Below are 200,957 nucleotides of genomic sequence, written 5' to 3'. Positions count from 1 at the left end.
TGTTATGTGTCTATTCGTCTGTGTTTCTTTTTTCGATAGTGCGTATTGTGGTCTAGGGGAGTAGGGCAGTAGGGCAGTAGGGCAGTAGGTGTCTATTCAGCCGACAGCTTGCGGATCAGAAGCCGCAAGAGCTTTCCTACGCTCTCGCTGTGGGGCATCAATAACTCGACCGCCTCGCGAGAGGTAATTCCAACCCTTTGCGCGATTAAAAGGTGTGTCTCCAGTTCCTTGAGTGATCCCTGGGCGATCCTGAGAAACTGCTGGTAGGAAGCTCGGCTTTCTCGGCCGTAACCCTCGGCGATGTTGGCGGGCACCGACGTTGCTGCCCGACGCACCTGACCCGTCAGCCCGTAGATCTCGTCTTTCGGCCAAGTCCTTGTCACCTGGTAGATTGCAACTGTTAGGTCCATGGCTTGCTGCCAAACGATCAGATCCCTGTACGATGCGATCTTGTCCGTCATCCTTGCCCTACTGCCCTACTGCCCTACTGCCATATTGCCCTACTCCCCTACTCCCCTACTCCCCTACTACACATTCAGCAGCAAATACTCCCTCTCCCACGGGCTGATCACTTCCATGAAGGTTTCGAATTCCGCTCGCTTGATCGCCGCATAGGTGGCGGCAAATGACTTGCCGAGCAGCGCGCCGAGTTCTTCGTCTGCCTCGAACAGGTCGACGGCTTCGAGCAGGCTGCGCGGCAGGTCGATCTGGTCCTCGTTGGCGGTCGTCAGAACCGGCGGCTCGGCCTTGATCTTGTTGGTCATGCCGATCAGTCCGCAGGCAAGCGATGCCGCCAGCGCCAGATAGGGGTTGGCGTCGGAGGAGGGGATGCGGTTTTCGACGCGCCGCGCAGCCGGGTCGGAGCGGGGCACGCGGAAGGCGGTGGTGCGGTTGTCGTAGCCCCATTTGTTGTTGACCGGCGCCGAGGCCGACTGCGTCAGCCGCCGGTAGGAATTGACGTAGGGCGCAAACATCACCAGCGCGTTCGGCACATGTTTCTGCATGCCGCCGATGAAATGGAAGAAGGCCTCGGTCTCCGAGCCGTCCTCCGCCGAAAAGACGTTCTTGCCGGTCTTCTTGTCGATGATCGACTGATGGATATGCATGGCCGAACCGGGCTGCCCTTGGATCGGCTTGGCCATAAACGTGGCGTAGATCTCGTGCTTGAGCGCCGCCTCGCGGATGGTTCGCTTGAACATGAACACCTGGTCGGCGAGCTCGATCGGATCGCCGTGACGCAGATTGATTTCGAGCTGGCCGGCGCCCTCCTCGTGGATCAGCGTGTCGATCTCCAGGCCCTGGCTTTCGGAGAAATGGTAGATGTCGTCGATCAATTCGTCGAATTCGTTAACCCCGGCGATCGAATAGCCGGCGCCGCCGCCGATCGGCCGCCCCGATCGACCTACCGGCGGGGTCAGCGGATAGTCCGGATCGGGGTTCTTGCGCACCAGGTAGAACTCGATCTCGGGTGCCACGACCGGCCTCAGTCCACGCTTGTCATAGGCGGCAAGCACGCGCTTCAGCACGTTGCGCGGCGTGAACTCGACCGAGCGGCCGTCCTGGTGGACGAGGTCGCAGATAACCGCCGCGGTAGGGTCCTCCTCCCACGGCACCACCGTCAGCGTCGAGAGGTCAGGCATCAGCTTGAGGTCGCCGTCGTCCTCCGGATAGTGGAAGCCGTTGCCGTCCTCCGGATAGCCGCCGGAAATCGTCGTCATGAACACCGCCGAAGGCAGCGCCAGCGAGGTGTTGGAGGTGAACTTCTTCGATGGCATCATCTTGCCGCGCGCAACCCCGGCCTGGTCGGGTGTGATGCATTCGATATCTTCGATGCCGCGCCATTCCAGCCAGGCGCTGACTTCCTTCCAGTTCTTGACGCCACGTTGGTTTTTCACGAAGGCAGGCGTGCGGGCGCGTCCTCCGCGGCTCGACGGACGGACTTCCTTTTTTGCAGGCGGCATCAATCACCAGATTTGTTGCAGATTGTGGAGTATAGCCGTTGCCGGCGACGAAAGGGAAGGGGAGCCGGCTGGCGTCCGCCTCGACTAGCCGGGGAAACACAACGACTTCCGGATAAAAACATCCTGGTCTAGGGTCGGCGTCCCGCAACGCCGCAATTGAAGACGTCGAATGCAACACAGCCGCAAACTGACAACGATCGGCTTCGATGCCGACGACACGCTGTGGCAGAACGAACAGTTCTTCCGCATGACCGAGCAGCGCCTCTCCGCGCTGCTCGCCGACCACGCCGAGGAGGATCGGATTTCGGCAAGATTGCTGGAGGCCGAGAAGCGCAACCTCGCGGTCTACGGCTTCGGCATCAAGGGATTTACGCTGTCGATGATCGAGACGGCGATCGAGGTCACCGAAGGCCAGGTGCCTGCCTCAACCATTGCTGAAATTCTCGCCGCGGGCCGCGAGATGCTCAGCCATCCGATCGAGCCGCTTCCGCATGCGCGCGAGACCGTGGAAAAGCTGGGCGGCGCTTACCGCCTGGTGCTGATCACCAAGGGCGACCTGTTCGACCAGGAACGCAAGCTGGCGCAATCCGGCCTGGGCGAGCTGTTCCATGCGGTCGAAATCGTCAGCGACAAGAGCGCGGCCACCTATAGCCGCATCTTCAGCCGCCACGGCGACGGCCCGGAAAAGGGCATGATGGTCGGCAACTCGCTCAAATCGGACGTCGTGCCGGCCATCGAAGCCGGCAGTTGGGGCATCCACGTTCCGCATGAGCTGACCTGGGTGCTGGAACATGTCGAGCCGCCGGTCTCGGCACCACGCTTTCGCCAGATAGCCAATCTCGGTGAATTGCCGGGCTTGATCGAGCGTATCGGCGAGATTGATTGATCAGGTCTGCAGTCGAGGCATAGCGGTCGGCGTCAATTGCGGCTAATTGCGATCAGCCGGTCGATCACCGGCTGCAGCCGTTCGGTGGTGATCGGCTTGACGACCACTGCATCGACGACGCTGGACAAGCCCAGGCTCTCCGGAGTGCCGGTCTTGACTGAAAGCAGGATCACCGACGGAAGCGATCTGCCTGACGCCCTTCGCAGTGCATCGATACCCGACAGCAAGGCGTCGCAGTCCCCGTTCTCCGCACCGCCGTCGAGAACGACAGTCCCGGGAATCAGCGTGTGCAAGGCCTTTGCCGCGGTTTCGGGAGTTTCCGAGATCGGTTTGAGGCCGGACCGCTCCACGATCTTTGAAACCACGACGCGGTTGATCGGTGATTTTCCGACCACCAGCACCCGAGAAAAATCCGGGAGCATCCGCGTCTCCATGTTCCGGCTAACGAAAGGCAGCTGTTTTGCAGTCTCGATATCGCGATTCGCTGGGCACATGGCGGGGCAGGCCGTTGTTCAATGTTTCAATGCAGGGTTGAAACTCGAGAGGTAATTGGCGTGAGATCACTGCTCATGTCAAGCTCAAATGGCATATCAGGAGAATATCGCAAGAAACATTAAAATTAAAATTAAGTGCTTTTCTTTGCCGCCGCCCGAAGGAGAAGTTGCCACCACAACCGGGCAGGCTTCAGCGAAGTTTGGCTTTGCGGCGCGTACGCACCAACTCGCAGCCATAGCCGGGTTGACGAAAGGTTGGATGAAGGCGAGGCAGGTCTGTCGCGAGCTTGTCGTATCGCCTCGCCGGACTACCCTTCCTCGTTGGCTAGGCACGTCTCTTTGATCGGCGGGAGATGACAATGGAACTCGTGACTCACAAGAAATTCAAAAACGGCCGGTTGATGCCATGGGGAAAGGGTACGGTCGTTACCGGCGCAAAGGGATTTGTCTACCTTTCCGGAAACACCGCGACCGCCGAGGACTACGATCCGATCGGCAAAAGCGGCGGCGGCGCCGTCGGCGATGCGGCCGCGCAGTGGCGCGCAATTCTCACCAACATCAAATTAGATCTGGAAGAGCTTGGCACTGGGCTCGAGCATCTCATCCGGCTGACCTTCTTTGTTAAGGGGCCATTTCCCGATGGCGGCGTGCTGAGCTCCCCCAATTTTCGCCTGGACGTCTTGGACGAATTCTTTGCCGTGCACTGCCCGAAGCACTGCAGCTACAACAACCCGCCGCCGTCGGAAGTTATTGGCGTTGCAGCGCTTGCGCAGCCTGATCTTGTCATTGAAATCGTTGCACTAGCAGCTCTGCCGGACTAGGCAGAGCCGCGGCGTGCGAGGTGCAATAGCATGCGTTCAAAAAGGCGCGGTGCGATAGAGTTTATCAGTCGTGGCTCCGCTGCGTGACGATGACCGGGATCAGCAGATCGCCCCAGTTGCCGTCGCCGCCATGGTGCCGTGCCGAGCGCACCAGTTCGACCGAGACGCCGGCCTCGACCGCCTTCATCACCGACTGATTGAGCCTGTGCAGATCGTTCGCCAGCATTCGGATGGTCGCCTGCTGGTCGACATTCATGCTGGTGGCCTGCTCTTCGGCCCGTTCCTTGACGCGGCTTATCGATGCCATTGGTCTTCTCCCTGTGTTGCCATGTCTGTTGTATTGCCATGCCCGTTTGAGCGTTCCCTCGGTCTGTCTGCTATTCCGCTATTCCGCCGCCGGCCTGAATTGGGCGTGCTCGGTCGATCCATGCATGGCCGTGGTCGAAGACTGGCCACCGGTGATCGCCATCGAGACGGCGTCGAAATAGCCGGTGCCGACCTCGCGTTGGTGCTTGGTGGCGGTGTAGCCATTGGCTTCCGCGGCGAATTCCGCCTCCTGCAGTTCCGAATAGGCGGCCATCTGCCGCTCCTTGTAGCCGCGGGCGAGCTCGAACATGCCGAAATTGAGCTGGTGGAAACCGGCCAGCGTAATGAACTGGAACTTGTAACCCATGGCGCCGAGTTCCTTCTGGAACCTCGCAATCGTCGCGTCGTCGAGATTCTTCTTCCAGTTGAAAGACGGCGAGCAATTATAGGCAAGCAGCTTGCCTGGATGATGCTTGCGCACACCCTCGGCAAACGTCCTGGCCTGCGCCAGATCGGGCTTGGAGGTCTCGCACCAGATCAGGTCCGCATAGGGCGCATAGGCGATGGCGCGGGCGATGCAGGGCTCGATGCCGTTGCTGACATGGTAGAAGCCCTCCGCCGTGCGGCCGGCGCCATAATCGACGAAGGGCCGGTCGCGTTCGTCGATGTCGGAGGTCAAGAGCTTTGCCGCTTCAGCGTCGGTGCGCGCCACGACCAGCGTCGGCGTGCCCATGACGTCGGCGGCAAGCCGCGCGGCGTTGAGGTTGCGGATGTGTGCGGCGGTCGGGATCAGTACCTTGCCGCCGAGATGGCCGCATTTCTTCTCCGAAGCCAGCTGGTCCTCGTAATGGACACCGGCCGCACCCGCCTCGATGAATGCCTTCATGATCTCGAAGGCGTTGAGCGGCCCGCCGAAGCCGGCTTCGGCATCGGCGACGATCGGCGCGAACCAGGTGTCGACCGACAGCCCCTTGCCTTCCGAAGTCTCGATCTGGTCGGCGCGCTGTAAGGTTCGGTTGATGCGCTTGACCAGCTCGGGCGCCGCATTGGCGGGATAGAGCGACTGGTCCGGGTACATGGCGGAAGCGGTGTTGGCATCGGCGGCGACCTGCCATCCCGACAGATAGATCGCTTTCAGCCCCGCCCGCACCTGCTGCATCGCCTGGTTGCCCGACATGGCACCCAGCGCGTTGACGAAATCTTCTTCATGGATGAGCTGCCACAGCCGGTTTGCCCCCATTTCGGCGAGGCTCTGCCGGATCTGCACCGAGCCGCGCAGCCGCTTCACCTCCTCCGGCGAATAGGGCCGTTCGATGCCATCAAAGCGGCCTTGCGGCGCCGACGGGACAAGGTTGTAAAAGTCGGTCATTGGTCACTCCAGGCGGTTTTGATGCCGGTTTTCGGAAGGCGTCGCAGAGGAAAGATGCGTGCGCCATGTGTGACATCATTTACATGCCGGCACGACGCAAGCGAGGTAAACCTCCAGGTTAGCCAGAAAATAAGAGAAAACCTGTGTTGCGTTTGACGGATGAGAGCTGTAAATTTGTCATGATTGTAAAACGCCGCCATGCCATCAGCGGATGTAAATTTCTGTCAAGGGCAGTCGATTGGCCGACCACAAAATCTTTGCCGGGCCGCGCATTCGTCGCATCCGCAACGCCAAGGGGCTGACCCAGACGGCGATGGCCGAAGGGCTCGGCATCTCGCCGTCCTATCTCAATCTCATCGAGCGCAACCAGCGGCCGCTGACGGTGCAACTGATCCTGAGACTGGCAACTGTCTACAAGGTCAACCCGCACGAATTGCAAGGCGAGGCGAGGGGGTCGGTTGCCGACTTGAAGGAAGTGTTTTCAGATCCGCTGCTGGCCGGCGAACTGCCGGGCGACCAGGAACTCATCGAGCTTGCCGAGGCGGCGCCAAACGCCTCCGCTGCCGTCATAAAGCTGTTTCGCGCCTATCGCGAGCAGGCCGAGCGGCTATCCGATCTCAACGAACTGCTCGCGCGTGACGGCAAGGCCACCGCCCTCTCCGGTGCCAGGCTGCCGATCGACGAGGTGCATGAGATTTTCGAACGCCGGCCGAACCATTTTGCCGCGCTCGAAGAGGAAGCCGAGGCATTCACGTCGGTGCTCGATCGCGGCGACGGTCTGTTCAGTGCGTTGAAGGCCTGGCTGCGGCGTGAATTCGGCATCGTCGTCAAGGTATTGCCGGTCGCCACCATGCCCAACTGGCGGCGTCGCTATGACCGTCACTCGCAGCGCCTGTTCCTGTCCGAGCGGCTGTCGCCATTCGATCAACTGCGCGAGGTGGCGATGGAGGCCTGCCTGATCCGCATGAGCGTCGCTGTCGCCGCCGAGATCCAGGTGCTGAAGCTGACCACCGACGAAGCCCGCCGGCTGGCGCGTTTCGAGCTCGGCCGCTATGCCGCGCACGCGCTGATGATGCCCTATCAGCCTTTTCACGCGGCGGCGGTCCGCGCCCGCTATGACATCGACATGTTGCGGTCGCGCTTCGGCGTTTCGTTCGAGCAGGCGGCCAACCGGCTGACCACCCTGCAGCGGCCGGGTGCGCTGGCTGTGCCGTTCTTCATGCTCGAGGTCGACAATGCCGGCAATCGCTTCCGCAAGGCGGGCAGCCACGGCTTTCCGCAAAGCCGCTTCGGCGGCGGCTGTCCGAAGCTGCCGGTCCATGCCGCCTTCGCTCAGCCCGGCCAGATCCTGGTCGAGGCAGTGGAAATGCCAGATGGCGCAGCGTTTCTCTGCATTGCCCGCACGCTCGAGGGGCCGCAGGGCTCGTTTGCCGAGCGCCCGCGGCGCACGGCGCTGTTGCTCGGCTGCGACATCGGTTTTCGCGACGAGGTCGTCTATGGAGCGGCATTGCCGGGGCCGGCCGCCATCGGCAAGACCGGACAGAGCGCCGCTGCGCTGGCTACGCCGGTCGGCCCTGCCTGCCGGCTGTGCGAACGCATCGGCTGCCTCGCCCGCGCCGAGCCACCCGTTACACGTCCGCTCGGCCTCGACGAGATGGTCACGGGACTGTCGGCGTTCGATTTCCAGTGATTCGGCTCCAGCAATATTGCGGCTGAATCTTCGACCAAAGGACCTCATCTGTTCCTGCGGCGGCAACCAGTAAGCTGGTTCGCGGTTGCCGGCCAAAATATTGGTTCGGCCAAAATATTGATTCAGCCGAATATTGATTCAGCATTGACGGTACGGTATCAAAAAAAGAACTGCGCAACGGTCGGGGGATCAATGATGGGCAGGACAGTTTTTTGGCTTGGCGCTCGCGTTTTCGGCCGATCCCGCATTGGCTGAAAAGTCCTCGGATTTCTTCAAATCCTATCAACAGTATAATGATGCCGGCAAGGCGTTCCTGGACAAGATCGATCCGAAGACCGGCGCGATAAATCTTGCCGAAGGCGTCCATCTCGACCTCAAGGACAAGTTCTATTTTCTGGACAAGAAGGACACGCTCTCCGTCCTCACCGAAGCCTGGGGCAATCCGCCCGACTCTGGTTCCGATGCCCTCGGCATGATCTTTCCAGTCTCCCATGATCCCATTGCCGACAACAATTGGGGGATAGAGCTGCGCTGGGAAAAGATCGGTTACGTCGACGACAGCGACGCCGCGTCCATCGATTACAATGAACTGCTGCGCAACATGCAGTCAGACACTCTGTCCGGCAACGATCAGAGGGTAAAGGATGGCTATGCGCCCATTACGCTGATCGGCTGGGCGTCGCCGCCGGTTTATGACGCGGCCCACAAGCGCCTGCACTGGGCCAAGGAGCTGCAATTTGGCAACGATGCCGCCCATACGCTCAACTACGACGTCCGTTTCCTTGGCAGGGAGGGCGTCTTCGTGATGAGCTATATCGCGACGGTGGAACAATTGCCGGAGATAAGGCAAAGCCTGGATGAAGTGCTTGGCCTCGCGGACTTCAATACCGGCAAGACATACGCTGATTTCGTGCCGGGCGTCGATACGGTTGCGGCGATTGGCGTCGGTGGCCTGATTGCCGGCAAGCTGGCGGCGAAAGCAGGTTTTCTGGTCGTGGCGCTGATCGCGCTGAAAAAGTTTGGCCTGCTCCTGCTGGTTCCGCTGGCCGGTCTCTGGCGCTTTATCCGCGGCAATAGGGGCACGTCGTAAAGCCATCGTCGACCGGTCGCCTCGGATCATCGCCGGGCGAGGGCGATGCGCCCTCATCAGTGCGCCAAACGGAACATCGAACTGGATCACGCCCGGCCTTCTGCTTTGCGTTACGCGAATGAGGCACGTCTCTGTCGTCCATTGCACATCGTGCTGCTCCGAATTCGCCGACAGTCATACCCATGACCGATACCGCATCATCTCCGGTTGCCGCTTCGCCGATCGTGTCGCCGCAAGGCGAACGCGTCGGCTTCCTGCTGGTATTCCTGTCGGCGTTGATGTGGAGCTTCGGCGGCAGCATTGCGCGCTTCATCGACAACGCCGACAGCTGGACGGTGGTGTTCTGGCGCTCGGTCTGGGCCGCCGCCTTCCTGCTCTGCTTCATGGTCTGGCGCGATGGCTGGCGTGGCACGCTGAAGCTGTTTCGCGGCATGGGCCTGGCCGGCCTTGCGGTGGCGTTCTGCTTCGCCACGGCGTCGACCTCTTTCGTCGTGGCGCTTGCCTATACCACCGTCGCCAACATCCTGTTGATGCAGGCCGGCGTGCCGCTTCTGGCGGCGCTGTTTGCCTGGGCGCTGTTTCGCGAACGGGTGGCGGTGGCGACCTGGGTGGCGATCGCCGCCGTTATTGTCGGCGTCGCCATCATGGTGTCGGAATCGCTCGATGGCGCGGTGTCGCCAATCGGCGACGGGCTGGCGCTGCTCATCGCTGTCATGTTCTCGATCGCCACCGTCATCACGCGCCGCTTTGCCCATGTGCGCATGACGCCGGCGACCTGCCTCGGCACGATGCTGGCGGCCGCCTTTGCGGCATCGCAGGCGTCGGCGCTGGGCGTCTCCAGCCACGATATGGGCTTCCTCTTTGCCTTTGGCGTGATCAATCTGGGACTCGGTCTCGCCTTCTTCGCCACCGGAGCCCGGCTTGTTCCGGCCGCCGTCGCGGCGCTGCTCGGCACGTTCGAACCGATCCTTGGCCCGATCTGGGTCTGGCTCATCCATTCCGAGGTGCCGTCGGCGCGCACCATCGTCGGCGGTGCGGTCGTGGTCACCGCGCTGCTCGTCCATATCGGGCTCGAGTTCAAACGCCAGACGCGGCCCGCGCGAGCGGGCGTCACCGGTGTGCCGTCACCTAATTGATGCAGTGCGCGCGTCAAAGCGAGATGAACCATTGACAACGTCGCAGCCGCGCGGGCAGGCTGCGATCACGGCAACAACAAGACAGGCGTATCTTGCCAAGTCTCCATGCCGGTCGCATCGAGGCCGGACAATATCGTCGTCTCCCTGCCCGCGCCGTAGCGAAAGCTTCCGACGGCGTCGGAACACCACCAACGCCACGCCAGGTCTTCGCTGTCGGCTCGCCGCCGAACGATAATGGCGCCGGCAATTCGCGCTTGTCGCCTGCCTGCAAGCCCAATACCTTGAAGCAAATGCCCAGCCGCGCGGACGCCGCGACGAGCTGGCGACGGAACACTCATCAAAGGAGAATAGCATGACCCGCAAAGCGCTCTGGCTTTCGGCGACTTCGGCGTTTCTGGCAGTTTTTACCTTGGGCGCGCATGCCGAGGATCGCGTCGTCAACGTCTTCAACTGGTCGGACTATATCGACAGTTCGATCATCGACGACTTCACCAAGGAAACCGGCATCAAGGTCGTCTACGACACTTTCGATTCCAACGAGATCCTGGAAACGAAACTGCTCGCCGGCGGCAGCGGCTACGATGTCGTCGTGCCCAGCGGCAATTTCCTTGCACGACAGATCCAGGCGGGTGTGTTCCAGAAGCTCGACAAATCGAAACTGCCGAATATTTCCAACATGTGGGATGTTATTTCGGAGCGGACCAATGAATACGACCCCGGCAACGAATATTCCGTCAACTATATGTGGGGAACGGTCGGAATTGGCTACAACATCAAGAAAGTGCAGGCGGCACTTGGCTCCGACAAGATCGACAGCTGGGATGTTTTCTTCAATCCAGACACACTGAAGAAGCTCAATGATTGCGGCGTTCATGTGCTGGACTCGCCGGCGGACATGATACCGGCTGCATTGAAATATCTCGGTCTTGACCCGAACAGCACGTCTGCCGACGATATCGCCAAGGCCGAGGAGGCACTGCTCAAGATCCGGCCCTACATCCGCAAGTTCCACTCTTCCGAATACATCAACGCCCTGGCCAACGGCGATATCTGCCTGGCGGTCGGCTTCTCGGGCGACATCTTCCAGGCGCGCGATCGCGCCGATGAAGCCAAGCAGGGTGTCGAAATCGGCTACTCCGTGCCGAAGGAAGGGGCGCAGATATGGTTTGATCAGATGGCGATACCGGCCGATGCACCGCACGTCGCCGAGGCACACGAATTTCTCAACTACATGATGAGGCCGGAAGTGATCGCCAAATCATCAAATGCCGTTCTGTACGCCAACGGCAACAAGGCTTCGCAGCAGTTCATCGACAAGGCGATTCTGGAAGATCCTGCGATCTATCCCGACGCCGCGACTATGCAGAAGCTCTACACCGTTTCGCCTTACGATCCCAAGACCCAGCGCATCATCACCCGCACCTGGACCAAGATCGTCACCGGCCAATAGCAACCTGACCAGGGCCCGGCAGCCGTTGCCGGGCCGCTTTCTCATGAGGCAAGCAGCAGGACGGAGTGGGACATGAAATCGCTTGGCAGCATCCGCAGGGATTTTGCGCCATGGAACGATCCGAACGCCAAGCCATACATCCAGTTCGACAACGTCACCAAGAAATTCGGTGAGTTTACAGCGGTCAACAACCTGTCGCTGACCATTTTCGAACGCGAATTCTTTGCCTTGCTGGGGGCCTCAGGCTGCGGGAAATCGACGCTGCTCAGGATGCTCGCCGGCTTCGAGGAGCCGACTGCCGGCCGCATCCTGCTCGACGGCCAGGATCTGCGCGGCATTCCGCCCTACCGACGGCCGGTCAACATGATGTTCCAGTCCTACGCCTTGTTTCCGCACATGACGGTCGAGAACAACATTGCCTTCGGCCTCAAGCAGGAAGGCATGGCCAAGGCCGACATCGACAAGCGCGTCGCCGAGATGCTGAAGCTGGTCAAGCTCGAGCAGTTCGCCAAGCGCAAACCGCACCAATTGTCGGGCGGCCAGCGCCAGCGCGTTGCACTCGCCCGCTCGGTGGCCAAGCGGCCGAAAGTCCTGCTGCTCGACGAGCCGCTTGGTGCGCTGGACAAGAAGCTGCGCGAGGAGACCCAGTTCGAGCTGATGGACCTGCAGCAGAACCTCGGCCTCACCTTCGTCGTTGTCACCCATGATCAGGAAGAGGCGATGACGATGGCCGACCGCATCGCCATCATCGACAAGGGCGAGGTGATGCAGGTGGCGACGCCGGCCGAGGTCTACGAGGCGCCGGGTTCCCGCTTCGTCGCCGGCTTCGTCGGCAATGTGAATATGTTCGACGGCAAGATCGCGGCTGGCGAGGCCGGCAGCGCGAGCATCGATGCCGGCAACGGCATCACCATCCGGACCGAAAATGCCGGCAGTGCCGCGGCCGGGACATCCGTCACCTTCGCCATCAGGCCGGAGAAGATCAAGGTGTCCTCCATAAAACCGGCCGGTGCCGTCAACGCCATCGAGGGCGAGGTCTACGACATAGCCTATCTCGGCGACATGACCGTCTATCACGTCAGGCTGAACGACGGTCAGGTGGTGCGGGCGAGCACCATGAACGCGGCACGTCTCACCGAGGACCCATTGACCTGGAACGACCGCGCCTGGGTTTCTTTCCGCCCCGACGCCGGCGTCGTCCTGACACGGTAGAGACTGATCATGTCCGCTGTCACTGCCGCAACAAGCTCTCCGGCAAGCGCTGCCGGCAAATCCGCCTTGGTCAGGCTGGGAGCGGCGTTCGTTAGCCGGCTCGTCATCATCATCCCCTACCTCTGGCTGCTGTTCTTCTTTCTCGTCCCTTTCATCATTGTCTTCAAGATTTCGCTGTCGCAGACGGCGATCGCCATGCCGCCCTACACGCCGGTGCTTGATTTCCGCAGCGGCATTTCCGGGTTTATTTCAGGATTCGGCGCACTGAATTTCGACAACTATACCTGGCTGACGCAGGATGCGCTTTACTTCAATGCCTATGTGACGAGCGTCATCGTCGCCGCCATCTCGACGGTCCTGACATTGCTGGTCGGCTATCCCATAGCCTATGGCATGGCGCGCGCCCCAGCGACGATTCGCCCGACCTTGCTGATGCTGGTGATCCTGCCGTTCTGGACCTCGTTTCTGATCCGTGTCTACGCCTGGATCGGCATCCTCAAGCCCGAGGGCCTGCTCAACCAGCTGCTGCTCGCCACCGGCATCATCAGCCAACCGCTGATCATCCTCAACACCTATACGGCGATCTTCATCGGCATCGTCTACTCCTATCTGCCGTTCATGGTGCTGCCGCTCTATTCGTCCTTGGAGAAGATGGACCATTCTCTGATCGAGGCCGCCAAGGATCTCGGCTGTCCGCCGACCAGCGCCTTTTGGAAGATCACCTTCCCCCTGTCGCTGCCCGGCGTCATCGCTGGCTGCCTGCTGGTGTTCATTCCCGCCGTCGGCGAGTTCGTCATTCCCGACCTGCTCGGCGGCTCGCAGACGCTGATGATCGGCAGGACGCTGTGGAACGAGTTCTTCGCCAACCGTGACTGGCCGGTGTCGTCCGCGGTTGCCGTCATCTTGCTGCTGCTGCTGATCGTGCCGATCATGCTCTTCCAGCGAGCCCAGGCGCGCGCCCAGGAGCAGGACCAATGAACGCGACCTGGAGCCGCTTCAACATCACGTCGATCGTGCTCGGCTTTGCCTTTCTTTACCTGCCGATCGTCCTGCTCGTCGTGTTCTCTTTCAACGAATCGAAGCTGGTCACCGTCTGGGGTGGCTTCTCGACGAAATGGTACGTGTCGCTGTTCCACAACCGGGGTCTGATGGACGCCACCTGGGTGACGGCCCGCGTCGGCGTCATCTCGGCAAGCGTGGCGACCGTGCTCGGCACGCTGGCGGCGCTCACCTTGACACGCTACACGCGCTTTCGCGGCCGGCTTCTGTTTTCCGGCATGGTGTTTGCGCCGCTGGTCATGCCGGAAGTCATCACCGGCCTGTCGCTGCTGCTGCTCTTCGTCGCCGTCGGCCTCGACCGCGGCTTTCTCACGGTGACGCTTGCCCACACCACGCTAACCATGTGCTTCGTTGCGGTGGTGGTTCAGTCGCGCCTGATCACTTTCGATCGTTCGCTGGAAGAGGCCGCGATGGACCTCGGCGCGCCACCGGTGAAGACCTTCTTCCAGATCACGCTGCCGGTCATCATGCCGGCTATCGTCTCCGGCTGGATGCTGGCCTTCACGCTGTCGCTCGACGATTTGGTTATTGCCAGCTTCACCTCGGGACCCGGCGCCACGACGCTGCCGATGAAGATCTACAGCCAGGTCCGCCTTGGCGTGACGCCGGAAATCAACGCAGCCTGCACCATCTTGATCGCGGTCGTCGCAGTTGGCGTGATCATCGCTTCGCTCGCAAACAAACGCCGCGAGGTGCAGCGCCAACGCGACGAGCAGGCCGCGCAGCGCGGTTGATGCTGCTGCTGCTTACTCTCCCGAAACGCCGCGGCTTATCGGCGAGATGAACGGCGTGCTCCAGGTGCCGCCGACGAAGAACGACGACTGATTGGGTCCCTGGCCGTTCGTCTGCGTGGCAGCCTGGCTCGGCTGGACGATGCCGCCGGACAGCGCCAGCCCGCGTCCGGCATAGGATGCGATGCCGGAAAGCCAGATCTTGTATTGCGCGGAATTCACCTCGGCCTTGTCGATGCGCGCCACGCCGTTCGAAATGCTCGCCTTGAGCTCGGCCCCGTCGATCGGCAGCGTTCCGTCCGAGACGTCGTCCAGCGCGAAGAATCCGCCCTGTTCGGTGTGCTTGAGGAACGCCGGCAGGTTAAGCCGGCTCAGCGCACCCGCGCCGAACGTCGCCGACAGCGAGCCATTGGCGTTTTCGAAAATCGAGTCCCAGGTTCTGCCAGGCCCCTTGAGGATGACCGAAACGGTTCCAGTGCCGATCGGCACCAGCCGCGTCATCCCGGCCGCGGTGCCGAAAGCGCCGCCGTCGATATCGGAAGCAAGCAGCCGGATCTCGACTTCCGTGCCGGCGGGCTTGCGGTCGAAACGGACGCTGCTCTGGACGTTGCCGCCAAAGGCGGATGCATCCGAGATGTCGAAGACGGCAAGGCCGTTCTTGACCTGGGCAGTGGCGGCGACGTCGGCAAGCTGGATGGCGCCGGCGGTGGCATGCGCCGCCGACAGCCTGAGATCGAGATTGATCCGGTCGGCGAAGCTTGTGTCGATTTCGCCCGGGCCGGTGCCGCCGGCGGATGGTACCGGCGTAAAGGCGGAGAGAAATGATCTGAGGTCGAGCGTATCGAAGGCAAGTGTGCCGGAGATCACCGGCAGTGCCTCACCATAGGTGAAGTCCAGCGCACCCATTCCCGGGTTGTTGTCGAGGGTCAGGGCCGTGTTTTCAAATTTGACGCGCCCGGCCGTCGCCGTGATCTTGCTTGAAACCGAGATCGAGCCGATTGCGGCACCGGGCGCGATGCCGGCCTGCGACCATTCGAGCACGCGTCGGAGCGAAGGTGCGGCGAATTTCGCCTGGCCGTCGAAATAGCCGTTCTCCGACATGCTGGCACGGCCGTCGAACGAAAAACTGGCCGGTGCCGCCTTGAAGGAAAATGTGGCCGGTGCTGTGCCGCCACCAAACAGCACGAGCGGGTTCGGCGATGCTGCGTCGATGGCAACACTTTCGCCGCGCCATATCCCGGTCGCCGACAGCGTCGCATTGCTATTCATCGCGGCCCAATTCGCCTGGCCGCTCAGGCTGCTCAATATCTCCTGGTCCTTGCCGCCGATGGCAGCCACTACGCGGCCGTCCCTGAACTCGACTGTGCCGAACGGATCTGTCGGCAGCTTGCCGAGATCCGGCTTGGCTGGATTTGTGTTGATCACCGCGCGGGCAGCATCGATCGAACGCGCAATGCGCCCACCGCTGGGAATCACAGGCAGGAAAAACCCGCTCGCGGTACGCTGAACCCGGATCGTCGGTCGTACCAGCCGCGCCGTCGAAAACACCACATCGCCACGCAGCGCCGCCATCGCTGAGAGGTCGACCTCGACCCGTTCGGCCTCGACCACGGGCGGCGCATCCGTCTCTGTCCATTGCGACAGCGTCACGTCGCTCAGGATCGCCCGGAAATTCGGCCAGACCTCGATACGCGGCGCGCCGTCGATGGTGACCCGGAAACCGCTCCACGCGCTCATTTCCCACGCGATACGGTCGCGTACGATGCGGGTCGAGGCGATCAACGGCAAGGCTGCGACAACCAGCGCGATGACGATGACGGCTGCGCCGATCGCCCATATTCCGCGTCGGATCAAAGGTGATGGCATATCGCCCCGTATGCTTCCATTCCGACAAAATCGCCCGACGGGTGTAACCGACGGCTGACGCATTTCAAGTCTTTATGGCCCGGCGATGGCATTTGCGCACACGCTGACCGGCGCGGTCCAACAAAATCTTGCTCTGCTGCATCGCGATATGCATAAGCGATGCAGCCTACGGAGAAACAATGATGGCTGACGACGCACCGCTCTGGATCCCGACGCAAGAGCAGATCGACGCGGCGCCGATGACCGCCTTCATGAATGCCGCGGCGAACATGGCCGGCAAGGTTTTCTCCTCCTATGCCGACCTGCATCGCTGGTCGATCGATGATCGCGAGACCTTCTGGAGCCTGGTCTGGGACTTTTGTGGCATCGTCGGCGACAAGGGCGAACGCGTGCTGGTCGATGGCGACAAGATGCCCGGCCCGACCTTCTTTCCTGAGGCAAAGCTGAACTTCGCCGAGAATCTCCTCAAGAAAACCGGGCTTGGCGACGCAATCGTCTTTCGCGGCGAGGACAAGGTCGAGCGGCGGCTGTCCTGGAACGAGCTGCATGCGCTGACCTCGCGACTGCAGCAGCTTTTCCTGTCGCTCAAGGTGAAGAAGGGCGACCGCATCGCCGCGATGATGCCCAACATGCCGGAGACCGTTGCTGCGATGCTGGCGGCCGCCTCGATCGGCGCGGTCTGGTCGTCCTGCTCCCCAGATTTCGGCGAGCAGGGAGTTCTCGACCGGTTCGGCCAGATCGAGCCTGTCGTGTTCATCGCGCCGGACGGCTACTGGTACAATGGCAAGGCGATCGAAGTCGCCGACAAGATCGCGGCCGTGGCGGGCAAGCTCGCCACCGTCCGTAAAGTCCTCATTGTCGACTATCTCGGCACCTCGCTCGACGTCGCCGCAACCATCGGCAAGGCGGCTGCGCTGGAAGAGGCGCTGTCACCCTTTGCCGCAAGGCCTGTCGCCTACGAAAGGCTGCCGTTTTCGCATCCGCTGTACATCCTGTTTTCATCGGGCACGACCGGCATTCCCAAATGCATTGTCCATTCGGCCGGCGGAACGCTGATCCAGCACGTCAAGGAAGAACGGCTGCATGCCGGCCTGCTCGACGGCGACCGCTTCTTCTACTTCACCACCTGCGGCTGGATGATGTGGAACTGGCTGGTGTCGGGCCTGGCATCGGGCGCCACCTTGCTGCTCTACGACGGCTCGCCGTTCTACCCGGACGGCAATGCGCTGTTCGACTTCGCCGATGCCGAAAAGATGACCTATTTCGGCACCTCGGCCAAATTCATCGATTCCGTGCGCAAGGCCGGCCTGAAGCCGATCCGCACGCATGATCTTTCCAGCGTGCGCACCATCTCATCGACCGGCTCGCCGCTATCGCCGGAAGATTTCCGCTTCGTCTATGAAGGCATCAAGAAGGACGTGCATCTGGCTTCGATTTCCGGCGGCACCGATATCGTCTCCTGCTTCGTGCTCGGCGTGCCGATCGAACCGGTATGGACCGGCGAGATCCAAGGGCCCGGGCTCGGCCTTGCCGTCGATGTCTGGGCCGATGACGGCCGCCCGCTCCGCCAGGAGAAGGGCGAGCTCGTCTGCACCAAGGCGTTTCCGGCAATGCCGATCGGCTTCTGGAACGACCCTGACGGCAGGAAATACAAAGCCGCCTATTTCGAACGTTTCGACGATGTCTGGTGCCACGGCGATTTCGCCGAATGGACCGTCCATGGCGGCCTGATCATCCATGGCCGTTCCGACGCCACGCTCAATCCGGGCGGTGTCAGGATCGGCACGGCGGAGATCTACAATCAGGTCGAGCAGATGCCGGAAATCCTCGAAGCGCTGTGCATCGGCCAGGATTTCGACAATGACGTGCGTGTCGTGCTGTTCGTGCGGCTGGCGGCGGGCGTTGAGCTCGATGCCGAGCTGGAAAAACGCATCCGCGCGAAAATCCGCACCGGGGCGAGCCCGCGCCACGTGCCGGCCAAGATCGTCGCCGTCAGCGATATTCCGCGAACCAAATCGGGCAAGATCACCGAGCTCGCGGTACGCGACATGGTGCACGGCCGCGCCATCAAGAACAAGGAAGCGCTCGCCAATCCCGAAGCGCTCGAGCTGTTCCGCAACCTGCCGCAGCTTGCCGACTGACCCCGGGATCCAAGGTAGGAGCTGTTTTGAGGTCTCCGGTATCGTTAACAAATTATCTCTTCGGAATTTACCTAGATTTCATGAGTGGTACACATTGGTAAATTTTCCGGCGTGCCGGTAAGGATTTGTTAAGGCCCGGCATCAATAGTCGTGCGTAACTTGAGGGAGAAATCCCGTTCCTCTTAGCCCCGAGAGGATCTGATTCGCTCAAGCCCCGTTGTGACAGCAATCCTATCATTCAAGGCGTCCTGTTGGACGCCTTTTTTCTTTGCGCAACCATAGCTAACCGGCGAGCACGCGGGTCGAGGGAAAGGCGACTTCGACCAGGGTTCCCTCGCCGGGCGTCGAGTTGATGGTGAACCGGGCCCGGTTCGCTTCGACCATCGCCTTGGTCAGCGGCAGCCCAAGACCCGTGCCGTCGCCACGGCCGCGCTTCAGCGCATTGATCTGCTTGAACGGCTTCAGCGCCTGCTCGATCTCGGACTGGCTCATGCCGATGCCGGTATCGCGCACGCGCATGACGACATCGCCGGAGATCTCGTAAGCCGTCGACACGATCACCTGGCCGCCAGCCTGCGTGTAGCGGACGGCGTTCGACAGGATGTTGAGCGCGATCTGCCGCACGCTGCGCAGATCGGCCACCACTTCCGGCAGCCGCGAGGCGAAGCTGGAGCGGATGATGACGCGTTCCCGGTTGGCTTGCGGCTGCATCATCGCCACGGTTTCGGCCAGTGTGTCGTTAAGCGACACCGCCTCATAGGCCATCTCCTGCTGGCCGGCCTCGATTTTCGAAATGTCGAGCAGGTCGTTGACCAGGTCGAGAACGTGGTTGCCCGAACGGTTGATGTCGCGCAGATAGTCGCGATAACGGTCATTGGCCACCGGCCCGAATTTCTCGTCGACCATCAGCTCGGAAAAGCCGATTATGGCGTTGAGCGGCGTGCGGATCTCGTGGCTGATGCGGGCCAGAAAATCGGTCTTCTGCGACGAAGCGCGTTCGGCGACTGCGCGCGCCTGGGTCAAGTCCTCTTCGGCCCGCTTCCACTGGGTGATATCGCGCACCACCGCACAGAAGCCGCTGTCGTTGGGCAGCCTGCCGATAGTCATGAACAGCGGAATGAAACGCCCCTGCGCCTCGCGCCCGATCACCTCGCGGCCATCGTTCATCACGCTTGCAACGCCGGGCTCCGACAACCCCTCGAGATAGTCACGCGCCGCGCGCTGGCTTTCGATCGCAAACAGCGAGACGAACGGTTTGCCGGTCACCTCGTCGCTGTCGAAGCCGAACAGCGCTTCCGCCGGACGGCTAATTGAACGGATCGTTCCGTTACGGCCGATCAGCACGACGCCGTCGGTGGCGGTGTCGATGATAGTGCGCATTTCGGCAATGCGTGCCTTGAGCTCGGAAACATCCGGCTGCGTTTGGTCTTCGGCGGCGCCATGTGGAATGGCTGCTGCCTCGTCGTCGCCGGAACGACGTACGACCAGCATCAGCGCCTTGCCGTTTCCCCAGGGCACGGAGCGTAAAATCGCATCGATCGGAAACTCCTGACCTTCGCGCGTTTTCAGCCGCAGAGCGCGGTCGCCGCCGTCCGAACTGCCGTCGTCGGCATAAGGGTCGGCAAACAGCGCGCCGAGCCCGCCGGCCTCGTCCAGGGAATTGAGCGTCGCATAGCCGGTCAAGCCGAGGAATTCGTCGTTCGCGTAATGCAGCTGATCGCCGGAATGGATAAGCACCGGCACTGGCAGCTTGCCGAGGATCGAGGTATCCGGCCCCGTGTTGTCCTCTCCGGCAAACGCCGACGGCACGAAGCCGTCGAGTTTGAGCGGTGGTGCCTGCGGCCGCTCGACGGGCGGCACCTGGCCGGCAGCATCGGCTGCGGCTGCGCTGTCCTCGGACCAATCCTCGCTGTCCTCGGCGTCACGGAAGTCTTCGGCCGTCATGCTGTCGTCGTCGCCATCCCGCGGCGCTTCGGCGACGATCGTTCGACGGTTCGTGCTGGGCTCAACGCCTTCCTGCGCCTCATCGCTGGGTTCGCGGTCGGCATAGTCGAGCAGCGATCCGGAAACAGGGCGTGTGACGGGTTCGCCGGCTTGCGCCTCTGCTTCCGCCTCATCCGGCTGCTCGCCGTCAAGTCGGGCGAGGTCCTTCTGGTCCTCGGCATCGGCCTCGGGCGGTTCGGCGGCAGCCGCCTCGCTTTCCGGACCTTGCGCCGGCATCTCACCCTTGTCCGCCAGCCCGGCTTCTTTCAGCTTTGGCTCGTCGGCCTTGCCGGCTGCCTCGACTTTCTCAACCGGCTTCTGCTTTCCGGCGCTGGGCTGCTCTTCGGCCGGGGTGCTGTCCTTCTTGAGACGCTCGCCAATCTCGCGAAACGCGCTGCGTTCCAGCGTCGACAGGCCCTTGTCGTTGGCCGGCTGCCGGTGCTCGGCCAGCCGGATCACCTTGTCGGCAAAGCGCCGCTCGGGTTTTGGCACGATGGTCAATGCCGGCACTTCGCCCCTGAACGGATCGGCGGGTTTAGGTGTCTCGGGGAGAGGTTCGACGGCTTTCGGCCCGATGGTCGCGGCAGGTTTCTCCTCGGCGACAAGGGCCATGCCGACGGCATCCGGATCGACCACCGCATCGCCGCTCCTGGCCACGCCGAAACCGCGAAAACCTTCGAAAACGCGGCTGCGGCTGTAAACCGGGAGCGCCGCCAGATCGACGGGTATCTTCAGATCGGTGCCGGCGACCGGCCACAGCACGGAGCGGCCGGACCAGGTGTCGCGCCGTTCGAGCAGGCCGGCAATCTCGCCAGAAGCATCGAGGCCATAGGCGGCCGAAACATCCTCGAAGCGGCGGCCGATCACGTCGGCGGCAGGCTTGCCGACGAGCTCGGCAAATTCCGGCGACAGGGCGCTGAAATGGCCCTCCGCGTCGGTACGCCAGACGAAACGCATGGGCGCGGCGGTGCGATCGATCGCCGAAGCGCGGTGTTCGGCCGGGGAGGCGGCTTTGGTGGCTTTTGCGGCGCTTTCCGGCGAAGTATCCGCGCTGGCTGGGGTCTCGACTTCGCCGGACACAGCTGCCCCGGGCGGGACCTGCGTGTCGTCGCCGGCATTGAAGTACCAATGGTCATGCTGCGTCGGCGTTTCGCCAACCGTGCGGTGATCGTCGGCCGCGTCGGCAGGTTCGTGCTCCGCCGATGCTGAGGTGCCTTCCATCGCTGCAAGGTCGATCTCCGCCGCGCCGCTGCTGGCGATCGGCTGCTCGTTGTCCTGGTCCGTTGGCTGGGGAAGATCGCCACCGCTCGGTGCCGCTGCCGCCTCGGTTTCCCCGCCGGCGCGTTCGCCATCGGGAGCCTCGCCGTCAAGCCGGTCCTCGTCGATCACCACCAGCAGGTGCCGCTCTTCCGTCAGCCGGGCAAGGCCCGCGGGATAGGAGCTGGACCCACCCGGAACCAGGCGCTTGACGATGCGGTCGCTCTCGTTCGCCACGTCGGCGACAAGCGCGGCCAGCGTCTCAGGCCGGATGCCGAGCGCCGAAAAGCCGTCCGATGCGGCGTCGATATTGCCCTTGGCATCGACAAAGGCGATGTAGTGGCCGTCTTCCGTAAAGCCACCGATGGCGCGGTCGGCGATCTCGGCCGCGCTGCGCGAGCCGGTCTGCGCCGCCGGCAGCGCCAGCATGATTGCTTCCTCGCCATCGGGCATGGTCACCGCGCTGGCCAGGAAACCGACGGCGCGGCTGGTCAGGCCGGTCGCCAGCCGGACCGTGATGGCACGGTCGCGGCCGATCTGCGGAAAACCGCTGGTTGCCATGATCTGGCGCCGGGCGATCAGCGGCAACCCTGCCGAGGCGCCGATGATAGCGCCGATGTCCGGATAGCCGAATACCGCCGCGCCGGGCCCGTTGGCCCAGATCACCTGCTCGAGATCTGCCGACAGAATGGCGATCGCGTCGCCTGCGGCGAAGCGCAGGCGGACGGCGTCGAGCACGGCGACGTCAAGGAAGGAGTAGTTTTCAGCCGGCATGCGCTTGGCGACCCTCACAGAGCGGGCAATTTGCGGTTAACGCTTTGTTAATAAAAGCCGACGGCGCGAAGGTCCACAAGTCATAGCGTGCAACCAGCGGAATCTCTAGGCGCGTGGTTAACGCCGCGAACCAAATATTTTATGGTGCGATGCAACAGATATGTTGCAATGCACAAAATTTGCCTTTATATTGCCATGATAGATGAACGAGACGGCATTTTGTCAAAGCCGCTGCCGCTGAAAAGGATGGAAAATGTCCAGGACCAAGACCGCTGAAACGATCGAAAACGTTGAATTCCCGAGCTTCGACGCTTCGAAGGCCACCGACCAGATCCGTGCCTTCGCCGAAAAGGGCGTTGAGCAGTCGAAAGAGGCCTACGCCAAGCTGAAGACCGGCGCCGAGGAGACCCAGAAGGCTCTGGAGTCGACCTATGAGACCGCCAAGTCCGTTTCCAGCGACCTGTCGCTCAAGACCATCGCCGCCCTGCGCGCCAATGCCGAAGCCGGCTTCTCGCATTTCGAAGCGCTGATCGGCGCCAAGTCGCTGTCGGAAGTCGTCGAGTTGCAGACCGCTTTCCTGCGCAAGCGCGTCGAAATGACCGTCGAGCAGGCTAAGGACTTCCAGGCGGTTGCTGCCAAGGCGGCCGAGGACGTATCCAAGCCGATCAAGACCGCCTTCGAGAAGGCCGTGAAAGAAATCAAGATCGCCTAATATTTGCGCACAGTTTGACGATGCATCAAAAGGTCGCATTTCGTCAGACAAATAGATGTGCGATATAGTGGTTCAAGTGAATACCCGGCGGGTGGAACCTCCTCCCTCTGCTCACCGGGGTGACCAGCCAGCACCTCCTCCCGCTGGCTCGTAACAGGAAAAGGCCGGCACCTCCTCCCGCCGGCCTTTTCTTTTGTCCGGCGGAAAATGACTCGATGCCGGAGCGAGCTTTTGCCTTGCCAAAAGCCTTGAATTAAACTCCGATAGCCCGTATGGACGCATCGCCGAACGACAGAGCGGGTCCCGAACGTTTCATCTCGATCCCGCTCAGGCAAACGTGCCGTTGTAGCTCAGATGGTTAGAGCGCCGGATTGTGGATCCGGAGGTCGCTGGTTCGATCCCAGCCAACGGTACCATTCAGCTTTCAGCCAGGTTTCTGACCAATAGCGCCGAGCGTTCACTACGATCCCGTAGCGCTCACCCGCGGTCCCGCGCCTGACGCGCGCCGCGCAGGTGATCCACGAGGGCTCTCAGCTTCGGCGCGATATTTCGTCGGCTTGGGAAATAGAGATAGAAACCCGCAAACGGCGGAAGATAGCCGTCGAGGATTGGCACGAGCTCGCCGCGGTCGAGCCAGGGGCGGAATGTATCGGCCATGCCGAACGTGATCCCGGCGCCCGCAACGGCCAGCCGGATCATCAGCCACATGTCGTTGGTCGTGATCTCGGGCGCGACTGCCACGTCGAACTCGCGCCCGTCCTCGCCGAACTCCCAGCGATAGGGCGAAACTCCCGGCGCCGGCCGCCAGCCGATGCATCGACGTGCCACAAGCTCGCGCGGATGGGCGGGTGCTCCGAACTTTTCGAGATAGCGCGGGGCGCAGACGGCCATCTGTCGCTGATCGCCCGATACCGGCACGGCAATCATGTCCTGCTCGATCACTTCGCCGAGCCTCACTCCCGCATCATAGCCTTCGGCAACGATGTCGAATTCCTCGTCGGTGACCACAATATCCAGATGCACCTCGGGAAATCTTTCTGCAAAGGACGCCAGCAATGGTCCTGACAGAAAGGCCTCTGCGATAGACGAAACCGCGATCCGCAGGCGGCCGCGCGGGCGGTCCAGCAACTCCGTGGTGGCTTCGATTGCCGCGTTCACGTCGGCGATCGCCGGTGCGACGCTCGCCAGCAGGCGCTCGCCCGCTTCGGTCAGGTTGACGCTGCGTGTCGTGCGCTGCAGCAATGCGATGCCAAGGCGCTGTTCAAGCCTGAGGATGCTCTGGCTGACCGCTGAGCGCGTCACGCCCAACCGGTCTGCCGCAGCGCGAAAATTGCGTTCCTCGGCCACGGTGACGAAGACGGCAATTGCATTGAGATCGATGTCCATTGGTTAGCCAAACTTACCATAGAGATTAACGGCGGGCGGCTTATCGCGACAATGCCATGGCTCTATCTCTGTCGCAACGGCAAGAAAGGCTTGATCCCCCGATCCAGGTCGATGCCGGCTGACCAAGGAGATACCCCATGACATCACTGCCTTCCTCCTGGAACCTGGATGGAAAGGTCGCTCTCGTGACCGGCGCGGCACGCGGAATCGGTCGTTGCACGGCGGAGCTGCTGCGTGCGCGCGGGGCCCGGATCGTGGCAAGCGATCTCAGCGACAGCGTACGCGAATTGGAAGCCGAGGATGTGGCAACGCTGGTCGGCGATGTCGCCGACGAGGACCTGGCCAGACGCTCGGTCGAACTCGCCGCGAAGCGCTTCGGACGACTGGATATCGTCGTGAACAATGCCGGTCGCACGCTCAACAAACGACTGACTGAGACCTCGGTCGACGACTATGACCGCATTCTGCAGATCAACGCGCGCGGCAGCTTCGTCACTGCCCGTGCCGCTGTGGAACTGATGGCCGCCGGCGGTGGCGGCGCGATCGTCAATGTCTCGTCGATCTCGGCGGTTGCGGCCTTCGAGACGCAGGCGGCCTATGCCTCGTCCAAGGCGGCTGTCGCACAGCTGACCAAGGTGATCGCGATCGAATACGGGCGCATGGGCATTCGCTGCAACGCCGTTGCCCCTGGCGTGATCGAAACCGACATCATGGAAGGCGTGGTGGAGAATGGCCGGGAGATGCTGCGCAGCTTCGGCGGCGCGCATCCAATCGGCCGGATCGGCCAGCCGCAAGAAGTTGCCGAGGCCATCGCCTTTCTTGCCTCGCCGGCGTCCAGCTTCATCACCGGGGCCTTGCTTCTGGTCGATGGCGGCTACACCGCCCAGTGAGCCCCCCAATAGGGCCGGCGCGCCGCGGGAGCTCACCCGCACCCAATCCCTTCACATCGTGAAAATAATCACAGACCAAAAGGATCATCTCGATGACCATGAACAGAGTTGTTCTGATCACCGGTGCCTCCAGCGGCATCGGCGCTGGCATTGCCCGCGAGCTTGGCGCGGCAGGTGCGAAGCTGATGCTCGGCGCACGCCGCACCGACCGCCTTGAAGCGCTTGCGGCCGAAATCGAGGCATCTGGTGGAACGGTTCGCGTGCGAGCGCTCGACGTCACCAGGAGGGCGGATGTCGCAGCATTCGCCGACGCAGCCCGGGCCGAATGGGGCCAGGTCGATGTCATCGTCAACAATGCGGGCGTCATGCCGCTGTCGGCCATGGCAGCCATGAAGGTCGACGAGTGGGAGCTGATGGTGGACGTCAACATCAAGGGTGTTCTGTACGGCGTCGCGGCGGTTCTGCCCGAGATGACGGCACGCGGCTCCGGTCACATCATCAATATCGGTTCCATTGGCGCACTGGCCGTCTCGCCCACGGCTGCCGTCTATTGCGCAACGAAATACGCTGTCCGCGCGATTTCCGATGGGCTCCGCCAGGAGAGTGACGATATCCGCGTAACCTGCATTCATCCTGGCGTGGTGGAAAGCGAGCTGGCGAACACGATCTCCGACGAAGCCGCTGCCGCCGCCATGAAAAGCTGGCGTGCTATTGCACTGAAACCCGATGCCGTCGCCAGGGCAGTGCGCTATGCAATCGAACAGCCCGACGATGTCGACGTCAACGAGATAGTCGTGCGTCCGACGAAGGCGGCGCATTGATGCGATCCACTTTGGCCGCAGTGCTTACGGGTATTGCCGTTGCTGTAGCTCCAACCGGCCTGACCCTTCCTGCAACTCCAATCCTTGCGGAGGAACCAATGACGCACCAAGCTCATCCCTATGTCGGAATGTGGGTCACCGAGGATCGCCATATCAGGCACGAACTCCTGGCGAACGGCCGTTATGACGAAGCGCGCGGTGACCGCGAAAGCGCCTACCGGGGACGCTATGAAGTGCACGGCAACCACATAGAATACTGGGACGATACGGGCTTCACCGCGGATGGTGAGTTCGTCGAAGGCGTCCTCTATCATGCCGGCATGATCCTTTACCGCCAGCGGTAGAGAGCCACCCTGAGACAAGCACTTCAGGGTTTCCACAAGACGCTATTGCATGCCTTGCATGAGGCGCTCGGCAGCTTGCACGGCAAGGCCCGTCACACCACATATCTCCCAGCAAGCGCGGCGGAAAGAAGCAGGACCGCAAGCAGAGTCGACATTGCAAATGGTTATCACTATATAGCGGCGGCTTTGACGGCTCGCCTCTTACATGGTGCCGGCGAGAGCGCGGTAAATGTGCTAGTCATTGCGACATCTATTGTGATCTAAAACGGCTTGAAAACCGACAAAAAGCAAATAGAAACAATAGCGCGGGTCGAACGAGTTTCCTCGAGAGAATCAGTCCTCAAGAACTAGAACGTGCTCCTTGAACCCTCCATTCCCTTCGGCTCTGTGGACCTCGGACAAGTTCGGCTTGCCGGGCGAAGCCGACTCGGCTCGAATGGCAGCACGCATCTTTTCGAAGATGCCGACGTTTATGATTACCAACCGGCATAGCCGCTAGGGAAACAGCAGTATGAGTGAACACGCAATCGAGTTCTTGCGCGGGTGGATTGGCGAAAAAGTCCACTGCCAGCCCTCGCCAGCCAGGATCGAGAAGCAGGCCGAGACCCTCGCCAGGGAATGTGCGGCCAAGGCCGCCGAAGCCGGCATACCCCTGGAGGATATCCAGGAAGAGGTCGGCGACATTCAGGAGCTCATTGCTTCGAGGCTCGAAGAGGCGGCCGAGGCCGACCAGGACGAGCAGAATTCCAACAAGCCTGCCGGCTGACGGACCGCCCCCCGGCAAAACCTGCCGGGCGAACATTGCCTGTCTGATGCAGTTGCGCGGTCTTATCGCCGCGCAGCTTTGCCAAATCTCTCCTCGAGCCATGCTTCCGGCAACGCTGGCACGAAATTGTCGTCGCGCCCGGTCATGTCTTCATTGGCGACCAGAGCATTGAGGATTGCCTCTTCCACGCTCTGAACGACGGCGTCGAAGAACGGGTTGATGTCGGCATCCGGTATATAGCCGGCGCTGACCAGCTTGCCGGCCGCGCCCCGCGCCGCATCGGCATTGGCCGTGCTGAAGGCCAGAAAAATATCGCCGGATGAATTGTATCCATAGCCGCCGGTCAGCGCGACGCCGAGCGGCAGGCGTTTCGCCAGCCGTTTCAACTGGTGCGGCATGAATGGCGCGTCGGTGGCGACGATCGCGATGATCGAGCTCTTTTCCGCTCGCGGCGTGTTGTCCCGGGTCGCCGGTTCGGCGAGTTCCGCTCCGGCTCTGATGCCACGGATCACGAGGTTCCGCCGTGCACCGAAATTCGACTGGACGAAGCAGCCGATCGTGAAACGCTCTCCATTCCAGTCGACGCTGCGCGAGGATGTGCCGGACCCTGCCTTGAAGCCGAAGGTGATCATGCCTGCGCCGCCGCCGACGCTGCCCTCTTCGATCGGCCCGCTTTCAGCCGTTTCGAGCGCGGAAAACACGTGCTCGAAGCTCACATGGTGGCCGTTGATATCGTTCAGGAAGCCGTCGTAAGTCTCGCCCGCCACCGGCAGCGCCCAGGCGCTGTCGAGCGATTGCGGCAGCACCGCCTGCATCCAGCGCAACGTTGCGTCGCGGCTGACGCCGCAGGAATGCGTGTTGGTGATGGTGATGGGAAGATTGAACGCTCCAAGTTCCTCTATCAGATGCGAGCCGGTCAGTTCGCCATTGCCATTGGCGCTGAACATCCCGGCGAACGCCGGGACGGCCAACTCGCCTCTGGGCCGTGGCAGGATCGCGGTCACGCCGGTGCGTACCGGACCCTTGCCGACGACGAGCGGCCCATCCCCTGAGATCAGTGTCGTATAGCCCACCGTCACGCCAGGCACATCGGTGATGGCGTTGAAGCGGCCCGGCGTTCCATCGAATGGGATCGCGAAGGCGCGGGCGCGCAGTTTGCCCGAGGGCATTGCAAGGTGCGGGTCGGTCATTTCACCCTCAAAGAAGTCTTGGTCACCCTCAGAAGAGCGAACCTTGGCCGCCCGGCGCCTTGAGCTTGGCCGCGGGCTTCGCAACCGTCTTCGGCCGCATCGTGCCACTGATGGCGACTGCATCGGCGGTGCCGTCGGCGAACTCCAGTGAAAGCGCCATCCCCGACACAACTTCTGCCGCGTGCTTGACCACGGCGCCGTCCACATCCTTGACCAGCGCGAAGCCTCGCGCCAGCACGGCCTTGTGCGAGAGCGTCGCCAGCAGCCGGTCGGCCTGCGTCAGTTTTCCACGCAGGCGGTCCAGCCGTCTTGAAATCGCCTGGTCCTGCCGCCGTGTCAGTGCCAGCAGTGCATCGCCTTGCAGTTTCTGCCGTCTGGCGATGGGCGCCGGTGACAGTCTGGTCGCCGTGCGTGAAAGCCGCGCCCGACGCTCGCGCACGATGGCGAAGAAAGCCGCTTGCGCACGGGCGAGGTCGCGGCGGGTCAGCGTGCGGGCTTCGTTCATGCGCCGCGACAAGGTCGCCGGCGTCAGCCGCTGCCCCAGAAGCCTGGCTCGCTTGCGCTCGACGCTGACCGACAGCGCCCGGCCGAGCCGGCTCGTCGCCTCGTCGAAGCGCCGCCGCGGCAGCGCCAGCAACTGGTCGGGCGAGGGCAGCGCCCGGGCGGCCGCGCGTGCCGCCTGCCGCTTGCGTTCGAAATTGCGCGACAGTGCGGTCTTCAACCGCGCGCCAAGGCCGGCAAGCGTCGCTTCGAGGTCGACCTTGACCGGCACGGCGATCTCGGCGGCGCCTGTCGGCGTCGGCGCCCGCACATCCGCAGCCAGATCGATCAATGTCCAGTCGGTCTCGTGGCCGACCGCGGAAATCACCGGAATACCCGAAGCGGCGACGGCCCGGGCGAGCGCTTCGTCGTTGAAGCCCCACAGATCCTCCAGGCTGCCGCCGCCGCGTGCCACGATCAACAGATCGGGCCGCGCGATGGCGCCGTCCCATGGCAGTGCGTTGAAGCCGTTGACGGCAGCGGTCACTTCCGCACCCGCCGTCTCGCCCTGCACCCGCACCGGCCAGACCAGCACGTGCAGTGGAAACCGATCCTTGATGCGGTGGATGATGTCGCGGATGACGGCGCCTGTCGGCGAGGTGACGACGCCGATGACGCAGGGCATGAACGGCAGCCTGCGCTTGCGCGCCGCATCGAACAGGCCTTCGGCCTGCAGCCGGCGCTTGCGCTCGTCCAGCAGCGCCATCAGCGCACCGGCACCGGCCGGCTCGAGATTGTCGATAACGATCTGGTAGTTCGACTTTCCGGGATAGGTGGTGAGCCGGCCGGTGGCGATCACCTCCATGCCTTCCTCCGGACGGAATTTCAGCCGGCTCATTGTGGTCTTCCACACCACGGCGTCGAGCCGCGCGCGATCGTCCTTCAGGCAGAAATAGGCATGGCCGGAGGAATGCGGTCCGCGATAGCCGGAAATCTCGCCGCGCACCCGTACATTGCCGAAGAGGTCCTCGACCGTACGCTTCAGCGCGCCGGAAATCTCGCTCACCGTATATTCGGTAGCGTTGGTGCGTGATTCGGATGCTGCGTCGCTCATCGGCCGATTGGGGGACGATTGCTGGCCGGCGTCAAGGCGGCCGTGTTCGATGTCCGCCCCAATCGCGCGATCACCAGCCCGGCAGGATCTGGTTCGGCTTGGTCCGCTTCATCTTGGCGAAGGCGAGGGCGGCGAAGTCGAACGTGCCGGTCTCCTCGCCGAGTGGCACGGAAATATTGTCGAGGCTCTCCGAAATGTGGCGCGCAAGCGCGTCGACGATCTCCGGCCGCGAGGTCTGACCGCGCATGATGCCGATGCGGCAATCGGGCAGGGCGCCGAAACCATCGGCCTCGCCCAGCACCCGCATGCCGGGCCGCAGGGCGCATTCCGGCAGCACCGAGATCGCCAGGCCGGAAAGCACCGCGGCGGCGATGACGGTGGCAGAGAAGCTGGTGAACAGGATGCGATAGTCGCGGCTCTGCTGATCGAGCACGTCGGCGGCGGCCCGCCGCCAGATGCAGTTCGGCCGGCCGAAGGCCATCGGCAGGATCGGCTGCTCATGCGTCGCATGGTTGGCCGAGGTAACCCACAGCAGCGGTTCGCGCCGCACCACTTCCGACTGGCCGCGCGCGTCGTTGTGCGTCACCAGCGCCAGGTCGAGATTGCCTCGCTTGATGTGTTCGACCAGTCCCGGCGTCGGTTCGCAGATAACGGTCAGTTCGACATGCGGGTTGGAACGGGCAAACCGCGCCATGATCTCTGGCAAGAAGCGATCGGCATAATCGTCCGGCGTGCCGATGCGGATGGTGCCTTCGAGCCGGCGGTCGTCGAAGGCGGCCAGTGTTTCCTTGTTGAGATAGAGCAGCCGCCTTGCGTAGGAGAGCAGTCTGTCGCCTTCCTCGGTCAGCCTGTTGGTGCGGCCGTCTTTTTCGAACAGCGGCTTGCCGATCCGTTCCTCCAGCCGCCGCATCTGCATCGACACCGCAGACTGGGTCCGATGCACCGCTTCCGCCGCGCGGGTAAAGCTGCCGGTGTCGACAATCGAGATGAAGGTCTGCAACTGATCGAGATCGAGCGGCGCTTTCATTGGCCTAATCCATCATTGATGCTGATGCTAAAGATTAGAAACATTCGTTGGATTAATCAATCGCGCCATGGCAAATTCCGATTGTCCACATGAAGCGAATGCATGTCGCCCAAAAGTGGGCACCGGTTTTGGGGCGACGACATGCATCATCTTAGATGAATCGAAGCCGGAATGGCCGCTGTCGCCAGCGCCCGATCGACCGGTTTCGCCCGTTCGAATGTGAAGGAGACCGACATGGCTACGTTTGATTTCGCTACCGAGACCTCGCGCATCACCTCGCGTCCGGCCGTTGCGACGCGCGTGGCCAATGCCGCTGCCAATGTTTACCGCGCCTGGAAAAACCGCCGCGCCTTTTATCGCCTCGGCGAGATGTCGGATGCCGAGCTCGCCGACATCGGCCTGACCCGCGCCGACCTGCACGTCGCTGTCGGTGTACCCTTTGGCCGCGATCCGACAGAGAGGCTTCGCGTCATCGCGGTCGAGCGCGCCGAAACGATCGAGGATATTGCCCGCAAGGTCGTGTGATCGCGTGGGTTTCGCCGTTCGGGCGCGTTGAACCTTTTTGAGGCACGACGCCACCAAGTTACGCAGGCTCCCCACTCCCTGCCGGATCCCCCCCGGCCAGCCTGCGCGCTGCCCGGTCCTCCCAGGACCGGGCTTTCTTTTTTGGGCGGCACTGATGATTGGTTGCCGGTATCTGGTCTAGCGCCGGCCCATGCCCTGCTTGAACTGGTCGAAGATCGACTCCATGCCTTTCTGGTAGTCGTCGCGCTGCTGGGCGCCTGTCTCGAACATCTTGCCGAACAGGTCGTCAAACGGATTTCTCGGCCTGCCGCTCGGATTGGCCTGCGGCTGCGGCGCCTGGGGTTGCTGCGGCGCCTGACGCGGCTGAGACTGCGGTGCGCCACCGCCGAACATGTCCTGCAGTACCTTGCCGAGCGGATTGTCACCATAAGGGTTCTGTGTTTGCTGGGGTTGGTTCTGCGGCTGCTGTGGCTGTGGTGCACCGCCGCCGAACATATCCTGCAGCACCTTGCCGAGCGGATTGTCACCATAAGGGTTCTGCGTCTGCTGCGGCCGGCTTTGCGGCTGCTGCCCGCCGCCGAACATGTCCTGCAGCACTTTGCCCAGCGGGTTGTCGCCGTAAGGGCTCTGCGTCTGTTGCGGCTGCTGTGCGCCGCCGAACATGTCCTGCAACACCTTGCCGAGCGGGTTATCCGTGGGGCCTGCAGGCTGAGGGGCCGGCACCTGGCCGCCGCCGCCCGCCTGCCGCATCATCTGCTCGATGAGCTCGCCAAGCGGATTACCGCCACCGCCTGCCGCATGCATCTGCCCGCCTAGCTGGTTGGTGGTCTGCTTGAACAGCCCGCCCATCATCATCGAGGCGATTGCCGGCAGCATCTGCTGCAACACCTGCTGGCTGACGCCGCTCGCCTGCGCGGCCTGGTTGGCGACGGCCCGCGACAGGTCCTTCGAGCCGAACAAATGGCCGAGAATGCCGTTGCCTTCATTGAGGCCCTGCGGCGAGAAGGCCCGGCTTGCATCGTCGAAATATTTGGCGTGCTGGCCGCTGGCCATCGCCGTCATGAAGGAGCCGAGCCCGTAAGGGTCCGCCGTGTTGCGCTTCAGCCCCTGCGAAAAGGCCGGCAGCAGCGCCGCGACCGCCGCCTGCGTCTGTTGCTGCGAAAGCCCGAACTGCTGGGCCAGCGCCTGCATGCCGTTGCCGTTCTGGGCCTGCGCCAGAATATCGAACAAGGAAGGCATTGATTTCTCCTCCGGGAAAATCCTCGTTGGAGAAGCCTAGTTCGTTTCCATCACCGATTGAAGCGAATTTGCCGGACCATCGGCCAAGCGGATAGCGAAGCGTTAATACGCGTATTCCATGAACACCGGCTCGATCGAGCCGCCCCAGCGTGTGTGGTAGGCCGAGAGCATCTCTTCGGCGCTGGTGGTGCCGCGCGCGACGACCTCGTCCAGCGTGTTGAGGAACGAGGTCTCGTCATAGCCGTCGCGGTTCTTGCGGCCGCGGTTCTTCAGTCCCATGCGCGAGATGACGAGCACGTCGCGGGCGATCTCGCGCAATGTCGTGTTGCGGAAGGGCGCCGAGATGCCCTGTTCCGGCACCGCGTTGCGCATTGCCAGCACTTCGTCGTAGCTCCAGCTCGAGGTCAGCGCCTCGGCCGCGTCGAGCGCAGCCGCATCGTAGAGCAGCCCGACCCAGAAGGCCGGCAGCGCGCAGATGCGCCGCCACGGCCCGCCATCGGCGCCGCGCATTTCGAGAAAGCGCTTCAGCCGCACGTCGGGAAACAGCGTTGACAGATGGTTCGCCCAGTCGCCCATCGTCGGCAGCCCGTCCGGCAGGTCGTTGCGGGCAGCACCCGCCATGAACTGGCGGAAGGTGATGTGCGTCATGTCATGGTACTGGGCGTCGCGGATGACGAAATACATCGGCACGTCGAGCGCCCATTCGACATAATCGGCAAAGCCGAAATCGGGCGAGAAGCAGAATTCGAGCAGGCCGGAGCGCTGATTGTCGGTGTCGCGCCAGATCTCGCCGCGCCAGCTCTGCAGGCCGTTCGGCCGGCTTTCGGTGAAGGGCGAGTTGGCAAACAGCGCCGTCGACAGCGGCTGCAGCTTCAGCGACACCTGCATCTTGCGGCGCATGTCGGCTTCGCTTTCGAAGTCGAGGTTCACCTGGATCGTGCAGGTCCGGTACATCATGTCGAGACCTTTGGTGCCGACCTTGGGCATGTAGCGGGTCATGATCTCGTAGCGCGATTTCGGCATCTTCGGCGTCTCGGCCAGTGACCATTTCGGGCTGCCGCCAAGGCCGAGAAAACGAATGCCCATCGGTTCGGCGATCTCGCGCACCTGCGCCAGATGCGCATTGCCTTCGCGGCAGGTCTGGTGGATCGTCTCCAGCGGCGCGCCGGACAGCTCGAACTGGCCGCCGGGCTCCAGCGAGATCGCGCCCTGGCCGGTCGGCTCGACCAGGCCGATGATGCGGCCGGCATCCATGATCGGGTCCCAGCCGAGTTTGTCCTGCATGCCTTCGAGGATGGCGCGGATGCCGCGCTCGCCGCCATAGGGCACCGGCGCATTGCCGTCGACATAGAACGGGAATTTCTCGTGCTCGGTGCCGATGCGCCATTTGTCGCGCGGCTTGTTGCCTTCGGCCAGATGCTCGACGAGTTCGTCGACGCTTTCTATCGGCCGGAAGTCGGTTGTATCGCGCGCCATAGGAGCCCTCCGCACATGACCCTGAAAATCGGCTTCGATTTTCGGAAGGGATCAGGTGCCCAATCAAATGGTACAGCGTCCTTTACGCGCCCGAAAGGACACGCGGCCACTGCCGGCGCTAGATGGACGAAATGTCAGTAGCCGATCAAGCGAAAAATCCTGAGCCAGCGGGTAATTGGAATTGATCACCAATCGCCGATTGTCGCCTGGATCAGCGCCAGTGCCGCCACCGCCGCCGTATCCGCTCGCAGGATGCGCGGCCCGAGCGGAATCGCGGTAACGAAAGGCAGCGCTCTCAGCATCTTGCGTTCCTCGTCGGAAAAGCCGCCCTCCGGTCCGACCAGCAGACCGAGCTTTCTCTCCCGCACCACCTGCAATGCCGGCAGGGGATTGTTGGTCGATGCATCCTCGTCGCAGAAGATCAGCCGCCGCTCCCGGTCCCAGCCTGCCAGCAGGCGTTCGAATTTTTCCGCTTCGCGCAGCTCCGGCACCGCCAATATGCCGCATTGCTCGGCCGCCTCGACGACATTGGCGCGCAGGCGCTCGATGCCGGGTTTTGCCACTTGTGTATGCTGGGTGATGACCGGCTGCAGGATGCCGGCGCCCATCTCCACCGCCTTTTGCACGAGGTAGTCGAGCCGCCCTTGCTTCAGTGGCGCGAAGCAATAGACGAGATCGGGCAACGGCGGCTGCGGCCGCTGCAATGCCAGCAACTTCAGGCGCAACGCCTTCTTCGACTTCGCCGCGATCGCCGCCGACCATTCGCCGTCGCGCCCGTTGAAGACCAGAATTTCGGCGCCTTCGCCGAGCCGCAGCACGTGCGAGAGATAATGGCTCTGCTGCGGGCCGACGTCGAACTCGATGTCCGGTCCAAGCCCGTCCGGCACGAACAGCCGCTGCATCTTGTAATTGGCGCGCATCGCCGAGGAATGCGGCAACGTCACCCTCGGCGTCAAGCCTCGGCGGAAGGATGCCAGACAGGCTCGTAGCCTTCCTGCAGCACCGAAACAGTTGTCGCTGGCGTGACCAGGCGGATTGGACTGTCGGTAAAACCGCCGAACCCCACCGGTTCGCCATAACCGCCGAAACTCCAGGGCAGCGCGGCGCCGTCAAACAGGACGTACGCCCTGTTTCCTGACGAGATCATCGTGCCGTCCGGCAAGTCCGCAAGCGCTTCCGGTTCCAGTCTCGTCGCCCGCCCGCCCGATGCCAGCCGCTCCTTGTGCAGGCGCTTGTCGAGCTGCGGCGCACGTGGCTCGGCAATGCCGAAGGCGTCGCCGAAACGCCGGACAAAATCCCTGGCCCGCTCGCGCCGGCAGAAGAAGCAGGGACGGTGGCCGGCGGCAAGCGCCGTCACCTCGTCGAGGAAAAACAGCTCGGTCCAGCCGGCCTTGCCGCCAGCCCGGTTGCGCCCCATCGGCTCGCGCCGCACGTTGCCGAATTCGCAGACGCAGATGATCCAGGCTTGCAGCGCCCAGCGCTTCTTCAACAGCGTTCTCGTCTCGGGGTCGTGAATGATGCCGCGATTGCCCATGAACAGGCCGCGCTCCGGCACGGCATGGATGGTGCCGAACGGGTCGATCCGGTTTTGCAGTGGCATAGGCGTTCCCTGTTGGCTGCAATGCTGGCGCCATGATATCGCTCGTTGCATCAATTTCATGTCAGCAGGTTTCGATGCGGGTCTTGGTTGTCCAGAACTTCGACAATGAGGGCCTTGGCCAGATCGGCGCGGCGCTTGTCGAGGCGGGTGCCGCTATCGACCTGCGCCGTCCCTACCGCGGCGACGCGCTGCCGCAAGATAGCGGCGGGCATGACGCCATGGTGGTGCTCGGCGGCGCGCAGAATGCGCTGGACGACGAGCTCTGTCCTTATTTTCCGGGCCTGCTCGACCTGACGCGCGACTTTGCCGAGAGGGATCGCGCGGTGCTTGGTATCTGCCTCGGCAGCCAGTTGGTCGCGCGCGCCTTTGGCGGCGAGAACCAGATCGGCGGCGCATCGGAGTTCGGCTGGCACGAAGTCGCGCTCACCGCGGCGGCGCAGGCCGATCCGGTGCTCGCTGCCTTGCCTGAAAAATTCCCGATCTTCGAATGGCACGACGACACCTTTGTCTTGCCCGAGACTGCCGTGCGGCTGGCCGGCAACGCCGTCGCCGAGAACCAGGCGTTCCGCATCGGCCGCGCCGTCTACGGCTTCCAGTTTCATTTCGAGGCCGACCGGCCGATGGTTCGCGACTGGAGCACGTCCTTCGCACCGCTGATCGCCGAACGCCATCCGGATTGGGCCGTCCGGCTCGACGACGAAATGGCCCGCAACGGACCGCAAGCCGATGCCGCCGGCCTGGCCATCGCCCGCGCCTGGGTGGCGACGATCTGACGGCCCATATAGTCAACGTATTTGGCGACGTTGCATATTTGGCACGCGGCGGCAAATCCGCCGGGGATAACGCGTTTCATCCTTGGCCTGTGTCTGTCCGCCAGCCTAAAAGGCGCGCGCTCTGCATCTTGCGTGCAACCGCGATGAACCTTTCCTGTGACCCGCGCGACACACCGCCGATACAGAACATGCCTAGAAGCGCGAAACCGTCCGACATTTGCGACGTATTTTGCGTTTCAACGCATTGGTAACCCGCTCGTGCATAGATGCAGGAAGCTCAACAAGAGATGACGTCCGTGAAAGCAGCCTTTTTGTCCTTTGTCATGTTGTCGGCTATCGTCTTGTGCGGCCTCGGCATTTATTCCGCCGACGCGGCCAACGACCACAATGCCGTTGACGGCTACGGCGTCACCGCCGCGCTTCGCTAGCCTCTCTGCTCATAATCCGACGCGTTTCCTACGCCCGCTCACCCGTCACTGTCAGGACATGCTTGTCCGCGCCGTCCACCACGAGCGCGGTGAGGTGTCCCGACTGCCAGGCGAGGGTGTCGACATTGACGCGGTTGCCGGTGATTTCGGCCTTGGGCACCGGCGTATGACCGTGCACCACGATCTTCGGATGAAGGCCGGTGTGATCGTGGAAGACCTCGCGGATCCAGATCAGGTCCTGCCGGCTCTGGCTTTCCAGCGCAACGCCGGGCCGGATGCCGGCATGGCAGAAGAAGAAGTCGCCGAACGTCACTGAGAAGGGCAGCGAGCGCAGGAACTCGACATGGTTCTGCGGCACCGCCTCGACCAGTGCGGCGTGCCCTTGCCGCACTGCCGCATCGGCGCGGCCAAACCAGGCGCTGCTCCCACCGAGCGAGACACCATACGATAGCGCAGTCTGGATGCCGCCATAGCGCATGAACAGCCCGTCCGGATCGGGGACATCGAGAAAATCGAGAAAGCCGAGATCATGATTTCCGGCGAGCATCAGGTGACGCGGATCGCGTCTTTGCGCGTCGATCAGGAAATCGATGACGCCCCTGGAGTCCGGGCCGCGATCGACATAGTCGCCGAGATGGATCACGCGCCAATCGGCCGACAGCCTTTGACCGAGCTCCGCCTCGATCCGCCGGTGCATGGCGGTCAGCAAATCGAGCCGGCCGTGCACATCGCCGATCGCATAGAGGCGCATGCCTTGCGGTCCGCGCGCCTCGTAGAAACTGATGCCGGGCTCCGTCAATGCCTGCGTCGCCTCCATCATCATGCCGTCACGGGACTTTAGCGCCGAAGCTGATCCTTGCCCATGTCGGTGACCAGACGCTTTCCGCACAGAGCCAGCGTTATGTCCATCTCCTTGCGGATGATTTCCAGCGCCTTGGTAACGCCTTCCTTGCCGAGTGCGCCGAGGCCGTACAGGAAAGGCCGGCCGATATAGGTGCCCTTGGCGCCGAGGCACAGTGCCTTGAGCACGTCTTGGCCGGAGCGGATGCCGCCGTCCATATGCACCTCGATCGTGTCGCCGACGGCGTCGGCGATCTCTTCCAGCGCCATGATCGACGACGAGGCGCCGTCGAGCTGGCGGCCGCCATGGTTGGAAACGATGATCGCGTCGGCGCCCGTTCTGGCCGCCATCAGCGCATCTTCCCTGTCGAGTATGCCTTTCAGGATCAGCTTGCCGCCCCAGCGCTCCTTGATCCAGGCGACGTCCTTCCACGACAGATGTGGATCGAACTGCTCCTTCGTCCACGACGACAGCGAGGCGAGGTCGCCGACGCCCTTGGCATGGCCGACGATGTTGCGGAAGCTCCGGCGCTTGGTCCCGGCCATGCCGACGCACCAGCGTGGCCTGGTCGCCATCTGCCAGATGTGCTTCGGCGTCATCCGCGGCGGTGCCGAAAGCCCGTTGCGGATATCCTTGTGGCGCTGACCGAGGATCTGCAGGTCGAGCGTCAGCACCAGCGCCGAACATTTCGCCGCTTTTGCGCGATCGATCAAATCGAAGACGAAGTCCTTGTCGCGTAGCACATAGAGCTGGAACCAGAACGGCTTCCTGGTCACCGACGCGACATCCTCGATCGAGCAGATGCTCATTGTCGACAGCGTGAACGGCACACCGAATTCTTCCGCCGCCTGGGCCGCCAGCATCTCGCCGTCCGGATGCTGCATGCCGGTCATGCCGGTCGGCGCCAGCGCCACGGGCATCGTCACCTTCTCGCCGATCATGGTCGATTCCAGCGAGCGGTTGTCCATGTCGACAAGCACGCGCTGGCGGAACTTGATCTTCTGGAAATCCTCTTCGTTGGCGCGGTAGGTGCTTTCGGTCCAGGCGCCGGAATCGGCATAGTCGAAGAACATCTTCGGCACGCGGCGGCGCGCCAGGTCCTTGAGGTCGGCGATGGTGAGAATGCTGCTCATGGATCTTTTTTCCGCTGGTTCTTCGCTGGTTCGTCGTTGAATTTTCTGGGCGGTGCCTACGGCTGTTTTCTTGCCGGCTCGCCGCCACCGGGCTCGGAGCGCTGCCTGAGCCTCAGCCGCGACACGCGCTGCCAGTCGCCGCTGCGCTCGGCCTCGGCCATCGATCGTTCGACGTAGGAGATGTGGTCCATCGCCGCCTGCCGCGCCGCAGCCGGATCGCCGCCCTTGACCGCGGTGTAGATCGCCCGGTGCTGCGAAAGCAGCGCCTCGCGCGCGCCCGGCACGTTGAACACCAGCCGCCGGTTCTGGAACACGCCTTCCGACAGCAGCCGATAACAGGAGCGCAGCGTGTGCAGCAGGATGATGTTGTGCGCGCATTCGCAAATCGCGTGATGGAACTCGACGTCGATTTCCGCCTCGTCGTCGAAATTGCCGGTCCGGTGCGCCTCGTCCATACGTGCCATGATGCGGTCGAGCAGCGCCAGATCGTCCGATGTGGCACGCCGCGCCGCATATTCGGCCGCCACCGCCTCGATCTCCCGGCGGTACTCCAGATAGTCGGTCACCGCCTTGCGATGCATCGAGATCAGGTCGGTCACCGGCTTGGTGAACAGCTGGCCGATGACATCGGCGACATGGGTGCCGCCGCCTGGCCGTGTCGTCAACAGCCCGCGCCCTTCCAAGGCTTTCAAGGCATCGCGCAGGATCGGCCGCGACACCTCGAACTGGCGCGCCAGTTCGCGCTCGCCCGGCAGCCGGTCGCCGGTGCGCAGGACGCCTTCGAGGATCAGGCTCTCGATCTGCTGCACCACCTCGTCGGCGGTGCGCGAATGCTCGATCCGGGAGAAAATGTCGCTCAAACGGGATGCCTGGGGGTTGAACCGATGTCGCGCAAGATAAAGCCGGCGTCGCCAACTGGTCAAATTATTTATCCAATTCGCCGGGGGCCGGGTCCGTTTCACAGCCGCGGCGCCATATCATCTTCAGCTAAATTGGGCGTTTGCGTCCCCTGACGATTGCCTCTAGAGGGACATCATTGCCAAAGGGCTCACAGAAGCCCGGGGGACCAGCCGTGCCAGACGCCGACCCTTCCAACCTCGAATTCCAGCTGCGCGCCAAAGCCGTGGGCGGCACCGTCATGGGCTTTCCGGCGCATGAAGGTCGGCCGGGCGCGCTCGGCGAGGTCCACGCCCGGCCGCAGCCGCTGGTCGAAAAGCCGCGCGTGCTGGTGCAGCTTTCCTTCATGACCGAAGCTGGATCCGGGATCGATCAGGCCGTGCTTTCCGAATTGTCGCGACGCCTCGGCATCGCCGCGCCCGACCCTCACGCCCGCCACCACGCGATGAAATGGGGCAAGGGCTCGCTGCGCTGGGAACGCCACACGGAATTCTCGACCTATCTCTGGGAAGGCCCGCTCGCCGAAAACGGCAGGGGGCAAGAAGACACACCCTTCGGCAACGGGTTTTCGCCGCCGGGCACGGTGATTTCCGGCATCAGGCTGGAGATCCGCAAATGGACGCCGGCGAACGAAAAACTGATCGCCGGCTTCGACCCGACCAGCCTGTGCTATTCGCTGGTCGAGCGCGGCAACGCGGCCATCGTCACCGATTTCCGTCAGGATGGCGACGGCTTGACCCGCATGCTGGTGCTCGACCGCGGCCTGACCCCGGCGCGCACCGGGGCACTGTCGCAGCGGCTGATCGACATCGAGACCTACCGCACGCTGGCCATGCTTGGGCTGCCGCTGGCCCTGACGCTGTCCGGTCGCGCCCGCCGCATCGAAGACAGGCTGGCCCAGACCACGTTGGAAATGAAGGTCGCCGAGACCCGCGACAGCCAGACGCTGCTTGCCGACTTGACCGAACTGGCCGCCGAGCTGGAGGCCGATGCCGCCTCCAGCCTCTACCGCTTCGGCGCCAGCCGCGCCTATGACGGCATCGTGCGCGAACGGCTGGAGGCGCTCGACGAAGAAGCGGTGCCCGGCTACGACACCTGGGGCGGTTTTCTGCAGCGCCGCGTGGCGCCGGCGATGCGTACCTGCCGTTCGGTCGAGGAGCGTCAGGCCAACCTGTCGACGAAGCTCACCCGTGCCACCACACTGCTGCGCACCTGGGTCGACGTCGAGGTCGAGAAGCAGAACCGCGATCTTTTGGCATCGATGAACAATCGCGCCCGCCTGCAATTGCGGCTGCAGCAGACGGTGGAGGGGCTCTCGGTCGCCGCGGTTTCCTACTATGTCGTCGGCCTCATCGGCTACGTCGCCAAGGGCGCCTCGATCTTCGGCCATGCCTTCGCGCCGGAAATGGTCACCGCCGCCTCGGTGCCGCTCGCGGTCGTGCTCGTCTGGTGGGGCGTGCGCCGCGTCCGCCGCATGCACTCCGAACCAGGCAAGCAGCCGGGCGAGTAGTGTGGGGCGCAGCGGCAGATTGCCGCTGCGGAAGGCTGTCTCGGCCATAGGCCTCTCATCCCGGCCAAAGCGGCATTTGCAAGCGACCACCGTCGCTGGTAAAAGATTTTTACCAGTCGATCGAAGGAGGCTGTCGATGTCCGGCCTTGCCATGCCGAAACCAGACGACGCCACGATGCGCCGGCGCGACGAGATCGTCGCCGATATGCGCATCATGGTGCCGGGCGAGGGCGTCGTCGACGCCGCCAATGCCATGCGCGCCTTCGAGAGCGACGGGCTCACCGCATACCGGCAATTGCCGCTCGTCGTTGTACTGCCGCAAACCGTGGCCCAGGTCTCGCGGGTGCTGAAATATTGCAGCGACCGCAACATCCGCGTCGTGCCGCGCGGCTCCGGCACCTCGCTCTCCGGCGGTGCGCTGCCGCTCGAAGACGCGGTGCTGCTGGTGATGAGCCGCTTCAACCGCATCCTCGAGATCGATTTTCAGAACCGCGTCGTCGTCGCCCAGCCCGGCGTCACCAATCTCGGCATCACCACCGCCGTCGAGCAGGAGGGCTTCTATTACGCCCCCGATCCATCCTCCCAGATCGCCTGCTCGATCGGCGGCAATGTCGCGGAAAATTCCGGCGGCGTGCACTGCCTGAAATACGGTCTCACCGCCAACAATGTGCTCGGCATCGAGATGGTGCTAATGAATGGCGAGGTGGTGCGCCTCGGCGGCAGCCATCTCGACGCGGAAGGCTACGACCTGCTCGGCGTCATGACCGGCTCCGAAGGACTGCTCGGCGTCGTAACCGAGGTCACCGTACGCATCCTGAAGAAGCCGGAGACGGCGCGTGCCCTGCTGATCGGTTTCCCGACCAGCGAGCAGGCCGGCCAATGCGTTGCCGACATCATCGGCGCCGGCATCATTCCGGGCGGCATGGAGATGATGGACCGTCCGGCCATCCACGCCGCCGAGGATTTCGTCCAGGCCGGCTATCCGCTCGATGTCGAGGCGCTGCTGATCGTCGAGCTGGACGGGCCGGGTGTCGAGGTCGACCATCTGATCGGCCTGGTCGAAGCCATTGCTTTTAGGAACGGCTCGACCACATGCCGCACGTCGCAGTCGGAACAGGAGCGGCTGAGCTTCTGGGCCGGCCGCAAGGCGGCGTTCCCGGCGGTCGGCCGCATCTCGCCCGACTACTACTGCATGGACGGCACCATCCCGCGCAAGGAACTGCCGCGCGTGCTCGCCGGCATGCGCGAACTGTCGCAGAAATACGGGCTCGGCGTCGCCAATGTCTTCCACGCCGGCGACGGCAATCTGCACCCGCTCATCCTCTATGACGCCAACGTGCCGGGCGAACTCGACAAGGCGGAGAGTTTCGGCGCTGACATATTGCGGCTCTGCGTCAAGGTCGGTGGCGTGCTGACCGGAGAGCACGGGGTCGGCATCGAGAAGCGCGACCTGATGCCGGAAATGTTCAACCAGATCGACCTCGACCAGCAGATGCGCGTCAAATGCGCCTTCGACCCCAACCATCTTTTGAATCCCGGCAAGGTCTTCCCGCAATTGAGGCGATGCGCCGAGCTCGGGCGGATGCACGTGCATCGCGGGAAAGTGGCGTTTCCGGACATTCCGAGGTTTTGAGCGCGTATGTTAGCGCTTGAACACCCCCCTCTGTCCTGCCGGACTTCTCCCCCTCAAGGGGGGAGATTGGCAGCTTCGGCGCCTCGCCCTCCCGTTAACACTGGAGATTGGCGAAGCCCGACGCAGCATCCGATCTCCCCCCTTGAGGGGGAGATGTCCGGCAAGACAGAGGGGGGCGCGAAGGAACACGACGTTCCCGCATTTGCAAATGCCGCGTCCGTCCCATGACCACCTTCACCCCGTCAACAGCCGCGGAAACCCTATCCACCGTCGCTTGGGCAGCCGCCGAAGACTCGCCGCTCGAAATCCTCGGCCACGGCTCCAAGCGCGGTATCGGCCGGCCGCAGCAGAGCGAGCATACGCTCGACCTTTCCAAACTCTCCGGCGTCATGCTTTACGAGCCGGCCGAACTGGTGCTGTCGGCAAAAGCCGGCACGCCGCTGGCCGAAATCGAAAGCCTGCTTGCCGAAAACGGCCAGCAACTTGCCTTCGAACCGATGGATTACGGCCCGCTGCTCGGCGGTGAGCCAGCGCGAGGCACGATCGGCGGCGCACTCGCCGCGAACCTTTCCGGCCCGCGCCGGCTGAAGGTGGGTGCTGCGCGCGACCATATCCTTGGCATAGCGGCCGTTTCCGGGCGCGGCGAGGCCTTCAAGTCCGGCGGCCGCGTCGTCAAGAACGTCACCGGCTATGATCTGTCCAAGCTGATGGCCAACAGCTGGGGCACGCTGGCGGTGCTCACCGACGTCACCTTCAAGGTGCTGCCTGCTGCCGAGACCGAAGTCACGCTTGCCATCCGCGGCCTGCTCGACGATCACGCCGCCGCCGCCATGGCGCTGGCGCTGGGTTCCAGCGCCGAAGTGTCGAGCGCTGCCCATCTTCCCGAACGGGTCGCAGCCAGGGTCGCCGGCGGCAGTCTCGGCAGCGATGCCGCGACGCTGCTGCGCATCGAGGGCTTCGGCCCGTCGGTCGCTTACCGCATTGCCGCGCTGAAAGACCTGCTGAAAAACGCTGGGCCGCTGCAGGAGATTTCCGGTTCGGTCTCGTACTCGGTCTGGCGCAATGTCCGCGACTGCGCGCCGTTCGCCGATGGCAGCGAAAGGCCGGTGTGGCGCGTCTCGATGGCGCCGTCGCGGGGCCACCAGATGGTGCTGGCGCTGCGCATGCAGGCCCCGGTCGATGCCTTCTATGATTGGCAGGGCGGGCTGATCTGGCTGCGCATGCAGCAGGACGATCCCGAGGCAGGCCTGTTGCGCAGCCTGATCAGAAAACACGGCGGCGGCCATGCGACGCTGGTGCGCGCAACCCCTTCGCACCGCGCCGCCGTACCGGTGTTCGAACCGCAAGCGCCGCAACTGGCAGCACTGTCGGCGCGGCTGAAGGCCGAATTCGACCCGAAGAATATCCTCAATCCCGGCCGTATGGCGCCGGGCGCAAGCTCTGCTACTCTCGCGCCGGCAACCGAGGGAGGAGCACAATGAGCGATCCAGGCCAAAACGGTACGTCACGCCAGACCGACCGCTGGCTGGAGCCCGGCCCGACCAACGCGCTGGTCATCTACATCCTCTATCTCGCCGGCCTGGCCATCGGCGTCAGCGGCATTGTCGGCATCGTCCTGGCCTATATCAATCGCGGCAAGGCCGGCGGCTTCGTCGAAGGCCACTACACATTCCTGATCCGCACCTTCTGGATCGGCCTGCTCTATGCACTGATCTCGGCGCTGCTGATGATCGTGGTCATCGGTGTCGTGCTGATGGTTGCCGTTGCCGTCTGGTTCATCGCCCGCTGCATTCTCGGCCTGCAGGCGCTGCAGCGCGGCGAGGCGGTCAAGAACCCGGAAAGCTGGTTTCTGGGATTATGAGCATGATCCCCAAAACTGGGTACCGGTTTTGGGAAAAGATCATGCTCAAACGGTAGGGATTCGTTTACGTGCAGACCAATTTCTCAGCTGCCCAGCTCGCCGATCCGCATGTCGCGGAATCGGAGAAGATCCTGCGCAAATGTGTGCATTGCGGCTTCTGCACCGCCACCTGCCCGACCTATGTGACGCTCGGCAACGAACTGGATTCGCCGCGCGGCCGGATTTATCTGATCAAGGACATGCTGGAAAACGGACGGCCGGCCGACAAGCAGATCGTCACCCATATCGACCGCTGCCTGTCCTGCCTCGCCTGCATGACCACCTGCCCGTCGGGCGTCAACTACATGCATCTGGTCGACCACGCCCGCGTCCATATCGAGCAAACCTACAAGCGTCCGCTGGCCGATCGCCTGACACGCGCCATGCTGGCCTTCGTGCTGCCCTACCCCTCGCGTTTCCGCGCGGCGCTCAAGCTGGCGAAGCTCGGCCAGCCATTCGCCGGCCTGTTTGAGAAAATCCAGGCATTGAAGCCTTTGGGCGCGATGTTGAAGCTGGCCCCGGCGTCGGTCCCGGCAGTCTCGCCGATGGCCTCGCCGGGCGTCCATGCCGGGCAGGGCGCGAAGAAAAATGGCCGTGTCGCCATCCTCACCGGCTGCGCGCAATCCGTGCTCGATCCCGGCATCAACGACACGACGATTTCGCTGCTGACCCGGCTTGGCGTTGAGGTCGTGGTGGCCGCGGGCGAGGGCTGCTGCGGCGCGCTGGTGCATCATATGGGGCGCGAGGACGCTGCCTTGGCGTCGGCCCGACGGAACGTCGACGCCTGGACGCGCGCCATCGAGCAGGGCGGACTCGACGCCATCGTCATCACCGCATCCGGGTGCGGCACCACCATCAAGGATTACGGCTTCATGCTGCGCCTCGATCCGGCCTATGCCGACAAGGCTGCGCGGGTCTCGGCGCTGGCCAGGGACATCACCGAATATCTGGCAAGCCTCGACCTGCCCGAGCCGGTCCGCAAGCCGGGCACCATCGTCGCCTATCACTCAGCCTGCTCGATGCAGCACGGCCAGAAGATCACCCGCCAGCCGAAGGAGCTTCTGGTCCGTGCCGGCTTCGTCGTGCGCGAGCCGCGCGAAGGGCATCTTTGCTGCGGTTCGGCCGGCACCTACAACATCCTGCAGCCCGAGATTTCGGCGACGTTGCGCGACCGCAAGCTCAGGAATATCGAGGCGACCGGTGCTGAAATCGTCGCCACCGGCAATATCGGCTGCATCACCCAGATCGCTTCCGCCGCCAAGCTGCCGGTGGTGCATACGATAAAGCTGCTGGACTGGGCCTATGGCGGCGAGCCGCCAAAATTGGTTTGATTGCTGCGCACCCGCCGATGAGACTGCCGAGATGCCCAACCCAAAGTCAGAAGAGATTGGAACCGTCGTTCGGCTGCTGTCGGACAGATCGCCGGCGACGTTCCAGGCCAGCTATGGCGAATGCCAGACAATCATCGCTCGTCATCTCAAGGATGGGTCCGAATTCCTGTTTGCGCTCATAAGGGCAGCGGTACAAGCCGACGTCCAGCAAGACAATCTGATTATCGACGCCGTTTCGTTTCTCGACGACGCGCATTTGGCTCGTCTGGCATTTTTCCTGCAAGAGGAAGTGAAACGCGGAATAGACGTGGAGGATCTGCTGGCTCACGTCGCCTTGCAGGCGCCGGAATTGTTTCCAGACAGTACCTTGGGCGACATTCCCGATTTCGCAGACTGGCTGACGCATGATGATCCTCGTTCGTCCCCGGCATGTCATCATTTCAGCTTTGAGGAAGGCGCTCCGAGCGACATGTCTTTTCCGACGCATCGCAATCATCCTACCTGGCATCTGCCGGCGACTGGCAGGCCACTTACGGTCGGCGGCGAAGGATCGGCAGTGTGCCCGACCTGTCGAGAGCGACTGATACATCTGATTACGCTGGACGATCTTGGGAATGAGCTGACGATGCCTCTTCCCAGACTCCGTATCGAGACCTGTGCGAATTCTCTCGAACCGACCTATTATTCCCACGACGCTGCCGGTGTGCCGACGCCGATCGCGCCTCTGCATTCGCCCTACATTGAGAGGCTTGCAAAGGCCGCCGAGAAAAGAACTGTTCGGTTGGCACCGACCCCTGAACGGTGGCTCAGGCAGTCGTACGGGATAAGCAATTCAAGGCAAAACCTGTTTCGGCTTGGTGGGCTGCCGTCATGGATTCAGGGACCGCAGTTTCCAGTCGTTCCCGGAACGGACCGGGAAATGAAATTTCTTCTTCAGTTCGATTCACTCGCCGGTTTCTTCTGGGGCAGCGGCGGCGTGCTCTACGTCTTCTGGGATGACGAGTCCCGGATCACCTGCCATGTGCCGCAATACACGTGACGAAGGCGCCTACTCCGCCGCCAGCCGGTCTGCCGTGCCGTAGGTTGCCTGATAGCGGGCACGCTGCCGGCTGAGGGCCACCATCGTGTTGCGCAGCAGGATCGCCACCGTGATCGGGCCGACGCCGCCCGGCACCGGCGTGATCCACGACGCGACATGCCTGACGCTCTCGGCATCGACGTCGCCGACGATGCGGCTCTCGCCGTCCGGCCCGATTTCCGAATTGATGCCGATATCGATGACGGCGGCGCCCGGCTTGACCATGTCGGCCTTGATCAGCCGCGGTTTGCCGACCGCGACGAACAGTGCGTCGGCGCGGCGTGCGTGTGCCGCCACCGAACGCGTCATGTGGTGACAGACGGTCACCGTCGCGCCTTCGCTCATCAAGAGGAACGCGATCGGCTTGCCGACGATCTCGGAATGGCCGACGACCACCACCTCGAGCCCCTTGAGGTCGAGGCCGGTTTCCCTGAGCAGTTCGACCGAAGCGGCGGCGGTGCAGGGCGCCAGGTCGAGCTGGTTGTAGACGATGTTGCCGATCGAGGCCGGATGCATGCCCTCGACATCCTTGAGCGGATGCACCGCCGCCTGCAGCGTCTTGATCGGAATGTGCACCGGCACCGGCCGCTGGATGATGATGCCGGTGACGCGCGGGTCGGCGTTAAGCCCGTGGATTGCCGCTTCCAGCTCGCCGGCGGTGATGTCGGCGCGAAAGCGCCTTTCCTCGAAGCCGATGCCGGCCAACCCGGCCTTGGCGCGCTGGTTGCGGACATAGACATCGACCGCGGCGGTATCGCCGACGGTGACCGACACCAGCTTGGGCGGAAAGCCTTCGGCGGTGGCGATCGCCGCGTCCTCGCGCACGCCGGCGATGATGCGTTGAGCAACCGGGCCGCCTCTGAGATAGCGGCTGTCGTCGGAAAGGGACATCGGGATGGGGCCTTTATCTGGATTTTAGCCGCCACATAGCAAAGCAACCGCGAAAAGGCAGCGCGAAAAGCGAACCGCCATGCCGGTCGCGCGACGTGCCGGCAAAATCTTCCCGTCAATTCCTGCTGGCGGAAACAAAAAGGGCAGCACGGCTTGCCGCGCTGCCCTTTCGTGACTGGCCGCATCCCCACACGGCCCGTCCCCCGTTATTCAATGCTCCCGAGGCTTCTGAGCAGAATCATCGATGAGGTCAACCGCAGATTACATGACTACAACCGTCGTGCCAACATTGACCCGCTCGTAAAGGTCGACCACGTCCTCGTTGCGCATGCGGATGCAGCCCGACGACACCGCGCCGCCGATCGTCCAGGGCTGATTGGTGCCGTGGATACGGTACTCAGTCGAGCCGAGATAGAGCGCGCGTGCGCCGAGCGGGTTTTCCATGCCGCCGGCGAGATAGGTCGGCAGATAACGGCCCTTGGCGGCTTCGCGGGCGATCATCACCGCCGGCGGCCGCCAATCCGGCCAGACGCGCTTGTTGGTGATCTTGTGGGTGCCGGACCATTCGAAGCCCGGCTTGCCGGTGCCGACGCCATAACGCCGCGCCTTACCGTTCTTCCCGACCAGATAGAGGAAATTCTCTCGCGTATCGATGACGATCGTGCCCGGCTTCTGCGGGCCGTCATAGGCGACTTCCTGCGGCAGATAGATCGGGTCGATCTGCGGCCGCATCACCATGCGCTTGGCCGGCGCCTGCACCGCTGCGGTGCGCAGCTGATCGGGTTCGGCCAGCCGCCGGTAGCGCCGTTGCGGCTGCGCCTCTTGCCGGCTCTGCCGCACGATGCCCGGGGCATGGCCGAGCTGCAGCACCCAGGGTGCCGAAAGATCCGGGCTGACCACCACCGGCGGCCTCTCCGCATAGCGGTCGTTGGCATTGGCGGCGCCGGCAGCAAGTACGGCCGCGGCGCCGAACAGTGGGAACAAGAATGTCTTCATCGCAACGCACCTTGATCGTCGAACATGCCGGGGTGCAAAGCCTCCCCGATTTCGCCGACATTGGGCGCGAAGCGGCAACCGAAACATGAATCGGAATGTGTAAAATGCCGATCTGTCAGTAAAGCTTTTGGTGTGGTTACCGCCCGGTTCAGGAATCTGGTAAAGCCGCGGTAAAGGCCGCGTCAAAACGCGTTAACGCCAAGACACGAACGGAATTCCGCCATGGATGAAAAGACAGGTCTGCTTGCCGGTCCCGACGGCATCGCCCGCTGCTTCTGGCACGGCAACCTGCCGGATTATCTGCACTACCACGACCACGAATGGGGCCGGCCGGTCGCCGACGACCGCCGCCTGTTCGAGAAGATCTGCCTCGAAGGTTTTCAGTCGGGCCTGTCCTGGCTGACCATATTGCGCAAGCGCGACAATTTCCGCGAGGCGTTTGCCGGCTTCGATGTCGACAAGATCGCCGCCTTCACCGACGCCGATGTCGATCGCCTGCTCGGCAATGCCGGCATCATCCGCCATCGCGGCAAGATCGTCTCGACCATCAACAACGCCAAGCGCGCCCGCGAACTCATCGACGAGGCCGGCTCGCTGGCCGCCTGGTTCTGGAAGTTCGAGCCCGGCCCGCACGAGCGGCCCGAGATCGTCGACCTCGCGCATTTGCGCGCCAATCCGACGACGGCCGTCTCGGTCCGCATTTCGAAAGAGCTGAAGAAGCGCGGCTGGAGCTTTGTCGGCCCGACCACCGTCTACGCCTTCATGCAGGCGATGGGGCTGGTCAACGACCATCTCGAGGGCTGCGTCTGCCGCGAGCCGGTCGAGGCGGAACGGAAAGCGTTCAAGCGGCCGAAATAGCGGCTCAGGCGCCGCCGGCGCCGGCCAGGAAAAACCCGGCAAGGATGGCCGCCAGCGCGGCGAACACCGGATAGATCACCAGCAGTCCGGTCATCAGCACGTCGCGCATGGTCGGTCCACTGCGCTGTTGCGCCGCGACCTCGAACGGTCCGGCGATTTGCTTCGTATTCGGGGCATAACCATCGGCCGGCCGCAGCCGGACCGAGGCGTCGCGTGCCCGGCTATCGATGATGTCGAACTTCTGTAGCGTGGCCATGGCCCCGAACCCCTTGTTTCGGCGCGCTTATCGGCCCGGATTGTGTCGGCACGATGCCGCGCGCATGGCACAATTGTTTCATTTGTGACGCGGTTTGTTTCGATCGCCCTGCCTGATGGCTTTGCGCTGCCCCTCATTGCCCTGCCGGGCATTTCTCCCCGTATAGTGACGGGGAGAAAGGACGCCTCCGCCGGTGGTTTCGCCAATCACAGCGTTGCACAAGTAGCGCCGAGGCTGCGACAACTCCCCTTCTCCCCGTCACTATACGGGGAGAAGGTGCCGGCAGGCGGATGAGGGGCGGCGCGACATTTGCGAACCAACTGGTCCCGCGACATCGCGGAAAAGCCGCAAACCCTTGCCTTCTCCGGGCTGCATCGGTAGGACACGCCGACCCGAAATAAGTCACCGTTTACATAGCAAAGTACCCATCCCATGGCCGACAAATCCGAAAAGATGAAAGCGCGGCTGCCGCGCGGCTTTGTCGACCGCGGCGCCGACGATCTGCGCACCGTCGAGAAGATGATGGCGACGATCCGCTCGGTCTTTGAGCTCTACGGTTTCGAGCCGGTCGACCAGCCGCTGATCGAATACACCGATGCGCTCGGCAAGTTCCTGCCCGACCAGGACCGGCCGAACGAGGGCGTGTTCTCGTTCCAGGACGACGACGATCAATGGCTGTCGCTGCGCTACGACCTGACCGCGCCGATGGCGCGCTTTGTCGCCGAGAATTTCGAGCGCCTGCCGAAACCCTATCGCAGCTATCGCTCCGGCTGGGTGTTCCGCAACGAGAAGCCCGGTCCCGGCCGCTTCCGCCAGTTCATGCAGTTCGACGCCGACACGGTAGGCACGCCGGGTGTCGCGGCCGATGCCGAGATGGCGATGATGATGGCCGACGTGATGGAGGCGCTCGGCATCAAGCGCGGCGACTACGTCGTCCGCGTCAACAATCGCAAGGTGCTCGACGGCGTGCTCGAGGCGATCGGCCTCGGCGGCGACGAGAACGCTGGCCGCCGGCTGCAGGTGCTGCGGGCGATCGACAAGCTGGACAAGCTGGGCGTCGAGGGCGTGCGCCTGCTTTTGGGCGCCGGGCGCAAGGACGAGAGCGGTGATTTTACCAAGGGCGCCGGGCTGGGTAACGCGCAAATCGATGTTGTGATCAGCTATTTCACGGTCATGGCGCAGCATGATCCCGAACAAATTGTCCAGACACTGGGATCTATCACCCCGGGGCTCAGCAATCTTGTCGAGGAAAGGAAACTCGAACATCTCGGCATAACGAATGCCTCGTTTGTCGAGGGTCTTGCAGAGCTGGAGCAGATAAGAACCATGGTCGCACAAAGCGGCTACGGTGAGGATCGCATTCGCATCGACCCATCCGTCGTCCGTGGCCTCGAATATTACACCGGCCCGGTCTACGAGGCCGAGCTGCTGGCCGAGATCCCCAACGAGGACGGCCAGATCGTGCGCTTCGGCTCGGTTGGCGGCGGCGGACGTTATGACGGCCTCGTCTCGCGCTTCCGTAGCGAGCCGGTGCCGGCGACCGGTTTTTCCATCGGCGTCTCGCGCCTTATGACGGCGCTGAAGAACCTCGGCAAGCTCGACACTTCCGATGTCATCGCGCCGGTCGTCGTGCTGACCATGGACAAGGATACGGAAAGCCTCGGCCGCTACCAGAAGATGGTGGCCGAGCTGCGCGCCGCCGGCATCCGCTCGGAAATGTATCTCGGCGGCGCCGGCATGAAGGCGCAGCTGAAATATGCCGACCGCCGCGGTAGCCCGGTCGCCGTCATCCAGGGCGGCGACGAGCGCGCCAAGGGCGAGGTGCAGATCAAGGACCTGATCGAAGGCGCGAAGATGTCGGCCGAGATCGCCGACAACGCCGAATGGCGCGCCGCGCGACCGGCGCAGGTGACCGTGGCGGAAGGCGATCTGGTCGCCGAGGTGAAGAAGATACTGGCGGCGCAGGCCGAGGAGCGGGCGCGTGGCAAGTAGGGCGCCGCTTCCTTCTCCCCTTGTGGGAGAAGGTGGCCGAGCGAAGCTCGGTCGGATGAGGGGTGTTCCAGGGAACGCCGACGCCTCATTTCTTCCGGCACCCCTCATCCGTCTTGGCGCTTCGCGCCAATCCACCTTCTCCCACAGGGGGAGAAGGGAAGGGCGCCTGCCGTGACCTCGCGCCCCGCCATCGCATCCGACATCACCAGCCTCTTCGCCGCGCGAAATACGCATGCGGTCGAAGTCGCGGTGCTGCAGCCGGCCGACCCGTTCCTCGACATGGCCGGCGAGGATTTGCGGCGCCGCATCTTTCTCACCGAGAGCGAGACCGGACAGACGCTTTGCCTGCGGCCGGAATTCACCATTCCGGTCTGCCTCGACCACATCGCCAGCCAGGCCGGCACGCCGCGCCGCTATTCCTATCTCGGCGAGGTGTTTCGCCAGCGCCGCGAGGGCGGCAACGAGTTCTTCCAGGCCGGCATCGAGGATCTCGGCGACCGCGACACGGCGGCCGCCGACGCCCGTTCGCTGGCCGATGCGCATGCGCTGCTGTCGCTGGTCCTGCCCGGCCGGGAACTGGCGGTGACGCTCGGCGACCAGACCATCTTCGAGGCGGTGCTGGCAGCACTTGGCCTGCCGCGCGGCTGGCGCATGCGGCTGGCCCGCGCCTTCGGCTCGGCGCCGATGCTTGAGGCCGCCCTTGCCGATCTGGCCAATCCACCGCGCAACAGCCAGCTTGCCGGCGCGGTCGCCGCGCTTGTCCTTGATGGCGATCTCGACGGTCTTTCGGCGCATGTCGCCGGCGGCATGGAAGAGGCTGGCCTGTCGGCAACGGCCGGGCGTTCGCCGTCCGAGATTGCGCGGCGCCTGATCGAGAAGGCCGAACTGCGCAGCGTGCGGCTGTCGAACGAGGCATTCGCGGCGCTAGAGAGTTTCCTGGCAATCGACGTGCCGCTCGACAGCGCCGCCGGAGCGCTCCAACGTTTTGCAGCCGATGCCGGGCTTTCACTGGGGGCTGCGCTGGAGAATTTCGCAGCCCGCGCCGCGGCCATCGAAAGCCTCGGCCTGCCGATGTCTGAAATCAGCTACGACGCCGCCTTCGGCCGGCCGCTCGATTACTACACCGGCCTGGTCTTCGAGATCGCGGCGCAGGATGGCGACCGGCCGCTCGCCGGTGGCGGCCGCTACGACCGGCTGCTGACGCTGCTCGGCGCCAAAACGCCGATCCCCGGCGTCGGTTTTTCCGTCTGGCTCGACCGCATCGAGGCGCTGCGGGAGACGGCGCCATGATCACGCTGGCGATCCCGTCGAAAGGCCGGCTCAAGGAGCAGGCGCTGGAGGTGCTGGCCAAGGCCGGGCTTGCCGTCAGCCTGCCCGGCGACGAGCGCAAATATCGCGCCCGCATCGACGGCCTTGACGGCGTCGAGATAGCATTCCTGTCTGCCTCGGAGATATCAGGCGAAATCGGCCAGGGGTCGGTCGATCTCGGCATCACCGGCGAGGACCTTTTGCGCGAAAACCTCGCCGATTGCGAGACGCGCGCCGAAATCATCGCCCGCCTCGGTTTCGGCAATGCCGATGTCGTCGTCGCCGTGCCCGACATCTGGCTCGATGTCGACACCATGGCCGACCTCGACGACGTCGCCGCCGATTTCCGCCAGCGCCACGGCCGCCGGCTCAGGATCGCCACCAAATACTGGCGCCTGACCCAGCAGTTCTTTTCGCAAAAGCACGGCATCCAGGTCTACCGCATTGTCGAAAGCCTTGGCGCCACCGAAGGCGCGCCGGCGGCCGGATTGGCCGATATCGTCGTCGACATCACCACGTCAGGCGCGACGCTGCGCGCCAACCATCTCAAGGTGCTGGCCGACGGCGTCATCCTGCGCTCGCAGGCCTGCCTCGTGGCGTCGAGGAAGATGCGTTCGGCGACGGACGAGGCCGTGTTGCGCGATATTGCGGGCAGGATGGCATCGGTGAACGCAGGCTGACGACCAGCCGATCTCCCCCCTTGAGGGGGAGATGTCGCCGAAGGCGACAGAGGGGGTCGGTACGTCTTGACGCGACTCTCCTAACCGACAGAACAGGCTGGAGCTCCGCGCGCGGCGACCCCCTCTGGCCTGCCGGCCATCTCCCCCTCAAGGAGGGAGATTGGCAGCTTGGCCGCAGTGCCAACCTGACGCGATTTTCTTGACGTACAGCAATTTTGTTCTTGCTTTGTGCCGGCAGCTATGCTACTAATCTCGCTATGGTGTCAATTGGCCCCGAAGACCCGCCCGCCGAGGCGGGTTTTTTATTTTCGGCCCTTACAGGCGAGTTCCCACCCAGCCCCACCATGGACGGGATTTCCACCACCCTGCCGGGCTGATAGGCTCGGCCTGTCTGCGGAGGACACGGCGATGCCGATCAATCTCGACGAGTTGAAGAATGCAACCAACCTGCGCTCCAAGCGCGATGGCGGTTCGTTCATTGCGCCGGTCGACGGCACGGCGCATGTCTCGGGCGAGCGCAGCGTGCCGCTGCTCAACCTGACCATCCCGGCGCTGTTTGCCGATACGGTCGGCAAATATGGCACGCTCGATGCCGCCGTCTTCGTCGAGCAGCATAAGCGCTTTACCTGGGACGAACTGTCCGACACGGTCGATGCGCTCGCCGCCGGCTTCCTGGCGCTCGGCCTCGAGAAAGGCGACCGCGTCGGCATCTGGTCGCCGAACCGCTGGGAATGGCTGGTGACGCAATTCGCCACCGCCCGCATCGGCCTGGTCCTGGTCAACATCAACCCGGCCTACCGGCTGGTCGAGCTGGAATATGCCTTGAACAAGGTCGCTTGCCGAGCGCTCGTCACCGCCGCCACATTCAAGAGTTCCGACTATCTCGGCATGATCGAAACGCTGGCGCCGGAGATCGCCAAGGCCACCCCCGGCAAGCTCGACGCCAACAGACTGCCGGCGCTGAAGACCGTCATCCGCATGGACGAGGACAATTCGCCGGGCATGTTCAATTTCGCCGACGTGCTGGCGATGGCCGGCCGCGACGAGCATGACCGGCTCGACCGGATTTCAGCGGGGCTGAAACCGGACGACGCCATCAATATCCAGTTCACCAGCGGCACGACCGGCGCGCCCAAGGGCGCGACGCTGACCCACAACAACATCGTCAACAACGGCAATTTCGTCACCGCGGCAATCCGGCTCACCGTCGACGACCTGCTGTGCATCCCGGTGCCGCTCTATCATTGCTTCGGCATGTCGATGGGCACGATGGGCTGCGTCACCAAGGGCGCGACCATGGTTTTCCCCAGCGAGGGGTTCGATGCCGGCGCCACGCTGAGGGCGGTGGCAACGGAACGCTGCACCGCGCTCTACGGCGTGCCGACCATGTTCGTCGGCCTGCTCGACCATCCGGAGTTCGCCTCCTTCGATCTCACCAGCCTGCGCACCGGCATCATGGCCGGCTCGCCATGCCCGATCGAGGTGATGAAGAAGGTGGTGTCGCTGATGCATATGGCTGAGGTGACCATCGCCTACGGCATGACCGAGACCAGCCCGGTGTCGTTCCAGAGCAGCGTCGACGATCCCCTGGAAAAGCGCGTCTCGACCGTCGGCCGCGTCCATCCGCATGTCGAGGTCAAGGCCATCGACGCCGAAGGCGCCACCGTCGCGGTCGGCGCGCCGGGCGAGCTGTGCACGCGCGGCTATTCCGTGATGAAGGGCTATTGGGACGACGAGCAGAAGACCCGCGAGGCCATCGACGCCGACGGCTGGATGCACACCGGCGACCTCGCCACCATCGATGCCGAGGGCTATTGCAACATCGTCGGCCGGGTCAAGGACATGGTCATCCGCGGCGGCGAGAACGTCTATCCACGCGAGGTCGAGGAGTTTCTCTATCGCCACCCGAAGGTCAAGGAGGTGCAGGTGTTCGGCATTCCCGACCCGAAATACGGCGAGGAGCTGTGCGCCTGGATCGTGCTGAAGCCCGGCCAGATCACCACCGAGCAGGAGATCAAGGCCTTCTGCGCCGGCCAGATCGCCCATTTCAAGATACCGCGCTACATCCGCTTCCGCACCGAATTGCCGATGACGGTGACCGGCAAGCCGCAGAAATTCCTGATGCGCCAGGCGATGGTCGACGAACTGGGACTGGTGACGCAGAAGACGGCTTGAGGGCGCGCTTCGGGCTTTCGCAGGGTTCGCAGACGAGGCTTGCCCAGAAGAGGCTTGCAAAAGGGGCTTGCGGAAGGGGCTTGGAATGAGTGGTTTCGCAAGATCGGCGGTTTCCTACGGCATGCCGTTGGCCGCGCTGGCGATGGCTGTCGCGGTCAGGGCCAGCGGGGTGTCGGTCGACGAAGGGTCGCTGGGCACCAGGATATTTATCGGCGCGCTGTCGAGCGCGATCATGTTCACCACCATTTTCGTGGTGCTCGACCACGCCGAGGCGGTGGCCCGGCGGGTGGGCGAGCCGTACGGCACGTTGGTGCTGACCATCGCCGTGACGGCAATCGAAGTGTCGATCATCGTTTCCATCATGCTGCACGGCGCCAACAACCCGACGCTTGCACGCGAATCCGTGTTCTCGACGGTGATGATCACGTCCACCGGCGTCGTCGGCATGTGCCTGACGTTTGGCGGCTGGCGCCATCGCAAGCAGGCAATCGTCCGCCAAGGAACCAGCGCCTATCTGGCGGTACTGGTCGCGCTGAGCGTCATGACGCTCATTCTGCCGACCTACACGCGAACCACCGATCCCGGCACGTTCTCGGCGGCGCAACTCGGCTTCGTCAGCGTGCTTTCGGTGCTGCTTTATGCCGGTTTTCTGTTCGCGCAGACTGTCCGCCACCGCGACGATTTCATCGACGGGCAAGCACATGGCGCCGCGGTGCGAGCCGACGCTCACGAAAGCGTCGCCGCCGGCGCCGTTCTCCTGCTGATCGGGCTGATCGGCATCGTCATGCTCGCCGAACAGGTCGCCGCCAGCGTCGAGGACGCGCTCGTCGCCTACCAGGTGCCGCAGGCCGATGCCATTGTCGGCGCAATGATCGCCGCGCTGGTCTTGATGCCGGAGGCCATTTCGGCGGTTCGTGCCGCGCTCAGCAACGAGCTGCAGCGCGGCCTGAACGTCGCCATGGGCTCGGCCTGCGCGACGATCGGTTTGACAATACCCGGCATAGCCGCCGCCAGCCTGCTGACCGGAAGAGGCCTGACCCTGGGCCTGCCGGCGACCGACACGGTGCTTTTGGTCCTGGCGCTTTTCATCTGCAATGTGAGCTTCGGCACGGAGAGGACGACGTTCCTGACCGGCTTGGTGCACCTCGTGGTATTTTTTACCTGGGTGTTTTTGATATTTGTGCCGTGAGGGTTGGGGGGCGAGCAAGGGGGCAGGCAGATTCTGACGACTGTTTCTCGGCCGAGCAGCCACACGTTTTCCGCACCGAGTTCCGAAGTAGGCAAGCCGCACAAGTTCGGCAAAGACGGCGTGAGGGGTGGGCGCCAATTTTTCTCCTTTGCGCCATGGGCGGACGCTTAGCACCAAGGCCTTGAACGTCTCGATAGGGGCCGCGAGCGGATTGGCAGCTTCTGGCTTCGCAACGAAGATTGCAGACATTCAACCCGCTGGATGGAGGTCGTGAACTGACCCAAGGCGACATTCCTCAGACTGTCCGTTTCCACCGAAGCGGGGCGATGCGGCCGATCAAGCGCCCTTTCGGGTTCGAAAGCTGTTAGGGTAGGATGATAAACGATGTGCCGCAGGAGCGGGGATGCCCGTCGATCGCGTTCAGCGGAAAGTAGCTGCCATCCTCGCTGCCGACGTGGTGGGGTTCAGCCGACTTGTCGGCAAAGATGAAGAGACGACCCTTGCTACCCTGAAGGTCCATCGACAAGCGATCGACAAGCTAATTGCCGGCTACGATGGACGCATCTTCGGAAGCGCAGGCGACAGCGTCATCGCAGAATTCGCCAGCGCGATAGGTGCGGTTCGGTGCGCTATCGACATCCAGTTGGCGATCGATCGGCTCAACGCCGACTTGCCTGGGCCAGGGCGCATGCGATTCCGGATTGGAGTCAACCTCGGCGACGTGGTGGTTGATGGCGACAATCTCATGGGTGACGGTGTGAATGTCGCCGCCCGCCTTGAGGGGCTGGCGCTTCCGGGCGGCATCTGCGTCTCTGACGCTATCCAGATGCAAGTTCGCGACCGTCTTGCAGCAGATTTCGTTGACCTGGGTGAGCAGCGCCTAAAGAACATTGCGCGGCCGGTTCGGGCTTTTCGCGTGCCCGTCACGTCTGAGGAACCAACTAGCTCGCCGTTTCGCGGCCTCGACAGTTTCGATTTCGAGCACGCCGATCTCTTCTTCGGGCGGAGCCGTGCGATCGCTATCTGCACTGAGCGACTGGAGCAGCTCGCGGTCGCGGGCAAGTGCTTCCTGCTCATCTACGGGATGAGCGGCTCCGGCAAGTCCTCGCTCGTGCGCGCCGGGCTGATTCCGGCCGTCACGCAACGTGGCGCGGTGCCGGGCATCTTGCTCTGGCGGCGTTGCGTCATGCGTCCGTCCGAGGGACCTGACGCGATCACGTCTCTGTCAGCGGCGTTGCTCCGCGCCGAAGCCTTGCCCGAACTTGCCGAAAACGGGACGGCGACCGAGTTGGCGGCGACGTTTCGGAACAATCCCGATCGGGCGCTGGCTTTTGTCCGCTCGGCGCTCGCCTCGACCCCCTCCAGTGGCGGCCCGGGTAAGGCGCGTCTGGTCCTAGCCGTCGATCAGATGGAGGAACTCTTCACAACCGAAACGGAACCAGCCTCGCGCGCTTTGTTCGTGCGATTGCTTTCAGCGTTCGCCACTAGCGGACTTGTATGGGTGATCGCGACGATTCGCGGCGACTTCTTCCATCGGTGCGGCGAGGTCCCGGGTTTCTCGGCATTGAAGGATGGCCTGAGCAGCTACGAACTCTTGCCTCCGACCGGGGCCGAGATTTCGAAGATCATCCGTGAACCCGCAAGCGCGGCGGGCCTGCGCTTTGAGGAAACGAAAGACCGCGGCCGACTGGAGGACGTGCTTCAGGAGGCGACAGCGGCCGACCCCGGTTCCCTACCACTGCTCGAGTTCGTGCTCGAAGCACTTTACCAAGCCGGCCGAGCAGAACGCCTGCTTACCTTCGCAGCCTATCGTGCGCTTGGAGGCCTCGAGGGCGCGATCGCGCGCCGGGCCGACGAAGTGGTCGAGGCGTTGTCGCCCACGGTTCAGGATGCGCTGCCAACCGTCCTTCGCGCGCTGACGACGGTTCGTCTCGGCGACAATTCAGTCGCCGCGGCCCCGGCGGTCCGCGACAACATGGCGCGAACGCCCGCACAAGCTGCACTTCTCGACGCGTTGATCGCGGCTCGGCTTCTCGTTTCCGACGAGAACCTTGAAGGGCAGGCAGTCGTCCGCGTCGCCCACGAGGCGCTTTTGAGCCGTTGGCCCCGCGCGCGCGACATCGTCAACGCTGATCGAAGTTTTCTGGAGACGCGTGCCCGGCTGCGAACCGATGCCGGCCGCTGGCATGCCGACAACAGGAATCCCGACCTGCTTCTGCCCGCCGGCATACGACTTGCCGAGGGCGAGGAATTGCTAGTGTCGCGGCGAGAGGACGTCGACGATCAAGTAGCTCAGTATGTAGAAGCATCATTGTTCGCTCAGATGGCGGTCGCGGAAAGGGAGCGACAGGCCGATCGTGCGCGCATAGAGGCCGAAGAGGCGACCAAACGGGAGCGCCTTGAGCGCGAAGCGGAACGCCGCAGCCTGGTGGCGGAAGCGGCGACACGGCTTGCGCGCCGCACGCGTTACGCCGCTATTGTCGCCTTTGCATTGGCGGTCGTGGCAGGCGCCGGCGCGATCGCCGGATTCTGGGGACAACACGAGGCCAGCCTTCAGGCAGAGCGCGCCGACGAGAATGCCCAGGAGGCAATAGCGGCGAGAGACCTCGCGCTGCGCAACCAGTCACGGTCGCTCTCGTCGATCTCGCTGCAACTGTCGTCCGCCGGGGACAGCGAGCTTGCCATCCTTCTGGCGCTGGAGGCCCTTCCCAAGAAGGGAGAAACGACCGAACGGCCCTATGTGACCGAGGCCGAAGCCGCCCTGTTCAGAGCTCTGTCCGGGTATCAGGAACTCGCCGTCCTTCGCCATGAAGATGCCGTCACCCACGGCGCTTTCAGTCCGGAAGGAGACCGCGTCGTTACATCTTCCTTCGATCAGACCGCGCGAGTTTGGAACACCGCCGACGGAAAGGCGCTTGCCATCCTCAAGGGCCATAAAGGCGTGCTAAAGTTGGCAGTGTTCAGCCCGGCCGGAAGACAAGTCCTCACTGGCTCGGTCGACGGCACTGCAAGGGTCTGGGATGCGGCGACCGGCAAGCAGCTCTACGTCCTCAATCAGACCGGTGACGTCCACGCCGCGATTTTCAGCCGCGACGGAACGCGGATCTTTACTGCTTCGGAGTTTGCCGCGCCGACGATCTGGAACGCTCGGGACGGCACCGAGATTGCCAGATTGCCGGGAGCCAGTTGGCAATCTACCGTTCTTGCGGTGAGTCCCGACGGTCAAATGCTTGCTTCCGTCCAGTTCCACGGAGACGTTCAAATTTGGAATGCGAACGACGGCACTCCGATCGGCACGATTCCGGTTCGCGGAGACAATGTTACTGGCATCGAGTTTAGTCCGAACGGGACCCAACTCCTGACCGTCGCCTGGACTGGCACGTCTCGTCTTTGGAGTCTGGCGGATCTGTCGGGACTTGCCGCTCTCCCCGGATCACCGAGTGCTGGCCATCAAGGGACCTTCAGTCACGATGGCCGCCTTGTGGCAGTCGTTGCCATCGACGGATCCGCCCGTCTTTGGAATACAAGGACAGGTGAGTTGATCCGCATATTCGGCCAAGAAACCAGGGCAAGCGCGCTCAATGCCGGAATCTCCTATCAATATCTCGACGTCAACGGCGCGTTCAGCCCTGACGGCGAACTTTTCGCCACCGCGTCGGTGAACGGCGTTTCCCGTATCTGGGACGTCAAGAGCGGCTCGCAGGTCTCGATCCTCCACGGGCATAGTGCGCTGATCGAGGAGGTCGCCTTCAGCCCCGATGGCCGTCGCCTTCTCACGGTGTCGCACGACGGAACCGCGCGCATCTGGGACGTCGACGGTGTGCTAACGACCACGTTGCGTCACGAAACCGCGCGCAGGTTCGCAGTATTCAGTGCTGACGGGGCGCGCGTCGTGACGGGAAGCGGTGTCGTGGGGCATGTCTGGGATGTTGCAAGTGGCAATTTGGTTGCGACGCTCGCGCCCGGCACGGAAGGCTTGCTTAAGCTTGCGGTATTCAGCCCTGATGGGCATTGTCTTGCCACGACGTCCAACGACGGCGTGGTTCGGCTGTGGGAGGCCAAAGGCGGTCGCGAAGCGGCAGCGCTGGAAGGTCATGATCCCAAGGTCGTCCAGGTCCAATTCAGTTCCGATGGCTCGTTCCTGGCATCCGCTTCGGTCGATGGAACTGTGCGGCTCTGGGACGCCTCGACCGGCGCTGCCAAGACAGTATTTCAAACCACAGCGGATTTGCAGGATGCCTTGTTCAGCCCGGATGGCAAGCTGGTCCTTGCGACGTTGAACGACAATACAGCGCGGCTTTGGAAGATGGACGGCACTGAGATCACAGGTGTTCCAGGACACGAGAACCGCATCAGCGCAGCGGCTTTCAGTCCCGACAGCCGATTGGTCGCCATTGGTTCTTCTGACGGAACGACGCAAATCTGGTCAGTCGCGGAAGGGGAAGCTGCCGCCACGTTGGAGGGACACGGCGGGCCGGTGACAAATGTTGCCTTCAGCAACGATGGCAGGTCGCTGGCAACTGCCTCACGAGATGGAACCGTTCGCATCTGGAGCGTCAAGGACGGGAAGGAAAGGTCTGTCCTCACGGGGGGCAGTGCCAGCATCGACAACGTCGCATTGAGTCCCAACGGACAATATGCGGTGACGTCGTCCTACCGTGAGCGGTCTGTCAGGCTGTGGTCTGCCGACACGGGTCAGCAACTCGCGCTCCTTGTTGGCCAGCATGACACCAGCACGATCGTCCCGGCGGTCACGCGGGCCGCATTCAATTCGGATGGCACACAGGTCGCAGCTGTCTCAGGCGGAGATAGCGTGCAGTTGATCCGCGTCTTCACGTCGCCAGAGGACCTCATCGCCTATGCTCAAGACGTCGTGCACCGAAAACTCACTTCTTGCGAGCGTAGGCGCTTCTTCCTGCCCGTGGCAGATGATGCCGAGGACTGCCCTAGCTAAGCTGGCGTTGCAGCAGTCGTGTCAGCAGCGAGATGAAACGAATCCAGAGGGTCCGAAGCTGGCGCAACCTCGCCCGTCGTGTTGACACCAGGGAAGTCCGCTTCTGAAGGAAGGCAGGGGCCGGCTGAATGACCGACATTGGGCGCGAAGCGGTCATCCACGATCCTCAGGTTCTGACCCAGGACGGCCGTTCCCCGGTAGTGAGCGGGAAGGGCGCGGTCGTCGAGCGAGTTGTCAGCCGCCTATTTCCGCAGCCCATCAATGTGCAACTTGGGAAGCCGCTGACATCAATTCCTCCGGATTCGGCGCCTTGAAGGTATTGAGGCCATCCTCCAGAACTTCAGTGAAGTTCCAGCGTACGATGCCCGCCCGGTCGATTAGGAACTGACCGACAAGCTGCCCCTGGCCGGAAGCCATCGCCTGCTGGTCGGCTCCCGCAATCTCATATCCTTCCTTCTTGTTAAGAAACTCGTACATTGCCATGACGTCCATAGGCTCGGGCAACTCGCCCGGCAGATCGATACGGATCGCCATGACCGTGTCCATCCCGACCTCGCGCAAGCCGAAAGCACGGTGCGAGGCCCGCTCCGGGTCGGATGCGGCGAGAAGATCGGGTGCCGGGTGGTAACGGAAATAGAGCCGCGCCCGCTCGACTGGCGTATTGACCACCGCCAGGCATTCGACGCCTTTCTCACGCAGGGCCGGCTTAAGTTGCGCCATCGCCGCGACATGGCGCCGGCAGAACGGACAGTGCAGGCCTCGGAACAAACCGATCAACAACGGGCTACGGCCTCGAAAATCGTCGAGCGCGATCTTGCCTTCGCGGGAGATCGCATCGAGAATAATATTCGGCGCCCGGTCGCCCGGCTGGAGCGGGCGTTCGACATTACTCGTGGACATGGACAACCTCCTCGCCCCGGATAAGCACACCCAGCCATCCGGAGTTGAGTCCATGCTGGGCAACGCCAGGGCAAAAATGCGTTCGACCTTTGCCATATTGCCGAGGTCGAGATTACGCGCGTTGCAAGTGCATCATAACACGAAAAAAGCCTCTGCGGGTCGCCCGTTTCGCGAGCTGTCGCGAGCGCTGTGGTAAAACAATGTAATCGTCTCATCCGTGCCATGGGACGACACAGCGGCGGGACCGATTGGATCTTCACATGCTCGCGGTGTTCAAGTCTTGAAACTTGGGCGGCTTCGATGTGCCCGGACGTCAAATGCCGACCGTACAGATCGCGGAACTCTGCCCTCAGCGGAACCGACCCGCCATGCAGCCAGTTAACCCGCATGAAACTTCCGACCAGCGCAAGGCCACGTCATGAGCATTTTGCAAACCACGAAGAAAGCCGTCGGGCAGGTCACCGGCGTCGCCAGGCCGGGCCGGCGAGAGGTCGCCGACCTCCTGAGGCCGCGCAAACCGAACGAGTTTCGGTTCAGCGATGATGGCCTGGTGCCCAACCATCCGTTCTGGCCGCTGGTCGTCTATCGCGGTGCCGTGACGCTGCCCGAAGACTTCGATCCGGCGGCTGTCATCGAGGCGCTTTTCGAGGCAAATGGCTGGGGCGATAGCTGGCGCAACGGCATCTACGGTTACGTCCACTACCATTCGCGGATACACGAGGTGCTGGGCGTTGCGCGCGGCACGGCCAAGGTCCGCTTTGGCGGCAGCAAGGGGCGGACGCTGTCGCTGAAGGCCGGCGACGTCGCGGTGCTTCCGGCCGGCACCGGGCACCAGCGTCTTTCCGCATCCGACGATTTTCTGGTTGTCGGCGCCTATCCTCCATCCGGCACCTATGACCTGTGTACGACCGCCGCCGACCATGCCAAAGCGGTCGTCACGATCCCCAGGGTCGGCCGTCCGCGCAAGGACCCTGTCTATGGAAGCAACGGCCCGTTGCTCGCAGCCTGGGAAAAGGATTGAAGCCGTTTTCTTGCAGGTTGGCTTCGGGGCTAAAACCGGATCCTTGACCCGCCGCTCAAGCCGCCAGCACCGCCGCATCCAGCCCGCGAATGATCTTCGCCAGTTCGACGCACTCGTCGTGCCGGACCTTGTTGCGCCGCCAGGCGAGGCAGATCGTGCGTTGCGGCATCGGTTCCTGGAACGGCACGATCTTCAAATCGGGGATAGTGCTGGCCGGCCCTGCCGCCATTTCCGGGATGAGCGTGACGCCGAGCCCGTGCGCCACCATCTGTAAGAGCGTCGTCAGGCTGGTCGCGCCATAGCTTGCCATCGCCACCGGCCGCACGTTGCCGCACACGGCGAGCGCCTGTTCGCGCAGGCAATGGCCTTCCTCCAGCAGCATCAGCCGCTCCAGTGCCGGGCTCTCCGGTGGCACCGGCGGCGAGGCGAAGGCGGGATCGCCGGCCGGCACGGCCAGGAAGAACCGGTCGGAGAAAAGTTCCTCGGTAATCAGGCCTGGGTAGTCGAGAGGCAGCGCCGCGACGAAGGCGTCGAGCTTACCCGAACTGGTGTCCTCGACCAGCGAGGCGGTCACCGCTTCGCGCAGTTCCAGCTGCAAGGCCGGGAAATGCCGTTTCAGCTCCGGCAGCACATGCGGCAAGAGATAGGGCGCCACCGTCGGGATGATGCCGAGCCGGAAGCGGCCTTCCAGCGCCGGGCGGCCGCGCCGGGCCGTCGCCTCGACGTCGCGGACGTCGGCAAGAATGCGCTCGATGCGCGGCAGCAGGGCCACGGCCTCGTCGGTCATCCGCACCACCTTTCCGCCGCGCTCGAACAGACGGCAATTCAGCCGCAGCTCCATCTCGGCGATCTGCGAAGACAGCGCCGGCTGGCTGACGCCGGCGAGTTTTGCGGCACGGCCGAAATGCAGCGTCTGCGCCAGCGCCTCGAAATAATGCATCTGCCGGACGGTTAAACCGATCATAAGGAAAACCTATCAGAATAAACAGCAAAGGCAATTTGTCTTTATCGGCTGGGCGGGCTAGTCTGGAACCATTCCAGGATGGCGCGGCCGCCGGCCCTGCCCGGAAAATCAACAAAATCCCGAAAAATCAACAAATCGGAGGCAAAGATGGACGCGAAAACCGACGACAACAGCGCCGGCAAATGCCCGGTCCCACATGGATCGGCCAGGAGAAGCAACCGTGACTGGTGGCCGAACCAGCTTGACCTTGGCGTCCTCCATCAGCAGTCCAGCCTGTCGGACCCGATGGACGAGGACTTCGACTACGCCAAGGAATTCAAGAGTCTCGATCTCGATGCGGTGATCACGGATCTGCACCAGGTGATGACCGATTCGCAGGATTGGTGGCCGGCCGATTTCGGCCATTACGGCCCGCTCTTCATCCGCATGGCCTGGCACAGCGCCGGTACCTATCGCATCGGCGACGGCCGTGGCGGCGCCGGCGCCGGCCAGCAGCGTTTCGCGCCGCTCAACAGCTGGCCGGACAACGCCAATCTCGACAAGGCGCGCCGGCTGCTGTGGCCGGTCAAGCAGAAATACGGCAGGAAAATCTCCTGGGCCGACCTGTTGATCCTCACCGGCAACGTCGCGCTGGAATCGATGGGCTTCAAGACCTTCGGCTTCGCCGGCGGCCGCGCCGATGTCTGGGAGCCGGAGCAGGACGTCGACTGGGGATCGGAAACCAAGTGGCTCGCCGACGAGCGCTATTCCGGCGACCGCGAACTTCAGGGCCATCTCGGCGCCGTGCAGATGGGGCTGATCTACGTCAACCCGGAAGGCCCGAACGGCACGCCCGATCCATTGGCCGCGGCGCGCGATATCCGCGAAACCTTCGCCCGCATGGCCATGAACGATGAGGAAACCGTGGCGCTCATCGCCGGCGGCCATACCTTCGGCAAGACCCATGGCGCCGGCGATGCATCGCTGGTCGGCCCGGAGCCGGAAGGCGCCGACATCGAGGCGCAGGGCCTCGGCTGGTCGAGCAAGCATGCCACCGGCATTGCCGGCGACGCCATCACCTCGGGCCTCGAGGTGACCTGGACCACGACGCCGACCAAATGGAGCAACAACTTCTTCGACAATCTGTTCAACTACGAATGGGAGCTGACCAAGAGCCCGGCCGGCGCCCATCAGTGGACGCCGAAGGGCGGCGCCGGTGCAGGCACCGTGCCGGACGCGCACGATCCCTCCAAGCGCCGCGCGCCGGCGATGCTGACCACCGACCTCGCGCTACGCGTCGACCCGGCCTACGAGAAGATCTCGCGGCGCTTCCATCAGAATCCTGATCAGTTCGCCGATGCCTTCGCCCGCGCCTGGTTCAAGCTGACGCATCGCGACATGGGTCCGGCCGTCCGCTATCTCGGCCCGCTCGTGCCGAAGGAAGAGCTGATCTGGCAGGACCCGATACCGGCAATCGACCACGAGCTGGTCAGCGAGCAGGACATCGTCTCGCTGAAGGCGAAGATCCTGGCCTCCGGCCTGTCCGTCTCAGAACTGGTCTCGACCGCCTGGGCCTCGGCCTCGACTTTCCGCGGCTCCGACAAGCGCGGCGGCGCCAACGGCGCCCGCATCCGCCTGGCGCCGCAGAAGGATTGGGAGGTCAACCAGCCGGCGCAGCTGGCCAAGGTGCTCGAGACACTCGAAAGCATCCAGAAGGGTTTCAATAACTCGCAGTCCGGCGGCAAGAAGGTCTCGCTTGCCGACCTGATCGTTCTTGGCGGCGTCGCCGCGATCGAGAAGGCGGCGAAAGACGGCGGCCATGACGTGGGGGTGCCGTTCACGCCAGGCCGCATGGACGCCTCGCAGGAACAGACCGATGTCCAGTCCTTCGCCGCGCTCGAGCCGAAAGTCGATGGCTTCCGCAATTATGTCAGGGGCAAGCCGCCGATGTCGGTCGAAGCGATGCTGGTCGACCGGGCGCAGCTGCTGATCTTGACGGCGCCGGAGATGACGGTGCTCGTCGGCGGGTTGCGGGTGCTCGGCGCCAACACCGGTCAGTCGAAGCACGGGGTGTTCACCGACAGGCCGGGCACGTTGACCAACGATTTCTTCGTCAACCTGCTCTCCATGAACACGATCTGGGATCCGGCCGCCGGCTCAGATGAGGTCTACGAAGCGCGCGACCGCAAGACCAGGGCAGTCAAGTGGACCGGCACCCGCGCCGACCTGATCTTCGGCTCGCACGCGCAATTGCGGGCGCTGGCCGAGGTCTACGGCTCGGCGGACGCCGGGCGGAAGTTCGTCAGGGACTTCGTCGCCGCCTGGACCAAGGTGATGAACGCCGACCGTTTCGACCTCGCGGCCTGATCCGGGCATATTTCTCGACGCAACGAAAAAGGCGCGGGCCTCGACCCGCGCCTTTTTCATGAAGCCTTCGAAAAGTCAGTCTTTCTCGAAGATACCGGCCTTGGCGACCACGCCGGCGATGGCGCCGCCGATCAGCGGCGCGACGATGAACAGCCAGAGCTGGCCGATCGCCGCAGTTCCCGAAAACAGCGCCGGTCCGATCGAACGGGCCGGGTTGAGCGATGTGCCGGTCACCGGAATGATGGCGAAGTGCAGTCCGGCCAGCGTCAGGCCGATGACCAGGCCGGCGAAGGCCGTCGTGTGCTTGGCGTTGGTGACGCCCAGGATCACCGTGACGAAGGTGAAGGTGCCGATCAGCTCCCACAGGAAGGCCGAGCTGACGCCCCATTTCGTCACGTCCCAGCCATTGGCGCCGAAGCCGCCGGTGTGGCCGCCGACCTGTCCGGAGACGATGATCCACAGCGCCAGCGACGCGATGATGGCGCCGATGACCTGCGCGATCCAATAGGGAATGACGTCCCTGGCCGGCATCCGCCCGGCGAGGAACACACCGAGCGTCACTGCCGGATTGAGGTGCGCGCCCGAAATCGGGCCGATCGCGTAAGCGGCCGCTATCAGGCCGATGCCGAACGCCAGACCGATACCTTCCTGGCCGAGCGGCAGCGCGCCGCCGAAGCCGCCCGTCACCACCGAAGCCGTGCCGATGAACACCAATAGAAACGTGCCTAGAACTTCCGCCAGATAAGTTTTCATTGCCCTCTCCTCGTATCGACCCGCGGCTCCGCTTTTTCTGCGACGCGAATCACCGCGCAAAGAGTATTCGCAACCGGAAAACTTGCAAAGCAGAGCAGTTTCGCAAGCCGCTATGCTTGTGAGCGCCGGACACGAACATTAGAGACGTATAATATATTTATCGAATTGTTCGTTCCGCATGCCGGCGCCCGCCTGGTGGCCGCGGCTCGCGATGCATCAATCCACATTCGTCACCCCTCGGCATGGATCGTCTCGCCGTCGGCGAAACAGAACTGTTTCAATCAGGGCACGAAAAGCTCTAAGAGCAGGGCCAGAATTAATTTACTGAATAATGGAAGACGACAATGAGACTGGGCGGGCGGCTGGCGGCAGCCATTGAAGTGCTTGACGAAATTGGCCGTCGCCACCGGCCGGTGGCCGATGCGCTGAAGGACTGGGGCCTGTCGCACCGCTTCGCCGGCGGCGGCGACCGCGCCGCGATCGGCAACATCGTCTACGACGCGCTGCGCCGCAAGCGCTCGGCCGGCTGGCTGTTGGGCGAAGACACACCGCGCGCCATCGGCTTCGGCGCGCTGCTGCTCGAATGGGGCCAGACGGCGCAGTCGCTGAACGAGGCGCTCGAGGGCGACAAGTTCGCGCCGCCGCTGCTTACCGCCGACGAATTGAAAACGCTCGGCGGTCGCCGGCTTGCCGATGCGCCGCCGGCGGTCAGGGCAGACATCCCCGACTGGTGCATGCCGCTGTTCGAACGGGCGTTCGGCACGGCCTGGGTGGAAGAGGGTGCCGCGCTGGCGACGCGCCCGCCGCTCGACCTCAGGGTCAACACGCTGAAGGCCGATCGCGGCAAGGTGCTGGCCGAGTTGGCGGAGACCGGCGCCAAGCCTGCGCGGATCGCGCCGCACGGCATCCGCATCCCGCCGATCGAAGGCGACGGCAGGCACCCGAACGTGCAGGCCGAACCGGCCTTCCAGAAAGGCTGGTTCGAGGTTCAGGACGAAGGCTCGCAGATTGCGGCCGAACTGGCCGGCGCCGAGCCTGGAATGCAGGTGCTCGACTTCTGCGCCGGCGCCGGCGGCAAGACGCTGGCGCTGTCCGCGGCGATGGACAATCGCGGCCAGATCTTCGCCCACGATGCGGAGAAGGCAAGGCTGGCGCCGATCTTCGACCGCATCCGCCGCTCGGAAAACCGCAATGTGCAGATCGTCACCAGGCCGGCCGAACTGGCGCCGCTCGGCAAGCACATGGATATCGCCCTGATCGATGCGCCCTGCACCGGCAGCGGCACCTGGCGGCGCCGGCCGGATGCCAAATGGCGGTTGACGCAAAGACAGCTCGACGCCCGCAAGGGCGAGCAGGAGACGATCCTCGATGCCGCCAGGGACTTCGTCAAACCCGGCGGCCTGCTGGTCTACATCACCTGTTCGGTGTTCGACGAGGAGAATGGCGACCAGGTTTCGGCGTTCCGGGACCGCCATCCCGATTTTGTCCCGGTCGATCACCGCCAGCTTTGGGACAGCCGTTTTGCGGGCCACGAAGCGGCAATGCGCATTGGCGCCGCGGGCGGCATTTCGCTGTCGCCATTGCTGAGCGGCACCGACGGCTTTTACTTCTGCGCGCTGCGGCGGGCCGGCTGAATCGTTGCCATCGATACAGGGCTAAGCCGAATGCTGCAGTGCAGCATTTGCGATTGCCTGCCGCCCACCCCTCTGCGATAAATGCCTTTGCAATAAGATTTGCCGAGAAACAAAGGGCGACGGCCATGGCAGCAAAGATCGTTCCTGCTCCCGATTATGAGGACCGCGTCAGGACGTCCTTCGCGCGCCAGAACGCGATGATGACGATTGGCGCCGAGCTGACGCTGGTGACGCCCGGCATCATCGAGATCGAAATGCCCTATTCTGCGGCGCTGACGCAGCAGCACGGCTTTCTCCATGCCGGCGTCATTTCGACGGCTCTCGACTCGGCCTGCGGCTATGCGGCATTCTCGCTGATGCCGGAAAATTCCGGCGTGCTGACCATCGAGTTCAAGGTCAATCTGCTGGCGCCCGGCAGGGGCGAGCGCTTCCTGTTCCGCGGCTCGGTGACCAAGCCCGGCCGCACCATCATCGTCGCCGACGGACAAGCCTATGCGTTCGCCGTCGACGGCGAGGCCAAGCTGATCGCCACAATGACCGGAACGATGATGACAGTACTCGGCCGCGACGGCATCGAAGGCTGAGGAGCGGGTAGGGAGGATGGACGATCATGGCCGGCAAGACACCTGGTGAGCTCACCCCGATCTCCGGCAAGTCCGTTCTCTTCGTCATGGCGGCGGAGGCCGAATACGGTCCACACCTGCAGCGGCTGTTCACGCCGCTGATGACCGGCGTCGGACCGGTCGAGGCCGGTATCGGGCTCGGCGCCGAACTATCCCGGCTGCATGCCGGGATGGGGCTGCCCGATCTCGTCGTGTCGCTCGGGTCGGCGGGCAGCCGGACGCTGGAGCAGACGGAAATCTACCAGGCCGTTTCGGTTGGCTACCGCGACATGGACGCCTCGCCCCTGGGGTTCGAGAAGGGCGCCACCCCGTTCCTCGACCTGCCTGTAAGCGTGCCGCTGCCGTTCAGGATACCAGGCGTCAGACAGGCGACGCTGTCGACCGGGGCGGCAATCGTCTCCGGCGCCGCCTACGACGCGATCGCCGCCGACATGGTCGATATGGAGACCTTCGCCTGCCTGCGCGCCTGCCAGCTGTTCGACGTTCCGCTTATCGGCCTGCGCGGCATTTCCGACGGCGCGGCCGATCTGAGACACGTTGGCGACTGGACCGAATATCTGCACGTCATCGACGAGAAGCTGGCCGCGGCGGTGCAACTGCTGGAACAGGCGATCGCCTCAGGCGCAATCCGGTTTTGAATCATCGCCTAAGGCGCGGGATTGAAGTAAGGCCGCGACCTCATAACCTATTGCGCCGACTCGTTCTTTCTCCAAACGCTCGCCATGGCAACATGTCGGCTTTCATTGGTTTAGCAAAAACTATTATGCAGATTTGTTCCCACCTGTGCCGCCCAAAATAGATAGTCGGAAACCAGCCCGGATATGTCGCCAGACTTTTTTGTTAGGCCGGTATCGCCTACATATCGTGACAACCATGACATATCGATTCGCATGATGCTTTACGTCCCGATGACGGCGACCGAATTCCGCGCTTGCCTAGCCGCCATCCCACTTTCGCAACTGGCTTTCTCTCGATTGCTAAGTGTTGCCCCGCGCACGGTACGCTCTTGGGCGCTGGCGGAGCGGCAGATACCGCCGCATGCCGCCATGATCGCCCGCCTGCTGGCGACGAAGCGAATTACGGTGAAACAGTTGCAGCACGCGGCCATGACCCAACTTAACGGCTAGGCTTTTTCAGCCTTGTAGCATAGGCACTATCAACCTATATTCTCTGGCTGCCGGGCAGCCGTCGTTCCCGATAGGCGCGGCAACGGGAGTAAAACTTATGAGTGACGTCGAAAACATTACGGCGCCCACACCATGGGAGCCAAAATTCCATCTCGACCTCAAAACCGCCAATTCGGGCACATTCTATGCCCTGGTTGATCAGTTTGAGGAATGGAGGAAAACCCGAGCTGAAAACGAGGACAAGCTTGCCAATGGATGGCATATCATAACTTCGGAAATGGCCGAAGGGCTGTTGCTCAAGAATCCAGCCGGGTCCAATCGCAAGGCCGTATTAGCTAACATTGTCTACTACGCGGAACAGATGGCCGCGGAGGATTGGCCCGAAACCGGGCAGCCGTTGATCTTCGATGTCGATGGCAAGCTGCTAGACGGTCAGCATCGCCTCTGGGCTTGCTACCTTTCCGGGGTGCCGTTCGCAACTTACGTTGTCAATCAGCGCAAGCCTATCAAATCGGCCTTCGCCTACATCGATAACGTCAAGGCGCGCACGGCCAAGGATGCGCTAGCCACGGCGGGCCTGAATGGCCTTTCGGCTCTGACGGCGCAAACGGTGATGATTGCCCAGCTTTACGAAAACAAAGCCTATACTGCGACGAAGAAGCACCGTCTTCCGCGCATGTCGCCCAAACAATTCATCGACTACGTCGAGGCGAATCCGAACATTCGCCGGGGCGCCCAGTTGATGGCGGGTGAGCATGCCTCCGCATCCGCGATGATAGGCCATAACGATGTCGCGGCCTTTGCGGCGGTCAAGATTCTCGACCTCCATGATGAATTCACGCTCGACGAGTTCATGAACGACGTGGGTTCCGAGGGTGAAGAATTCGGCGCGGGAAGCCCGATTGCGGCTTTGCAGCATGTCCTGAAACTCAACAGCGTTGCCAAGGAGCCGATGCAGAAACATCAGGTCTTGGCGCATGTCATCAAGGCATTCAATGCTTGGATGGCTGGCGAGCAGGTCAAGAAAATCAGTCTGAGGGTTGATGAAACATTCCCGCGTTTCATGCCGAAACAAGCCGAGGCCGCATAAAAACGTTCAACGGGGAGGCGCGCGAATGCGCCTCCATTTTTCGCGCAAGGACAGAACCAAAATGGCTGTTCATTATCTAGACCATCCTTTCGCTGGAATCTGGCCTCTGTTGGGCGGCGAGGATTTTGCGGAATTCGTGGCCGATATCCGGGCCAACGGTATGCATATGCCGATCGTGCTTTATCAGGGAAGGATTCTAGACGGGCGCGCCCGTTACCGCGCCTGCATTGAGGCGGGCATTGAGCCGCGCTTTGAAAATACCGGCACGCTAAACGATGTTGGCGCGCTTGATCTGGCCGTTTCGCTCAACGACTATCGGCGGCAACATTCAACCTTTGAGCGGCGGGCTTTCGCGGCGGCAAGGCTGGCGCATTTAAAGCAACAAATTCAATTTCAAGAAACGATAGAAATGCCTGCCAGCGCAACGCGTGATCCTAGCCTTCCCGGTCACAATCGTTTCGTTAAACAAGCGGCCTTGATCATGGATGTTTCTACGGGTTCGCTTGCCCGCGCCCGCACCGTTGTGCAGTACGCGCCGGAACTGGAAAAGGCCGTCGTGGATAAGAGAATCGGACTTCAAACTGCGTCCGAAAAAGCGCGCCCGCCAAATGCCACGCACGTCAAGCGGACCGCTGCTAAGCGATCCGCAGCCAAGGAATCCGCCGCCGAGGAAATCTATCAACGCGGGCTGGAATTCCGCCGCAACATTCCGAAAACCAACTTTCTGACACCGGAAGAAGTTGATCCGGATTTCGAGGGCACACCGCTCGAATTCGCCACCAAATACGGTCACGTTCTTACCAAAACTGCCTCACAGCGCGAACAGGAGGCGGCGCAAGCACGCGGCGAGGATTTCGTGGCTTGGCTCCGTAAGTGTGCCAGCGGTGCGCCGGCTAATGTCAGTGAAACCGATTTGCTAGCCTATATCAGGGGCAACGGCGCCGAACCCGGTTATCGACTCAACAAGCTCACCGAACGTTGGGCGGCACTCGATGCCATGCATGCCCGCTTTGCCGCGCTGGTCGCGCAACTGGAATCGCATCTGGCCGGCAAGCCGATCGAAGTAAAGCGCTAGTTCACCCTGCCCGCTCCAGATCGAGAGGAGCTACGTTGCCTGCCTCGGCCAGAAGGGTTCGCGGCGCTGATGGGCGCCTTGCGGTCGCTCGGCGCGGAGCGGACCGAGGCATCGATAGAGCCGCTCGCATTTAAGACGGTACAGCGGAATCGGATTGAGGCAGACGCCCAGCAACCCATTGCGCCGACTCGTTTCTTTCTCTAAACGCTCGCCATGAAAACAGCCAATCATCCCGACACCGTCCTGATTGTCGATTTCGGCAGCCAGTTCACCCAGCTGATCGCCCGCCGCATCCGCGAGGCCGGCGTGTTTTCCGAGATCGTACCCTTCCAGTCGGCCGAGGCGGCGTTCAAGCGCATCGATCCGAAGGCGGTGATCCTGTCCGGCGGCCCGGCCTCGACCGGCGACATCGGCAGCCCGCGCGCGCCGCAGATCGTCTTCGATGCCGGCGTGCCGGTGCTCGGCATCTGCTACGGCCAGATGGCGATGTGCGTGCAGATGGGCGGCGTCGCCGAAAGCTCCGATCATCGCGAATTCGGCCGCGCCTTCGTCGAGATCGCCAAGGACAGCCCGTTGTTCGAGGGCCTGTGGGCGCCCGGCCAGCGCCACCAGGTGTGGATGAGCCATGGCGATCGCGTCATCTCCCTGCCCAAGGGGTTCGAGGTGCTCGGAAAATCGGAGGGCTCGCCCTTCGCCATCTTCGGCAATGTCGAGCGCAAAATGTACGGCCTCATGTTCCACCCCGAAGTGGTGCATACGCCGGACGGCGCCAGGTTGCTCCGCAACTTCGTCCACAACATCGCCGGCATCGAAGGCGACTGGACGATGCGCGCCTACCGCGAGCACGCGGTCGAGACGATCCGCAAGCAGGTCGGCAAGGGCAAGGTGATCTGCGCGCTGTCGGGCGGCGTCGATTCCTCGGTCGCGGCCTTGCTGATCCACGAGGCGGTCGGCGACCAGCTTACCTGCATCCTTGTCGACCACGGGCTGATGCGCAAGGACGAGGCATCAGGCGTGGTGGAGATGTTTCGCCAGCATTACAATCTGCCGCTGATCCTGGTCGACGCTTCGGACCGTTTCATCGGCGCGCTCGAGGGCGAGTCGGACCCCGAGAAGAAGCGCAAGACCATCGGGCGGCTGTTCATCGAAGTGTTCGAGGAGGAGGCCGAGAAGCTCGGCGGCGCCGATTTCCTGGCACAAGGCACCCTCTATCCCGACGTCATCGAAAGCGTCTCTTTCAGCGGCGGCCCGTCGGTGACGATCAAGTCGCATCACAATGTCGGCGGCTTGCCCGAACGCATGAACATGCAGCTGGTCGAGCCGCTGCGCGAATTGTTCAAGGACGAGGTGAGGGCGCTCGGCAAGGAGCTCGGCCTGCCCGACAGCTTCATTGGCCGGCATCCGTTCCCCGGTCCCGGTCTCGCCATCCGCTGTCCGGGCGGCATCACCCGCGAAAAGCTGGAGATCCTGCGCGAGGCCGACGCCATCTATCTCGACGAGATCCGCAAGGCCGGACTCTACGACGCCATCTGGCAGGCCTTCGCCGTGCTGCTGCCGGTGCAGACCGTCGGCGTGATGGGCGACGGCCGCACCTACGAGTTCGTCTGCGCGCTGCGCGCCGTCACCTCGGTCGACGGCATGACGGCAGACTTCTACCATTACGACATGGCATTCCTGGGAGCAGCCGCCACCCGCATCATCAACGAGGTACGCGGCATCAACCGCGTCGTCTACGACGTGACGAGCAAACCGCCAGGCACCATCGAGTGGGAGTGACGAGGAGTAGTGCGGAGTAGAAGAGGATAGAGCAGCACGTTTAAGGCGATGTTGGCTCGGCGATAATAGTCAATAGTCCCAGCCCCCGGCCACCCGGCGACGGCATAGACGAAGCATCTGGCCGATCGGCGAATGTCTGGAACGAACGTCCCACAGAGAAGGGTGGAGCAGCCTAGCCTTGCTGGGTTTGACACCCGGGGTCCGCGGCAACTGCCACCGGCGAGGCGTTGCATCTGCCGGCCACGTATCCTTTCGCTGGGTTCATCCGTCTTAGCTGTTCATGGGCACGGTCATCCTTAACATCGCCCTCCTGGACGAATTGGAGCGTGACAAATGAACAGCAAGCAGAGCCTAGCGAACAAGATACACTACGAAACGCTCGCGGAGGCTTTTCGCAGCGGTCGAGAATCGCCACAGGAAGCATCCGAGTGGTCCGTTTTGACGGCAGAACCGGGCGGCGTCGATTACGTCGAGACGAACGTCGGCGACAAGACCGCGCTGTGGGTTCAGCCAAAAACGGCGGCCAAAGACCGGGTCATGCTTTACCTGCACGGCGGTGGCTATGTCGGCGGATCGATCTGGACCCATCGCAAGATGGTCGGACACCTTGCTAAGGCGATCGGCTGTTACGCTCTGCTCGCTACGTACGACTACGTTTTCCAGAGCAAGTTTCCGCGCCAAATCGAGCAGGCCGTGACCGCGTTCGAATGGCTCGCCGAGCAGGGTGTCGCGCCGAAGCACACCATAGCTGCAGGCGATTCCGCTGGTGCTGGCCTGATCGTTGCGGCGGCGATGAAACTCCGCGATGCGGGACGGCCGCTGCCGGCCGCGATCCTCAGCATCTCTGGCTGGTATGATCTGTCGGCGAGCGGGCACTCCTACGAAAGCAACCGCGAGAAGGACGCCTTCTTCCAGAAGGCGGTCGTGGATATGCTGGTATCGCAAGTCCTTGCGGGGACCGATCCCCGGCATCCACTCGCCAGCCCGATCTTTGCCGATCTGAAGGGCCTGCCGCCGATCTATCTGCAAGTGGGTGGAGACGAAACCCTGCTCGACGACAGCCGAGCGCTCGCCGACCGCGCGAAAGCCGCCGGCGTCGAGATGCGCTTAGACGTATTTCCGGGGATGCTGCACTCGTTCCAGATGATGGCCGGCCGCGCTCCCGAAGCCGACGACGCGATCGCGCGGTTGGCACAATGGGTTCGCCCCAAGCTTGGTCTGGCCGCAACCGCAGCAACACGCGCTGAAGGTCAGGAGGTCGCATGACTGGCAAATTGAAAGCAAGATGTGGCAGCTGAAGGACATGCCCAAGCGACCGACCGGCCTGTTCGATGCGCGATATCGCGCCTTCCTCGAGACGGTGTCAGGCGTCCGCGCCCAACTGCATCGCTACTGCGCCCGCATGACGGGCTCACGCCTCGACGGTGAGGATCTCGTGCAGGAGACGCTGTTCGAGGCCTACACGAAGATTAAGACCCTCGATGATCCCCGCAGGCTAAAACCCTGGTTGTTTCGCATCGCTCACAATCGCTGCATCGACTTTCTGAGGCGACGCGATGTGCGCGAGCGCGCGGAGCACGGCTATTCGGACGACATCGGCGTTGTCTCTGCAGAGCCGGCAGCGACCGATGCACGCCGCGCCATCGAACGGCTGGTTGGCCGCTTGCCGCCCAAGGAGCGCGCCTGCATCCTCTTGAAGGACGTGTTCGACTATTCGCTGGAAGAGACCGCAGAACTCGTGGGCTCGACGGTTGGGGGCGTCAAAGCCGCGCTCTCCCGCGGACGGGCGAAGCTCGCCGACTTGCCCGCTGAACCTGCCGGTGAACCGAACCGTCCGCTTGATCCCGACACCGCGCGGCTCTTGCAGCGCTATGTTGACCTCTTCAACCGCCATGACTGGGATGGCGTGCGGAGCCTGACCAGCGCCGATGCTCGGTTGCGGGTCGCCGACTGCTTCGACGGCCTGGTCAGAAGTTCTCCCTATTTCGTCGAATACGAGCGAAACCCGGAGACGTGGACCATGGAGTTGGGGGCGATCGACGGAGAGCCTGTCCTGATCGTGCTCTTCCAGCGAGGCGACCGGTGGCAGGTCGCGTGGCCGGTTCGTGTCCATGTCGCCGGTCGCGTCATCGATCGCATCGAAGATTATTATGCCTGTCCATGGATGTTGGAAAACGCCGCGGAATCCGACCTGAAACTCATGACTGGGCCGCTTTGGGAAGAGCATAAGGCGACGATTTCTCACTCTGGCTTGGCCGAGTCACGATGGTGAATTCTCAACGAAAAATCGTGGCGTGCCTCGGGTCGAGCAGCACGGCGGGCAAGGGCCAGGCATTCGATTGGATGGCGGAGCTCCGCCGGCGGCCGGGCAACGGGCAATTTGAGTTCCGGAATTTTGGTGTCGGCGGCGACTTGGCCTACAACGCGCTGCAGCGCTTGCCGGATGTGCTCGCCTGTCGTCCCGACAAGGTCATCGTCTGGGTCGGCGGGAATGATGTTCTCACGCTCGTGTCACGCAAAGTGCGGCGGTTCTTTACGTTTTGGAAGCGTCTGCCCCGCACGCCTTCGCCCGATTGGTTCCACGAGAATCTGGCCGAGATAGCACGCAGGCTGAGGCGCGAGACGGCGGCGGAGATCGGCCTTTGCTCGCTCCCTCCGATAGAAGAAGCGCCGGATTCGGACGACCCGTTCCAGAGCGAGCTCAACCGGCGGATCAAGGAATATTCTGCGATCGTGGCGGCCATCGCGCACGAGGAACGCTGCGGCTATGTCCCGCTCCATGAGGCGCTCACCGAGGCGGCTCGCGCCTCGCCTGGCCGGCCTACACGGCGTTCATCTTTCTTCCATTCTATCGCGATGCTTTTCGCGTACTGGTGCTGCGGCAGCGTCCGGATGATGTCGCCCGCGTAAATGGCTGGCTATTTCACACAGACGGCGTGCACTTGAACAGCCGGGCAGGGCTGATCGTGGCGGATCGCCTACAGAAATTCGTTCAGGCCTGAACCCTGAGCGGCAAGGCTGTATCCGATTTGCGCACCTATCTGAATGTCTTATCGCGCAGGCTGGCGGCCGGTTTATCGACCTAGCAACATCGCCACGCGCGATGCCAAAAGTTTAACGACGAACCCTAGAGGATAACCCCGGTGGCTCGGCACGTCGTCAGGAATGACATCGCTGTCCGACTTGAACTTCGTGCAAATCCGCAGCTGCAGTGGCGGGAGTTCTCCGTGAAACCGCGCTCTGTATACCGAGACCCAATGCGGACCTCTATCGAAGTTCATTAACATCGCTGAATTGCAGCACATGGCGATGACCCTATTCGTGGCTGAAGTTTCCTTAAGCTTGTAACCCCTCAGCAATTCGGCCCCCTTGGAGCACTCGATGCGGTCCTTTCGATAGAGGATGTATGCGGTGCCGCCATCGGGATCGCGTATGGCGCCAGCACCTGGCAAAGCTTCGATCTGATCAGCTCCCTTCCGGCAGTCGTCGCAGTAGCAGGCACTGCTCACGATCGGCCTGCCAAAGGCTTTGAGTTCGACGCCACCGCAAGAGCAAGTTGCGGTCATGATAGGTGAGTGCGTCATCTGCTGGTGATCATCATGCGATTGCCCTCGCTGTCCCGAAATTCCGCGATCGTGCGCCCCGGTTGCCATGGCGCGGGGCGCGGTTCTGCTATGATCTCGGCGCCTCGCGATTTGAGTCTCTGAACGGTGACTTCGATTTCGTTGTCAACCAGCACGAGGACGGGCCCCTCAGATGGTGTTTCGTCCTTGCGCCTTAGGAAGTGGAGGGTGGTTTCGGCCCCTGGAAATCCGAGTTCGATCCATCGCCAGCCATCATTGCTCATGGGCTGATCGGCGACGATGCGGCAATTCAGGTGATCGATGTAGAACGCCTTGGCGCGTTCCTGGTCGAACACTGGAAGCTCCGCGAACTGGATGTGCATTGTCGATCTCTCCCCATTGCATCTCGGTCCAAATCAAACTAGACGGTCCAGTACCCATGAGTCAATCGGCAGCGGACACGCCAGGAGCATGACCACGACGCGTTCAGCAGGTGCTACAGAAGAACTCGAACCGCACGGACGGTCGGCGAAAAAGCGCCGGGCCATCCTCGATGCGGCTACAGAGGTGTTTCTGCAAAAGGGCTATCTGGCCACCAACATGGACGAGATCGCGGCGCTTGCGGCGGTGTCGAAACAGACCGTCTACAAGAATTTTCCGAGCAAGGAGACGCTGTTCGTAGAGATCGTGAGCAGCGTGACCAATCGAGCCAGCGATAGGGTCCACAGTAAAATGCCCGAACTCGCCGAGGGCGAAGATATTGCCGATTATCTTCAGCGCTATGCGTACCGACAGCTTGCCACCGTGCTCACGCCGCGCGTCATGCAGCTGCGCCGTCTGGTGATCGGCGAGGTCGGCCGCTTCCCGGAACTGGCAAAGGCACTCTTCGATGGCGGACCCGGGCGCGCAATTGCGGCGATGGCAGTGTTGTTCGAGCGTTTGGCTGATCACGGCCTGCTTGCGATCGATGATCCGGCCGTCGCCGCTTCCCAGTTCAATTGGTTGATTATGGGCGAGCCATTGAACAGGGCCATGCTGTTGGGTGACGAGTCGATTCCGAAACCGGCGAAGCTTCGACGGCACGCCGCGGCCGGCGTACGGGTGTTCCTTGCGTCATACGGCAAGTGAGGCACGCCACGGCGACGAGCGAATGCCGGGCGCAACCGTGCGGACCGCTCGGCCGTGTTTGACGGTCCTTTTTTGGTCCCCAGTGGGTCGCGGCTTGTTGCGGCGCGGCTGCCGAAAATAGACCGATTGTTGTCGATAGTCGCCGAAACCGAGCCGATCCCGAATCGCCGAAATTCCCTTTTGAAATCAAGAGCGCAGATTTCTGACGGATCGCAGAGTCGGTTCTTTAGGGCGTGCAGAAAAGTTTGTGCTGCCGCGTCAACGCGTTACGATGGCTCAAAACGATCGAGTGGGAGTGAGGGGAGCGTAGTTTCGGATACTTCGGGAAACTGTGTCGTAGTGTAGGCGGCTCACACATCTCGATAGATACCGAATAATGTCCGCTTGTGGTGCCGTTCACGCTTTTGGATTGGTCAGGGCTGGGCGTGCCATCACCTGCTCTCATCGAAGTAGGCATGATGATGCCCCGGGGACTGCAATCAAGGCCCTGAATCCAATGCATTTCCCTTTCGACAGACATCTCGATCCCCACTGCGTCCCTTATTGAAAAGGCAGCCGCAGCCTCATGGTGTGTGCCCACACAATCTTCATTCGAGCTTGGTCGGTATGGACCGCGAAAGATGCGGGGCTGCATCCCTTGACCAATCTCATGCCATCCCCTATTATTGAGTATCCACTCACTCAATATCGTTAGACGGAAATATGGCGCGTCCCCTCAGTGAAGAAAAGCGACAGGCACTGCTCGATGCAGCGGCCAAGTTCGTCGCCAGCCTGGGCACAGGCGCGTCCACGGCCAAGATCGCAAAGGCTGCTGGCGTTTCCGAGGGGACGCTGTTCACCTACTTTCCAACCAAGGACGATCTGCTCAACCAGCTCTTTCTCGAGATCGAGGCCGACTTGGTAGAGATGATGCTGGCGCCATATCCGGCGGACGCCTCCGCCAAAGACCGACTATTCGCGGTCTGGAACCGTCTGATTGACTGGGGACTGGCTCACGCCACGGCGCGCAAGGCCCTTCGTCAGTTGAAGGTGTCGGATCGCGTGACAGCGGAAAGCCGGAACCGGTGTCACGCCATCCAGCGGGATGCGCGGACGATGGTGGAGGAGTGTCTCGCCGGCCATGCCGCGCCTGACAGGATCGCCTTCTACATCGATACCATTCTCTTCGACTTGGCCGACATCAGCATCAACGCGGTCACAGCCAAACCTCAGGAAAGTGACGCCATCCGGCAGGCCGGGTTCGACCTGTTCTGGAAGGGGTCTGCCGCCTGAGTTTTAGCCCATAAATGAGTATGTAGTCACTCATAGATAAGGATCGAAAATGTCGAATTGCAAGGGTTGCACCGAAGCTAACGTTCCCAAGCAGACGGGAAAAAGCTTCATCGTCACAGGCGCCAACGCCGGCGTCGGGTTCGAAATCGCGCGGGTGCTTGCCGCCAGGGGCGCGCGCGTCCTGCTTGGCTGCCGCGAGCAGACCAGGGCGCAGGACGCCATCGCGCGGATCAAGCGGATCACGCCGAATGCCGATCTCGTCTGGTTGCCGCTCGACCTCGGTGACCTGGACAGCGTTCTCACCGCAGCCGAGATCGCGGCGAAGGAGCCACGGATCGATGCACTCATCAACAATGCCGCGATCATGAATCCGCCGCTGACGCGCACGAAGCAGGGGTTCGAATCGCAGTTCGGCGTCAATCATCTCGGCGTGTTCGCGCTCACCTCGCTGCTCCTGCCCAAACTGACGGAGACGCCGGGATCGCGGGTGGTCGTGACCTCGAGCATCGCGCATCTGAAGGCCAAGATCGACTGGGACGACCTCAACGCCGACAAGAGCTACATCAAGACCGATCGCTACGGCGGCAGCAAATTGGCGAACGCGCTGTTCTTCTTCGAACTGGATCGTCGCCTGCGCGCGCCGAAGTCGCCCGTCACAGCCATCGGCGTTCACCCTGGCGTCGCCAATACAAGTCTTGGCCGCCACATGGGGATTGTCCAGATCGCAGGCCCAATCGTCGGCCTGTTGCTCAATAGCTCCGACAAGGGCGCGTGGCCGGCACTTTTGGCTGCGACCGGCAAGGTGAAGCCCGGAGGCTATTACGGTCCCACCGGCCTTGGCGGAATCCGCGGTGTAGCCGGCGAAGCAAAGCGCGCGCCGCATGCCGAAGATCCCGCGCTTGCGAAGCGGCTCTGGGACGTCTCCATCGCCATGACCGGCATCGATCCAGGCTTGCCGGCCACCTGACTTCACGGCGACACGGTGCGTCAGGCCCTCGTGTAGGCTTGCTCTGGGGCGCGGATTGGACGAGCCTCGCCCGGGCGACGAAACCTTGCTATAAGAGACATGACGGTACTTTTCCGCTGTTAGCGGAGCGGCTCCCAGCCGCTAAAAATCGGTTCTCAGAGGCAATCGACCTCGATAGATGCCGAAATCATGCGAAAAATATTCAGTGAAAAATCTGTTTAAAATCAACAGCGTAGATTTTTGACAGCCCCCATGTCGGCTTATTGTCATCTAAACTGAGAAATTTCGAGGGAAATCAGATGCTTATGGTCCGTCCGAACAATCGAGTGGGAGTGAGGGGGCGTGCGGTAGAGTAGGTTGGAGTACTGTGGGATATATTCGGAAATTGTTGGTCAACGATAGGAGGCGATAGTTCGCGGGCGATTCTGCAAGAACAAGCAGCCGTTTTGCAGGTCGGCGATAGACCTTCGATTATGTGTAGAGATGCTCAAAGGGATCGATCCACCGCGCCGTTCACAGCACATGCTTTGGATTGGGATCGGAGCGCCGATCCAATTCCTCGGACAATAGACATCATGTTCCGTGGATTTGTATCATGGTCTAAGCCCCGGGGCGGGACCAACGAGACGAGCACACAGCCGCCGAGCACAGCGGGGACGGCGCCGTAGCTGAATACGTTCTCGTGCCTCGCATAGTTTCAGAGTGCTCCCGCAAGCGTGGATCGTGCGCATGCCGTGCGCCAGATCCCTGTAGACTTAAGCGTGCCATGCTTCAGCAGCTTGGCCGACAGCGGACCCGAGTTGGCGAACGGCACAATTTGGTCGTCCTGCTACGCGACGAAGCGGACCACGCCACCATCCACCCGCAAAGCCGCGCCGGTGGTCGCCGAAGCCTGCTCCGAGCATGTGTAGATGATCATGTTGGCCACCTCATCGGTGGTCGCGAAGCGGTGGATGAGGCTCGTCGGACGCATCGCCTGCAGGAAGCCCTGCTCGGCTTCGTGCTGCGTGATTCCATTTGCGTCAGCCTGTTTCGCCATGAAGTTGCCCAGGATCTCAGAGCGGGTAGGTCCCGGCAGGACGGCGTTGACGGTGACGCCCGTGCCCGCGACCGCCTCGGCAAGCCCGCGTGAGACCGCGAGTTGAGCGGTCTTGGTCATGCCATAGTCGAGCATTTCCTTAGGGATGTTGACTGCGGATTCGCTACTTATGAACACGATGCGGCCCCAGCCTTTCGCCACCATCCGCGGCAGGTAATGACGGCTCGCGCGCACGCCACTCATTACGTTCAACTGGAAGAGGTCAAGCCAGTCCTCATCGGGGATATTTGCGATATCCTCGACGCCGTTGTAGCTCCGGATGTGTGCTGTACCGACGTTGTTCACAAGGATATCGGCGTCAGGCGCATGCGCGATCAAGGCCTTTGCCCCCTCCGCTGTCGCAAGATCAGCGGCGATACCCGAGATGTCGCTGCCGGGGAAGGCCTGCCGCATCTGCCGCACCGCCTCATCGACCCGAGCGTTTCCACGGCCGTTGACGACGACCGATGCACCGGCACGTGCCAACCCCTCCGCCGTCGCGCGGCCGATACCGGCGGTGGATCCGGTAACAATGGCCTTGCGGCCTTTGAGTTCGATATTCATCTCATTCATCTCCAAAATTAAACAGGAAGCGCAATCAATCCACTGTCGTCTTCGCTGTTTCCGCCTCCGCTGCGTGGGCGAGGCTTTCGACCCAGTCTTGGTGATACCGATAGAGTGCGCCGGGATGTTTGCGCCCGAGTTCATCGAGGAAGAAGGGGCCCTGCTGCGTTTCCTCGGTCAGCACATGGCAGCCATGGTCCGTAGGCGTGATGACCCAGCCATGGTATGCGCTTGAGCCGGTCTCGTCGCCATCAACTGTCGTCGCCCATGCGAGCCTGCGAAGGGGCTCGCATTCCGTCACGACCAGACTCATCGGAAATCCAACCGTCACACGGCTGTATCGCGTTCCGAGCGCCAGTTCCGGCTCCCCCGTCAGAATCTTGACCTGATCCTCGGCGGGAAAGTAGCTCGACCAATTCTCGGCTTCGACGAGCAGCTTCCAGACCGCTTCAGGCGGCGCCTTCACGTCAATGTCGTTGAGTGCGTAGATGGCCGACGTTTTCGGATCATATCGCTCGGGCCAAGTCACATGGTCGTACATCGATTACTGCTCCTTCTTGAACAAATCCTGGAAGATGAGCTGGCCCCAAGTGCGGCCGCGCGCGTGCACCAGCGCGCCACCCTCGTTGAGCTTTCCCAGCTTGACGGGTGCGAACCCGAGTTGTTTGGCCAAGGCCGCCACGGGAGCGGTCGCGTCCTCGTCGTCGCTCGACAGAAAGACGACACGGTGCCCGCCCTGGACGATCGGATCGGCAGCCAGAGAGGCCGCACCCAGATGATTGAACCCTTTGACGAGCTTGGCGCCGGTGAACGCCTTCGCGACGAAGGCGGAGGACGGGAGACCGTCCAGCTCTTCAGGCACTGGAAACGCGTTCATCGCGTCGATGACTGTCTTTCCTTCCCAGCTCGGCAGAGCCTTCGCAACCTCGCGATGCTCCCCGAACGGGACTGCCAAGATGATTGTGTCGGCCTCGAGTGCATCCCGCAGCGACTTGGCGACTACCGTGGGTCCAATCGCCCGAGCCTGCGGCGCCAACGCCTCGGGCGGTCGGCGGCTCGCGACGGCCACGTCGATGTTTTTACGGGCGAAGGCGTGGGCGAGGGCCTGGCCTATCTTACCGAATCCTACAATTGCGTAGCTCATGATCTTCTCCGATCCGTGTTGGTATTGATTTCCCCGGCCTTCAACGGCGCTGGGTTAGCGCGTCAGAGTTGCGCAAGACCGCCGTCAACGGCGACCTCGCTGGCAGTCATGAAGCTGCTGTCCGACGACGCGAGAAAGGCCGCCGCCGCCCCGATCTCCGCCGGATCGGCCATGCGCTGGAGCGGAGTCATCGAGGCGAAGACCTTCTGGCCCTCCTCGCCTAGCGCTTCCTTCGCTAGCTCGGTCGCAGTGGCCCCGGGCGACAGCACGTTTACCCGGATGCCGGTGCCCTTTAGGTCCTCCGCCCAGGTCCGCGCGAGGTTGCGCACTGCCGCCTTGCTCGCGCTGTAGGCGCTCATCCCCGGGGCGCCCGTGGTGCCAGCGCTCGATCCGGTCAGGATTATCGAACCGCCCTCGCTCATCAGCGGCAGCGCCTTCTGGATCGTGAAGATCGTACCCTTCACATTGGTGTCGAAGGTTTCGTCAATGTGCTCGGCGGTGATCTCGCCGAGCCGAAGCTGGCTTCCCGCCCCGGCATTGGCAAAGACGATGTCGAGGGTTCCACGCTCGGCCTTCACCGCAGCGTAAAGTCGGTCGAGGTCGGTCAGATCGGAGACCGAGCCCTTCACCGCGCGGGCATTGGGCCCGAGGTCGGCCACAGCGGCGTCGAGCGCTTCCTGCCGACGGCCGAAGATGAAAACGAAGGCGCCCTCCTCGATGAAGCGCTTTGCTGCGGCGCGGCCGATGCCGGTAGCGCCGCCGGTGATGACTGCAACCTTCCCTTCAAGCTTTCCCATGACTTATCCTTCCAGGCCTTCGCCTTTGGTTGTGCGGGGACACCCCCGAGAACCTCGAAATGGGTCCGCCGGCGTCAGTTGTTGAGTGCGGAAGCGCGCACATCGGTGGTGCGAAATCGATCCGGCTGGACGACTGACGCCAGCCGCGACGATCGGCGTCCGCCGTTCGGAATTGAGCTGCGCGCGTCGACATAGGCTATGATGACCGCCCGTACTGCTGTTCGATGTGTTAGATACGGGCTTTGGAAGGCGCACCGCGCGGTGCCGGATTGCACCATGATCGACTGGGATGACGTTCGCTACTTTCTTGCCGTCGCGCGCGGAGGCTCGGTGCGGGCCGCCGCCGAGCGCCTCGGTGTGAACCACTCGACCGTGCTGCGACGTGTCGCCCAGCTCGAGGAACGCCTCGGGGTGCACATGTTCGAAAAGCTGCCTTCGGGCTACCGCCTGACGACTGCGGGCGAGGAGGTCCTCGAGTTCGCGGACCAGATGGAAGTGTCGTCGCACCTGCTGGAGACGCGGGTCTTCGGGCGCGACCAGAGCGTGCGCGGGCTTCTGCGGGTGACGCTGGCACCGCCCCTCGCGACACACCTGCTCATGCCGGACTTCGCCGACTTCGCGCGTCTGCATCCGGACATCGAGATGGAAATCTTGTCGTCCGGCGAGCTGGCAAATCTGACCAACCGAGAGGCCGACGTCGCGATCCGCGTCGTCTACGACCGCAAAACCCTGCCGCTCAATCTTCACGGCCTGAAGGGACCGGAGCTGTTCGGCGGCGTCTATATGTCCTGCGATCGACTAGCCGCGTGGCGTGCGGGCGCACCTGATCCCATCCGGTGGATCGTCATAAGCATTCATGGAATTCCGGAATGGGCCAGCGAGGGTGAGGTTCGCACCACGGCGGTTCCCTTCAGGACCACGGACGCCGAGGCGCAGATCGTTGCTGTACGGCAAGGGCTCGGGATCACGACACTGCCCTGCTTCGTCGGCGATGCCGACCCCCTGCTGGCGAGGGTGCCGGGCACCGACCTGCACATGTACGGAACGCTCTGGCTTCTCACGCAGGGGGAGACACGCAAGACGAAGCGCGTACGGCTCTTCACGGAGTTCGTATCCCGCAGGCTCGCCGCGTACGCGCCGCTTCTCGCGGGGCTGTCCATATCGCGCGACTGACGCCTGGCAGGTCGCCGATGGCGCTGTCTCGAGCGGTCGGCGGCCGTCAGAAAGAAATCGACCGATTGATACCGATAGTCGCCAAAACGAGCAAATCGTGGACCGTCGAAATTGGTGTTTGAAATCAAGAGCGCAAATTTCTGACGGATCGCAAGAGGGTTCTTCGTCATGCGCAAAGGATTTGCGATAGCCAAATCAGCGAGTTACCATAGCTATGAACCATCGAGTGGGAATGAGGGGGAGTCTTAGCGAGCTGCCGAGAGCAGAGTGGCGGAAGCGATAATACCCCGGCAGATGTAGGCGATTGTCCTTGCATGGTGGCCTCTAGTCCCTCAAGGCGACGAGAAGGGCCATTCTCGGCGTTGAAAAACAATTGCTCTTTGAAGACTGTGGCGCGTACAGCTATTTCGAAATCCCATGATTGCTATGAGAAGCTTTGCCCGAGCACCGCGCCGCACGAATGATGACGCGCAGCGCAACCAAATTGGGGAGGATTCAAAATATTAGTATGCGATGTTTGATTGTCACGGCTCATCCACTCAATCCAAGCCTTTGCCAAACGCTTTCGAACGCAGCTATCGACACCCTGGTGGATGCGAAGCACCAGTGCCGACATGTTGATCTGTATCGATCTGGCTTCTTCCCGGCTCTTACACCGGCGGAGCGTGCGAGCTACTATTCCGGATTCGAGACCACAGAGGTAGCTAAAGAGATTGAGGATCTTCTCTGGGCCGAGACTATCGTCTTGATTTTTCCCACGTGGTGGTTCGGACCTCCAGCTATATTGAAGGGCTGGTTCGACAGGGTATGGGTGCCTGGTATTGCATACGATCACGCAGCCGATCTTGGTGCCATGCAACCGCGACTTCGCCAGTTAAGGAAGGTGGTTGCAATAACAACTTTGGGCTCACCTTGGTGGGTCGATTGGCTGATCCTCAGGCGGCCAGTGCGGCGTGTTCTCAAGACAGCTATTCTGAATACCTGTGCTCCTCAAGCCTCGCTTACGTTCCTTTCATTTTACAAGGTTGAAAGTCTGCCTAGGCAAGGCGTCGATGCTGCGATAAATCGCATTAGATCAACGCTACAGCGTCTATAGCTAAGCCCCGTCACAATGCTCCTTTTCCTTGAAGGGCGCACGTAGAGCAATGCCCGTGGGGACAGCGCGGCTCGTGACCGCTGCCCTTATCGGTATGTACGCGCATCACCATCGGTAGATGGCAGCACCGCGGATATCTACCGTCACGACATGGCATTCCTGGGCGCAGCCGCCACCGGCATCATCAACGAGGTGCGCGGCATCAACCGCGTCGTCTATGACGTGACGAGCAAACCGCCAGGCACAATCGAGTGGGAGTGAGGGAAACGGCGATGATAGGCGGCTCTAGCGTAGAATTTCGCAGAAAATACAATGATTTGCGGGCAGGGCAGACTGCTAGCCAGGGCACCTTATCAATGCAATTGACAAACCTATCAAATCATTGAAATAGTTAAGTTTATCGGAGCGCCTGGCGCGGCTCGCAGCTTGTAGCAGATCACTCTGACGGTACTTTTGACGGTACTTTTCGTATCCGACAGAGCATTCTAAAAAGTACCGTCATTCGTTTTTGGGATTTGACGGTACTTTTCTGTGCGTCAACGCTTTGAAATATAACGAAAATTGCCCGTACCATGACATTTCTGCGCTGACGGAACTTTAGTTATCGACATACATAGTTTCAGCTTTGGCTGCGGTACCGATCGATGTTCCGGACCCGATAGCATATCGTCGGATGGCACCGTCGCATCACCTATCAAATGTTGTCCCGACTGCTGCCGGATCTGCGATGGAGAGAAGCGTCGACCGCATCCAGGCGGGAGCTTGGACCGCGGTAGATGCGAGCGTCTTTTTGTCGTTGGGAGAAAGATGAGGTGCCGCGATCTGTGCAAGCTCGGCCGCGCGCCGGCCCAATATGACGAAGCGCCTGGATACGGTCCCGGCCAAGCTGCCCGGAGCAATCAAATGCTTATCCGCCCGCGTGGTCGTTGCCACCGTGCGCGGCGATGAACATGGCGATGGCCGACCGGCAATAGGATTCGATTTCGTTGTCGTCTTCTGCTCTCGCCTGATCGAAGCGTGCGATAATCAGGAGATCGGATCCTTTGAAAAGCGCGGCAAACAAGCGGGCGGACCGGAGAGGATCGGGCACGTTCAGAACCGCCTTCGCGTGCAGCTGGCGCAACAGGGCCTCGATTTGGGCGATGACATGGGCGGGGCCGGCTTCGTAATGGAGCTTGCTTAACGACTTTTGATTCGTCTTGTCGGCCATGACCATGGCTTCGACACTGCGGACGTCTGATCTCAACAGCGTGCGAAGCAGTGATGATCCCACCGCCATGAGCTGATCGTCGACCGAACCGTCGACGCCTTCAAGAAGGGCCTGTGGTGCAAACAACTGATGGCAGCCGGCCGCGATGGCCGCGCTGTACAGCGCCTCCTTGTTCTCGAAGTGCCGATAGATGCTGAGCTTGGATATCTTCGCCCGCTGGGCGACCTTGTCCAATGTCGTCGCTTGAAAACCCAATTCCACAAAGAGTTCGCAAGCGGCGTCGAGTATCGTTTGGCCAAGCGCGTCGTTGGCGGGCCGGCCGCGCCGGCCCTGGCTGTTTTCGGTCACGACAATTCCAGTCCTTGACAGTATCCTAATTCTTGAATTACGATACCATGTAGTTTCCGAAATGTGCAAGCTAGCGGGTGGATTTCAACCTGTCCTCCAAATCAAGTTTCCCCGGGCCGCCCGGCGATATCGAATGCGGCATTGTCCGGCCGGCCAACACAGTGATGGGCGACTTTCTCGCCGATGCCGAAGCCCTGCTCGCTGCCCGTCTCGAGCGCGTATCGCTGGACGATATTTCGCGCCAGGCCCAGCCCACTCCCCTCCATCAACAACACGGAGCGCATCACCATGGATGACGTCATCATCATCGGCGGCAGCTTTGCCGGTCTCGCCGGCGCCCTGCAGCTCGGCCGTGCCCGCCGCAAGGTCACAGTTCTCGATACCGGCCTGCCGCGCAATCGCTTCGCCGGCCACTCGCATGGCCTGCTCGGTCACGATCACAAGCCACCGCTGGACATCCTGGCCGAGGTGCGGCAGCAGCTGGCGCGTTATCCCACGATCAGGCTGGTCAGTGCCCGGGCCGACAGCGTCTCCGGCGCCATCGACGATTTCTCCGTCCTCACTGGCGATGGCGAAAGCCTTGGGGCGCGGCGCCTGATCCTGAGCTATGGCGTCGCCGACCAGATGCCTGATGTTCCGGGCTTTGCCGAAAGCTGGGGCACGTCCATCGTACCCTGCCCCTATTGCGACGGCTTTGAGGCCGCCGGCCAGCATTGGGGCCTCGTCTGGTCCGGCCCGCAGTCGCACAATTATGTCAGGCTGTACCACGATTGGACCGACACGTTGACGCTCTTCGCCGATGGTCACGACATTCCACCCGATATCCGGGCCGATCTGGCGCGCCGCAACATACCTGTCGTCGATGGCCGGATCACCGAGATCGCCCATCACGGGGGCCATATCGCCACCGTCAATCTCGATACCGGCCGCAATGTCGCGGTCGACATCCTGTTCGCCCATCCGCGCAACAAGCCGTCCGCAAGCCTGCATGAATCACTGGGCCTCGCCACGGTCGATACGCCCCTCGGCATCGCACTCAAGGTCGACGAGCGCCGCGAAACTAGCATTCCCGGCATCTACGCCGCCGGCGACCTCGCCAACCCCCTCATGGCCTCGGTCACCCTGGCAACATCGCATGGCGCGACGGCGGGTATCTCCGCCCAGCAGTCGATGCTGGTTTGAGAGCACAGATTCCCTTCTCCGGTTGCCGCGGGCTATCATATTCTGAAGGTTGCGGGCCGGTGCCACGGAACGCGGGGCCCCTCTCCCCTGAGGGCCTTGGCCGCCTGAGCACCGTCATGTGTCCGCCGCTCCGCTAAACACGGGGGCTGCGCGGCGGACACGCCAACGTCAACGCAATGCCACGCCATTTTGCAGAACTTGACGCACACAACTCTCGGAGCGGGTGGGTCTTGAGGTGTCCAGTTTATGCTGCCGGGAGTGTCCAGTTTGCACTGCCAGCGGTATCCAGTTCACCTACAAACGGAGAGGGATGGCGCTTGGATGACGCTGCCGCGGCGGGTCGCGTTGTGGCGCGCTGTGCTATGAAAGTTAGTGACGGTACTTTCTTGGTTCGCTGTGAAACCCACCTGAGTTGCCCAAAGTGGGTCGGGAAAGGCGATCGACTTCGATAGATGCCAAAACCGCACAAAAAATTTTCGTGCTATTTTTCCATTTGAAATCAAGACTGTAACGTTTTGACGGCCCATGGGTCGGCTTCTTGCGCGGCAACGAATAAAAAACCTAGCTATATCAATGGCCTAACTAGATTTAGAACAATCGAGTGGGAATGAGCTCAAATTCGGTCCGACGGACGTTAGGGTGTCGGGTGGGTTGTGATCAGGCGGGGAACGTACGTCACTCTGATCGCGTCCTCGCCAACCCGGTCGCTGGCCACGAGACGCAGCGTTGAAGTGGCGATGGAGCGCCTCGCCCGGCATCGGCAGCCCGGGCCGGCCCTCGGCGCCAGCGACATAGTCGTCGAGCGACTGCATCATTCCGAACACAAGCTTCGCCATGCACAGGCTCCTATCGATCGACGACGATCCGAAGGGATCGCATTCATTTATACCTCGCCCTTACTTCGTCGGTTCGTTGGCTGCACACATTCTCTGACCTGTTCACGTTGGCCGGTAAATCTGCGCCACCGCGGCCCCCGGAAAGGCTTTCGAGCTCACCAGCTTGAGAGACATCGGCGCGGCGAGTTCGGAGAACAGCGGCAGGCCTTTGCCCAGCGCCACGGGGCCACCATCAGGGCGAGCTGGTCGACCAGTCCTTGGGCGACGAGACTGCGGGCGAAGCTCACTCCGCCGTGGGCGATGATCGGCTTGCCCTCTTGGGCTTTCAACTTCGCGACTTCCTCCGCCAAGTCACCGCTCGCCACATAGGCCTCCGCCCAACTTTCACCACCGGGCTGCAATTTCGCCGGCTGGTTGCGGCTGAGGCAACTGCCGCCCGCCAGGTGGCGAGAGGCATGTGAGACGAAGCCGCTGCACGCCGACTGATTTGATTCCCAAAACCGGATACGGGTCTTTCCGTAACGGCGCCAATCAGCTGGTCGATTTTTCTCGGCCGGGTTCTCCTTTCGTCGCGCCCAGGCGGGTAAGCAGATTGAGCGTGATCCTGCCGACATCGTTCATGGCGCCTGCGGCTGGCAGCGCGCCGCACCAGGCAACCGAGCTTGCCGAAAAGATCAAGCCGCCTGCTGCGAGCTTTCGCAGGGTCATTTCGGCGCAGCGGCGGGCGATGCGTTGCTTATCCCCGCCCTCATACCAGCGCGTCGGATCCTGGAAGAAGCTGTCGGGAAATCCCGTCGCCCGCGCGATCACGACGGTGTCAGCGGAAGTGCCGAGGGCTGGATCCGTCGCATCCACTTCGTAGCCCGCGGCACCGCCCAGCACCATGCCGTCGGTGCCGAAGGTCGCATTTTCAACGCCTTCGAACAGCCATGCGCATCCTGCTTCATGGCTTTCCTCAGTGCGCGTGAAGGGGCGTGCGCCATCGAAACCCATCAATGAGATTGCACCGCCGATCAGCGAGAATTCGCCTCGGCCGCGGCAGCGGAGATAGCCGCCTGGTTCGTTGGTGATCGACAGCGCCTGTTCGGCGACCGGGCCGTCCCAGGTGCGGCCGGCCTCCAGCGGCGAGCGCCGCAACTCCATCAGGTCGTCCTTGAAAGCCACAGTGGCAGCAAAGCCGTTTCCGCCGAGATAGGCGATGCTGCCGCCTTCGGCTACAAACTGCCGCAGCGCCTGCTCCATCTCGATCGACACATATTCGGGATGACTGCCGGTGACGACGGCTTGATGTCGACGCAAACCGTCTATGCCGCATTCGTGCAACTCGTGATCGGTCATGACGTCAAACACGATTCCATTGTCGTGGCAGAATCGGAGGAAATGCAGATCGACCGGCAAATTGTGTGGGCAGCCGCAGAGCGGATAATCGTAATCGTCCCTGAGCGTCACTTTCGGCTTTTTGTAGGAGCAGATGGAAACACCGCTAAGGTCGGAATGGTAGTCGTAAAGGGATTTCAGATTGTTGGCGATCGCGAAGCGATGTCCCCGGTCGTCGCCTTTCCATTCATAAAGATGATCCGGGAGATATTCGTCCGCATAAGCGAGATAGGTGGCCGTCGGCACGAGATACAACAGCGGCGACGAAACCTGTGAAGAGGTGACGAAGAACACCACGCGTTCGTAGCCACCCTCCCATTCGGCCTGGAACGCGTAGACGCCTGGGTGTGCGTTTTCGGGGATCGTCACGCGGTGCGAGACCGGCCACTCAAGTGGGCCGATGTCGTCGTCGTGGCAATGGATAGCGTCGTAGTGCGACGGCACCAAGCGAGGCTCGAAGCTCGATCCGTCCCAGCGTGCCGAAGTCACGCAGAAGGCTGGCTGATTGATCACGTCGAGGAGCAACGGATCTGCTCCGCCCGACGTCAGGATCGCCTGCGTTGGTAACAGCGTCGGGAAATCCCAGGCAACAGTCCCCTGTGGGGTGTCGAGCCGGATCGCAGCAAATTTCGCGTTGAGGGTAGGTTCGTGGTTGGTGGCGCTTGCGCCGAAATGGATGTCGTGCGCCTGGAGGGTCCGCTCAGGGCCGGCAAAACCTTCATGGAGTTCGTAAGGCGCGAGACGGTCATGGGATTTGATGCGCAGGCGCAACTGCTCCTGCCGCAGGTCCAACTCGACAGTGAGCCACACACCAGTTGGCGCCTTCTTCTCGACAAGGGTTTCGCCGCCGATTTCCACGACAAATGCGCCGTCGCGGAGGCGCAGCCCGAGGGCGCCTGCTTCCAGGATCGTGCGCGCACCTTCGTTGCGCGTGAGGAACAGCTCGAAACGTATGTCGTGGACGGCTTGTACTTTGGCCAGTTCGCCGGCTCGCACGAACAGGAACGACCCTTGGTCGAAATGCCGACGCCGTGCTTCACCTACCGTTTCGATGGGCCAGGCGAGAAATTCCGGAACCGGCTTGTCGAGCCGGCAAATTCGTGTGGCCTTGATCGGCCGATCGCATGACAGGCTGAGGTTGATCCGCTGGCCTGCTTTGGCACTCCAGGGGGTGGTATAGCCGACCACGCTCATCGCGTCGTGGTCTACTGCGCGCTTCATCTATCCCCTCCCGATGAACTCCAGATGGGCTGGGGCGAACCGCGTAGACCGGTCCGATGTCGGTCAATGCGCTGCCGCTCTGACAAGCAAAGTTCCGCATGGCGCACTACAGCCATGATGTACATGCTTGTATAGATAAGCTGCATTCGGATAGTCTCGACGCGATCGGTCCAAGCGCGACATTACCAAGGAGGATGACATGCGCAACGCATCTCTCTTCGATCTGTCAGGCAGGAAGGCGCTTGTAACCGGCGCAAGCCGTGGCATCGGGCGCAGCATCGCCGAGGCGCTCAGCGCGGCCGGCGCCGACGTCGCGGTCGCGGCGCGCAGCGTGGCCTCGCTCGAGAAGACGATGGCCGCCATCCGCACCGCCGGCGGGGTCGCGCACGCCGTCGCCCTGGATGTCACCGATGTCGACCGCTGCCGGGCGGCGACAGCCGAGGCCGGCAGCCTGCTCGGAGGTCTCGATATTCTCGTCAACAATGCGGGGGTGGAAGAGGTCCGGCCTTCACTCGATGTCGACGAGGCCTTGTGGGACCGGATTGTCGATACGAATCTCAAAGGCGCCTTCTTCTGCGCCCAAGCCGCCGCGCGGCAGATGAGAGACGCCGGGCGGCCCGGCGTCATTATCAATCTCTGCTCGCTGACCTCCGAGGTTGGGGTTCCCACGGCGGTGCCGTACGGCTCGTCGAAATCAGGCCTCCTCGGCATGACGCGGGCGCTTGCTGCAGAGTGGGCCGATCTCGGGATCCGGGTCAACGCCATTGCGCCTGGCTATTTCAGAACAGCGATGACAGACGTGTTCTACAGCAACGAGGCATGGCAGCAATCGATGCTCGCCAAGATTCCGCAGCGCCGTTTTGGTGATCTCTCGGACCTGCACGGAATCGCGGTGTTCCTCGCTTCGGATGCGGCAGCCTACATAACCGGCCAGTCCATTCCCGTGGATGGAGGTTTTCTCGCATCGATTTGAAGGCTTCAGGGGCCGGAGACGTGTCCCAGAAGTGATCGACAAGCGCTAATCGTAATTGCGTTCTAAGAAAAGGAGCCGCCATGTCTGACGTCAGCTTCCACCGCCTGTCATCCCTCAGTGTCGATCAGCGGGCCAGTTTACTGAAACGCGCCGAAGGAGATCTGTCTTCCTTCATCGAAAAGGTCCGTCCAATCATCCAGGCCGTCAAGGATGAAGGTGACGCGGCACTGCTCCGGTTTGCACGCGAACTCGACAAAGCCGATGTTGCCGACGGTGGACTGAAAGTTTCGGAAGCGGAGTTCGACGCGGCATTCGACAAGGTCGACAAGGACGTCGTGGAGAGTATCCGGTTCGGCATTGAGAACATCCGGCATTTCCACGAGGAGCAGCGCCCGGAAACGATGTGGCTCAAGGAAGTTCGGCCGGGCGCCTATGCGGGCGACCGATACACACCGATTGCTTCCGTTGCGCTTTATGTTCCGCGCGGCAAAGGCGCCTTTCCCTCGGTGACGATGATGACTTCGGTTCCGGCGGTGATTGCCGGGGTTCCCCAGATCGCGATCGTGACGCCTGCGACTTCGGATGGTTCCGTCGACGCCGCGACGCTGGTTGCTGCCCGCATCGCCGGCGTGGAGACCGTGTACAAGTGCGGCGGCGCCCATGCGGTCGCCGCCGTCGCCTATGGGACCGAGACTGTGAAGCCTGCCGTCAAGATCGTCGGGCCGGGGAGCCCCTGGGTGGTGGCGGCAAAGAGCGTGTTGTCCCCGATCATCAACACAGGTCTCCCCGCCGGTCCTTCCGAAGCGATCATTTTTGCCGATCACAGCGTCGACGGCGGCTTGGCCGCTCTTGACCTGTTGATCGAGGCCGAGCACGGGCCGGATTCCTCGGCCTACCTAGTGACGCACAGCCGCAAGGTCGCCGAAGCCGCGTTGATTGCGATACCGGAACACTGGTCCAGGATGAGCGAACAGCGTGTGGAGTTCTCACGCGCGGTGCTGACTGGGAAGCGCGGCGGCATCGTGCTGACCGAGTCGCTGGAGGACAGCTACCGGTTCATCAACGACTATGCGCCGGAGCACCTCGAGATTCTGTCAGCGGAGCCATTTGCGCATCTCGGACGTATCACGGAAGCTGCCGAGATCCTCATGGGTCCGCATACGCCGGTGACCCTCGCCAACTTCGTCCTGGGACCCAATGCGGTGCTGCCGACCAGCCGGTGGGCGCGAACCTTTGGACCGCTTTCCGTGACGGATTTCGTCAAGAGATCGTCGGTCGGCTATGTGACCTCGGCGGCCTATCCGGAACTCGCCCTGCATGCCCGCAGGCTCGCCCGCTACGAAGGATTCAGCTCGCATGAGAACGCGGTTTCGGAGATCCGCGATCGCTATCTCGCCGGCTGAGCGGAAACGATGACGATGAGGGCGGCGCGGCTCCATGGACCCGGCGACCTGCGCGTCGAGGATATCGCCGCGCCAGGCGCTCCCGAGCCAGGCTGGGTGAAGCTGAGGGTCGATGCCGCAGGCATTTGCGGTTCCGATCTCCACAACTTCCGCACGGGCCAATGGATAAGCCGATCGCCTTCCACGGCCGGCCATGAGCTGACAGGCACGGTGATTGCCATCGGCGAGGGCGTGGATACCGTCGGTGTTGGCGACCGAGCGGTCGCCGATTCCCGTTTCTGGTGCGGAGAATGCGCGCAATGCCATGCAGGCAAGCGGCATCTTTGCACGTCGCTGGGTTTTGTCGGCGAGATATGCGACGGCGGATTTGCCGAACAGGCGGTCCTGCCCGCACGCCTCCTGCACATCGTCGATGCCGTGCTTGACGAACGGGTCGCGGCGATGGCCGAGCCGCTGGCTGTAGCGTTGCACGCAGTGCGGCGTCTGCCGAAAACGGCCGGTTCCGTTCTTGTCGTCGGCTGCGGGACCATTGGCGGGCTTGCCGCACTGCTGCTTTCCCGGACATTCGCAGGTACCGTGCTCGTCGCCGACCGCAATCAGGGCCGCTGCGCCCGCGTGGCGCGGGTCACCGGCGCCAGCATCGTCGATTTGAACCGGAACGCCATCGCCGCCGCCACCGCGGATGCCCCCTTGCTCGCTGCCGTCGAAGCGACCGGCAGCATCGCAGCACTCGGCCAGTTGCTCGGCGTTCTCGACGCCGGCGGCACCGTTGCGATGGTCGGCATATTCCACGGCCGCCTCGATATCGATCCCAACATCCTGGTTGAACGCGAAATCGCATTGCTGGGATGCCACGCCTTTGCCGATGAGCTTCCCGACGCCATCCGGATGCTCGGCGAATTGACCGAGCCCATGGTCGAACTGATCGACCGGGAGATCGGCCTGGATGATATTCCCGCAGCCTATAAGCGGTTGTTGGCGGGACAGGGCGATGGCTTGAAAACAATCATCCGGATGCGGTCTGCCGGGCGCGTGTGATTTCCGAACCTTGCCGGAAAGGATTTTTGTAATGATCACTTTGCCCGACACCGCCAGCCCTCTTTACGAGAAGGTCAAGGACTACATCCTGACGAATATCGGAACGGGGCGATGGAGCAAGGACCGCAAGCTGCCGTCCGAAAATGAATTCGTGGCGACACTCGGCGTGTCTCGGATGACGGTCCATCGTGCCTTGCGGGAGTTGACCTCTGCGGGTTTTCTGATCCGGCTCCAGGGCGTCGGCACATTCATCGCGCCGCCTCGACCGCAATCCGCACTGATCGAGATCAACAACATCGCGGCGGAAATTGTCGCGCGGGGAAACATGCATCGCTCCGAGGTTATCGTCCTCGAAAAGATCACGCCGACAAAGGAGCTCGCGCTTTCGTTTGAGTTTGCAAAGCGCGTGTCGGTCTATCATTCCATCGTCGTCAACTTCGAGAACGACCTGCCTGTGCAACTGGAAGAGCGCTTCGTCAACCCGGGCCTGATACCCGACTATGACAAGCAGGATTTTTCCAAGACAGCGACCTACGACTACCTCATGCAGAAAACCCCCGTGACGGAGGTCGAGCACATCATCTCGGCGACCCCTGCCGATGCCGAGACGGCGCGGTATCTGGGCATCGACGTCGGCAGCTGCTGCCTGTTTCTGCATCGCCGGACATGGACGGGCGCCGTCGTTGCCACGATCAGCAAGCTGACTTACGTTGGCAGCCGCTACTCGCTTGGCAGTCGATATTCTCCATCCAAAAAAACCTGATCGCAGTGAAGCGAATCAGAGTCGGAAGGAGCGGGCTAACTTGTATATGCATGTATGTATTTAGCCTTGACATCCGCTGTTGCTGACGTTGAAGTGTCGTCGCACTTTCGTTGAACGAACAGCTAAGATGCCGAGGCACGGTGCCGCAAGAGCAGAAGCCCGCATTCTCACCAGGCCGGATGTTTGGTTCAAAAAAGCGGCCTGATCATCAAGGGGAACAAGATGATGCGTAACCTAGCAGGACAATTTCGGGCACTCGTTATGGCTGCTGCCGTCGGGTTTGCCCCGGCGGTCTACGCGGCCGACACGACAATTCCGGCGACGCCTGAGGCAGGAACATTCAAGATCGGTATCGAGCCATGGCTTGGCTACGGCCAGTGGCACATCGCCGAAGCCAAGGGTCTGTTCAAGGCAAACGGGCTGTCCGACGTGCAGATCGTGAACTTCGCCGAGGACAAGGACATCAACGCCGCCCTGGCGAGCGGCCAGCTCGATGCCGCCAACATCGCGACCCACACGGCTATGGGAATGGTTGCGGCCGGCCTGCCGGTGAAGATCGTGCTTCTGCTCGACGTCAGCATGACGGCAGACGCCATGATCGCCGGCAAGGACATCGCCTCCGTCGCCGACCTCAAGGGCAAACAGGTGGCTTTCGAGGAAGGCACGACGAGCGACATCCTGCTCAAATACGCGCTCGCCAAGAACGGCATGTCCATCGCCGATGTCCAGCCGGTTCCAATGCCGGCGGCGGATGCCGGCAGTGCGTTGATCGCCGGCCAGGTCCCGGTCGCGGTTACCTATGAGCCCTATCTCACCGCGGCCAGGGCACAGAACAAGGACGTCAAGCTGCTCTTCACCGCAGGCGAAGATCCCGGCCTGATCAGTGACGTGTTGGTGGTGCGCGATGAGGTGATCAAGTCGCGTCCCGGCCAGGTGCTTGCCATGATCAAAACCTGGGATGCGGCCCTGAAGGCTTACAATGCCGACACGCCCGACGGCCGGGCGATCATCTCCAAGGCGGTTGGTTCGAGCGTCGAAGACCTCAACACCGCCTTTGATGGCGTGCGTTACTATACTCTCGCCGAAAACAAGGATGCGCTGACGGGCGAATTTTCCACCAAGACATTCGCCGATGTCGAGGCAGCCGCCAAGAACGCCGGGCTGCTTCAGGCGGACGTGACGCCGGAGCAGATGATCGACCCGTCATTCGTCAAGGCCGCGAAATGACGAGGGCCGGCTCGCGGTGGTGACGCAAATGTCCGAGCAGCGTGCGACCAAGCCAAGCCCGTCTCACGCAGCGCCGGGGCAGGTGATCAAACAGCCGATGCGCCGTCGCCCCTACACCGGGGTCGGCGCGCCCATCGCACGCGCGCGCGTCCGGATGATAGCAGTGGGGGTTTTTTAAGGCCACGGCCGCCCCGGGTGGGCGGCAACGGGGTTGGGGCTGGTAAAGCCGATTTTCCTGCCCTCGCCGGGGAGCGTGGTGACCCAGCTCGGCAAGCTCTCGGGTGACGGCACGCTGTGGCTGGATCTCAGGACCTCGATATACCGTATTTCTGTTGGCTTCCTCATCGCCTCGGCATTGGCGATTCCGATTGGCGTGCTGATCGGCAGCTTCAGGACTTGGGAAGCGGCGATCGAGCCGCTTGTGGATTTCATCCGCTACATGCCGGTGGTCGCTTTCGTGCCCCTCTCCATCCTGTGGTCGGGGACCGGCGATGCCCAGAAGTTCCTGATCATCTTCATCGGCACCTTCTTTCAGCAGGTGCTGATGATCATGGACAATGTGAAGCGGGTTCCCGCTGATTTCATCGGCCTTGGCAGGACGCTCGGCCTGCCGGATCGCAGGATCCTGACGCGCATCGTGGTTCCCAGCGCCTTGCCAGGCATCTGGGATACGTTGCGCATCAGTCTCGGCTGGGCATGGACCTGGCTGGTGTTGGCGGAACTTGTCGCGGCGACATCAGGGCTCGGCTACCGCATCACCGTGTCCCAGCGTTATTTCCAGACAAACACCATCATCGGCTACATCCTGCTGCTGGGCGTGCTTGGCCTCATTACCGACCAGGTTATGAAGGCACTGGGAAAAGTGCTGTTCCGGCAGGAGGGCCACGTGCAATGAGGCCGGGCCGATGAGTTTGCCCAAATTGCGGATCGAGGGTCTCCACAAGAGCTTCGGCACGGGCGCGCGGCGCACGGAAGTGCTGCGCGATATCAATCTCGATCTTGCCGACAACGAGTTCGTCTCGCTGGTGGGCACGTCGGGTTGCGGCAAGAGCACGCTGCTGTCGATCGTTGCCGGACTGCAGGATTTCGACGCGGGAGATCTTGCCATCGATGGCGCGCCGATCCTGCAGCCGGGCCTCGACCGCGGCGTCGTCTTCCAGTCCTACACCCTGCTTCCCTGGCTGACGGCGCAGCAGAACATCGAGTTCGCGCTCAAGGCCGCGGGTCATGATCGCGCGACCTGCCGCAGGATAGCACGCGAGCATCTCGATCTGGTCAAGCTCCCGCACAGCGCCAATCGTTATCCGTCTGAGCTTTCGGGCGGCATGAAGCAACGGGTGGCCATAGCGCGTGCTCTTTCGTATCGACCCAAAATGCTTCTGATGGACGAGCCCTTTGGCGCGCTCGATGCCTTGACCAGGCATCAGATGCAGGAACTCCTGACGCAGATCTGGGAGGAGCACAGGCTCACCGTGCTCTTCGTCACCCATGATGTGGAAGAAGCCGTCTACCTTTCGGACCGCATCGTCGTGATGGGGATCGGCCCAGGACGCATCATGCAGACCTTCAATGTCGACATCGAGCGCCCGCGCCGGGAAGAGGTCATGGAAACCCCGGCCTTCATGGATTTGCAGCGCAGCGTGCACAAGGCGATCCGCGAGGCCTCAAAACGTCCCGAAATGGTTTAGGCGAGCCACTCAATTACTTACAATCGGCGACCAGCGTTGCGCCCAATCTCGATATCGCGCCATCGCAATTCCTGACTAGAGCGGTTCCTGATTTGACGGAATCGAAGGGGATTCCGGATCAGTCGGTTTTGTGATTCAAGATGCTGGCTGGAGTGGAGGCCAGCATCGGATGACGCGACCTCTTTCGGATGATCTTCGCGAACGTGTTGTAGCGGCGGTTTTGGGTGGCGAGAGCCGCCGGTCGGCCGCGAAACGGTTCGGCATTTCGGTTTCGGCGGCGGTGAAGTTGTTGCAGCGCCATCGGGCGACTGGCTCGGTTGCGCCTGGCAAGATGGGCGGACATCGCAAGAGGGTGCTGGAGCCGCACCGTGCCTTCATCGAGGCGCGTGTGCGTGAGACGCCGCATCTGACACTGCATGGTCTGAAGGATGAGTTGGCCGCACGCGGGGTCAAGGTCTCGCACAACGCGGTCTGGATGTTCTTGAGGCGCGAGGGCCTGAGCTTCAAAAAAAACGCTGTTCGCCCTTGAGCAGGCGCGCGCTGATATTGCCCGCAGGCGTCAGCGATGGCGCTCTTGGCAGGCCGGCCTCGATCCGCAGCATCTGGTCTTCATCGACGAGACCTGGATCAAGACCAACATGGCTCCGCTGCGCGGTTGGGGGGCCGAAGGGCGAGCGGCTGCGCGGCTTGGCCCCGCACGGCCACTGGCGCACGCTGACCTTCCTCGGCGCGCTGCGCTGCGATAGGCTCGCGGCACCTTGCGTCTTCGACGGGCCAATCAACGGCCAATGCTTCCGCGCCTATGTCGAGCAGCAGCTCATCACCGTGCTGAAACCCGGCGACATCGTCGTCATGGATAATCTGGGAAGTCATAAGTCGGCGGCCATCAGGCAGATGATCAAGGCGGCCGGCGCCAGGCTTTGGTACCTACCGCCCTACTCCCCAGACCTCAATCCGATCGAGCAGGCCTTTGCCAAAATCAAACACTGGATGCGCCAAGCTCAGAAACGTACCGTCGAGGACACTTGGCGCCACATCGGCCACCTCGTTGAAACGATCGAGGCAACCGAATGCAACAACTACTTCGCAAACGCCGGCTACGCTTCCATCAAAACGTGAAAGGCTCTAGAGGAGCCGCGATCGGCGGCTTTCTCCTTAACCTCGAAAAAAATTTGCAGGACAATGTCGATTTCCTAAACTCCGTTCGTCGTTTCGATGCCGGGCCGGTGAGTCCGGCTCAACAAGGAGACAGACGATGCGTGTGATGGTGCTCGTGAAGGCTACCGAGGACAGCGAAAAGGGCTTTGTCCCCACGCCCGAGGCGAAGGAGGCGATGGAGGCGATGGGCAGGTTTAACGACGAGCTGCGCAATGCCGGCATCTTGCTCGACGCCGATGGCCTCAAGCCCTCCTCGCAGGGCAAGCGCGTTGCCTTCGATGGCCCCCGCCGGACGGTCATCGACGGGCCTTTCGCCGAGACCCGCGAACTGGTCGCCGGCTTTTGGCTCTGGGAAGTCAAGGACATGGACGAGGCGGTCGCCTGGGTGAAGCGCTGCCCCAATCCCATGCCGGGACCGAGCGAGATTGAAATCCGGCCGCTGTACGAGATGGCTGATTGGCAATGGGAATCTGACGCCGGAGGTCACGGAAATCCATGACCGGACGCGCGAGAAGCTCAGCGGCAACTGAACCTGTCGGCCGCAACCTGCTTTGCCTTCGTTATGGCTTTGGCCGATAAGGCAGCATGACGGCAGGCGAGACGCAGCAGGCGATCGAGGCGATTTTTCGCATTGAACGGGCCCGGCTCATCGCGGGCCTGGCCCGCCTCGTGCGCAATGTCGATCTTGCAGAGGAACTGGTGCAGGACGCCCTCGTCATAGCCCTATCCGAATGGTCCAGGACCGGCGTTCCGGCCAATCCTGGCGCTTGGCTGATGACAGTCGCCAAACACCGCGCCATCGATGCGATTCGTCGCGACAAGATGCGCGAGCGCAAGCATGAGGAGATCGCGCGGGAGCTGGACGGCGAGTGCGACGGTACGGCCGAGGGAAACGAAATGGCCATGAACAACGATCTTGGCGACGAACTGCTGGGCCTCATCTTCACAGCCTGCCACCCCATACTTTCGGCCGACGCCCGCGCGGCCCTCACGCTGCGTGTCATCGGCGGCCTGACGACGGACGAGATCGCCCGTGCTTTCCTGTCGAGCGAGGTGACGATCGCCCAGCGCATCGTCCGCGCAAAGCGGACGATCGGAAAGGCCAGGCTCAGCTTCGAGGTGCCGCGCGGCGCCGAGCGTGCGGCGCGTCTGTCCTCGGTGCTGGAGGTCATCTATCTCATCTTCAATGAAGGCTATGCCGCCACGGCAGGCGACGACCTTGTCCGGCCGAGCCTGTGCCTGGAGGCACAACGGCTCGGCCGCATGCTGGCGGGGTTGATGGCCGAGGATGCCGAGGTGTTCGGCCTGCTGGCTCTGATGGAAATCCAGGCATCGCGCCTGCCGGCACGCATCGGGCCGGACGGCGCCCTCTTGACCCTGACCGAGCAAAACCGCGCGCGCTGGGACCAGCTGCTGATCCGCCGAGGCCTTGACGCGCTGGCCCGTGCCGAAGCCCTCGGGGGCGATGGCCCCTATGTGTTGCAGGCCGCGCTTGCAGCCTGTCACGCGCGGGCGCGCAGTCCGGCCGACACCGACTGGCCCCGCATCGCAGCGCTCTACGACCGGCTGCGTGCAGTGATGCCCTCGCCGGTGGTCGATCTCAATCGAGCGGTCGCCCACAGCATGGCCTTCGGGCCCGAAGCGGGCCTGCGGCTGGTAGACGAGATTGCCGACGCCGCCGCCTTGCGCAATTATGCGCCATTGCCGGCGGCGAGGGGCGATTTTCTGTTTCGGGCCGGCCGGCTGGCCGAGGCCCGCGCCGAATTCGAGGCTGCGGCCAAGCTCACCCGCAACGTGCGCGAAGCGGCCTTTCTCCTCGCCCGCGCAGACGCTTGTGGTTGACAGCATCGCTCTCCGTGCCCGACGCGCCGCTCGGCAACATCGAAAGCCGCCAGTTCGCTCCCGGCCAGCCCCCTTCAATGAGCGTGATCAGCTCGCAACGCGAAAGGGATTAACGATGCGCAAGCCTTCGTCGAGCGCCATTCCGTGCTGCATGTCCTCTGACCAGAGTGTATCGCAGCCAGCGTGAACCGCCGCGGAGGCGATCATCGCTTCATAGGTGGAACGGCCGTACCGCTCGGCGAGCCTCAATCGGTTTATTCATTTTGGAGGAGAGGGCCTCGATCATGCCAGCAACTGCGTCGGCACGCCGAGAATCGGTCCTGCCTCGGCGAGTCGCTGGTCGAGGGTCCACACCGTGGCGCCATGCTCCGATGCCGTCGCGAGGTGCAGGGCGTCGCCAGCACGAAGCCCGAGGATATGCTGATCGGCGAATTTCGCGGCGACCCGAAAATGCCCGCCCGTCACCGGCAGCACGGTGAAGCTCTCAGCGACAAGCCTATTGAACATCGCGAGCGCTGCCGCGCGTTGCTCCAGGTCGATCTGTCCGGTCCGAAGCTTGATCGCCATGGCGGAGGACATCTCGGTGATGGTCCAGTCGCTGATCACAAGTTGCGCTGGGTCCTGCTCCGCCAGCCAGCCCTGAACGCGCGCGGTCATGGCTTTGTTGGATAGCGCCGCGATGATCAGCGAAGTATCGAGATAGGACGTCAATAGCGATCGCCATCTCGCATCGATCGCACCAGATCGGCGGCAGCCTGAGCCTGCAGAGGCATGGTTGCGGTCAGGGATTGGAGCAGGACGGCGTCGATCCGTTTGCGAGGGCGGGCCACGGCCGTGAGCCTGGCGACCGGCTTGCCACGCCGGGTTATGTCGATCGAGTCTCCAGCCTCGACCCGGTCGACGAGCTCACTCAGATGTGCCTTGGCGTCCGCCAAATTGATCGCGTCCATCTCAGCTCCTGACCATGTAGATGGTCATATAGCATATAAACGCGTGACAATTCCAGTGCAGAGCACGGCGAATAAGCAACTGGCTGCGTGAGCGAAGCAGGTGACCTGCAACGAGAATTATGCCGCTTCCCGCTTGACTCACACATATCCCGGTGGTTATACATCGATCAATAGCCGAAGGGTTATCGATCCCAATGCCAAACGCTCACGATGTACTCTTCAGAACGCTTGCCGATCCGACTCGGCGCGCTATTTTTGAGCGGCTGTGTCGCGAAGGAGAGCAGACGGTCGGGGCTCTGACGGCTCAGGCCGGGATCTCGCAACCGGCCGTGTCAAAACATCTCGGCGTTTTGAGGCAGGCCGGGCTCGTGCGCGACCGCCATGCAGGGCGACAGACCCATTATAGCGCGCAGCTTGCTGCGCTTGCCCCCCTGATCGACTGGACAAGCCAGATGACCGGGTTCTGGCAGAGCCGGTTCGACGACCTCGAAGACCTGCTCAAAAGGATGGACCAGTGAACCGAACGTCGACCGAAACGCTCTCCGTCGTTGTCGAACGGGAAATCGCTTATCCGCCCGAGAAGATCTGGCGCGCGCTCACGCAACCACACTTGATCGAGGAGTGGCTCATGAAAAATGACTTCAAACCTGTCGCGGACCACCGTTTCAATCTTCACGCAGACTGGGGCGCTGTCGAATGTCAGGTGCAGACGGTCGAGCCGAACAGAACACTGACTTACACGTGGGATACCAAGGATCTCAAGAGTGTCGTCTCCTGGACCCTCACCCCCACGAGCACCGGAGCCCGCTTGCGCATGGAACAGTCGGGCTTCCGGCCGGATCAGCAGCCTTACTTCCGGGGTGCCAAAGTCGGCTGGCCGAGGTTCTTTGACGATCTGGAGCAGGTTCTGGCGCGGACGGACTGAGATCCGCTGGGCTATCCAGGCAAGGGCTCTGTTACAGAGCGACATCACGAGGCGATAATGGAGGCAAGCCAATGAAGATCAAGTTGGCCAAAGTATACGTGGACGACCAGGAAAAGGCACTGGGCTTTTACACCGAAACGCTCGGCTTTACCAAGAAGGCCGATTTCAGCAATGGGCCGTTTCGCTGGCTGACCGTCGCATCACGCGACGAGCCGGACAGTGCCGAGCTGCAACTCGCGCTCAATGACAACCCCGCTGCAAAGACCTACCAGCAAGCCATTTTCCAGCAGGGCCAGCCCGCGGTCATGTTCTTCACCGATAACGTCAAGGGCGACTACGAGCGCATCAAAGCGCGCGGCGCCGAGTTCACGATGCCGCCGACCGAAGTAACCGGCTCGACCATCGCCCAGCTGAACGACAACTGCGGCAATCTCGTTCAAATCACCCAACTGGCGCGCTGGTAAAGCATGCGTTCAGTGGCGTGGCTGCCCGGCGGGAGTCGCCAAACGGGCTGCCCGATCCGCTTCGGTTCGTCTTCAGAGGAGGTCTCAATGGATTGGAACAAATGGGTTCGGCAGATCCACCGCTGGCTATCGATTATCTTTGCGACGGTCGTCGCCGCCATCTTCATCAGCCTGGGAGTAGGCAAGGAACCCGCCTACTGGGTATACCTCTTGCCGCTGTTTCCACTCGGCTTGCTCCTGCTTACCGGGCTGTACATGTTCGTGCTGCCTTACGCTCCCAAGTGGCGCAACGCAGGGGGCACCGGCGCATTGGAGTGAACGCATGGCCGACAAGACGTCCATCAAGTCAGCGGCGGTCGCGAAGAAGCCCGCCGCCAAGCCTGCAGCCGCCAAGCCGGTCCTCCTCGCAGGCGGCAACCCGCAGATCCCGAAGGGTGATGGTGACGCTCCCGTGCAGGCCTACATCGCGGCCATGCCGGGCTGGAAACGCGACGTCGGACGCCGCCTCGACGCACTCATCGAGCGCAACGTTCCCAACCTGCGCAAGGCCGTCAAATGGAACTCGCCCTTCTATGGCGTAGAGGGTCAAGGCTGGTTCCTCAACTTCCATTGCTTCACAAAGTACATCAAGCTGGCTTTCTTCCGCGGCACGTCGCTGCATCCTGTCCCTCCAGGCGAGTCCAAGCACAAGGACGTGCGCTACCTCGACATCCGCGAGGACGACCAGCTCGACGAAGCTCAACTCACCGGCTGGGTAAAGCAAGCCAGCCAGTTGCCTGGCGAGCGAATGTGAGTGGAATGCGAGTCATCCCGCAAACCCGGTGCCGACTAGCGGTATTCATGTGACGGGCGAGCGGCAACAACCCTAGGGAAAGTGACAATGATGATGAAGAGTGGCTCTATGGAAGGAAATGCAGAGAGCTCTCCCTCTCAGCTGATAGATGCGAGGATCAGTGAGCTGGGCGATTGGCGAGGCAAGACGCTTTCCCATGTCCGTGCTCTCGTCAAGCAGGCCGACCCGGAAGTGGTCGAGGAGTGGAAGTGGCGAGGCGTTCCGGTGTGGTCGCACGCCGGAATAATCTGCACCGGCGAGACCTACAAGAACGTCGTGAAGGTGACCTTCGCAAAGGGCGCCTCCCTGCAGGATCCTTCAGGCCTGTTCAACTCCAGTCTCGAAGGCAACACCAGGCGCGCCATCGATATCCGTGAGGGCGAAGACATAGATGAGAATGCGTTCAAGGCGCTGATACGCGCTGCTGCCGCCCTGAACACGGCCCGATAGTCAGCTCCGGCCGATATGGTCGGCTAGCGGGCCGAGAGCGGCGAGCAAAGCTTCGCCGGTGGCTTGCGTCGCGTTCTCATGCGGCGCGCGCAGGTTCAGCCAGCGTCTGTCGCCGGACCGTACCGCCAGCACTGCCTTCATCGCGGAGATGAGGCCGGCGTCCTGGATGATTTTGCGGAACGCCTTAATGGCGGCATCCGCGTCAGTAATGTCCTCTCCCGCCAGCGCTGCGTCGTAGAGGGCCCGGATCGCTGCGGCATTCAGATTGACCGTCGCCGAGATGCAGCCCGCAGCACCGTTGGCGAGGCCTTTCGTCAGCTGTGCTTCCGAACTCGGGAACACCGCGACCCCTGGAGCTGCCGCAATGACCGCCACGGTGTTGTTCCAATCGCCGGCGCTGTCCTTGTAAGCCACCACGACATCCGGAAACGCTTGGCTCAAGCGGGCGGTCAGCGCCGGGCTCACCGGTACGCCGGAATTCTGCGGAATGTGGTAGAGGATCATCCTCATCGCCGGGTTCGCCACCCGTTCGATCAGCTCGCCATAGTAGCGGGCCTGTCCGTTGTCGCCGGCGGCCGTATAGAAGAACGACGGCAGCACCATCACCCCGGCACAGCCGAGCCCGACGGCATGCGCCGTCAGCTCGACGGTCTCGGCAAGTGCTGTGACACCGGTGCCGGGCATCAGATGGCTTGGCGAAATGCCGGCCTCGACCAGCCACTCCAGCGCTTGCATGCGCTCGCGCAACGAGACGGACAACGCCTCGCCCGTGGTGCCGAACGGCGACAGGAAATGCGCTCCCTGATCCAGCACCCACTTGGCGTGTGATATCCAGAGGTCGCGGGCAATGCGGCCGTCGTTTTCGAACGGCGTCAGGATCGGTGCGATGGTTCCTTGTGGGCGGATCATGTGCGTCCTTCTACGGGTGAAAATCTGTGCTGTGCTCAAAGCCGGGCATCAGAAATGTCGAGCAAGCTACATGAGGCAGTGTTGCTGAGTACCGGCCGTTCGACCTCGAAATCAAGCCGCTCGCGCATAGGCGCGCGATTGTGATCGGGCGGCGGTTCTGAGGCTCTCGAGGTATATCCTTGTCACGGGATAACCTCGTCCGGCCGAAAGGGGGGTGACAAACGAGTTCTGCTGTTTCATCAATGCCGCCTTTTGAGGAGAAGCCCATGCGCAGCATCGGCGTCGGCATTATCGGCTGCGGCAACATTTCGGATGCCTATCTGAAGGCATCGCCACAATTCCCGGTGCTCGACATTGTCGGCGTCGCCGACGTCAACCGGACGGCGGCCGAGGCCAAGGCAGCGACCTACGCCCTGGCTGCCATGCCGGTCGACGCGCTGTTGGCCGATCCGCGCGTCGAGATCGTGCTCAACCTGACGACGCCGCAGCATCATGTGCCGGTCGGCCTGCAGGCTGTCGGGCAAGGCAAGCACGTCTATTCCGAGAAGCCGCTGGCAACGACGCTCAGCGACGCCGAGCGGCTGGTCGCGGCCGCGCGCGAAAAGGGCGTGCGCGTCGGCTGTGCACCCGACACCTTTCTTGGCGGCTCCCACCAAACGGCGCGGCGGCTGGTCGATAAGGATACGGTCGGGACCATTGTCGCCGGCTCTGCCTTCATGCAGGTGCCCGGCCACGAGCTCTGGCATCCCAATCCGGATTTCTACTATCAGCCCGGCGGCGGGCCGATGCTCGACATGGGACCGTACTACCTGACCTGCCTGGTCAATCTCCTGGGTCCGGTAAAATCCGTGACCGGGCAGGCGAAGTCATCCTACGCCACCCGCACCATCGGTTCTGGACCGCGCCAGGGCGAGACCATCCGGGTCGAGGTGCCGACCCATATTTCCGGCCTGCTCGCATTCGAGAATGGCGCCGCGGTCTCGATCACCACCAGCTTCGACGTCTGGAAGCATGAACACAATCACATCGAACTTTACGGAACCACGGGCTCGATGATCGTCTCCGATCCCAACCAGTTCCAGGGCGACATCAGGACCAGCCAGTGCAAGGGCGACTGGACGGTGGCCGATCAGATCCATTCCTATGGCGACGGCAATTACCGGGGCCTCGGCCTTGCCGACATGGCGCAGGCGATCGTCTCGGGCAGGCAACACCGCGCCAGTCTCGATCTTTCCCTCCATGTCCTGGAAATCATGGAATCGATCATCTCTTCAGCAGAGATAGGCCAGCGTATCGACCTGAGATATGGCTGCGCCCGGCCGGCGCCGATGCAGGCCGACCTGCCTTTCGGAATTCTGGAATAGGGAATAATGCGATGAGCAAGACGGCACTGATTTTCTGGGGCGGCTGGGAAGGTCACACCCCGGCCCGGAGCGCCGAAATCGTCAAGGAGATGCTGGCCGGCAACGGCTTCGACGTGCAGCTGGAGCAGGGGACTTCGGCGCTTGCCGATCCGCAGCTGGGCATGCTCGATCTCATTGTCCCGGTGATCACCATGTCGACGATCGAAAAGCCGGAGCTGCAAAACCTGACCAGCGCCGTCAGGGCCGGCACCGGCCTTGCGGGCTTTCACGGCACCATGTGCGACAGCTTCCGCAACGAGCCGGAATACCAGTTCATGACCGGCGGCCAGTGGGTCGCCCATCCCGGCAACATCATCGACTATCACGTCGACATCACCAGGCCAGACGATCCGGTCATGCAGGGCATCGACGGCTTCGCCTACCGTTCAGAGCAGTATTACATGCATGTCGATCCGACCAACGAGGTGCTGGCGACGACTACTTTCACCGGCGAGCATCTCGATTTCATCGCCGGCGTCGTCATGCCGGTCGTCTGGAAGCGCCGCTACGGCAAGGGCCGCGTCTTCTACAGCGCGCTCGGCCACACCGCCGACGAGTTCGCCGTGCCGCAAATGCGCACGATGTTCGAACGCGGCGCGATTTGGGCCAGCCGAAACTCGGACCTTGCATAGCCGTTCAATCTGAACGCCACGTACCGTTGTAATCTCTCATAGGGGGCGGCCCGAACGCAGACACAGGCACTGGGCTGCGGCAAGCAATTGACTGCCATGGTAGTATCCAATACATCAGCGGTCCTCATCGAGAAATTCCGCAGCTGGAGGTCGAATGGAGCAGACGTGGCGATGGTTTGGGCCGAGCGACGCAGCAACGCTTGCCCATGCCAGGCAGGCCGGCGCGACCGGCATCGTGACGGCACTGCACGACATCCCTTACGGCGAAGTCTGGCCGATCGACGCCATCAGGCAGCGCCAGGCGCTTATCGAAGCGGATCCGGCGATGGGCCTGAAATGGAGCGTCGTCGAGAGTGTGCCCGTGCACGAGGACATCAAGCTCGGCCGCGGCGATCTCGACCGGCTCTACGACAATTTCAGGCAGACCTTACGCAATCTCGGCGCCTGCGGTGTGCGCACGGTCTGCTACAACTTCATGCTGATCCTCGACTGGACCCGGACCGACCTGGCTGCGCCGCTGCCGGGCGGCGGACGGGCGCTCCGCATGAACATGCACGAGCTTGCCGCGTTCGATTGCTACATGCTGCAGCGCAAGGGATCGGAGCGCGACTATGCGTCCGATGTTCTCCAGCGGGCGAGCGAATGGTTCGAGACGACGCCGGATACGTCAAAAGAGCGTCTGCTCGCCAACATCATGGCCGGCCTGCCGGGCGCCTTCAAACGCTACGACATAGCAGAATTGCGCGAAGTGGTGGCCGAGCAGTCGGGCCTGTCGCACGACCGGCTGCGCGAGAACCTCGTCCGTTTTCTCGAAAACGTGCTGCCGGCGGCCGAAGAGGCGGGCGTCACGTTGGCGATCCACCCGGACGATCCGCCGCGCGATCTCGTCGGCCTGTGCCGGATCGTCAAGAACGCCGACGACATCGCCCTTATCCTGGACGCCGTGCCATCGGCCCATAGCGGCCTCACCTTGTGCACCGGGTCGCTGGGCGCCAACCCGGCCAATGACGTGCCCGCCATCGCCAGGCGCTTTGCGCACAAGATAAACTTCGTGCATCTGCGCAATGTCAGCATGGACCCGGACGGCTCGTTCATGGAATCCGAGCATCTGAGCGGCGATGTCGACATGGTCTCGGTGGTCTCGATCTTGCTCGACGAGCAGCAACGCCGCCGCGATGCCGGTGAACCGGCGGCGCTGCTGCCGTTTCGCCCGGATCATGGCCACGAGCTGATTGATGACGCCGCGCGGCACACCCATCCCGGCTACCCCGTGATCGGCCGTCTTCGCGGCCTTGCCGAATTGAGAGGCGTGATGACAGCGATTGCCCATCAGCGCGGCTACCGGCTGCAATGACGGCGCCCCGCCTGCTCTGCGTCGGCGCGCTCACCTACGACACGATCTTGCGCCTCGATGTCCTGCCCTCCGGCGCCGGCAAGTTCCTGCCGAGCGAGGCCGTGCAGATCGCGGCCGGGATGGCGGCAAGCGCCGCCGCGTCAGCCAGCCGCCAGGGCGGGCAGGTCTGGCTATGGGCAAGCGTCGGCGACGATGCTGTCGGCCGCGATGTCATCGGCCAGATGGAGGCGGAGCGGGTCGACTGTTCGCTGGTGCGCAGGGTTGAAGGCGGTCGCTCGGCCATTGCCACGATCCTGGTCGATGCCGCCGGCGAGCGTATGATTGTGCCCTTCTACGATGCAATCACGCAAGCCGATCCTGACCGTCTTCCGCCCGCGGATTTTTCCCGCTTCGACGCCGTGCTGGTTGATGTCCGCTGGCCCGGAGCCGCGGCCCTGGCGCTGGCGAAGGCTCGCGAGTGCGGCATCCCGGCGATCCTTGACGCCGATGTCGCGTCGCGACCGGTGCTCGACCGGCTACTGCCGCTCGCCTCGCATGTCGTTGCTTCGCTGCCGGCGGCACGCATCCTTTGCGGTCCAGAGGTTTCCGCCGGTTCCGCCGTCGCCATTCTCGGCGAACGGACCGGCGCCTTCGTGGCGGTCACCGATGGGGCGAACGGCACCGCGTTCCGGCACCCGGGCGGCAATGATGTCCGTCATCTGCCGTCGCCGCGGGTCGAAGCCGTCGACACCCTGGCGGCAGGCGACGTGTTTCACGGCACCTTCGCTCTCGGTCTGGCCGAAGGTTGGGACGAAGAGCGGGCGGTAGCAGTGGCCAGCGCCGCCGCCGCGCTAAAGTGCCTGCGCTTTGGCGGACGTCTTGGCGCACCGACGCGCGCGGAAACGCTGGCTTTCATGCAAGGATCGACATGACGCCGAACACGGTTGGGCCGGTTCGGCAAAGAAGGGCACGTCAAGTGGCGCCGATCGACTACCATGGCAGTCGCTGCGCAACTGTTCGAGGGAGAATAAATGGCTGAGTTCAAAAAACGCGCACTGGTCACGGGGGCGGCCATGGGCATCGGCCGTGCTGTCGCCGAAAGGCTGGCCGGGCAAGGCGTCGACCTGATTCTGTTCGACCGGGCGGGCGATCAGCTGGATGACGTCGCGGCGCAGCTTTCGGCGCGCGGCGTGACCGTGCACACCGTGCTTGGCTCGACCGCCGACACTGAAGCCTGTGGCCGCGCCGTCGAGCTTGCCCGATCCGCGTTCGGCGGGCTCGACATGCTCTCCCACAATGCCGGCATCCAGCGTTACGGAACGGTGGAGACCACGGACGAGGCGCTTTGGGACGAGGTGATGAACGTCAACCTCAAGGCTGCCTACCTGCTCTCCCGCGCGGCGATGCCGCTGCTGCGGCAAAGCCGCGGCGCCATCGTCCATATGAGCTCGGTGCAGGGTCTGGCCAGCCAGGAAGGGGTTCTGGCCTACAGCACGGCCAAGCACGGCCTGATCGGGCTGGTCAAATCGATGGCCGTCGATTATGCGCCGCTCGGTGTGCGCGTCAATGCCGTCGCTCCGGGCGCCGTCGACACGCCGATGCTGCGGGATGCGGTCAAGCTCAACGATAAGCCCGACGAGATCCTGCGCATCCTCGACAACATGCATCCGCTCGGCCGTACCGCCCAGCCGCAAGAGATTGCCGCAGTCGTCGCCTTCCTGCTGTCCGACGATGCCTCCTTCGTCACCGGCGAGGTCGTACGCGTCGATGGCGGCCTGCTGGCGCGCATCGGCGGTTCTCCGCGCAAGGAATAACGTCGGCGCTGCTGCTTGCGCAGGCATTTCATGAACGGCTTGAAGCTGCAGAGCCTATAAGGGGTCGCCGATGGCACGGCTTTTGGGAACGCGGACCATCACCGAGGGGCGGCTCGACGAAACCGCCCCCGGCGCTTCAGTCGCGGCTAGGACGTTCGAGGTTTTGCTCGACCAGATCCTGACCTTCCGCCTGAAGCCGCACGAGCTGATTTCTGAAAAGGCGATGTCGGAAGCCCTCGGCGTGAGCCGCACGCCGGTCAGGGAGGCGCTTGCCCGGCTGGCCGGTCTTGGCTTGATCGACATTTATCCGCAGCGCGGCAGCATGGTGGCGCCGCTCCGGATTGCCGATCTCGAGAAATCGCAGTTTCTGCGCGAAGCGCTCGAAGTCGGCCTGATCAAGCGCGCGGTCGAGAGCCCGCGTCGCGCCGAACTGCTCGCCATGCTCAAAGGCGAACTGGCGGTCCAGGAGACGTTCGCCTCCATCGCGGACGACAGGCGCTTTTTCAAGTCGGACGAGCTGTTCCACCAGCACATCGCCAGCCATGCCGGCTTCCCCGGAATCTGGGCCGACATCAGCGCGGCGAAGCTGCACATGGACCGCTTCCGTTTCCTGTCTTTCCCGCGCCTCGACAGCATGTCGGTGGTTCTCGGCCAACATCGGCGGATTGTCGATACGCTCGAGCAGGCCGACGCGCTTGCGGCGGAAGAGGCGATGCGAACGCATCTTCGCCGCATCTTCGAGGTGCTCGAAATCGTCCAGGAGCGCTATCCCTATTATTTCGAGGCAAACGGCAGTGTGAGCCCGCTTTCGGCCGGCTCAATCCAAGCCTGAGCCTTTCTTGCGCGCTTCCGAAGGTGTCTTGGTCTTGCTGCCGGATGTGTCGGAAGCTGGCTCGGCTTTGCGATTTTGACCCTCACCGCCTTGCTCGTTGCGGAGCTGCTTTTCCACTATCGATCGCGATCCTTCCGCCGGGTCTTGTTCAGGATGAGTATCGGTTCCCGTCATGTCGGTTCCTATCCATTTTGATCAATTGCGTGCGGCGTGGGCTGACCTCCGCCGCCGGTTCTGTCGCGCCCGATCATCAGCCAGGCGGCGAACAGCACGACCAGTACGACCACGATCCAGGCGACGAAACGAGGCATCGGCCTCATGTCCCTCGCCGCCGCTTGCTGCCGCGTGCCTCCGGATCGGAGCCGGCCTCGACCGTTGGATCGGGCACGACCGGGCCGCGTTCGGCCTCGGAACCCTCAGCTTCGATCTCCTGCACGGCCTGATCCCAATGCTCGCGCTCGCGTCCTTGCGGACGGCCTTCGCGCTCCCAGATCTCATGGGCTCGCTGCCTGATACGCTCTTCCCTGTCCATGGCCTTTGCCTCGTCATCCCCTAATCCGGCGATCGCTGGTTTGTTCCGCGGTGCCAGCGCAGTTCATCGCGATTCAGTTGACCTGATCACCCAGCGCTCTAGATCAAACTTCGCGCCGAAGTCGCCTGGTGCCGGGGAGAACAATCGTGTGGCAGCAACGCTACAAGCACGTATTGTAAATGCCGTTACAGCCGTCGGTTCTCGACCAGACCGCCTGCGCTTGCTGCTGATAATATTTGTAGTGACGGCATGCTCGCCTTCCGGCCAGGTCGAGCAGCAGTCGAAAACCGCGGCTTCCGCCACACAGACCGCATCGCTGGTCCTGGAGAGCTGGATCGCTGGGGAAGCCCCGTCGGAATACACGTCGCGCACTTTGCAATCGGCCGGCAAGGCGCTCGCCGATGCCGGTGCGCAAATCCAGTCCGGCAAGTCGCCTGAGTCCAGCGGCCAAGCCGGTCTGAAGATGGCGGTTGGACGGCTTTCGGCAGCGGTAATTCGCGCGGCGACGGCCGTGCAGAACGGCAACCGCTCGGAAGTGGAACACGCGCAGCAGGATCTGCGGGCCGCCGCCGCCGACCTGAGCACGTCCTACGCGAAATATTTCGCGCCGAAATCATGAAGAAGCTGCTCGAAATATCGCTCGGCGTCGTCACCAGCGTTGGCGGCTTTCTTGAGGTCGGATCAATGGCGACCGCCGCTCAGGCCGGCGCCGCGTTCAGGTTTCAGCTGATATGGGCCGTCGTCCTGGGCACGATCTGCATCATCTTCCTGGTCGAAATGGCCGGACGCTTCGCCGCAGTTAGTCATCACACCATCGCCGACGGGATCCGGGAACGGTTTGGCTTCAACGCCTTTCTGTGGCCGTTGCTCGCCACTTTGCTGGTTAACTTCCTGGTCATGGCAGCCGAAATCGGCGGTGTTGCGATTGCGCTCGAGCTCGCCACCGGCATCGGCTTTCAGTGGTGGGCGCTGCCGGTCGCTTTTCTGGCATGGCTGTTCCTTTGGAAAGGCACGTTCGGATTCATCGAAAAAGGCGTCGCGATCCTCGGGCTGGTCACGCTGTGCTTCGTGGTTGGCGCCGTCATGCTGAAGCCCGATTGGGGGCAGGTCGCGGCCGGGGCCGTGCCAACACTGCCGGATCACGACGCGGCCAACTACTGGTTCATGGCAGTCAGCATTCTTGGTGCGTCGATCTCGCCCTATCTGTTCATGTTCTATTCGTCGGGAGCGATCGAGGACGAGTGGGACAAGAGCTATCTCGGAGCCAATCGGGCGATTGCCGGCCTGGGCATGAGTTTTGGCGGCACAATCGCTATGGGTGTGCTGATTGTGGCGGCGCTCGTTCTGGCAGCACACGGCATAGTGCAGGTCGACGACTACCACCAACTGCCGCTGATGCTGATTCAGATCTTCGGTTTCTGGGGGTTCGTCCTGTTCGTTGCGTCACTAGGCATTGCCTGCTTCGGCGCCGCGCTCGAAATCGGCCTGCAGCAAGCCTACCTTGTGGCGCAGGGTTTCGGCTGGACCTGGGGCGAGAACCTGAAACCGCGCGACGACCCGGGTTTCAGCACCGTGTATACGGTCTCGCTGTTTCTCGCCGCCATTCCGATCGCACTGGGTCTCGATCCGCTGAAGCTCACCATCTTCTCCATGGCGCTGACGGCCGCCAGCCTGCCGCTAACCGTGGTGCCGTTCCTCTTCCTGCTGAACGACGAGCGTTATATCGGCGAGCACCGCAATGGCATCATCGCGAATGCCGCGGTTATCTTCATCATCGCGCTCGGTTTCTTGCTCGCGATCGTGACCATTCCTTTGCAGATGTTCGGAGGCACGTGATGGATTTGCTGCGTGACATCCTGGACAAGCAAGTGGTCGACCGCGAGCAGGTCAAGATCGGCAAGGTTGACGGGCTGGTGGCCGAACTCAGGCCAGGCAAGCCGCCAAAAATCATTGCGGTCGAGCTCGGCTCGATCACGCTGGCGCGCCGGCTTGGCCAGCGGCCCGGGCGCTGGATGGCGCGGCTTGCGGCAAGGCTCGGCGGCAAGCGCCATGCCGAGCCGCACCGCATCGCCTGGAACAAGGTGCGCGACATCGGCGTCGACATCGAGTTCGATATCGACGTCCGCGAAACGGCGATTTTCGACTGGCAGGACTGGCTGCGCGATCATGTCATTGGGCGTATCCCGGGAGCTGGATGATGGCTACTATCAATCTCGAGCAATTGGCTGGCAGGAATGTGCTTTCGCAGCGCGGCAAAAGCATCGGTCATATCGAGGAGATACGCGCAGAATCGGATGGCGACGACCTGGTGATTGCCGAGTACCATGTCGGCATCTACGCGGCCTTCGAGCGTCTGTCCGCTTCGGCCATCGGCATTGCGGTCCTCAATGTCTTTCGACTGCGCAGTCGCGACAGCATGTACCGCATCCCTTGGGACAAGCTCGACATCTCCGATCCGGCGCGGCCGCGGTTGTTATGCACGACGGAAGAACTTTCCGGTATGAAGGGGAGTATCGAGGGCGATAAACCGGAATGAACGATACTTTCCCGCCGTCGGAGAATGGGGTCCAGTGAAAGTCCTGGTTACCGGCGCCACCGGCCTAATCGGTGCCTCCGTCGTGGCACGCCTTCTTTCCGAAGGACATGAGGTGATCGGATTGGTCCGCAGCCCCGGCGCAAACCGGACCGGCAATTATCAATTGCTGGTGCTGGACATGGCGGTGGCGCTGCAGCCCGAAGACTGGCTACCGCATCTCAGGGGCATAGACGCCGTCGTCAATTGTGCCGGCGTTCTGCAGGATAGCCCTCGTGAAAAGACGCGCGAAGTCCATCGCGAGGCGGCGGCAGCACTCTTCCTCGCCTGTGCGCGGGCAGGGGTTGCCCGGGTGATCCACTTCTCGGCAATCGGCGTCGATCGGGCGCAGCCTTCGGCATTCTCGGCGACGAAGCTGGCTGGCGACCAAGCGCTTATGGCGCTTGATCTGGATTGGGTGATCCTGCGCCCGTCCGTGGTGCTCGGCCGGCCGGTGTTTGGGGCCAGCGCATTGTTTAGGGGTCTCGCCTCGCTGCCGGTGCTGCCGTCCATGCCCGGCACCGGCCCGCTCCAAGTGGTGCAGCTCGACGACGTGGTCTCAACCGTCGTCTTCCTTCTCGATCCCGCCAGTCCGTCTCGCATCGTGCTGGAACTTGTCGGTCCCGAACAGCTGAGCATGGACGAGGTCGTCGGCAGCTATCGCCGATGGCTCGGCTGGGCTCCTGCAGCCAGGTTTGTCTTGCCGGCGGCTGTTGCAAGGCTTCTCTACCGCCTCGGCGACCTTGCCGCGATGTTCGGCTGGCGTCCACCGATGCGCACCAACGCGGCCAGAGAGATTGCCCGAGGAGCGGTTGGAGATCCCTCGGACTGGACCGCCACGACCGGCATACGCCCGCAAACCCTGGCGGGCTTCCTCGCGCTCAATCCGGCAACGGTGCAGGAAAAATGGTTTGCCCGGCTGTATTTCATCAAGCCTGCGATCTTCGTCGTCCTGCCCTTCTTGTGGATCGTGACGGGAATTGTGTCGCTGACCACCGGCTACCGCAGCGGCGTCGATCTGATGCAAGGCACGGGGGCGGGCATCTTGTCGCCGCCGATCGTGATAGCCGGTGCTCTTGCCGACATCGCCGTCGGCGCGCTCCTAGCCTGGCGGCCGGCGGCGCGAAAAGGCCTCTATGGCGGCATCGCGCTCTCGCTCTTCTACCTGGTCGTCGGAAGCTTTCTGAGCCCCGAGCTGTGGAACGACCCGCTTGGGCCGTTCCTCAAGGTGTTGCCGATCCTGGTGCTGCACTTTGTGGCCTTGGCAGTGCTGGAGGAGCGTTGATGCTCTATTTCCTGCTGAAATTTCTGCATGTCATCGGCGCATCCGTGCTGCTTGGTACCGGCGCCGGTATCGCTTTCTTCATGTTGCTCGCCCACAGGACCGGCAATGCCGCGACGGTTGCGGCGGTGGCGCGTGTCGTCGTCGTCGCCGACTTCCTTTTCACCGCGACGGCCGTGGTCGCGCAACCTTTGACCGGAGCCGCGCTCGCCTGGCAGGCCGGCTACTCGCTGTCGGAGGGCTGGATCGTACTTTCGATCGCGCTCTATATCTTCACCGGAATGTTCTGGCTCCCGGTCGTCTGGATGCAAATGGAGATGCGCAAGCTGGCATCGCAAGCCGCCGCTGCAGGCGCGCCGTTGCCGCCGCGCTATCATCGGCTCTTCTGGCTGTGGTTCGCCTTCGGCTTCCCCGCCTTCGCTGCCGTACTCGGGATTTTCTGGCTGATGATCGCGCGGCCTGCGATCGAGTGGTAGGTCGCAGGCAGGTCCCACTGCGATAATGCCCAGTCAAAGCACTACGGAAAGATTCCGGCCCATGCAGCGCCATGTGCCGGAGCGGACCTGCGCCTCGACCTGTAAGTCGCACCGGAGTCCGGTCTCGTATCATTTCCAACCGCGCGCTCACCGCCATCGGCACAGGACAACATCCCGTCTTGAGGCTGGTTAGGCTTCGCTTACCAAAAAAGATGACGCCTGAGGGGAACACGGGAAGCACAGGCAAGTTCGGTGCGCAGTGGAGGAGATTGCGCCATGAACAGTGTTATTTATCTCATCGGCTTCGTCGTCGTCGTGCTTGCGATCCTCTCCTTCCTCGGATTCCACTAGGAGACACCATGCAGGACCAGGACGATCAGGGCCGTCAGACGGCCGATTTCGAGACAGCCAGAAGCGAGCTTTCGGAAAGACTACAGCGAGAAAAGCAGACCGCGACGGAAGCGCTCCACGATGCGCGTGACGAGATCACCAGGAAAGCCGGAGACTACGCATCGGAAGCAAAGCAAGCATTGTTCAACAAGGCGGAGGGAACGCAGCGCGACGTGAGCGCCAATCTGAAGGCCTTCAGCGGCGCATTGCGCGCGGCAAGCGAGCATCTTGCCAATAATGATCAACGGACCGCTTCGAAATTCGCCCTTGACGCCGCAGGCGGGCTCGAGCGGCTTTCCTCGTCCCTGAAGGATAAACCGTTCGACGAGGTGCTTGGCGAAATTCAGTCGTTCGGCCGCGAAAACTCGGGGGCGCTGATCGCCGGTTCGGTATTGGCAGGCCTGGCGCTGGGGCGGTTCATCAAGAGCTCGCCGCCCTCTGCCCAAGCCGGAGCACCGCGCCGGTCGGGAGCAGGCCGGGCGCCCGAGACCGGTCCTAGCTCGAATGAGTTCGGAGGGCGATCGGCAGAGGCAGTGGAGCCGGCCCCGCTAGTATCCGATCAGTCCGGCGATGACTGGGCCAATGCAAGCCTGGAGCAAAACCCATGACTGACAATCAGGACACTCGCAGCCTGACAACCCTTGTCAGCGATCTGGCACAGCAGGTCACAACACTGCTTCAAACCGAAAGCAGGCTGTTGCGGGCTGAAATGTCGGAAAAGGTAAGCAAGGCCGGCGCCGGCGCCGTGGAGGTAATGGGAGGCGCCATTTGCCTGCTCGCCGCCCTGATGGTGCTTTTGCAGGCGCTGGTGATTGCCTTGGCGAGCGCCGGGCTGGGAGCCGGATGGTCCTCGCTGCTCGTCGGCGTCGTGGTGGCAGTACTGGGCGTCATACTCTTGCGCTCCGGCAAGGCAAGCATGGCTCCCTCAGAGTTGACCCCCGACCGGACACAAGACCAACTTAAACGCGACGCACGCGTGATCAAGGAACAGATAAGATGACCGACAAATCCGCAGCCGAGTTGGAACGCGATGCTGATATTGCTCGCGCCAGAGTGGCAGATACCGCAGACTCGATCCGCAGCAAGATGACACCGGGCCAACTGATCGACGAATTCACCGGGATGTTCAGCGGCGAGGGATCCGCCATGCTCAGCAATCTTAAGACTCAGGTCAGGGACAATCCGTTGCCGCTTACATTGGTCGGCGCGGGCCTGGCCTGGCTGATGCTTGGCAAGGGCACGTCGGTAGACAGTTCAGCACTTGGTGCCTATTCGACCAGCAGGGAACCTGACGGCAGCCGAACCTTCTCTGACCAGCGGAGCTTGGGCGGGGCCTGGCAGGACTCAAGCGGCGATGAGTACGGTGCCGAGAGCGAAGATTCCGCCGGCTCCATGCTCTCCGATGCCGCTCGTTCGGTTGCTTCCGTGGCAGGCGGTGGGACTGAGGCTGTCGCAGACGTTGCGAGCGGCGCCAAAGAAAGATTAAGAAGCACGGCCGGGCAGTTCGGCTCGAGCGCCAACGATATGGCGGGGCGGGTGCGGCAGTCGACGCGAGACCTGTTCCAGCGCGAACCTCTGGCAATGGCCGCGGTGGGCCTTGCCGTGGGCACCGCCATCGGCGTGATGCTGCCTCACACCGCCGCGGAAGACGAACAACTCGGCCCCTACCGCGACAAGCTTCGTGACAGTGCCGAGGAGCTCTTTGAAGAAGGCGTGGAACAAGCCAAGCAGGTCGCCGCCGAAGCATATGAGACTGTAAAAGAAGAGGCTGACCGACAGGGTTCCAGCAGCGACGCCGAGACCTTGGTCGACCGCGTCGAGAAAGTCGTGAAAAAGACGGCAAGCAAAACTGAGGAAGCGATTCGCGATCGTTTGCCGGAGACCGACGAGGTTCCCAGTTCGAACGATTCTCCCGAAACAACGTGATAGCGCTGCGGTCGTTCGTGGCGATTCCGACCACGGGCCGCCTCGCGGTTGGCACATCGAAGTCGGCTAGGAGTCCGCAACCTTCCGCAGACAAATATGATCGCGGCGCTCAAGTCATTAGCCGAGGCGCTCCGGTCCGTTCCGATTCTTCGCTCTGAATCCGTTCGGTTCGTCGGGCTGCATGAAGCGTGTCTGGCCAACGGGCCTCAGCAGCACTGTCCATTCTGAAAAAAAACAACCACATGGGGTAATCGCGGGAGCGACGCGCCCTGGAACCGATCATAGCCTTGGAGGGTGGCTGTTCCCCGATAAGATGAAATACGGGCTCACGACTGGACGCCGGGCCCAGCATCAACGGAGAACAGCCATGGAAGAACATATCGGTCTCGACGTGTCGATGAAAGAGACGGCGGTGTCGATCCGCCGTGAAGGCGAACGGATCTGGCGCGGGAAGTGCGCATCTGATCCCAGGATCATTGCCGAGCTTGTCCGCAAGCGGGCGCCGGCCGCAAAGCGCGTCGTGTTCGAAACCGGCCCGCTGTCAGTTTGGTTCTATCATGCGCTGCGCGCCGAGGGATTGCCAGCCATCTGCATCGATGCGCGCCATGCCAAAGCCGCTCTCGATATGGCGGCGAACAAGACGGATGCGAATGACGCCGATGGTTTGGCGCGTCTTGCTGAAGCAGGATTCTTTCGCGAGGTGCGCGTGAAAGGCTTCGACAGTATGTTGACCCGCACGCTCGTGGCAGCATGCACTCGGCTGGTCCGGATCACCGTCGAGCTTTCCAACCAGATCCGAGGGATCATGAAAACGTTCGGCTTGCTCGTTCCCGCCGGTAAGGGAACTACATTCGAAAAGAATGTCCGGAGCCTTCTTATCGATCAGAGCGAGCTTGCTCCTGTCGTCCTACCGATGTTGGAAGCCTGGTGCAGCATTCGCATCCGTGCCGCCGAGCTTGGGCGCCAGCTTGTCGCAGATGCACGTCAAAGCCAAGCATGCCGCATACTCATGTCGATCCCCGGCATCGGCGCCATTACCGCAACCTCTTTCGCCACGGCCATTGAAGATCCGGGCAACTTCAAGAAGTCCCGCTCTGTTGCCGCTTGGATCGGCCTGACAACTCGCCGCTACCAATCGGGAGAAGTCGATTATGACGGCCATATATCCCGACGCGGCGATCGACATTTGCGGGGACTTCTCTATGAGGCTGCGGCGGTCATCCTGACACGCAGCTCGATCGACAGCAGCCTGCGCACGTGGGGCCTCAGGCTCCGGGAGAGGGTTTGGCTTCAAACGAGCTGCCGTGGCTGTGGCGCGCAAACTGGCGGTGATAATGCATTCGATGCTCAAGACCGGTGAGTTCTTTGATCGAAATGCAGGCGCCACAGCATGAAATCTTGCGAATAGCGTTCAGGATCTGAGCGCCTGAGACGTCCCTGCCGGGACGTGAGCCGAGCCATTCCGCTGATGGGATTGCACCGCTGTCTCAGCAAAGTGCGTCGTCCACATTGAAGGCTCGTCCGCGGAGCTCCATCATGCGGCGACTGATGTTGACCGCGAAGACAACCATGCACCCGGCAGCGTCGTCTCAACGCAATTACATGCTTGACGTCCCAGCGGCGATTAGACAACCCCGTCAATTCGACAGGGGTGGTTGCTAGGAATTCCTCTCGGCCCGCCGGGCGGCCTAACTCTTGGCGGTCTCTCCCGCCTCACGCAGCCTGGCGTATTGCAAGGTGACACCGCGCAGGTTCTGCCTCAACCAGTCGGCCATTTTCTCTTCTTCGCTGAGATTCTGCTGAAGGGAATTGGTTGCCTGACTAAACCCTCCGGCCTCGGCGAGTACGAGCAACGAGTTGTAAGCGGCGATCTCGTAATTTTCGAATGCAAAGTTGGCGAAGCTGTTCTTGAGGATTTCGTCGCCGGCTACGGAATGTCCCATCGCGGCCATGCTGCCGACCATCGACATGGCCGTGTCCTTCAATGTGGAATGGTCCTCACCGAGGCCATCCAGAATGGATTCCAGGCGGGCCATCTGCCCTTCGGTCTCCGTGATATGCTGCTGCAGGCGGTCGGCGACCTGCGGATAGTTCTCGATCCGCTTGACCTGAGGTTTCATGATCGACAGTGCCTGGTTCTCCATGGCGTGGGCGTTGCGCAGCCCGACAATGAAGATCGAGCGGGTTTCGGAATTGACATCAGTATCCATAGGATTTCCTCGCGGTTTGACGTGTAGAACCAAACCGTGGCTATGCCGATTTGTTCCTGGCGAGGTGTTGACTGTCGAGCTTTTACACCTAACCCTGCTCTTCAAGAAGTGCAGCATAAACAGCTCTCACAACCTGCGACAGTACGTCGAAAGCATAGCCGATATGCAAACGGTCGCACGGCGTATGGTAGTCTCGTTCCCCACCATATTGAGGGTAGGAATGTTGCCCACATCGGCGTGTTGCGGACGACGACGTCGGACCGGACTCGGCCCCCTCGCCAAAGAAGCTCATATCCGAGATGCCCGCGAAACAATCCGCACCAGCAGATTGCCCGGGCCATAGCGGGCGCTCGCGTCGGCCGCGATGTGCGACGCGACCGCGGGCAGCCTCGCCGATGCGGGCCGGTTCCGAAAGGTTCGTCGGCAACCAAGACATCGAGCCGAAGGCGGTGACGATTGCCGGTCCGGCAAACCGGCATCGGTAGACTGCCGGCAGTGTTTGATCTCGACTAGGCGAGCAACGATGTCATTTCAGCGAATAGAGGTAGGCAGCGACGTCCCGCGCCTCCTGATCGGAAATTCTGGTCGAAGGCATTGCCGTATGCGGATTGATCTCCCTTGCCGCACGGATCCAGCGGATCAGGTTCTCCGGCCTATTGCGCAAGACGCCGCCGACATAGACCCGGGTGGCCAGGCTTGCGTCGAGGCGTGGACCGACTAACCCTTGCGCGCCGGGAACGCCGGTGATGGTGTGGCAACCGGCGCAGCCATTGGCCATCATGATCGGAATGGCGCGGGCGCCGACGCCGCCGGTCGCATTGTCGGCCTTCTGCTCGACCCGACGGCTTTGCTCGAAGTACAACAAAATCCCGGCCAGGGCTGCAACGAGCACGACAATAACCGCAGCGCCGATTACGGCTTTAGACAGCGTGAAGCGCATGCGACGCCTCCCGGTCCTTTCGGCTGCTCGAGCGGATCCACAGGCCGGCCAGCAGCAACGCCGCGCCGCCATAGATCAGGCCGGCCGGAACCCACATGACCAGACCGGCGAGTTGCTGGTCCTCGAGCGGGCTAAGATTCCATAGGTCTGCGCCTGCGCCATTTTCCGGATACCACAGCCTTGGCGAGACCAGGAGCAGCACTCCGAGCAGGCCAGTGTGCAGCGACGTGAAGAAGAGGTGCATGACTGCGCTGCCACAGGCTTGTTCGCGGCCTGAACGCGGCAGCAGGACCCACCAGAACAGCAGGCCGGAACCGAAGAAGCTGGCATGTTGCGCGTAATGCAGGACACCCTGTGCAAGCGCCGCCTCGAACAGCGCCGGAATATGCCATGCCCATATGGCGACGCCGTGCAGGACGGTGGCCGTTACAGGGCGGCTGATGGTGGCCCAAACCGCCTGCAGCATCTTCGCGTGCCCGGCTGCGCCAAATGCCAGCCGCAGCTTGATCGGCAATGCCCACATCATCGCCGCCGCCGGCCGGGAGGCGACCAGCAGGGGTGCCGCCACCGCCATCAACAGTTCGTGCTCGATCATGTGGGCGGTGAAGACCCGCTCACCCAATGCATGGAGCGGACTGACCAGTGCTGCCGCCAAAATGGCCCAGCCGGTCGCAAACAGCAGGGCTTGCCGCAACCGCAACGGGCGGCTGCGGGCACTCCGCCGCCACAGCCGAAAGGCGCCTGCCGCGTAAAGCAGTGCGACCATGGTTAGCGGCAGCGTGATCGGCAACGCCAGCGTCCAGCCGGCCTGCGCGGCGCCGGCACCGTAGCAGATCGTGGTAGAGAAGAGCGCGTCGAAGCTCATCGCAGGCAGCCGTCAAGAATGAGCGAGGCGGCGCCTTGCATGACAATTACCAGCGCAAACAGCACCGCGCTGAGAATGCCGATATTGGCGACGAAATCCTCGGTGCCGCGCGTACGATCCGGTTTAAAGGCGGCGCCACCTTGCTGGCGCGCCCGCCACGAAAGCACGCCGCCGAGCAGGGCCAGCACTGTCAGCACCAGCGCAATGACCAGTATGAGGGGAACGCCGTGGGCGCACTGCCACTCCACGAACGCATAGTTCAGCTGCGTCGACACCGCCCAGGCCAAAGGCCCGGACAACAGCCCGCCCCATGATGTGCCCAAGCGAAGCGCACGCATCTCAGTCAAGCCTCGGCATCCAGTAGATCAACAGATAGATCGGGATCCAAGTCGCGACCACGAAATCCCAGTAGAAGACGTTGTCGCCAACGTCCCCGAAACGCCGGCCGTTATAGCCATGGCGCGTGAACATCAGGACCGTCAGCACCAGCGTGTCGCCGACGTCGGTAATCAGATGCGTTGTGTGGAGGCCGAGCAGGACCCACAGCATTGAGCCGTACGCATTGGTATCCCAATAGATGTTGAGGGCCGGAAATTCGAACCACCGCACGACAAGCGGTGCGATACCGAGCAGCGACATGACGATCAGGCCGATGCGCACGGGCACCATGGCACAGGCTTCGGCATAGCGGTTCAGTATGTGGTTGGGCACCACGCTGGCGAGCAGCAACAGCGTGACGATGGTGCCTGGCCAATGGTTGGGCGGCGGCACGCCCAGCGGCCATTCGGGCGACAGATAGGCAAGGTAAAGATAGGCGCCTGCGGCGAGCGCGAACCCAGTGCCCTCCAGCGCCATGAAGGCGAGAGTGCCCCACCAGGTCGGGCTGCGTGGTCCGAGCCCGAAGGTCGGGAGTTGGGAAAGATCGGCGGTAGGGCGCTGTTTCATTCCTCATCCTCCGGGTCGCCTTTCGGCCAGAACCAGCCGATCAGAGTGATGGCGATCGGCCCGGCTCCCCAGACCACCGCCCACGGGCTGAAGATCGAATAGAGAAAGGTGGCGCCGACGGCGAGCGCGGCGAACAATGGCCAGATCGACGGTGTCGCCGACTTCTCGCGCACATCTGGATGCGCCTCTGCCACGGTCGATATGACAAGTTCGCGCGCGTCGACGCGAAGCCCGGTCGCGACAGGCAGCGTGTCACGTTCGGCCCAGAGCGGCTCGGCGTGGGTAACCACCGGGATCCGAGCGAAATTATAGCTCGGCGGTGGAGAGCTCGTCGCCCATTCCAGCGTGCCAGCATTCCAGGGATTGTCCCCCGCCGGGGCGCCCCTCGAGGCGCTGTACACCAGGTTTATAGTGAACAGAACGAAGCTTAGGAACAGGATGACCGCGCCGGCTGTGATGAACAGGTTGATGTTGCCCCAGCCGAGTTCCACCGGATAGGTGTAGACCCGCCGCGGCATGCCCCACAGGCCGACAATGTGCATCGGAAAGAACGCCGCATTGAAGCCTAGGAAGGCAAGCCAGAAGTGCCAGCGTCCGAGACGTTCGCTCATCATCCGGCCGGTGATCTTGGGGAACCAGAAATAGGTCGCGCCGAGCAGCGGGAACACCGACCCGCCGATCAGCACGTAATGGAAATGCGCGACCACGAAATAGGTGTCGTGCACTTGCAGGTCCAATGGCACCGACGCCAGCATCACCCCAGTCAGGCCGCCCGCGACGAACGTGAAGAAGAAGCCGAACACAAACAGCAGCGGCGTCCGGATTATCGGGCGTCCGTCCCACAATGTCGCCAGCCAGCAGAAGATCTGCAGCCCGTTCGGGATGGCGATCAGCATGCTTGAGGCGGTGAAGAAGCTCGCGCCGAGCTTGGGCAGACCGGTTGCGAACATGTGGTGAACCCACAGGCCGAACGACAGAAAGCCGACCGCGATCAAGGCCAGTACCATGCCCAGATAGCCGAATACCGGACGCCGGGCGAAAGCGGCGATGATCGAGGACACCACGCCGGTAGCCGGCAGGAATATGATGTAGACTTCGGGGTGGCCGAAGAACCAGAACAGGTGCTGGAACAGCAAAACGTCGCCGCCCTCGGCGGGATTGAAGATATGGGTGCCGACCAGCCGGTCGAGGATCAGGAACGTCGACGTGATCATGACCGCCGGCATGGCGAACACGATTACGAAAGAGGTGACCAGCATCGCCCAGACGTAGAGCGGAATCTTATCGAGCGACATGCCCGGCGCACGCTGCTTCAGCACGGTTACGATGGTGGCGACCGCGACCGCCAGCGATGACACTTCGGTGTAAGTGATCATCTGCGCCCACACGTCGGAACGCTTGCCTGGCCCAAATTCAGGACCGGACAGCGGCACGTAGGAGAACCAGCCGACGTCGGGCGCCATGTCGAGTGCAAACGACACCCAAGCGAAGAGGCCACCGGAGAGATAAATCCAGAAGCTGAATGCATTGAGGCGCGGAAAGGCGATATTGCGGGTGCCGACCATCAGTGGCACGAGGTAGATGCCGGTCGCCTGAACGATCGGCACTGCAAACAGGAACATCATGGTCACGCCATGCATGGTGAACAGCTGGTTGTAGCGGTCGGGCCCGATCAGCCCACGCTCCGGCCCCGACAGTTGGATGCGCATGGCAACGGCGCTGAGGCCACCGAGGCACAGGAAGACGAAAGCGGTGATCAGGTAGCGCCGCGCGACAATTTTGTGGTCGACGCTCGAGAGCGCACCGATGATGCCTGGCGCCGTCTGCCATGTCCGCGCCAACCAGCCGTCAAGGCTGGCGTCGTCGAGGCCGGTATCACGAGGACCGTCGCGCTCGGGAGCTAGGTCACCCTTTTGTGCTGCGGCGCGTTGCTGGGCGAGGTCACGCCCATGGGCCAGGTCGGCGCTACTCATTTCAAGCCCTCGAGATAGGCTACGATTGCATTCAGCTCGTCCCCGTTCAGTCCCACCACGGGCATGTGGGCACCTGGCTTGATCCCTTGCGGATCGGCTATCCAGGCTGCGAGATTGCCCCGGCTCATCGCCAGCGTTCCGGCAGCGAGCGTCCGCCGGCTTGCGATATGTGTAAGGTCGGGAGCGACCGTACCGCCGGCGATGGTGCCGCCGATCTTGTGGCACATCACGCATGGCCGTTTGAGGAACAGGTCGTGGCCGGTTTTGGCCTCGGCCGACACGGGGGCGGCCGCCGGCCGCAGCTGATCGTTCAGCCAGGCGTCGAATACAGGCCGAGGTTCGGCGATGATGAAGGTGCTCATATTGGCATGCTGCGCGCCACAGAACTCGGCGCACTGGCCGCGATAGACGCCGGGTTTGTCCGCCTTCAGATCGAGAACGTTCTCGTGGCCTGGAATGAGGTCCAGCTTGCCCGAGAGGTTCGGGACCCAGAAGGAATGGATGACGTCGGTCGAGGTCACTACAAGCCGCACCGGCTCGCCCGCCGGGATGTGGATTTCATTGGCGGTCGTCAGGATGCGGTTCGGCTGATCATTTTCGTAGCGCACCTCCCACCACCATTGATGTCCGGTCACCCGGATCGTCAGCGCCGCATCCGAGCCGATAGCAGCGAGCGTCCGGTTGGCGAAGTAGCTCAGCAGGGTCAGGCCTACCAGGATCAGGGCGGTAGCGGCGAGTGCGGCGACGACAATTCGCATCTTGCTGCGCTCGGCGGCAGCGTCGAGTACAAGTGGATCGCCGAGCGGCGCCGCGCGCCGGGCCAATGGCATGATCAGCACAGCCAGCACTAGAAGCCAGACCACCGTGCACAGCGCGGTGAAGAACCAGATCAGCCACGCAAGCTCACCCGCGGCCGAGCCTTTTGGGTCGAGCGCCGATTGCCAGCCGCTGCATCCTGCAAGGAGCAGCATGAAGGCTGCGCCGCAGCACACCCTGCAAACAAGGCGGTTCACGGCGACTTCCCCAGAGTCGCGGCATCCGGCAGGCGATTTTCGGATGGATGGGGCATCATGTCGTCGTCGCGGCTCGGCGCAGCGGATTTTGGCGCGTTGCCGCTCAACGCGCGGACGAAGGCGGCAAGCTCCCAGATCTGGTCGTCCGGGATCTTGTCGCGGAAGCTCGGCATGCCGTTTGGCCGACCGTCCCTGATCGTGGCGTGGATGCTTTCGATCGAGCTGCCATAGAGCCACTTCTTGTCCATAAGGGCCGGGCCCATGCCGCCACCGCCATTGGCATGGCAACCGGAACAGTTGAACCAGTTGAACAGACGCTTGCCCTCGCTGAGGTGGAAGGCGTTGGCCTCGAACACGCCGGCCTTGGTATCGGACGAGGCCGGCCGTTGGCCGCCCGGCTCGAGGGCCGTCACGGCTGCCGGTTGGTCGCCCGAGCCGAGCGCCGACTGTGGACGCGTGTCGCGTTCCTCACGCTGGCACCCGGAAACCGCGAGGATCGCGAACACCAGCAAGGGAAGACCGCGCTTCATTTCAAGGCGCTCCGACAGGATCGAGGCGGGGCACCTGGTAGGCCGCCAGGATCGCGTCGATCTCGTCGCGGTGTCTGGTCAGGGCGGCGTTCACCTCGTTGCGCAGCGTATCGTCGCCACGGCGCACGCCCATCGAGATGTCGTAGATCATCGGCAGTTGCGGGCCGTCCACGCGCGGCGAAACCGGCGTGATCCGCAGCGCCACCTTCTGCTTGGATGCGAAGTAGCCGGCCAACGGTCCCCAGACGACGGCCATGTCGATGTCGCCATTCGCGACCGCCTCAATAATGCGCGCTGGCGGGTTCGGCGCCGAATAGTCGCCATAGACGGGGAAACCGATGAGATGGCCGACGATGCCGCGGCGGCCAAGCGCCTGGACGGGCGGCGAGTTGGCGCCGTCGTCGCCGATCAGTTGGACGCCGATGTGCAGATCGCGCAGGCGAGGATCGTTGAAGGACGTGATTTCTGGCACATCCTTGCGTGTCACGAACACATAGGAAGACCGGTAGTAGGGCGCGGTCGTGCGCAGCATCTCGAGATTGACGGGCGTGCCGGGCACCAGATCGCACAAGCCGGCTTTCAGCGTGTTGCGGACGAAGCCGCGCCGCTGTGCCCACCACGTGTAGGACACCGTCGCACCAAGCTCCCCGGCGACGAGTTCGGCAATCTTGTTTTCAAAGCCTTCCCTGGCGGCATTGGAGAACGGCATGTTGTTGGGATCGGCGCAGATCCTCAGCTCGCGCGCATCGGCAAGGGTGGCGACAAGCGAGAGCGCCAGTGCGCCAACCGCGACGGCTAACCGCCGCGAACGCGTTCTCCGTGGCCGCGCAACTCGGCCGATCGTCTCAAGGCAGCCGGAACACATACAGCGTACCTCCCGGCGTGGTTACATCCTTCAGATCTTTCATGACGTTGACGAAGCCGAGCGCGGCGGTGGCGTCGCGCGGATCGAGATCGCCGGATACGATCGCGCCGGCCCAGCCGCCGACACCCGAAAGGATCGCAACATATTGGTGCCCGTCCGGGCCGCGATAGGTGATCGGCTGGCCGATGATGCCGGACGACGTTTTGAACTGCCACAGCAGTTCGCCGGTCCTGGCGCTGACCGCCTTGAACCAGCCTTCCATGGTGCCATAGAACACGACGTTGCCGGCGGTGGCGACGGCGCCGCTCCACACCGGAAAGTTCTCCTTCAGGCTCCACGCCGGCTTGGCGGCGGCGACATCCCAGGCGGTGAAAGCACCGCGATTGCCGCCCGGCCCGGGGATCATGCGCACGTTCATGCCGACGTAGGGCGTGCCGGCGATGTAATTCACCTCGACGCCCTCTTCGTCCATGCAGAGATTGTTGTGCGGGATGTAGAGCAGACCGGTCTTGGGCGAGAATGCCGAAGGCTGCCAGTCCTTGAGGCCGGACGCGGTCGGGCAGATGTCGCGCACGACCTTGCCGGTGCCGGTTTTTTTGTCCGGATTTACAATCAGCCGGCCGGTCTTGAGGTCGACGCCCTTGCTGGAATTGACCGGCCCGAACGGCACTGCCGACAGGACCTCGCCCGTGGTGCGATCCAACAGATAGACGTAGCCGTTGCGTTCCGGCCGCACCAGCACCTTGCGGGGCTTGCCCTGCCAGGTCATGTCGAGCAGCACCTGTTCGTTGATGCCGTCGTAGTCGTGCAGATCGTGCGGGGTCCATTGATAGAACCATTTGGCTGCGCCGGTGTCGGGATCGCGGGCAAAGATGCCGGCGGTCCATTTATTGTCGCCAGGCCGCAGATCCGGATTCCACGGACCGGGATTTCCGGTGCCATGGAAGATCAGGTTGAGGTCCGGGTCATAGGAGATCCAGCCCCACACATTGCCGCCGCCGATCTTCCAGGCGTCGGGCGGCCACGACGTCACGCCGAGATCCTTGCCCTTGTCCATGTCGTAATGCGGGTTGAAATCCGGGCCGATCAGCACCTCGGTGTCCGGGCCGGTGTTGTAGGCCGTCCAGACGACGTGGCCGTCGCCGGCGTCGAGCGCCTTGATCCAGCCGCGTACGCCCATTTCGCCGCCGGAATTGCCGACCAGCACCTTCCCCTTTACCACCAGCGGCGCCATCGTGATGGTCTCGCCGACATTGATGTTGCCGATATGGGTGTTCCAGACCGGTTTGCCGGTGGCCGCATCCACGGCGATGGTGTGGCCGTCGAGCGTGTTGAAATAGATGCGCCCGTTGAAGAAGGCCGCACCGCGGTTCACCACGTCGCAACAGGCAACGCCCTGGGCGGCAGGCTCCGGATTGGGCTCGAACTTCCACTTCATCGGCGCGCCGGGCTTGGTAAGGTCAAGCGCATAGAGGATGTTGGGAAACGGCGTCACTATGTACATCGTGTTGCCGACCACCAGGGGCGCAGCCTCCTGGCCCTTGTTGACGCCGGTCGAGAAGGTGAAGGCCACCTGCAGGGTCTTGACGTTGTCTTCGGTGATTTCCGCGAGATCGCTGTAGCGGGTCGAGGCGTAGTTCTTTGCCGGCATCGCCCACTGGCCGTCGTCGGGCGGAGCGGCTGCGGCCGGCGGATTTATCGCAGGGCTTGACGTTGACTGAGCAACCGCCGCGGTAATCAGCGCGAAGCCCGCCAGCAGCGTCCATCCCAGCATCGCAGCCATAGACCTTTTTCCCCCGTTGGCTGACACACTGGTTTGCACGGCCACCTGTCGCACTTTCTTCATTTGTGTATTGACCCGCCCACGCCGGCGCCGAGCTCCGCCGCCACGTCCGCCTCACTTCCGGCACACAATGGATGCCCCCAGCCGGAGGCGCTCTTGCCGCCGGGATCGAGGTCGTAAATGATGGCGTCCTTGCGGTCTGGGTTGATGCCGGCCGGCACCTTGTCCAGCCCCAGCGCGGCGCGCACGCGCCAGGCGACATTGTGGTCGGCACAAGAGGAATCGCCGCTTATGCCAAGCGCCCCGACGATCCCCTTGGCGTCGTAAAGAGCCAGGCCGCCGCCAAATGCGACGACACCGCCGATGGGCTTTCCCAGCAACGGATCGCTGGAGCTTCCAAATGTCGAAGGATCGCCGGCATAGGCTACCGCTGGATTGACCGGATTGGTGGCCTGCAGGCCGTATAGAGGACCGCCGGGCTGCACCGGCGCATAGAGGTTCGCGGTGGACAACGCCATCTGGGCGAGGCTGAGCCCGTTGGCGGTATTGGCTTTTTCGGCGGCGATCAGCCGGCTGCCGGGCCACTGGGCGTCGGCGGTAGGCCCGCTGAACGCGACGGCGCAGACCGTTCCGTCGCGAGCCACGACTGCGGCCCATTCATGAGTATCGAAGCCGCCATTGCCCGGGCCGCCGCTTGCTTTGACGTTGGCCTTGAGAGCGGCCAACAATTTGTCGTGGTCGGCCGGGCAAGGTGCTTGAGCCCAAGCTTTTTGCTGGACGGCGCAGATCGTAAGCAGGAACAGACATAATGCTACTGAGACAATCCGATTGCGATCCATCAGCTGCGCCGTGTTTGTTGAACACTCCCAACGCGTGACAGGCGCAGAAGTGCCAAATGGAATGAAATAAATATCGGATGGGGTGAGCTAAACTCGGCGGCGGGCGCTCGGGAGGCATTCAATCCGAAATCGGAGTTATTCTCCCGGTGGTCCGGGCTCGGCTGGAACGGAGCGGTATCTATTGCAGTTGTGTCGAATGCTGTCTGCAGTCGAGCAACTGGCCCAATCGGTGAAAGAGCGACGAGCGATCCTGTTCGTTGGAGCCGGGGTGTCGATGAGCGTCGGCTTGCCGTCTTGGCAAAAGCTCATCGAGCACATGCAAAACGAGCTCGGCCTTCACGAGGACATGATAGGCGCACCAGAGGCCAGCTATCAGGCCATTGCAGAATATTACCGGCTGAAGCAGGGGAGCCTCAGCCATTTGCGCAGTTGGATGGATCGCGAATGGAGCGTCTCGCGGGAAGAAGTGCAGCGATCGGCAATCCACAAGCTGATCGTATCGCTCGATTTTCCGATCATCTACACCACCAATTATGATCGCAACCTCGAGGTGGCCTTCGAGATCCATAGCCGCCCCTTTGTCAAAGTCGCCAATGCGAAGGACTTGCCAAAGGCCACCGGCGAGGTGACGCAGATCATCAAGTTCCACGGCGATTTCGACGACGATAAATCGTTGGTCCTGGCGGAGACCGACTATTTTGAACGGCTGTCGTTCGATTCGCCGCTCGATGTGAAATTTCGAGCCGACGCGCTAGGGCGCACCATCCTGTTCATCGGCTACAGCATGTCCGACATGAACATCCGTCTGCTGCTGCATCGGCTTTGGCAGACCTGGCGCAGGTCCGGTTACGAGAAGAACCGTCCGAAATCCTTCATCTTCATGTCGCAGCCGAGCATCGTCCAGGAGGCTGTTCTCGGCCGCTGGGGCATCGATATGCTGACCGAAGAGGCCGACGATCCTGAAGACGCGCTCCTCGCATTCCTGAACGAACTCAAGGACAGGGTCGGCCGGCCGGACGGCGCGTGAGAAAACCTGCGGAAACGAATTGGTCAGGCAGTGGGAACCGGCTGATCCGATGTGAGTTCGGGAGGACTAACATAGCCGGGACCGAGCCTTGGTGGGCGCACGCAAACACAAGCGAAGAATGTATGCCAAACACGACCTGTCGGCCGAGTTGGCCTATGAGATCGATTTTTTTGCCCGCAAGTGCGGCCTGACGAGGGACGAAGCGCTCAAGATGATGCGAGATGCCGGCCAGTTGAAGGACGGCGCAAAGGCATCTTGCGAAACCGGGGCGAAGTAGCGACGTGGATCCCGCTTCGTGGACGGCTTTTGTCGGAACGGTCATCCTGATGCAGATGCCGCCGGGGCCCGACAGTCTGCTGGTGATTGCGCGCGGCATCGGGCAGGGCCGTGATGTTGCCCTGTTCACCGTCCTGGGAATGACCCTCGGCGCCGGTATGGTCCAGCTGCCGCTGCTTGCCCTCGGCATATCGTCGCTGCTCCAGGCATCGCCGTTTGCCTTTGCCATGCTTCGATGGATGGGCGCAGCCTATCTGGTTTGGCTTGGATCGCGTCTGGTGCTGCTGCCGTCGGCCGGCGTCGCCGTCGAGGAGCCCCGCAGTGTCGGGGCGCTTGTGGCCGCACGCGAAGGAATGATCGCCAATCTGATAAATCCCTGGCCGATAACCTTCATGCTAGCTTTCCTTCCACAGTTCGTCGATCCCTCCCGCGGATCGGTCACGCTGCAATTGCTGCTGCTCGGTGGCACCCAGAAAATGACCGGTGTGTTGGTGCTGGGCACATATGCACTCGCATCCGGCACGCTCGGGACCTGGGTCATGAAACGCCCGAAGGTAAGGCTCTGGCAGCAGCGCGTGGCAGGCTGCTTCGTCGTCTGTCTCGGTATCCGCATGGCAGTCGGTGGCGCGCACCGCTGAGGATCAAGCGATGCACCGGCCACCGCCGATGGAACATCCGCCGACAATTTTCGTTGACCTGCTCCACAAGGCGAGAGGTCGAACATGTCGAAGTTCCAAGCCGCTACCCCGGAGCGTTTGCAGCAGCTCAGGCTTGAGGCGACGGCGCACTTTGCGCCACTCATACTGCGCGAGGCGCTGGTGCGTCTCTGCCGGGCCTGCGGAAACGATAATCTCGACCGGTTCGAGAAGACGATGGTCGACCAAATCGAGGCATCGCGTGACGAAAAAGCCGATTTCGACACGATGAAGGAATTTGCCATCGAACAGCTCTACGGCTGGATTCGAGAGGTAAAGTCTTCACCGGACATGAAGCAGCCACTGGAGAACGTAGATACCCGAAGGACCCCCGGCCGGTCTGAAGAGCCGCAAACGCTGGAAGACCAGTTGCAGGCGGGTCTGGAGGATTCTTTCCCGGCAAGCGACCCACCGGCTGTTGTGTCCACCGCGATTCCCGGCGGATCGAAGAAGCTGGTCGGAACCGACGAGGTCCTCAGGCAGCAGCGCGAGAAAAAGGCCGAGAACGCCAATCATTCGCGATAAACCAAGCTTTGGACGGAACTGCGGGAAAACAGCGTGCCGGTTCACCCGCTGTCCGACATGAAGGCTGTCAGGCCACGCGCGTCATGCGGCTCGCCTTCGACAAGAATGTTCGCCTCCCAAGCGGCGTCGACAAATGCTTGCCGCGCTTTGCCGGCCGTAATTTCACCGGTCCGGGCGCGATTCAATACATCAGCGGCCGCCAGCGCCAGCGGAGCATTGCGCGCCGGCCATTTCTCGCTTTTCAGGCAATGTACTGCTTCGAAAACGGAACTGACCAATCGCGATCGCCCAGGCTTGCCGAAATAGATGCAAACAGGGGTATCGAACTCTGTTCTCAGCACCGTATTCCTCCCGGTTCAAGCAAGGTGGCCGCTTCAAGCAAGGTGGCCGCTTCAAGCAAGGTGGCCGCTTCAAGCAAGCTGGGCGTCTTCAGGGTCTACACGGCCGTCCGATGGGCGTTTCGGCCAGACGTCGTGGGCCTTCGCAGCTGTTGTGGGGCGTGCTGGTATTTCGGCTGCGATATCGTAGGCCAGAATGCCCGCCTTGCGGGCGAACGTATCGAACGCCGCGCGCACCGTCTCGACGTCGACCTCGTCAGCCAGCCCGGCGCGACAGGCGTCGAACGCCGCCTTGTGCGCCGGACCGCGGCTCGGCCATTCGTTTAAGACGTCATAGGCCTGCCAGATATTCTCGACATGGCGAGGGAAACCAAGGCCGACGAGAATTGGAACGGGGCGGCCAAACGATTTTTTTGTCATCTGTGTCTCCGCGAAAGAGCCTGTCGCATCAACGTCCGGGGCGGACACGAGGCTCATGCTCTTTAACGCGGGATTGCTGCACGGGTTGCAGCAGGTTTGTTCGATCGTGCGCAGCCGGTCACTTGTTGGTCCGCATCTTTTGCCGGGGATTGATACCGCCTTGCGGCGTGGTGTCGTTCTCGACATCGCCTTCGAACGTATTGTTGCCCTGATCGAGCCGGTCGCCCTCCTTGATCGTGCCCCTGGAACTGCCGATGCCGGGATCGTTGGCAAGATCGCTATCGGCCGGCGTTTTGCCTTTGGCGTGCTTGTTTCCTGTCATGGACTCCTCCTGTTTCTTGAGGTGGCGGGCCGCCCTTGAGGTCGCAGCCAAGGCTCGCTGCGAGATCGCATTTCGACGCGCCAAATGTCGGCGCGCGAATTTGTCGGACGACCTTGATTTTGAACTCCGCGATCCCGATGGTTGTTCCGTCAAAAATATCGCCGTCGGCCGGGATTGCTCAGCCAAGTCCTCTCCGGTTTCTGGAGCCGGGTGCTTTCGCCAACCGGAACGATCTTTCGCCCAATGCATTTAACTGGTCTGCGCTCACGAACTCATTCTGGACGGGAGCTGGACCATTGCCACCTGCAGCCTACGCCTTGGCGACTCGCGAAACCGAAGAAGTTTCCATCGTCGACCTCATACCCGCTTTGAGGGCTTTCGCCCGCACCTTCTGCCGCACCCCCGATGATGCCGACGACCTGGTCCAGGAGACGCTGACCAAGGGCTTGGCCAACATTGACAAATTCGAAGCTGGAACGCGCATGAAGTCATGGCTCTTTACGATCATGCGCAACACCTACTACACGCGTGTCAGGGCCGCGGTGAGGGAAGCGCCCGGCCTGCTCGACTGCGCATCGCTGCGGCCGATCTCGGAAGCGACGCAGGAATGGTCCGTGCAGGGCAAGGAGGTCCACCAGGCCATCCAGAGCCTTCCTGAGCACCAGCGCGAGGTTCTGATGTTGATAGGCGTTCTGGGCGTCAGCTATGAGGAAACGGCCGAAATATGCGGTTGCGCGGTGGGAACCGTGAAGAGCCGGCTCAACAGGGCACGCGCCGGCGTGCTGGAATACCTTGGCGAAAGTTCCTCGCAAACCCTGATGGAAAGGCGCAGCTATCTGTCCGAAGGACAACTGGACTTCGAAGCCGAGAGGCGCCGCTAATACACGTCACGTTAGTTGCTGGTCTCGCGCAAGTGCCTTTCGACAAGCGCATGCTGCAACTCGATCGCAAGTTTGGTCAGCCGGTCAGGAACCCTTTCCTGCTCGATGGCCGCAAGCAAGGAAGCGATTTCCCGGTCTATCGTCAGATCGGCACGCGTGCTGACGGAATCTTCCCTTGAGCGAGACATCGCGCTCTCTTGGCAAATGTTGGTCCCTTCACCTCACTCTGGTGGCAACAGTGCGAGTTTGCAAGAATTTGCAGGGCGTCCATGCGACCGGCTTCGGTCCTTGCACAGCTTCGTCAGCGGTTGGGTTCTCGCGGTGTTTCAATTGCTCGCCGGCTGCAAGCCATATGCCGCCGCAACGATCAGTCTTCAGGCCGCCGATCCGCTGAATGATCCTGGTACTGCTCGGACTTGACCCGATTGCCGTCGAGCCCACGCTCCTTGGTGTGCTGCTTCTTGTCTCTGTTGGACAGAACGGCGTTCTCTCCGATCTTGTCCTTGGGAAGATCCGTCATCGCGCCAGCGCCAGCGCCTTTGCCGTGACTGCCGCGACCGATGTGCTTCTTGCTTCCGGACGCCATCTTGTCCTCCTTCATACCGTCGAATAGCGGCTTTTCCCGTTCGGCATCCGAACCAGCGTTGGGCCGCAATGTTCCGCCGGAAATCGTAAGCAGGAAGGCATCGCCGTCCCAGTGCCGGAACGGCTTTTCGCCGTCGACGAGGACTTGCATGCCATTTGCGTTGGCGAAGTTATGGACATCGGCGCGATCCAGCGCCGGCGAGCCGCGATATGAATAATTCAAAAGCGCGGCCATCCCCGGCCTCTTCAGCACGCGCGCGATTTCCACGAAATGTCGCTCCGCAAGGCCGGCCAGCACCAGATAGGGAAAGCTGTCGACGGCCAGCACGCGGTCGAAGCTTGCATCGCAAAAATCGGCAAGATCGAAACCGCGCGTAGGGCGGAATTCTACGTTGCCGAGCCCGGCGCATCGCCGGCGGGCGATCGAGATCATCGCTGGGGATATATCGCTGCCAACGATTCGGTGCGACAGAGCGGAGAGCGCCTGTTCGAACCGACCGATACCACAGCCGATATCCAGTATGTCGCGGCCGGTGCCGGTAAAGCCTCGCCTCTCCAGCCATGCAACGATCTCAGCCGTAGCGGCAGAGAGGTTTTCCTCATTGCCCAGCGATGACAGCTGGACGCTCGCCGCCGGGGAGATCGCCGCCGCCGCGTCAAACCCAGCCGCCAGCCGCTTGACGATCGCATCGTCGGTCTCGTCCTCGCCACGCTCGTGCCGAACGGCGCCACCTGTTTTGCGCAGCGTGGCGAAGATCTCGGGCCTGCGCCGAAGCAGGTCGGCAATCCGTTGCAGTTTTGCCGTGTTTCGCGGGTCAGCCGAGTGCGTGTTTTGCGCAATCTTCGCCAATTCTGCAGCATCGATTCCTGTCTCGAAACGGAGAGCCAGCCTGGCGATGACGGCTTCGACGCCGGCACCGTCTGCCATGCAATCCTCCAGCACCCGCCTTGCTGATATCGACCGCCGAGATTCTGGCTGGGTCGCGCTCATCGCCCTTTGCTCCGCGTCCAGATCTTGCGCATCGTCCACCGGTCGACGGCGCCCCAGCTGTACTTGTAGGCCTCTTGTCCGCGCAGAAAATCGAACTCTTCCGCGCCTTCGCAGATCGCCTGCCTTATCGCTTGGCCGATGAGCAGCGCGCCGGGACTTTCATCGGCATAGGCCGGATCGAAGCCACCGAGATAAGCGCAAGCGCGGCCACGATGATGGAACCCGTAATAGGCGCCCACGATCGCGTTACCGATCGTGACAAGCCAGCATCGGGCAAGCACCTGTGCGACCAGCTGCGGCAGCGCCTGACGGTGGAATGCTTCCACGCGGGAATCGGACAGAACGCCGTCGCCGTGTCCGGCCCAGCGCGCGCGGTGAAGGCGGATCAGGTGGTCGAGGAATATCTGCGGATCGGACAAAGCGGGTTCGATGGAGACACTGCCGCGTCTCGACGCGGCCCTGTGGGCGCGCCGCAATTGGCGCCTCCGCCGTGCCGGAACGCAGCCTTGAAGCGTCTGGTCGCCAGCGAGGGCGAGCACCGGGCAAGCGGCGTGACCGACGGGTTGGCACGATTCGAGCGCGGCATGCCTGATGGCAAGGCCGGCGCCGCCGGGAGGCAGATCCTGCAAGATCCACTGTGACCAGCCGACGGAAAGAACGGCGCCACCGATGACTGCGCCGACCGGTTCGGCCATCTCGGGAAGACAAAGGACATCCAGATAGTCGCTCAACGAAATGCCGAGCGGAAGCAATCGCGCGCCGGCGTCGTGGCGTTCCAGATAGAGTGGCGCCAGGCCGACCAGATCGTCGCCACGCCAGACGGCGACCGTCGCTAGCTCGCCGGGAGCAAATGTCCGCCACCATGGCAGCAACCATGCGGGAGACTGGAACGGCGTCGCCGAGGGACTGCGCGACCAAAGTTCCCACCAGTGCGGCTCGAGGGCTTCGAGGTCCGCCGGATCGTCGATGATCTCACTGCGGAGCATGTCCTGCTCACCTCGCCGTCGCGAGCTGCCCGCTGTCTGTGCCGAGCCGTGCCAGCGCCCGATAGGCGTCCATGTAGGAGGAAACCATGCGGTCGAGTGAAAAGCGCCGCCGCGCCTCGGCTCGGCAGGTCTCGGGGTCCAGGCTGGGTGCGGCAGCGATGGCTTCGGCCATCTCGTCGACATCCCCGACCAGATACCCGGTCTTGCCGTGCTCGACCACATCCGGCAGTGCGCCATTCGGGAAGGCCACCACGGGGGTGCCGCAGGCGAGCGCCTCCATTGCGACGAGCGAACTGGTCTCCGCGGCAAGGCTCGGGATGACTAGGCAGCGGGCTGTATTCAGCAGGCGCCGCTTGGCGACAAAGCCGAGCGGACCAAGGAAGCGGCGCCGGTCGTCCAGCCGGGGTTCGACCTCGTCGCGAAAATACGCTGTGTGCGTTTCATAGGGGTAGACCTTGCCACCGATGACCAGCGGCACGCTGGCCTTCTTGGCTGCGTCGAGCGCCAGATGGATGCCCTTTTCCGGGCAGACGCGGCTGAGCACGAGCGCAAAGTCGTGTTTGGCCTGCGGCTCGCTCAGCGCGTCGACGTCCACTCCGTTGGGAATCGGCCCAATCAGCCTGGCTCCCGGCGGCGCGGTTCTTTGCTGAGCCGCCGATACCGCATGCAGCCACAGATCCTCCCGCGCCGGATTGAGAGCGTCGGCCGGATACCAGTCGAGCGGCAAATGCAGGGTCACCAATGTCGGCCCGTCGCCCGGCAGATAGGCATCGAAATCGATACCGTGCAAATGGACCACCTCGATTGGCCAGCGAGCGCGCGCGGTGGCAATTGCGGCGCAATGAGCACGCTGCGCCCGGCGCTTGGCCGCTTCATCGAGCACGCCCGGTTCGGCCGGCGTCTCGATGAGGACACCCGCAGCGCTCGAGCCCTGGCAGCCGATCACGATCGAGCGGTGTCCGGCCTGTACGAGCGCCTGGTCGAGCATCGACAGCACCTGCTCGGCACCACCGACCGCATCCGGCCCGACCGGGGCGAGGGGATAGGCGACGTTGAGGATGGTGAGCGTCATGGCTGGAGGGCCGAAGCTCCTCACGCTGCGGAGGCGCGCAGCCTGCAGACCGAAGGGGCAGCGATGCTGCCGGCATATCGGCGCGTCATTGCCGCGCAGAAGTCGGCGAATTCCTCCGGCACCAGCGGCGGACTGCTGTGGTGCGGCATCATTCCGCGGTGTTCCGGCGTGAAGCAGAAAGTAACCGTCACGTCGAAGTCGGCCAAAGCCTCCATCTGCCGGTCGAACCAGTCAAGTGCGTTCGGCCTGAAGCTGTCGGCCCAGGAAAGCCCGGTACGCAGATTGGTGACGCCGAGGCGTTTCATCCAGGCAACGGCGTCGTCCAGCCGGTGATCTTCGAAATGGAACCACTGCACCAGTCCCATTGCCGGCGTGTGGTGAAGGAACTCCTCGAGCGCGGGCTTTGGCGTGCCGTCCTGGCGGAGCAGGCCCATGTAGAAATGGCGGTAGTAAGACGAGCCTTCCGCCTCGCGATGGCGTGTCGTCGCTTCCCACTCGCGCGGCAGGTCGTAGAGGCTGTACCATTGGATGCGCGGCGCGTTGCCGATCAGCAATTCCGCGGTCCGGCGCAGGCCCCAGACCTGTACCTCCTCGGCGCCGAAGGTCGATACGCCGACCTCGCTGACCCATACCGGAAGATCGGTGACAGCCGAAATCTCGCCGATCTTCTGCGGCCATTCGTGGATCTGCCAGAGGTTCCAGTCGAGCGGAAAGCCGTGCACGGCGACTGCGTCGACATGATCGAGCACGCCGAATTCCTTCATCCGTGTCATGAAGCCGGCATCGATCGGCGAGATGCCGCCAAGGACTTTGGTCAAGGCCGGATTCTCCAACGCGATCGCGTCGGCGGCCAGGATTGCCGTAGCGGCGAAGCGGCTCCAGTCGGGGTCGAGCTCGGGATCCCAGTGGGATTTGTTGTTGGGCTCGTTCCAGATCATCGCGGCTTCAATCATTTGTCGGTCCTTTCGACGGGTAGACGGCGCCGCCGCCGGCCGGCACGTCGCCGGTGCGGCAGAAATAGACCTCCTGCTCCGGTTGCAGCACGATCTCGAAGCCGGCGCTGCGCAGCATGGCTTCGGTGCAGGCGCGATTGGGAATCCACCAGTTGGTCGGGTCGTCGGCGTAACGATGCTCGATGAAATGTAGCTTTGGGAACTCCGGCCGGTCGAACAGGTCGTGGGTCCAGAAATGATAATTCTGCTCGAGCGCCGGCACGTTGGTGCTGCCGCGCTGCATCGACTGGAAGATCATCAGGTCCCGGGCGACGTGCTCCCGGATCAGATCGAGTGCGAGCAAGGGATGGCGCAAATGGTAGAGCACGCCCATGAACAGCACGATGTCGAACCGCTCATGCAGGGCGCCAACGTCGTAGACCGAGAGCTGCCGGAATTCGATGTCGCAGTCTGCTACCTCGGCGGCAAAGCGCGCCTGCGCCAGGTAAGCCTCATCGAAATCGATGCCAAGCACGCGGCCGGCGCCGCGGCGTTTCATCTCGATCGAATAGAAACCCGCATTGCAGCCTATGTCGAGCACCGCCTTGCCGGAAAGATCGGCGGGAATGGCGTCGGCGAATTTGCGCCATTTGATCAGCGGATAGTTGCCAAGGAAATGGTCGGGAGCGGTTTCGATGCCGGCCAGTTCCATATTGTGGAACCATGGGCCGAGCGCATCGATACGGCGGCGGATCTCGGCATCGGAATGCAGCATGGCTAGCCTCTTTCGCCTGTGAGGACAGGGACGTGCTGGTGGCCGGGCAGCGTAATGTCGACTTGATCGTCCCTGGTACCGGCGGCGCTTTCAAGCAGGCGAAGTGCGGTGCGGTAGCCGTTGAAGGTGCCGACGTCGACATAGGCGGTGCCAGCCTTGATGCCGCAGGCATCGCCTCCGGCGGCGAGATAGGCATTGACCAGCGTGCCGATATATTCGTCGCACCGGTCCCGTTCCCGCCACAGCGCGGCGAGCTGGTGAAGGGTGCGGCCGGGCATCTTGAACGCACCCCAGATCCAGTTCGATTGGGCATTCTGCTGCTTGACCTGGATTTGCTTCACCCGGCTGTCCTGGTCGACAACAACGGCGTCGAAGAACTCCGGCTGGTCCACCGGAAACAGCAGGAAGGACAGGCCGTCGTCCGGGAGGGCCAGGAAGCCGTCTTCGGGAAACCAGATCGTATCAGGCAACCCGACCAGAACGGTCTCATCGGCTGTGACGAGCGGTGCGGCACGGAAGATGGCGTCGCAAAGGCCGACCGGAGAGGGCTGCACCACAAACAGCGCAGTCGCGTCGGCATAGCCGGCAGAATAATATTCGAGGATATCCGACTTACCCGAGCCGATGACGAAGCAGATCTTGTCGGCCCCCGCGCGCACCATGCGGCGCACCAGGTATTCGCTGACCGCGCAAGGCCGTTCGGTGTTGCCGTCGATGCGGCTGCCGACCGGCAGAAGCTCCTTCGAAAAGCCGAGCGGCTGGATGCGGCTTCCCCGTCCGGCTGCGGGCACGATGCCCAACATCAAACTGCCTCCTTCAACGGCTCGCCATGCGTGGAGCCGTGCAGTGCATCGGACAGGATGCGGTCGAATTCCTTCGCGCGCCGTGCCGAGGTGTGTTCCTCCAGCACCCGCTCGCGCGCTCGACGGCGGATGGCGTCAAGCTCGGCGTCGGACAGGTCGAGCGCGGCGACCACGTCGTCGGTGCTGTTCGCCACGACGATCTCTTCGCCGGGCCGGAAAAAGGCCTCCAGTCCCGGCCATGTGTCGCTCACCATCGCGGCACCGCAAGCGGCGGCTTCGAACAGCCGGCCAGATGGGCACCAGCCCCTTTCTGCCATCGCCTCGCGGGTCACATTCAGAGTCAGCCGTGATGATGAAAAGAAGGCGGGGTGGTCGGCGGGCGGCAGGTGACGGACGAAGAAAATATTGTCGCTCCACGGGAATTCCTGCGGATATTGTGCGCCGCCAATGATGAAGCGGCGCTCCGGCAGGCGCGCAGCCGGACTGACCAGCAGCCTCTCGACCCCGGCCTGGCGGTCTGCCGCATAGGTCCCGAGATAGGAAAGGTCGCCGGCAAACTCCGGCCTGGGCGGAGCCGGCCGGTGTCGCTCTGGATCGACATGGCCGTAGAGCGGCATGACGTGGCGCGCACCCAGCATCGACCTCAATGCGTCGATCGCGGTTCCTCCCGTGTAGCTCAGCACGAGATCGAAATCGCGAAGCCCTTCCGGCCCGAAATAGGCCGGAGGCTCACCTTGTTCGATCCGCGCCAGCGTCACCGGCGTGTCCAGATCGTAGAACACCTTCAGTCCGCGGCAGGCCTGGTGGGCAAGGCGCGACGCGCTCACGGCATCGGGGCAATAGGAGGTGACGATGACGACATCGGCCTCACTCATCGCCTGCTCGGCAACGCTCTGGATGTCCTGCCAGTCCGGATAAAGGACAATGCTGCCGCCATCCAACTGATCGAGGTCGCGCGTCCCGGCATAATAGGGAGTGTTGCGTTCGAAGAAGGTGATGGACCAGCCCAGCCCGGCCATCGCCCGGATCAATCCGCGCCACAGTGTGGCGTGCCCATTGCCCCACGACGATGTCACGGTAAGACCGAAAATAGCCATACGCATCCGGCAATTCCTCGTCAGGCAGCTTCGTTGAGTCTGATCAGCTTCGACCCCCAGTCCCCCCAAACAACCGTGGTGATCGAGGCTGGGTCGATATCGAAGCGAAAGCAGTTCCCCAGCGACAGGCCGAGCACCTTGCACACGGCGGCCTTGATGACGTCGGCATGGCTGACCAGTGCGACGCCCTGGTTCTGGTAGGTGCCGCGGACCTGCTCGATCAATGAGACGACGCGTTGCTGCACGTCCAGCATGGTCTCGCCGCTCGGTGTTCTCGCCTGCTGACGCTGGTCGTTCCACACCCGCCAGTCGGCATCCTGGTTCAGCTCCTCGAAGGTCTTTCCCGACCAGGTGCCGAAGTCGATCTCATCGATCTCCTCGCGGATCGCGATTTCACCGGCATTGCAGGCGAGCGCGATCGGATTGGCAGTCTCCTGCGTGCGTTCGCGCGGGCTGCAGAAGATTGCCGCTATCGCCTCACGTGCCATGCGGTCTGCCAGATGCGAGGCCTGTGCCTTGCCGGCTTCGCCGAGGCAAACGCCGGCCATCCTTCCGGCAAGATAACAGCCGACATTGTCGTGCGCGGCGTGGCGCACCAGAAAGAACGTCGTCGTCATTCCGCGGCATCGAGCATCGGCTCGTCCTTGCCGGCGATAAAAGAGAGCGTGCGCTGGCGCGCTTCCGCGTCGGTGAACTGCTCGGGCGGCGATTTCATGAAATAGCTGCAGGGACCGGTCAGCGCGCCCGCGATACCGCGGTCGAGCGCCAGCTTGGCGCAACGCACCGCATCGATGACGACGCCGGCCGAATTGGGCGAATCCCACACTTCCAGCTTGAGCTCGGCATTGAGCGGTACGCCGCCGAAGGTCGTGCCTTCGACCCGGATATAGGCCCACTTGCGGTCGGTCAGCCACGGGACATGGTCGCTCGGCCCGACGTGAATGTTGCCGGGCTCCAGGGGAACGTCGATCTGGCTGGTGACGGATTGCGTCTTTGAGATCTTCTTCGATTCCAGCCGCTCGCGCTCCAGCATGTTGAGGAAGTCGGTGTTGCCGCCGAAATTGAGCTGGTAGGTGCGATCGATGCGCACGCCGCGCTCGCGGAACAGGTTGGCGAGCAGCCGGTGGACGATCGTCGCACCGACCTGGCTCTTGATGTCGTCGCCGATCAGCGGCAGGCCGTGCTGCTCGAAGCGCCGGCGCCACTCCGGCCGCGAGGCGATGAAGACGGGTATACAGTTGACCAAGGCACAGCCCGCCTCGAGCGCGCACTCGGCATAAAAGCGCGTTGCCTCCTCCGAACCGACAGGCAGATATGACACCAGGATTTCGGCGCCGCTTTCGGCGAGGATCTTGCTGATGTTGGCGACGGGTTCGTCGGCCTCCACGATCTCGTCACGCAGATATTTGCCGATGCCATCCAGCGTCGGTCCGCGTTCGACGCGGGCGCCGGTAGGCGCTACATTGGCAAAGCGGAAAGTATTGTTCGGCGCGCTGTAGATCGCGTCGGCCACATCGCGTCCGACCTTGCCCTTGGCGACGTCGAAAGCGCAGACCACTTCGATGTCCTTGACATGGTAGCCGCCAAGATCGGCATGCATCAGCCCGGGTATGGGCTCATTGCTTCTTGCGTCGCGGTAATAGGTGATGCCCTGAACAAGGGAGGAGGCGCAGTTGCCGACGCCGACTATTCCGATCCGAACTTTCTTCGATCCCACGAAACCGCTGCCTATGCTGTTGAAGGTAAGTTCTTCGTGCCAAACCGCCTGCCTCGCTGATTGTTCCTTGCCGGCTGCAAAAATCGTGCAACCGATGGTGGATCAAAGTAGCGCTCGCCGAGTTGTGCAGTGAGGCCAACCGGGACGGGACAATGATCGTCTATGGCGACCACAAGCGAATTGAGAGCGCGCGACATGTTCGCAGCTCGGCCTGCGAAGCGGCCGGGCACATTGCGGACATGCCCAGCGGGATCGAACGCCACGCAGCCCTGGTCGGCCTGTTCATCAAGACCTCGGAATTGGTCCAGGGCCTTGCCGATGCTGAATTCGAGGCCAACGGCATGGACAGGAATTCCCGACAGCGGATCGCGGGCGCAAATCTCCTGGTCGGCTTGGCCCGGGACGTGGGCAGATCGTGGAGGGCCGGATTCGCCGTCGACGGCCCGATCGATGCCGACGTGCCGCGAATGCTGGCCGAACTCGATTGCGACGGCGAAATCCTCATCGGCACGGCCGAGGGCTACGCCCATTACGCGCTCTATCCGGAAAGCTATTTGGTCGCCGCGCGGCAGTCGGGTCTCGATGCGAACACATGCGTAATCGGCATCCGCAGCATCGGCCTGGGGCTTGCAGCGATGGTGGCTGCAGCCATCGGCGCACAGGCACCCGTCGGTGTCCGTCCGATCGGTCATCCGTTTCGCAGGCGGCTTGCCGCCGATCCGGAACTGATCGGCGGCTGGAGGACAAGGCCATCGGCCCATTTCGCTGTCGTCGATGAGGGCCCGGGCCTGTCCGGCAGCTCGTTTCACGCCGTCGTCGCATGGCTGCAAGCGCTGGATATCGATGCCGGGCGCATCCATCTGTTCCCCAGCCATTCGGGTGGGCCGGGTCCCGAGGCATCGGCGGACATCCGTGAGGCATGGACGGTTTGCCAAAAACACACCGCGGATTTCGAACGGACTTTCCCCGCGGGATCCGCTCTGCCGGCGCTGCGGGATTGGGTGGCCAGGACGATCGGCCGCACAGCGGTCAGCCTGATGGAAATATCCGCCGGAGAGTGGCGTCGCTTGCATTATGGCTCGCAGGATCATTGGCCACCCGTCCACCGCGGCTTAGAGCGGCGAAAGTTTCTTGCTTCTGCGGGCCGGGAAAAATGGTCGGTCAAATTCGTCGGCCTCGGTGAAATCGGAATGCACAAGGCCGAGACTGCCAGGAGGCTGCATGACGCAGGCTTTGGCCCGGAAATTGCCGGGCTGTGCCATGGCTTTCTCGTCGAACGCTGGAGCGACGGTGCAACGCTGGAGCGGGCAAGGCATTCGAAACAAAAAATGGTCGCTCATCTGGCGCGCTATCTCGCCTGGCGCGCAGCCAATCTGCCCGCCTCCGGGCCGGGTGCCTCGCTGGAGGCGCTTGCCGACATGGCCGTGCGGAATACCAGCGAGGCGCTGGGCGAAAGCCGCGCGGCGGAGCTGCGGAACTGGTTCTCGAAACAGGCTTCACCAAAGACCATGCAGCGGGTCGAAATCGACGGGCGGCTTCATCCGTGGGAGTTCATCCTTTCGCGCGGCGGAACGCTGATCAAGACGGACGCCCTCGACCATTGCCGATCGCACGATCTGATCGGCTGCCAGGACATCGCCTGGGACATTGCCGGCGCCCGTGTCGAGTACAGCCTCTCCGACGCGGCGACTGCGGCACTGTGCAAAGCTGTCGAGGCGACTACGTCTCGTCCCGTCGATGCCAAACTGGTCCACTACTACGAGCCCTGCTATCTCGCCTTCCAGCTTGGCTTGTGGAGCATGGCTGAGCGATCGGGCGATGATCGGGAACAGATCCGGCTGGCGGCCGCGGCAAGACGTTACGCTGCCGCGCTGCTTCGTTTCCTGGAAAGCCAAGGCGACCTGCGGCCCTTCGAGCCCGATCAATCCAGCCGGCGCAGCATATCCGCTTCCTTTTCGAGGATGGCGGCTACCTCCTCGCGCTGAAGATGCGTCATCATCAGGCTCACACAACATTCCAGATAGGTGATAGAGGCGCGCCGCAGGAAGGCAGCCGTCTCCTTTGCGGCCATTTGTTCGATGTCTTTGGCGGATCGCTTCGGATGCACAGTCGTCTCCATGCCGGTACCTTGGCAGAACCAGAAGCTGGACGGGTTGTTCCCGCGACGAGAAAAAGTGACCAAATCCGAAACGACCGCGCGATCATACAGCGGCCAGACGCTCCTCGCCTCAGGCCGGCAGGTTTTGCAGCCGGCCTGATGCAGAACGCACGGTGGCGGCAATTCGACGTCTTCTGTCGATCATCTGCGCCGTCTCAAGCTCGGCAAAATAGCCGATCGTGTGCATCAAACCCTGCCTGAGCGGCACTTTTGGCGACCAGCCGAGAAGCTTTCTCGCGCGGGAAATGTCGGGTTGCCGACGACGAGGATCGTCTTGCGGCAGCGGCAGGAATTTCAGGCCCGATTTGGTTGCGGTCATGCCTCTCACCAGGCTCGCCAGTTGCAGGATGGTGAACTCCCCCGGATTGCCCAGATTAACCGGCTGGCGTGGATTGGGATCGACCTCCATCAGCCGGATCAAGCCGTCGACCAGATCGGAAACGTAGCAGAACGACCTGGTCTGCAGCCCGTCGCCGAATATCGTCAGCGGCCGTCTCTCGAGTGCCTGCATGATCAGATTGGAAACGATCCGTCCGTCCGCAGGGTCCATCCTGGGACCATAGGTGTTGAAGATGCGCGCGACACGGATATCGGCCTTTCCCATTCTCAAATAATCGAAGCATAAGGTTTCGGCGGTGCGCTTGCCTTCGTCATAGCAGGCGCGGGGCCCGATGCAGTTCACGTGGCCGACATAGTCTTCCTTCTGCGGATGCTGTTCGGGATCGCCGTAAATTTCGCTGGTGGACGCCTGCAGGAACCGGGCGCCATTGCGGGCGGCGAGCTCCAGCAGATTGAGCGTTCCGATGACGCAAGTCCGCGTCGTATGGACCGGGTCGGCCTGGTAACGCGGCGGCGAGGCCGCGCACGCCATGTTGAAGATGCGGTCAACCGGTTCGCCAAGCTCCAACGGTCGGCAAATGTCTTGCTTGATCAGCCGAAAATCCGGACGATCGGCGATCGATGCTATGTTCTCCATGCGGCCGGTAAGGAAATTGTCGACGCAGATCACGCGCCAGCCGGCCTGGAACATTGTCTCGCAAAGATGCGAACCGAGGAAACCTGCGCCGCCGGCGACAAGCACGGTCTTGGTCCGTTGCGCCTTTCTTGATAGCTGCATCTCTATCTTCTCCCGTCTGCGGGTCATGCTGCGCTCTCGACGTCCAGATCGAGAACAGAACCTGGCGATTTGGCCTGCGCCAGCAGCGAAACGAATTCGCGGGCTCTTGCGATGCTTGTGTGAGCTGCGAGGATGAGCACGCGCGCCTGCCTGGCCATGGCAAGCCGGGCGCCGTCGGATTCCCCGGACAGGATACCGACTACGTCCTCGGTCCTGCGAGCCGTGTGGATCGTCCGCTCTGGAAACAGGCTGTCCAGTCCGGCCCAGCTATCGCTGATGATCGCCGTGCCGCAGGCGGCTGCCTCGAAGAGGCGCACGCTGGGCGACCATCCGGCCGCGATCATGGAACTGCGCGTGACGTTCAACGTGTAGCGTTGGCGGCTGTAAAAGGCGGCGTGATCTGCCGGCGGCAGGTGTTCGATGCGATCCACATTGTCCGGCCAGGCGATTTCGCGCGGATATTGCGAGCCTGTCACGACGAAGCGGCGCTCTGGCATGCGACGCGCCGGTTCGAACAGCAGGGCCTCCAGCGTCGCCTGGCGGTCGGGGCTGTAGGTGCCGAGATAGCCGAGATCCCAGCGGATTGGATCACCGGTTCCGTGATGCCGTTCCGGGTCGACGGAGCAGTAGAGCGGCTCGGCCCGCCTCGCGCCGAATTCCGCCGTTAGACGGGCAAGCGTCGGCCCGCCGGTGAAGGAGAAGTAGACGTCGAAATACGGGACCTGCCGCCTGGCAATGTACTCGCAATCATCGGTCGAAAGCTTTGCCAGCGTGATCGGAGTGTCGATGTCGTAGAAGCAGAACTGACCCGTGCACAACGATGCCACGACGTCGATGATTTCAGGGCCTTCGGGAACGAAGGAGCCGACGACCACGATATCGGCATCGCGCAGGCAGCGCGCAAAATTGCGGCGAAGATCATCGATCGTTTCATAGTAGCGCAAGGCGCAGAAATCGGGATCGCGCAGATCCCGGTGACTTGCGTACCACGGCACGTCGCGTTCGAGAAAAGTGACGCGGTGGCCGAGTTCGTGGAGACCTTTAAGCAGCCCCCGAAAGGTGGTGGCATGGCCGTTTCCCCAGGATGAGGAGAGCGACAGGCCAAGAAAGACGATGTCGAGCGGCTTCGTCATTCGGCCGCCTCCACGGTCGGACGCTCGAAATGGCGCCTGAAGATGGCGTCGGCCAAAACGGCCCGTGTCGTATAGGTATGTTCGCCAAGTACCCGACGAAGCGCCGATGCCCCGATCGCCTTGGCCCGTTCGGCACTAAGGCTTTGCATGATCTCGGCGACGTCCTCGCCATCGCGCGCGACCAGGATTTCCTCGCCGGGTTTCAGGAACAGGTCGACGCCGAGCCAGGCGTCGGTGATGAGGCATGCGCCGGCGCCCGCCGCCTCAAAAACGCGCGTCGCAGGTGAAAAGCCATTGGCCGCCATGCTGTCGCGGCTGATGTTCAGCACCGCCTTGGCCGTGACGTTCAATGCATTGTGGTCGCGCGTGCCGACATGGCCGAGCCATCGGACATTGGCGGGCATCTGCTTGTCGCCCCAGCCCGATCCGCCGAGCAGGAAGCGCTGAACGGCGGAGCGGCCGGCCGGGTCGAGGAAGAAGGCCTCGACGCGCGCCTCGCGGTCCGGCAGCCGGTTGCCGAGAAAGGCGAGATCGCAGGCAAAGCGCATGTCCTTGCCGACCGGATGATGCGTTTCCGGATCGAGCGCGTTGTAGATCGGCACGCATTCGGCCGCCCCCATTGCCCGATAGGCCCAGACCACCGGGTCGCCGCCGCCATAGGTCAGCACGAGGTCGATTTCCTGCAGCGCGCGATGCAGCGGATGGTCGGGCTCGTCGCGCAACTGGCCAAGCGTCGCCGGCGCATCGACATCCCAGAATACGGTGAGCGCATCGGCACGGGCGTGATCGAGCACCGCCCGCAACAGTGCGTCGTCGGCGAAACCGACGCCGCTCGCCTTGACGACGATATCTGCCTCCGCCGCTCGCGCCGCCACCTGCATCATGGCATGCGGAGTGGCCTCGTAGACGACGACGGCACACCAGTCCGGCGCCTCGATGTCGCGGTTCTTCTGGCGATCGTAGACATCGGGCTCATAGAAGGTGATGTCGTAGCCGAGCCTGGCCAAGGCCTTGAGCAGCCCGCGGTAATAGGTGGCCGCGCCGTTCCAGTAGGACGACAGCAGGCTTGACCCGTAAAATGCGATCTTCATTCGGCGGCCTCCTTTGCAAGGATCGTGTCGGCGGCTTGGCGGCGCCCGCATTCGGCGAGCACGCCGAACAATTGATCCGCCCGGTGCCGGCATGTGTGCCGCAAGCGGATGGTCTCGAGGCCCGATGTCGCCAGAGAAGCGGCGAGGTCCGCGTCGTGCAGCACGGCGCGAAGATGACGCCGCATCTCGGAACCGTTGTTTGCAAACAGAAAATCTACGCCGGGCCTGAACAGGCATTCGACATCGGACCACGGCGCCGAAACGAGCGGGATGCCGCAGGCGAGCGCCTCGAACATGCGGATGGTCGGGATGCCGGGCAGGCTTTCGCGGTATGGACGCCGCGGGATGTGAACCGTGATGCGGTTCGCCGCGAACGCCTTCGGCACGTCGGCATTGGCGATCCAGCCTTCGCAGCGCAGGCCGGCGGCCGCAAGGTCGGCGAGCGCCTCCCGCGGATAGCGAACGCCGTGGACGGTTCCGCTCAGGCCGAGTTCACGCACCGGGCCGACCAGGAACTCCCTGATTTCGGCACTGCGCTCGTCGTCGCCCCAATTGCCGATCCAGATAAGGTCGGAACTACGCTCGATTTCAGGATGCGGCTGGAACAGGTGGTCATCGGCTGCCTCGTGCCAGGTGAAGACCCGCTTGCCCCATCCGGCGCGAAGATAGCTTTCCCGCAGCGCCTCGCCGAAGGCGAGCACGCCGTCGTAATGTTCAAGCCGCAAGGCGGAAATCGCTTGCGTGGCCGAGATAGCGCGATGGTGCGTGTCGTGGAACAGCAGCGTGAAACGGCCGCCAGTTGCTTTCGCCCTGCCCAGCCGCGCAACAAGGTCCGGCTCGGTCCACTCATGCACGATCACCACATCGGCGTCGGAGATCCAGGCTTCGTGGTCGAAAGCGGCATCGTAGGTCACCGGCATCAACTCGGGGAAGTCCTTCCGGAATCGCTCGATTGCGAAGGACCCTTTCTCGGCCAGCAGGTTCGACCGGCTCCAGCCGTCGGCGGGCTCCAGCGCGATAGCCTGGTGCCCGCGCGCGACCAGCTCACGCATGATGCCGCGCAGGAAATGTGCGTTGCCGTGGTTCCAGTCGGAAACGATCGAATGGGTGTAGAATAAAAATCGCATAATCAATTATCCGCCATGGTGGCCAGGGCCGCCTTGTCGTAGACGCCGCGCATGGCGGTCGCCTGTCTTGCCAATGAAAATCTGCGGCTTCGGCGAGCGGCTGCTTCACCGAGCTCTCGCCGGCGCTGCGCGTCGCTGCAAAGGCTGTTGACGCATCTGGCGAGATCGCCCGGATCGCGCGCGTCGAAGAACATGGCCGCCCCGTCCCACAATTCGCGATAGGTCGAGATATCCGCGAGCACCAAAGGCGTCTTCGACATCGCGGCTTCCAGCGTGGCCAGGCCGAACGGTTCGTAGAGCGACGGCGATACGAAAATGCCTGCCCGCGCCATCAGCGAGCGCACTTCCTCATGTGGCACCGGTCCGACGGGAACGGCGTGACTGAAGCCAACATGCTGGCCGTCCGGGCCTTGCAAGGAGCCGGCGACGAAGACCGGCCATTGCGTCAGGGAGGCGGCCTGGTCCAGCACCGCCGCATTCTTTCCTTCGTCCCACCAGCGCGCGGCGGCGAAAACCACCGATTCCCGTCTTTCGCTCTTCGCGCCGGGCCGCGCCCCGTTGCCGACGACGCTCAGGCGGGCGATCGGCCCGTAGCAGGTTTCGAGCATGTCGGCATGGCTGCGGCTGGGTGCAACGACAATGCCTGTTTTGTCGAAACCGCGCCGGTTGCGGTCCTTCTGCCAGGCCCATTCGCCGTCCGCCGCCTGTCCCTTGACGGCGTGGAACCATGTCACCACGCAGGAATGCGACACCGTCACGATCGGGCAGGGCACATCGAGCCCCGCGGCCTGCGTCGGCGCGTTGAGATGGACGATTTCGACGGCGTAGTCACGTATGAGCGGGTGCAGCTCCCGCTGCAATGTATCGAGGTCGTGCTCGTTGCGGGTCATCCAGTCGGGCGGCGTGTTGAGCCAGGTCAGCGCCGCGAATGACTGGGCCTCCTCCGCCTGCTGCCTGGACGGTTCCGGACCAAGCCCGGCAAGCACGACGCTGTCGCCGCCGGCGACCAATTGCCTGGCCAGATCGAGCGCATAGCGCCAGACGCCACCGACGGCATCGACGGTCATCAGTATGCGACGCGGCGGGCTCAGCGTCCGCAACATGTGGCCTCCAATTCAGCCAGCGGACGCGGACGCTTCTCCTGGATGTCGCTGAACGTTCGGAAGGATGCGAGGTAATGTTCATGCGCGCGCTCCCAGGCGAGATCGTCCGGCTCGCCCCAAAGTTCGCGGTAGCTCGGCGAACTCGGATAAGGATAGAGCGGCACCGGTTCGTTGGCCCAAACGCCGTTGTCGATCAGGTGCTTCCGCCAATAATCGACGAGCGCGGGATCGTCCTCGACCACGCCGATCAGATTGGCCTGCACGAACGGCACGTGGCGCCTTGCGTCGACCAGCAGCGCGGCCAGCTCCTCGGTGCCCAAACGGCAGCGTTTTGCCAGCATGGCGCGGCCTTCCACAGTCAGGCTTTCGAGGCCCGCCTCGATCGAGACGCAGCCGGCGGCACCGAGCAGCTTCAGCAATTCCGGCTTCCAGAGGTCAATACGGGTCTGCACGCCGAACTTCACATCGCGATCGACCAGCGCCTCCAGCAATGCCTTTTGCGGCAGGAAGATCTCGTCGATGAAGTAGATGTAGCCGACACCCTGTGCGATCAGCCGGTCGATCTCGGCGATCACTGCTTCGTGGTTCCGGCGGCGGTAGGCATCGCGGAAATCGATCTTGGCGCAGAAGCTGCAATTATACGGGCAGCCGCGCGACGCCTCGACCTCCGCGCCAAAGCCGACCTGGTTGTCGTCGAAGCGATGATGGTGGTGCGAATGCGCGGCAATCCAGTCCGACGGCCATTCGAGCGGCGGGTGATCGATGAACGAGCTCGCATGCACGCCGCCGTTCGAGACCAGTTCTCCATCCTCGAAATAGGCCGTGGACGGCACCGCGCTCCAGTCGTCGCGCCGGGCAAGTTCCGCGACCACTTCCTCGCATTCGCCGCGCACGACGATGTCGACGCCTAGCTTGCGCAAAGTCGGCGTCGGCGTCGCCGAGCCATGCGGCCCGACGGCGACGGTGCGACCGCCGCACCCGGCAAGATGATTGAGGAAATCGGCCGGCACCCGCAACTCGGGCGGTGCGCAGCGCCAGAACAGGTAGGTCGGCGCGGTGCTGACGACGGTCATGTCAGGCTCGAATGCGGCGACGCGATCGGCGAGCGCGGCGTTGTCGAGCTTCTGGATCTGCCCGTCCAGCATCAGCACCTCGTGGCCGGCGGCGTCGAGCAGCGCTTTCGAATAGCCGAGTTCGAGCGGCAGATGCGGCTGGCGGCAGCCGAAATAGATGCTGTCCTGGTACGTCCAGGACGGATTGACCAGAGCGACCCTCATGCCACGTACCTCGCCGGTTCGGGATGCGGGTCGAGGCGATGACGCTGCAGCCAGTCGGCGAGGTCGCGGATGCCGTTTTGCCACGGGACGTGCGCTTTCCATCCCAGCGCCGCCTCGATCGCGCGTGTGTCGGCGACGAAGAACGGTTGGTCGCCGGTGCGTTCGCGGTCGTAACGGATCGGAACGTCCCGTTTCGTTATGTCGCGAATCTCGTTCAGCAGCGTGCGCAGGCTGACGGCGTTTTGTGGTCCGCCGCCGAGATTGAATGCTTGGCCGCTGATTTCCTCGATCCGGTCGAGCACGGCGCGATAGGCCGCGACCGCGTCGGCAACGTGGAGGATGTCGCGCACCTGCTTGCCGTCGCCATAGATGGTGATCGGCCGGTCCGAGAAGGCGCTAAGCAGGAAGTGGGCGACCCAGCCCTGATCCTCCGTCCCGAACTGGCGCGGTCCATAGATGCAGCTCATGCGCAGCACCGCCGTCGGCAGGTCGTATGACTTGGCGTAGTCGAGGACATACTGGTCCGCCGCGCCCTTGGAGCAGCCATAGGGCGTGCAGAAATCGAGGCCGCGCGTCTCGTCGATGCCGTGCGCATGGATGGCCGCGTCGCGAGGCGCGTATCTGCCGTCCTCTTCGCGCATGGCGAGATCGGCAAGGCGGCCATAGACCTTGTTGGTGCTGGCGAAAACGACGGGGGTGCGCTTGCCGCTGCGGCGAGCGGCTTCCAGGACGTTGAACGTCCCGCGCAGGTTGACGTCGAAATCCTCGTCCGGTCGAACCAGGCTCGTGGTGACGGCGGTCTGCGCTGCAAAGTGGAAAACCGCCTTTGAACGCGCCACCAGCGGCGCGAGCGCCTCGGCGTCGCGGATATCGGCGATTTCGATGGTCAGGCGGCTGCCGTGCTTTTGCGTCAGCCATTCCAGGTTCTGCTCGACGCCGGGACGGCTCAGGTTGTCGATGACCAGCACCAGTTCGCCATCCGACAACAGGCTGTCGGCGAGGTTGGAGCCGATGAAGCCGCTGCCGCCGATAATGGCGATGGGCATTTCGCGAAAATCGGGTGACTCCGGTCTCATGATACCAGCCCTCGCGCTTCGAGTTCCCGCTTCATCTCGGCGCTGCGATCGATGGCGACCGTGTTGCGCACCCAGGCGACGAAATCGCCGAGCGAATGCTCCAGCCGGTACTGCGGCTGGAAGCCGAGCAGTTCGCGCGCCTTGGAGATGTCGGCAAAGCAATTGCGGATATCGCCGGAGCGTGCCTTGCCGAGGATTTCCGGCTGGCGGCCAGGCACGCCCATCGCTTCGGCGAGCAGCCGGGCGACATCGCTGACCGCGTAGGCTCGCCCGCTGCCGATGTTGATGACGTGGCCGCGTGCCTGCGGCTGTTCCAGCGCCAGCCGGAAGGCGCGGGCGACGTCGCGTACATGCACGAAATCGCGCTGCTGTTCGCCGTCCTCGAAGATCAGCGGCCGCTGGCCGTTGGCGATGCGCGAGGCGAAGTTCGCGAGGACGCCGGTATACGGGTTCGAGAGCGCCTGTCCGGCGCCGAAGACATTGAACAGGCGCAGCGCCACCGCATCGACCCCATAGGCTTCGCCGAAGATCAGTACGGCGCGTTCCTGGGCGTATTTCGTCAGCGCGTAAATTGAGGCGAGATCGACCGGTTTCTGTTCGTCGGTCGGCAGCGGCGACAGGACTTCACCTTCCGGGGACAGGGGATTCCATTGGCCGCTGCGGATATCGTCCGGCTGCCGTCTTGCATTGTCGATGCGCCGGCCGTCCGGCGTCGCATAGAGACCCTCGCCATAGACGCTCATCGACGAAGCAACGACGATCCGTTCGATCGGGCGTTTGATCAGCGCTTCCAGCAACGTGGCGGTGCCGAGGTCGTTGGCGCCGACATAGCGGGCGATCTCGTACATGGACTGGCCGACGCCCACTTCAGCCGCCAGGTGAATGATCGCGTCGACATCGTCGACCGCCTCTGAGATGGCGTCGCGATCGCGAACGTCGCCTTTGATCAGCTTGGCGCCTGGCGGCAGGCTGATTGCCTCGCCACCATGCACCTGGTCCAGCAGCGCATCGAGAATTGAAACCCCATAGCCATGTTCAACGAGTTCCTGGGCGACGTGGCGGCCGATAAAACCGCAGCCTCCCGTGACCAGTATACGTTTCACGACAACTCCTCATACGAATGGCTTTGCCGCCCCAAACTTCCGGGCGAAAGGTTTGTTCCCTTGCTTCAACAAAGTTCCCGGAACGCTGCGCTCCGAAAGCGACCCCGCCTCGGGCTGGGCACGGGAACATCGAAGCGCGCTTGGTGTTAGGAGCCATAATCAACCAACCGCGCGCACATGCCGGGCAGCAATGCATCTGCTGGTTGTGTGAGGGCAGACCGGAGCAACGCGTGAGATCTCGCGGCCTGCGGTGGAATCGAAGGGAGATTGCGATGTCTGAATCCAGGACGACCACCGATCACGACGAAATCCGCCGTTGGGCCGAGGACCGCGACGGGCGACCGGCGGTGGTGCGCACCAAGGGCGAGGGAGGCATACTGCGCATCGACTTCGGCGAGCCTGAAGAGACGTTCGAGCCTGTCGAATGGGACGAGTTCTTCAGGATCTTCGATGAGAACGAACTGGCCTTCCTCTACCAGGATGAGACCAGCGGCGGAAAGACCAGCCGCTTCAACAAATTCGTCGAACGCAGCCGGAAGTAGGATCGCGGCAAACAGCGGCCACGGTCAGTGCAGCAGGTTTGGCCCGCGTGCCCTGACGATGTTTCGCATGATGCCGTTGAGCCAGTCCTCCGTGGAGGAGCCGGATCGTCTCTTGTCGATTTCGCCGATGGCCTGTTCGAGCGTTCGCTCGACCAGCCGGTCGGAGGCCTCCACATCTCCCAGCAGCAGGCGCGCCGCGAGCCTGAGCTTGGGCAGCAGCGAAAATACGTCGTCCGAGGGCTCCGACGATCGGCCTCCTTTCGATGCCGACGTCTCGGCTGGGAAGAGAGCATCGAAGACAGCCTGGCCGTTCGAGGATTTTCGGAGGCTGCTGGCATAGCGAAGGCGCTCAGGAATAACGATGTCTTCGTCGCCGCTGAAAAACACGAACGGCACGCCACGGCGCATCAACTCGTCGGCGATCGGGAATACCCGTCGTCCGTTGAGATTGACGTCCAGGATCGCGGCCTCCGCCTCGTCCGTATGTTTTGATGCCTGTTCGACCGTCGCCACCGGGCCAAGCACCACGGCGCCCATCTTGCTGAAGTAACGTGCAAGATCGCCCGCCAGCATCCATTCGTCCTCGACGATCAGGATATGCAAGCCTTGCAGGTCGCGCACCTCATTGTTCCTTCTTCCTGCGGGATTTACGGCTGTCGGCGCGGACTTCCGCAAAATGGCGGGCCAGGACCTCTTGCAACCGTTCCGCGAGCGCGAGCAGGCGAGGCGGGATGTTTTCAGATACCGGGAACTTGGTCAGATCCGGCGAGGGCAACAGGATTCGCTTGGCCGGCTTTATTTCAGGTGGTCGTCTTGCCATTGGAACCGCCTCCGAAGTCAAATGTTAATGCCCAGCCGCGGTGCTTTGTTCCGTTACTGGACTATTTACTGGCCTCAGGCTCGGCCCGGTCTTAGTCTGAGGCGTGATTAGGGTCTGAGGCCCGATTTGACGGCTTTGTGTTCGCGGCTGTTACCAGGGGCTTGGCGTGGCATCCCAGAATGGCAGATTTCCCATAGTCGGCGTCGGTGCATCGGCCGGCGGCATTCCGGCGATGGAGGGCTTGTTCAAGGGAATGACCGGCGGCACCGGCATGGCGTTCGTCGTCGTCACGCACCTCAGCCCGGAGCGGGAAAGCCTGCTGCACGAGGTCATCCGACGTTACACCGAAATGCCGGTCTTGGTGGCCGAGGAGGGGGCAGCGGTCCAACCCGACCAGGTCTATGTGATGCCGCAAAACGTCGTTCTCACCATCCGTAAGGGCGCGCTTTCGCTGCGCCGGCCGAACACGTTCAGCCGCGAGCGCAAGCCGATCGATATCTTCTTCAGCGCATTGGCCGAGGACCAGGGCGAGTATGCCGTCGGCATTATCTTGTCGGGTGGCGATTCGGACGGCACGCTCGGCGCCAGGGCAATCAAGGAGCATGGCGGGCTGACCATTGCCCAGGCCTCCAACGGTTCCGGCCCGCGCAATCCAGCCATGCCGCAGAGCGCGATTTCGAGCGGCCTGATCGACATAGCGGCGCCCGCCGAGCAGATCGGTGCAAAGCTTCAGGCGTTTGTCCGCAGTTTCGACGTGCTGAACGGCCTGACCGAAGCAGACGACGAACACAAGGCCGAGATGGATCGAGCCCGCGATGAAATCTACACCATTTTGCGCAGCCATTCCGGTCACGACTTTTCCGGCTACAAGGCCAAGACGTTCCTGCGTCGCGTAAAGCGGCGCATGCAGATAACGCAGCTGCAGTCGATCACCACCTACACAGAACGGCTGAAAAGGGATCCGGACGAGGTGGCGAAGCTGTTTCGCGACCTCCTCATCAACGTCACCAGCTTTTTTCGCGACGCCGACGCGTTCAAATTGCTGGAGGACAAGATCATACCGCAGATTTTCGAAGGCAAGAACGCCTCCGATGCGGTGCGTGTGTGGGTGCCCGGCTGCGCCACCGGCGAGGAGGTGTTCTCGATCGGCATGCTGATGCGCGAGCGCATGGAGAAACTTTCGGCGCAGCCGCGCGTCCAGATATTCGCGACCGACATCGATGAGCCGGCGCTCGCGGTGGCGCGTGCGGCACGTTATCCAGAAGCGCTGCTGCACGGGCTTTCGCCCGAGCGCAGGCAACGCTTTTTCCACAGTGACGGCGAGAGCTATGTGCTCGGCAAGGAGGTGCGCGAACTGTGCATCTTTTCGCCGCACAGCATTATCCGCGACCCTCCCTTCTCGCGCATCGACATGATTTCGTGTCGCAACCTGCTGATCTATTTCGGCCCGCAGATCCAGAACCGGGTCATCCCGATCTTCCACTACGCGCTGCGCCCGGGCGGCTATCTGTTCCTCGGGACCTCGGAAACCATCGGTCAGCACGGTGACCTGTTCGCCACGGTCGACAAGAAGCAGCGGATATTCCAGGCGCGGGAACATGCCACGCCGCGGCCGCCGGTCCTGATCGGCAATGGCCGCACGGGTGCCCTTCCGGTCGGACGCGGCGGCTCGAAGAAGGATGCGACCAGCCATTCACTGCGCCAGGCGATCGAGGCTCAGGTGCTGGAGCGGTTCGCCCCGCCTCACGTTCTGGTCAATGGCGATGGCGACATCGTCTACTATTCGGCGCGGACGGGCAAATATCTGGAAGCGCCGCAAGGCGCCCCGAGCCGGCAGTTGCTGACCCAGGCCCGCCACGGGCTGAGACTGGAACTGCGCGCCGCGTTGCGGGAAGCAGCCACGACGCGCCGCACGGTCGTGCGGGAGAATATAGCGGTCGAGGAAGACGACGAACAGCTTCAGTTCATTACATTGACGGTCGAGCCATACACGGAACGCGGTAATGGCGAGCCCCTCTACCTCGTCCTGTTCAATCCGGTGGGACAGTCCCAGATCCGCTCCGAGCCGGCACACGAAAGCCGCGGCACCGACGACGCGGCCGATCTCGAGCGGGAGTTGCGCGACACACGCGAGCGGCTGCAATCGACCATCGAGGAATACGAAACCGCGCTGGAGGAAGTAAAATCTTCGAACGAGGAACTCGTCTCCGTCAATGAAGAGGCGCAGTCGACCAATGAGGAGCTTGAGGCCTCGAAGGAGGAGATGCAGTCGCTCAATGAAGAGCTAAACACCATCAACGCGGAGCTGACCGGCAAGATAGAGGAACTCGATCGCGCCAACAGCGATCTCAGAAACTTGTTCGAAAGCACGGAAATCGCCACCATCTTCCTCGACCGCAACCTTGTGGTGCGGACCTTTACTCCCGCCGCGTCGTCGTTCTTCAACTTGCGTCCGTCCGATGTCGGCCGCCCGCTGACCGATCTTTCGAGCCGACTCGACTACCCCGAGTTGAAGCGGCACATCCAGGCGGTGTTCGAGACGGGAGAGACCCTGAACCATCACCTTGCGCGCGATGACAACGGCCGGTTTCACCTGGTTCGCATCAACCCTTATCGGGACAAGAGCGGCGGCGTCCAAGGCGTGGTCGTGACCATGATCGACGTGACGACGCTGGCGCAGGCGGAAGAGCGTCAGCAGGTGCTCATCTCGGAGCTGAACCATCGCGTCAAGAACATGCTGGCGGTCGTCGCCAGCATCACCAACCGGACCCGTGAAAACTCGGCGTCGAAAGACGAGTTCGCCGACGCCTTGATCGGCCGCCTGCAGGCGATGTCACGAGCATACAGTCTGCTCTCGCGAGAAAGCTGGACCGAAGCTTCCGTCGAGGAACTGCTGCGCCAGGAACTCGATCCCTTCGGGGCCGAACGGTTCGAACTCCATGGCAAACGGGTGAGCCTCAAGCCGGTACAAGGGCTTTCCTTCGGCATGGCAATCCATGAACTGGCGACGAATGCCGCTAAATATGGCGCCCTTTCGAAACCTGCCGGGCGGATAGTCGTGAAATGGTCGGTGGCGGACGGAACCTTCAGGCTCACTTGGCGCGAGAAGGGCGGCCCCCGCATCAAGGAGCCAACCGACAGCGGCTTCGGCCTTACCCTTCTGCGCGGAGAAATCGGCTACCGGCTGGGCGGAAAGGTTGAAACAACTTTCCACTCAAATGGTTTGGAGGCGGAAATCGCATTCCCTCTGACCCGTGAGGGCTCGTCGTGACCGGAAAGATGCGTGTGCTGATCGTCGAGGACGAATGGCTGATCGCCGACGACGCGGCGGCTTACCTGCGCAAAGCCGGCCATCAGGTGGTTGGACCTGTTTCGTCGGTAACGGCGGCACTCCGGCTCGTTGGCGAAGGCGGGATCGACGCCGCGTTGCTGGATATCCAGTTGAACGACGAGACCAGTTATCCGATCGCGGAAGCGTTACGGATGCGCGGTGTTCCGTTCGCCTTCCTCTCCGGGTATGGCGAACGCGAAATTCCAGCCGGGTTCCGCGCTTGCAGGATGGTGCAGAAGCCGGCGAGCCAGAGTGCGATCCTGAATGCCGTGGATGAACTCGCGCGAGCCGGCTGAGATCGCGATTGAAAGTCGCGCCAGGTCACATCGGCGTGGTGCGTGCCTGCCGCGAACGACGAACGCCTATGGCAATATCCGCACCGGTACCGATTTGACCGCCGGAACATGAGCCCTCTCGGCTCTGTGCCACAAAGGAACCAGCGGGTTGAGCTCGGGGTAGTAACCGGCACAATTTCCCTCCGGCACCGAGTAAGGCGTGATGCGCAGTCCGTGCACGCGGCGCTCCACACCGTCCCGCGCGTTGGCTTCGAGATCGACCTCCTGTCCCGCGCTCAAACCGAGGCGCTGGATATCCTTTTCATTCATCAACAGCACCATACGTGTGCCGCTGATGCCGCGCAGCCGGTCGTTGTAGCCGTAGACGGTGGTGTTGAACTGGTCGTTGGAGCGCACCGTGATCAGTGTCAGCACATCATCGCCGGCGACATCGATGTCGGGATCGGTTTCAAGGCCACTTGGCAGCTTGAAATTGGCCTTCTTGTTCGGCGTCTCCCACACCCGCTTGCTCGCCTTGATGTCGCGATGGAAGCCGCCGGGCGTCAGGAAACGCTCGTTGAAGTCGCGGAAATGTTGGGGGTAGCAGCGCTCGATTTCGTCGCGGATGCGGGAATAATCCCCAACCCACTCATCCCATGGGATCGAACTCCTGCCCGGCACCGTGGCCTTGGCGAGTTCGGCGACGATCCTGGGCTCTGAAAGCAGATGCGGCGAAGCCGGAGGTCGCGATCCGAACGAGCCGTGGATACAGGCGGTGGAATCCTCTACCGACACCCTTTGGTCGCCGCTTGCCTGATGGTCTCTTTCCAGCCGTGACAGGCAAGGCAGCAAATAGGTTGCCCGGCCGGCGGCCAGGTGACTGCGGTTGAGCTTGGTCGCGATCTCGACATGCAGGTCGAGCCCACGCCAGGCTTTCTCGACCAGGCCGGTTTCCGGCACGGCCCGCACGAAATTGCCGCCGAGCCCGACGAAGCCCTTGACCGATCCGTCGATGACGCCTTCGCAGGTTTCGACCGTATCGAGACCTTTTTCGCGCGGCGGTTCAAAGGCGTAGAATTCGGCGAACTTGTCGAGCGGGACGAGCTCGGGTTTTTCCGATATGCCGACGGTGCGCTGCCCCTGGACATTGGAATGGCCGCGCAGCGGCGAAATGCCGGCGCCGGGTTTTCCGATATTGCCGCGCAGCATCAAAAGGTTGCACAGCATCTGGACGTTCTCGGTGCCGTGCCGATGCTGGGTCAAGCCCATGCCGTAATTGCCGATCACCGCGTTGGCATGGCTGTAGACCTCGGCGACATGCTCCAGGTCGGTCTGCGCAATGCCGGATCGCGCGACGATATCGCTCCACTGGGTTTTGCGCAGGAAGGCTTCGAATTCGGCGAAGCCATGCGTGTGTTCGGCGATGAAAGCCGTGTCGAGGACACGCGTCCTGCCGCTTTCGCGGGCGTCGTCGTCGAGCGCCAGCAACGCCTTGGCGATACCCGTCATCGCGGCGATATCGCCGCCCGAACGAACCTGGAAGTAGTCGCTGGACATTTTGGTACCCGGTCCGGGCGACAGCATGTCGAGGGGGTTTTGCGGATTCTTGAAGCGCTTCAGTCCCCGCTCGGGCAAGGGATTGAAAGTGAAGACGGGCACGTTGCGTTGACGTGCCTCCTGCAGCGGATGCAGCAGGCGCGGCGCCGTCACCCCGGTGTTGTGCCCGAAGAAGAACATCATGTCGCATTTCGCAAAGTCTTCGAGCTGCACGGTCCCGACCGGCGAACCGATCGATTCCGGCAAGCCGACCGAGGTCGATTCGTGACACATGTTGGACGAATCGGGCAGGTTCGAAGAGCCATAGATCCGCGCAAAAAGCTGGTACACGAACGAGGCCTCGAGCGAGGCCCGGCCGGACGTGTAGAACACCACCGATTTGGGATCGAGCCGCCGCAGTTCGGCAGCGATGTCGCGGAATGCATCGTCCCAGGAAACCGGCTCGTAACGGTCGGTGGCGGCATTGTAGCGCATGGGCTCGGTAAGCCTGCCCTGCTTCTCAAGATCGTGGTCCGGCCAATCGAGCAGTTCCGTCACCGAATGCTCGGCGAAGAAAGCCGGTTCGCAGCGCAGCTTGGTCTGGTCCCACATCGTCGCCTTGGCGCCGTTTTCACAGAATTCGAAAGGCCTCGGCTGGGCTGGCTTTGCCCATGAGCAAGACACGCACATATAGCCGTCGGCCTTGTTCTGCTTGAGCAGCGTGCTCCATATCCCGGACAACAGCAGGCCTTCGCCGCGCGCCTTGCGGACCAGGGATTTGAGCGATCCCCAGCCGCCTGTCGGGTGGTCGTATTTCTTGGTTTCGATGCGATCGGTTACGGCGGGTTTCATGCGAGCCACTCCCTGTAAGAAGAGCATGCATAAGAACCCGCCGTAAGGCTGAATGTTCCGGGCCGGGTCCGTACCGTCTCGCCGGAACCATTTCCGCCATCGTTTGTTCGGCCCGAAGAAAGGAGCCGCGCGAAATGGAGCGACGTAACGCGTTAATTGCGATGGTGATTTCGGCCATCATCATCGTCGGCTTTCTCATCGGCTTTTTGTACGGCGATATGGGCTGGCGAACTTCGCCGCTCAAAAGAGCCCCTGAACAGAACCAGGGTGGCAATGCTCCGGCCGATACCTCGCCTGCCGCCGGCATCAAGAAGAACCCCAAGGAAAATACCGAAATGCCAGGCCAGCAATGAGTGAGGTCAGCAATGAAGGCAGGTAATGCCACGAACTGAAACGGGGTCCTGTTTTTGCGGCGCCATAACGGCGGAGATGCGCGGCGAGCCGTTCTGGATTTGCTCCGATCACGATGACGACTGCCGCAAGGCGATAGGAAGCCCGCTAACGGTGTGGGTCGGCTATCGGCCTTCCGAATTCACATTGCTCACCGGCACGCCCAAGACCTATTCGAAAACCCCCGGCGTGCTCCGGTCCTTCTGTGCGGATTGCGGAACATCGATCGGCTATGTCGACCAGGGCCTGCCCGACGAACTCTATCTGTCGATCGGCTTTCTCGACCACCCCGAACGGTTTCCGCCGCAGGCCCACGCATATTGGGACATGAGGCTTCCCTGGGTCGACTTTCCAGACGAGCTGCCGCGGGTGGGAAGGTATTCGAGGCGGCGCGATCCCGCTTTCGGAAATCCGGCGGACCGCTAGCCTGCTGCCCGCTTGGAGGTGGAAAACGTACCGTTCGCAGTTTCGTACGAATACGACAATTGGCGCGCGGCCGAAAACGCGCAATTATAGGCCAATGGGCCGCCGTTTGGATGACAAGCTCGATTGCAAGGCGTGCGGGACGATCCTGATGGAAATTCCCGACAACCCGAAGGATTCGACGCCGATCTATTGCAGCAATTGCGGCGCCTATCTTGGCGAATGGGGCGATCTGCAGGAGGATTTCTTCAGGCAGGCGTTCGGTGCCCAGGCCTTCGATCTGAACAACGGAAACATCATCAAGAAATAATCCTGGATCCCGCCGGCCAAGCCACCGCCTGCGGGCCCGGCTATTCGCGGCAATTGCCGTTCGGACCGGGCCATCGGGAACCTTTCTCCCGAGCCGCTTGTTTGGGTGACGGAAGGAGACACGCCATGAGCACAAAACCTCCCCCTGTGCCGCCGAAGAACCTGAGCCCAAAGGGCACCGGTGACAAAAAACCGGTAGCAGCCGACCAGGCACCGCAATCAGCCGTTCCGGATCCCGACAAGCAGGGCCAGCAAGGCAATACGAAGGTCAACACCACCCATCAAGGCAACGTCCAGGATCGCTAGGTCATGTCCACGTCGAAGAAGACTCCTGCCAGCATCCGCCAGGGCGGTCCCGGCGCCGCGCACGAAAACGCCAAGAAGCCGCTGAGCGTCGAAAAGCCGCCGGCCGACTCCGACCGTCGCAGCCACAGCAAGGTTTCCGGCGGCGGCGGCGAACACGACAGCCACCATACCCACGACCCCGAAAAGAAAGGCGACACCCGGTCCGCGCATCAGGACAAGTGAAGTCGGCCGGCGACGCGACGATCGGTGAGGTTCGAGCGAAGTGTCAGCGGGGACGGCGCGCCGAGGCAATCGGCACGACGTTGTCGACCACCGGCAAGTCGAACAGCATCGGAAGCCCCCGCGTCGCGGCCATCTCCACGATCAGTTCTTCGATGGAGTGATCGGTCAGACGCGTCTCGACGCCCAGCCGGATCATCGCCGCCAGCTTGTGCACCGGCACCGGCACGGACTTCGCCCGGTCGTCGAGCAGCTTGCTGATTTCGATCACGACGTCGGCGTCGATATTCCTGGGCAAGTCTCGCATAAGCGCCTCCCCGCCAAACGAAACGAAAAGCCCGCCGCACCTTTCGATACGGCGGGCGATCCAGTAATGCGTACCGGCGAGGGATCGGGGTGGGCGTGCCGGCGCGCGCAGATCGCAAGTAATTTTAGTTAAATCCGTCAACTTCGATGTGTCACGGAAAAACGTCTGTACGTTTTTTACCGAACCGCGCGGATCGTTAGCTGTCCCCGCCGTGGCGCGGCGCGGCAGCACGGATGGCGCGATCCATTGCCCTCCGGACAGCGAACTCAAACAGTATACATTATAAACTTAAAACATCTTGCCAGGTGATCCAGCCTATGCTCCACTTGAGCCGGGAACATGGCTGATAGGTGGATTTCTGCCGACACGTGGCTGCATTTCAAACGGCACGACTGCGAGAACACAGCCTCAAACAATATACGAAATCTTCGCATGGGAAGGCGTGGATGACGGAAACGATAGAGCTCAAACGGGTTGGCGATGGCAATCTGCGTGCCCAGGTCTATCAACAAATCCGGCTGACGATACAGCATGGCGAATTGGCGCCTGGCCAGAAGCTCGTCGATGTCGATATTGCCGCCCAGCTCGGCATTTCCAGAATGCCTGTCCGTGACGCCTTGATGCAGTTGGTGCATGAGGGCTATCTCGTCGGCACGACACGCGGCTTCACCCTGCCCACGCTTACCGCGACGGATGTCGCCGACATCTTCGAGGTCCGCCGCCTGCTTGAGCCACGGGCCGCCGCGCACGCGGCACGGACACTTGACGCCGCTGGCCTCAAGACCCTGGCAGCCGCGCTTCGGGAGGCCGAGGCTGCGGCCGCCGCCGGCGATGCCGACCGCTTTTTCCAGGCCAATTCGGCATTCAGGAATTGTTGGCTCGGCGCCGTCGAGAACGAGCGCCTTTCCCAAACGATTGCAAGGTTCGCCGACCATGTGCTCGTCGTGCGCTTAAGGACGCTGTCGCACCAGCCGACGCAGGCCGTCATCGTTGCCGGCATGCGCGCAATCTATGAGGCATTCGTCAAGCGCGACGCCGTCGCCGCTTACGACCGCATGACCCACTTCATTCAGAACGCCGAGGAGCGTTTCATGAAGCTTAGCCCACCGTTTCAAAACTCCAACGGTGAAGGTGAGGGCATGTCGCGGCAGGGGAAAGCATGATCAGGAAGCAGCACCCGCTGAAAGGGCCGAACAGGTTCAAGCTCGGCGTATTTTCAATGAACGCCGATGGCGGCCTGGCAATGACTACCGTCCCCGAGCGCTGGCGTGCCCGCTGGGAGGACAACCTCAATTCCGCCTGCATCGCCGACCGCGCCGGCCTCGAGTTTCTGCTGCCGATCGCCCGCTGGCGCGGCTTCGGCGGTTTGACGCATGTGCGGGAATGGTCGTTCGAGACTTTCACCTGGGCGGCGGGCCTTGCTGTCGCCACGGAAAACATCGGCCTGTTCATGACGGTGCATGTGCCGCTGGTTCATCCGCTGCAGGCTGCAAAAGCGCTGGCGACGGTCGACCACATCTCCAATGGGCGGGCCGGCTTGAACATTGTCTGCGGCTGGAACCCCGACGAGTTCGCGATGTTCGGGCAGACGGTCGGCGATCGAACCTACGATCAAGCGGAGGAATGGATCAACATCATCGTGCGTGCCTATCAATCGAGGGAGCCGTTCGACTTCGGCGGCGAGTTCTATGATCTGAAGGGGGTCGTCAGCCGGCCGCCAAGCCTGCAGGCGCCGCGACCGGTGACCATGAACGCCGCCTTCGGCGCGCCGGGGCGCAACTACGCAGCGCGCCACTGCGATTATCTGTTTTCGACGTTTTCCGAAATTGCCGACGGCCGTGCGCATGTGGTCGACATCACCAACCGCGCGGCCGAAGTCGGGCGCGAAGTCGGCGTCTGTACAGTTTGTCACGTCGTCTGCCGGGAGACCCAGCAGGAAGCCGAGGATTACTACCGGCACTACGCGTTGGAATGCGCGGACGAGGGTGCGGTCGACGAGCACATGCGCAAGAAGAAGGAATTCGCGAACTCGCACGATGCGAAGGCTTTCACCGAATATCGGCAAAGGTTCGCCGGTGGTGCCGGGACGTTCCCGCTCATCGGCACGCCGGAAAAGATCGTCGACGACCTCACCGAGATCATGGAACAGGGTTATTCCGGCGCCGCCCTCACATTCGTCAACTACACCTACGAATTGCCCTTCTTCTGCGACCGCGTGCTGCCGCTGATGCGCCAGGCCGGGCTTCGAGTAAATTGATGCCGGCGGCCGCCATTCCGACGCCGTGGGTGGATGGGCACGACTCCATCAATCCGCGCGCGTTCAAGCAGGCTATGCGGGCCGTGGCGGGCTCGGTCGCCATCCTCGCGTCGGAACATGACGAGATCGGTTTTTGCGGCATCACGGCGACGGCTCTCTGCTCGTTCAGCGCCGAGCCGCCGTCGCTGCTGGCTTGTGTCAACCGCGGCAGCACCTTTGCCTCGGTCATTCACGAAGGTTTGCCGTTTTCGGTCAATCTTCCCGCCGGCGACCAGGAGAACGTTGTACGTGCCTTTGGCGGCATGACCAAAGCCAAGGGCGCCGCGCGGTTCTCGTCCGGATCATGGGTGCGTGGCGAAACCGGCGCGCCCTTGCTTGTCGGCGCACGGGCAATATTCGAATGCCGGGTGGCCGAAATCATCGTGCGGGCATCGCACATGATCGTCATCGGCATCGTGTCGGGCGTTGCGCTGGACCGCGCTCATCGATCGCCGGTCTTCTACGCGCATGGGCGGTTCCTGACAGTAGGAGATGATGCCAACTAACCGCCGTTCACGCGGCGGCGCGGCGATTGCAATTTTAGATCGAACCCGATCATGGACGAACTATCAAAGGGAGTATGGCAATGCGCATTTGGAAATCCCTTGTTCTGGCTGCACTCATGTCGGGTGTGGCGGGTAGCGCCGCGGCCGAAGAGGTCGTCCTCAACGCCGTGCATTTTACGCCGACGCAGAACGGCTACGCGCAGAGCTTCCTGAAGTTCGTTCAGAAGGTGAACGAAAAGGGCAAGGGCGTGGTCCAGATCAACGTCCGTGGCGGGCCGGAGGTCATTCCGCCGATCCAGCAGGGCGCGGCGCTCAGGAGCGGCCTGATCGATGTGATCGACACACCGGCAGGGCAGTTCCTCGAACTCGTGCCCGAAGGCGAGGTTTTCTCCGCATCGACGAAGACGCCGTGGGAGGTTCGCGACAATGGCGGCTGGGACTTCATCAGCGGGATTTTCGAGAAGAAGGCCAATGCCCATCTGCTGGCGCATGTCGACGCGGGCTCGGGCTTCAACGTCTTCACCGTCGACGAACCCAAGCTCAACAGCGAAGGCAGCATCGACTGGGGCAGTCTGAAGATCCGCTCGTCGCCGCTCTACCGCGATTTCCTTGAATCCTTGGGCGCAACGGTGATCGTGCAAGCGCCGGGGGATGTCTATACCTCGCTCGAGCGCGGCGTCGTCAATGCCAACGCGTATACCGTGTTTGGCTATGCGTCGTTCGGCTGGGACAAATTCACCAAATACCGTGTCGACCCGCAGTTCTTCAAAACCGACGTGCTGATCTCGATCAACAAGGCCAAATGGGACACGCTGTCGCCCGAAGCGCAGAAGCTGCTTGCCGACACGGCCGTCGAATACGAGCGCGCGAGCTATGACGCCAACCTTGCCCAGTCCGAAAAACAGGCACAGGCGATGATCGACGGCGGGCAGAAGGTGATCAGCTTGACCGGCGCCGGCCGCGACAAATTCCTGGCGGCTGCCACGCAGGCGAGCTGGGCGAGAATGGCCAAACGCGATCCCACCAACATCGATCAGTTGAAGAAATTCTTCCAGTAGCCCGAGCCGAGGGTGCCTTGCGTGCCCTCCATCAAAGCTGGGCCAAGAGGACGAAGGTGGACATGGGGGTCGTCGGGCATGGACAGATTGTTTGCAGCGATTGGGAAGCTGAGCCTTGCGTTGGCGGCGGCGGCAAAAGTGGTGCTTGGCCTCATCATCGTCGCGGTGGTTGCTGATGTGTGCGTCCGCAATCTGGGCCTGAGGCCGCTTGCCTGGGCGGTGTCGGCGACGGAATACGGCCTGCTCTACGCGGCATTCCTGCCGATGCCCTGGCTGGTCCACAGCAAGGGCCATGTCTTCGTCGAGTTCCTGCGCCAGGCGCTGCCGGTGCGGGCACGGGTGGTGCTTGAAAAGCTGGTCTATCTCGCCTGCATCGGCGTCAGCCTCTACCTCGGCAGCGTCGCTCTGTCTTCGCTGACAAGTGCCGTTGCGGGCGGCGAATACGAAACGCGCAGCTTCGATATGCCGAAATGGCTGGTCTTTCTGCCCATCATGCTCGCCTTCTATCTCTCGGCGCTGGAATGGCTCAGATATCTGCTCGGCCGTGACACGCTGTACACGCTCGATCCGCTGGAAATGGAAGGGCTCTGACCGGTGGCCTGGCTGTTTCCATTCGCCGTGCTCGTTGGCACCATCCTGGTGTTGATGGGCCTTGGGCTGCCGGTCGCCTTCGCGTTCTTCGTCACCAATGTGATCGGGCTGTATCTGTTCTTCGGCGGCTCGATCGGCGTGACGCAGATGGTCGCCAACTTCTCCGACGCTGTCTCGACCTACGCGCTTGCCCCGCTGCCGATGTTTCTCGTCATGGGCAGCCTGTTCTTCCGCTCCGGCCTCGGCGAGAAGGTCGTCTACGCGCTCGACCTGTGCATCGGCAATCTGCGCGGACGCCTCGCCTATGTCGTGCTGGCCGCCGGCACGATCTTTTCCGCGCTGTCGGGCTCGAGCCTCGCCAATACCGGCATGATGGGCTCGCTGATGGTGCCCGAGATGCTGAAGCGGGGCTACAAGCCGCACATGGCCTACGGCCCGGTGCTTGGCGCCGGAAGCCTTGCCGTCATCATCCCGCCATCCTCGCTGGCCGTCTTGCTCGGCTCGCTGGCCCAGATCGACGTCGGCGCGCTGCTCATAGCGGGGGCTCTGCCGGGACTGCTGCTCGTTCTCATGTACGCGGCGCTGATCTTCGCGCAGACAAAGATCGATCCGGACGCCGCTCCGCACTATCCGGTGCCCGCCGTCCCCGCGGCCGAGAAGGTGAGGGCGGTCGCCGTCAACATCATTCCGATGAGCGTCATCGTGTTCATGGTGGTCGGCACGATCATCCTTGGAATAGCGACCCCGACCGAGTCGGCAGGCCTCGGCTGTGCCGCTGTCTTCGCCTTGTTGTTTGTCTACCGGCGGTTCAGCTGGTCGGTTGTCTGGAAGTCGCTGGACGATGCGATGAAGGTCACCGGCATGACCTTCCTGATCATCTCGGCTTCGACGACGTTCTCGCAGATATTCGCCTTCTCCGGCGCCTCCAACGGCTTTATCCAGTTCATCGTCGGCTACGATCTTGGACCGTATCCCATGCTGCTCATGATGGTGCTCGTCATCCTGCTGCTCGGCATGTTCATGGATCAGGTCTCGATGATGCTGATCACGCTGCCGATCTTCCTGCCGATCGCCCAGCAATTCGGCTACGAGCCGGTATGGTTCGGGCTGATCCTGCTGCTCGCCTACGAGGTCGGCTTCACCACGCCGCCGTTTGGCCTGCTGCTGTTCATCATGATCGGCGTTGCGCCGAAAGGCACATCGCTCAAGACGGTTGCCATGGCTGCGGCGCCTTACATCGCGCTGACGCTTCTGCTGATCCTGCTGATTGTCCTCTTTCCGCAGATCGCTCTCTTTCTTCCGAATTTGATCTAGTCGAACTCGATCCAGCAGGTGTCCACATGCGCTTTGCCTATCTTGCTTTCTTCCATGATGACCGCGAGGCAAATTTGGCCATCGCCGGCGAAGATGTTGACGCCGTGCGGCGTGTGATTGCATCGACGCCGGGCCTTGCGCTTGCAAACATCTATCTGCCCGAAGTGGCGGACATGTTCAACAACGATGGTCCGCCGCCGGTCTTCGGCTTCCAGCTCTATTTCGACGAACTGGCGGACATGGAGGCGGCGCTGGCGCCGTCCGGCCATCTGCAGGCGCTTGCCGCACCTGGTATGCTGTCGAGCATCGCCGGTTCGGGGCCGACGCAACAGGCAATGTGCGTGCGTCCGTTTCCCGTCGACGACGCTGGCGTTAAGACGTCCGGGCTGCCCTGCAGCTATCTTGTCCACTATCCCGGGCCGGCCGAAGACATGAATGCCTGGCTCTACCACTATGTGACGCATCATCCCCAATTGATGCGGGGCTTCCCCGGCATTCGCCACATCGAGGTTCTGTCGCGACTGGATTGGTGCGGTTCGCTGCCCTGGCCGCGGATCGACCATATGCAGCGCAATCGCGTCATGTTTGACAGTCCCGCTGCATTGACGCACGCGCTGCAATCGCCGGCGCGGCTGCAGATGCGCGCCGACTACAAGACTTTTGCGCCGTTTTCAGGCGGCAGCCGGCATTTTCCGATGTCGACGGAAGCCGTGCATCCTTCGTCAAGGGCCACATAGGCGAACAGGTTTTTTGCCGACGCCGAAAATTTCTGGAGATTTCATGTACGACTTTCGCAAGAAATGTATCTCTCTCGATCGCCTCATCGGTACCTTCTGTGCCATCCCGCACCCTGTGGCGGTCGAAGTGGCCGCCGCCAGCGGGGTCGATTTCCTGTGCATCGACTGGGAGCATTCGCAGATCGGCCGCGAACGGCTCGAGGATCTGATCCGCGCCGCCGATGTCCACAAGGTTCCCGCGATGGTGCGCGTTCCCGGCCACACGCCGGAGTGGATGGCGGCCGCGCTCGACGCCGGCGCGTCGGGCGTCCTGGTACCTCGCGTCTCCACGGCCGAGCAAGCGCGCATGGCGGTCATGGCCTGCCGGTATCCGCCGGTCGGCGCCCGCGGTGTCGGCCCGGGCCGCGCCGCCGGTTACGGCTACAGGATTCCGGACTACCTCAACTCGGCCAACGAGGTCCTGACGGTCGCCATCCAGGTCGAGACGGCCGAAGGGCTCGCCAACATCGACGACATCGTCCAGGTCGACGGCGTCGACGTGATCTTCATCGGTCCCGGCGACCTGTCGGTTTCGATCGACGCCATGGGGCCGGCCCGCCAGGAAAAGCTCAATGCAGCGATTATGAGGATCGCGGCCGCGGCGCGCACGGCCCGCAAGGCCGTCGGCATCTTTCGCCCTTCGGCGGATGATGTCGGCAAATGGTCGCGGCACGGCATCAGCTTCTACATGCTGGCCAGCGACACGATGTTTCTCGGCGCCGGCCTTGCCGCCGGCGTCGCCTCGGCGCGCAGCGCCTCATAGCAAGAGTTTGCCATGAAGATCATCAAGACCGACGGTGTGCTGTCAGTCGAGGAGGAGCAGCTGCGCTATCTTGACGGCTTGAACGCCGAGTTTGTCGAGAAGACGCTGCTCACGGAAGATGCCCTGATCGAACACTGCCGCGACGCCGACGCATTGATGGTATTGCGAGAGCCGATCACGGCTCGCGTTTTGGCGGAACTGAAGGGGCTCAAGGTCATCGGACGGTTCGGCGTAGGGCTCGATTCGATCGACGTCGAGGCCGCCAGCCGTGCCGGTGTTCAGGTAACCTACGTGCCGGACGCCAATCTGGTGGAAGTCAGCACCCACGCCATGGCCCTGATCCTGGCCTTGACGCGCAGGCTGAAGCAGTTCGACAGCGCGGTGCGCGCCGGCCGCTGGGCTGCAATGACCGACGGCGCCGGCATCACACGGCCCGACAGGCAGATCCTCGGCCTGATCGGCTTCGGCCAGATCGGGCGGCTGACAGCCGAGCGGGCGCGGGTCTTCGGCTACCACATCATCGCCTACGATCCGCATATGCCGGCCGAGCGCATCGCGGCCGGTGATGCCGAACCGGTCGGCTTCGACGAGCTGCTTGCCAGGGCCGACATCGTCTCGCTGCACGTTCCAGCGACACCGGAGACCAGAAACATCATGTCGGCGCAAGCCCTGTCGCGGATGAAGGAAGGGGCGATACTCATCAACGTGGCCCGCGGCGGCCTGGTCGACGAGGTCGCACTGGCGGACGCGATCCGGCGCGGCCATCTGGCAGGCGCCGGCATCGACACGTTCGAGCGGGAGCCGCCTTCGCCCGACAATCCGCTGCTGGCGCTGGACACCGTCCTGGTCAGTCCACACGCGGCGCACTACTCGACCCAGTCTTACGCGGAGGTTCGCAACAAGGTGTTTGCGGATGTCGCATCAGTCCTGCGCGGCGGCAAGCCTGCATATCCGGTCAACCGGATATGACCAATTCCCGATGTCGGCACCACCTCTATCCGCCTGCTCCGCGGAACCCAAGTCCTGCAAATCGGGGTTCGCAGGGCGATAAGGGGCAGCGCAACCTGTCGCGATTTATCCGGTTTGCCACATTTTGTTCTTGCTTTGTGCCGGCAGCTATGCTACTAATTTGGGTATGGTGATGATTCACCGAGGACCCGCCGCAAGGCGGTTTTTTGTCTTTAGGTTTCAGCGTCATCTGTCGAGGCTCTGCTCGGCTTGTCGCGACGCTCGACGATGTAGATGTGATCGGCGACCAGCACCACGTCGCCATGCTGGTTGATCACCTCACAGCGCTCGACGACCCGGCCTGAATCGGGTCGCTTCGGGTCATCTTCCCTAGCCGAGATGGTGGTGCGGGTCCTGATCGTATCGCCGATGAACACCGGCTTGATGAAGCGCAGCCGGTCGTAGCCATAGGAGAAGGCAACCGGGTTGACGACGCTGGCCGTCAGCCCGACGCCGACCGAAAACACCAGCGTGCCGTGGGCGATGCGCTGCCCGAACGGCGTCGTCTTCATGAACTCGGCGTCCATGTGGTGGGGAAAGAAATCACCGGTATGGCCGGCATGGACGACGAAGTCGGTCTCGGTGATCGTGCGCCCGCTGGTCATGCGCGACGAGCCGATCCGGTAGTCCTCGAAATAGACTGTCTGCTCCATGTCAGGGCCTCGCCGCTATCGGTGTTGCCGGCGCCGCGCTCGATCGGTAGGCCGCTTCGACCAGCGCCATGGTGTTCCAGCCGTCCTCGACGGAACTGACAAGCTCGGCGTCCTCGCCCGACGCGTAGCGCTGGACATTGGCCATGCGGCCGGCAAAGGCGTCCGGAAACCATGCGCCGACGAGTGGAACCGCAATCCAGTCCGTGCCGCCTTTGGGGTAGATTTCGAGAATGTCCGGCTCGCCGCGCGGATAGTCGAGGTTGACGCCCAGTTTGAGGTAAGCGGCGCCTTCGGTGCCGCAGATGCGGAATTCGCAGGCCTGGTGTTTTCGACCGAATTTGTGATCGTGGTTGATCGACAGTGCACAGCGCACCGTGTCGCCATAGTCGAGGATCGCGCTGGTGCGCGTTTGCGCAACCTTGTGGCCGGGATGGCCGAGTGTCTTGGCGTGAACCCCCTTGGGGTCGCCGAGCAATTGCCGGATCAGGTCGAGATAATGGATCGAATGCATGGCGATCTCGACGCGCGGCGCCCGCAACAGGAATTCCCAGAGCTGCCAGGGTGTCGCCAGCGCAAGCCATGCGTCGAAATCGACCACTTCGCCCAGCCAGCCCTTGGCGATCGCATCCCTGAGCGCCAGCATCATCGGCGCGAAGCGCAGCTGGAAATTCACCGCCGCTTTCAGATCTTTGGCGCGGCAGATTTCGAGGATCTCGGTCGCCTCGGTGAGATTGCTGCCCATCGGCTTCTGGATCAGCGCCACCGCACCATCGGGCAACGCCCTGAGCACGCCGGCATGATGAGCCGGCGGCGTCGCCAGATCGAAGACGGCGTCCTTGATTGACGCAGCTTCCTCGACCGACCGGTAAGCGGCGACGCCCCATTTCTGCGCCAGTTTTTCCGCCTTGGGCAGGTCGGGGTCGAAAAGCCCGGCAACCGGAAAACCGGCTTTCCCATAGGCCGGGAAATGCGCATCGCCGACGATCGAGCCGGCGCCGAAAATCACGATCGGCCTGGGCTTTGACGGCTGTGCCCAGGCCTGGGAAAGCGAGGCAGGATCGAAAATGTCGTCAGTCATAATGGAAGACTTCGTCCATCGACGCCCACCACTCGCCCTCCTTGCGGGTCGGCAGCGGCTCCTGGCATGGCATGCAGAGCGCCCACCATTCCTGCGTCGTGGGATCGGCGGCCATCTTCGCCATGTCGGCGGCATAGTCGGTGCCGTGGTACTCGAAGGTGCTGAACAAAAGGTGCTCCGGCTCCCTCAGATAAATCGAATAATTCTTGATGTTGCAGGCGGAAATCATCTTGAGGACGTCCGGCCACACAGCAGCGTGAAGCCGCACATACTCGGCGACTTTCTCCGGCTTGAGGCCGAGCACCATTCCCATTCGCTGCATGTCCGCCTCCTATTTTTCTATCGCCATGGTGAATTCCGCGATGCTCTTCGCCTTGATCGCATCCCAGTCCCAGTCGATGCCGATGCCGGGTTCGTCCGGTGCCAATGCGTGCCCGTCCTCGATACGCATTTTCTTGCCGGTCAGCTCGTCGAGCTGGGGAATATACTCGACATATCTGCCGTTCTGAACGGCGCATGTCAGGCTGACATGCAATTCCATCAGGAAATGCGGGCAGACCGGTATGTCGAACGCCTCGGCTGCATGCGCCACCTTCAGCCACGGCGTGATGCCGCCGATGCGGCCGACATCGACCTGGACGATCGAGCACGCGCCCTTCTGCATATATTCGCGGAAATGCCGGATCGAGTAGAGCGACTCGCCGACGGCGATCGGCGTCGACGTCGCATTCGACAGGCGGACATGGCCGTCTATGTCGTCGGCCGGCAGCGGTTCCTCGATCCAGGCGAGGTCGAGTTCACGCAGGCGTTCGGCCCGGCGGATCGCCTCGTCGACCGAAAAGCCCTGGTTGCAGTCGGTCATGATTTCGTAGGAATCTCCAACCGCCCGGCGCACCGCCGTCAGCCGGGCAAGATCCTCGGAGCCGTGCGGCTTGCCGATCTTGACCTTCGAGCCGCGAAACCCCTTGCCCTTGGCGGCCAGCGCATCCGCGACCAGCGCCTCGGTTTCGATATGCAGCCAGCCGCCTTCGGTCGTGTAGAGCGGGCAGCGGTCCTTGGCGCCGCCGGCCAGCTGCCACAGCGGCAGCCTCTGTTTCCTGGCCCGCAGGTCCCAAAGGGCAGTGTCGATGGCCGCGAGCGCGATTGCCGTGATCGCGCCGATCGTCGTGGCATGGGTGGCGAACTCCAGCTCGTGCCAGATCGCCTCGATCATGTCGGCGTCGCGGCCGATCAGCCGCGGCGCAAGGTGGTCGGCCAGCAGCCGCATCACCGAGGAGCCGCCCGTGCCGATCGTATAGCTGTAGCCGGTGCCGACCGCGCCGTCGGCGTCGGTGATGGTGACGATCGGTGTTTCCTGGCTGACAAAACTCTGGATGGCATCGGTGCGCTTGACCTTCGGCACCAGGTCGACCATCCGCAGTTCGATTTTCTCGATCTTTGCCATGGTTTTAACCTCGCAATGTCTTGCCCGTTTCAGCAGAAAACAGATGGGCCTGCGACAGGTCCAGGCTCATCTTGACCCGGTCGCCGGCTTTCAGCGGCTTTGGATTGAGCATCCGCGATACCCAGTCGCTGCCGTTGAATTCGGCGAACACCAGCGTCTCGTTGCCGAGCGGCTCGGTGACGGTCACCGGCAACTCCACCTGGTGGACGTCGACGTCTTCGCCGGAGCTGATGCCATGCCCGGTCGGATAGATGTCGTCGGGCCTGAGGCCGAACACGACTTTGTCGCCGGCCTCGATATTGGCCTTGAACTGGCTGGGCAAAGGCAGCCTCTCGCCGCTGGCGAACAGCAGCTGTCCGTCGTCGACAACCGCCTCATGCAGATTCATCGGCGGCGAGCCGATGAAGCCCGCGACGAAGCGTGTCTGCGGCCGGCGGAAGACCTCGTCGGGTGTGCCGACCTGCTCGATGAAACCGTCACGCATGATGACGATGCGGTCCGCCAATGTCATCGCTTCGACCTGGTCATGGGTGACGTAGATCACTGTCGACTTGACCTTGGCGTGCAGCTTCTTGATCTCGGTGCGCATCTGCGTCCGAAGCTTTGCGTCGAGATTGGAAAGCGGCTCGTCGAACAGGAAGACGTCGGGATCGCGCACGATGGCGCGGCCCATGGCGACGCGCTGGCGCTGTCCGCCCGACAGCTGCGACGGCCGGCGGTCGAGCAATTGGCCGAGGCCGAGAATGCCGGACGCTTCGGCGACGCGACGGTCCATTTCTTCCTTCGCGGCGCCCGCTATCTTGAGCGAGAAGCCGAGGTTTTCGCGCACCGTCATATGCGGGTAGAGCGCGTAGGACTGGAACACCATCGAGATGTTGCGCGAGCGCGGCGGCAGGTCGTTGACCATGCGGCCGCCGATCTCAATGACGCCATCGCTGATCGCCTCGAGGCCGGCGATCATGCGCAGGGTTGTCGATTTGCCGCAGCCGGACGGCCCGACCAGCGCGATGAACTCGCGGTCGGCGACCTCGAGGTCGATGCCGTGCACCACCGCCACCGGACCATAGCTCTTGGTGAGTTTCTTGAGCGATACTGTTGCCATGTCAGCCTTTCACCGCGCCGGAAGTGAGGCCACCGACGAGATGTTTCTGGACGATGAAGGTAAGCGTGAGCGCCGGTATGACCATGACTACGGCCAGCGCGCACATGCCGCGCCAGTCGATGGTGAATTCGGCCGTATAGTCGAGCAGGCCGACCGGCAGGGTCTTGGAGTTGATCGAGCGTGTCAGCTGCGAGGCGAGCGCAAACTCGTTCCAGGAGGTGAGGAAGGCAAAGATGCCGGCCGAGGCGATGCCAGGCCCGGCCAACGGAAACTCGACCTGCCAGAAGGCCTGCCAGCGCGTGCAGCCGTCGATCTGCGCGGCTTCGGCGAGGTCTTTCGGTACCTGGCGGAAAAAGCCGTCGATCAGCCAGACGGTGAACGGGACGTTGAGCGCGACATAGACCAGGATCAGCCCGAAATGCGTGTCGATGATGCCGAGCCGCGCAAAGACGAAGAACAGCGGCAGCGACAGCGCGATGCCGGGCACCGTGCGCGTCAGCATCAGGCCGAGGAACATCGCCGACTTGGCGCGAAAGCGGTAGCGCGCAAAGGCATAGCCGCCGGCCATGCCAATGACGATGGCGATCACCGTCGAGGTCACCGAGATGATCAGCGAATTGCGGAAGTAGTCGAGCACCGGAATGCCGCCCTGGCCGACGCCGCTGAACATGGCGATGTAGGCGTCGAGCGAGAGTTGCTGCGGGATCCACACCGGCGGCTTGGCCATGATTTCGACGGTCGGCCGCAGCGACGACAGCACGATCCAGATGCCGGGCAGGCAGATGACCAGCATGGCCAGGAACAGTCCGATGCCGTGAACGATGCCGAGCGCTTTGTTGCCGACGCGATGCAGGCTGTTCTGGTCCATCCTCACCACTCCGCCGCGATCTGCGTGCGCGCCGCGGCGAGCTTTCGGTAGAAATAGACGGTGAACAGTATCGATAGCAGGATCGAGAAATAGGCCATGGCATTGGCCATTCCCATCCTGGCATCGCCATAGGCGGTGCGGGCGACCAGCGTCCAGACCAGTTCAGTGCGGCCGGCGGGGCCGCCGTCGGTCATGATCTTGACGATGTCATAGGCGCGCGCGACGTCGAGTGAGCGGATGGTCATGGCGATAAAGGCAAACGGCATGATGAACGGCCAGGTGACATAGCGGAATGTCTGCCACGGCGTGCAGCCGTCGACGCGGGCCGCCTCGACCGGTTCGCGCGGCATCGCCAGCAGCCCGGCCAGGATCAGGATCGCGAACACCGAGGTCGACGACCAGATCTCGGCGATCAGGATGGCGATGAAGGCGAGATTGCCGTCGATCAGCCACGGGATGGCGCGGTCAGTCAGGCCGAGCCCCTGCAGGGCGTTGTTCACCAGGCCGATATTGTCGTTGAACATGAATTTGAACTGGAAGCCGACGAGGATCGGCGAAAACATCATCGGAAACATCATGATGGTGCGCAGGATCCGCTGGCCGCGCGACGCTTTCTCCACCAGCAGGGCCAGCCCGAGCCCGATCAGCATTTCCAGGTTGAGCGCCACCGTCAGCAGCACCACGGTGCGGGCAAAAGCGACCCAGAAAGCGCGGCTGGTCAGGATGGTGACGTAGTTGCGCGCGCCGATGAAGACCCAGAACGTCTCCGGCCTGGTCAGCCGGAACGGCGTGAAGCTGGAATAGAGCGAAAGCAGCAGCGGCACCACCACCACCGCCGCCAGAACGATCACCGCCGGCAGCAGGAGCAGCAATGGCGGCGAAGGTCTCCAGCCTTTCATGGCGATCCGGTTCTGGTTGGTGCCCGGACACCGAAGGCCGCCATCGGCGCGCCGGGATCAAGACAAAGCGTGTTGCGCATGGGTCGTAAAAAGTTCGGGGGCGCCGCTCTTCGATGAGCGCGGCGCCCCCTTGGGAGAATGGTCAAAGCTTGCCGGCGTCCTCGAGGATTTGCGTGGCCTTGGCGGCAGCGTCGTCCAGCGCCTGCTTGGAGGTCTTGTCGCCAAGGATGGCGGCCTGCAATTCGGGATAGACGGCGTTGGAGATTTCGATCCATTCAGGTGTCTGCGGCACGGCAAAAGCGTGCTTTGCCTCTTCCTGGAAAGCCGCCAGCACTTCCTTCTTGTAAGGATCGCTGGCCGCCTGCTGGATGTCCCAGTCCCACACCGCCGTGCGGGTCGGCAGTGGGCCGCTTGCCGCCTCGAGCTTCTGGCTGTCCTCATTGGTCAGGAACCAGACCAGCGACGCCGCGGCTTCCTTGCTGGCGCAGTTTTCCGTGACCGAAAATCCGTGGTGCCCCGACCAGCCGGTGCGAATGCCGGCCGATCCCTTCGGCGCCACCTTCACGCCGACATTGCCGGCGACCTTCGACGACTTCGGATCGTTGAAGAAGCCTGCCCAGCCCGGCCAGTCGAGGTTGATGGCGACGGTGCCCGAGGCAAAGCCCTGGCCGAGATCGTCCCACAGATAGTTGGTGGTGCCGGCCGGCACCGCCTTGGCCTTGTAGAGATTGACGAACCAGTCGAGCGCGTGCACGCCGGCTTCCGAGTTGAAGGCCGGCTTGCCGTCCTTGTCGAGGTATTCGCCGCCGTCGGCGATGAGCATCTCGTAAAAGCGGCCGTTGATCGCCTCTTCCTTGCCGGCGAACTGGGTGCCGTAGAAATCGGGCGGGCTGGCGAAGAATTCCGCCTGCTGGGCGACCTCGTCCCAGGTGTCGGGCGGTGTCAGATCCTTGCCGTACTTGGCCTTGTAGGCGGCCTTCTTGGCTTCGTCCTGGTAGAGGCTCTTCTGGTAATAGAGCGCCGAGACGTCGAACTGCGCGCGAGGCAGCATGACCAGCTTGCCCTCGAGCGTGGAGGCCTTGATCGTCGACGGCACGAAGGCGTCGATCTCCTCCTTCGGCAGCAGCTTGTTGAGATCGGTGTAGATATCAGGATATTGCGGCGCGAAGGACGAGTGGTTCGACCCGACGCACCAGTTGATGCTGCCGGAGGCGATGTCCGACTTGATCTCCTTGTCGAGCTCGAAGTGGTTTTTCTTCGAGATCACGTTGACCTTGGCGCCGGTCAGTTTTTCCCATTCGCCGATGCGCGCGTACAGCCCTTCATATTGCTGGCCGCCGATCAGCTTGGCGTCGATGGTGACGCCGTCGAATTTACCGGGCAGGTCGGCAGCAAGGGCAGCACTCGCACCAAGTGCGAGCAGCGTTACGCCGGCCGACAGGCCGCAAAACAGTTTCGTCATTGTATCCTCCCAAGAGTCTGCGTCGATCCATAGCGAGGGCTGATCGGCAGCTTCATTCATATACAAACAAAATATTTATAAGATCGTCAAGCCGAAAGTTCTTCCGGAAGCAACCGTTATGCGTATATGAAATATGAAATTCACTGGAGAAGCCCAATGGCAGAGGACGAGGAAGACGACCGCTATCGAGCCCCGGCGCTGGACAAGGGGCTCGACATTCTCGAGCTGCTGGCCGGCGTCGACGGCGGCCTGACGCAGGCGGAAATCGCCAAGAAACTCGACCGCAGCCCGAACGAGTTCTATCGCATGCTGGATCGGCTGGTGCGGCGCGGCTACGTCACGCGGCCGGATGGCGACCGTTACTCGCTGACGCTCAAGCTGTTTGGCCTGGCGCAGCTGCACGCGCCGGTGCGCCGGCTGGCTTCCTACGCGACGCCGCTGATGCGCGAACTGGCCGAAACCACACAGCAGGCAAATCAGCTGGTCGTCTTCGACCGCGGTTCCGCGGTGGTGATCGCACAGCAGGAGGCGCCTGATTACTGGGGCATCTCCATCCGCGTCGGCTCGCATATCAGCCTGTTCGACACCGGGTCCGGCCATGTATTGCTGGCGTTCCGCCCGCCGGAAGAGCGGCAGATGATGATCTCAGAACATCTGCGCAGTACCGACAAGCCGCCGCAGTCGCCGGAATTCTTCGCCCGCCTCGACCAGATCAGGGAACGCGGCTACGAGATGATGGCGTCGATGCAGACCGCTGGTGTCTTCAACCTGTCGACACCGGTTCTTGGTTCGGACGGCAGGGCGATCGCCGCGCTGTCGATCCCCTACATAACCCTGGTCAACGCACCCAAGGCGCCCGACATTACGAGGACGATTGAGCTGCTGCTGGCAGCGACCGAAAAGCTGTCGCAACTGGCGGGATCGACCGTCAAGCAATCGCGATGAATTCTTATTTGAATGAAGAATTTCTCCGTGAGATGATCTCGAAGTCGCCAAGGAGGAGCGCGCCATCATGATCTTCGACACCCATCTGCACCTGATCGACCAGTCCGCGCTGCGCTATCCCTGGCTGGCCGATGTGCCGGCGCTCAACCGCGATTTCTCCTACGACGAATATGCACTCCAGGCCCGCCGCGCCGGCATCGAGGGCGCATTGCATATGGAGGTCGATGTCGATCCTGCCGACATCGAGGCCGAAACCGGCCGTGTCAAAGCGCTGTCGCGGGAGAAGGCCAGCTTGCTGCGGGGGGCAATTGCCTCCTGCCGTCCGGAAGAGCCCGGCTTTGCCGCCTATCTCGAGCGCCAGCGCGCCGATCCTTTCGTCAAGGGCTTTCGCCGCGTGCTGCACGTCATGCCGGACGAGCTTTCGGAGGGCGCGCTGTTTCGTGAAAACATCAAGCGGCTAGCCGGCAGCGGCCTGACCTTCGACCTCGTCGTTCTGCCGCACCAGATCCCCAAGGCGATCGCACTCGCCGACCTCGCGCCAGATGTGCAGTTCGTGCTCGACCATTGTGGCGTGCCCGACATCAAGGGTGGTGCCGAGCACCCCTGGCGCGAGCACATGGCGGAGATCGCGCGGCGCCCGAACGTCGTCGGCAAAATTTCCGGTGTGGTCGCCTATGCGGATGCCGGATCCTGGACTGTCGAAACGCTGCGTTCCTATGTCGAGCACACCATCGAATGCTTCGGCTGGGACCGCGTTGTGTGGGGCAGCGACTGGCCGGTCTGCACGCTTGGCGGCGGGCTTGCGACCTGGGTGGCGGCAACGCACGCGCTGCTTGCCGGCACCAGCGCCGATGAAAGGCAGCAACTGCTGTCCGGCAACGCCAAGCGGCTGTGGCGTTTGTAGAGCATTTTGCAGCCAAGTGATGGAATCACATGGCGTCGCACAAATGCGGCTAAAACGAATAGGTGGCCTCAGATCGTCGCCGACACGTGCCGCTCGCGACCGTAGAGCGAAACCAGGAGCGCGATGACCAGGCCAAGTGCCGCCTGCACCGTCGAGGGCCGGAAGCCGAGGCCGATCAGCAGCGTGTTGATCTCCGTCAGCACCAGCACGCCGGCAACGGTGCCGAAATAGCTGCCGCGGCCGCCGACAAGGGCGGCGCCGCCGACCACCACGGCCGCGATCGTCTGGAACAGATAGGGCTGGCCGACATCGCCATAGGCAGAGCCGGTGAAGCCGAGCAGCAGCACGCCGGCTGCGGCGGCGAAGAAGGCGCTCGCGGCATAGGTCACGGTCCACATGCGGACTGGATCGATCAGCGCCAGCGGCGCAGCACCTGGATTGCTGCCTAGGGCGTAGAGACGGCGGCCGTATGGCGTGCGCGCCAGCACCAGCGCCACCAGCAAGGTCAACACCAGTACGCATGGCACCAGCCCCGGCACCGGCAGCGGTCCGACCGAACCGCCGATCGAAACGAAGGCGGAAACCGCTTGCGGCGCCGATCCGGACGGAAAGCCGCCGGTCCACAACAGGACGGCGCCTTGCACGATCATGCCAGTGCCGAGCGTGACGATCAGCGGGTGGATGTCGAGCCCGCGCGAGATCAGGCCGTTCAGCGCCCCGATCAGTATGGCGAGCGCGACGACGACTGCGCAGACAAGGGCAAAATTCCAGCCGCCGCCGTAGAGCTGTGCGGCAACGACATTGGCAAAGCCGATGATGAAGGGGATCGACAGATCGATACCGCCCAGGATTACGACGAGGGTCTGGCCGATCGATGCCACCGCCAGGAGCGAGGCGATCACCAGCAGCGCCCGGATAGCGAACGGCTGGGAGTAGCCCGGGATGAGCAAGGTGCCAAGGAGATGCAAGGCGACAGCGACGGCAAAGGCACCGGCGACGCGGGCATTGGTGGACTGGAACCAGTTCCGGCTCATGCTTCTCAGCCTTTCCGTCCCGAGAGCCGCTCCTGCAGCGCCGTCATGATGACGGCCACAACCAGGATCGTGCCATAGGCGATCTGCAGCACATAGGTGGAGACGTTGAAGGCGGTCAGCACGCTCTGCAGCAGGAAGATGTCGACAGCGCCGATGGCGGCGCCGGCGAGCCCGCCGCGCCCGCCGGCAAGGCTGACGCCGCCGAGCGCCACCGCGGCAATCGCGATCAGCGTGTAGGTCGGCCCGATATTAGGGTCGGCCGAACCGATCAGGGCGGTCAGCATGAGGCCGGCACAGGCGGCAAGTATGCCGGTCATGACATAGGCTATGAAACGTACTTTGGTGACTGGAACGCCGGCCGTGTAGGCGGCGCGATCGTCGCTGCCCACCGCCATCAGCTGGTCGTAATAAGGCGTCTGTCGCACCAGCCACCAGAACAGCAAGATCAGCGCCAGCGGCAGTGCCGACCAGGGTCCGGCCATTGCCTTCAGCCAGCCCGGCGCCGGCCCGATCGGCGCCGGCAGGACGGTCAGCGTCATGCCGGTGAGGATCAGATAGGTGCCGAGCGTCGCAACGATTGGCTGGATGCGGACGATGGTCGCCAGAAAGCCGTTGGCAGCGCCGACGATCGCGCCGATCAGAAGCGCCGCCGGCACGATGACCAGCGGCGAAGATATGCCAAGCCTGATGAACAGCAGCTGGATCACCATCGCATTGACGAAGCCCATCAATGGCCCGACGGAAATGTCGATGCCGCCGCGCCCGGCGAGGATCACTGGAGCCGAGGCGAGCGCTGCGCCGATCAGCGGCGCGGCGAGCCCGATCAGCGCGCCCCAGGCGGCAGGATGGAAGCGCGCCGGATTGAGCAGCAGATTGACCGCGATCAGGATCACCAACAGCACTGCCGCAAAGCCGGCGCCGCGCCATCGCGCCGCCATGCGCCGCAACCCGCTCATGCCGCGCGCCCGAACATGGCGGCGATCACCGTATCGCTTTTCATCTCGTCTCCGGTGATTTCAGCCGCCACCTGCTGTTCGCGGAACACCAGCACGCGATGGCAAAGCAGGAGGATCTCCTCGATCTCGCTCGACAGGATGACCAGAGCCATGCCGTCCGCCGCCAGTCGACGAAACACATCGTAGAGGACATGGCGCGTCGCCACGTCGACACCGCGCGTCGGATCGTTGAGGAGCAGGATCGCCGGTTCCAGCGCCAATGCGCGGGCCAGCAGCACCTTCTGCTGATTGCCGCCGGAAAGCGTGGTGATCGGGGCGTCCGGCCGTGGCGCGATGATCGACAGTCTGTCCCGGTAGCGTTCATAGCGCTGCCGCCGCGCGGCGAAGCTGAGCAGGCCGAAACGCATATCGCGCGACAGCGTCGAGACGGCAAAATTGTCGAGCACCGATTGGGTCGGAAAAATGCCGGTGGTGCGCCGGTCGCGCGGCAAATAGGCGATGCCGCCGGCGACCGCCTTGCGGAAATTGGTGATCGCGCGCGCTCCGGTTGGCGCCTCGACGGTCACCTCGCCGCCGGCCGGGCGTTCCAGGCCGGCCAGCACTTTCAGGAACCGCTCCTGTCCGTGGCCATCGAGGCCGGCAAGGCCGACGATCTCGCCAGGCGCGATGGTTTGCGTCATGGGGCTTGCCCCCGGCGCGATCACCAGGCCGCGCACCGAAAGGCTGGCGCGATCAGCCATGCGCCAGCTCCGCCGCCGTGCGTGGCGCCATCGCTCTGAGAAGTTCGGACGCGGAGGACGTGCCGCGTTCCTCAGTCGTCACCACGCTGCCGCCGCGCAGCACGGAAATCCGGTCCGAAAGCGCCATCACCTCGTCCATGCGATGGGTGATGAACAGGATCAGGCAGCCTTCCGAGGCAAGCTTGCGCATCATGGCGAAGACCGCCTCGCGATCGGCAAAGTCGAGCGCCGCCGTAACCTCGTCAAGAATGAGAATGCGCGGGTTGCGCACCACGGCGCGGGCGAGCACTACCAATTGCTGAACCGCAAGCGGCAATTGCCCGGCCAACTGGTCGAGCGGGATCTCGGTCACAGCGAAGCGCTTCAGCACCGCTTGCGCGTGTTGCCGCCGCTCGGTACGCGGCACGGTGCGCGCCAGCAAGCCGTCGAGGCCGAGCAGGATGTTGTCCGTCACCGAACGGTCAGGCGCGATCAGCACTTCCTGGAACACGGTGGCGAACCCGACGCCCTGGAACGCCGCCGGCGAGAGGCCGGTAAAGGGCGCTCCGTCGAGCAGGATCGCGCCGCTGTCCGGCTGGACTATCCCCGACAGCAGCTTGACCAGCGTGCTCTTGCCCGAACCATTCTCGCCCAGGATGGTGTGGATCGTGCCGGCGCGGAATGCGATTGAGGCATTGGTCAGCGCAATCGTTTCGCCGTAGCGTTTCGAGATGGCCTGGACTTCCAGCATGAGCAATCCTGATGGAGAAAGCCGGCACCGCCCGTGCGGAGCCGGCCTTCGTATCCTACTTGGCGCAGGCGTCCGGCACCTTCGAATAATCCCACCCCTTGGTCGGTGCCGGATTGGCGAAGTAGGCATCGAGCCATTCCTCCGGCATCGGATCCTTCGGCGGGACCGGGAAGATCGAGACGGCGTCCGGCGTCATGCAATCCTTGTACCAGGCGCCGAGGTCGGCATTGTGCACCGGCGGAATCGGGATCAGCAGCGTGTTGAGCTTCGGCTTCTGTCCGTCGAGCATGCGCACGCCGACACGAAACAGCGTCTCGGCCGTCCAGTGCGGCAGAACCGCATGGCCTTCGAAGCGGTATTTGTCGGGATTGGCCTTCCAGTAGCCGAGCGCATCGCCGGTGATCGAGCCGGTGATCAGCGGGGCAGGGCGGCCGGCCTCGGCAAAGGCCTCGGCGACGACGCGGCTTTCGCTGCCCGTCGTCCACACCGCATCGATCGGCGCCGGATTGGTGGCGATCGCCTGCAGCACCGCCGTCTTGGTGACGTTGGCCGTCCAATTGCCGTTGACGCTGCGCGAGACCTTGAGCTTTGAATTTTCGGCCAGCGCCTTGTCGCCACCCTGGCGCTCCTGCACGACGATCGGGTGACCGGCAATGCCTTCGACCAGAAGCACGCTGCCGCCGTCCGGCATTGCTTTGCCGATCGCGGTCATCATGTCGTAGCCCCAGCGCGCATAGTTGGAATCGACGTTGATCGCATTCGGGCTGGTCACCGACCCAGCTGCCGTGATGAAGGGGATGCCGGCTTTGGCTGCGGCATCGATGGCATCGTCCAGCGCCGTCGCCGAGCCGGGGATCGAGGTGATGATCGAGCATTTCTTGTCGATGAAGGCGCGGATCTGGTTGATCTGCTGACTGGCGTCGTTGTTGGAATCCGACACCTCCAAGCTCGCCACGGTGCCGTCGGCGATCAGCCCGTCGACCAGCCGCTTCAACTCCTTGGTCACGGTGACGCGCCACGGATTGCCCTGGTAGGACTCGGAGTGGCACCATTTCCAAGGCTTTGACGGCGGCGTGAAATTATCCCAGGCCGACGGCAGCACCTTTTGCGGCGCGCCGTCATATTGTGCCTTCAGTTCGGTCGGCAATCCAGCAATCACGCCCGAAACGTCTTCAGCGCAGGCTATGGTCGTGACCGATGCAAGTGCGGTTGCGGCCATAAGGCCGCGGATCAGGCTGTTCATGTTCTCCTCCGTTCGGTTGTTCAGGCTCCTCCGCCGGCAACGCCGGACACCTGCGTCGAAAGGCTCTCCCGAAACAGGCGATTGAGATCGGCAACGACGCGAGCGGCATTGTGCCTTTCGCTCAGGCCCAGATTGATGCGATCGGACGCCGCCTGCTGGAACGCCATGTAGCCGTCGTGCCGCGGCCTCACCCAGGCACCTTCGAGCGTAGCCCGCGTGTCCTTGTAGAAATTGCCGGCGGCGGCGTTGACGGCGGCATCCGCCCAGGCTGCCGCATGGCCGGGCTGGCCGCCGGCCGAGGCGTAGGGGCCGCGCTGCACGTCACCGCTGGCGATCCAGTAGGCGAAGTCGATTGCTTCCTGTCCGGCCTTCGAGAAGGCCGACACGGCGATGCCGGTCCCGCCGAGCGCCGAGCCGTTGGGGCCGGCATTGCCAGCGGCCGGGATATCCGCGAAAGCCAGGCGGGTGGGTCGAAACCCGGCGATGGCATAGGAGACATAGCCATAGATCAGCGGCGCGCAGGCGATCCGCGAGCCGGATCCGGCCATTTGCTCCAGAACCGCGATCGGATCCATGCCAAGACAGGCCGGGTCGACGAGGGCTGCGATCTCGCGCATCATCTCGAAGACCTGCTTGCCCGCTGCCGGATCCACGTGGTCGCCAGTGCCTTCACCGGCGGGCCGGCCGAGATTGCCGGCAAGCGTGTAGAACACCATCAGCGAATGCGGCGGCCTCAGCGGCAACAGCACGTGGCCTTGCCGCGCCAGATCGAGGGCATCGGCCCAGCTCGCCGGCGCAGCCGAAAGCATGTCGGGCCGCCATGCCTGCACCTGGCTGGCCGCGTCGATCGGAAACGCCCACTGCCGGCCTTGCCAGTTGTAGCTCGGAAAGGACGGGCCGACACTGCTCGCCGCAAGTGCTGCACGTTCGGCTTGCCGGCCGGCGACATCGAGCGGCGCCAGGCAATTCTCGGCGGTGATCTGGCCGACATGCGGATGGTCGACGACGATCAGGTCGTAGGCACGGGCCAGTTCCTCGACCGGGAAGGATTCAAAATCCTGCAGCGAGCGCTTGTCCCATTCAACGGCGATGCCAGTTTGTTGCTTCCACAGTCTCGAACAGGCGACCATCGGGTCATAGCCGCGCGGATGGCTCCAGGTCATGCCTTTGAGCGTGACGTCGCTCACAGCCCGAACTCCGCGCGGATTTTTGCGCTGTGCTCGCCGATGCGTGGCGCGGCCCGCTCGACCTTCGCGCGGATGCCGTCTACCCTGAGCGGCGAGCGCGTGGTGAGGATCGAAACGTTATCCTCGCGCGTCACCGTCTGCAGCATGTCGAGGACCTGGAAGCCTTCGCTGGCCATCATTTCCGGCCAGGTCAAAACCTTGGCGCACCAGATGTCGGCAGGCTCGAGAATGGCAAGCCACTCGTCGACCGTCTTCGTTGCGATCTTTTGCGCGATGATCGCCTTGATCTCGTCGCGGGCGGTGAACCAGGTCGACGGCTGGTCGCGATAGGGCGCAAGCTCCTCGAGCCCGAGGAGATCGGCGAGTTTCGAGATCGGCGTCATGGCGATCGCCAGATAGCCGTCCTTGGCCGGATAGACGCCGTAGGGCGCCGAGAGATAGGCGTGCGCGCTGCGGAAGCTCGACCGCCGCGGCAGCCTGCGCCCGTCATTGAGGTGCGTGGTCAGCACCTCGAACTGGAAGTCGACCAGCGCTTCGAGCAGGCTGGTCTCGACATGGCTGCCCTTGCCGGTCACGCCGCGCCGCACCAGTGCGGCGAGGATGCCTTGCGCGGCGGCGGAACCCGCCAGCATGTCGGCGATCGCCAGGCCGAAGGGCACCGGCCCCTGGTCCTCGTCGCCGTTCAGCCACATCACGCCGGAGCGGGCCTGCGCCAGCAGATCCTGCCCCGGCCGCTTGACCCACGGGCCTTCCTCGCCATAGCCGCTGATCGAGGCATAGACCAGGCGCGGATTGATCTTGCGCACCGCCTCGTAATCGAAGCCCAGGCGTTCGATGACGCCGGGCCTGAAATTCTGGATCAACACGTCGGCCCTGGCCAGCAGGCCGCGCAGCGCCGCAAGGTCGGCCTCGTCCTTCAAGTCGATGGCAAGGCTTTCCTTGGCGCGGTTGATGGCATGGAAAATGGTGGAATCGCCGCCGATCTCGGTGTCGCTGAGATAGAGCCGGCGCGACAGGTCGCCGCCGTCAGGCCGTTCGATCTTGATGACCCGAGCGCCGAGGTCGAGCAGTCGCAGCGAGCAGTAAGGCCCGGACAAGAACTGGCTCATATCGACAACGATGAGCCCGGTCAGCGGCAGTTCGGCAATGGCAGCCATTGCCTATTTCTCCGTCTTACCGGCGAAATCGGCCGGATTGCGGTACTTCACCGTCTGCAGGTGCTCGCAATAAAGCACGAGCTCGCCTTCACCCTTGAAGACTTCATAGCTGGCGCGGATCAGCCCCATTTCCTTGTATTTTGGCTTCTTGTCGAGGTTGGAGCGGATTGAATAGATCGTGTCGCCTATGAACACCGGCTTGATGAAGCGCAATTTGTCGTAGCCATACGAAAAGGCGTTGACGCAATTGGTGGCGACGAGACCGAGCCCGGCCGAGAACACGAAGGCCCCTGCCACCAGCCGCTTGCCGAAAATGCCTTGCGTCTCGGCGAACATCTGGTCCTGCACGTATGGATGGATGTCGAGCACCAGCGTGTTGAAGAGATGGCTGTCGCCCTCGGCAATGGTCCGGCGCAGCGAGCGGATCTTCTGGCCGACCGGCCAGTCTTCGTAGAACCAGTTCTCCGCGTTCCAGACGGGAAGGTCGGCGTGATCCCTAGGCATGTTGGCGGGGTGTGTCGATGCCACGCCCACGGTTGGCGCGAAACCGCTCATGACAACTTCCTCTGGGAGCGGGAATCGTCCATTAGGGCGCGCCGCAGACCAGCGAAATGCATGATCGATCCTCCCGTCAATCTTCTTTTGTGAATAGTATTTTCACATATGGGGTTGTGTTGCAAGCGTGAACAGGCGAAATTTTGCCTGCTCCGTTGGGGCCAATGCCGGCGGAACAAGGGAGGAAGTGATGCAGAATGCCTGTCTGATTTTCGTCGGCAGCCTCAATCGCGACGCCCCGTATTTTCAGGGCGCGCGCGGCATCGGGCTGGGTGTCTACAGTTTCGACGAAGGGACGCTGCAGACGAAGAAACTGGCCGAGACGGGAGACATCGACAATCCCACCTTCCTGTCGGTGACGCCGGACGGCTCCCACATCTATGCCAACTCAGAAGTGTTCACCTGGCGCGAAGGGGTGGTCTCGGCCTACCGTTTCGACAGGCAGACCGCCACGCTGTCCTACATCAACAAGCAGCCGACGCTGGGCAGCATCACGGCGCACAACACCATCACGCGCGACGGGACCAAGCTGCTGGTCGCCAATTACGGCATGGGCGAGGGCGGCCCCGATCGCTCGGTCGTGGTTTATGGGTTGGGTGAGAATGGCGGCCTGACAGCGCCGTTGTCGAGCGTTGTCCATAGCGGGACCGGACCAGATCCCGCCCGCCAGGAGCGGCCGCATGCCCATAGCGTAACCGAGACGGTTGCCGGCGGCATGGCGATCGTCGCTGACCTCGGCATCGACCGGCTGGTGTCCTATCGCATCGGCTCAGACGGCAGCCTGACGAAGCTCGCCGAGTCGGCGCTTGCGCCAGGCGCGGGTCCGCGCCATCTCGCACTGCATCCGGGCGGTCGCTTCGTGTTCGTCATGAACGAGCTGGATTCGACGGTTGTCTCGCTGGCGCTGGACGAAGCATCAGGCAAGCTTACGGTGATCGACAGCAAGCCGGCCGTGCCCCCAGAGACGCGCGACGGCAATCACTGCGCCGACATCCAGATCTCGCCTGACGGCCGCTTCCTCTATGGCTCCAACCGCGGTCATGACAGCATCGTCGTGTTTTCGGTCGACCAGCAAACCGGCAGGATTGCCCTTGTCGACTATACGCCCTGCGGCGGTGCCACGCCGCGCAATCTGGCACTGACGCCCCCGGGCGGCCATCTGTTCTCGGCCAACCAGAATGCCGACCGCATCTCGATTTTCGCCCGTGATGCCGCAACCGGCCGGCTGACCGACACCGGCCGATCCATCGATATTGGCACGCCGATGTGCGTGAGGATCGTGCGTTGAGCGCTGGCGGGTGAAAATTCCGCCAGTACCATGGCCATAAGAACGTGTCGTTTCAATACGAGTGTCGGGACGCCCGTCGCGCGAGATAGGGAGCCACCAGCGCGCGTATGTCTGCGGCCGCTACGTCACCGGCAGCACGCAATGCGCGCTCGTAGCGCTCATATTCGTCAACTGCGCCTTCGAAATCATTGCGGCACAGTTGCTCCTTTATCAGCGCTTTGCAGATCGGTCCGGCATCTGGATAGAAGTCCAATACCCCTAAATATATCGCCCGTGCTTTGTCGGCTTGGTCGGCCGCCTCCAGCCGCTGGCCGAGCCGCAGCCCAAGATCGATCAGTTCGCGACGCACGCGCTCGCAAGCCGGGAGCGACCAGGAAGCGGTTCGCTCGTGCAACAACAACGGACCCGGGAATGCATGGAAGAGCGCCTCCGCGTCTGGCCGCAATCCCTCCGCATTGACCTTTGCGACAGTCTTGAGCCGTGCTTCCCAGTCGGCGAGGTCGACCCAGACCTTGTCCGATGCAAGGCGAAGCTTGCCTTCGCGCTGGACGATGAGGTCGGTCCGTCCCAACAGCTTGCGCAGCCGATGAAGCGCCTGGTCGCACGCCGCCCGCGCCTGGTCGCCGTCGAGGTTGGGCCACAGCCAGTCCTGAATGGTCTCCTGCGAGCAGGTATTTTCCTTTGAGATCGCCAGCACTCGCAGGATGTCGAGGGCCTTCGTCGGCGGCTTCGCGCCGAGCGCGAGAGGGTTTGCATCGAGTTCGAGCCGAAAGCCTCCGAGGACGTGGACCCTGAGCGGCCAGGGCCAGGCGGCGGGCCGCCGGGGCGGCGGCTCGAGCCGGCGTTCGCGGATCAACGACCGGCAGAACTCGGGCTCGATGCCGCGCTCAAGCGCATCGCCAAGCAGTTCGGCGAGCAATTCCGGGACATTGAGCAGCACCATTGGCCAGCTGATGTCGCGCAGCGCTTCCAGGAAGGCCTGCAGCCGGTCGCCATAGTGCGGATCGTCGCTCCACAGGTTCTCCAATGCGGCCGCTGCCAGAATGCATATCTCGGTTCGCTTGTGGGCGCCGCCGTCCAGCCGCGGCAGCAGATCGCTGACAAGCACGGCGGCTTCGCGCGGCTTCCTGTCCGCCAGCAGCACCTGGAACTGCGTGATGTAGTGCGGCCAGCGCTCGATCATCGGCTCGTTGGCCGCCTCGATGGCAGTCATGAAGCGCTCGCAATCCTGGTAAGCGGCCGTGAAATCGCCTTGCCTGGCATGGAGCGCGGCGTGGCAATCGGCGACGACGGCGACCTGCGTGGTGAAACGGCTGTCGGCGATCTCGGCCAAACGCTCGACCACTTGGTGGAACTCGGCAAAATCGTTGCGGACCTTCATCTGCATTTGCAAATGATAGAGCCCCCCGAACTCCACGCCCCTCAGCGATTCGCGCTCGCCAATCGCGATCGCCGCCCGCAACGCCGCTTCGGCGGACGGATAGGGAAAATCCCTTCTCTTATAGGGAAAATAACGTCCACTTTCCGCACCAAAGGCGACCAGCCACATGCCGAGAATCCAAGGCAGCACGCTCTTGTCACTCAAATCGTCAACGACGCTGTCGACGGCCTTGGCGAACAGATCGGCGCGCATGGTCGATACCGAAAGATCGATCAGCGTTTCGCTGGCAAGCAGCCGCAATCCGCTCGGATCGTGCTCGGGATTCCGGGTCAACCGCTCCAGGAGTTCGGTTTCGAGTGCTTGTCCGGCGGGGCTGCTGCGATAGCAGTCGTCGCCGAAGTTCAGCGCCCGCATCATGCCAATGCGTACCAGCATCGCTTCCTCGGAAGGTAGTTCCGGAAGCCCGCGTTCGATCAGCTCGAACGCCCGTCGCGTCCACATGGACAGACCTTCGTAGGTGCGCCAGCTGGCAGTCTTGACCAACACCGCCCGCGACACAGTGAGGCACAGGCCGCGCAGATCGTCGGCCTCGCCAAAGGCTTGCCACGCCTTGGACAGCCAACGCTCCGCCGCAGCGTCGTCGGGCATGTGGGCCACGCCCAGCCAATAGAAATGCCAGCCATTCATGATGGTTTCCGGCAATCGGCCGCACCACTCGATGAAGGTCGCGCGGCTCCCTTGCGCCAGCAAGTCCTCTGCGCGGCTCAGCAGCAGGTCGCTCGCTTGGTCCCAGTCGTCGGCCTGTAAGGCGAGGCGTATGGCTTCGTCATGACGGCCCGCCCCCGCAAGGACCTTCGCCGCCTTTCGCCGGAGCGATTGCTGCTCTTCCCTGGCAATTTGTTGTGCGAAACGACGCTCGAGGAAGTCGCGCAAGAGGTCATGAAGGTGAAAGATATCGCGGTTGTTTTCCGAGCGCGTGACCAGAAACTGTCGCCTGTAGAGCCTGTCGAGCAGCTTTCCTGCTTCGCCCGACCCGATCATCTCGTCAGCCAACCCGGCGCTGATTTCGGGCAGCAGATTGAGTTTCAGCAGCATGTCCTGGTCGACGGAGGGAAGGGAAAGGAAGAAATGACGACCGAGAACGTCGGGCAGCACATTCTGCCCGCCGAGGACCGTCTCCGTTGTGCCGTCCAGTCCGGCTTTGGTGCCTTGGTCCGCGAGCAGGACGAGCCCGACCGCCCAACCGCGCGCCGCCTCGACATCGACCCGAGCGGCGTCCCTCGAACGCAGGTGGACGAGATCGCGCGCTTCCGCGGTCGAGAATTCGAGCGCGTGGCGGTCGATGACAGCCATTTTGCCCTTGAGAATGAGGTCGCCCAATTGCTCCTGGGGCAGCGTGCGTGAGACACAGATGCAGCGGACGGTGTCAGGAAGTTCACGGAACATCTCGGAAAGCACCGCCCGAAATTCTGCGGTATCGGCGTCGTGCAAATCATCGAGCACCAGAATTGTGCCAGGCTTTAGCCGAGCGAAATAGGCTCTGGAAAAGCGCCTGGCGAACTCCTTCGGCTGCTCGGCATACTCGACGCCGAAGACCGGCATGTCTCCAGCCGAGACTGAGTCCAGCGACTGCGCCAGATATTGAAAGAACCGCGCTATATCCTGGTCGCCCTCGTCGACACGGTACCATATGTGCGGCGCCTCGACGCTTTCGAGATAATCGATGACCGCGGTCGTCTTGCCGTAGCCGGCCGGTGCCGCCACCCAGCATACGCTCGACCGCGACACCCGATCGATCGCTTCGAGAACGCGGTTCCGCCTCAATATCCTGGCGCTGCGCGGCGCCGCCAGCTTGGCGATCCGGCCTGTGCCCGAGAGCGGTTGCGTCGCATCGGCTTCAAAGGCGTCTAAGGCGGCCATGGGGGCTCCCGCTCGACCAATCATCGAGCGACGGTCGTGCTGCCATGACCGTCCCGCCGATCCGATTGACGTTAGCCTGGCGCAGTCATGCGACAATTCGTGGGGGCTTCGTAGATGAAGCGGCACTGGCTGATCCCGGGAGGGCGGATCTCGATGGTTGCGCAACCTGAAACTGGGCAATGGACGGCGGGCGAACCTCGCACTCGGTCTTCGACCGTCGGCTCCAAATCCGGTAGAAGACCTGATCATGGCTATTCCCTCCGATTGGCAAGCTCATGGGCTGCCTGGCAGTCCTTTCCAAACGCACGAGCTCATCCTGTGCGCAGTGGCATCCGCGCACATCGGTACGGTCACCTAGTTTCCCGGCGATTGATCTCCCAGTTTTCGCAAGCGTGCCTAGTTTTCAAGGCTTGTTGGGCGCCCGGGTCTTCGGTGCCTTACGCAACCGGAAATCGGGAAGCGGACGGGACCGGATTGTGCGAGGGGAGGGGCGACCGGTGGATCCCGCACTCTGTTTTCGACAATCCGCTCCAGCGGCCCGCGCGCGGATTGTCCGCACTGCCGCACGCGACGGTGCAGGGCGCACAACCGATCGAGAAATAGCCTTTTTCGATGAGCGGATGCCGGGGGAGGCGATGATGGTCGAGATAGACCTCGATCTGCTGCCGGGTGAAGCGGGCGAGCGGCTCGATCTTCAGGCGTCCGTCAGTTTCTTCCAGCGTCGCAACATCCGTGCGAACTCCGCCATGATAGCGCTTGCGGCCGGAAATCCAGGCCTTGAAACCGCTCAGGGCCTTCTCGAGCGGCAGCACCTTGCGGATGTGGCAGCACCGGTCCGGATCGCTGCGGTGCAGCGATCCAGAGCCGTCGAGCACCCGCAGGACATTTGCCCGGGGCGTGACGATGCGCACGTCGGTGAGGCCGAGCAAGGCCGTCAATTGCGTACGATAGGCGATCGTTTCCGCAAACAGCTTTCCGGTATCGAGCGTGATGATGGGGAGCGACCTGTCGATCGATGCGGCCATGTGCAGCAACACCGCAGATTCCGCGCCAAATGAGGAGACGAGCGCTACCTTTCCGCGGAACAAGTCGGTGACGAGTGGCGCCAGCAGCTCGGGTCCGTCGAGATGGTTCAGCTCCGCGATGATGCCTTCATGCATGGCGATTCGGTCCGGTTTTGGCGTGACGCGGCCGGTTCATAGTCTGCTCACGAAATCGAGGATCGCCTGGCGGTCGGCCTCGTCCAGGCCGAAGAAGCGGTCGCGGACGATCTGCGCCGTGCCGCCATGCGCGAACACTGCATCGCGCAGTGTGGTCGCGCGGCCGTCATGCAGGAAGCGCTGGCGCAGGCGGATGCCGACCAGCGGCGTTGTCCGCCATTCGGCGCCGATGGCGTTACCCTGGATGATCTTGTCGTCGAGCGCCGATCCCATGTCGTGCAGTAAAAGGTCCGAGTAGAGCCTGACTTCGCCTTTTGCGCCCGCCAGCGCCGGCACATGGCATTTGGCGCAGCCGACCAAAGCGAAGAGCCTTCCGCCATCGCTGGCCAGCATTGCGCTTTCGCTCGAGACCGATGGCGAGGCCGGGAAGCCGGCCGAGAACGGGATCAGTGCGCCATAGGCCAGGGTTGCCGACAAAAGCACTCCGCTGGAGCCGAGGCCGATCAGGCGCCACGCACCGCCGGCTTCGGCGAGACGGCCGATGCGTGTGGTGATCCCGAGCGCGACCATCACCATCAGGAACAGGAACTGGTCGACGTCGAGAATGCCGCGGCGCAGTTGCGGATCGAGCGTGATTTGCGAATTGAGCATCACCACGCCGATGAAGGCGACGATGAACCACGGGAACGGGATCGGCGTTGCTCCGGGCGCGCTCTTGCGGCCGCGAAAGAACGTGCCGATGGCCAGCAGAAGCGGGATGAGCATCAGCACCTTGCTGAGCTTGACGAGGGTAGCGGTGTTCAGCGCCCCGTCCGAGACTGCGAAGGAGGCGCCGTAGACCTGCGCCAGTTCGAAGATGCTCGCGCCGACGAACACGCCGTAGAGCCGGTCGTCGAGATGCGGCAGCCAGCCGCCCAGGAACATCACGGGATAGACGAGCAGCGCCGCGGTGCCGCTGAGCGTGATCAGGGCGATCGCAACCCCCGCGCTCTGGTCGCGTGCGCGCATCAGCGCAGCCACTGAGAGAATGGCGGCTGCGCCGCAGACGGCGCTTCCGACCGCGACCAGCAACGCGATCTCGGCCTCCAGCCTGAACAGCCTACGTGCGATGGCGTAGAGCAAAGCCGCGACCAGGATCAGTTCGATGGCCGCCACCGCGAGCGGCATCAGCCCGAGATCGAGGAACAGTCGCGTCGTGATGCGGAAGCCGACAAGGACGACCGCCAGGCGCAACAGGTAGCGCTTGGTGAAGTCGAGCCCCGGGCGCAGGACGTCGGGGCAGGCAAAGCTGTTGCCGATCAGCAGCCCGAAGAGCATGGCGACGAGGACCGGATTGCGCGA

Annotated in this window: 199 protein-coding genes, 1 tRNA gene and 7 pseudogenes (1 of these 207 only partly in view); 111 read left to right on the top strand and 96 right to left on the bottom strand. The window is 62.7% G+C overall.

What is annotated here, in order from left to right:
• Positions 1-92 precede the first annotated feature (92 nt).
• Together NKH04_RS09335 and NKH04_RS09330 are read right to left on the bottom strand one after the other, a co-directional pair.
• Complete coding sequence (locus tag NKH04_RS09335) at positions 93-461, bottom strand: four helix bundle protein (RefSeq protein WP_353044247.1); 369 nt, start codon at positions 459-461, stop codon at positions 93-95.
• Positions 462-527: 66 nt separating this feature from the next.
• Positions 528-1,961, bottom strand: a complete 1,434-nt coding sequence (locus tag NKH04_RS09330) for a glutamine synthetase family protein (RefSeq protein WP_352457076.1) — start codon at positions 1,959-1,961, stop codon at positions 528-530.
• Positions 1,962-2,130: 169 nt separating this feature from the next.
• Between NKH04_RS09330 and NKH04_RS09325 the strand changes: the two genes are divergently transcribed.
• Positions 2,131-2,847, top strand: coding sequence for an HAD family hydrolase (locus NKH04_RS09325; RefSeq protein WP_352773936.1), 717 nt, complete (start codon positions 2,131-2,133; stop codon positions 2,845-2,847).
• Between the two features lie 32 nt (positions 2,848-2,879).
• Here NKH04_RS09325 and NKH04_RS09320 read toward each other — a convergent pair whose 3' ends face one another.
• Positions 2,880-3,269: an ANTAR domain-containing protein gene (locus tag NKH04_RS09320; protein ID WP_352819358.1), complete on the bottom strand. Its 390-nt coding sequence runs from the start codon at positions 3,267-3,269 to the stop codon at positions 2,880-2,882.
• Positions 3,270-3,700: 431 nt separating this feature from the next.
• On the opposite strand from NKH04_RS09320, the gene NKH04_RS09315 reads away from it, so the two are divergent.
• The gene (locus NKH04_RS09315; RefSeq protein ID WP_352773940.1) at positions 3,701-4,162 is read left to right on the top strand and encodes a RidA family protein; all 462 of its coding nucleotides are present in this window, start codon (positions 3,701-3,703) and stop codon (positions 4,160-4,162) included.
• A 64-nt stretch (positions 4,163-4,226) separates the two neighbouring features.
• Here the strand turns inward: NKH04_RS09315 and NKH04_RS09310 are convergent, their stop codons facing one another.
• Together NKH04_RS09310 and aceA are read right to left on the bottom strand one after the other, a co-directional pair.
• Positions 4,227-4,469, bottom strand: a complete 243-nt coding sequence (locus tag NKH04_RS09310; RefSeq protein WP_023719402.1) for an SMc00767 family acetate metabolism repressor — start codon at positions 4,467-4,469, stop codon at positions 4,227-4,229.
• Between the two features lie 78 nt (positions 4,470-4,547).
• Positions 4,548-5,837, bottom strand: a complete 1,290-nt coding sequence (aceA, locus tag NKH04_RS09305; RefSeq protein ID WP_352773942.1) for an isocitrate lyase — start codon at positions 5,835-5,837, stop codon at positions 4,548-4,550.
• Positions 5,838-6,075: 238 nt separating this feature from the next.
• On the opposite strand from aceA, the gene NKH04_RS09300 reads away from it, so the two are divergent.
• The 7 genes from NKH04_RS09300 to NKH04_RS09270 all read left to right on the top strand — a co-directional run bounded on the left by NKH04_RS09300 (position 6,076) and on the right by NKH04_RS09270 (position 14,208).
• On the top strand, positions 6,076-7,527 hold the full coding sequence (locus NKH04_RS09300) for a helix-turn-helix domain-containing protein (RefSeq protein WP_352773944.1): 1,452 nt from the start codon (positions 6,076-6,078) through the stop codon (positions 7,525-7,527).
• A 217-nt stretch (positions 7,528-7,744) separates the two neighbouring features.
• A complete protein-coding gene (locus NKH04_RS09295; protein WP_352773945.1) occupies positions 7,745-8,617 on the top strand; it encodes a DUF2167 domain-containing protein in 873 nt (290 codons plus the stop codon).
• A gap of 182 nt (positions 8,618-8,799) precedes the next feature.
• A complete protein-coding gene (locus NKH04_RS09290) occupies positions 8,800-9,753 on the top strand; it encodes a DMT family transporter (RefSeq protein ID WP_023677450.1) in 954 nt (317 codons plus the stop codon).
• A gap of 352 nt (positions 9,754-10,105) precedes the next feature.
• A complete protein-coding gene (locus NKH04_RS09285) occupies positions 10,106-11,203 on the top strand; it encodes a polyamine ABC transporter substrate-binding protein (RefSeq protein ID WP_352773946.1) in 1,098 nt (365 codons plus the stop codon).
• Positions 11,204-11,275: 72 nt separating this feature from the next.
• On the top strand, positions 11,276-12,415 hold the full coding sequence (locus NKH04_RS09280) for an ABC transporter ATP-binding protein (RefSeq protein WP_352850982.1): 1,140 nt from the start codon (positions 11,276-11,278) through the stop codon (positions 12,413-12,415).
• A gap of 9 nt (positions 12,416-12,424) precedes the next feature.
• Complete coding sequence (locus tag NKH04_RS09275; RefSeq protein WP_352773950.1) at positions 12,425-13,393, top strand: ABC transporter permease subunit; 969 nt, start codon at positions 12,425-12,427, stop codon at positions 13,391-13,393.
• Complete coding sequence (locus NKH04_RS09270; protein WP_352773952.1) at positions 13,390-14,208, top strand: ABC transporter permease; 819 nt, start codon at positions 13,390-13,392, stop codon at positions 14,206-14,208. The genes NKH04_RS09275 and NKH04_RS09270 overlap by 4 nt, the downstream gene beginning before the upstream one ends.
• Positions 14,209-14,220: 12 nt before the next feature.
• On the opposite strand, the gene NKH04_RS09265 is transcribed toward NKH04_RS09270, so the two are convergent.
• Positions 14,221-16,071, bottom strand: a complete 1,851-nt coding sequence (locus NKH04_RS09265) for an AsmA family protein (protein WP_353044246.1) — start codon at positions 16,069-16,071, stop codon at positions 14,221-14,223.
• A gap of 182 nt (positions 16,072-16,253) precedes the next feature.
• On the opposite strand from NKH04_RS09265, the gene NKH04_RS09260 reads away from it, so the two are divergent.
• Positions 16,254-18,212 carry an acetoacetate--CoA ligase gene (locus NKH04_RS09260; protein ID WP_353044245.1) on the top strand — a complete coding sequence of 653 codons (1,959 nt, stop codon included), beginning with the start codon at positions 16,254-16,256 and terminating at the stop codon, positions 18,210-18,212.
• 282 nt (positions 18,213-18,494) lie between these two features.
• Here NKH04_RS09260 and NKH04_RS09255 read toward each other — a convergent pair whose 3' ends face one another.
• On the bottom strand, positions 18,495-22,226 hold the full coding sequence (locus tag NKH04_RS09255) for a PAS domain S-box protein (protein ID WP_352773958.1): 3,732 nt from the start codon (positions 22,224-22,226) through the stop codon (positions 18,495-18,497).
• A gap of 253 nt (positions 22,227-22,479) precedes the next feature.
• Between NKH04_RS09255 and NKH04_RS09250 the strand changes: the two genes are divergently transcribed.
• Positions 22,480-22,938: a phasin gene (locus tag NKH04_RS09250; RefSeq protein WP_254819298.1), complete on the top strand. Its 459-nt coding sequence runs from the start codon at positions 22,480-22,482 to the stop codon at positions 22,936-22,938.
• Between the two features lie 339 nt (positions 22,939-23,277).
• Positions 23,278-23,354, top strand: a tRNA-His gene (locus tag NKH04_RS09245).
• Positions 23,355-23,415: 61 nt separating this feature from the next.
• Here the strand turns inward: NKH04_RS09245 and NKH04_RS09240 are convergent.
• Entirely contained in the window at positions 23,416-24,324 is a 909-nt protein-coding gene (locus NKH04_RS09240) for a LysR family transcriptional regulator (RefSeq protein ID WP_352616690.1), read from the bottom strand.
• Between the two features lie 137 nt (positions 24,325-24,461).
• Between NKH04_RS09240 and NKH04_RS09235 the strand changes: the two genes are divergently transcribed.
• The 4 genes from NKH04_RS09235 to NKH04_RS09220 all read left to right on the top strand — a co-directional run bounded on the left by NKH04_RS09235 (position 24,462) and on the right by NKH04_RS09220 (position 27,145).
• Complete coding sequence (locus NKH04_RS09235; protein ID WP_352616693.1) at positions 24,462-25,214, top strand: SDR family NAD(P)-dependent oxidoreductase; 753 nt, start codon at positions 24,462-24,464, stop codon at positions 25,212-25,214.
• A 92-nt stretch (positions 25,215-25,306) separates the two neighbouring features.
• Complete coding sequence (locus NKH04_RS09230) at positions 25,307-26,035, top strand: SDR family oxidoreductase (protein WP_352773961.1); 729 nt, start codon at positions 25,307-25,309, stop codon at positions 26,033-26,035.
• Positions 26,035-26,379 carry an Atu4866 domain-containing protein gene (locus NKH04_RS09225; protein WP_352472700.1) on the top strand — a complete coding sequence of 115 codons (345 nt, stop codon included), beginning with the start codon at positions 26,035-26,037 and terminating at the stop codon, positions 26,377-26,379. The genes NKH04_RS09230 and NKH04_RS09225 overlap by 1 nt, the downstream gene beginning before the upstream one ends.
• A 511-nt stretch (positions 26,380-26,890) precedes the next feature.
• Positions 26,891-27,145 (top strand): DUF768 domain-containing protein, encoded by a 255-nt coding sequence (locus NKH04_RS09220; protein ID WP_023719384.1) that lies wholly within the window; start codon positions 26,891-26,893, stop codon positions 27,143-27,145.
• Positions 27,146-27,207: 62 nt separating this feature from the next.
• Here NKH04_RS09220 and NKH04_RS09215 read toward each other — a convergent pair whose 3' ends face one another.
• The 3 genes from NKH04_RS09215 to NKH04_RS09205 all read right to left on the bottom strand — a co-directional run bounded on the left by NKH04_RS09215 (position 27,208) and on the right by NKH04_RS09205 (position 30,956).
• Positions 27,208-28,335: a DmpA family aminopeptidase gene (locus tag NKH04_RS09215; protein ID WP_352616697.1), complete on the bottom strand. Its 1,128-nt coding sequence runs from the start codon at positions 28,333-28,335 to the stop codon at positions 27,208-27,210.
• A 28-nt stretch (positions 28,336-28,363) separates the two neighbouring features.
• Entirely contained in the window at positions 28,364-29,929 is a 1,566-nt protein-coding gene (xseA, locus tag NKH04_RS09210; protein WP_352541773.1) for an exodeoxyribonuclease VII large subunit, read from the bottom strand.
• A gap of 70 nt (positions 29,930-29,999) precedes the next feature.
• Positions 30,000-30,956, bottom strand: coding sequence for a LysR substrate-binding domain-containing protein (locus NKH04_RS09205; protein WP_023680469.1), 957 nt, complete (start codon positions 30,954-30,956; stop codon positions 30,000-30,002).
• 234 nt (positions 30,957-31,190) lie between these two features.
• Here NKH04_RS09205 and NKH04_RS09200 point away from each other — a divergent pair, with 234 nt between their 5' ends.
• Complete coding sequence (locus NKH04_RS09200) at positions 31,191-31,481, top strand: DUF1127 domain-containing protein (protein WP_352616701.1); 291 nt, start codon at positions 31,191-31,193, stop codon at positions 31,479-31,481.
• 177 nt (positions 31,482-31,658) lie between these two features.
• On the opposite strand, the gene NKH04_RS09195 is transcribed toward NKH04_RS09200, so the two are convergent.
• From NKH04_RS09195 to NKH04_RS09180, 4 genes are all read right to left on the bottom strand, one after another.
• Positions 31,659-32,720: a DUF937 domain-containing protein gene (locus tag NKH04_RS09195; RefSeq protein ID WP_352616703.1), complete on the bottom strand. Its 1,062-nt coding sequence runs from the start codon at positions 32,718-32,720 to the stop codon at positions 31,659-31,661.
• A gap of 102 nt (positions 32,721-32,822) precedes the next feature.
• Positions 32,823-34,196 carry a glutamate--cysteine ligase gene (locus NKH04_RS09190; protein ID WP_352773963.1) on the bottom strand — a complete coding sequence of 458 codons (1,374 nt, stop codon included), beginning with the start codon at positions 34,194-34,196 and terminating at the stop codon, positions 32,823-32,825.
• A 185-nt stretch (positions 34,197-34,381) separates the two neighbouring features.
• Complete coding sequence (locus NKH04_RS09185) at positions 34,382-35,116, bottom strand: 16S rRNA (uracil(1498)-N(3))-methyltransferase (RefSeq protein ID WP_352472734.1); 735 nt, start codon at positions 35,114-35,116, stop codon at positions 34,382-34,384.
• 32 nt (positions 35,117-35,148) lie between these two features.
• The gene (locus NKH04_RS09180; protein WP_352616707.1) at positions 35,149-35,796 is read right to left on the bottom strand and encodes a hypothetical protein; all 648 of its coding nucleotides are present in this window, start codon (positions 35,794-35,796) and stop codon (positions 35,149-35,151) included.
• Positions 35,797-35,870: 74 nt separating this feature from the next.
• Here NKH04_RS09180 and NKH04_RS09175 point away from each other — a divergent pair, with 74 nt between their 5' ends.
• Together NKH04_RS09175 and NKH04_RS09170 are read left to right on the top strand one after the other, a co-directional pair.
• Positions 35,871-36,569, top strand: coding sequence for a type 1 glutamine amidotransferase (locus tag NKH04_RS09175; RefSeq protein ID WP_352472693.1), 699 nt, complete (start codon positions 35,871-35,873; stop codon positions 36,567-36,569).
• 287 nt (positions 36,570-36,856) lie between these two features.
• A complete protein-coding gene (locus NKH04_RS09170) occupies positions 36,857-36,997 on the top strand; it encodes a hypothetical protein (protein WP_292664785.1) in 141 nt (46 codons plus the stop codon).
• A 28-nt stretch (positions 36,998-37,025) separates the two neighbouring features.
• Here the strand turns inward: NKH04_RS09170 and NKH04_RS09165 are convergent, their stop codons facing one another.
• From NKH04_RS09165 to NKH04_RS09155, 3 genes are read right to left on the bottom strand one after another with little or no spacing between them, the layout of a single operon-like run.
• Positions 37,026-37,796 carry a metallophosphoesterase gene (locus tag NKH04_RS09165; RefSeq protein ID WP_353044254.1) on the bottom strand — a complete coding sequence of 257 codons (771 nt, stop codon included), beginning with the start codon at positions 37,794-37,796 and terminating at the stop codon, positions 37,026-37,028.
• Between the two features lie 38 nt (positions 37,797-37,834).
• Positions 37,835-38,971 carry an alpha-hydroxy acid oxidase gene (locus NKH04_RS09160; protein WP_352773966.1) on the bottom strand — a complete coding sequence of 379 codons (1,137 nt, stop codon included), beginning with the start codon at positions 38,969-38,971 and terminating at the stop codon, positions 37,835-37,837.
• A 56-nt stretch (positions 38,972-39,027) separates the two neighbouring features.
• Positions 39,028-39,831: a FadR/GntR family transcriptional regulator gene (locus NKH04_RS09155; RefSeq protein ID WP_352541779.1), complete on the bottom strand. Its 804-nt coding sequence runs from the start codon at positions 39,829-39,831 to the stop codon at positions 39,028-39,030.
• Positions 39,832-40,043: 212 nt separating this feature from the next.
• On the opposite strand from NKH04_RS09155, the gene NKH04_RS09150 reads away from it, so the two are divergent.
• The 6 genes from NKH04_RS09150 to NKH04_RS09125 all read left to right on the top strand — a co-directional run bounded on the left by NKH04_RS09150 (position 40,044) and on the right by NKH04_RS09125 (position 47,281).
• The gene (locus NKH04_RS09150) at positions 40,044-41,378 is read left to right on the top strand and encodes a DUF3422 family protein (RefSeq protein WP_352472690.1); all 1,335 of its coding nucleotides are present in this window, start codon (positions 40,044-40,046) and stop codon (positions 41,376-41,378) included.
• 136 nt (positions 41,379-41,514) lie between these two features.
• Positions 41,515-43,011 carry an FAD-linked oxidase C-terminal domain-containing protein gene (locus NKH04_RS09145; RefSeq protein WP_352472689.1) on the top strand — a complete coding sequence of 499 codons (1,497 nt, stop codon included), beginning with the start codon at positions 41,515-41,517 and terminating at the stop codon, positions 43,009-43,011.
• A gap of 224 nt (positions 43,012-43,235) precedes the next feature.
• A complete protein-coding gene (locus NKH04_RS09140) occupies positions 43,236-44,492 on the top strand; it encodes an FAD-binding protein (protein ID WP_352472688.1) in 1,257 nt (418 codons plus the stop codon).
• Positions 44,489-44,872, top strand: coding sequence for a DUF4870 family protein (locus NKH04_RS09135; protein ID WP_352472687.1), 384 nt, complete (start codon positions 44,489-44,491; stop codon positions 44,870-44,872). The genes NKH04_RS09140 and NKH04_RS09135 overlap by 4 nt, the downstream gene beginning before the upstream one ends.
• Positions 44,873-44,940: 68 nt before the next feature.
• A complete protein-coding gene (glcF, locus tag NKH04_RS09130) occupies positions 44,941-46,242 on the top strand; it encodes a glycolate oxidase subunit GlcF (RefSeq protein ID WP_352472686.1) in 1,302 nt (433 codons plus the stop codon).
• On the top strand, positions 46,214-47,281 hold the full coding sequence (locus tag NKH04_RS09125) for a hypothetical protein (protein ID WP_352618475.1): 1,068 nt from the start codon (positions 46,214-46,216) through the stop codon (positions 47,279-47,281). The genes glcF and NKH04_RS09125 overlap by 29 nt, the downstream gene beginning before the upstream one ends.
• A gap of 9 nt (positions 47,282-47,290) precedes the next feature.
• Here NKH04_RS09125 and NKH04_RS09120 read toward each other — a convergent pair whose 3' ends face one another.
• The gene (locus NKH04_RS09120; protein WP_352618472.1) at positions 47,291-48,211 is read right to left on the bottom strand and encodes a bifunctional 5,10-methylenetetrahydrofolate dehydrogenase/5,10-methenyltetrahydrofolate cyclohydrolase; all 921 of its coding nucleotides are present in this window, start codon (positions 48,209-48,211) and stop codon (positions 47,291-47,293) included.
• A 261-nt stretch (positions 48,212-48,472) separates the two neighbouring features.
• Positions 48,473-49,207: a L,D-transpeptidase gene (locus tag NKH04_RS09115; RefSeq protein ID WP_352472683.1), complete on the bottom strand. Its 735-nt coding sequence runs from the start codon at positions 49,205-49,207 to the stop codon at positions 48,473-48,475.
• Between the two features lie 222 nt (positions 49,208-49,429).
• Here NKH04_RS09115 and NKH04_RS09110 point away from each other — a divergent pair, with 222 nt between their 5' ends.
• A complete protein-coding gene (locus tag NKH04_RS09110; RefSeq protein ID WP_352472682.1) occupies positions 49,430-50,065 on the top strand; it encodes a DNA-3-methyladenine glycosylase I in 636 nt (211 codons plus the stop codon).
• A 4-nt stretch (positions 50,066-50,069) separates the two neighbouring features.
• Here NKH04_RS09110 and NKH04_RS09105 read toward each other — a convergent pair whose 3' ends face one another.
• Complete coding sequence (locus NKH04_RS09105) at positions 50,070-50,321, bottom strand: hypothetical protein (protein WP_352472681.1); 252 nt, start codon at positions 50,319-50,321, stop codon at positions 50,070-50,072.
• A 432-nt stretch (positions 50,322-50,753) separates the two neighbouring features.
• Here NKH04_RS09105 and hisS point away from each other — a divergent pair, with 432 nt between their 5' ends.
• The 6 genes from hisS (at position 50,754) to NKH04_RS09075 (ending at position 62,619) form a co-directional block, all read left to right on the top strand.
• On the top strand, positions 50,754-52,313 hold the full coding sequence (gene hisS / locus NKH04_RS09100; protein ID WP_352472680.1) for a histidine--tRNA ligase: 1,560 nt from the start codon (positions 50,754-50,756) through the stop codon (positions 52,311-52,313).
• 171 nt (positions 52,314-52,484) lie between these two features.
• A complete protein-coding gene (locus NKH04_RS09095) occupies positions 52,485-53,603 on the top strand; it encodes an ATP phosphoribosyltransferase regulatory subunit (RefSeq protein WP_352472679.1) in 1,119 nt (372 codons plus the stop codon).
• On the top strand, positions 53,600-54,301 hold the full coding sequence (gene hisG / locus NKH04_RS09090) for an ATP phosphoribosyltransferase (RefSeq protein ID WP_352618466.1): 702 nt from the start codon (positions 53,600-53,602) through the stop codon (positions 54,299-54,301). The genes NKH04_RS09095 and hisG overlap by 4 nt, the downstream gene beginning before the upstream one ends.
• A 408-nt stretch (positions 54,302-54,709) precedes the next feature.
• On the top strand, positions 54,710-56,476 hold the full coding sequence (locus NKH04_RS09085; RefSeq protein WP_352775827.1) for an AMP-binding protein: 1,767 nt from the start codon (positions 54,710-54,712) through the stop codon (positions 56,474-56,476).
• Between the two features lie 85 nt (positions 56,477-56,561).
• Complete coding sequence (locus NKH04_RS09080) at positions 56,562-57,665, top strand: calcium:cation antiporter (RefSeq protein WP_352472676.1); 1,104 nt, start codon at positions 56,562-56,564, stop codon at positions 57,663-57,665.
• Positions 57,666-58,068: 403 nt separating this feature from the next.
• Positions 58,069-62,619 carry an nSTAND1 domain-containing NTPase gene (locus NKH04_RS09075; protein WP_353044244.1) on the top strand — a complete coding sequence of 1,517 codons (4,551 nt, stop codon included), beginning with the start codon at positions 58,069-58,071 and terminating at the stop codon, positions 62,617-62,619.
• A gap of 258 nt (positions 62,620-62,877) precedes the next feature.
• Here NKH04_RS09075 and NKH04_RS09070 read toward each other — a convergent pair whose 3' ends face one another.
• Complete coding sequence (locus NKH04_RS09070) at positions 62,878-63,519, bottom strand: peroxiredoxin-like family protein (RefSeq protein ID WP_353044253.1); 642 nt, start codon at positions 63,517-63,519, stop codon at positions 62,878-62,880.
• Positions 63,520-63,937: 418 nt separating this feature from the next.
• Between NKH04_RS09070 and NKH04_RS09065 the strand changes: the two genes are divergently transcribed.
• Complete coding sequence (locus NKH04_RS09065) at positions 63,938-64,540, top strand: cupin domain-containing protein (RefSeq protein WP_352771991.1); 603 nt, start codon at positions 63,938-63,940, stop codon at positions 64,538-64,540.
• 55 nt (positions 64,541-64,595) lie between these two features.
• Here NKH04_RS09065 and NKH04_RS09060 read toward each other — a convergent pair whose 3' ends face one another.
• A complete protein-coding gene (locus NKH04_RS09060) occupies positions 64,596-65,504 on the bottom strand; it encodes a hydrogen peroxide-inducible genes activator (protein WP_352473479.1) in 909 nt (302 codons plus the stop codon).
• Positions 65,505-65,651: 147 nt separating this feature from the next.
• Here NKH04_RS09060 and katG point away from each other — a divergent pair, with 147 nt between their 5' ends.
• Complete coding sequence (gene katG, locus NKH04_RS09055; protein WP_353044243.1) at positions 65,652-67,850, top strand: catalase/peroxidase HPI; 2,199 nt, start codon at positions 65,652-65,654, stop codon at positions 67,848-67,850.
• Between the two features lie 75 nt (positions 67,851-67,925).
• Here the strand turns inward: katG and NKH04_RS09050 are convergent, their stop codons facing one another.
• On the bottom strand, positions 67,926-68,603 hold the full coding sequence (locus tag NKH04_RS09050) for an MIP/aquaporin family protein (protein WP_023677138.1): 678 nt from the start codon (positions 68,601-68,603) through the stop codon (positions 67,926-67,928).
• A gap of 344 nt (positions 68,604-68,947) precedes the next feature.
• Between NKH04_RS09050 and NKH04_RS09045 the strand changes: the two genes are divergently transcribed.
• The 10 genes from NKH04_RS09045 (at position 68,948) to NKH04_RS09000 (ending at position 78,838) form a co-directional block, all read left to right on the top strand.
• On the top strand, positions 68,948-70,237 hold the full coding sequence (locus NKH04_RS09045; protein WP_352473477.1) for an RsmB/NOP family class I SAM-dependent RNA methyltransferase: 1,290 nt from the start codon (positions 68,948-68,950) through the stop codon (positions 70,235-70,237).
• 125 nt (positions 70,238-70,362) lie between these two features.
• The gene (locus NKH04_RS09040) at positions 70,363-70,821 is read left to right on the top strand and encodes a PaaI family thioesterase (RefSeq protein WP_023677140.1); all 459 of its coding nucleotides are present in this window, start codon (positions 70,363-70,365) and stop codon (positions 70,819-70,821) included.
• Between the two features lie 26 nt (positions 70,822-70,847).
• On the top strand, positions 70,848-71,498 hold the full coding sequence (locus tag NKH04_RS09035; RefSeq protein ID WP_352473476.1) for a 5'-methylthioadenosine/S-adenosylhomocysteine nucleosidase: 651 nt from the start codon (positions 70,848-70,850) through the stop codon (positions 71,496-71,498).
• A gap of 252 nt (positions 71,499-71,750) precedes the next feature.
• Positions 71,751-71,987, top strand: coding sequence for a helix-turn-helix domain-containing protein (locus NKH04_RS09030; protein WP_352473475.1), 237 nt, complete (start codon positions 71,751-71,753; stop codon positions 71,985-71,987).
• Between the two features lie 97 nt (positions 71,988-72,084).
• Complete coding sequence (locus tag NKH04_RS09025) at positions 72,085-73,077, top strand: hypothetical protein (RefSeq protein ID WP_352473473.1); 993 nt, start codon at positions 72,085-72,087, stop codon at positions 73,075-73,077.
• Positions 73,078-73,102: 25 nt separating this feature from the next.
• A complete protein-coding gene (locus NKH04_RS09020; protein WP_352473472.1) occupies positions 73,103-74,152 on the top strand; it encodes a hypothetical protein in 1,050 nt (349 codons plus the stop codon).
• Positions 74,153-74,365: 213 nt separating this feature from the next.
• Positions 74,366-75,928 carry a glutamine-hydrolyzing GMP synthase gene (guaA, locus tag NKH04_RS09015; protein WP_352473470.1) on the top strand — a complete coding sequence of 521 codons (1,563 nt, stop codon included), beginning with the start codon at positions 74,366-74,368 and terminating at the stop codon, positions 75,926-75,928.
• Between the two features lie 333 nt (positions 75,929-76,261).
• Positions 76,262-77,194, top strand: a complete 933-nt coding sequence (locus NKH04_RS09010; protein ID WP_352473468.1) for an alpha/beta hydrolase — start codon at positions 76,262-76,264, stop codon at positions 77,192-77,194.
• 19 nt (positions 77,195-77,213) lie between these two features.
• Positions 77,214-78,200: an RNA polymerase sigma factor gene (locus NKH04_RS09005; RefSeq protein WP_352473467.1), complete on the top strand. Its 987-nt coding sequence runs from the start codon at positions 77,214-77,216 to the stop codon at positions 78,198-78,200.
• On the top strand, positions 78,194-78,838 hold the full coding sequence (locus NKH04_RS09000; protein ID WP_352473466.1) for an SGNH/GDSL hydrolase family protein: 645 nt from the start codon (positions 78,194-78,196) through the stop codon (positions 78,836-78,838). The genes NKH04_RS09005 and NKH04_RS09000 overlap by 7 nt, the downstream gene beginning before the upstream one ends.
• A 164-nt stretch (positions 78,839-79,002) precedes the next feature.
• Here the strand turns inward: NKH04_RS09000 and NKH04_RS33205 are convergent, their stop codons facing one another.
• The gene (locus NKH04_RS33205) at positions 79,003-79,494 is read right to left on the bottom strand and encodes a GFA family protein (protein ID WP_502904857.1); all 492 of its coding nucleotides are present in this window, start codon (positions 79,492-79,494) and stop codon (positions 79,003-79,005) included.
• Positions 79,495-79,508: 14 nt separating this feature from the next.
• Positions 79,509-79,874 carry a VOC family protein gene (locus NKH04_RS08995; protein WP_352473465.1) on the bottom strand — a complete coding sequence of 122 codons (366 nt, stop codon included), beginning with the start codon at positions 79,872-79,874 and terminating at the stop codon, positions 79,509-79,511.
• A gap of 88 nt (positions 79,875-79,962) precedes the next feature.
• Here NKH04_RS08995 and NKH04_RS08990 point away from each other — a divergent pair, with 88 nt between their 5' ends.
• The 3 genes from NKH04_RS08990 to NKH04_RS08980 all read left to right on the top strand — a co-directional run bounded on the left by NKH04_RS08990 (position 79,963) and on the right by NKH04_RS08980 (position 82,858).
• Complete coding sequence (locus NKH04_RS08990; RefSeq protein WP_352473464.1) at positions 79,963-80,619, top strand: TetR/AcrR family transcriptional regulator; 657 nt, start codon at positions 79,963-79,965, stop codon at positions 80,617-80,619.
• A gap of 702 nt (positions 80,620-81,321) precedes the next feature.
• Positions 81,322-81,891: a TetR/AcrR family transcriptional regulator gene (locus NKH04_RS08985; RefSeq protein ID WP_353044242.1), complete on the top strand. Its 570-nt coding sequence runs from the start codon at positions 81,322-81,324 to the stop codon at positions 81,889-81,891.
• Positions 81,892-81,940: 49 nt separating this feature from the next.
• Positions 81,941-82,858: an oxidoreductase gene (locus NKH04_RS08980; RefSeq protein WP_352473462.1), complete on the top strand. Its 918-nt coding sequence runs from the start codon at positions 81,941-81,943 to the stop codon at positions 82,856-82,858.
• A 713-nt stretch (positions 82,859-83,571) separates the two neighbouring features.
• Here NKH04_RS08980 and NKH04_RS08975 read toward each other — a convergent pair.
• From NKH04_RS08975 to NKH04_RS08955, 5 genes and pseudogenes are all read right to left on the bottom strand, one after another.
• Positions 83,572-83,684, bottom strand: a pseudogene (locus tag NKH04_RS08975) (alpha/beta fold hydrolase); the annotation flags it as partial.
• A gap of 3 nt (positions 83,685-83,687) precedes the next feature.
• Positions 83,688-84,500, bottom strand: coding sequence for an SDR family NAD(P)-dependent oxidoreductase (locus tag NKH04_RS08970; RefSeq protein WP_352473461.1), 813 nt, complete (start codon positions 84,498-84,500; stop codon positions 83,688-83,690).
• 34 nt (positions 84,501-84,534) lie between these two features.
• Positions 84,535-85,041: an SRPBCC domain-containing protein gene (locus tag NKH04_RS08965; RefSeq protein ID WP_352450990.1), complete on the bottom strand. Its 507-nt coding sequence runs from the start codon at positions 85,039-85,041 to the stop codon at positions 84,535-84,537.
• A gap of 3 nt (positions 85,042-85,044) precedes the next feature.
• On the bottom strand, positions 85,045-85,644 hold the full coding sequence (locus NKH04_RS08960) for an NADPH-dependent F420 reductase (RefSeq protein WP_352473459.1): 600 nt from the start codon (positions 85,642-85,644) through the stop codon (positions 85,045-85,047).
• 62 nt (positions 85,645-85,706) lie between these two features.
• A complete protein-coding gene (locus NKH04_RS08955; RefSeq protein ID WP_352473458.1) occupies positions 85,707-86,441 on the bottom strand; it encodes an SDR family NAD(P)-dependent oxidoreductase in 735 nt (244 codons plus the stop codon).
• A gap of 276 nt (positions 86,442-86,717) precedes the next feature.
• On the opposite strand from NKH04_RS08955, the gene NKH04_RS08950 reads away from it, so the two are divergent.
• The 3 genes and pseudogenes from NKH04_RS08950 to NKH04_RS33200 all read left to right on the top strand — a co-directional run.
• On the top strand, positions 86,718-87,614 hold the full coding sequence (locus NKH04_RS08950) for a LysR family transcriptional regulator (protein WP_352502130.1): 897 nt from the start codon (positions 86,718-86,720) through the stop codon (positions 87,612-87,614).
• Between the two features lie 460 nt (positions 87,615-88,074).
• Positions 88,075-88,710: an NAD(P)H-dependent oxidoreductase gene (locus tag NKH04_RS08945; protein WP_352473490.1), complete on the top strand. Its 636-nt coding sequence runs from the start codon at positions 88,075-88,077 to the stop codon at positions 88,708-88,710.
• A gap of 96 nt (positions 88,711-88,806) precedes the next feature.
• A pseudogene (locus NKH04_RS33200) lies at positions 88,807-88,971 on the top strand (GMP synthase (glutamine-hydrolyzing)); the annotation flags it as partial.
• A 646-nt stretch (positions 88,972-89,617) separates the two neighbouring features.
• On the opposite strand, the gene NKH04_RS08935 reads toward NKH04_RS33200, so the two are convergent.
• Complete coding sequence (locus NKH04_RS08935; protein ID WP_353044241.1) at positions 89,618-90,268, bottom strand: TetR/AcrR family transcriptional regulator; 651 nt, start codon at positions 90,266-90,268, stop codon at positions 89,618-89,620.
• Between the two features lie 77 nt (positions 90,269-90,345).
• Here NKH04_RS08935 and NKH04_RS08930 point away from each other — a divergent pair, with 77 nt between their 5' ends.
• Together NKH04_RS08930 and NKH04_RS08925 are read left to right on the top strand one after the other, a co-directional pair.
• Positions 90,346-90,564 carry a hypothetical protein gene (locus tag NKH04_RS08930; RefSeq protein WP_352772010.1) on the top strand — a complete coding sequence of 73 codons (219 nt, stop codon included), beginning with the start codon at positions 90,346-90,348 and terminating at the stop codon, positions 90,562-90,564.
• A complete protein-coding gene (locus NKH04_RS08925; RefSeq protein WP_352473452.1) occupies positions 90,557-91,450 on the top strand; it encodes an NAD(P)/FAD-dependent oxidoreductase in 894 nt (297 codons plus the stop codon). Before NKH04_RS08930 ends, NKH04_RS08925 begins: the two co-directional genes overlap by 8 nt.
• Before the next feature lie 1,117 nt (positions 91,451-92,567).
• Here NKH04_RS08925 and NKH04_RS08920 read toward each other — a convergent pair.
• Positions 92,568-92,900 (bottom strand): annotated as a pseudogene (locus NKH04_RS08920) (hypothetical protein); the annotation flags it as partial.
• The gene (locus tag NKH04_RS08915) at positions 92,818-94,857 is read right to left on the bottom strand and encodes a N,N-dimethylformamidase beta subunit family domain-containing protein (protein WP_352473451.1); all 2,040 of its coding nucleotides are present in this window, start codon (positions 94,855-94,857) and stop codon (positions 92,818-92,820) included. The pseudogene NKH04_RS08920 and the gene NKH04_RS08915, both read right to left, overlap by 83 nt.
• 226 nt (positions 94,858-95,083) lie before the next feature.
• Here NKH04_RS08915 and NKH04_RS08910 point away from each other — a divergent pair, with 226 nt between their 5' ends.
• From NKH04_RS08910 to NKH04_RS08865, 10 genes and pseudogenes are all read left to right on the top strand, one after another.
• Positions 95,084-95,857: an SDR family NAD(P)-dependent oxidoreductase gene (locus NKH04_RS08910; RefSeq protein WP_352473450.1), complete on the top strand. Its 774-nt coding sequence runs from the start codon at positions 95,084-95,086 to the stop codon at positions 95,855-95,857.
• 80 nt (positions 95,858-95,937) lie between these two features.
• Positions 95,938-97,260 (top strand): histidinol dehydrogenase, encoded by a 1,323-nt coding sequence (hisD, locus tag NKH04_RS08905; RefSeq protein WP_352473449.1) that lies wholly within the window; start codon positions 95,938-95,940, stop codon positions 97,258-97,260.
• Between the two features lie 15 nt (positions 97,261-97,275).
• Positions 97,276-98,298 carry a zinc-dependent alcohol dehydrogenase gene (locus NKH04_RS08900; protein WP_353044252.1) on the top strand — a complete coding sequence of 341 codons (1,023 nt, stop codon included), beginning with the start codon at positions 97,276-97,278 and terminating at the stop codon, positions 98,296-98,298.
• A 31-nt stretch (positions 98,299-98,329) separates the two neighbouring features.
• Positions 98,330-99,061: a histidine utilization transcriptional repressor HutC gene (gene hutC / locus NKH04_RS08895; protein ID WP_352473448.1), complete on the top strand. Its 732-nt coding sequence runs from the start codon at positions 98,330-98,332 to the stop codon at positions 99,059-99,061.
• 225 nt (positions 99,062-99,286) lie between these two features.
• Positions 99,287-100,288 carry an ABC transporter substrate-binding protein gene (locus NKH04_RS08890; RefSeq protein ID WP_502904858.1) on the top strand — a complete coding sequence of 334 codons (1,002 nt, stop codon included), beginning with the start codon at positions 99,287-99,289 and terminating at the stop codon, positions 100,286-100,288.
• 154 nt (positions 100,289-100,442) lie between these two features.
• Positions 100,443-101,183, top strand: a pseudogene (locus NKH04_RS08885) (ABC transporter permease).
• 10 nt (positions 101,184-101,193) lie between these two features.
• A complete protein-coding gene (locus NKH04_RS08880; protein WP_352451005.1) occupies positions 101,194-101,976 on the top strand; it encodes an ABC transporter ATP-binding protein in 783 nt (260 codons plus the stop codon).
• Positions 101,977-102,145: 169 nt separating this feature from the next.
• A pseudogene (locus NKH04_RS08875) lies at positions 102,146-103,095 on the top strand (IS630 family transposase).
• A gap of 136 nt (positions 103,096-103,231) precedes the next feature.
• Positions 103,232-103,633 carry a YciI family protein gene (locus NKH04_RS08870; RefSeq protein WP_051406115.1) on the top strand — a complete coding sequence of 134 codons (402 nt, stop codon included), beginning with the start codon at positions 103,232-103,234 and terminating at the stop codon, positions 103,631-103,633.
• Positions 103,634-103,719: 86 nt separating this feature from the next.
• Complete coding sequence (locus NKH04_RS08865; protein ID WP_352473445.1) at positions 103,720-104,976, top strand: RNA polymerase sigma factor; 1,257 nt, start codon at positions 103,720-103,722, stop codon at positions 104,974-104,976.
• A gap of 282 nt (positions 104,977-105,258) precedes the next feature.
• On the opposite strand, the gene NKH04_RS08860 is transcribed toward NKH04_RS08865, so the two are convergent.
• Positions 105,259-105,687 carry a type II toxin-antitoxin system VapC family toxin gene (locus tag NKH04_RS08860; RefSeq protein WP_352473444.1) on the bottom strand — a complete coding sequence of 143 codons (429 nt, stop codon included), beginning with the start codon at positions 105,685-105,687 and terminating at the stop codon, positions 105,259-105,261.
• On the bottom strand, positions 105,684-105,926 hold the full coding sequence (locus NKH04_RS08855; protein WP_353044240.1) for a type II toxin-antitoxin system Phd/YefM family antitoxin: 243 nt from the start codon (positions 105,924-105,926) through the stop codon (positions 105,684-105,686). The genes NKH04_RS08860 and NKH04_RS08855 overlap by 4 nt, the downstream gene beginning before the upstream one ends.
• A 194-nt stretch (positions 105,927-106,120) precedes the next feature.
• Between NKH04_RS08855 and NKH04_RS08850 the strand changes: the two genes are divergently transcribed.
• From NKH04_RS08850 to NKH04_RS08825, 6 genes are all read left to right on the top strand, one after another.
• Entirely contained in the window at positions 106,121-106,444 is a 324-nt protein-coding gene (locus NKH04_RS08850; protein ID WP_023716560.1) for an ArsR/SmtB family transcription factor, read from the top strand.
• The gene (locus NKH04_RS08845) at positions 106,441-106,851 is read left to right on the top strand and encodes an SRPBCC family protein (RefSeq protein WP_352473443.1); all 411 of its coding nucleotides are present in this window, start codon (positions 106,441-106,443) and stop codon (positions 106,849-106,851) included. Before NKH04_RS08850 ends, NKH04_RS08845 begins: the two co-directional genes overlap by 4 nt.
• 98 nt (positions 106,852-106,949) lie before the next feature.
• The gene (locus NKH04_RS08840; protein WP_353044239.1) at positions 106,950-107,315 is read left to right on the top strand and encodes a VOC family protein; all 366 of its coding nucleotides are present in this window, start codon (positions 106,950-106,952) and stop codon (positions 107,313-107,315) included.
• A gap of 87 nt (positions 107,316-107,402) precedes the next feature.
• Positions 107,403-107,633 carry a hypothetical protein gene (locus NKH04_RS08835; protein WP_352473441.1) on the top strand — a complete coding sequence of 77 codons (231 nt, stop codon included), beginning with the start codon at positions 107,403-107,405 and terminating at the stop codon, positions 107,631-107,633.
• Between the two features lie 4 nt (positions 107,634-107,637).
• Positions 107,638-108,108: a DUF1801 domain-containing protein gene (locus NKH04_RS08830; protein ID WP_352473439.1), complete on the top strand. Its 471-nt coding sequence runs from the start codon at positions 107,638-107,640 to the stop codon at positions 108,106-108,108.
• A gap of 90 nt (positions 108,109-108,198) precedes the next feature.
• Complete coding sequence (locus NKH04_RS08825; RefSeq protein ID WP_352473485.1) at positions 108,199-108,597, top strand: DUF1801 domain-containing protein; 399 nt, start codon at positions 108,199-108,201, stop codon at positions 108,595-108,597.
• Here NKH04_RS08825 and NKH04_RS08820 read toward each other — a convergent pair whose 3' ends face one another.
• Positions 108,598-109,506: a dihydrodipicolinate synthase family protein gene (locus tag NKH04_RS08820; protein WP_352473438.1), complete on the bottom strand. Its 909-nt coding sequence runs from the start codon at positions 109,504-109,506 to the stop codon at positions 108,598-108,600. It abuts the gene before it with no gap.
• A gap of 266 nt (positions 109,507-109,772) precedes the next feature.
• On the opposite strand from NKH04_RS08820, the gene NKH04_RS08815 reads away from it, so the two are divergent.
• The 6 genes from NKH04_RS08815 to NKH04_RS08790 all read left to right on the top strand — a co-directional run bounded on the left by NKH04_RS08815 (position 109,773) and on the right by NKH04_RS08790 (position 115,520).
• Positions 109,773-110,870: a Gfo/Idh/MocA family protein gene (locus tag NKH04_RS08815; RefSeq protein WP_352473437.1), complete on the top strand. Its 1,098-nt coding sequence runs from the start codon at positions 109,773-109,775 to the stop codon at positions 110,868-110,870.
• An 11-nt stretch (positions 110,871-110,881) separates the two neighbouring features.
• A complete protein-coding gene (locus NKH04_RS08810) occupies positions 110,882-111,541 on the top strand; it encodes a ThuA domain-containing protein (protein ID WP_352473436.1) in 660 nt (219 codons plus the stop codon).
• Between the two features lie 154 nt (positions 111,542-111,695).
• Positions 111,696-112,895 carry a mannonate dehydratase gene (gene uxuA / locus NKH04_RS08805; RefSeq protein WP_352473434.1) on the top strand — a complete coding sequence of 400 codons (1,200 nt, stop codon included), beginning with the start codon at positions 111,696-111,698 and terminating at the stop codon, positions 112,893-112,895.
• A complete protein-coding gene (locus NKH04_RS08800) occupies positions 112,892-113,806 on the top strand; it encodes a PfkB family carbohydrate kinase (RefSeq protein WP_352473433.1) in 915 nt (304 codons plus the stop codon). The genes uxuA and NKH04_RS08800 overlap by 4 nt, the downstream gene beginning before the upstream one ends.
• Positions 113,807-113,905: 99 nt before the next feature.
• On the top strand, positions 113,906-114,688 hold the full coding sequence (locus NKH04_RS08795; protein ID WP_352451506.1) for an SDR family NAD(P)-dependent oxidoreductase: 783 nt from the start codon (positions 113,906-113,908) through the stop codon (positions 114,686-114,688).
• Between the two features lie 70 nt (positions 114,689-114,758).
• Entirely contained in the window at positions 114,759-115,520 is a 762-nt protein-coding gene (locus NKH04_RS08790; protein ID WP_352473432.1) for a GntR family transcriptional regulator, read from the top strand.
• Here NKH04_RS08790 and NKH04_RS08785 read toward each other — a convergent pair.
• The 3 genes from NKH04_RS08785 to NKH04_RS08775 are packed head-to-tail and all read right to left on the bottom strand — an operon-like array spanning position 115,506 to position 116,052.
• Entirely contained in the window at positions 115,506-115,694 is a 189-nt protein-coding gene (locus tag NKH04_RS08785; protein WP_352473431.1) for a hypothetical protein, read from the bottom strand. The two genes, NKH04_RS08790 and NKH04_RS08785, sit on opposite strands and share 15 nt — an antisense overlap.
• A gap of 8 nt (positions 115,695-115,702) precedes the next feature.
• Positions 115,703-115,831 carry a hypothetical protein gene (locus NKH04_RS08780; protein ID WP_280952094.1) on the bottom strand — a complete coding sequence of 43 codons (129 nt, stop codon included), beginning with the start codon at positions 115,829-115,831 and terminating at the stop codon, positions 115,703-115,705.
• 5 nt (positions 115,832-115,836) lie between these two features.
• A complete protein-coding gene (locus tag NKH04_RS08775) occupies positions 115,837-116,052 on the bottom strand; it encodes a DUF2934 domain-containing protein (protein ID WP_023676165.1) in 216 nt (71 codons plus the stop codon).
• Between NKH04_RS08775 and NKH04_RS08770 the strand changes: the two genes are divergently transcribed.
• The 10 genes and pseudogenes from NKH04_RS08770 (at position 116,051) to NKH04_RS08725 (ending at position 124,092) form a co-directional block, all read left to right on the top strand.
• Positions 116,051-116,671 (top strand): hypothetical protein, encoded by a 621-nt coding sequence (locus NKH04_RS08770; protein ID WP_352473430.1) that lies wholly within the window; start codon positions 116,051-116,053, stop codon positions 116,669-116,671. The genes NKH04_RS08775 and NKH04_RS08770 overlap by 2 nt on opposite strands.
• Positions 116,668-117,888: an NRAMP family divalent metal transporter gene (locus NKH04_RS08765; RefSeq protein WP_352473429.1), complete on the top strand. Its 1,221-nt coding sequence runs from the start codon at positions 116,668-116,670 to the stop codon at positions 117,886-117,888. The genes NKH04_RS08770 and NKH04_RS08765 overlap by 4 nt, the downstream gene beginning before the upstream one ends.
• Complete coding sequence (locus tag NKH04_RS08760; RefSeq protein WP_352473428.1) at positions 117,888-118,250, top strand: hypothetical protein; 363 nt, start codon at positions 117,888-117,890, stop codon at positions 118,248-118,250. Before NKH04_RS08765 ends, NKH04_RS08760 begins: the two co-directional genes overlap by 1 nt.
• Positions 118,250-118,588, top strand: a complete 339-nt coding sequence (locus tag NKH04_RS08755; protein WP_352473427.1) for a hypothetical protein — start codon at positions 118,250-118,252, stop codon at positions 118,586-118,588. The genes NKH04_RS08760 and NKH04_RS08755 overlap by 1 nt, the downstream gene beginning before the upstream one ends.
• 34 nt (positions 118,589-118,622) lie before the next feature.
• Positions 118,623-119,909, top strand: a complete 1,287-nt coding sequence (locus tag NKH04_RS08750; RefSeq protein WP_352473425.1) for an SDR family oxidoreductase — start codon at positions 118,623-118,625, stop codon at positions 119,907-119,909.
• Entirely contained in the window at positions 119,909-120,382 is a 474-nt protein-coding gene (locus tag NKH04_RS08745) for a DUF2269 family protein (protein WP_352473424.1), read from the top strand. The genes NKH04_RS08750 and NKH04_RS08745 overlap by 1 nt, the downstream gene beginning before the upstream one ends.
• A 269-nt stretch (positions 120,383-120,651) precedes the next feature.
• The gene (locus tag NKH04_RS08740; RefSeq protein WP_352473423.1) at positions 120,652-121,380 is read left to right on the top strand and encodes a hypothetical protein; all 729 of its coding nucleotides are present in this window, start codon (positions 120,652-120,654) and stop codon (positions 121,378-121,380) included.
• Entirely contained in the window at positions 121,377-121,772 is a 396-nt protein-coding gene (locus tag NKH04_RS08735; RefSeq protein WP_292657573.1) for a phage holin family protein, read from the top strand. Before NKH04_RS08740 ends, NKH04_RS08735 begins: the two co-directional genes overlap by 4 nt.
• A complete protein-coding gene (locus tag NKH04_RS08730; protein WP_352473421.1) occupies positions 121,769-122,698 on the top strand; it encodes a hypothetical protein in 930 nt (309 codons plus the stop codon). Before NKH04_RS08735 ends, NKH04_RS08730 begins: the two co-directional genes overlap by 4 nt.
• A 367-nt stretch (positions 122,699-123,065) precedes the next feature.
• Positions 123,066-124,092 (top strand): annotated as a pseudogene (locus tag NKH04_RS08725) (IS110 family RNA-guided transposase).
• 294 nt (positions 124,093-124,386) lie between these two features.
• Here NKH04_RS08725 and NKH04_RS08720 read toward each other — a convergent pair.
• The 11 genes from NKH04_RS08720 to NKH04_RS08670 all read right to left on the bottom strand — a co-directional run bounded on the left by NKH04_RS08720 (position 124,387) and on the right by NKH04_RS08670 (position 134,547).
• Entirely contained in the window at positions 124,387-124,908 is a 522-nt protein-coding gene (locus NKH04_RS08720) for a ferritin-like domain-containing protein (RefSeq protein ID WP_352472854.1), read from the bottom strand.
• Positions 124,909-125,434: 526 nt separating this feature from the next.
• On the bottom strand, positions 125,435-125,848 hold the full coding sequence (locus NKH04_RS08715) for a c-type cytochrome (protein WP_352472855.1): 414 nt from the start codon (positions 125,846-125,848) through the stop codon (positions 125,435-125,437).
• Positions 125,829-126,713, bottom strand: coding sequence for a cytochrome c oxidase assembly protein (locus NKH04_RS08710; protein ID WP_352472856.1), 885 nt, complete (start codon positions 126,711-126,713; stop codon positions 125,829-125,831). Before NKH04_RS08710 ends, NKH04_RS08715 begins: the two co-directional genes overlap by 20 nt.
• Positions 126,710-127,051 carry a hypothetical protein gene (locus tag NKH04_RS08705; protein WP_352472927.1) on the bottom strand — a complete coding sequence of 114 codons (342 nt, stop codon included), beginning with the start codon at positions 127,049-127,051 and terminating at the stop codon, positions 126,710-126,712. Before NKH04_RS08705 ends, NKH04_RS08710 begins: the two co-directional genes overlap by 4 nt.
• A gap of 1 nt (position 127,052) precedes the next feature.
• Positions 127,053-127,658 carry a cytochrome c oxidase subunit 3 gene (locus NKH04_RS08700; RefSeq protein ID WP_352472857.1) on the bottom strand — a complete coding sequence of 202 codons (606 nt, stop codon included), beginning with the start codon at positions 127,656-127,658 and terminating at the stop codon, positions 127,053-127,055.
• The gene (gene ctaD / locus NKH04_RS08695; RefSeq protein ID WP_352472858.1) at positions 127,655-129,631 is read right to left on the bottom strand and encodes a cytochrome c oxidase subunit I; all 1,977 of its coding nucleotides are present in this window, start codon (positions 129,629-129,631) and stop codon (positions 127,655-127,657) included. The genes NKH04_RS08700 and ctaD overlap by 4 nt, the downstream gene beginning before the upstream one ends.
• The gene (coxB, locus tag NKH04_RS08690) at positions 129,628-130,602 is read right to left on the bottom strand and encodes a cytochrome c oxidase subunit II (protein ID WP_352472859.1); all 975 of its coding nucleotides are present in this window, start codon (positions 130,600-130,602) and stop codon (positions 129,628-129,630) included. Before coxB ends, ctaD begins: the two co-directional genes overlap by 4 nt.
• Positions 130,603-130,640: 38 nt before the next feature.
• A complete protein-coding gene (locus NKH04_RS08685; protein ID WP_352472860.1) occupies positions 130,641-131,174 on the bottom strand; it encodes a c-type cytochrome in 534 nt (177 codons plus the stop codon).
• A gap of 1 nt (position 131,175) precedes the next feature.
• A complete protein-coding gene (locus tag NKH04_RS08680) occupies positions 131,176-132,039 on the bottom strand; it encodes a substrate-binding domain-containing protein (RefSeq protein ID WP_352472861.1) in 864 nt (287 codons plus the stop codon).
• Positions 132,020-133,822 (bottom strand): methanol/ethanol family PQQ-dependent dehydrogenase, encoded by a 1,803-nt coding sequence (locus NKH04_RS08675; protein ID WP_352680941.1) that lies wholly within the window; start codon positions 133,820-133,822, stop codon positions 132,020-132,022. The genes NKH04_RS08680 and NKH04_RS08675 overlap by 20 nt, the downstream gene beginning before the upstream one ends.
• A 59-nt stretch (positions 133,823-133,881) precedes the next feature.
• A complete protein-coding gene (locus tag NKH04_RS08670; protein WP_352472863.1) occupies positions 133,882-134,547 on the bottom strand; it encodes a GlcG/HbpS family heme-binding protein in 666 nt (221 codons plus the stop codon).
• 310 nt (positions 134,548-134,857) lie between these two features.
• On the opposite strand from NKH04_RS08670, the gene NKH04_RS08665 reads away from it, so the two are divergent.
• The 4 genes from NKH04_RS08665 (at position 134,858) to NKH04_RS08650 (ending at position 137,184) form a co-directional block, all read left to right on the top strand.
• On the top strand, positions 134,858-135,688 hold the full coding sequence (locus NKH04_RS08665) for an SIR2 family NAD-dependent protein deacylase (RefSeq protein WP_352472864.1): 831 nt from the start codon (positions 134,858-134,860) through the stop codon (positions 135,686-135,688).
• 118 nt (positions 135,689-135,806) lie between these two features.
• Positions 135,807-135,965, top strand: a complete 159-nt coding sequence (locus NKH04_RS08660; protein ID WP_352472865.1) for a hypothetical protein — start codon at positions 135,807-135,809, stop codon at positions 135,963-135,965.
• Positions 135,966-135,969: 4 nt separating this feature from the next.
• Positions 135,970-136,602 (top strand): LysE family translocator, encoded by a 633-nt coding sequence (locus tag NKH04_RS08655; RefSeq protein ID WP_352472866.1) that lies wholly within the window; start codon positions 135,970-135,972, stop codon positions 136,600-136,602.
• An 84-nt stretch (positions 136,603-136,686) separates the two neighbouring features.
• Positions 136,687-137,184 (top strand): hypothetical protein, encoded by a 498-nt coding sequence (locus NKH04_RS08650; protein WP_352472867.1) that lies wholly within the window; start codon positions 136,687-136,689, stop codon positions 137,182-137,184.
• A 41-nt stretch (positions 137,185-137,225) separates the two neighbouring features.
• Here the strand turns inward: NKH04_RS08650 and NKH04_RS08645 are convergent, their stop codons facing one another.
• The 3 genes from NKH04_RS08645 to NKH04_RS08635 form a co-directional block, all read right to left on the bottom strand.
• Positions 137,226-137,525: a DUF982 domain-containing protein gene (locus tag NKH04_RS08645; RefSeq protein WP_352472868.1), complete on the bottom strand. Its 300-nt coding sequence runs from the start codon at positions 137,523-137,525 to the stop codon at positions 137,226-137,228.
• Between the two features lie 69 nt (positions 137,526-137,594).
• Positions 137,595-137,999: a DUF982 domain-containing protein gene (locus tag NKH04_RS08640; RefSeq protein WP_352472869.1), complete on the bottom strand. Its 405-nt coding sequence runs from the start codon at positions 137,997-137,999 to the stop codon at positions 137,595-137,597.
• Between the two features lie 61 nt (positions 138,000-138,060).
• Entirely contained in the window at positions 138,061-138,264 is a 204-nt protein-coding gene (locus NKH04_RS08635) for a hypothetical protein (RefSeq protein WP_292657608.1), read from the bottom strand.
• 317 nt (positions 138,265-138,581) lie between these two features.
• Between NKH04_RS08635 and NKH04_RS08630 the strand changes: the two genes are divergently transcribed.
• Both NKH04_RS08630 and NKH04_RS08625 read left to right on the top strand, forming a co-directional pair.
• Entirely contained in the window at positions 138,582-139,145 is a 564-nt protein-coding gene (locus NKH04_RS08630; RefSeq protein ID WP_352488584.1) for a sigma-70 family RNA polymerase sigma factor, read from the top strand.
• A gap of 50 nt (positions 139,146-139,195) precedes the next feature.
• Positions 139,196-139,324 (top strand): hypothetical protein, encoded by a 129-nt coding sequence (locus tag NKH04_RS08625; protein ID WP_352451525.1) that lies wholly within the window; start codon positions 139,196-139,198, stop codon positions 139,322-139,324.
• Positions 139,325-139,512: 188 nt separating this feature from the next.
• Here NKH04_RS08625 and NKH04_RS08620 read toward each other — a convergent pair whose 3' ends face one another.
• From NKH04_RS08620 to NKH04_RS08575, 10 genes and pseudogenes are all read right to left on the bottom strand, one after another.
• Positions 139,513-139,731, bottom strand: a complete 219-nt coding sequence (locus NKH04_RS08620; RefSeq protein WP_023676213.1) for a hypothetical protein — start codon at positions 139,729-139,731, stop codon at positions 139,513-139,515.
• A 225-nt stretch (positions 139,732-139,956) separates the two neighbouring features.
• Positions 139,957-140,658, bottom strand: a pseudogene (locus NKH04_RS08615) (class I SAM-dependent methyltransferase); the annotation flags it as partial.
• Between the two features lie 59 nt (positions 140,659-140,717).
• Positions 140,718-141,707, bottom strand: coding sequence for a GNAT family N-acetyltransferase (locus NKH04_RS08610; protein WP_352472870.1), 990 nt, complete (start codon positions 141,705-141,707; stop codon positions 140,718-140,720).
• Positions 141,708-141,714: 7 nt separating this feature from the next.
• Positions 141,715-142,779 carry a glycosyltransferase family 4 protein gene (locus tag NKH04_RS08605; protein ID WP_352472871.1) on the bottom strand — a complete coding sequence of 355 codons (1,065 nt, stop codon included), beginning with the start codon at positions 142,777-142,779 and terminating at the stop codon, positions 141,715-141,717.
• 20 nt (positions 142,780-142,799) lie between these two features.
• Positions 142,800-143,732: a glycoside hydrolase 5 family protein gene (locus NKH04_RS08600; protein ID WP_352542039.1), complete on the bottom strand. Its 933-nt coding sequence runs from the start codon at positions 143,730-143,732 to the stop codon at positions 142,800-142,802.
• A complete protein-coding gene (locus NKH04_RS08595; protein WP_352472873.1) occupies positions 143,725-144,486 on the bottom strand; it encodes a TIGR04290 family methyltransferase in 762 nt (253 codons plus the stop codon). Before NKH04_RS08595 ends, NKH04_RS08600 begins: the two co-directional genes overlap by 8 nt.
• Positions 144,487-144,488: 2 nt before the next feature.
• On the bottom strand, positions 144,489-145,289 hold the full coding sequence (locus tag NKH04_RS08590; protein ID WP_353044238.1) for a nucleotidyltransferase family protein: 801 nt from the start codon (positions 145,287-145,289) through the stop codon (positions 144,489-144,491).
• Positions 145,289-146,392 (bottom strand): CgeB family protein, encoded by a 1,104-nt coding sequence (locus NKH04_RS08585; RefSeq protein ID WP_352472875.1) that lies wholly within the window; start codon positions 146,390-146,392, stop codon positions 145,289-145,291. The genes NKH04_RS08590 and NKH04_RS08585 overlap by 1 nt, the downstream gene beginning before the upstream one ends.
• Positions 146,393-146,406: 14 nt before the next feature.
• Positions 146,407-147,003, bottom strand: coding sequence for a histidine phosphatase family protein (locus NKH04_RS08580; protein ID WP_352472876.1), 597 nt, complete (start codon positions 147,001-147,003; stop codon positions 146,407-146,409).
• Complete coding sequence (locus NKH04_RS08575) at positions 147,000-148,103, bottom strand: inositol-3-phosphate synthase (RefSeq protein WP_352472877.1); 1,104 nt, start codon at positions 148,101-148,103, stop codon at positions 147,000-147,002. The genes NKH04_RS08580 and NKH04_RS08575 overlap by 4 nt, the downstream gene beginning before the upstream one ends.
• A 239-nt stretch (positions 148,104-148,342) precedes the next feature.
• On the opposite strand from NKH04_RS08575, the gene NKH04_RS08570 reads away from it, so the two are divergent.
• Positions 148,343-150,088, top strand: coding sequence for a hypothetical protein (locus NKH04_RS08570; RefSeq protein WP_352472878.1), 1,746 nt, complete (start codon positions 148,343-148,345; stop codon positions 150,086-150,088).
• Here NKH04_RS08570 and NKH04_RS08565 read toward each other — a convergent pair.
• From NKH04_RS08565 to NKH04_RS08525, 9 genes are all read right to left on the bottom strand, one after another.
• A complete protein-coding gene (locus NKH04_RS08565; RefSeq protein ID WP_352542038.1) occupies positions 150,025-150,222 on the bottom strand; it encodes a hypothetical protein in 198 nt (65 codons plus the stop codon). The two genes, NKH04_RS08570 and NKH04_RS08565, sit on opposite strands and share 64 nt — an antisense overlap.
• Positions 150,223-150,331: 109 nt before the next feature.
• Positions 150,332-151,378 (bottom strand): UDP-glucuronic acid decarboxylase family protein, encoded by a 1,047-nt coding sequence (locus NKH04_RS08560; protein WP_352472879.1) that lies wholly within the window; start codon positions 151,376-151,378, stop codon positions 150,332-150,334.
• A gap of 23 nt (positions 151,379-151,401) precedes the next feature.
• On the bottom strand, positions 151,402-152,511 hold the full coding sequence (locus tag NKH04_RS08555; protein ID WP_352472880.1) for a CgeB family protein: 1,110 nt from the start codon (positions 152,509-152,511) through the stop codon (positions 151,402-151,404).
• Positions 152,508-153,602 (bottom strand): CgeB family protein, encoded by a 1,095-nt coding sequence (locus NKH04_RS08550; protein WP_353044237.1) that lies wholly within the window; start codon positions 153,600-153,602, stop codon positions 152,508-152,510. Before NKH04_RS08550 ends, NKH04_RS08555 begins: the two co-directional genes overlap by 4 nt.
• Positions 153,599-154,729, bottom strand: coding sequence for a CgeB family protein (locus NKH04_RS08545; protein ID WP_352472881.1), 1,131 nt, complete (start codon positions 154,727-154,729; stop codon positions 153,599-153,601). Before NKH04_RS08545 ends, NKH04_RS08550 begins: the two co-directional genes overlap by 4 nt.
• A 2-nt stretch (positions 154,730-154,731) precedes the next feature.
• A complete protein-coding gene (locus tag NKH04_RS08540; protein WP_352472882.1) occupies positions 154,732-155,832 on the bottom strand; it encodes a glycosyltransferase family 4 protein in 1,101 nt (366 codons plus the stop codon).
• A complete protein-coding gene (locus NKH04_RS08535) occupies positions 155,817-157,109 on the bottom strand; it encodes a TIGR04295 family B12-binding domain-containing radical SAM protein (protein WP_352472883.1) in 1,293 nt (430 codons plus the stop codon). The genes NKH04_RS08540 and NKH04_RS08535 overlap by 16 nt, the downstream gene beginning before the upstream one ends.
• Positions 157,106-158,185, bottom strand: coding sequence for an NAD-dependent epimerase/dehydratase family protein (locus NKH04_RS08530; protein WP_352472884.1), 1,080 nt, complete (start codon positions 158,183-158,185; stop codon positions 157,106-157,108). Before NKH04_RS08530 ends, NKH04_RS08535 begins: the two co-directional genes overlap by 4 nt.
• Positions 158,182-159,288: an NAD-dependent epimerase/dehydratase family protein gene (locus NKH04_RS08525; RefSeq protein ID WP_352472885.1), complete on the bottom strand. Its 1,107-nt coding sequence runs from the start codon at positions 159,286-159,288 to the stop codon at positions 158,182-158,184. Before NKH04_RS08525 ends, NKH04_RS08530 begins: the two co-directional genes overlap by 4 nt.
• Positions 159,289-159,560: 272 nt before the next feature.
• Between NKH04_RS08525 and NKH04_RS08520 the strand changes: the two genes are divergently transcribed.
• Positions 159,561-159,830, top strand: coding sequence for a hypothetical protein (locus tag NKH04_RS08520; RefSeq protein WP_352472886.1), 270 nt, complete (start codon positions 159,561-159,563; stop codon positions 159,828-159,830).
• A gap of 24 nt (positions 159,831-159,854) precedes the next feature.
• Here NKH04_RS08520 and NKH04_RS08515 read toward each other — a convergent pair whose 3' ends face one another.
• Positions 159,855-160,451, bottom strand: coding sequence for a response regulator (locus NKH04_RS08515; RefSeq protein ID WP_352472887.1), 597 nt, complete (start codon positions 160,449-160,451; stop codon positions 159,855-159,857).
• Between the two features lies 1 nt (position 160,452).
• Positions 160,453-160,650: a hypothetical protein gene (locus NKH04_RS08510; RefSeq protein ID WP_352472888.1), complete on the bottom strand. Its 198-nt coding sequence runs from the start codon at positions 160,648-160,650 to the stop codon at positions 160,453-160,455.
• A 166-nt stretch (positions 160,651-160,816) separates the two neighbouring features.
• On the opposite strand from NKH04_RS08510, the gene NKH04_RS08505 reads away from it, so the two are divergent.
• Positions 160,817-163,921, top strand: coding sequence for a CheR family methyltransferase (locus NKH04_RS08505; RefSeq protein WP_353044236.1), 3,105 nt, complete (start codon positions 160,817-160,819; stop codon positions 163,919-163,921).
• The gene (locus NKH04_RS08500; RefSeq protein ID WP_352918086.1) at positions 163,918-164,277 is read left to right on the top strand and encodes a response regulator; all 360 of its coding nucleotides are present in this window, start codon (positions 163,918-163,920) and stop codon (positions 164,275-164,277) included. The genes NKH04_RS08505 and NKH04_RS08500 overlap by 4 nt, the downstream gene beginning before the upstream one ends.
• 66 nt (positions 164,278-164,343) lie before the next feature.
• On the opposite strand, the gene NKH04_RS08495 is transcribed toward NKH04_RS08500, so the two are convergent.
• Complete coding sequence (locus NKH04_RS08495; RefSeq protein ID WP_352472891.1) at positions 164,344-166,644, bottom strand: FdhF/YdeP family oxidoreductase; 2,301 nt, start codon at positions 166,642-166,644, stop codon at positions 164,344-164,346.
• A gap of 134 nt (positions 166,645-166,778) precedes the next feature.
• On the opposite strand from NKH04_RS08495, the gene NKH04_RS08490 reads away from it, so the two are divergent.
• The 5 genes from NKH04_RS08490 (at position 166,779) to NKH04_RS08470 (ending at position 168,294) form a co-directional block, all read left to right on the top strand.
• Positions 166,779-166,997, top strand: a complete 219-nt coding sequence (locus NKH04_RS08490; RefSeq protein WP_352472892.1) for a hypothetical protein — start codon at positions 166,779-166,781, stop codon at positions 166,995-166,997.
• A 25-nt stretch (positions 166,998-167,022) separates the two neighbouring features.
• A complete protein-coding gene (locus NKH04_RS08485; RefSeq protein WP_353044235.1) occupies positions 167,023-167,460 on the top strand; it encodes a GFA family protein in 438 nt (145 codons plus the stop codon).
• A 94-nt stretch (positions 167,461-167,554) separates the two neighbouring features.
• Complete coding sequence (locus tag NKH04_RS08480) at positions 167,555-167,767, top strand: hypothetical protein (RefSeq protein ID WP_036244132.1); 213 nt, start codon at positions 167,555-167,557, stop codon at positions 167,765-167,767.
• Positions 167,768-167,892: 125 nt separating this feature from the next.
• On the top strand, positions 167,893-168,072 hold the full coding sequence (locus NKH04_RS08475; RefSeq protein WP_352472894.1) for a hypothetical protein: 180 nt from the start codon (positions 167,893-167,895) through the stop codon (positions 168,070-168,072).
• A gap of 3 nt (positions 168,073-168,075) precedes the next feature.
• On the top strand, positions 168,076-168,294 hold the full coding sequence (locus NKH04_RS08470; protein WP_352542035.1) for a hypothetical protein: 219 nt from the start codon (positions 168,076-168,078) through the stop codon (positions 168,292-168,294).
• Positions 168,295-168,337: 43 nt separating this feature from the next.
• On the opposite strand, the gene NKH04_RS08465 is transcribed toward NKH04_RS08470, so the two are convergent.
• Complete coding sequence (locus NKH04_RS08465) at positions 168,338-168,868, bottom strand: hypothetical protein (protein ID WP_353030522.1); 531 nt, start codon at positions 168,866-168,868, stop codon at positions 168,338-168,340.
• Between the two features lie 176 nt (positions 168,869-169,044).
• On the opposite strand from NKH04_RS08465, the gene NKH04_RS08460 reads away from it, so the two are divergent.
• From NKH04_RS08460 to NKH04_RS08420, 9 genes are all read left to right on the top strand, one after another.
• Positions 169,045-169,761, top strand: coding sequence for a GntR family transcriptional regulator (locus NKH04_RS08460; RefSeq protein WP_352472897.1), 717 nt, complete (start codon positions 169,045-169,047; stop codon positions 169,759-169,761).
• Entirely contained in the window at positions 169,761-170,855 is a 1,095-nt protein-coding gene (locus NKH04_RS08455) for an LLM class flavin-dependent oxidoreductase (protein WP_352472929.1), read from the top strand. The genes NKH04_RS08460 and NKH04_RS08455 overlap by 1 nt, the downstream gene beginning before the upstream one ends.
• A complete protein-coding gene (locus NKH04_RS08450) occupies positions 170,855-171,400 on the top strand; it encodes a flavin reductase family protein (protein ID WP_352472898.1) in 546 nt (181 codons plus the stop codon). The genes NKH04_RS08455 and NKH04_RS08450 overlap by 1 nt, the downstream gene beginning before the upstream one ends.
• Positions 171,401-171,480: 80 nt before the next feature.
• Complete coding sequence (gene dctP / locus NKH04_RS08445; protein WP_352472899.1) at positions 171,481-172,458, top strand: TRAP transporter substrate-binding protein DctP; 978 nt, start codon at positions 171,481-171,483, stop codon at positions 172,456-172,458.
• Between the two features lie 78 nt (positions 172,459-172,536).
• A complete protein-coding gene (locus NKH04_RS08440; protein ID WP_352472900.1) occupies positions 172,537-173,049 on the top strand; it encodes a TRAP transporter small permease in 513 nt (170 codons plus the stop codon).
• 3 nt (positions 173,050-173,052) lie between these two features.
• Positions 173,053-174,363: a TRAP transporter large permease gene (locus NKH04_RS08435; RefSeq protein WP_352472901.1), complete on the top strand. Its 1,311-nt coding sequence runs from the start codon at positions 173,053-173,055 to the stop codon at positions 174,361-174,363.
• 26 nt (positions 174,364-174,389) lie between these two features.
• Complete coding sequence (locus tag NKH04_RS08430; RefSeq protein ID WP_353044234.1) at positions 174,390-175,100, top strand: hypothetical protein; 711 nt, start codon at positions 174,390-174,392, stop codon at positions 175,098-175,100.
• A gap of 43 nt (positions 175,101-175,143) precedes the next feature.
• Positions 175,144-175,902, top strand: a complete 759-nt coding sequence (locus tag NKH04_RS08425; protein ID WP_353044233.1) for an HpcH/HpaI aldolase family protein — start codon at positions 175,144-175,146, stop codon at positions 175,900-175,902.
• Between the two features lie 12 nt (positions 175,903-175,914).
• Complete coding sequence (locus NKH04_RS08420; RefSeq protein WP_353044232.1) at positions 175,915-176,871, top strand: C-terminal binding protein; 957 nt, start codon at positions 175,915-175,917, stop codon at positions 176,869-176,871.
• Positions 176,872-177,083: 212 nt separating this feature from the next.
• On the opposite strand, the gene NKH04_RS08415 is transcribed toward NKH04_RS08420, so the two are convergent.
• From NKH04_RS08415 to NKH04_RS08380, 8 genes are all read right to left on the bottom strand, one after another.
• Positions 177,084-177,563 (bottom strand): MaoC/PaaZ C-terminal domain-containing protein, encoded by a 480-nt coding sequence (locus NKH04_RS08415; RefSeq protein ID WP_352502203.1) that lies wholly within the window; start codon positions 177,561-177,563, stop codon positions 177,084-177,086.
• A 1-nt stretch (position 177,564) separates the two neighbouring features.
• On the bottom strand, positions 177,565-178,641 hold the full coding sequence (locus tag NKH04_RS08410; RefSeq protein WP_352612152.1) for a Gfo/Idh/MocA family protein: 1,077 nt from the start codon (positions 178,639-178,641) through the stop codon (positions 177,565-177,567).
• Positions 178,634-178,963 carry an L-rhamnose mutarotase gene (locus NKH04_RS08405; protein WP_023676093.1) on the bottom strand — a complete coding sequence of 110 codons (330 nt, stop codon included), beginning with the start codon at positions 178,961-178,963 and terminating at the stop codon, positions 178,634-178,636. Before NKH04_RS08405 ends, NKH04_RS08410 begins: the two co-directional genes overlap by 8 nt.
• Before the next feature lie 9 nt (positions 178,964-178,972).
• Positions 178,973-180,085, bottom strand: coding sequence for a mandelate racemase/muconate lactonizing enzyme family protein (locus NKH04_RS08400; protein WP_352451565.1), 1,113 nt, complete (start codon positions 180,083-180,085; stop codon positions 178,973-178,975).
• A 4-nt stretch (positions 180,086-180,089) separates the two neighbouring features.
• Entirely contained in the window at positions 180,090-181,187 is a 1,098-nt protein-coding gene (locus tag NKH04_RS08395; protein ID WP_353044231.1) for an ABC transporter ATP-binding protein, read from the bottom strand.
• A gap of 1 nt (position 181,188) precedes the next feature.
• Positions 181,189-182,055 (bottom strand): carbohydrate ABC transporter permease, encoded by an 867-nt coding sequence (locus NKH04_RS08390; protein ID WP_352451567.1) that lies wholly within the window; start codon positions 182,053-182,055, stop codon positions 181,189-181,191.
• A gap of 2 nt (positions 182,056-182,057) precedes the next feature.
• Complete coding sequence (locus tag NKH04_RS08385) at positions 182,058-182,954, bottom strand: carbohydrate ABC transporter permease (RefSeq protein WP_352680372.1); 897 nt, start codon at positions 182,952-182,954, stop codon at positions 182,058-182,060.
• Between the two features lie 142 nt (positions 182,955-183,096).
• The gene (locus NKH04_RS08380) at positions 183,097-184,416 is read right to left on the bottom strand and encodes an ABC transporter substrate-binding protein (RefSeq protein ID WP_352768372.1); all 1,320 of its coding nucleotides are present in this window, start codon (positions 184,414-184,416) and stop codon (positions 183,097-183,099) included.
• Positions 184,417-184,572: 156 nt separating this feature from the next.
• Here NKH04_RS08380 and NKH04_RS08375 point away from each other — a divergent pair, with 156 nt between their 5' ends.
• Positions 184,573-185,361, top strand: a complete 789-nt coding sequence (locus tag NKH04_RS08375; RefSeq protein ID WP_353044230.1) for an IclR family transcriptional regulator — start codon at positions 184,573-184,575, stop codon at positions 185,359-185,361.
• A gap of 67 nt (positions 185,362-185,428) precedes the next feature.
• Positions 185,429-186,265, top strand: a complete 837-nt coding sequence (locus NKH04_RS08370) for an amidohydrolase family protein (RefSeq protein WP_353044229.1) — start codon at positions 185,429-185,431, stop codon at positions 186,263-186,265.
• Between the two features lie 68 nt (positions 186,266-186,333).
• Here the strand turns inward: NKH04_RS08370 and NKH04_RS08365 are convergent, their stop codons facing one another.
• From NKH04_RS08365 to NKH04_RS08330, 8 genes are read right to left on the bottom strand one after another with little or no spacing between them, the layout of a single operon-like run.
• Positions 186,334-187,299, bottom strand: coding sequence for an ABC transporter permease (locus tag NKH04_RS08365; protein WP_353044228.1), 966 nt, complete (start codon positions 187,297-187,299; stop codon positions 186,334-186,336).
• A 5-nt stretch (positions 187,300-187,304) separates the two neighbouring features.
• Positions 187,305-188,255, bottom strand: coding sequence for an ABC transporter permease (locus NKH04_RS08360; RefSeq protein WP_353044227.1), 951 nt, complete (start codon positions 188,253-188,255; stop codon positions 187,305-187,307).
• On the bottom strand, positions 188,252-188,995 hold the full coding sequence (locus tag NKH04_RS08355; RefSeq protein WP_352796163.1) for an ATP-binding cassette domain-containing protein: 744 nt from the start codon (positions 188,993-188,995) through the stop codon (positions 188,252-188,254). Before NKH04_RS08355 ends, NKH04_RS08360 begins: the two co-directional genes overlap by 4 nt.
• Positions 188,988-189,725, bottom strand: a complete 738-nt coding sequence (locus NKH04_RS08350) for an ATP-binding cassette domain-containing protein (protein WP_353044226.1) — start codon at positions 189,723-189,725, stop codon at positions 188,988-188,990. The genes NKH04_RS08355 and NKH04_RS08350 overlap by 8 nt, the downstream gene beginning before the upstream one ends.
• Before the next feature lie 55 nt (positions 189,726-189,780).
• Complete coding sequence (locus tag NKH04_RS08345) at positions 189,781-190,968, bottom strand: ABC transporter substrate-binding protein (RefSeq protein WP_353044225.1); 1,188 nt, start codon at positions 190,966-190,968, stop codon at positions 189,781-189,783.
• A 20-nt stretch (positions 190,969-190,988) separates the two neighbouring features.
• Positions 190,989-192,131: an extracellular solute-binding protein gene (locus tag NKH04_RS08340; RefSeq protein ID WP_353044251.1), complete on the bottom strand. Its 1,143-nt coding sequence runs from the start codon at positions 192,129-192,131 to the stop codon at positions 190,989-190,991.
• A 20-nt stretch (positions 192,132-192,151) separates the two neighbouring features.
• Complete coding sequence (locus NKH04_RS08335; protein WP_353044224.1) at positions 192,152-193,312, bottom strand: CaiB/BaiF CoA transferase family protein; 1,161 nt, start codon at positions 193,310-193,312, stop codon at positions 192,152-192,154.
• Between the two features lie 3 nt (positions 193,313-193,315).
• A complete protein-coding gene (locus NKH04_RS08330) occupies positions 193,316-193,867 on the bottom strand; it encodes a MaoC family dehydratase (protein WP_352768395.1) in 552 nt (183 codons plus the stop codon).
• 190 nt (positions 193,868-194,057) lie between these two features.
• Between NKH04_RS08330 and NKH04_RS08325 the strand changes: the two genes are divergently transcribed.
• Entirely contained in the window at positions 194,058-195,155 is a 1,098-nt protein-coding gene (locus tag NKH04_RS08325; RefSeq protein ID WP_353044223.1) for a lactonase family protein, read from the top strand.
• 52 nt (positions 195,156-195,207) lie between these two features.
• On the opposite strand, the gene NKH04_RS08320 is transcribed toward NKH04_RS08325, so the two are convergent.
• The 3 genes from NKH04_RS08320 to NKH04_RS08310 all read right to left on the bottom strand — a co-directional run.
• Entirely contained in the window at positions 195,208-198,456 is a 3,249-nt protein-coding gene (locus NKH04_RS08320; protein WP_353044222.1) for an AfsR/SARP family transcriptional regulator, read from the bottom strand.
• Between the two features lie 437 nt (positions 198,457-198,893).
• On the bottom strand, positions 198,894-199,616 hold the full coding sequence (locus tag NKH04_RS08315) for a phosphoadenylyl-sulfate reductase (protein WP_353044221.1): 723 nt from the start codon (positions 199,614-199,616) through the stop codon (positions 198,894-198,896).
• Positions 199,617-199,652: 36 nt separating this feature from the next.
• On the bottom strand, positions 199,653-200,957 hold the 3' portion of the coding sequence (locus NKH04_RS08310) for a putative sulfate exporter family transporter (RefSeq protein ID WP_353044220.1). The gene runs 126 nt beyond the window's last position; only the last 1,305 of its 1,431 coding nucleotides appear in the window; the start codon falls outside the window, past its right edge; the stop codon is at positions 199,653-199,655.

This window comes from Mesorhizobium sp. M1365 (assembly GCF_040317865.1).
Classification (GTDB): domain Bacteria; phylum Pseudomonadota; class Alphaproteobacteria; order Rhizobiales; family Rhizobiaceae; genus Mesorhizobium.
The sequence above is the reverse complement of the archived record's forward strand: the minus strand, read 5'-3'. Positions and strand labels throughout refer to the sequence as shown.

What these genes read in the sequence shown, in the direction of transcription:
- NKH04_RS09335 (WP_353044247.1), bottom strand. Translation starts at nt 461, where the DNA reads ATGACGGACAAGATCGCATCGTACAGGGATCTGATCGTTTGGCAGCAA.
- NKH04_RS09330 (WP_352457076.1), bottom strand. Translation starts at nt 1,961, where the DNA reads ATGCCGCCTGCAAAAAAGGAAGTCCGTCCGTCGAGCCGCGGAGGACGC.
- NKH04_RS09325 (WP_352773936.1), top strand. Translation starts at nt 2,131, where the DNA reads ATGCAACACAGCCGCAAACTGACAACGATCGGCTTCGATGCCGACGAC.
- NKH04_RS09320 (WP_352819358.1), bottom strand. Translation starts at nt 3,269, where the DNA reads ATGCTCCCGGATTTTTCTCGGGTGCTGGTGGTCGGAAAATCACCGATC.
- NKH04_RS09315 (WP_352773940.1), top strand. Translation starts at nt 3,701, where the DNA reads ATGGAACTCGTGACTCACAAGAAATTCAAAAACGGCCGGTTGATGCCA.
- NKH04_RS09310 (WP_023719402.1), bottom strand. Translation starts at nt 4,469, where the DNA reads ATGGCATCGATAAGCCGCGTCAAGGAACGGGCCGAAGAGCAGGCCACC.
- aceA (WP_352773942.1), bottom strand. Translation starts at nt 5,837, where the DNA reads ATGACCGACTTTTACAACCTTGTCCCGTCGGCGCCGCAAGGCCGCTTT.
- NKH04_RS09290 (WP_023677450.1), top strand. Translation starts at nt 8,800, where the DNA reads ATGACCGATACCGCATCATCTCCGGTTGCCGCTTCGCCGATCGTGTCG.
- NKH04_RS09285 (WP_352773946.1), top strand. Translation starts at nt 10,106, where the DNA reads ATGACCCGCAAAGCGCTCTGGCTTTCGGCGACTTCGGCGTTTCTGGCA.
- NKH04_RS09280 (WP_352850982.1), top strand. Translation starts at nt 11,276, where the DNA reads ATGAAATCGCTTGGCAGCATCCGCAGGGATTTTGCGCCATGGAACGAT.
- NKH04_RS09275 (WP_352773950.1), top strand. Translation starts at nt 12,425, where the DNA reads ATGTCCGCTGTCACTGCCGCAACAAGCTCTCCGGCAAGCGCTGCCGGC.
- NKH04_RS09270 (WP_352773952.1), top strand. Translation starts at nt 13,390, where the DNA reads ATGAACGCGACCTGGAGCCGCTTCAACATCACGTCGATCGTGCTCGGC.
- NKH04_RS09265 (WP_353044246.1), bottom strand. Translation starts at nt 16,071, where the DNA reads ATGCCATCACCTTTGATCCGACGCGGAATATGGGCGATCGGCGCAGCC.
- NKH04_RS09260 (WP_353044245.1), top strand. Translation starts at nt 16,254, where the DNA reads ATGGCTGACGACGCACCGCTCTGGATCCCGACGCAAGAGCAGATCGAC.
- NKH04_RS09255 (WP_352773958.1), bottom strand. Translation starts at nt 22,226, where the DNA reads ATGCCGGCTGAAAACTACTCCTTCCTTGACGTCGCCGTGCTCGACGCC.
- NKH04_RS09250 (WP_254819298.1), top strand. Translation starts at nt 22,480, where the DNA reads ATGTCCAGGACCAAGACCGCTGAAACGATCGAAAACGTTGAATTCCCG.
- NKH04_RS09240 (WP_352616690.1), bottom strand. Translation starts at nt 24,324, where the DNA reads ATGGACATCGATCTCAATGCAATTGCCGTCTTCGTCACCGTGGCCGAG.
- NKH04_RS09235 (WP_352616693.1), top strand. Translation starts at nt 24,462, where the DNA reads ATGACATCACTGCCTTCCTCCTGGAACCTGGATGGAAAGGTCGCTCTC.
- NKH04_RS09230 (WP_352773961.1), top strand. Translation starts at nt 25,307, where the DNA reads ATGACCATGAACAGAGTTGTTCTGATCACCGGTGCCTCCAGCGGCATC.
- NKH04_RS09225 (WP_352472700.1), top strand. Translation starts at nt 26,035, where the DNA reads ATGCGATCCACTTTGGCCGCAGTGCTTACGGGTATTGCCGTTGCTGTA.
- NKH04_RS09220 (WP_023719384.1), top strand. Translation starts at nt 26,891, where the DNA reads ATGAGTGAACACGCAATCGAGTTCTTGCGCGGGTGGATTGGCGAAAAA.
- NKH04_RS09215 (WP_352616697.1), bottom strand. Translation starts at nt 28,335, where the DNA reads ATGACCGACCCGCACCTTGCAATGCCCTCGGGCAAACTGCGCGCCCGC.
- xseA (WP_352541773.1), bottom strand. Translation starts at nt 29,929, where the DNA reads ATGAGCGACGCAGCATCCGAATCACGCACCAACGCTACCGAATATACG.
- NKH04_RS09205 (WP_023680469.1), bottom strand. Translation starts at nt 30,956, where the DNA reads ATGAAAGCGCCGCTCGATCTCGATCAGTTGCAGACCTTCATCTCGATT.
- NKH04_RS09200 (WP_352616701.1), top strand. Translation starts at nt 31,191, where the DNA reads ATGGCTACGTTTGATTTCGCTACCGAGACCTCGCGCATCACCTCGCGT.
- NKH04_RS09195 (WP_352616703.1), bottom strand. Translation starts at nt 32,720, where the DNA reads ATGCCTTCCTTGTTCGATATTCTGGCGCAGGCCCAGAACGGCAACGGC.
- NKH04_RS09190 (WP_352773963.1), bottom strand. Translation starts at nt 34,196, where the DNA reads ATGGCGCGCGATACAACCGACTTCCGGCCGATAGAAAGCGTCGACGAA.
- NKH04_RS09185 (WP_352472734.1), bottom strand. Translation starts at nt 35,116, where the DNA reads ATGCGCGCCAATTACAAGATGCAGCGGCTGTTCGTGCCGGACGGGCTT.
- NKH04_RS09180 (WP_352616707.1), bottom strand. Translation starts at nt 35,796, where the DNA reads ATGCCACTGCAAAACCGGATCGACCCGTTCGGCACCATCCATGCCGTG.
- NKH04_RS09175 (WP_352472693.1), top strand. Translation starts at nt 35,871, where the DNA reads ATGCGGGTCTTGGTTGTCCAGAACTTCGACAATGAGGGCCTTGGCCAG.
- NKH04_RS09170 (WP_292664785.1), top strand. Translation starts at nt 36,857, where the DNA reads ATGACGTCCGTGAAAGCAGCCTTTTTGTCCTTTGTCATGTTGTCGGCT.
- NKH04_RS09160 (WP_352773966.1), bottom strand. Translation starts at nt 38,971, where the DNA reads ATGAGCAGCATTCTCACCATCGCCGACCTCAAGGACCTGGCGCGCCGC.
- NKH04_RS09145 (WP_352472689.1), top strand. Translation starts at nt 41,515, where the DNA reads ATGTCCGGCCTTGCCATGCCGAAACCAGACGACGCCACGATGCGCCGG.
- NKH04_RS09140 (WP_352472688.1), top strand. Translation starts at nt 43,236, where the DNA reads ATGACCACCTTCACCCCGTCAACAGCCGCGGAAACCCTATCCACCGTC.
- NKH04_RS09135 (WP_352472687.1), top strand. Translation starts at nt 44,489, where the DNA reads ATGAGCGATCCAGGCCAAAACGGTACGTCACGCCAGACCGACCGCTGG.
- NKH04_RS09125 (WP_352618475.1), top strand. Translation starts at nt 46,214, where the DNA reads ATGGCGGCGAGCCGCCAAAATTGGTTTGATTGCTGCGCACCCGCCGAT.
- NKH04_RS09120 (WP_352618472.1), bottom strand. Translation starts at nt 48,211, where the DNA reads ATGTCCCTTTCCGACGACAGCCGCTATCTCAGAGGCGGCCCGGTTGCT.
- NKH04_RS09115 (WP_352472683.1), bottom strand. Translation starts at nt 49,207, where the DNA reads ATGAAGACATTCTTGTTCCCACTGTTCGGCGCCGCGGCCGTACTTGCT.
- NKH04_RS09110 (WP_352472682.1), top strand. Translation starts at nt 49,430, where the DNA reads ATGGATGAAAAGACAGGTCTGCTTGCCGGTCCCGACGGCATCGCCCGC.
- NKH04_RS09105 (WP_352472681.1), bottom strand. Translation starts at nt 50,321, where the DNA reads ATGGCCACGCTACAGAAGTTCGACATCATCGATAGCCGGGCACGCGAC.
- hisS (WP_352472680.1), top strand. Translation starts at nt 50,754, where the DNA reads ATGGCCGACAAATCCGAAAAGATGAAAGCGCGGCTGCCGCGCGGCTTT.
- hisG (WP_352618466.1), top strand. Translation starts at nt 53,600, where the DNA reads ATGATCACGCTGGCGATCCCGTCGAAAGGCCGGCTCAAGGAGCAGGCG.
- NKH04_RS09085 (WP_352775827.1), top strand. Translation starts at nt 54,710, where the DNA reads ATGCCGATCAATCTCGACGAGTTGAAGAATGCAACCAACCTGCGCTCC.
- NKH04_RS09080 (WP_352472676.1), top strand. Translation starts at nt 56,562, where the DNA reads ATGAGTGGTTTCGCAAGATCGGCGGTTTCCTACGGCATGCCGTTGGCC.
- NKH04_RS09075 (WP_353044244.1), top strand. Translation starts at nt 58,069, where the DNA reads ATGCCCGTCGATCGCGTTCAGCGGAAAGTAGCTGCCATCCTCGCTGCC.
- NKH04_RS09070 (WP_353044253.1), bottom strand. Translation starts at nt 63,519, where the DNA reads ATGTCCACGAGTAATGTCGAACGCCCGCTCCAGCCGGGCGACCGGGCG.
- NKH04_RS09065 (WP_352771991.1), top strand. Translation starts at nt 63,938, where the DNA reads ATGAGCATTTTGCAAACCACGAAGAAAGCCGTCGGGCAGGTCACCGGC.
- NKH04_RS09060 (WP_352473479.1), bottom strand. Translation starts at nt 65,504, where the DNA reads ATGATCGGTTTAACCGTCCGGCAGATGCATTATTTCGAGGCGCTGGCG.
- katG (WP_353044243.1), top strand. Translation starts at nt 65,652, where the DNA reads ATGGACGCGAAAACCGACGACAACAGCGCCGGCAAATGCCCGGTCCCA.
- NKH04_RS09050 (WP_023677138.1), bottom strand. Translation starts at nt 68,603, where the DNA reads ATGAAAACTTATCTGGCGGAAGTTCTAGGCACGTTTCTATTGGTGTTC.
- NKH04_RS09045 (WP_352473477.1), top strand. Translation starts at nt 68,948, where the DNA reads ATGAGACTGGGCGGGCGGCTGGCGGCAGCCATTGAAGTGCTTGACGAA.
- NKH04_RS09040 (WP_023677140.1), top strand. Translation starts at nt 70,363, where the DNA reads ATGGCAGCAAAGATCGTTCCTGCTCCCGATTATGAGGACCGCGTCAGG.
- NKH04_RS09035 (WP_352473476.1), top strand. Translation starts at nt 70,848, where the DNA reads ATGGCCGGCAAGACACCTGGTGAGCTCACCCCGATCTCCGGCAAGTCC.
- NKH04_RS09030 (WP_352473475.1), top strand. Translation starts at nt 71,751, where the DNA reads ATGATGCTTTACGTCCCGATGACGGCGACCGAATTCCGCGCTTGCCTA.
- NKH04_RS09025 (WP_352473473.1), top strand. Translation starts at nt 72,085, where the DNA reads ATGAGTGACGTCGAAAACATTACGGCGCCCACACCATGGGAGCCAAAA.
- NKH04_RS09020 (WP_352473472.1), top strand. Translation starts at nt 73,103, where the DNA reads ATGCGCCTCCATTTTTCGCGCAAGGACAGAACCAAAATGGCTGTTCAT.
- guaA (WP_352473470.1), top strand. Translation starts at nt 74,366, where the DNA reads ATGAAAACAGCCAATCATCCCGACACCGTCCTGATTGTCGATTTCGGC.
- NKH04_RS09010 (WP_352473468.1), top strand. Translation starts at nt 76,262, where the DNA reads ATGAACAGCAAGCAGAGCCTAGCGAACAAGATACACTACGAAACGCTC.
- NKH04_RS09005 (WP_352473467.1), top strand. Translation starts at nt 77,214, where the DNA reads ATGTGGCAGCTGAAGGACATGCCCAAGCGACCGACCGGCCTGTTCGAT.
- NKH04_RS09000 (WP_352473466.1), top strand. Translation starts at nt 78,194, where the DNA reads ATGGTGAATTCTCAACGAAAAATCGTGGCGTGCCTCGGGTCGAGCAGC.
- NKH04_RS33205 (WP_502904857.1), bottom strand. Translation starts at nt 79,494, where the DNA reads ATGACCGCAACTTGCTCTTGCGGTGGCGTCGAACTCAAAGCCTTTGGC.
- NKH04_RS08995 (WP_352473465.1), bottom strand. Translation starts at nt 79,874, where the DNA reads ATGCACATCCAGTTCGCGGAGCTTCCAGTGTTCGACCAGGAACGCGCC.
- NKH04_RS08990 (WP_352473464.1), top strand. Translation starts at nt 79,963, where the DNA reads ATGACCACGACGCGTTCAGCAGGTGCTACAGAAGAACTCGAACCGCAC.
- NKH04_RS08985 (WP_353044242.1), top strand. Translation starts at nt 81,322, where the DNA reads ATGGCGCGTCCCCTCAGTGAAGAAAAGCGACAGGCACTGCTCGATGCA.
- NKH04_RS08980 (WP_352473462.1), top strand. Translation starts at nt 81,941, where the DNA reads ATGTCGAATTGCAAGGGTTGCACCGAAGCTAACGTTCCCAAGCAGACG.
- NKH04_RS08970 (WP_352473461.1), bottom strand. Translation starts at nt 84,500, where the DNA reads ATGAATATCGAACTCAAAGGCCGCAAGGCCATTGTTACCGGATCCACC.
- NKH04_RS08965 (WP_352450990.1), bottom strand. Translation starts at nt 85,041, where the DNA reads ATGTACGACCATGTGACTTGGCCCGAGCGATATGATCCGAAAACGTCG.
- NKH04_RS08960 (WP_352473459.1), bottom strand. Translation starts at nt 85,644, where the DNA reads ATGAGCTACGCAATTGTAGGATTCGGTAAGATAGGCCAGGCCCTCGCC.
- NKH04_RS08955 (WP_352473458.1), bottom strand. Translation starts at nt 86,441, where the DNA reads ATGGGAAAGCTTGAAGGGAAGGTTGCAGTCATCACCGGCGGCGCTACC.
- NKH04_RS08950 (WP_352502130.1), top strand. Translation starts at nt 86,718, where the DNA reads ATGATCGACTGGGATGACGTTCGCTACTTTCTTGCCGTCGCGCGCGGA.
- NKH04_RS08945 (WP_352473490.1), top strand. Translation starts at nt 88,075, where the DNA reads ATGATGACGCGCAGCGCAACCAAATTGGGGAGGATTCAAAATATTAGT.
- NKH04_RS08925 (WP_352473452.1), top strand. Translation starts at nt 90,557, where the DNA reads ATGGATGACGTCATCATCATCGGCGGCAGCTTTGCCGGTCTCGCCGGC.
- NKH04_RS08915 (WP_352473451.1), bottom strand. Translation starts at nt 94,857, where the DNA reads ATGAGCGTGGTCGGCTATACCACCCCCTGGAGTGCCAAAGCAGGCCAG.
- NKH04_RS08910 (WP_352473450.1), top strand. Translation starts at nt 95,084, where the DNA reads ATGCGCAACGCATCTCTCTTCGATCTGTCAGGCAGGAAGGCGCTTGTA.
- hisD (WP_352473449.1), top strand. Translation starts at nt 95,938, where the DNA reads ATGTCTGACGTCAGCTTCCACCGCCTGTCATCCCTCAGTGTCGATCAG.
- NKH04_RS08900 (WP_353044252.1), top strand. Translation starts at nt 97,276, where the DNA reads ATGAGGGCGGCGCGGCTCCATGGACCCGGCGACCTGCGCGTCGAGGAT.
- hutC (WP_352473448.1), top strand. Translation starts at nt 98,330, where the DNA reads ATGATCACTTTGCCCGACACCGCCAGCCCTCTTTACGAGAAGGTCAAG.
- NKH04_RS08890 (WP_502904858.1), top strand. Translation starts at nt 99,287, where the DNA reads ATGCGTAACCTAGCAGGACAATTTCGGGCACTCGTTATGGCTGCTGCC.
- NKH04_RS08880 (WP_352451005.1), top strand. Translation starts at nt 101,194, where the DNA reads ATGAGTTTGCCCAAATTGCGGATCGAGGGTCTCCACAAGAGCTTCGGC.
- NKH04_RS08870 (WP_051406115.1), top strand. Translation starts at nt 103,232, where the DNA reads ATGCGTGTGATGGTGCTCGTGAAGGCTACCGAGGACAGCGAAAAGGGC.
- NKH04_RS08865 (WP_352473445.1), top strand. Translation starts at nt 103,720, where the DNA reads ATGACGGCAGGCGAGACGCAGCAGGCGATCGAGGCGATTTTTCGCATT.
- NKH04_RS08855 (WP_353044240.1), bottom strand. Translation starts at nt 105,926, where the DNA reads ATGGACGCGATCAATTTGGCGGACGCCAAGGCACATCTGAGTGAGCTC.
- NKH04_RS08850 (WP_023716560.1), top strand. Translation starts at nt 106,121, where the DNA reads ATGCCAAACGCTCACGATGTACTCTTCAGAACGCTTGCCGATCCGACT.
- NKH04_RS08835 (WP_352473441.1), top strand. Translation starts at nt 107,403, where the DNA reads ATGGATTGGAACAAATGGGTTCGGCAGATCCACCGCTGGCTATCGATT.
- NKH04_RS08830 (WP_352473439.1), top strand. Translation starts at nt 107,638, where the DNA reads ATGGCCGACAAGACGTCCATCAAGTCAGCGGCGGTCGCGAAGAAGCCC.
- NKH04_RS08825 (WP_352473485.1), top strand. Translation starts at nt 108,199, where the DNA reads ATGATGAAGAGTGGCTCTATGGAAGGAAATGCAGAGAGCTCTCCCTCT.
- NKH04_RS08820 (WP_352473438.1), bottom strand. Translation starts at nt 109,506, where the DNA reads ATGATCCGCCCACAAGGAACCATCGCACCGATCCTGACGCCGTTCGAA.
- NKH04_RS08815 (WP_352473437.1), top strand. Translation starts at nt 109,773, where the DNA reads ATGCGCAGCATCGGCGTCGGCATTATCGGCTGCGGCAACATTTCGGAT.
- NKH04_RS08810 (WP_352473436.1), top strand. Translation starts at nt 110,882, where the DNA reads ATGAGCAAGACGGCACTGATTTTCTGGGGCGGCTGGGAAGGTCACACC.
- uxuA (WP_352473434.1), top strand. Translation starts at nt 111,696, where the DNA reads ATGGAGCAGACGTGGCGATGGTTTGGGCCGAGCGACGCAGCAACGCTT.
- NKH04_RS08800 (WP_352473433.1), top strand. Translation starts at nt 112,892, where the DNA reads ATGACGGCGCCCCGCCTGCTCTGCGTCGGCGCGCTCACCTACGACACG.
- NKH04_RS08795 (WP_352451506.1), top strand. Translation starts at nt 113,906, where the DNA reads ATGGCTGAGTTCAAAAAACGCGCACTGGTCACGGGGGCGGCCATGGGC.
- NKH04_RS08790 (WP_352473432.1), top strand. Translation starts at nt 114,759, where the DNA reads ATGGCACGGCTTTTGGGAACGCGGACCATCACCGAGGGGCGGCTCGAC.
- NKH04_RS08785 (WP_352473431.1), bottom strand. Translation starts at nt 115,694, where the DNA reads ATGACGGGAACCGATACTCATCCTGAACAAGACCCGGCGGAAGGATCG.
- NKH04_RS08780 (WP_280952094.1), bottom strand. Translation starts at nt 115,831, where the DNA reads ATGCCTCGTTTCGTCGCCTGGATCGTGGTCGTACTGGTCGTGCTGTTC.
- NKH04_RS08770 (WP_352473430.1), top strand. Translation starts at nt 116,051, where the DNA reads ATGGCCTTTGCCTCGTCATCCCCTAATCCGGCGATCGCTGGTTTGTTC.
- NKH04_RS08775 (WP_023676165.1), bottom strand. Translation starts at nt 116,052, where the DNA reads ATGGACAGGGAAGAGCGTATCAGGCAGCGAGCCCATGAGATCTGGGAG.
- NKH04_RS08765 (WP_352473429.1), top strand. Translation starts at nt 116,668, where the DNA reads ATGAAGAAGCTGCTCGAAATATCGCTCGGCGTCGTCACCAGCGTTGGC.
- NKH04_RS08760 (WP_352473428.1), top strand. Translation starts at nt 117,888, where the DNA reads ATGGATTTGCTGCGTGACATCCTGGACAAGCAAGTGGTCGACCGCGAG.
- NKH04_RS08755 (WP_352473427.1), top strand. Translation starts at nt 118,250, where the DNA reads ATGGCTACTATCAATCTCGAGCAATTGGCTGGCAGGAATGTGCTTTCG.
- NKH04_RS08745 (WP_352473424.1), top strand. Translation starts at nt 119,909, where the DNA reads ATGCTCTATTTCCTGCTGAAATTTCTGCATGTCATCGGCGCATCCGTG.
- NKH04_RS08735 (WP_292657573.1), top strand. Translation starts at nt 121,377, where the DNA reads ATGACTGACAATCAGGACACTCGCAGCCTGACAACCCTTGTCAGCGAT.
- NKH04_RS08730 (WP_352473421.1), top strand. Translation starts at nt 121,769, where the DNA reads ATGACCGACAAATCCGCAGCCGAGTTGGAACGCGATGCTGATATTGCT.
- NKH04_RS08720 (WP_352472854.1), bottom strand. Translation starts at nt 124,908, where the DNA reads ATGGATACTGATGTCAATTCCGAAACCCGCTCGATCTTCATTGTCGGG.
- NKH04_RS08715 (WP_352472855.1), bottom strand. Translation starts at nt 125,848, where the DNA reads ATGCGCTTCACGCTGTCTAAAGCCGTAATCGGCGCTGCGGTTATTGTC.
- NKH04_RS08710 (WP_352472856.1), bottom strand. Translation starts at nt 126,713, where the DNA reads ATGAGCTTCGACGCGCTCTTCTCTACCACGATCTGCTACGGTGCCGGC.
- NKH04_RS08705 (WP_352472927.1), bottom strand. Translation starts at nt 127,051, where the DNA reads ATGCGTGCGCTTCGCTTGGGCACATCATGGGGCGGGCTGTTGTCCGGG.
- NKH04_RS08700 (WP_352472857.1), bottom strand. Translation starts at nt 127,658, where the DNA reads ATGAAACAGCGCCCTACCGCCGATCTTTCCCAACTCCCGACCTTCGGG.
- ctaD (WP_352472858.1), bottom strand. Translation starts at nt 129,631, where the DNA reads ATGAGTAGCGCCGACCTGGCCCATGGGCGTGACCTCGCCCAGCAACGC.
- coxB (WP_352472859.1), bottom strand. Translation starts at nt 130,602, where the DNA reads ATGCTGCTCCTTGCAGGATGCAGCGGCTGGCAATCGGCGCTCGACCCA.
- NKH04_RS08685 (WP_352472860.1), bottom strand. Translation starts at nt 131,174, where the DNA reads ATGAAGCGCGGTCTTCCCTTGCTGGTGTTCGCGATCCTCGCGGTTTCC.
- NKH04_RS08680 (WP_352472861.1), bottom strand. Translation starts at nt 132,039, where the DNA reads ATGTGTTCCGGCTGCCTTGAGACGATCGGCCGAGTTGCGCGGCCACGG.
- NKH04_RS08675 (WP_352680941.1), bottom strand. Translation starts at nt 133,822, where the DNA reads ATGGCTGCGATGCTGGGATGGACGCTGCTGGCGGGCTTCGCGCTGATT.
- NKH04_RS08665 (WP_352472864.1), top strand. Translation starts at nt 134,858, where the DNA reads ATGCTGTCTGCAGTCGAGCAACTGGCCCAATCGGTGAAAGAGCGACGA.
- NKH04_RS08660 (WP_352472865.1), top strand. Translation starts at nt 135,807, where the DNA reads ATGTATGCCAAACACGACCTGTCGGCCGAGTTGGCCTATGAGATCGAT.
- NKH04_RS08650 (WP_352472867.1), top strand. Translation starts at nt 136,687, where the DNA reads ATGTCGAAGTTCCAAGCCGCTACCCCGGAGCGTTTGCAGCAGCTCAGG.
- NKH04_RS08640 (WP_352472869.1), bottom strand. Translation starts at nt 137,999, where the DNA reads ATGAGCCTCGTGTCCGCCCCGGACGTTGATGCGACAGGCTCTTTCGCG.
- NKH04_RS08635 (WP_292657608.1), bottom strand. Translation starts at nt 138,264, where the DNA reads ATGACAGGAAACAAGCACGCCAAAGGCAAAACGCCGGCCGATAGCGAT.
- NKH04_RS08625 (WP_352451525.1), top strand. Translation starts at nt 139,196, where the DNA reads ATGCTGCAACTCGATCGCAAGTTTGGTCAGCCGGTCAGGAACCCTTTC.
- NKH04_RS08620 (WP_023676213.1), bottom strand. Translation starts at nt 139,731, where the DNA reads ATGGCGTCCGGAAGCAAGAAGCACATCGGTCGCGGCAGTCACGGCAAA.
- NKH04_RS08610 (WP_352472870.1), bottom strand. Translation starts at nt 141,707, where the DNA reads ATGCTCCGCAGTGAGATCATCGACGATCCGGCGGACCTCGAAGCCCTC.
- NKH04_RS08605 (WP_352472871.1), bottom strand. Translation starts at nt 142,779, where the DNA reads ATGACGCTCACCATCCTCAACGTCGCCTATCCCCTCGCCCCGGTCGGG.
- NKH04_RS08600 (WP_352542039.1), bottom strand. Translation starts at nt 143,732, where the DNA reads ATGATTGAAGCCGCGATGATCTGGAACGAGCCCAACAACAAATCCCAC.
- NKH04_RS08595 (WP_352472873.1), bottom strand. Translation starts at nt 144,486, where the DNA reads ATGCTGCATTCCGATGCCGAGATCCGCCGCCGTATCGATGCGCTCGGC.
- NKH04_RS08590 (WP_353044238.1), bottom strand. Translation starts at nt 145,289, where the DNA reads ATGTTGGGCATCGTGCCCGCAGCCGGACGGGGAAGCCGCATCCAGCCG.
- NKH04_RS08585 (WP_352472875.1), bottom strand. Translation starts at nt 146,392, where the DNA reads ATGCGTATGGCTATTTTCGGTCTTACCGTGACATCGTCGTGGGGCAAT.
- NKH04_RS08580 (WP_352472876.1), bottom strand. Translation starts at nt 147,003, where the DNA reads ATGACGACGACGTTCTTTCTGGTGCGCCACGCCGCGCACGACAATGTC.
- NKH04_RS08570 (WP_352472878.1), top strand. Translation starts at nt 148,343, where the DNA reads ATGCCCAGCGGGATCGAACGCCACGCAGCCCTGGTCGGCCTGTTCATC.
- NKH04_RS08565 (WP_352542038.1), bottom strand. Translation starts at nt 150,222, where the DNA reads ATGGAGACGACTGTGCATCCGAAGCGATCCGCCAAAGACATCGAACAA.
- NKH04_RS08560 (WP_352472879.1), bottom strand. Translation starts at nt 151,378, where the DNA reads ATGCAGCTATCAAGAAAGGCGCAACGGACCAAGACCGTGCTTGTCGCC.
- NKH04_RS08555 (WP_352472880.1), bottom strand. Translation starts at nt 152,511, where the DNA reads ATGACGAAGCCGCTCGACATCGTCTTTCTTGGCCTGTCGCTCTCCTCA.
- NKH04_RS08550 (WP_353044237.1), bottom strand. Translation starts at nt 153,602, where the DNA reads ATGAAGATCGCATTTTACGGGTCAAGCCTGCTGTCGTCCTACTGGAAC.
- NKH04_RS08545 (WP_352472881.1), bottom strand. Translation starts at nt 154,729, where the DNA reads ATGCGATTTTTATTCTACACCCATTCGATCGTTTCCGACTGGAACCAC.
- NKH04_RS08540 (WP_352472882.1), bottom strand. Translation starts at nt 155,832, where the DNA reads ATGTTGCGGACGCTGAGCCCGCCGCGTCGCATACTGATGACCGTCGAT.
- NKH04_RS08535 (WP_352472883.1), bottom strand. Translation starts at nt 157,109, where the DNA reads ATGAGGGTCGCTCTGGTCAATCCGTCCTGGACGTACCAGGACAGCATC.
- NKH04_RS08530 (WP_352472884.1), bottom strand. Translation starts at nt 158,185, where the DNA reads ATGAGACCGGAGTCACCCGATTTTCGCGAAATGCCCATCGCCATTATC.
- NKH04_RS08520 (WP_352472886.1), top strand. Translation starts at nt 159,561, where the DNA reads ATGTCTGAATCCAGGACGACCACCGATCACGACGAAATCCGCCGTTGG.
- NKH04_RS08510 (WP_352472888.1), bottom strand. Translation starts at nt 160,650, where the DNA reads ATGGCAAGACGACCACCTGAAATAAAGCCGGCCAAGCGAATCCTGTTG.
- NKH04_RS08495 (WP_352472891.1), bottom strand. Translation starts at nt 166,644, where the DNA reads ATGAAACCCGCCGTAACCGATCGCATCGAAACCAAGAAATACGACCAC.
- NKH04_RS08490 (WP_352472892.1), top strand. Translation starts at nt 166,779, where the DNA reads ATGGAGCGACGTAACGCGTTAATTGCGATGGTGATTTCGGCCATCATC.
- NKH04_RS08485 (WP_353044235.1), top strand. Translation starts at nt 167,023, where the DNA reads ATGCCACGAACTGAAACGGGGTCCTGTTTTTGCGGCGCCATAACGGCG.
- NKH04_RS08480 (WP_036244132.1), top strand. Translation starts at nt 167,555, where the DNA reads ATGGGCCGCCGTTTGGATGACAAGCTCGATTGCAAGGCGTGCGGGACG.
- NKH04_RS08475 (WP_352472894.1), top strand. Translation starts at nt 167,893, where the DNA reads ATGAGCACAAAACCTCCCCCTGTGCCGCCGAAGAACCTGAGCCCAAAG.
- NKH04_RS08470 (WP_352542035.1), top strand. Translation starts at nt 168,076, where the DNA reads ATGTCCACGTCGAAGAAGACTCCTGCCAGCATCCGCCAGGGCGGTCCC.
- NKH04_RS08460 (WP_352472897.1), top strand. Translation starts at nt 169,045, where the DNA reads ATGACGGAAACGATAGAGCTCAAACGGGTTGGCGATGGCAATCTGCGT.
- NKH04_RS08450 (WP_352472898.1), top strand. Translation starts at nt 170,855, where the DNA reads ATGCCGGCGGCCGCCATTCCGACGCCGTGGGTGGATGGGCACGACTCC.
- dctP (WP_352472899.1), top strand. Translation starts at nt 171,481, where the DNA reads ATGCGCATTTGGAAATCCCTTGTTCTGGCTGCACTCATGTCGGGTGTG.
- NKH04_RS08440 (WP_352472900.1), top strand. Translation starts at nt 172,537, where the DNA reads ATGGACAGATTGTTTGCAGCGATTGGGAAGCTGAGCCTTGCGTTGGCG.
- NKH04_RS08430 (WP_353044234.1), top strand. Translation starts at nt 174,390, where the DNA reads ATGCGCTTTGCCTATCTTGCTTTCTTCCATGATGACCGCGAGGCAAAT.
- NKH04_RS08425 (WP_353044233.1), top strand. Translation starts at nt 175,144, where the DNA reads ATGTACGACTTTCGCAAGAAATGTATCTCTCTCGATCGCCTCATCGGT.
- NKH04_RS08420 (WP_353044232.1), top strand. Translation starts at nt 175,915, where the DNA reads ATGAAGATCATCAAGACCGACGGTGTGCTGTCAGTCGAGGAGGAGCAG.
- NKH04_RS08415 (WP_352502203.1), bottom strand. Translation starts at nt 177,563, where the DNA reads ATGGAGCAGACAGTCTATTTCGAGGACTACCGGATCGGCTCGTCGCGC.
- NKH04_RS08410 (WP_352612152.1), bottom strand. Translation starts at nt 178,641, where the DNA reads ATGACTGACGACATTTTCGATCCTGCCTCGCTTTCCCAGGCCTGGGCA.
- NKH04_RS08405 (WP_023676093.1), bottom strand. Translation starts at nt 178,963, where the DNA reads ATGCAGCGAATGGGAATGGTGCTCGGCCTCAAGCCGGAGAAAGTCGCC.
- NKH04_RS08400 (WP_352451565.1), bottom strand. Translation starts at nt 180,085, where the DNA reads ATGGCAAAGATCGAGAAAATCGAACTGCGGATGGTCGACCTGGTGCCG.
- NKH04_RS08395 (WP_353044231.1), bottom strand. Translation starts at nt 181,187, where the DNA reads ATGGCAACAGTATCGCTCAAGAAACTCACCAAGAGCTATGGTCCGGTG.
- NKH04_RS08390 (WP_352451567.1), bottom strand. Translation starts at nt 182,055, where the DNA reads ATGGACCAGAACAGCCTGCATCGCGTCGGCAACAAAGCGCTCGGCATC.
- NKH04_RS08385 (WP_352680372.1), bottom strand. Translation starts at nt 182,954, where the DNA reads ATGAAAGGCTGGAGACCTTCGCCGCCATTGCTGCTCCTGCTGCCGGCG.
- NKH04_RS08380 (WP_352768372.1), bottom strand. Translation starts at nt 184,416, where the DNA reads ATGACGAAACTGTTTTGCGGCCTGTCGGCCGGCGTAACGCTGCTCGCA.
- NKH04_RS08375 (WP_353044230.1), top strand. Translation starts at nt 184,573, where the DNA reads ATGGCAGAGGACGAGGAAGACGACCGCTATCGAGCCCCGGCGCTGGAC.
- NKH04_RS08370 (WP_353044229.1), top strand. Translation starts at nt 185,429, where the DNA reads ATGATCTTCGACACCCATCTGCACCTGATCGACCAGTCCGCGCTGCGC.
- NKH04_RS08365 (WP_353044228.1), bottom strand. Translation starts at nt 187,299, where the DNA reads ATGAGCCGGAACTGGTTCCAGTCCACCAATGCCCGCGTCGCCGGTGCC.
- NKH04_RS08360 (WP_353044227.1), bottom strand. Translation starts at nt 188,255, where the DNA reads ATGAGCGGGTTGCGGCGCATGGCGGCGCGATGGCGCGGCGCCGGCTTT.
- NKH04_RS08355 (WP_352796163.1), bottom strand. Translation starts at nt 188,995, where the DNA reads ATGGCTGATCGCGCCAGCCTTTCGGTGCGCGGCCTGGTGATCGCGCCG.
- NKH04_RS08350 (WP_353044226.1), bottom strand. Translation starts at nt 189,725, where the DNA reads ATGCTGGAAGTCCAGGCCATCTCGAAACGCTACGGCGAAACGATTGCG.
- NKH04_RS08345 (WP_353044225.1), bottom strand. Translation starts at nt 190,968, where the DNA reads ATGAACAGCCTGATCCGCGGCCTTATGGCCGCAACCGCACTTGCATCG.
- NKH04_RS08340 (WP_353044251.1), bottom strand. Translation starts at nt 192,131, where the DNA reads ATGACCTGGAGCCATCCGCGCGGCTATGACCCGATGGTCGCCTGTTCG.
- NKH04_RS08335 (WP_353044224.1), bottom strand. Translation starts at nt 193,312, where the DNA reads ATGGCTGCCATTGCCGAACTGCCGCTGACCGGGCTCATCGTTGTCGAT.
- NKH04_RS08330 (WP_352768395.1), bottom strand. Translation starts at nt 193,867, where the DNA reads ATGAGCGGTTTCGCGCCAACCGTGGGCGTGGCATCGACACACCCCGCC.
- NKH04_RS08325 (WP_353044223.1), top strand. Translation starts at nt 194,058, where the DNA reads ATGCAGAATGCCTGTCTGATTTTCGTCGGCAGCCTCAATCGCGACGCC.
- NKH04_RS08320 (WP_353044222.1), bottom strand. Translation starts at nt 198,456, where the DNA reads ATGGCCGCCTTAGACGCCTTTGAAGCCGATGCGACGCAACCGCTCTCG.
- NKH04_RS08315 (WP_353044221.1), bottom strand. Translation starts at nt 199,616, where the DNA reads ATGCATGAAGGCATCATCGCGGAGCTGAACCATCTCGACGGACCCGAG.